At 49.2% G+C, this 230,686-nt stretch carries 194 protein-coding genes, 1 tRNA gene, 1 other RNA gene and 1 pseudogene (2 of these 197 only partly in view); 116 read left to right on the top strand and 81 right to left on the bottom strand.

Annotation, left to right across the window (positions count from 1 at the left end):
• Positions 1-194 carry the 5' end (the start) of a hypothetical protein gene (locus tag SPL68_RS01230; RefSeq protein WP_323813242.1) on the bottom strand. 208 nt of this gene lie to the left of the window's left edge, so 194 of the gene's 402 nt are visible here — the first part of the coding sequence; it begins with the start codon at positions 192-194; the stop codon falls past the left edge of the window.
• A gap of 44 nt (positions 195-238) precedes the next feature.
• Positions 239-1,084, bottom strand: a complete 846-nt coding sequence (locus tag SPL68_RS01225) for a 23S rRNA (adenine(2030)-N(6))-methyltransferase RlmJ (protein WP_323813241.1) — start codon at positions 1,082-1,084, stop codon at positions 239-241.
• A 159-nt stretch (positions 1,085-1,243) separates the two neighbouring features.
• Here SPL68_RS01225 and SPL68_RS01220 point away from each other — a divergent pair, with 159 nt between their 5' ends.
• Together SPL68_RS01220 and SPL68_RS01215 are read left to right on the top strand one after the other, a co-directional pair.
• Complete coding sequence (locus SPL68_RS01220; RefSeq protein WP_323813240.1) at positions 1,244-3,037, top strand: autotransporter assembly complex protein TamA; 1,794 nt, start codon at positions 1,244-1,246, stop codon at positions 3,035-3,037.
• Positions 3,038-3,088: 51 nt separating this feature from the next.
• A complete protein-coding gene (locus tag SPL68_RS01215; RefSeq protein WP_323813239.1) occupies positions 3,089-7,108 on the top strand; it encodes a translocation/assembly module TamB domain-containing protein in 4,020 nt (1,339 codons plus the stop codon).
• 271 nt (positions 7,109-7,379) lie between these two features.
• Here the strand turns inward: SPL68_RS01215 and SPL68_RS01210 are convergent, their stop codons facing one another.
• Entirely contained in the window at positions 7,380-8,306 is a 927-nt protein-coding gene (locus SPL68_RS01210; RefSeq protein ID WP_323813238.1) for a hypothetical protein, read from the bottom strand.
• Between the two features lie 397 nt (positions 8,307-8,703).
• Here SPL68_RS01210 and SPL68_RS01205 point away from each other — a divergent pair, with 397 nt between their 5' ends.
• From SPL68_RS01205 to SPL68_RS01155, 11 genes are all read left to right on the top strand, one after another.
• Positions 8,704-11,970, top strand: a complete 3,267-nt coding sequence (locus SPL68_RS01205; RefSeq protein ID WP_323813237.1) for a glycosyl hydrolase — start codon at positions 8,704-8,706, stop codon at positions 11,968-11,970.
• 353 nt (positions 11,971-12,323) lie between these two features.
• A complete protein-coding gene (locus SPL68_RS01200; RefSeq protein WP_323813236.1) occupies positions 12,324-15,281 on the top strand; it encodes a TonB-dependent receptor in 2,958 nt (985 codons plus the stop codon).
• A 217-nt stretch (positions 15,282-15,498) separates the two neighbouring features.
• Positions 15,499-16,221: a SapC family protein gene (locus SPL68_RS01195; RefSeq protein WP_323813235.1), complete on the top strand. Its 723-nt coding sequence runs from the start codon at positions 15,499-15,501 to the stop codon at positions 16,219-16,221.
• A gap of 68 nt (positions 16,222-16,289) precedes the next feature.
• A complete protein-coding gene (locus SPL68_RS01190; RefSeq protein ID WP_323813234.1) occupies positions 16,290-17,303 on the top strand; it encodes a cupin-like domain-containing protein in 1,014 nt (337 codons plus the stop codon).
• Positions 17,304-17,360: 57 nt separating this feature from the next.
• Complete coding sequence (locus SPL68_RS01185; protein WP_323813233.1) at positions 17,361-18,851, top strand: tryptophan halogenase family protein; 1,491 nt, start codon at positions 17,361-17,363, stop codon at positions 18,849-18,851.
• 450 nt (positions 18,852-19,301) lie between these two features.
• Positions 19,302-21,872, top strand: a complete 2,571-nt coding sequence (locus tag SPL68_RS01180) for a glycoside hydrolase family 3 protein (protein WP_323813232.1) — start codon at positions 19,302-19,304, stop codon at positions 21,870-21,872.
• Positions 21,873-22,040: 168 nt separating this feature from the next.
• Positions 22,041-24,239, top strand: coding sequence for a family 16 glycosylhydrolase (locus SPL68_RS01175; protein ID WP_323813231.1), 2,199 nt, complete (start codon positions 22,041-22,043; stop codon positions 24,237-24,239).
• A gap of 241 nt (positions 24,240-24,480) precedes the next feature.
• Positions 24,481-25,725 (top strand): SpoIIE family protein phosphatase, encoded by a 1,245-nt coding sequence (locus tag SPL68_RS01170; RefSeq protein ID WP_323813230.1) that lies wholly within the window; start codon positions 24,481-24,483, stop codon positions 25,723-25,725.
• On the top strand, positions 25,722-26,294 hold the full coding sequence (locus SPL68_RS01165; RefSeq protein ID WP_323813229.1) for a SiaB family protein kinase: 573 nt from the start codon (positions 25,722-25,724) through the stop codon (positions 26,292-26,294). Before SPL68_RS01170 ends, SPL68_RS01165 begins: the two co-directional genes overlap by 4 nt.
• A gap of 34 nt (positions 26,295-26,328) precedes the next feature.
• Complete coding sequence (locus SPL68_RS01160; RefSeq protein WP_323813228.1) at positions 26,329-26,718, top strand: DUF1987 domain-containing protein; 390 nt, start codon at positions 26,329-26,331, stop codon at positions 26,716-26,718.
• Between the two features lie 8 nt (positions 26,719-26,726).
• Positions 26,727-27,443 carry a GGDEF domain-containing protein gene (locus SPL68_RS01155; RefSeq protein ID WP_323813227.1) on the top strand — a complete coding sequence of 239 codons (717 nt, stop codon included), beginning with the start codon at positions 26,727-26,729 and terminating at the stop codon, positions 27,441-27,443.
• A 26-nt stretch (positions 27,444-27,469) separates the two neighbouring features.
• Here SPL68_RS01155 and SPL68_RS01150 read toward each other — a convergent pair whose 3' ends face one another.
• A complete protein-coding gene (locus tag SPL68_RS01150; protein ID WP_323813226.1) occupies positions 27,470-28,627 on the bottom strand; it encodes a helix-turn-helix domain-containing protein in 1,158 nt (385 codons plus the stop codon).
• Positions 28,628-28,791: 164 nt separating this feature from the next.
• Between SPL68_RS01150 and SPL68_RS01145 the strand changes: the two genes are divergently transcribed.
• The 3 genes from SPL68_RS01145 to SPL68_RS01135 all read left to right on the top strand — a co-directional run bounded on the left by SPL68_RS01145 (position 28,792) and on the right by SPL68_RS01135 (position 32,916).
• Positions 28,792-29,787, top strand: a complete 996-nt coding sequence (locus tag SPL68_RS01145; protein ID WP_323813225.1) for an alpha/beta hydrolase — start codon at positions 28,792-28,794, stop codon at positions 29,785-29,787.
• Positions 29,788-29,935: 148 nt separating this feature from the next.
• The gene (locus SPL68_RS01140) at positions 29,936-30,898 is read left to right on the top strand and encodes a DUF368 domain-containing protein (RefSeq protein WP_323813224.1); all 963 of its coding nucleotides are present in this window, start codon (positions 29,936-29,938) and stop codon (positions 30,896-30,898) included.
• A 53-nt stretch (positions 30,899-30,951) separates the two neighbouring features.
• Positions 30,952-32,916, top strand: a complete 1,965-nt coding sequence (locus SPL68_RS01135; protein ID WP_323813223.1) for a putative bifunctional diguanylate cyclase/phosphodiesterase — start codon at positions 30,952-30,954, stop codon at positions 32,914-32,916.
• 101 nt (positions 32,917-33,017) lie between these two features.
• On the opposite strand, the gene serA is transcribed toward SPL68_RS01135, so the two are convergent.
• Positions 33,018-34,247 carry a phosphoglycerate dehydrogenase gene (serA, locus tag SPL68_RS01130; RefSeq protein ID WP_323813222.1) on the bottom strand — a complete coding sequence of 410 codons (1,230 nt, stop codon included), beginning with the start codon at positions 34,245-34,247 and terminating at the stop codon, positions 33,018-33,020.
• Positions 34,248-34,508: 261 nt separating this feature from the next.
• Here serA and SPL68_RS01125 point away from each other — a divergent pair, with 261 nt between their 5' ends.
• The 4 genes from SPL68_RS01125 (at position 34,509) to SPL68_RS01110 (ending at position 37,852) form a co-directional block, all read left to right on the top strand.
• Complete coding sequence (locus tag SPL68_RS01125) at positions 34,509-34,976, top strand: MarR family winged helix-turn-helix transcriptional regulator (RefSeq protein ID WP_323813221.1); 468 nt, start codon at positions 34,509-34,511, stop codon at positions 34,974-34,976.
• Between the two features lies 1 nt (position 34,977).
• A complete protein-coding gene (locus SPL68_RS01120) occupies positions 34,978-35,778 on the top strand; it encodes a siderophore-interacting protein (protein ID WP_323813220.1) in 801 nt (266 codons plus the stop codon).
• 132 nt (positions 35,779-35,910) lie between these two features.
• Complete coding sequence (locus SPL68_RS01115) at positions 35,911-37,155, top strand: MFS transporter (RefSeq protein ID WP_323813219.1); 1,245 nt, start codon at positions 35,911-35,913, stop codon at positions 37,153-37,155.
• Positions 37,156-37,243: 88 nt separating this feature from the next.
• Entirely contained in the window at positions 37,244-37,852 is a 609-nt protein-coding gene (locus tag SPL68_RS01110; protein WP_323813218.1) for a DUF2780 domain-containing protein, read from the top strand.
• A 62-nt stretch (positions 37,853-37,914) separates the two neighbouring features.
• Here the strand turns inward: SPL68_RS01110 and tsaA are convergent, their stop codons facing one another.
• Complete coding sequence (gene tsaA / locus SPL68_RS01105; protein ID WP_416377403.1) at positions 37,915-38,685, bottom strand: tRNA (N6-threonylcarbamoyladenosine(37)-N6)-methyltransferase TrmO; 771 nt, start codon at positions 38,683-38,685, stop codon at positions 37,915-37,917.
• 256 nt (positions 38,686-38,941) lie between these two features.
• Between tsaA and SPL68_RS01100 the strand changes: the two genes are divergently transcribed.
• Positions 38,942-39,880 (top strand): choice-of-anchor A family protein, encoded by a 939-nt coding sequence (locus tag SPL68_RS01100; protein WP_323813217.1) that lies wholly within the window; start codon positions 38,942-38,944, stop codon positions 39,878-39,880.
• A gap of 86 nt (positions 39,881-39,966) precedes the next feature.
• On the opposite strand, the gene SPL68_RS01095 is transcribed toward SPL68_RS01100, so the two are convergent.
• Both SPL68_RS01095 and rpiA read right to left on the bottom strand, forming a co-directional pair.
• Complete coding sequence (locus tag SPL68_RS01095; protein WP_323813216.1) at positions 39,967-41,586, bottom strand: methyl-accepting chemotaxis protein; 1,620 nt, start codon at positions 41,584-41,586, stop codon at positions 39,967-39,969.
• Between the two features lie 95 nt (positions 41,587-41,681).
• Positions 41,682-42,356, bottom strand: coding sequence for a ribose-5-phosphate isomerase RpiA (rpiA, locus tag SPL68_RS01090; protein WP_323813215.1), 675 nt, complete (start codon positions 42,354-42,356; stop codon positions 41,682-41,684).
• A gap of 263 nt (positions 42,357-42,619) precedes the next feature.
• Here rpiA and ilvA point away from each other — a divergent pair, with 263 nt between their 5' ends.
• A complete protein-coding gene (ilvA, locus tag SPL68_RS01085; protein WP_323813214.1) occupies positions 42,620-44,134 on the top strand; it encodes a threonine ammonia-lyase, biosynthetic in 1,515 nt (504 codons plus the stop codon).
• Between the two features lie 241 nt (positions 44,135-44,375).
• The gene (locus SPL68_RS01080) at positions 44,376-46,973 is read left to right on the top strand and encodes a family 20 glycosylhydrolase (RefSeq protein ID WP_323813213.1); all 2,598 of its coding nucleotides are present in this window, start codon (positions 44,376-44,378) and stop codon (positions 46,971-46,973) included.
• 546 nt (positions 46,974-47,519) lie between these two features.
• Here the strand turns inward: SPL68_RS01080 and SPL68_RS01075 are convergent.
• From SPL68_RS01075 to SPL68_RS01060, 4 genes are all read right to left on the bottom strand, one after another.
• Positions 47,520-48,158 carry a 5-formyltetrahydrofolate cyclo-ligase gene (locus SPL68_RS01075; RefSeq protein ID WP_323813212.1) on the bottom strand — a complete coding sequence of 213 codons (639 nt, stop codon included), beginning with the start codon at positions 48,156-48,158 and terminating at the stop codon, positions 47,520-47,522.
• A 45-nt stretch (positions 48,159-48,203) separates the two neighbouring features.
• Positions 48,204-48,383: non-coding RNA, 6S RNA (gene ssrS, locus SPL68_RS01070), on the bottom strand.
• 127 nt (positions 48,384-48,510) lie between these two features.
• Positions 48,511-48,810, bottom strand: coding sequence for a cell division protein ZapA (locus tag SPL68_RS01065; protein ID WP_323813211.1), 300 nt, complete (start codon positions 48,808-48,810; stop codon positions 48,511-48,513).
• Positions 48,811-48,821: 11 nt separating this feature from the next.
• Positions 48,822-49,028, bottom strand: coding sequence for a TIGR02449 family protein (locus tag SPL68_RS01060; protein ID WP_323813210.1), 207 nt, complete (start codon positions 49,026-49,028; stop codon positions 48,822-48,824).
• Positions 49,029-49,258: 230 nt separating this feature from the next.
• Here SPL68_RS01060 and SPL68_RS01055 point away from each other — a divergent pair, with 230 nt between their 5' ends.
• From SPL68_RS01055 to SPL68_RS01025, 7 genes are all read left to right on the top strand, one after another.
• On the top strand, positions 49,259-49,870 hold the full coding sequence (locus SPL68_RS01055; protein WP_323813209.1) for a UPF0149 family protein: 612 nt from the start codon (positions 49,259-49,261) through the stop codon (positions 49,868-49,870).
• A gap of 35 nt (positions 49,871-49,905) precedes the next feature.
• Positions 49,906-51,219 (top strand): Xaa-Pro aminopeptidase, encoded by a 1,314-nt coding sequence (gene pepP / locus SPL68_RS01050; RefSeq protein WP_323813208.1) that lies wholly within the window; start codon positions 49,906-49,908, stop codon positions 51,217-51,219.
• A gap of 49 nt (positions 51,220-51,268) precedes the next feature.
• Positions 51,269-53,803 (top strand): 2-octaprenyl-6-methoxyphenyl hydroxylase, encoded by a 2,535-nt coding sequence (ubiH, locus tag SPL68_RS01045; protein WP_323813207.1) that lies wholly within the window; start codon positions 51,269-51,271, stop codon positions 53,801-53,803.
• Between the two features lie 92 nt (positions 53,804-53,895).
• Positions 53,896-54,270, top strand: a complete 375-nt coding sequence (locus tag SPL68_RS01040) for a hypothetical protein (protein WP_323813206.1) — start codon at positions 53,896-53,898, stop codon at positions 54,268-54,270.
• Between the two features lie 285 nt (positions 54,271-54,555).
• Complete coding sequence (locus SPL68_RS01035; protein WP_191968498.1) at positions 54,556-54,765, top strand: cold-shock protein; 210 nt, start codon at positions 54,556-54,558, stop codon at positions 54,763-54,765.
• Positions 54,766-54,921: 156 nt separating this feature from the next.
• On the top strand, positions 54,922-55,239 hold the full coding sequence (locus SPL68_RS01030) for a DUF3301 domain-containing protein (protein WP_323813205.1): 318 nt from the start codon (positions 54,922-54,924) through the stop codon (positions 55,237-55,239).
• Positions 55,240-55,260: 21 nt separating this feature from the next.
• Entirely contained in the window at positions 55,261-55,806 is a 546-nt protein-coding gene (locus tag SPL68_RS01025) for an NUDIX hydrolase (protein ID WP_323813204.1), read from the top strand.
• Between the two features lie 16 nt (positions 55,807-55,822).
• On the opposite strand, the gene SPL68_RS01020 is transcribed toward SPL68_RS01025, so the two are convergent.
• Positions 55,823-56,545, bottom strand: a complete 723-nt coding sequence (locus SPL68_RS01020; protein ID WP_323813203.1) for an acyltransferase — start codon at positions 56,543-56,545, stop codon at positions 55,823-55,825.
• A 107-nt stretch (positions 56,546-56,652) separates the two neighbouring features.
• On the opposite strand from SPL68_RS01020, the gene SPL68_RS01015 reads away from it, so the two are divergent.
• A complete protein-coding gene (locus SPL68_RS01015) occupies positions 56,653-57,261 on the top strand; it encodes a class I SAM-dependent methyltransferase (protein WP_323813202.1) in 609 nt (202 codons plus the stop codon).
• Positions 57,262-57,290: 29 nt separating this feature from the next.
• On the opposite strand, the gene SPL68_RS01010 is transcribed toward SPL68_RS01015, so the two are convergent.
• Positions 57,291-58,109 carry a MipA/OmpV family protein gene (locus tag SPL68_RS01010; RefSeq protein ID WP_323814295.1) on the bottom strand — a complete coding sequence of 273 codons (819 nt, stop codon included), beginning with the start codon at positions 58,107-58,109 and terminating at the stop codon, positions 57,291-57,293.
• A 114-nt stretch (positions 58,110-58,223) separates the two neighbouring features.
• On the opposite strand from SPL68_RS01010, the gene dbpA reads away from it, so the two are divergent.
• A complete protein-coding gene (gene dbpA, locus SPL68_RS01005) occupies positions 58,224-59,603 on the top strand; it encodes an ATP-dependent RNA helicase DbpA (RefSeq protein ID WP_323814294.1) in 1,380 nt (459 codons plus the stop codon).
• 91 nt (positions 59,604-59,694) lie between these two features.
• On the opposite strand, the gene hslO is transcribed toward dbpA, so the two are convergent.
• Genes hslO through yrfG form a run of 3 tightly spaced genes read right to left on the bottom strand, consistent with a single transcriptional unit; the run spans position 59,695 to position 61,709 of the window.
• Positions 59,695-60,600 (bottom strand): Hsp33 family molecular chaperone HslO, encoded by a 906-nt coding sequence (gene hslO, locus SPL68_RS01000; RefSeq protein WP_323813201.1) that lies wholly within the window; start codon positions 60,598-60,600, stop codon positions 59,695-59,697.
• 24 nt (positions 60,601-60,624) lie between these two features.
• On the bottom strand, positions 60,625-61,050 hold the full coding sequence (locus SPL68_RS00995) for an RNA-binding S4 domain-containing protein (protein ID WP_323813200.1): 426 nt from the start codon (positions 61,048-61,050) through the stop codon (positions 60,625-60,627).
• Positions 61,047-61,709 (bottom strand): GMP/IMP nucleotidase, encoded by a 663-nt coding sequence (gene yrfG, locus SPL68_RS00990; protein ID WP_323813199.1) that lies wholly within the window; start codon positions 61,707-61,709, stop codon positions 61,047-61,049. Before yrfG ends, SPL68_RS00995 begins: the two co-directional genes overlap by 4 nt.
• 44 nt (positions 61,710-61,753) lie before the next feature.
• Between yrfG and nudE the strand changes: the two genes are divergently transcribed.
• From nudE to SPL68_RS00975, 3 genes are all read left to right on the top strand, one after another.
• Positions 61,754-62,332 (top strand): ADP compounds hydrolase NudE, encoded by a 579-nt coding sequence (nudE, locus tag SPL68_RS00985; protein ID WP_323813198.1) that lies wholly within the window; start codon positions 61,754-61,756, stop codon positions 62,330-62,332.
• A gap of 40 nt (positions 62,333-62,372) precedes the next feature.
• Positions 62,373-63,245 carry a 3'(2'),5'-bisphosphate nucleotidase CysQ gene (cysQ, locus tag SPL68_RS00980; protein ID WP_323813197.1) on the top strand — a complete coding sequence of 291 codons (873 nt, stop codon included), beginning with the start codon at positions 62,373-62,375 and terminating at the stop codon, positions 63,243-63,245.
• Positions 63,246-63,443: 198 nt separating this feature from the next.
• The gene (locus SPL68_RS00975; RefSeq protein ID WP_323813196.1) at positions 63,444-63,659 is read left to right on the top strand and encodes a hypothetical protein; all 216 of its coding nucleotides are present in this window, start codon (positions 63,444-63,446) and stop codon (positions 63,657-63,659) included.
• Positions 63,660-63,694: 35 nt separating this feature from the next.
• Here the strand turns inward: SPL68_RS00975 and SPL68_RS00970 are convergent, their stop codons facing one another.
• Complete coding sequence (locus SPL68_RS00970; RefSeq protein ID WP_323813195.1) at positions 63,695-65,749, bottom strand: bifunctional diguanylate cyclase/phosphodiesterase; 2,055 nt, start codon at positions 65,747-65,749, stop codon at positions 63,695-63,697.
• Between the two features lie 305 nt (positions 65,750-66,054).
• Here SPL68_RS00970 and modA point away from each other — a divergent pair, with 305 nt between their 5' ends.
• Genes modA through SPL68_RS00955 form a run of 3 tightly spaced genes read left to right on the top strand, consistent with a single transcriptional unit; the run spans position 66,055 to position 68,149 of the window.
• Positions 66,055-66,774 carry a molybdate ABC transporter substrate-binding protein gene (gene modA / locus SPL68_RS00965; protein WP_323813194.1) on the top strand — a complete coding sequence of 240 codons (720 nt, stop codon included), beginning with the start codon at positions 66,055-66,057 and terminating at the stop codon, positions 66,772-66,774.
• Between the two features lie 36 nt (positions 66,775-66,810).
• Positions 66,811-67,509 carry a molybdate ABC transporter permease subunit gene (gene modB, locus SPL68_RS00960; RefSeq protein WP_323813193.1) on the top strand — a complete coding sequence of 233 codons (699 nt, stop codon included), beginning with the start codon at positions 66,811-66,813 and terminating at the stop codon, positions 67,507-67,509.
• Positions 67,502-68,149 carry an ATP-binding cassette domain-containing protein gene (locus tag SPL68_RS00955; protein ID WP_323813192.1) on the top strand — a complete coding sequence of 216 codons (648 nt, stop codon included), beginning with the start codon at positions 67,502-67,504 and terminating at the stop codon, positions 68,147-68,149. The genes modB and SPL68_RS00955 overlap by 8 nt, the downstream gene beginning before the upstream one ends.
• 23 nt (positions 68,150-68,172) lie before the next feature.
• Here the strand turns inward: SPL68_RS00955 and SPL68_RS00950 are convergent, their stop codons facing one another.
• The 3 genes from SPL68_RS00950 to moaA all read right to left on the bottom strand — a co-directional run bounded on the left by SPL68_RS00950 (position 68,173) and on the right by moaA (position 70,216).
• Entirely contained in the window at positions 68,173-68,550 is a 378-nt protein-coding gene (locus SPL68_RS00950) for a winged helix-turn-helix domain-containing protein (protein WP_323813191.1), read from the bottom strand.
• Positions 68,547-69,068, bottom strand: a complete 522-nt coding sequence (moaB, locus tag SPL68_RS00945; RefSeq protein ID WP_323813190.1) for a molybdenum cofactor biosynthesis protein B — start codon at positions 69,066-69,068, stop codon at positions 68,547-68,549. Before moaB ends, SPL68_RS00950 begins: the two co-directional genes overlap by 4 nt.
• A gap of 155 nt (positions 69,069-69,223) precedes the next feature.
• Positions 69,224-70,216 (bottom strand): GTP 3',8-cyclase MoaA, encoded by a 993-nt coding sequence (moaA, locus tag SPL68_RS00940; protein WP_323813189.1) that lies wholly within the window; start codon positions 70,214-70,216, stop codon positions 69,224-69,226.
• A 649-nt stretch (positions 70,217-70,865) separates the two neighbouring features.
• On the opposite strand from moaA, the gene cobA reads away from it, so the two are divergent.
• The 3 genes from cobA to nirD all read left to right on the top strand — a co-directional run bounded on the left by cobA (position 70,866) and on the right by nirD (position 74,812).
• Positions 70,866-71,717 carry a uroporphyrinogen-III C-methyltransferase gene (gene cobA / locus SPL68_RS00935; RefSeq protein ID WP_416377412.1) on the top strand — a complete coding sequence of 284 codons (852 nt, stop codon included), beginning with the start codon at positions 70,866-70,868 and terminating at the stop codon, positions 71,715-71,717.
• Between the two features lie 79 nt (positions 71,718-71,796).
• On the top strand, positions 71,797-74,340 hold the full coding sequence (gene nirB, locus SPL68_RS00930) for a nitrite reductase large subunit NirB (protein WP_323813187.1): 2,544 nt from the start codon (positions 71,797-71,799) through the stop codon (positions 74,338-74,340).
• Positions 74,341-74,479: 139 nt separating this feature from the next.
• Positions 74,480-74,812: a nitrite reductase small subunit NirD gene (nirD, locus tag SPL68_RS00925; protein ID WP_323813186.1), complete on the top strand. Its 333-nt coding sequence runs from the start codon at positions 74,480-74,482 to the stop codon at positions 74,810-74,812.
• 131 nt (positions 74,813-74,943) lie between these two features.
• Here nirD and SPL68_RS00920 read toward each other — a convergent pair whose 3' ends face one another.
• Both SPL68_RS00920 and SPL68_RS00915 read right to left on the bottom strand, forming a co-directional pair.
• On the bottom strand, positions 74,944-76,086 hold the full coding sequence (locus tag SPL68_RS00920; RefSeq protein WP_323813185.1) for a sensor domain-containing diguanylate cyclase: 1,143 nt from the start codon (positions 76,084-76,086) through the stop codon (positions 74,944-74,946).
• Positions 76,079-76,522 (bottom strand): nucleoside deaminase, encoded by a 444-nt coding sequence (locus SPL68_RS00915; RefSeq protein WP_323813184.1) that lies wholly within the window; start codon positions 76,520-76,522, stop codon positions 76,079-76,081. Before SPL68_RS00915 ends, SPL68_RS00920 begins: the two co-directional genes overlap by 8 nt.
• 443 nt (positions 76,523-76,965) lie before the next feature.
• Between SPL68_RS00915 and SPL68_RS00910 the strand changes: the two genes are divergently transcribed.
• Positions 76,966-78,372, top strand: a complete 1,407-nt coding sequence (locus tag SPL68_RS00910) for a PAS domain-containing protein (RefSeq protein WP_323813183.1) — start codon at positions 76,966-76,968, stop codon at positions 78,370-78,372.
• Positions 78,373-78,468: 96 nt separating this feature from the next.
• The gene (locus SPL68_RS00905) at positions 78,469-79,596 is read left to right on the top strand and encodes a DNA alkylation repair protein (RefSeq protein ID WP_323813182.1); all 1,128 of its coding nucleotides are present in this window, start codon (positions 78,469-78,471) and stop codon (positions 79,594-79,596) included.
• 67 nt (positions 79,597-79,663) lie between these two features.
• Here SPL68_RS00905 and SPL68_RS00900 read toward each other — a convergent pair whose 3' ends face one another.
• The 4 genes from SPL68_RS00900 to argH all read right to left on the bottom strand — a co-directional run bounded on the left by SPL68_RS00900 (position 79,664) and on the right by argH (position 86,884).
• Entirely contained in the window at positions 79,664-80,071 is a 408-nt protein-coding gene (locus SPL68_RS00900; protein WP_323813181.1) for a hypothetical protein, read from the bottom strand.
• Positions 80,072-80,213: 142 nt separating this feature from the next.
• Positions 80,214-83,153: a class I adenylate cyclase gene (locus SPL68_RS00895; protein WP_323813180.1), complete on the bottom strand. Its 2,940-nt coding sequence runs from the start codon at positions 83,151-83,153 to the stop codon at positions 80,214-80,216.
• Positions 83,154-83,158: 5 nt separating this feature from the next.
• Positions 83,159-85,285 carry a PAS domain-containing hybrid sensor histidine kinase/response regulator gene (locus SPL68_RS00890; RefSeq protein WP_323813179.1) on the bottom strand — a complete coding sequence of 709 codons (2,127 nt, stop codon included), beginning with the start codon at positions 85,283-85,285 and terminating at the stop codon, positions 83,159-83,161.
• 201 nt (positions 85,286-85,486) lie between these two features.
• On the bottom strand, positions 85,487-86,884 hold the full coding sequence (gene argH / locus SPL68_RS00885; RefSeq protein ID WP_323813178.1) for an argininosuccinate lyase: 1,398 nt from the start codon (positions 86,882-86,884) through the stop codon (positions 85,487-85,489).
• A gap of 171 nt (positions 86,885-87,055) precedes the next feature.
• On the opposite strand from argH, the gene SPL68_RS00880 reads away from it, so the two are divergent.
• Complete coding sequence (locus SPL68_RS00880) at positions 87,056-88,171, top strand: sensor histidine kinase (protein WP_323813177.1); 1,116 nt, start codon at positions 87,056-87,058, stop codon at positions 88,169-88,171.
• A gap of 28 nt (positions 88,172-88,199) precedes the next feature.
• On the top strand, positions 88,200-88,940 hold the full coding sequence (locus SPL68_RS00875) for a LytR/AlgR family response regulator transcription factor (protein ID WP_323813176.1): 741 nt from the start codon (positions 88,200-88,202) through the stop codon (positions 88,938-88,940).
• 86 nt (positions 88,941-89,026) lie between these two features.
• On the opposite strand, the gene SPL68_RS00870 is transcribed toward SPL68_RS00875, so the two are convergent.
• A complete protein-coding gene (locus tag SPL68_RS00870; protein WP_323813175.1) occupies positions 89,027-90,685 on the bottom strand; it encodes a cellulase family glycosylhydrolase in 1,659 nt (552 codons plus the stop codon).
• A 396-nt stretch (positions 90,686-91,081) separates the two neighbouring features.
• Positions 91,082-91,957: a class I SAM-dependent methyltransferase gene (locus tag SPL68_RS00865; protein WP_323813174.1), complete on the bottom strand. Its 876-nt coding sequence runs from the start codon at positions 91,955-91,957 to the stop codon at positions 91,082-91,084.
• A 137-nt stretch (positions 91,958-92,094) separates the two neighbouring features.
• Between SPL68_RS00865 and dhiT the strand changes: the two genes are divergently transcribed.
• Positions 92,095-92,364 (top strand): type II toxin-antitoxin system toxin DhiT, encoded by a 270-nt coding sequence (gene dhiT / locus SPL68_RS00860; protein ID WP_323813173.1) that lies wholly within the window; start codon positions 92,095-92,097, stop codon positions 92,362-92,364.
• A gap of 8 nt (positions 92,365-92,372) precedes the next feature.
• Positions 92,373-92,615: a DUF2442 domain-containing protein gene (locus SPL68_RS00855; RefSeq protein ID WP_323813172.1), complete on the top strand. Its 243-nt coding sequence runs from the start codon at positions 92,373-92,375 to the stop codon at positions 92,613-92,615.
• A gap of 128 nt (positions 92,616-92,743) precedes the next feature.
• Here SPL68_RS00855 and SPL68_RS00850 read toward each other — a convergent pair whose 3' ends face one another.
• From SPL68_RS00850 to SPL68_RS00815, 8 genes are all read right to left on the bottom strand, one after another.
• On the bottom strand, positions 92,744-94,180 hold the full coding sequence (locus tag SPL68_RS00850; RefSeq protein ID WP_323813171.1) for a glycoside hydrolase family 30 protein: 1,437 nt from the start codon (positions 94,178-94,180) through the stop codon (positions 92,744-92,746).
• An 86-nt stretch (positions 94,181-94,266) separates the two neighbouring features.
• Entirely contained in the window at positions 94,267-96,924 is a 2,658-nt protein-coding gene (locus SPL68_RS00845) for a cellulase family glycosylhydrolase (RefSeq protein WP_323813170.1), read from the bottom strand.
• A gap of 352 nt (positions 96,925-97,276) precedes the next feature.
• The gene (gene glsA, locus SPL68_RS00840) at positions 97,277-98,302 is read right to left on the bottom strand and encodes a glutaminase A (RefSeq protein ID WP_323813169.1); all 1,026 of its coding nucleotides are present in this window, start codon (positions 98,300-98,302) and stop codon (positions 97,277-97,279) included.
• A 41-nt stretch (positions 98,303-98,343) separates the two neighbouring features.
• Complete coding sequence (locus tag SPL68_RS00835; protein ID WP_323813168.1) at positions 98,344-99,681, bottom strand: DcaP family trimeric outer membrane transporter; 1,338 nt, start codon at positions 99,679-99,681, stop codon at positions 98,344-98,346.
• Positions 99,682-99,874: 193 nt separating this feature from the next.
• Positions 99,875-100,141, bottom strand: coding sequence for an acyl carrier protein (locus SPL68_RS00830; protein ID WP_323813167.1), 267 nt, complete (start codon positions 100,139-100,141; stop codon positions 99,875-99,877).
• A 120-nt stretch (positions 100,142-100,261) separates the two neighbouring features.
• Positions 100,262-100,636, bottom strand: a complete 375-nt coding sequence (locus tag SPL68_RS00825; RefSeq protein WP_323813166.1) for a hypothetical protein — start codon at positions 100,634-100,636, stop codon at positions 100,262-100,264.
• 54 nt (positions 100,637-100,690) lie between these two features.
• Positions 100,691-101,518, bottom strand: a complete 828-nt coding sequence (locus SPL68_RS00820) for a hypothetical protein (protein ID WP_323813165.1) — start codon at positions 101,516-101,518, stop codon at positions 100,691-100,693.
• Positions 101,519-101,808: 290 nt separating this feature from the next.
• Entirely contained in the window at positions 101,809-102,846 is a 1,038-nt protein-coding gene (locus tag SPL68_RS00815) for a PDDEXK nuclease domain-containing protein (RefSeq protein WP_323813164.1), read from the bottom strand.
• Between the two features lie 496 nt (positions 102,847-103,342).
• Between SPL68_RS00815 and SPL68_RS00810 the strand changes: the two genes are divergently transcribed.
• From SPL68_RS00810 to SPL68_RS00800, 3 genes are all read left to right on the top strand, one after another.
• Positions 103,343-104,560 carry a helix-turn-helix domain-containing protein gene (locus SPL68_RS00810; RefSeq protein WP_323813163.1) on the top strand — a complete coding sequence of 406 codons (1,218 nt, stop codon included), beginning with the start codon at positions 103,343-103,345 and terminating at the stop codon, positions 104,558-104,560.
• Between the two features lie 31 nt (positions 104,561-104,591).
• Complete coding sequence (locus SPL68_RS00805; RefSeq protein WP_323813162.1) at positions 104,592-106,796, top strand: TonB-dependent receptor; 2,205 nt, start codon at positions 104,592-104,594, stop codon at positions 106,794-106,796.
• 154 nt (positions 106,797-106,950) lie between these two features.
• Positions 106,951-107,517, top strand: coding sequence for a DP-EP family protein (locus tag SPL68_RS00800; protein WP_323813161.1), 567 nt, complete (start codon positions 106,951-106,953; stop codon positions 107,515-107,517).
• Positions 107,518-107,552: 35 nt separating this feature from the next.
• Here SPL68_RS00800 and SPL68_RS00795 read toward each other — a convergent pair whose 3' ends face one another.
• Positions 107,553-110,222: a protein kinase domain-containing protein gene (locus SPL68_RS00795; protein ID WP_323813160.1), complete on the bottom strand. Its 2,670-nt coding sequence runs from the start codon at positions 110,220-110,222 to the stop codon at positions 107,553-107,555.
• A 7-nt stretch (positions 110,223-110,229) separates the two neighbouring features.
• Positions 110,230-111,204: an FHA domain-containing protein gene (locus SPL68_RS00790; RefSeq protein WP_323813159.1), complete on the bottom strand. Its 975-nt coding sequence runs from the start codon at positions 111,202-111,204 to the stop codon at positions 110,230-110,232.
• 205 nt (positions 111,205-111,409) lie between these two features.
• Between SPL68_RS00790 and SPL68_RS00785 the strand changes: the two genes are divergently transcribed.
• The 6 genes from SPL68_RS00785 to xerC all read left to right on the top strand — a co-directional run bounded on the left by SPL68_RS00785 (position 111,410) and on the right by xerC (position 116,870).
• Entirely contained in the window at positions 111,410-112,618 is a 1,209-nt protein-coding gene (locus tag SPL68_RS00785) for a sigma 54-interacting transcriptional regulator (protein ID WP_323813158.1), read from the top strand.
• 214 nt (positions 112,619-112,832) lie between these two features.
• The gene (lptM, locus tag SPL68_RS00780; protein ID WP_323813157.1) at positions 112,833-113,033 is read left to right on the top strand and encodes an LPS translocon maturation chaperone LptM; all 201 of its coding nucleotides are present in this window, start codon (positions 112,833-112,835) and stop codon (positions 113,031-113,033) included.
• Positions 113,034-113,081: 48 nt separating this feature from the next.
• Positions 113,082-114,329 carry a diaminopimelate decarboxylase gene (lysA, locus tag SPL68_RS00775; RefSeq protein WP_323813156.1) on the top strand — a complete coding sequence of 416 codons (1,248 nt, stop codon included), beginning with the start codon at positions 113,082-113,084 and terminating at the stop codon, positions 114,327-114,329.
• Positions 114,330-114,354: 25 nt separating this feature from the next.
• On the top strand, positions 114,355-115,185 hold the full coding sequence (gene dapF, locus SPL68_RS00770) for a diaminopimelate epimerase (protein WP_323813155.1): 831 nt from the start codon (positions 114,355-114,357) through the stop codon (positions 115,183-115,185).
• A 27-nt stretch (positions 115,186-115,212) separates the two neighbouring features.
• The gene (locus SPL68_RS00765) at positions 115,213-115,905 is read left to right on the top strand and encodes a DUF484 family protein (RefSeq protein ID WP_323813154.1); all 693 of its coding nucleotides are present in this window, start codon (positions 115,213-115,215) and stop codon (positions 115,903-115,905) included.
• A 23-nt stretch (positions 115,906-115,928) separates the two neighbouring features.
• A complete protein-coding gene (gene xerC / locus SPL68_RS00760) occupies positions 115,929-116,870 on the top strand; it encodes a tyrosine recombinase XerC (RefSeq protein WP_323813153.1) in 942 nt (313 codons plus the stop codon).
• A gap of 91 nt (positions 116,871-116,961) precedes the next feature.
• Here the strand turns inward: xerC and SPL68_RS00755 are convergent, their stop codons facing one another.
• The 3 genes from SPL68_RS00755 to SPL68_RS00745 form a co-directional block, all read right to left on the bottom strand.
• Entirely contained in the window at positions 116,962-117,498 is a 537-nt protein-coding gene (locus SPL68_RS00755) for a glycine zipper 2TM domain-containing protein (RefSeq protein WP_323813152.1), read from the bottom strand.
• Between the two features lie 136 nt (positions 117,499-117,634).
• The gene (locus SPL68_RS00750) at positions 117,635-118,288 is read right to left on the bottom strand and encodes a DsbA family oxidoreductase (protein ID WP_323813151.1); all 654 of its coding nucleotides are present in this window, start codon (positions 118,286-118,288) and stop codon (positions 117,635-117,637) included.
• Between the two features lie 32 nt (positions 118,289-118,320).
• Positions 118,321-119,175, bottom strand: a complete 855-nt coding sequence (locus SPL68_RS00745; RefSeq protein ID WP_323813150.1) for an SDR family oxidoreductase — start codon at positions 119,173-119,175, stop codon at positions 118,321-118,323.
• 104 nt (positions 119,176-119,279) lie between these two features.
• Between SPL68_RS00745 and SPL68_RS00740 the strand changes: the two genes are divergently transcribed.
• From SPL68_RS00740 to hldE, 10 genes are all read left to right on the top strand, one after another.
• The gene (locus tag SPL68_RS00740) at positions 119,280-119,714 is read left to right on the top strand and encodes a winged helix-turn-helix transcriptional regulator (RefSeq protein ID WP_323813149.1); all 435 of its coding nucleotides are present in this window, start codon (positions 119,280-119,282) and stop codon (positions 119,712-119,714) included.
• Positions 119,715-119,762: 48 nt separating this feature from the next.
• Positions 119,763-122,747, top strand: coding sequence for a bifunctional [glutamate--ammonia ligase]-adenylyl-L-tyrosine phosphorylase/[glutamate--ammonia-ligase] adenylyltransferase (gene glnE / locus SPL68_RS00735; protein WP_323813148.1), 2,985 nt, complete (start codon positions 119,763-119,765; stop codon positions 122,745-122,747).
• Between the two features lie 118 nt (positions 122,748-122,865).
• Positions 122,866-123,795, top strand: coding sequence for a branched-chain amino acid transaminase (locus tag SPL68_RS00730; RefSeq protein WP_323813147.1), 930 nt, complete (start codon positions 122,866-122,868; stop codon positions 123,793-123,795).
• A gap of 91 nt (positions 123,796-123,886) precedes the next feature.
• A complete protein-coding gene (gene waaF, locus SPL68_RS00725) occupies positions 123,887-124,996 on the top strand; it encodes a lipopolysaccharide heptosyltransferase II (protein WP_323813146.1) in 1,110 nt (369 codons plus the stop codon).
• Complete coding sequence (gene rfaP, locus SPL68_RS00720) at positions 124,996-125,823, top strand: lipopolysaccharide core heptose(I) kinase RfaP (protein ID WP_323813145.1); 828 nt, start codon at positions 124,996-124,998, stop codon at positions 125,821-125,823. Before waaF ends, rfaP begins: the two co-directional genes overlap by 1 nt.
• Before the next feature lie 4 nt (positions 125,824-125,827).
• Entirely contained in the window at positions 125,828-126,973 is a 1,146-nt protein-coding gene (locus SPL68_RS00715; RefSeq protein ID WP_323813144.1) for a glycosyltransferase family 4 protein, read from the top strand.
• A 14-nt stretch (positions 126,974-126,987) separates the two neighbouring features.
• Complete coding sequence (locus tag SPL68_RS00710) at positions 126,988-128,169, top strand: O-antigen ligase family protein (protein WP_323813143.1); 1,182 nt, start codon at positions 126,988-126,990, stop codon at positions 128,167-128,169.
• A complete protein-coding gene (locus tag SPL68_RS00705) occupies positions 128,166-129,290 on the top strand; it encodes a glycosyltransferase (RefSeq protein WP_323813142.1) in 1,125 nt (374 codons plus the stop codon). The genes SPL68_RS00710 and SPL68_RS00705 overlap by 4 nt, the downstream gene beginning before the upstream one ends.
• 95 nt (positions 129,291-129,385) lie before the next feature.
• On the top strand, positions 129,386-131,128 hold the full coding sequence (gene msbA / locus SPL68_RS00700; protein ID WP_323813141.1) for a lipid A export permease/ATP-binding protein MsbA: 1,743 nt from the start codon (positions 129,386-129,388) through the stop codon (positions 131,126-131,128).
• Between the two features lie 71 nt (positions 131,129-131,199).
• Entirely contained in the window at positions 131,200-132,624 is a 1,425-nt protein-coding gene (hldE, locus tag SPL68_RS00695; RefSeq protein ID WP_323813140.1) for a bifunctional D-glycero-beta-D-manno-heptose-7-phosphate kinase/D-glycero-beta-D-manno-heptose 1-phosphate adenylyltransferase HldE, read from the top strand.
• An 80-nt stretch (positions 132,625-132,704) separates the two neighbouring features.
• Here the strand turns inward: hldE and SPL68_RS00690 are convergent, their stop codons facing one another.
• From SPL68_RS00690 to SPL68_RS00665, 6 genes are all read right to left on the bottom strand, one after another.
• Positions 132,705-133,859 (bottom strand): iron-containing alcohol dehydrogenase, encoded by a 1,155-nt coding sequence (locus SPL68_RS00690; RefSeq protein ID WP_323813139.1) that lies wholly within the window; start codon positions 133,857-133,859, stop codon positions 132,705-132,707.
• Between the two features lie 30 nt (positions 133,860-133,889).
• Positions 133,890-134,222, bottom strand: coding sequence for a Rieske (2Fe-2S) protein (locus SPL68_RS00685; RefSeq protein ID WP_323813138.1), 333 nt, complete (start codon positions 134,220-134,222; stop codon positions 133,890-133,892).
• Positions 134,219-135,253: a S1C family serine protease gene (locus tag SPL68_RS00680; RefSeq protein ID WP_323813137.1), complete on the bottom strand. Its 1,035-nt coding sequence runs from the start codon at positions 135,251-135,253 to the stop codon at positions 134,219-134,221. Before SPL68_RS00680 ends, SPL68_RS00685 begins: the two co-directional genes overlap by 4 nt.
• 20 nt (positions 135,254-135,273) lie before the next feature.
• Entirely contained in the window at positions 135,274-136,149 is an 876-nt protein-coding gene (gene htpX, locus SPL68_RS00675) for a protease HtpX (protein ID WP_323813136.1), read from the bottom strand.
• Positions 136,150-136,526: 377 nt separating this feature from the next.
• Positions 136,527-137,315: a Crp/Fnr family transcriptional regulator gene (locus tag SPL68_RS00670; RefSeq protein WP_323813135.1), complete on the bottom strand. Its 789-nt coding sequence runs from the start codon at positions 137,313-137,315 to the stop codon at positions 136,527-136,529.
• A gap of 115 nt (positions 137,316-137,430) precedes the next feature.
• Positions 137,431-137,724: a TfoX/Sxy family protein gene (locus SPL68_RS00665; RefSeq protein ID WP_323813134.1), complete on the bottom strand. Its 294-nt coding sequence runs from the start codon at positions 137,722-137,724 to the stop codon at positions 137,431-137,433.
• Positions 137,725-137,940: 216 nt separating this feature from the next.
• On the opposite strand from SPL68_RS00665, the gene SPL68_RS00660 reads away from it, so the two are divergent.
• From SPL68_RS00660 to cysE, 4 genes are read left to right on the top strand one after another with little or no spacing between them, the layout of a single operon-like run.
• Complete coding sequence (locus SPL68_RS00660) at positions 137,941-138,627, top strand: M15 family metallopeptidase (protein ID WP_323813133.1); 687 nt, start codon at positions 137,941-137,943, stop codon at positions 138,625-138,627.
• A 13-nt stretch (positions 138,628-138,640) separates the two neighbouring features.
• On the top strand, positions 138,641-140,023 hold the full coding sequence (locus tag SPL68_RS00655; RefSeq protein ID WP_323813132.1) for an MFS transporter: 1,383 nt from the start codon (positions 138,641-138,643) through the stop codon (positions 140,021-140,023).
• A 2-nt stretch (positions 140,024-140,025) separates the two neighbouring features.
• Positions 140,026-140,730 (top strand): HAD family hydrolase, encoded by a 705-nt coding sequence (locus SPL68_RS00650; protein WP_323813131.1) that lies wholly within the window; start codon positions 140,026-140,028, stop codon positions 140,728-140,730.
• A gap of 60 nt (positions 140,731-140,790) precedes the next feature.
• Positions 140,791-141,594 (top strand): serine O-acetyltransferase, encoded by an 804-nt coding sequence (gene cysE, locus SPL68_RS00645; protein ID WP_416377402.1) that lies wholly within the window; start codon positions 140,791-140,793, stop codon positions 141,592-141,594.
• 17 nt (positions 141,595-141,611) lie between these two features.
• Here the strand turns inward: cysE and SPL68_RS00640 are convergent, their stop codons facing one another.
• A complete protein-coding gene (locus SPL68_RS00640; RefSeq protein WP_323813129.1) occupies positions 141,612-141,890 on the bottom strand; it encodes a hypothetical protein in 279 nt (92 codons plus the stop codon).
• Between the two features lie 268 nt (positions 141,891-142,158).
• Between SPL68_RS00640 and SPL68_RS00635 the strand changes: the two genes are divergently transcribed.
• The 4 genes from SPL68_RS00635 to SPL68_RS00620 all read left to right on the top strand — a co-directional run bounded on the left by SPL68_RS00635 (position 142,159) and on the right by SPL68_RS00620 (position 146,718).
• Positions 142,159-142,893 (top strand): hypothetical protein, encoded by a 735-nt coding sequence (locus SPL68_RS00635; protein WP_323813128.1) that lies wholly within the window; start codon positions 142,159-142,161, stop codon positions 142,891-142,893.
• Between the two features lie 156 nt (positions 142,894-143,049).
• On the top strand, positions 143,050-145,224 hold the full coding sequence (locus SPL68_RS00630; protein WP_323813127.1) for an AsmA family protein: 2,175 nt from the start codon (positions 143,050-143,052) through the stop codon (positions 145,222-145,224).
• A gap of 86 nt (positions 145,225-145,310) precedes the next feature.
• Positions 145,311-146,414 carry an A/G-specific adenine glycosylase gene (gene mutY, locus SPL68_RS00625; protein ID WP_323813126.1) on the top strand — a complete coding sequence of 368 codons (1,104 nt, stop codon included), beginning with the start codon at positions 145,311-145,313 and terminating at the stop codon, positions 146,412-146,414.
• 28 nt (positions 146,415-146,442) lie between these two features.
• Positions 146,443-146,718: an oxidative damage protection protein gene (locus SPL68_RS00620; protein WP_323813125.1), complete on the top strand. Its 276-nt coding sequence runs from the start codon at positions 146,443-146,445 to the stop codon at positions 146,716-146,718.
• A 134-nt stretch (positions 146,719-146,852) separates the two neighbouring features.
• Here SPL68_RS00620 and SPL68_RS00615 read toward each other — a convergent pair whose 3' ends face one another.
• The 6 genes from SPL68_RS00615 to SPL68_RS00590 all read right to left on the bottom strand — a co-directional run bounded on the left by SPL68_RS00615 (position 146,853) and on the right by SPL68_RS00590 (position 153,812).
• A complete protein-coding gene (locus SPL68_RS00615) occupies positions 146,853-148,238 on the bottom strand; it encodes an 8-oxoguanine deaminase (protein ID WP_323813124.1) in 1,386 nt (461 codons plus the stop codon).
• A gap of 33 nt (positions 148,239-148,271) precedes the next feature.
• Positions 148,272-148,985: a TetR/AcrR family transcriptional regulator gene (locus SPL68_RS00610; protein ID WP_323813123.1), complete on the bottom strand. Its 714-nt coding sequence runs from the start codon at positions 148,983-148,985 to the stop codon at positions 148,272-148,274.
• A 119-nt stretch (positions 148,986-149,104) separates the two neighbouring features.
• Positions 149,105-150,193, bottom strand: coding sequence for a BMP family ABC transporter substrate-binding protein (locus tag SPL68_RS00605; RefSeq protein ID WP_323813122.1), 1,089 nt, complete (start codon positions 150,191-150,193; stop codon positions 149,105-149,107).
• A 54-nt stretch (positions 150,194-150,247) separates the two neighbouring features.
• Positions 150,248-151,174 carry an ABC transporter permease gene (locus SPL68_RS00600; RefSeq protein WP_323813121.1) on the bottom strand — a complete coding sequence of 309 codons (927 nt, stop codon included), beginning with the start codon at positions 151,172-151,174 and terminating at the stop codon, positions 150,248-150,250.
• Between the two features lie 9 nt (positions 151,175-151,183).
• On the bottom strand, positions 151,184-152,269 hold the full coding sequence (locus tag SPL68_RS00595) for an ABC transporter permease (protein WP_323813120.1): 1,086 nt from the start codon (positions 152,267-152,269) through the stop codon (positions 151,184-151,186).
• The gene (locus SPL68_RS00590; protein WP_323813119.1) at positions 152,259-153,812 is read right to left on the bottom strand and encodes an ABC transporter ATP-binding protein; all 1,554 of its coding nucleotides are present in this window, start codon (positions 153,810-153,812) and stop codon (positions 152,259-152,261) included. Before SPL68_RS00590 ends, SPL68_RS00595 begins: the two co-directional genes overlap by 11 nt.
• A 155-nt stretch (positions 153,813-153,967) precedes the next feature.
• On the opposite strand from SPL68_RS00590, the gene xdhA reads away from it, so the two are divergent.
• The 10 genes from xdhA (at position 153,968) to SPL68_RS00540 (ending at position 164,060) form a co-directional block, all read left to right on the top strand.
• The gene (xdhA, locus tag SPL68_RS00585) at positions 153,968-155,566 is read left to right on the top strand and encodes a xanthine dehydrogenase small subunit (RefSeq protein WP_323813118.1); all 1,599 of its coding nucleotides are present in this window, start codon (positions 153,968-153,970) and stop codon (positions 155,564-155,566) included.
• On the top strand, positions 155,559-157,910 hold the full coding sequence (gene xdhB, locus SPL68_RS00580; RefSeq protein ID WP_323813117.1) for a xanthine dehydrogenase molybdopterin binding subunit: 2,352 nt from the start codon (positions 155,559-155,561) through the stop codon (positions 157,908-157,910). Before xdhA ends, xdhB begins: the two co-directional genes overlap by 8 nt.
• A gap of 2 nt (positions 157,911-157,912) precedes the next feature.
• Positions 157,913-158,782, top strand: coding sequence for a xanthine dehydrogenase accessory protein XdhC (gene xdhC / locus SPL68_RS00575; protein ID WP_323813116.1), 870 nt, complete (start codon positions 157,913-157,915; stop codon positions 158,780-158,782).
• A 23-nt stretch (positions 158,783-158,805) separates the two neighbouring features.
• A complete protein-coding gene (uraD, locus tag SPL68_RS00570) occupies positions 158,806-159,312 on the top strand; it encodes a 2-oxo-4-hydroxy-4-carboxy-5-ureidoimidazoline decarboxylase (protein WP_323813115.1) in 507 nt (168 codons plus the stop codon).
• A 7-nt stretch (positions 159,313-159,319) separates the two neighbouring features.
• Positions 159,320-159,658, top strand: a complete 339-nt coding sequence (uraH, locus tag SPL68_RS00565; RefSeq protein WP_323813114.1) for a hydroxyisourate hydrolase — start codon at positions 159,320-159,322, stop codon at positions 159,656-159,658.
• A gap of 72 nt (positions 159,659-159,730) precedes the next feature.
• Complete coding sequence (gene guaD / locus SPL68_RS00560; RefSeq protein ID WP_323813113.1) at positions 159,731-161,071, top strand: guanine deaminase; 1,341 nt, start codon at positions 159,731-159,733, stop codon at positions 161,069-161,071.
• Complete coding sequence (locus SPL68_RS00555; RefSeq protein WP_323813112.1) at positions 161,059-162,300, top strand: urate hydroxylase PuuD; 1,242 nt, start codon at positions 161,059-161,061, stop codon at positions 162,298-162,300. Before guaD ends, SPL68_RS00555 begins: the two co-directional genes overlap by 13 nt.
• A gap of 29 nt (positions 162,301-162,329) precedes the next feature.
• Entirely contained in the window at positions 162,330-162,632 is a 303-nt protein-coding gene (locus tag SPL68_RS00550) for a DUF1330 domain-containing protein (protein ID WP_323813111.1), read from the top strand.
• A gap of 26 nt (positions 162,633-162,658) precedes the next feature.
• Positions 162,659-163,588, top strand: a complete 930-nt coding sequence (locus tag SPL68_RS00545) for an alpha/beta hydrolase family protein (protein ID WP_323813110.1) — start codon at positions 162,659-162,661, stop codon at positions 163,586-163,588.
• Positions 163,589-163,709: 121 nt separating this feature from the next.
• On the top strand, positions 163,710-164,060 hold the full coding sequence (locus tag SPL68_RS00540) for a hypothetical protein (RefSeq protein ID WP_323813109.1): 351 nt from the start codon (positions 163,710-163,712) through the stop codon (positions 164,058-164,060).
• Between the two features lie 82 nt (positions 164,061-164,142).
• Here the strand turns inward: SPL68_RS00540 and SPL68_RS00535 are convergent, their stop codons facing one another.
• The gene (locus tag SPL68_RS00535; protein ID WP_323813108.1) at positions 164,143-165,342 is read right to left on the bottom strand and encodes a BamA/TamA family outer membrane protein; all 1,200 of its coding nucleotides are present in this window, start codon (positions 165,340-165,342) and stop codon (positions 164,143-164,145) included.
• 157 nt (positions 165,343-165,499) lie between these two features.
• On the opposite strand from SPL68_RS00535, the gene SPL68_RS00530 reads away from it, so the two are divergent.
• Positions 165,500-165,979: a GNAT family N-acetyltransferase gene (locus SPL68_RS00530; RefSeq protein WP_323813107.1), complete on the top strand. Its 480-nt coding sequence runs from the start codon at positions 165,500-165,502 to the stop codon at positions 165,977-165,979.
• Positions 165,980-165,991: 12 nt separating this feature from the next.
• Here the strand turns inward: SPL68_RS00530 and SPL68_RS00525 are convergent, their stop codons facing one another.
• Together SPL68_RS00525 and SPL68_RS00520 are read right to left on the bottom strand one after the other, a co-directional pair.
• Positions 165,992-169,138, bottom strand: coding sequence for a TonB-dependent receptor (locus tag SPL68_RS00525; RefSeq protein ID WP_323813106.1), 3,147 nt, complete (start codon positions 169,136-169,138; stop codon positions 165,992-165,994).
• A 43-nt stretch (positions 169,139-169,181) separates the two neighbouring features.
• Positions 169,182-170,024, bottom strand: coding sequence for a S1/P1 nuclease (locus SPL68_RS00520; protein ID WP_323813105.1), 843 nt, complete (start codon positions 170,022-170,024; stop codon positions 169,182-169,184).
• Between the two features lie 702 nt (positions 170,025-170,726).
• Here SPL68_RS00520 and SPL68_RS00515 point away from each other — a divergent pair.
• Together SPL68_RS00515 and SPL68_RS00510 are read left to right on the top strand one after the other, a co-directional pair.
• Positions 170,727-171,491: a PhnD/SsuA/transferrin family substrate-binding protein gene (locus SPL68_RS00515; RefSeq protein WP_323813104.1), complete on the top strand. Its 765-nt coding sequence runs from the start codon at positions 170,727-170,729 to the stop codon at positions 171,489-171,491.
• Positions 171,491-172,525: a hypothetical protein gene (locus SPL68_RS00510; protein WP_323813103.1), complete on the top strand. Its 1,035-nt coding sequence runs from the start codon at positions 171,491-171,493 to the stop codon at positions 172,523-172,525. The genes SPL68_RS00515 and SPL68_RS00510 overlap by 1 nt, the downstream gene beginning before the upstream one ends.
• A gap of 92 nt (positions 172,526-172,617) precedes the next feature.
• On the opposite strand, the gene SPL68_RS00505 is transcribed toward SPL68_RS00510, so the two are convergent.
• Together SPL68_RS00505 and puuE are read right to left on the bottom strand one after the other, a co-directional pair.
• Positions 172,618-173,481: a 5'-nucleotidase, lipoprotein e(P4) family gene (locus SPL68_RS00505; protein ID WP_323813102.1), complete on the bottom strand. Its 864-nt coding sequence runs from the start codon at positions 173,479-173,481 to the stop codon at positions 172,618-172,620.
• A gap of 85 nt (positions 173,482-173,566) precedes the next feature.
• On the bottom strand, positions 173,567-174,502 hold the full coding sequence (gene puuE, locus SPL68_RS00500; RefSeq protein ID WP_323813101.1) for an allantoinase PuuE: 936 nt from the start codon (positions 174,500-174,502) through the stop codon (positions 173,567-173,569).
• 364 nt (positions 174,503-174,866) lie between these two features.
• Here puuE and SPL68_RS00495 point away from each other — a divergent pair, with 364 nt between their 5' ends.
• From SPL68_RS00495 to SPL68_RS00450, 10 genes are all read left to right on the top strand, one after another.
• Positions 174,867-176,363 (top strand): adenosine deaminase family protein, encoded by a 1,497-nt coding sequence (locus SPL68_RS00495; protein WP_323813100.1) that lies wholly within the window; start codon positions 174,867-174,869, stop codon positions 176,361-176,363.
• Positions 176,364-176,649: 286 nt separating this feature from the next.
• Complete coding sequence (locus SPL68_RS00490) at positions 176,650-179,094, top strand: TonB-dependent siderophore receptor (protein ID WP_323813099.1); 2,445 nt, start codon at positions 176,650-176,652, stop codon at positions 179,092-179,094.
• A gap of 203 nt (positions 179,095-179,297) precedes the next feature.
• Complete coding sequence (locus SPL68_RS00485; RefSeq protein ID WP_416377410.1) at positions 179,298-180,362, top strand: purine nucleoside permease; 1,065 nt, start codon at positions 179,298-179,300, stop codon at positions 180,360-180,362.
• A 169-nt stretch (positions 180,363-180,531) separates the two neighbouring features.
• Positions 180,532-181,731 carry an amidase gene (locus SPL68_RS00480; RefSeq protein WP_323813097.1) on the top strand — a complete coding sequence of 400 codons (1,200 nt, stop codon included), beginning with the start codon at positions 180,532-180,534 and terminating at the stop codon, positions 181,729-181,731.
• A complete protein-coding gene (locus tag SPL68_RS00475) occupies positions 181,728-183,302 on the top strand; it encodes a gamma-glutamyltransferase family protein (RefSeq protein ID WP_323813096.1) in 1,575 nt (524 codons plus the stop codon). Before SPL68_RS00480 ends, SPL68_RS00475 begins: the two co-directional genes overlap by 4 nt.
• Entirely contained in the window at positions 183,299-184,120 is an 822-nt protein-coding gene (locus SPL68_RS00470) for a sulfite exporter TauE/SafE family protein (protein ID WP_323813095.1), read from the top strand. Before SPL68_RS00475 ends, SPL68_RS00470 begins: the two co-directional genes overlap by 4 nt.
• 61 nt (positions 184,121-184,181) lie before the next feature.
• Positions 184,182-185,429 (top strand): pyridoxal-phosphate-dependent aminotransferase family protein, encoded by a 1,248-nt coding sequence (locus SPL68_RS00465; protein WP_323813094.1) that lies wholly within the window; start codon positions 184,182-184,184, stop codon positions 185,427-185,429.
• Between the two features lie 61 nt (positions 185,430-185,490).
• Positions 185,491-186,558 (top strand): adenosine deaminase, encoded by a 1,068-nt coding sequence (locus tag SPL68_RS00460; RefSeq protein ID WP_323813093.1) that lies wholly within the window; start codon positions 185,491-185,493, stop codon positions 186,556-186,558.
• 178 nt (positions 186,559-186,736) lie between these two features.
• Positions 186,737-188,002 (top strand): allantoate amidohydrolase, encoded by a 1,266-nt coding sequence (locus SPL68_RS00455; protein ID WP_323813092.1) that lies wholly within the window; start codon positions 186,737-186,739, stop codon positions 188,000-188,002.
• A gap of 23 nt (positions 188,003-188,025) precedes the next feature.
• Positions 188,026-188,613, top strand: a complete 588-nt coding sequence (locus tag SPL68_RS00450) for a phosphoribosyltransferase (RefSeq protein ID WP_323813091.1) — start codon at positions 188,026-188,028, stop codon at positions 188,611-188,613.
• A gap of 8 nt (positions 188,614-188,621) precedes the next feature.
• Here SPL68_RS00450 and SPL68_RS00445 read toward each other — a convergent pair whose 3' ends face one another.
• The 6 genes from SPL68_RS00445 to add form a co-directional block, all read right to left on the bottom strand.
• The gene (locus SPL68_RS00445; RefSeq protein ID WP_323813090.1) at positions 188,622-189,569 is read right to left on the bottom strand and encodes a GGDEF domain-containing protein; all 948 of its coding nucleotides are present in this window, start codon (positions 189,567-189,569) and stop codon (positions 188,622-188,624) included.
• Between the two features lie 142 nt (positions 189,570-189,711).
• On the bottom strand, positions 189,712-190,788 hold the full coding sequence (locus tag SPL68_RS00440) for a nucleoside hydrolase (protein WP_323813089.1): 1,077 nt from the start codon (positions 190,786-190,788) through the stop codon (positions 189,712-189,714).
• Positions 190,789-190,853: 65 nt separating this feature from the next.
• Positions 190,854-191,897, bottom strand: a complete 1,044-nt coding sequence (locus SPL68_RS00435) for a purine nucleoside permease (protein WP_323813088.1) — start codon at positions 191,895-191,897, stop codon at positions 190,854-190,856.
• Between the two features lie 155 nt (positions 191,898-192,052).
• Complete coding sequence (locus SPL68_RS00430; RefSeq protein WP_323813087.1) at positions 192,053-193,066, bottom strand: hypothetical protein; 1,014 nt, start codon at positions 193,064-193,066, stop codon at positions 192,053-192,055.
• A 106-nt stretch (positions 193,067-193,172) separates the two neighbouring features.
• Positions 193,173-194,015 (bottom strand): 5'-methylthioadenosine/S-adenosylhomocysteine nucleosidase, encoded by an 843-nt coding sequence (gene mtnN / locus SPL68_RS00425; RefSeq protein ID WP_323813086.1) that lies wholly within the window; start codon positions 194,013-194,015, stop codon positions 193,173-193,175.
• Positions 194,016-194,055: 40 nt separating this feature from the next.
• Positions 194,056-195,069, bottom strand: coding sequence for an adenosine deaminase (gene add / locus SPL68_RS00420; protein WP_323813085.1), 1,014 nt, complete (start codon positions 195,067-195,069; stop codon positions 194,056-194,058).
• 460 nt (positions 195,070-195,529) lie between these two features.
• Here add and SPL68_RS00415 point away from each other — a divergent pair.
• Positions 195,530-195,605: transfer RNA gene (locus tag SPL68_RS00415), tRNA-Phe, on the top strand.
• 180 nt (positions 195,606-195,785) lie between these two features.
• Complete coding sequence (locus SPL68_RS00410) at positions 195,786-196,952, top strand: sterol desaturase family protein (protein ID WP_323813084.1); 1,167 nt, start codon at positions 195,786-195,788, stop codon at positions 196,950-196,952.
• Between the two features lie 16 nt (positions 196,953-196,968).
• On the opposite strand, the gene SPL68_RS00405 is transcribed toward SPL68_RS00410, so the two are convergent.
• On the bottom strand, positions 196,969-197,850 hold the full coding sequence (locus tag SPL68_RS00405) for a lysophospholipid acyltransferase family protein (protein ID WP_323813083.1): 882 nt from the start codon (positions 197,848-197,850) through the stop codon (positions 196,969-196,971).
• Between the two features lie 119 nt (positions 197,851-197,969).
• Positions 197,970-199,223 carry a sodium/glutamate symporter gene (gene gltS, locus SPL68_RS00400; RefSeq protein WP_323813082.1) on the bottom strand — a complete coding sequence of 418 codons (1,254 nt, stop codon included), beginning with the start codon at positions 199,221-199,223 and terminating at the stop codon, positions 197,970-197,972.
• Between the two features lie 183 nt (positions 199,224-199,406).
• On the opposite strand from gltS, the gene SPL68_RS00395 reads away from it, so the two are divergent.
• The gene (locus tag SPL68_RS00395; protein WP_323813081.1) at positions 199,407-199,898 is read left to right on the top strand and encodes a YehS family protein; all 492 of its coding nucleotides are present in this window, start codon (positions 199,407-199,409) and stop codon (positions 199,896-199,898) included.
• A 129-nt stretch (positions 199,899-200,027) separates the two neighbouring features.
• A complete protein-coding gene (locus tag SPL68_RS00390; RefSeq protein WP_323813080.1) occupies positions 200,028-200,444 on the top strand; it encodes a PilZ domain-containing protein in 417 nt (138 codons plus the stop codon).
• Positions 200,445-200,542: 98 nt separating this feature from the next.
• On the opposite strand, the gene SPL68_RS00385 is transcribed toward SPL68_RS00390, so the two are convergent.
• From SPL68_RS00385 to SPL68_RS00375, 3 genes are all read right to left on the bottom strand, one after another.
• Positions 200,543-202,111 (bottom strand): MFS transporter, encoded by a 1,569-nt coding sequence (locus tag SPL68_RS00385; RefSeq protein WP_323813079.1) that lies wholly within the window; start codon positions 202,109-202,111, stop codon positions 200,543-200,545.
• Between the two features lie 245 nt (positions 202,112-202,356).
• Positions 202,357-202,887, bottom strand: coding sequence for an inorganic diphosphatase (ppa, locus tag SPL68_RS00380; protein ID WP_323813078.1), 531 nt, complete (start codon positions 202,885-202,887; stop codon positions 202,357-202,359).
• 71 nt (positions 202,888-202,958) lie between these two features.
• The gene (locus SPL68_RS00375; protein WP_323813077.1) at positions 202,959-203,789 is read right to left on the bottom strand and encodes an FHA domain-containing protein; all 831 of its coding nucleotides are present in this window, start codon (positions 203,787-203,789) and stop codon (positions 202,959-202,961) included.
• Positions 203,790-203,924: 135 nt separating this feature from the next.
• On the opposite strand from SPL68_RS00375, the gene SPL68_RS00370 reads away from it, so the two are divergent.
• Both SPL68_RS00370 and SPL68_RS00365 read left to right on the top strand, forming a co-directional pair.
• Positions 203,925-204,257: an Rdx family protein gene (locus SPL68_RS00370; protein WP_323813076.1), complete on the top strand. Its 333-nt coding sequence runs from the start codon at positions 203,925-203,927 to the stop codon at positions 204,255-204,257.
• A gap of 157 nt (positions 204,258-204,414) precedes the next feature.
• On the top strand, positions 204,415-207,009 hold the full coding sequence (locus SPL68_RS00365) for an efflux RND transporter permease subunit (RefSeq protein ID WP_323813075.1): 2,595 nt from the start codon (positions 204,415-204,417) through the stop codon (positions 207,007-207,009).
• A gap of 113 nt (positions 207,010-207,122) precedes the next feature.
• Here the strand turns inward: SPL68_RS00365 and axe2C are convergent, their stop codons facing one another.
• The 6 genes from axe2C to SPL68_RS00335 form a co-directional block, all read right to left on the bottom strand.
• Positions 207,123-208,181: a bifunctional acetylxylan esterase/glucomannan deacetylase AxeC2 gene (axe2C, locus tag SPL68_RS00360; protein ID WP_323813074.1), complete on the bottom strand. Its 1,059-nt coding sequence runs from the start codon at positions 208,179-208,181 to the stop codon at positions 207,123-207,125.
• A gap of 12 nt (positions 208,182-208,193) precedes the next feature.
• On the bottom strand, positions 208,194-208,925 hold the full coding sequence (locus SPL68_RS00355) for a GDSL-type esterase/lipase family protein (protein WP_323813073.1): 732 nt from the start codon (positions 208,923-208,925) through the stop codon (positions 208,194-208,196).
• A gap of 178 nt (positions 208,926-209,103) precedes the next feature.
• Positions 209,104-210,153 (bottom strand): DNA polymerase III subunit delta, encoded by a 1,050-nt coding sequence (gene holA / locus SPL68_RS00350; RefSeq protein ID WP_323813072.1) that lies wholly within the window; start codon positions 210,151-210,153, stop codon positions 209,104-209,106.
• 1 nt (position 210,154) lies between these two features.
• The gene (locus SPL68_RS00345) at positions 210,155-210,733 is read right to left on the bottom strand and encodes an LPS-assembly lipoprotein LptE (RefSeq protein ID WP_323813071.1); all 579 of its coding nucleotides are present in this window, start codon (positions 210,731-210,733) and stop codon (positions 210,155-210,157) included.
• Positions 210,734-210,856: 123 nt separating this feature from the next.
• The gene (leuS, locus tag SPL68_RS00340; RefSeq protein ID WP_323813070.1) at positions 210,857-213,319 is read right to left on the bottom strand and encodes a leucine--tRNA ligase; all 2,463 of its coding nucleotides are present in this window, start codon (positions 213,317-213,319) and stop codon (positions 210,857-210,859) included.
• A gap of 161 nt (positions 213,320-213,480) precedes the next feature.
• On the bottom strand, positions 213,481-215,475 hold the full coding sequence (locus SPL68_RS00335; protein WP_323813069.1) for an alpha/beta hydrolase family protein: 1,995 nt from the start codon (positions 215,473-215,475) through the stop codon (positions 213,481-213,483).
• A 255-nt stretch (positions 215,476-215,730) separates the two neighbouring features.
• Here SPL68_RS00335 and SPL68_RS00330 point away from each other — a divergent pair, with 255 nt between their 5' ends.
• The 7 genes from SPL68_RS00330 to SPL68_RS00300 all read left to right on the top strand — a co-directional run bounded on the left by SPL68_RS00330 (position 215,731) and on the right by SPL68_RS00300 (position 221,846).
• On the top strand, positions 215,731-216,066 hold the full coding sequence (locus tag SPL68_RS00330; RefSeq protein WP_323813068.1) for a zinc ribbon-containing protein: 336 nt from the start codon (positions 215,731-215,733) through the stop codon (positions 216,064-216,066).
• Between the two features lie 96 nt (positions 216,067-216,162).
• The gene (locus SPL68_RS00325; protein ID WP_323813067.1) at positions 216,163-217,086 is read left to right on the top strand and encodes an alpha/beta hydrolase; all 924 of its coding nucleotides are present in this window, start codon (positions 216,163-216,165) and stop codon (positions 217,084-217,086) included.
• A gap of 143 nt (positions 217,087-217,229) precedes the next feature.
• Positions 217,230-217,547: a 50S ribosomal protein L21 gene (rplU, locus tag SPL68_RS00320; RefSeq protein WP_323813066.1), complete on the top strand. Its 318-nt coding sequence runs from the start codon at positions 217,230-217,232 to the stop codon at positions 217,545-217,547.
• A 16-nt stretch (positions 217,548-217,563) separates the two neighbouring features.
• On the top strand, positions 217,564-217,824 hold the full coding sequence (rpmA, locus tag SPL68_RS00315; RefSeq protein ID WP_323813065.1) for a 50S ribosomal protein L27: 261 nt from the start codon (positions 217,564-217,566) through the stop codon (positions 217,822-217,824).
• Positions 217,825-218,008: 184 nt separating this feature from the next.
• On the top strand, positions 218,009-219,208 hold the full coding sequence (gene cgtA / locus SPL68_RS00310) for an Obg family GTPase CgtA (RefSeq protein ID WP_323813064.1): 1,200 nt from the start codon (positions 218,009-218,011) through the stop codon (positions 219,206-219,208).
• Between the two features lie 123 nt (positions 219,209-219,331).
• Positions 219,332-220,456 carry a glutamate 5-kinase gene (gene proB, locus SPL68_RS00305; protein ID WP_323813063.1) on the top strand — a complete coding sequence of 375 codons (1,125 nt, stop codon included), beginning with the start codon at positions 219,332-219,334 and terminating at the stop codon, positions 220,454-220,456.
• Positions 220,457-220,556: 100 nt separating this feature from the next.
• Positions 220,557-221,846 carry a hypothetical protein gene (locus SPL68_RS00300; protein WP_323813062.1) on the top strand — a complete coding sequence of 430 codons (1,290 nt, stop codon included), beginning with the start codon at positions 220,557-220,559 and terminating at the stop codon, positions 221,844-221,846.
• Between the two features lie 73 nt (positions 221,847-221,919).
• On the opposite strand, the gene SPL68_RS00295 is transcribed toward SPL68_RS00300, so the two are convergent.
• The 4 genes and pseudogenes from SPL68_RS00295 to SPL68_RS00280 all read right to left on the bottom strand — a co-directional run bounded on the left by SPL68_RS00295 (position 221,920) and on the right by SPL68_RS00280 (position 225,733).
• The gene (locus tag SPL68_RS00295) at positions 221,920-222,522 is read right to left on the bottom strand and encodes a cohesin domain-containing protein (RefSeq protein ID WP_323813061.1); all 603 of its coding nucleotides are present in this window, start codon (positions 222,520-222,522) and stop codon (positions 221,920-221,922) included.
• A gap of 27 nt (positions 222,523-222,549) precedes the next feature.
• Positions 222,550-224,076 carry an ExeM/NucH family extracellular endonuclease gene (locus tag SPL68_RS00290; RefSeq protein WP_323814293.1) on the bottom strand — a complete coding sequence of 509 codons (1,527 nt, stop codon included), beginning with the start codon at positions 224,074-224,076 and terminating at the stop codon, positions 222,550-222,552.
• 668 nt (positions 224,077-224,744) lie between these two features.
• Positions 224,745-225,014, bottom strand: a pseudogene (locus SPL68_RS00285) (lamin tail domain-containing protein); the annotation flags it as partial.
• A gap of 230 nt (positions 225,015-225,244) precedes the next feature.
• Positions 225,245-225,733 carry a MarR family winged helix-turn-helix transcriptional regulator gene (locus SPL68_RS00280; RefSeq protein ID WP_323814292.1) on the bottom strand — a complete coding sequence of 163 codons (489 nt, stop codon included), beginning with the start codon at positions 225,731-225,733 and terminating at the stop codon, positions 225,245-225,247.
• Between the two features lie 335 nt (positions 225,734-226,068).
• On the opposite strand from SPL68_RS00280, the gene ectA reads away from it, so the two are divergent.
• The 6 genes from ectA to SPL68_RS00250 all read left to right on the top strand — a co-directional run.
• The gene (gene ectA, locus SPL68_RS00275; RefSeq protein ID WP_323813060.1) at positions 226,069-226,659 is read left to right on the top strand and encodes a diaminobutyrate acetyltransferase; all 591 of its coding nucleotides are present in this window, start codon (positions 226,069-226,071) and stop codon (positions 226,657-226,659) included.
• 158 nt (positions 226,660-226,817) lie between these two features.
• Entirely contained in the window at positions 226,818-228,092 is a 1,275-nt protein-coding gene (gene ectB / locus SPL68_RS00270; protein WP_323813059.1) for a diaminobutyrate--2-oxoglutarate transaminase, read from the top strand.
• A 68-nt stretch (positions 228,093-228,160) separates the two neighbouring features.
• Entirely contained in the window at positions 228,161-228,556 is a 396-nt protein-coding gene (locus SPL68_RS00265) for an ectoine synthase (protein ID WP_323813058.1), read from the top strand.
• Positions 228,553-229,500 (top strand): CDC27 family protein, encoded by a 948-nt coding sequence (locus tag SPL68_RS00260; protein WP_323813057.1) that lies wholly within the window; start codon positions 228,553-228,555, stop codon positions 229,498-229,500. The genes SPL68_RS00265 and SPL68_RS00260 overlap by 4 nt, the downstream gene beginning before the upstream one ends.
• Before the next feature lie 189 nt (positions 229,501-229,689).
• The gene (locus SPL68_RS00255) at positions 229,690-230,286 is read left to right on the top strand and encodes a GNAT family N-acetyltransferase (protein WP_323813056.1); all 597 of its coding nucleotides are present in this window, start codon (positions 229,690-229,692) and stop codon (positions 230,284-230,286) included.
• A 129-nt stretch (positions 230,287-230,415) separates the two neighbouring features.
• Positions 230,416-230,686, top strand: the 5' portion of a protein-coding gene (locus tag SPL68_RS00250) for a TonB-dependent receptor (protein ID WP_323813055.1). Its footprint extends 2,072 nt past the window's final position; the window shows 271 of its 2,343 coding nt (coding positions 1-271); it begins with the start codon at positions 230,416-230,418; the stop codon falls past the right edge of the window.

The raw sequence follows: 230,686 nt of genomic DNA, 5'->3' as shown, positions 1-230,686 counted from the left end.
CGGTTAAGTGCAATTGCAGTATCGAATAGGTTTTTGAAAATCATTACGATGATTAGCGTTGCAGGCACCGCGAAAATAAAACCGCGAAAATAATGCCGTAAGAAAAATAAGCCTGCGCCGGGGAATATCGTTGCCGATAAAATAGCAGCGCGCATGGCCGTGCTGAGCGGTTTATTCGAATTGGTTGTGTTCATCGCTTTTCGTCAACTAATTGAATTTTGGATTTTTAATTAAAACTTTATTTTTCAGCTACCAGTTGTTCCAGTCGATAAAACGCCTGCCCATCTTTGCCGAGTGTATCAACCAGCCAAGGCAATGCTTCTTCCATCGCACCCCAGAGAGTCCAGGGTGGATTGATCACAATCATTCCGCTTGAAGTCATGCCGTGTTCAAAACTGTCGGCGTGTAAACCAAACTCCATCAATTGAATATTTTTAATGCCGGATTTTTTTAACGCCAATTCCATTTCATCAATGCGCTGGCGCAACACAACTGGATACCAGATCGCGTAGGTGCCAGTGGCAAAGCGCTTGTGTGCCTGCACAATTTGTTTTACCAAATGCTGATAATCATTTTTTACTTCATAGGATGGATCAAGCAAAACCAATGCTCTGCGATCAGGCGGCGGCAGCAAAGCTTGCAAACCGGCAAAGCCATCTTCGTGTAATACCTTGACGCGTTTATCGCCGCGCATAGCATCGCGCACAAATTGAAAATCTGCCGGGTGTAATTCATGCAAATACAGGCGATCAATTGCACGCATTAAGGTTTGTGCGATAAGCGGCGAGCCAGGATAAAGTTGTAATTGCTCGCCATTGTTCACTGTGCGCACCAATTCGTTCAGTTTTGCAATTGCTGCAGGCTGCTGTTTGGTTTCCCATAGCAGGCCTATGCCGTTGTCAAATTCACGATTTTTTTGTGCCTGTGGGCCAGATAGTTTGTAAACACCAGCGCCTGCATGGGTATCAATAATGCGCAGCGGTTTATCTTTTTGAGTCATGTACTCCAGCATGTGAATTAATACGCTGTGCTTGAGTACATCGGCGAAATTACCGGCGTGAAAACCATGGCGATAGCTGAGCATAAAACAATTCCAACAGAGGGCTATTCAGGCTGCACGCTCTATGAGTATTCGCGCACAGTGCAAAGAGCTGAATTATAGCTATCCTAAGGAACAATTACCCCTACAAGATTGTCACTAAATTAGCCTTTTAGCCCTGGGGTTTAGCGGTTAAAGTAGCGCTTGACTCCACCCATTAAGAAGATTCCGGAATTGCTGACTTCTGTCTCCACCTTTGCGCGCGGATTCGCGCTTCTGCTTGCGCTGATAGCATTGCCCCTGCTGGCTGCCGAGCCTGAAATCGAGCTTGAGGGCGGTACAAAGAGCCTGCGCGAGAATATTCTTCAACATATGTCGATTGCCGATGAAAGTTGCAAAACGCCCATGTGGCGTTTGCATTCATTGCTCGCCGATGCCGAAAGTGAAATTCAAGCGGCCTCCCAAGCCCTGGGTTATTACGAGCTTGAATACGATGCGGAATTGCACAACGAAAAAGATTGCTGGGGGTTAAAGATCGCTCTTACTCCCGGTGACCCTGTGTTGGTGAAAGAAATTCGTATAGAAATTCATGGTGAGGGCAGGGAAGATAAAATTTTTAACGATATTTACGAGAAGCCCGGAATTAAAGTGGGTAATCGTTTAAATCATGGCCGTTATGAAACTTTGAAGGCCCGCTTTGGTACACGGGCATCTATGCATGGTTATTTTGATGCGGAATTTCAGCACTCACAAATTTCCATCGATACCAAAGAAAAAACTGCCATCATTGAATTAATTTACAACACCGGTGCGCGTTATCGCATTGGCGAAATTAGATTGCGTCACAACATTTTGCGCGATGATTTTTTGCGGCGCTATTTTAATATCAGGGAAGGCGACTATTACGATTCGGATGAGTTGCTGGAGTTGCGTAATATGTATAACGCCAGCAATTATTTTGCTATCGCAACTGTCGCGCCCGATATGCAGGCGCTGAATGATGAAAAGGCTCCTATCGATATACATTTAGAAGCGCGTAAGCGCCGTGAATACTCTGTGGGTCTTGGCGCTGCAACCGATACGGGGCCGCGTGTGACTTTGGGGTTTGATGATCGCTATGTGAATTCGCGCGGTCATTCTATAGCGGCGGATATTAATGCAGCCGAAAAGAAAACCTCAGCGCTGCTTGCCTACACTATTCCCATGCGCCGCCCCGCCTATGAATTTCTGCGAGTTTATACTGGATATGATCGGGAAATTACCGATTCCAAACGCAGTTATAAAGATACCTATGGTACTAGCTACACTCATTATCAAGACAACAAATGGCTGCAAACCTACGCGCTGGATTTTGAACAGGAAGATTCAACCATCGGCGCTAATCCTGAAACCAGAACTAATCTATTGGTTCCCTCGGTGGCTATTACGCGCACGAAAACTGATGGCGCACCCTATCCCTTATGGGGCTGGTCGGTGTTGGGTAAATTATCCGGTTCACCGGAAAGCTTGGGGTCTGATTTCAGTTTTGTGCAGCTTTATCTGCGCGCAAAATATGTAAAAGGCTTTTCTTTCGGGCGTATTTTATTGCGCACAGAATTGGGCTCGACTCAGGTGGATGATTTTAGTGAAGTGCCTGCATCGGTACGCTTTTATGCTGGTGGTGATGCGAGTGTGCGTGGTTACGACTATGAATCGCTCGGGCCAACAGAAGAAGTAATGCAGCCTGATGGCACCATGAAAGAGGTTGTAGTCGGCGGTAATAATTTATTGGTTAACAGCATCGAATACGATTATTTATTTAAAGATACCAAATGGGCCGCAGCTGTATTTTTTGATGCAGGTAATGCGGCAAATGATACCGAGATTGATGTAATGCGCGGTGCCGGTGTAGGTGCGCGCTGGATTTCTCCTATAGGCCCGATTCGTATGGACGTTGCCAAAGCGCTTGATGGCGATAAAGGTTGGCGTTTACATATCACCATGGGGCCAGATTTATAACCACATGGATATTGAATAGATTGGTTATTAAACGAATTGATAGTTGTATAAATGATTTTACGTAAACTTCGTAACATTTTTTTAAGCTTTCTCGCGGTTTTTCTGATCCTGCTCGCCAGCATTAGTGCGCTGGTTGAAACAGAAACCGGAAGCCGTTGGGTAATAAAGCGTCTTGCCAGCCTGGTCGATATTCGCGTGGGTAAAATTAATGGGGATTTACGCACTGGCCTGGATTTGGATTTTATTGATTACACTCTTGCTGACCAGCAATATCGCGCAGAACAGGTTTCATTTCGCTGGAAGCCTGCTGCTCTGCTTTACAGCACTTTATCGATTCAATCTTTACAAGCAAAAAAACTGTTTATACAGATTCCTGTTGCGGCAGAAGAAAAATCTGATCCGCAGCCCTTTAGCCAATGGCCGTCGCTAGCATTGCCGATACGGATTCAATTGGATCAGTTGCTTGTTACCAATATCGATTTCATTCAGGACGAAACCAAACTGCATTGGCAAAAATTAAGTGGTTCATTAAGTTTGGGCACCTTTAATTTGCGCTACAACAATCTTGCCCTGCTGCACGATGATTACGCCTTGTATTTAAGTGGCATTACCAGTTTGCGTTTTCCCTACGGTTCTAAAGCAGAGCTGCAATGGCAGTGGCAGCCGATGGTGGATGATGAGGATCCGGATGCGGCGCCTGCATTGGGTTATATGGGCGTGACTGAATTAAACGGCAATTTGCATGAAGTACAGTTGCATAATCAAATCAGTTTGCCGATGGTTCTGACTGCCGATGCCAAAGTGCAAGTGATTAATGAAAAGCAAGAGCTACAAATAACACCAGTAATGAGTTTGATGGCGGAGTGGCAACAACAAACTTTGCCCGCGCAATGGTGGATTCCCGAGCAGCCGCAACCTATTTTGAATGGAAAGTTAACTGCATCTGGCCATTGGCAACAATATTCAGCGCAGTTGGATGGCAATATACATTTGCCCGACGCCCCTGCGTTGGCGGTTACTGCCACTGTTGATGGCGGTGTAGAGCAAGTTCATATTAGCAATTTATTTATTCGTGAGCTGCATGAGGTTATTAGTGCGGACACGAGTGCATTGGTGAATGCGACTATTGATTCTGCTGCTGATTCAACTGCAACTAATTCATCTACAACTAATGTTGCCGCTGCCAGCGCAACAGCCACAAAAGCACCTTTGGGGCCGGGCGCCCAGGGTGAAAATGGTTTGCGTTTAACGGGTGATGTGCGCTGGTTGCCAACAGTTGAATGGCAAATTAATGCCGATGCAAAAAAATTAAATTTAGCCAGTTTGATAGAAAATTGGCCGAGCAATATTAATCTTGCATTTGACTCGCAAGGGACATTGCAGGATGGCGCTTTGCGTGCAGACGTTCAGAATTTAAATGCCTCAGGTGAATTGCGCGGCGTCAATTTACAGGCCAGTGGAAACGTTTTTCTGGAAAACAAAACGCTGCATAGCGATGCGCTTAATGTCATTGTCGGTGCTAACCGTGTGCAGGTAAATGGCTCAATTGGCGATACTTTTCATCTGGATTGGATGGTCAATGCACCCTTGTTGCAGCAGTTGGATGAACGTGTAAGCGGCAGTGTTTTTAGTCAAGGTGAATTGCGGGGTGATAAAAATAAGCCCCGCGTTCAAATGCAGGCAAATATGGAAAATGTTGCTTTTGGCAGCTTTGGCGTAGATCAGTTGGATTTATCGCTTGCGCCAAAATCAGTTGTTGAAGCTATGGCCGAGCAAACGGCGGAGAATAAAAACAAGCAAGCTGACAATAAAAAAACCAAATCAAAAAATCAGACTGCTGATAAAAAATCAGTTGATCCGCAAGCAACGGAGCAGAAAAAAACAGGTCAGCAAAAAACAGAACAGCAAGCAACAGAAGCTAATGCACTCAATAAGCTAGTTGCAGAGTTAAGCGATGAGGGCTATCTGCTAACGTTTAATGCAAAACAATTGCGCTTGGCGCAGAACCGTTTTTCAACCATCAACGTGGATGGCGCCGGCTCTATTAATAAACACGAATTTTCTGCGAGTGTAAAAAATCCTAGCTATGGTAATGCCGATCTCAAATTGGCAGGCGGTTATCGTGAAGGTGAATGGCTTGGAAAACTGACACAGTTTTCGGTCAAGGCAAAAAAAATTCCGCGTTGGTGGCTGACATCCAGTAAACCCATAAAAGTAAATGCCGATGCAGTGACGCTGGGTGCCCAGTGCTTTACTACGCGCACTAACCTGACGGGAATTGTGGAAGATGCAGATTTGTTGGCGCGTGAGCAGCTTATTGGTGAATGGAATCCCAATCAGTCACCGGTGAAAAGTCCCTACGGATGGCTGGATCAAAACCAGCAGTTGCCGTCATCCGGCGTAAAAAAATATTCGCTGCCGCAATTATGCCTCGATGGTGAATGGGTCAAAGAGTCTGGTGCGACCGCTAATGCAAAACTGGATTCAATTCCGCTGCGTCAGTTTTTATCCTTCTTTAAAGTAGAAGTTTTCTTTGCCGGTGTGATGGATGGCGCAGTGCATTATTCCAGTAAAGATTTTTCGCTCGCCACTACGCAACTTACCAGCAATATTTCTACACGCAATGCGGAGCTGCGCTACCAATATGCTGGTGGTACGACGGAAGTATACGCTTGGCGAAATTTTGGTGTGCGCGCCACTCTGGAAAAATCGATTTTTGATGCAGTAGCGACAATGGAGTGGGTAGGTTACGGCACTATCAATGCCAATGCGAATTTGGATTTGGTGCAGCAAAAAATTGTCGATGGAAAAGTACTGATGCAATTTGACAATCTTGCGCCGCTGGAAACTGTGTTGCCTTACGCCAATGATGTCAAAGGTGATTTTCGTGCGGATCTCACTGCGGGTGGCACTTTTGCAAAACCCTATGTGCTGGGCAATATCAGTTTGCATAATGGCACTGCCAATTTGCCGCGCTTGGGTTTGGACTTAACCAATATGGAATTGGATATTACCTCTACTCAAGCGGGTGATATTAATGTGATGAGTCGCTTGCAGTCGGGTGATGGAACTCTCTCATTAGTTGGCGACATTAATAAAATCGGTACACCGGATTGGTCGCTGCAAGGTTTTTTGAACGGCACTAATGTCAAAGTGGTATCGCTTCCGCAATTGAAAGCCACACTTAGTCCCGATATAAAAGTCACTGCCAATGCCAGCAATATGAATCTATCCGGTTCTGCAATTATTCCCTGGGCACGCGCGAATATAAAACGCTTGCCGGAATCGGCGACGCAGGTGTCGAGTGACGCGGTGATTATCAACGATCAAGGAATGAAAAAAGAAGAGTCGGTGGTGGACACTGCCATCAACTTGAAATTGTCACTGGGCAATGATGTGCAATTCAAAGGCTTTGGTTTGAACAGTAAATTGTCCGGTGAGTTGAATTTGCAGAAAGAACCGCAGCGACAATTTTTTACCAGTGGTTATGTCAGTGTGGTGGATGGTAGTTATAAAGCTTACGGTCAGTCACTCAAAATTGATCGCGGTCGTTTAGTGTTTCAGGGCTCCTATGAAAACCCGGGCTTGGATATTCGTGCGTCACGTATTATCAAAGCGGCGGATGATGCGGAAGTGGGCTTGGATATCACTGGAACACTGCAGCGCCCGGTTGCGCATGTCTACTCAGTGCCATCGGATTACTCTGAAAGCCAGGCAATGATGATGCTAATGACCGGCAAGCCAGCAGGTGAAATGAGTAAAGCGGATACATCGGTATTGTTAGGTGCTATGGGTGGGTTGGGCATGGATTCCGATGGCGGTTTTACCTCGGGTATTAGCCAGTTATTTCACTTGGATGAATTGGAAATCAATTCCGATGACGGTATCGAGCAGAGCCAATTGTGGATTGGTAAATATCTCACCCCGAAATTATTAGTGCGTTATGTGGTGGGGATTTTTGACCGCGCCTTTAGTGTGGGAATGGAATATCAACTCACTAAACATTTGCGTTTGGAGGCTGAATCCGGCGAAGCGCAAAGTGTAGATATTGTTTATAAAATTGAGCGCTAATTATTAATCGCTGCATTTAACGCGGTAACGCAATTCCTATCTTCTTGTATACCAGCACACAATTGCCTTGTGTGCTGCGTCTGTATTTTAAACATTGTCACTTAAGATAATTGTTTTCTCCCTGTCAGCACATAGACTCATTAAATATCGTTTAGCAATACTTGCTGTGGTGAAATCTATCCTCCCTAAGCTACTCGTCCGTAGCACTCCTTCTGCCCAATCTGAAAAGGTTGGGCAGCTTTTTATGTGCGTGTGTATTTTGATTATTCGCTTAGCGTGGAAAATCCAAACGCTTTTCGCATTGCCCTTGCTCGGGTAAGTAGGGCGATTTCAAACAAAATATTTTGCGTTGGTTGAGTTGCAGTAGCGCCAAATCTTTTGCGTGGTACTGCTTAAATAAACGATCAAATTCCCCGCTGCGCTGCAGTTTTTCCAATCCGGTTTTTATCCGTTCTGCTAATTCAGGAAATTGTTTGCTGATGTGCAAATAAATCGGGTAGTCGTAATAAATCAACATATGCGGTTCTACGACTAAAAAGGGAAACTCATTTTTTTGGTGGCGCCAGGTGTGCATGATTTCATCGGCGCCCAGCGGTAAACACTCATAACGTTTTGCTGCCAGCATATCGAACAGGGCTTCAAAGGTAGGAGCTTGTTTTGGTGTGATGCCGTTGTGTTTATAAATGTCGATATCGGCCCAGTTGAGCCCTTGTGCAATTTGTAACTGGTTGATCGATGTCAATTTTTCGGTATTGGGGAAATTGTCGGGATTAATCAGACACACGCGATACCCCAGCAGACCGCGCAGAATATCTACGGGAACTGTGATTACATCGGCACGTGCAATCACCGTCCCCGGTGACGCCCAGAGCAGGTTGAGAATTTTACCTTCGCTGATTAGCAATGCCTGACGTTTGGCGCTGGGTTCCTCGCTAAAGGGCACTATCTCGTAATCGCCAAAATCGGCGCGAGTAACTTCGAGGATGCGTTTAATCAAGGCAAATTTATAAGCGTGGCGTGCATCTTTTTGGCCGCGATCGTAATAGCGCACGGTCATGGGCGCTGAATTCGATTGTGTCAGTGCATCTGTGGTAGTTGTTTCGCTCTCTGCTTGTGCGTAGCTGCCGATAGTGACTGCTGCTATCAATATCAGATATCGCCACCGATCAATGACCTTGCTGTTATTTCTTTGGGGCATCTTTCCTTCCGCTTTGGTCGCCATTCGTCTTATTGGTTATTGTCGTTATTCGCGCCGAATAAATATGTGCGTGCTCCGGCAGTTTTAAGCCTAGCCCAAGATGAGCAATGGCGAAAACTTATGCGACAAATCTGCCTGCTTTTGTATTTCCCCTTTTATATGCAGCAAAGTGAGACACGCCCAGTTTGCATTTGCAGCCCAATATGGGACGACCTGTGCGGCGCGGAGGTAGAGGATGCAGGGGCTGGAGCACAATCTGGCCTCATTGGGGCTTTGATATCAATAGGGGCTTTAATAACAATAACAGTGAAGTTGACGCAGTACCCCAGAGGCTCAGTGCTCCCGGTTTGAAGTTGAATAAGTGTGAATAATTAATACCAACCATTGGGTCAATATTATGAATCGAATCAAACGAGCCTTGCTGGTGCTGGGCGCGCTGGGTTTTGCCCATGCGAGCCAAGCGGCCATCATTAATTACGGCGCAGGTAATATCAGCGATACCATCAACACCGCGGGCTGGAAATGCACCGTGGACTACGGCAACTGGATCCACAATGCGGGCGTGGTTAAACCCGGCGTGAGCAGTTGCAATCCGATTGGCGCGCCAACGCCCATCTACCCACAAGAAGTTTCCCCCGCGAGCACCAAACCGACCATGACTCACCGCTGGTGGGGTTCGATCCCGTTTATGGGGGAGATGAAGATCGGTGTGTCTACCGATGCGGGCTATATCACGCCTGACCCGATTACCGCGCGCATTACCGAGCGCGGTGTGCGGCTGTTGGGGATTCCGGGTGGATTGCGCACCGGCACTAACGACACTATTTATGCGATTCCCGATCCTTTCAGTGAAGTGTTTGATGGTATCGCCATTGGCAACTCGGCCTATTCCAACCTCGATGCCTTCCTCAAGGATTACAGTGACGGCTCGGTGACTGTACAGTGGAAAAGTGGTTCTACGGCAGTGATGGAAGCGACCTTTGTACAGGGTTCGCCCTATGTTTATTTCACCGCCTTGCAGGGAAATCTGGTGGTGCGCACCAAATCAGCTGACGGCGGCGAAAAAGGAATTTTCCACCAAAGTGGCAACAATCTGGGTGTGTGGACAGACGTGGCGGGCAATCGCAATGCGTTTTTGATTGTGGGTCACGATGCGACCACTTTCAGCGGCGTGAATAGCAACAGTATCGGCGTGAGCAATGCCAGCAAGCGCATGACCGTGGCTTGGTTGCCGCAGCTGACGGGCACGCCATCGGCGGCGATGATCTCTGCCTTTGCGCAATACGCGACCCAACGGGTGGACAAGGTCAACATCAACTACAGCGTTAATCGCGCCACCAACATGGTGACTGTGAGCCATCAATACCAATTTAATGGCGCCAACGTCACCACTATGGCGGGTTTGCTGCCTTTGCACTGGAAGAACTCATCCCAAGACGTGACCAGCTATAAGGTGCGCTCGGCGCGTGGGGTGACCAAGTTTGCGACTACCAGCAGCTTTAGTTACACCATTCCTTACGTGGGTGTGCTGCCTTATTTCCCGGAAAATATTGGCGATTACAACGTCACTCAACTGCGCGCGCTGGTGACGGAATTTATCAACCAGGGCAGTGCCAACTGGAACACCTTTACCGATACCTATTGGGCAGGCAAAAACTACGGCAAGGTTGCTGAACTTGCCGCTATCGCCCGCTCCGTAGGCATGACGGCTGAGGCGAATCAGCTGATTACTTGGTTGAAGGGCGAGTTGCAGGATTGGTTCCGCGCCAATACCACCGGTGCTTTGGATACCACCAAATATTTCGCTTACGACAACAACTGGAACACGCTGCTCGGGTTTGATGAATCCTTCGGCGCACAACAACAGTTGAACGACCACCACTTCCACTACGGTTACTTTGTGCGTGCAGCAGCGGAAATCTGCCGTGTGGATGTCAGCTGGTGTGGATCTTCCCAATACGGCCCGATGGTGGAGTTGCTGATCCGCGATTACGCCGCCGGTCGCGATGATTCCATGTTCCCTTACTTGCGCAACTTCGACCCTGCTTACGGTTTCTCCTGGGCATCAGGTCACGCCAACTTTGCGCTGGGCAATAACAACGAATCCACCTCCGAAGCGGCCAACGCCTACGGTGCTATCGTGCTCTACGGCATGATCACCGGCAACAATGCCTTGGTAGATCGCGGTATGTATCTGCATGCATCATCCACCGCGACCTACTGGGAATACTGGAACAATATCGACCGCTTTAAAGGCTTGGGTGGCGATTACGACAACTTCTCATCGACTTACACCAAGCCCACCACCTCGATTATCTGGGGCAACGGCCATGTGTTCTCGACTTGGTTCTCGGGCGCTTATGCACACATCCTCGGCATTCAAGGTCTGCCGCTTAGCCCGCTGGTGCTGCACATAGGTCAACATGCGGACTACCTCACCAACTATGTCAGTCTCGGTTTGAGCGAGTCATCCAACGGTAAACCTTCGGGCTTGCCTAATGATCAATGGCGCGATGTCTGGTGGAATATCTGGGCGATGACCAATGGCCAAGCGGCGCTGGACGATATGCTCGCCTATGGCTTGAACAACCTGACGCCAGAGCAGGGCGAAACCAAAGCCCATACCTATCAGTGGGTTTACACCATGAAGCAGTTGGGGCATTTGGCGACGGGTACTGGCGCGCTTACGGCTAACCATCCGGCGGCAGTGGCGTTTAATAAGAATGGCTCGCTGACTTATATCGCCTACAACTTTGGCTGCTCGGCGCTCAATGTGGCCTACTCGGACGGCACCAGTTTCTCGGTTCCCGCCAAAGGTTATGCCTTTAAGCGCACTGGTCAATCAGTGGTATCCAGCGGTGCAGGCTGTTCGGGCACCAGCAGTTCGGCGGTTAGCTCGTCATCCAGCAGTGTGGCTTCATCTACGCCGTCATCAGTAGCCAGCTCATCGGTTGCCAGCTCTACACCTGCGGCGCCTTACGGCTATACAGTGTTGAGCAGCACCAGCGTGCGTTTCCACGCCAACAACGCGGCTTGGGCGGATATTCACTACACCATCAATGGTGGCGCGCAACAAAATATCCGCATGACCAATGCGAGCAATAACAACACCTACACGCTGACCGGTATTCCGGCGGGTGCGACGGTGAACTACTTCTTCACTATCGCCCAAGGCGCTGGCGCAATCGACACTGCATGGGCGCAATTCACTTGCTGCTCTGGCGGATCGACTTCCAGCACACCAGCTACTAGCAGCTCGGTTGCCTCAAGCTCCGCACCGGCATTTACCCAGTTGGTACAAGCGGAAGCCTTTACTTCGATGAATGGCGTACAAACTGAAGCGACGACCGATACCGGCGGTGGCCAGAATGTGGCTTATATAGATGCGGGCGATTGGATGGCCTACGCCAACATCACCATTCCAACCACTGGCAGCTACAAGCTTGAGTATCGTGTGGCAAGCCCATCGGGATCGCTGCTGTCATCCGATCTAAATGGCGGTTCCATCGTCTTGGGTAATGTCACCATTCCAGCGACCGGTGGCTGGCAAAATTGGACGACGGTTAGCCAGACAGTGACCCTCAATGCAGGGACTTACAGCCTTGGAATCTTCGCCCAACAGGGCGGTTGGAATTTGAACTGGTTCCGTATTACCAAGCTGTAAGAGCTGCTGTAAATCACCGGCTTTAAACGCCAAAACCCTGACCGAAGAAGTTCGGTCAGGGTTTTTTTATGCGTCCCACTTTTTTCGTTGAGTAGAAAATTCCCACGCTTGGTAACGCTAAAAAATAGCTTAAGTTGTTGATAAATAAAGAAACGCTGTTTTCCCAGTTATGACTGCAAAAAGTGACATGGGTCAGGTTCAAGTGATTTTTAAGGTGGGACGACACTTGTGTGAACCAGTTGCAATTATGAACTTGCTAGAAAGCAGTCGCGATTCGGCAGGGGGGGATGAGAGAACCACCATCAAGATTCGGTCGACAATAACTTCATACCAATAATGAAATGGAGAACTCCATGAACAAGACACTAACACGATCAACTGGTTTTAAAAGCCAATCAACTGGTTTCAAAAGAAAGCTGCTCGCCACTGCAGTCGCCTCGGCGCTGGTCGGCATGACGGGTGTTGCAGTCGCGCAGGACGGCAACATCGAAGAAGTGGTCGTAACCGGTATTAAAGGCAGCTTGCAGCGCGCAATGGATACCAAGCGCGATGCAACCGGCGTAGTTGATGCCATTTCCGCCGAAGACATCGGCAAGTTCCCGGATACCAACCTCGCGGAATCCTTGCAGCGTATTACCGGTGTATCTATCGATCGCCAAAACAACGAAGGCAGCAAGATTACCGTGCGCGGCTTTGGCCCGGACTTCAACCTGATTACCCTCAATGGCCGCCAGATGCCTACTCTGGGCAAAAGCCGCAGTTTTGAATTTTCCGATCTGGCCGCTGAAAGTGTCAGCGGTGTAGATGTCTATAAAACCTTCAGTGCCACTCGTCCTAGCGGCGGTATTGGCGCTTTGGTGAATATTAAAACTGCGCGCCCGCTGGATAATCCCGGCCTCAAGGCGAGCCTCGGCGCCAAAGCGGTAATGGATACCACTAACGAAGTGGGTGATGACGTTACTCCCGAAGTCTCCGGTATTTTCAGCAACACCTTTGCCGATGACACCTTCGGGGTATCGATTTCCGGTTCTTATCAGGAGCGCGATAACCGCACTGTGAGCGCGAGTATCGACAACTGGCGCAACAATATCGATTTTGAAACTGCCGTAGCCAACGCCGGTGCGACAGTGGATGTGACCGATAACCGCACCGATCCAAACGGCAACACCTATTACCCACGCAACTTTGGTTACGGCATTGAAGACTGGCACCGCGAGCGCACCAATGGCCAGTTGGTATTGCAATACGCGCCAGTTGATACTTTGAAAGCAACTTTGGATTACACCTACGCGAAAGTGGATGTGACCGCCGTTAACACCGGCACCGGTATTTACTACAACGATTCCGGTAGTGATGCGCGCGAAGTGGTAATCGACGAAAACGGCACCATCACCAAGCTGACTGCAGCTGGCGATGACTTTGCGTCCAACACCCGCCTCAACACCAGCCAAACCGAGAGCAATTCGATTGGCTTCAATGTGGAATGGGAAGCAACTGATAACCTGAGCTTTATCTTCGACGCCCACAATTCCGAAAATGAAAATGGTGGTGTTGGTCGTGGCCAAAATGCGTTCTTTATCTTGGCTGCGCCGTTTATCGACAGAAAAACCTACGATGCAACCGCAGGGGCTGACATTCCTTATATGGAAGTTACCTTCAGACCGGGTACTGGCATTGTGGATGGCATGCCGACCGCAGCGTCTTACGACTCGCTGTTTGGCGAGGCAAACCTTGAGAACAATAAATCGGAAGTTACCCAATTCCAATTTGATGGCACCTTTGACACCAATGAGGATTCCGGTATTACCTCAATCAATTTTGGTGTGGGGCAATCCGAGATCGTCAACCACTGGCGTACCTTTAGTACCGGGCAGATCGCTGCGGGTTGGTACGGTGGCAATCAGGATCTGTACCCGGACGATATTTTTGAAGAGCACAAACTCAATGGCCTGACCCCATCCTTCTCGGGCGGCGGCTCCAACGTGCCTTTCTATCATTCCTGGGATTTTGAACGCGGCGTATCTATCGCTGAAGCCGAGTGGGCTAAAACCACTGGCAAACGCGTTAACTTCGGTGAAGGTGCCATGCAGCCGGACGTAAATGGTAATCCGGTTAGCGATCACAAAGTGACAGAAGAAACTACCAGTGCTTATTTCCAGATCAATAGTGCTGGTGATGTATACGATATGCCAATTAAAGCATCGGCTGGTATGCGTTATGAAAGCACGGACATTGAGGCCAACAGCTTCCAGCGCGATCCGGAAGAAATTGTGTGGATTAACCAAACTGAGTGGAGCCTCAATCTGGCAGACGAGAGTTCCTATACCTCAGTTGGCGGCGACTACAGTGTTTGGTTGCCGAGCATCGATGTTTCTCTGGATGTCACTGACAATATTGTTGGGCGCTTTAGTGCCAGCACCTCTATCACCCGTCCTTTCCTTGGCAGCATGATTGGTACTACCAGCGTGACCACGCGTCCAAAACCGGGTGAGCGTACCGGTACCGCGGGCAACCCCGATCTGCAACCCTTTATGGCCGATAACATCGACCTGTCAGCGGAATGGTATTACGACGAAGGCAGCTATGTGTCAGCTGGTTTCTTCTACAAGAACGTAGATGACTTTATCGTTGACGTTATTACCCCGCGTGAAGTGGGCAACCTGCGCGATCCATCGCAAGGGCCACGTGCAGATCTGGCGCGCCAACAATTGATCAGTGAAGGTATTACACCAACCGATGCCAATGTGGTTGAACGCATCAAAGCCAACGAAGGTTTGGCGGTGGATGAGCACATAGTGCAAAACAACAATGATCCATTGGCGCTGTTCAACATGACACAACCGGAGAACCAGGAGCAGGCTTCATTCCACGGTTGGGAATTGGCGGTGCAGCACATGTTTGGTGAATCGGGTTTTGGTATGCAGGCTAACGCCACCTTTGTATCAAGCGATATTGATGTTGATAACTCATCGACTGATTTCCAGTTTGCACTGCCCGGCTTGAGCGATTCTTACAACCTGGTTGGTTTCTATGATGCTAACGGTTTGCAAGCGCGTATCGCCTACAACTGGCGTGATACTTTCTTGAACGGTTTCGGTGAAGGCAACACGCCTTACTACACCGAAGAATACGGTCAGGTCGATATTATGGTGAGTTACGACTTGCCGTTTGCTGAAGGTATGACTGTGTTTGTGGAAGGTCTTAACGTAACTGACGAGTCACAACGTGTGTATGCGCGTTATGAAAACCAGCTTAAATCTGCTGCTCAATATGGTGCGCGTTATAACTTGGGTGTTCGCTACAACTTCTAAGAAAAACTAACTTGTTTGCTCTGGCGGCGTTAAATTTATTCTAAAAATGCTCATTTATTTCAATAAACTCCGCTTTTTCGAATAAATTTGCCTTGCCAGAGCTGCACCGTAAACGTTTTTTATTAGCTTTTAGTTTGATACAAGGAAAGGCCGCTGTTTAGGGCGGCCTTTTCTTTTTAAAAACAGTTTAATTTTTTGATTTATCCGGGAGTTGTGTGTGGCCAAGAACGAATTACTCAATAATGTCACCCATAAGGATTTAAAAATTATTCAAAATGCCGCGCCCTTGAGTGGCGAGGCAATTGGTTATGCGCCGATTATCCCGTGGGAATTTCGTCAGGTCGCAGCCTGCTTCCCGATTTTTTTTCGTCGCACTGCAAGTGGCAATCAATTTGAAGCGGTTGCGCTGTTTGGTTTTTCGCCCGCCGAAAATTTATTTGTCGGCGATCTCTGTCAGGAAGACATTTACACACCCTTGTCTGTAGCACGCATTCCGTTTGCGATTGGCTATACTCAAAACGCCGAGACCGGGCAGCGCGAACCGGTGATTCATGTTGATGTTGAACATCCGCGTGTGAGCCTTGCCAGCGGCAATCCGGTTTTTCTGGAACATGGCGGCAACTCGCCTTATCTGGAGCAAATCAATTCCATCCTTGCCGAATTGATTAATGGTGTTACTGTATGTAAACGCTTTACCGATATTTTGCAGGCGGAAGATTTACTGGAACCCTTCACCTTAAAAATTACGCTGGATAATAACCAGAAAATTGAAATGAACGGTTTTTACACTATCAATGAAAAAGTATTGCGCGATCTGAATGCAGAACAATTGTCGCGCCTGCACAAACAAAATTTTCTGGAACTGATTTACATCTCAATCGCGTCACTCGCCAATATCAAAAAACTAATCAATAAAAAGAATAAATTGCTCCTTAAATAAATTGCTACATAAATAAAACCCATCTCAACGGGTATTGATACAAGAAAGAAAAAGCTGGAGAGCAGAAGATGTTTGCAAATATGCAACCAATCCAAGTACTGGATGGAATTGAACCTGACGCAATTCCCTCAAGTGTGTTGGAATCCACCGTACCCTTGGTATTAAAAGGTCTGGTAAAAAACTGGCCTATAGTCAAGGCCGCCAATAATTCCGATGAAGACGCCTATCAATATCTCTGCCAATTTTATAATGGTGAACTGGTCAATACCGCCATTGGCGCGAGCGATAATCAAGGTGAAATTTTTTACAATCAGGATTTCACCGGATTTTCCCATGAGCGTATTCGCTCACCTTTAACCGGCGTGTATGAAAACATTAAAAAATTACACGCTGCCGGTTCCAAGCGCGCTTACTATGTAGATTCAATGCCGGTAGATGCCTGCGTGCCGGGCTTTCGCACAGAAAATGATTTAACCATCGGCTCATTTAAACCGCGCGTCAGTTTGTGGATGGGCAATAAAACTATAGTGTCGGCGCACCATGATGTGCCGGACAACATCGCCTGTGTAGTAATCGGCAAACGTCGCTTTGTGTTATTCCCTCCTAATCAGTTGGAAAATTTATATATCGGCCCGCTGGAATTTAATCCGGCCGGGCAAGCCATCAGCATGGTGGATATGCACAATCCCGATTTTGAAAAATTCCCGCGCTACCGCGAAGCACTGGCCAATGCACAAATTGCCGAACTGGAACAGGGCGATGCGATTTATATTCCTAGCATGTGGTGGCATCACGTTGAGGGTTTAATGCCGTTTAATCTGATGGTGAATTATTGGTGGGTTGGGTTTCCGTCTTATATAGGCTCTCCTTTAGATGCGTTTAATCATGCTTTTATGAATCTCCGTTCGCTGCCAGCGGATGAGCGCCAGCACTGGAAAAATTTATTCGACTATTACATTTTCAGCGATGACGATAATCGCTTTGATCATATTCCCGCAGAAAAACGCGGTATGCTCAGCAATATGGATGAAATGACCGCGCGCCGTTTACGCGCGCAGCTGTTGAATCGTCTGAACCGTTAATCACGGCTTTCAAAAAATGAAGAAAAAATAAAGATATAAACAATATAGATAGAAAAAATGAAAAAAAATAATCGAATTATTATTGTGGGGGGCGGTTCTGCTGGTTGGATGGCAGCGGCAGCCCTATCAAACGCTTTCGGCACCACCAAGCAGATTACCCTGATTGAATCCGATGCAATTGGCACTGTCGGTGTAGGCGAAGCAACCATTCCCGCGGTGAAATCCTTTAATAAATTATTGGGTATCGATGAAGCAGAGTTTTTAAAAACCACCCAAGGCACCTTCAAACTCGGCATTCAATTTGAAAACTGGGGCGCACAGGGCGATGTGTATATGCATCCCTTTGGTTTGGTGGGTAAAGATTCGTGGATGGCCAACTTTCAGCACTTTTGGCTGAAAGCCAGTCAGCTTGGAATCGCTAAAAGTTATTTTGATTATTCATTAAATATTCGCGCCGCGACCAACAATCAATTTTTGATCGACCCCAATTCCGGTGTGGACTATGCCTATCACTTTGATGCCGGACTCTACGCGCGCTTTTTGCGCAGCTACAGCGAAGCGCGCGGCGTACAGCGTATAGAAGGCATGATCGATAGCGTGCAAACACGCACTGAAGATGGTTATATCGAGTCGGTAACTTTGCAATCCGGCGAGTTAATTGCGGGGGATGTTTTTATCGATTGCTCCGGCTTTCGCGCACTGCTAATTGAACATACATTGCACACGGGTTTTGAAGATTGGTCGCACTGGTTGCCTTGCGACCGGGCGCTGGCTGTGCAAACTGAATCAGTTGGCGAACCGATTCCCTATACACGCTCAATTGCGCATCACTGCGGTTGGCAGTGGCGAATTCCGCTGCAGCACCGTGTAGGCAATGGTTTGGTTTATTGCAGCCGTTATATCAGTGACGATGATGCGAAAAAATTATTGTTAGAAAATGTGGAAGGCGAGCCACGCACCGAACCGCGTTTGATTAAATTCCGCACCGGGCGAGCCATTAAACAATGGAATAAAAACTGTATTGCGATTGGCCTTTCAAGCGGATTTTTGGAGCCGCTCGAATCCACCAGTTTGCATTTAATCCAGACGGGAATAATACGCCTGATCAAAATGTTTCCTAGCGACGCGATTAATCCTGCTGAAGTAGATGAATACAATCGCCAGTCGCGTTTTGAATATGAGCGCATCCGCGATTTTATTATTTTGCATTATCATGTTACCCAGCGTAACGACAGTGATTTCTGGAATTACTGCCGCACTATGTCGATCCCCGACACGCTCGCGCAAAAAATTTCCATCTATAAAAATACCACCTCGGTATTTAAAGAGCAGGACGAATTATTTCACGAAGGTTCCTGGCAGCAGGTGATGTTGGGGCAGGGCATAACGCCTTCTGCTTATCATCCGGTTGCCGATAAATTATCCGCTGACGAATTGCAGCGTTTACTCGCCAGTATCGAAAAAGAACACGACCAATATTTAGCGCGCTTCCCCAGCCACCAACAATTTATTGATCACTACTGCAAAGCAATGTCCCCTTCTCACTAACCCGATTTTTATCGGGTTCTATTTTTAGCGCAATCGATTAATTATTGCTCTGTCAGCTTGCTGGCAGAGTTCGTTCGCGCAAATTTTTGTTCGGCTCGGGTCATTTTGCGGATTTTGCTCGAACGTTTAGTCGCAGTTTCGCCCCAACACAAAGTGATTCGCCCCATGTTCCGCAGGTTTACAAAAGTGGGACGACGATTTTGCTGTGCTCAGCCAATATTCATTCACAAGTTTCGGCATGTGTCAGTGGTTGAACCATTCCGAAATTGTTGCTGAGGTGTTGTTCAGCAGATGAACCCTAGGGTGATGTCAGGTCTCCCCGGGGTGTTAGCAAGCATGAACGGGTAAATGCCAATCCAATCTCCTTGTTAACTCTCCTTGCTTTAGCCCCCGTGTTCTTCCTCTAGCTGGATACGGGGGCTTTTTTACAATTTTTTTGCGAGGTAATTTATGCCTAGTTTGTACAAATCGGGTGTGTTGGCCGCCTGCAGTCTTGCGGTGCTTGCTGCCCTGAGCGGATGCGATAACAAAAATGAAACTGCTTCTGTTAGTAACACGTCTGCGAACACTATCGAAACGCAAGCTGCCAATAACGCAAGCGAATCACTTTGGCCACGTGTGCAAAGTGCGATAAAAAAAGATCCGGCAATCGAAGCAAAAATTACTGAACTGCTCGGCAAGTTGACCACTGAACAAAAAGTGGGGCAACTCATTCAGCCCGAATTGCGCCATGTGACACCGACGGACATTACCGAATATTCAATCGGTTCGGTGTTAAACGGCGGCGGTTCTTTCCCCGGCGAAAATAAACACGCGAAAGTAGAAGATTGGATCGCTTTGGCCGATGCGTTTTATAACGCATCCATGAGTACCGAGAATGGTCGCGTACCAGTGCCGGTTATGTGGGGTACTGATGCGGTACACGGCCATAACAATATTATCGGCGCGACCCTCTTTCCTCATAACATTGGTTTGGGTGCTGCGCGCAACCCGGATCTGATTCGTCAAATTGGTGCGGCAACCGCAGCGGAAATTGCGGTGACCGGTATCGACTGGAGTTTTGCACCAACGCTTGCGGTGGTGCGCGATGACCGTTGGGGTCGCACTTACGAATCCTATTCTGAAGATCCTGCTGTAGTGAAATCTTACGGCGGCGCTATGGTTGAAGGTCTGCAAGGTATTGCTGGCAAAGATGCCTTCAGCGAGCAACATGTTATCGCCACTGCCAAACACTTTTTGGCTGACGGCGGTACTCAAGGTGGGCTTGATCGCGGCGATGCAAAAATCACTGAAGAAGAATTGGTGCGTATTCACAATGCGGGTTATGAAACTGCTCTGGCCGCTGGCGCACAAACGGTGATGGCGTCTTTCAGCAGCTGGAATGAAGTGAAAATGCACGGCAGTAAATATTTGCTGACCGATCAATTAAAAACCCAAATGGGATTTGATGGTTTGGTGGTAGGCGATTGGGCTGGCCATGCATTTGTACCTGGCTGTACGCCCGTGAGTTGTGCGCAATCCATCAATGCCGGGCTCGATATTTTTATGGCGCCGGATGCCAACTGGAAAGAGCTGTATCACAACACCCTTGCGCAAGTGAACAGCGGCGAAATTTCCATGACGCGTTTGGATGATGCAGTCGCGCGTATTCTACGCGTGAAATTGCGTGCCGGTTTATTTGAAAAGGGTGCGCCCTCGACGCGCGAACTCGCTGGTAAAAAAGATGTAATTGGTTCTTCTGAACATCGCGCTATAGCGCGGCAAGCGGTGCGTGAATCTATTGTGTTGTTAAAAAATAATTCACAAACTTTGCCGGTAAAAGCCAACAGCAAAATTCTGGTGGCGGGTGATGGCGCTGACAATATCGGCAAACAATCCGGTGGTTGGAGCATAACTTGGCAGGGCACTGGCAATGTAAATGCCGACTTCCCCGGTGGCACTTCTATCTATCAAGGTATTGCCGATGCTGTTAAAGCTGCTGGTGGTTCGGTTGAGTTAAATGTGGATGGAAATTATCAAACCAAACCCGATGTTGCCTTCGTTGCATTTGGTGAAGACCCTTACGCGGAAATGCAAGGTGATGTTGCCGCACTGATTTATAAAGATGAAAAAAATCTGGCGCTGCTAAAAAAATTAAAAGCCGATGGCATCAAGGTGGTTTCGTTATTTATTACCGGTCGTCCACTCTGGGCCAACAATTTTATCAATGCATCTGATGCCTTTGCGGTTATCTGGCTGCCCGGTTCTGAAGGTGCAGGTGTTGCCGATCTGGTGCTCACCAACGCCGATGGCTCGGTCAATTATGATGTAAAAGGCAAGCTGCCATTTTCATGGCCAGCATCGCCAACACAATCGCCTTTGAATCTGGGTGATGCTAACTACGCGCCGCAATTTGCTTACGATTTTGGTTTGACTTACAACGATAAAACCGAAACCGCTGTACTCGATGAAACTGCTGCGCAAACTGTTGCTGCCAATACTCCTGATATAGCGCCGATTTTTAATCAGCGTGTTATGAACCCTTGGGCTCTGGTATTGCTCGATAACCTCAACAACATGTTGCCGGTCACTACCAGTCGCGGTGAGTTGGGTGCGGTAGTTGTTTCATCTGAAGATAAGTCGGTTCAGGAAGACACGCGTCGTTTGAAGTTTGATGGTTCCGCAAAAGCCACAGTTACACTCGGCTCCACCACGCGCACTGACTTTACTCCCTATGCTGAAAGCAAAGGTGCATTGGTATTTGATGTAAAAGTGAATGCCAAACCCAGTGCAGAAGTAAATGTAGGAATGTATTGCGGCAGCGATTGCGGTGGCGATATTGCCATTACCGATCAACTCAACGCTGCAACTGTTGGTGAATGGACAAGCGTGAGTCTTGCGCTTGAATGCCTGGCGAAAAAGCGCGTGAAAATGGATATGGTTCTTGCGCCCTTTATGCTGAGTACCAGCGGCACTTTGGATGTTTCTGTTTACAACGTGCGCATCGAAAAAAATGCAACGGCTCCTGCCTGCGCTGAATAATGTTGTTCCCTCTGCCGGTGGAGTTTATTCCACCGGCTAATCATAAAAAATAATTACTACAGCTCTTTTTTACGTTTTCTTTTAGTAAATCGCGCTTCTTTTACATCCTTAGTCTTTGTTTTTCTCGCTCGTTTTTTCGGTTTTCACACAATAACAATAGAGGTCACTATGAAATACCAACAGCTAGGATTTACTCCTGTTTTATCAAAAATATGCGTAGCTTTAACCGTCGTCGGCTTGGCCGGTTGTGGTGGATCTGATGGCGGAGGCCAGAGTTCCAGCGCAGCAAGTTTGTCATCGTCGAGTGTTATTTCCTCATCTTCTGTTGCAGTATCTTCATCAGAAGCTAGTTCGGCTATTGCTGAATCTTCGTCATCAACAGAAACAAGTTCATCCTCTTCCTCTACACCCCAATGGGAATTGGTATGGAGCGACGAGTTTGATGGAACTGCAATCGATACCGATAAATGGAGTCACGAAAAAAATTGCTGGGGTGGCGGCAACAATGAACAACAGTGTTACACCGATCGCGCTGTCAACTCTTATGTTGGCGATGGTGTATTAACGATTGTTGCGCAGCGCGAAGATTTTACCGGTTCAGATAATGCTGAAGGTGAAGGCTCTGGCACTAAAACCTTGCCATACACTTCTGCGCGTTTACGCACTAAAAATATTGCCGAGTGGACTTTCGGTCGCTTTGAAATTCGCGCGAAATTACCGGCAGGACAAGGCACTTGGCCAGCGATCTGGATGCTGCCAACCGATTCACCTTACGGTGTTTGGGCGGCCAGTGGTGAGATCGATATTATGGAAGCGGTCAACTTAAAAGTCGTTACCGATGGCAGTGCACCTGAAGCGCGCGTGCACGGCACTTTGCATTATGGTCGCGTGTGGCCGGGCAATGTGAATGCAGGCGCAGCTTATACATTGCCCGACAATGCGAACCCTGCTGATGATTTCCACACCTACGCGGTTGAGTGGGAGGAAGGTGAAATTCGCTGGTATGTCGACGACGTTCACTTTGCCACTCAAACCCAAGCAGGTTGGTACGGCCAGTATCTGCAAGGTGATGAGTTAGTGAATGCACCAGAAGGTGCGCCTTTTGATCGCCATTCAAAATTTCATATGTTGTTGAATCTTGCCGTTGGCGGTAACTGGGCTGGCACTGTGAATAACACAGGCGTTGATGAAAGTGCATTCCCGCAAAAAATGGAAGTGGATTTTGTGCGCGTTTATCAATGCAGCGGTTCACCTGTCGATGGAAAAGGTTGCGCTACTTTTAATGAAGATCCTGAGCAAAATGTAGAGCAGGTTCCGGGGCATCGCCGCCCGGGTATTGGCAAAGTCAATTTTTCCGGCCCGCCATTATTGCTGATGTATGGCGATGAAGTTACCGAAGGTTTGTTCGTCAATTCATACAACCCTGACAAGTTTGTTACATTTTCAGAAGTAGCAGAAGAAGGTCGCGGAAATGTATTAAATATTGTTAAAACCGGTGCGAGCGGCAATGCCTATTTACAGGTTGATGGCGACCCAACTGACTTAACCGGTTGGTCGGGTGACAGCGAATTAATTTTCGATGTGAAAGTAAATAGCAAAGCTGACGGTGCAAAACTGTTGGTGAAAATTGATAGCGGTTGGCCGAATGTTAGCGATGTAGAAGTTGCTGTTGCCGAGCTTGGCGTGTGGGAAGAATTTCGCATTTCCCTCGCGGATCTTAAAGATAATGGCAACTCAATGAATGGTGGCAACGGGCGCGCGAATCTCGCGTCTATCACCAATACTTTTGTGGTTGATTCTACCGGCGCAATTGATGTTTCCTTCGACAATATTCGAATTGAAGGTGAGGCGAGTACAGGTGTTGATGTGTTTGCACCCCTGCCATCATATTCAGTATTCGATGATGTTATAGGTTCCGGTTTGGATATTCAGGTTTACACCCCGGCGAACGTCACCACATCAACCGTCGCAGAAGAAGGCCACGGCAATGTATTCAAGGTAGTTAAAACCGGCGGCGCAGGTAATGTGTCTTTTCACGTGATTGATGCACCCGTGAGTTTGAATCACTGGGTTGCTAGCGGTGAATTGAAATTTGATTTTAAAGTGAATAGCAAAGCTGCCGACTCAACATTATTAATAAAAATGGATACTGGTTGGCCACAACTCAGCGATGTCAATGTGCCGCTACCTGCCGATGGAACCTGGGGATCTTTCAGCATCAGCGTTGCCGATTTAATTGCGCGCCGCAATTCAATTGATCCTGCAGGCATAGTAAACATCAACTCAATTACCAATCTATTTGTGATAGAGCCATCCGGCGCTATGGATGTGGTGTTTGACAATGTGCGTTTGGTAGAAAAACCCTAAGCATCATCTGAATAAGCTAAATAAATCAGTTAGACCCTATAAGCCGGCATTTGCCGGCTTATTTTTTTCCGTGGTCTCAGTTATTTGCACTGGAAGTGCAAAGCGTTAATTGCGTCACAAAACCGTCATGGGACTGTAATGCCACTGGCATATGATTCCACCATCAAAACTTTTGGTTATTTATAGATGATCTTTAAATAACCGTAAGTGATTAATTTCGTTATAACTGACGGCTTTCGACATGCAAATGATGCAAATCCCCTCTGTGAGTTATCGTCCGGCTATGCAGCAGCCGCTGGCGCAGGATTTATGTGTAGAAGTGCCATCGGTCAGCGCTGAGGACAGCAATGAGCAGGTGTTTGATGTGTTTACCAAACATCGCGATTTGATGAGTTTGCCGGTGACGGAAGATGGCAAGCCGATTGGTTTGATCAGCCGCAGTATTTTTTTATCGCAGATGAGTAAACCCTTTCATCGCGAATTGTACGGCCGCAAAAGTTGTATCGCGTTTATGGATAAAGAACCGCTGGTGGTGGATGCGGGCATGGATATAGAGGCGCTCACGTTTAAGACCGTCGAGTACGGAGAGAAGGCGCTGGCCGATGGTTTTATTATCACTCGCGACGGGCGTTTTGCCGGCATAGGTCACGGTTTGCAATTGATGCGCGTAGTGGCCGATATGCAAGCGGCGCGCAATCGTCAGGTTACGCACAGTATTGAATATGCGAGCGTAATTCAGCGCTCCATGTTGCGCACCTCGCGCGAAACTTTGCAGGCCATTTTGCCGGATGCGGATTTGGTGTGGGAGCCGCGCGATATTGTCGGCGGCGATTTTTATCATTTTGCTGCGCAGCCCAATGGCTGGTTTGGCGCAGTTGCGGATTGCACCGGCCACGGTGTTCCCGGCGCGTTTATGACGCTCATCGCCAGCAGCAGTTTGGCGCAGGCCATCGATCAACTTGGCTCGCATAACCCATCGCAATTGCTTGGCAATGTGAATCGCAGTATCAAACAAATGCTTGGCCAGATTGATGGTGTTGATTCCACACCCGAATCAGACGATGGCATGGATGCGGCCTTTTTTTGGTACAACGCCGCTGAGCGCCAACTGCAATTTGCCGGTGCCAAATCGAGTTTATTTGTGTTGCATCCGGGCGCTGAAGGCGTGGAGATGATCGATGGCGACCGCAAGGGCGTCGGCTACGTCAACAGTCCTATGGATTTCACCTGGCTCAACCGCAGTGTGTCGCTGCACAACGGCAGTTTGGTGTTTGTCACTACTGACGGTTTGATCGATCAAATTGGTGGCCCTAAAGCTATCGCATTTGGTAAACGTCGCATTCGCGAGCTGTTGCTCGCCCATCGTCACAGTTCAACCAGTGATATTAATAAAGCCATGCTCGATGCCTTTGGTGAGTGGCAGGGGCAGCATCGTCGCCGCGACGATTTAACTTTTTTCTGTTTTCGTATTCAGGAAGCGCAATGAATAGTAACTCCCCGATAGTGAATGACCAGCTCGCGTTTTGTGAAATTGCCCGACAGCATCGGGTGATTTTTTATTACGTTGGGTATTTCTCGCAAAACATAGTAGCGGCTATGGCCGACGCGGTGAAATTGCAATTGGAAGTGAGCGGTGCCAATGGCCCGACTCGCCGCAAATTATTTTCGTCTTTTATCGAAATGGCACAAAACATTATTCACTACTCGGCCGATGCCTTAACGCCGGATGAGCAGATGAATAACGAAATGCGCCACGGTTCTGTGTGCATTAGCGAAAAGGATGGCCAATATATTTTGCTCTGCGCCAACCCTATAGATGCGCAAGTCGCAGATGATTTGCGCACGCGCCTGGATGCACTGCGCGGCATGACCATGGATGAAATTAAACGCGCTTATAAAGAATCGCTGCGCGGTGAAACTCACGAGGGTAGCAAAGGCGCTGGCCTGGGTTTTTTAACTATGGCGCGCGACGCCTGCGAGCCGCTGGAGTTTGAATTTTGGCCGATGGAGCAGCGCCCGCAAGCGGCGATGTTTTATTTGAAAGCGGCTATCTGAACTTTATTTGGTTAGACAAGAGTGAGAATTTCTAATGGACAATCTCTACATTGCTGCAACGCCCAGTTCACCCGAAGTTAATTTTGATTTTGCGCAGCATCGCTTAAGCATTCGCGGTGAATCCTACCCGGAAAATGCAGCGGCATTTTATGGGGATATTATTAAATCCCTGCATGAATATCTGGCGAGCTGCGCAGAAACGCTGATCACTGTTGATATCGCACTGGCCTATTTCAATAGCTCCAGCACCAAAATGTTGTTCAATATTTTTGAAGCGCTGAACGATGCACATCACGCGGGCAATCACATCGCCGTGAATTGGTATCACGATGAAGAGGACGATACGATTCTGGAGTTCGGTCAGGAGCTGAGCGACGATTTTCCCGATCTCACTTTTATTGATCACGCGGTGCAAGCCGCTTAAATTTTTCTATGTCCCAGTCAGATCCCGATCTTTTTGACCAGGAAAACCTCGCGCTCTTTGCTGCGCGTGAGGTGCATGACAATAACGCTGGCGATGCCGCGAGTTATCGCGCTGCACTGGGTGAATTGATTACTTGTTATGAGCGCTTGCTGCGCGAAACACGCCGTTTGATTCGGCGCAGCGACCGCGAAGAATTTGAAATGAATCAGCTTAATAGTCGGCTCAATGAGCTGGCCAGCGAACTGGAATATCGCGCAACGCACGACTCACTTACCAACACTCTCAATCGCGGTGCGGTGATCGCACGCGCTAACCGTATGCTGCGTGAAAATGGTTTGGCGTTGATCGTGTTGGATATAGATTTTTTCAAACAGGTCAACGACTGCTTTGGCCATTTGGTAGGCGATGCAGTGATCTGTGGTGTAGTAAAAGCCGTTGCCAAATGCGTGCCACAAACCGGTGTTATCGGCCGGGTCGGCGGTGAAGAATTCACCGTGTTGTTAAGTGATTGCGATGGAGATCGAGCATTCCAGCTCGCTCAGCAAATGCGCGCAACTATCGCCGATTGGAATTTTTCCTTGCCCGGTACGCACCCGATCACTGCCAGTTTCGGTGTGAGCTGGACGCCTGCCGGTGCCGATTTCAGCATCGCTTACGGCGCTGCCGACGAAGCGCTCTACAAAGCTAAACACTCCGGCCGTAACTGTGTTATGCGCGCGGATTAATGCTGATCATCCGCGCGTTTACATGATCAGCCGTTAGCCAGTTTGCCGCTGCACTGCTTGCGGTATTCCGTTGGCGACATGCCTACCAAACGATTAAAAAAGCGGTGAAATGCGGACTTGCTGTTAAAGCCTGCGTGTAGGAGTACATCCATCACTGTCATGTCGGCGTGTTGGCTGTCGCCGAGTAGACGTTTGGCTTCCTCGACGCGATAGCTGTTCATAAACTCGAAAAAGTTAGTGCCGTAGTGTTTGTTGATTACCGCCGAGACTTCTTTGACCGGCAAATTAATCCGTTTGGAAAATTCCTCGATATTGAGGTTTTGTTTCAAAAATAATTTTTGCTCTTCCATTCCCTGCTGCACTTGTTGGATGGCGGAGTCAGTTAGTTTTTCATCGACTTTATCGCGCGTGGTTTCCGGTTTGGTGGTCAGCAGTTTGTGGGTGTGCACCACGCTGTTGATAAACAGCGCATTGATCAAAATAAAAATAATGTAGTTTTCGGTGATGCCGAATAAATCAGATACTTTGGGTGCGGCAATCGCAACGGTATTGGCGATCACATGTACCAGAATTGAGAAACTCCAGGTAAACAAAAAGCCGAGGCTCAACATATTCAGCCAGGTAGGTTCAGTCGGCGAAAAGTTGGAATATTGATTGTGCAGGCTGATGCGATACAAACGCACGCGATTCACCGCAGCCAGTGCATAAAAGAAAGGCATGATTTTGATGAAATGCCAAACCCAATTGGCGATTTGCCGTTCGCTTTCAGTTTGCCCGAGGGTTTTAAAGCGCAAATCCGAACTGTCGATTTGAAAGGCCAGTAGCCAAATTACTGCTATTGCGATGGGTACAAGGTGAAGTAAATGCCGCCGCGCAAAACGGAAGGAATCTTCTGTGAGTGCAATAACGTAAAACAGTAGCATCGGCCCTTTGAGCAATTGGGTGATGACTAAAAAGTAGGGCAGGAAGGTTTCATCAAATAGCTCAACAGTTTTGACATCGTCATTCCACAGCACCATCACACAGGCGGAGCTGATGGCGATGGAGAGTAAAAACACGCTGAGCAAGCGGTTGGCGAGTTGATTCTTGACCGGCAGTATCGCCTGAAAAATAACTAACAGAATGCACTCTGCGACCGTCATAAACAGGATCACATCGTGAATATTAAAAATATGTTTTTGCATGTCGATCAAACCCTGGTTGTCGTTGTTATGTGTTTTTAGGTCTGGATTGATCTAATCAAGTTGATTAGTCTGTGGGTTGGGTCAGGATTATAGTGGATGCGTCTGCTGATGTTGCAAGCCTTCGGGCTTTTGCTGCGTATTTAATCGCGAGGATGATTTGTTGTATGCGCCCGGTCACACCCTTGGTTCAGTTCAATCATAGTCAGAGTGAGGCGCTGTTGCAGCAGATGCCGCCGATTCATTTTGATCTCGGGCAGGATTGCGCCTGGACCAGCTCGCCCGAAGTGCAAACCTATCTGGATTTTTACGGCATCAATTTCGCAAAAGAAATTCCCGACCTGATACATGGTTTTGGCGCTATGGATGCCTGTAGTTTTCGCATCGCCACTCAATACTGGTTGCCCTCCAATCCCAAGGGCACTTTGGTGGTCGTGCATGGCTACTACGACCACGTGGGGATTTTTAGCAATGCGATTGAATTTGGCTTGCAGCAGGGGCTGGCGGTGCTGGCGTTTGATATGCCCGGCCACGGTTTAAGCAGCGGCGAGCGAGTGGCGATAGATTCGTTTGATCAGTATGCCGATGTGCTTGATGCGGTGTTCAGCGCGGCTAAAAACCTTTTGCCTTCACCCTATTTCGCGCTGGGGCAGAGCACCGGCGGCGCGGTTCTGCTGAATTATCTTTGGCGTTATGAACGCGAGCGGGTATTGCCGCACTTTGAGCGCATCGCTCTGTGTGCCCCTTTAGTCTTGCCCAGAGCTTGGGCGCGCGGGCGGATTCTCTACGCGCTCGTACACAGGTTTATCAAACGCCTTGCACGCGGCTCCTCGCACAGCTCTCACGATCTCACTTTCACTCACTTTGTGGATGAGCAGGACTGCCTGCAATCGCGAACTTTATCTGTGCGCTGGGTTGGCGCCATGAAGGCTTGGGATGCGCAATTCCGCGAATTTCCGCCGCTGCATCACACGCTCTTGGTAGTGCAGGGCGATGAAGATATGACGGTGGATTGGCGCTACAACCTAAAGCAAATCCAGCGCGCGCTGCCCAACGCGCAGTTTGCACTTATCCCCGGCGCCGGCCATCAGTTAGTGAATGAAGTGGGTGTGCTGCGCGCGCAGGTGTTTAGCGCTATCGCCTATTACTTTGCTAACCCCTGATAGGTTTCTGCAGCTTATATATTTTACGAATGCTTGATGAGCTGCGCTTGTCCATGACTGCAAGCATCAGGCACACTCGCGCCAGTTCAATCACTTCCTGACCTTATCTCTATTTATATCTACGGCCTCTGTAGAAAAGGAGCTTGTTTTGCGCCCAACCAATCGCACCCTCAAAGATTATCTTTTTATCCTGCTTAAAGGCCTGTGTATGGGCGCGGCGGATGTCGTGCCCGGCGTCTCCGGTGGCACCATCGCATTTATTACCGGCATTTACGATGAATGGTTGGACTCGCTAAAACGCTGCACGCCTGCGGTGCTGGTGATGCTCAAGCGCGATGGCATTGCCAAAACCTGGCAGTACATCAACGGCAATTTTTTGTTGGCGGTGTTCGGCGGTATTTTGATCAGCCTGAAAACCTTTGCGGCGATTGTCTTGATTGCGATGGATAGCTTCCCGATTCTGGTCTGGGCGTTTTTCTCCGGCTTGGTCGCTGCATCTATCTATCACCTCGCACGCGAACAGCGCGGTTGGTGTCTGGTGGAGTTTGCCGGTCTGATTCTGGGCGCACTCTTTATTCTGGCGATCAGCTTTATGGCGCCCGCGCAATTGCCCGGCCACGGCTGGATTCTGTTCCTCGGCGGCTTTGTGGCGATTTGCGCGATGATCCTGCCCGGTATTTCCGGCAGCTTTATTCTGCTGTTAGTGGGCTTGTACCCAGTGTTTTTGCAGGCGATCCACAATTTTGAAATAGGCAAGCTGATCTGGTTTGGATTGGGTTGTATCAGCGGTTTGATTGTTTTCTCGCGCTTCCTGTCCTGGCTGCTCAAGTCTTATCACAACCAAACGCTGGCAGTTCTGATCGGCTTTTTGGTGGGTTCGCTCTACGTCACCTGGCCGTGGAAAAATGCCTTGCTTACTACTACTGATAGCCACGGCCGCACCGTGGTACTGCAACAGGAAAACCTGAGCCCGTTTAATTATCTGGCAGTGACTGGCAATGAGCCGACGCTCGGTTTGGCGATTCTCTGGGCACTGCTGGGTGTGGTGCTGGTGCTAGGCGTGGAGTTTGTCGCTATCTGGATCAAACGTCGTACCGCGACTGCACAATGAGTCTGCTGTCACTTGAGTAAATTGGATATGTACATTCTGTTGCGGAGACAAGTGTGTCGATAGTTATTCCTATCTCTGGTGCCATTATCGGCATATTGATCTCCGTATTTCTCTACCATGTGATCGTTTGTTTTACGCAGCGTGATTACAGCAAGCATCTGGTGTTATCGCTGATCAGCTTGCTTTATAGCGTGTTTGTTGGCTGTCGAATTTACGAGTTTCAGGCTGCGGATTTAGCCGTTTTTATCCCGGTATACAAACTGGGTGTGGCATCTGCGTTGATTGCGATCCTGCTTTTACTGTGGTTTGTTTTGCGGCGAGTCATGCACCCCTTGGGATGGTTCTTTTGGCTCCTGGCGTCGTTCCTGCTCGCCTTATTAGTGGCAAACACCTTGTTGCCCTATGGTTTGCAGTATCAATCGATTTCTGGATTCAAGTCTGTTCATTTTCCTTGGGGGGAAACACTGGTTGGTGTGGATGCCGAAGTTGGTGCCTGGATAGTGGTATGCGCGGTTTGGATTGCCTTGACGGTGGGTTGGGCGACTTTGCTGATGTGGATCGCCTGGTGGAAGACACGTTTTTGGCTGGATGCAATGGTGGCCGTGACACTGCTGATTTACTTCATCTTAAGTATGCAGGGAATGGCGGCGCGACTGGGGTTGATCGATGCTTTACCTCTGGGCGCTGTGGGTTTGCCCTTGGCGTTAAGTGCCATTAGCCTGCTCTACATTTATCAAAACCGCCGCGAACGCCTTGATTATGCGCAGCATCTGGAATGGTTAACCGCGCACGACGAGAAAACCGGCCTGCCCAACCGTTCCCATCTGCTGCGAAAATTGGCCGAGCTCCCACCCATGATGCTAGCGATGATCGGGTTGGATAACCTCGGGCGTATCAATGAAGCTTTTGGCCACGAACAGGGCGATCAAGTGATCAAATCCATCGGCCAGCGCTTGCTTGGTTTTTTGCAGTCCGATGAAATTGGCGTGCGCTTTGAAGGCGATCATTTTGTGTTTGTCACTACTCAACAGGAGCGGATGATGGCTTTGCATCGCCTGATTCAGGAGCCGGTAGATCTGGGGCAGGGCTTGGTAGTTGAGATAAGCGCCGGCATGGGTTATCTGCCGACAGCGCTGGTGCGGGTGCCAACAAAAGTGTTGCAGCAGGCGCAGTCGGCGCTGATTCAGGCCAAAAGCCGCGGGCGCGGGCAGGTTGTTCGGTTTGATGAAACTTTTATGGAGCAGGGGCGCCGCCGCCAATATCTGGTTGGGCGCATGAGTCAGGCGCTGGCGCAGGGCGAGTTCCAATTGGTGTACCAGCCGCGAGTAGCGCTGAATAGCCATCACATGGGTGATAGTTTTGAGGCGCTGATTCGTTGGAATGCGCCTGATGGCTTTGTGAGTCCGGGCGAGTTTATTCCCATGGCTGAAGAGTCGGGCTTTGTCAATCCACTCGGCGATTGGATTCTGCAGCAAGCGCTGCAACAGATTAAGACCTGGGTGGATGACGGCCTGCCATTGGGGCGGGTCGCGGTGAATATCTCCATGAACCAATTGGCGAGAGTCGATTTTGTCGATAGCGTGCTGGCGCAGTTGCAGGCAAGCGGGGTGAATCCGGCGCAGTTGGAGTTGGAGGTCACCGAAAGTGCGGCAATGGAAAATCTGGATTTTGTACTGGCCAGCTTGCAGCGGTTGGCGAGCGCGGGCATTACGCTGGCGATGGACGATTTCGGCACTGGTTATTCATCGCTCTCTTACCTGCAAAAACTGCCGTTCCATATCATTAAAATCGATATGAGTTTTGTGCGCCGCTTGGGTACACCAGAGGGCGATGAACTGGTACACGGCATGATGACCCTGATCCGCAACCTCAAGCGCGATATGGTGGCCGAAGGCATAGAAACCCTCGAACAACTGGAATGGCTGCGCGCCCAAGGCTGTACCGAAGGGCAAGGTTATTACCTGAGTAAACCGCTCAGCGTGGTCGATGCCACCGCTTGGCTGGCGAGCCACCGTTAATCTGATTCAGCGCAAATAAAAACGCCGCAGTCTTTTCAGATTGCGGCGTTTTTATTTACTGATGTCTGTTTGCGAGGATTAGAGCAAAACTCTGCAGCGACTTAGAACAGCACTCTGCAACGAATCGTCCCTTCAATCGCCTTCAATTGCTCCAGTGCGGCTTCATCGTAAGGCGAGTTGATATCCACTACTACATAGCCAACTTTGTCGTTGGTTTGCAGGTACTGGGAAGAAATATTGATTTGGTTGTCGGAGAAGATTTTGTTGATCTTCGACAGCACGCCCGGAACGTTGGCGTGTACGTGCAACAAGCGGTGTGCGTCCGGGTGACCAGGCAGCGCAACTTCCGGGAAGTTGACCGAGCTGGTGGTGGTGCCGTTGTCGGAGTACTTGGCCAGCTTTTCAGCAACTTCGACACCGATGTTTTCCTGCGCTTCCATAGTGGAACCGCCGATGTGCGGAGTCAGGATCACATTGTCCAAGCCGCGCAACGGGCTGATGAATTCATCGCCATTGGCTTTTGGCTCTTCCGGGAATACGTCGATAGCAGCGCCAGCGATATGGCCGGATTTAACCGCGTTAGCCAAGGCATCAATATCGACAACAGTTCCGCGCGAGGCGTTAATCAAAATGCCGCCTTGTTTCATCAGGCCGATTTCGCGCGCGCCAATCATCATTTGCGTCGATGCATTCTCTGGCACGTGCAGGCTGATAATGTCAGAGGTCGCCAGCAGTTCATCCAATTCGCGCACTTGTGAAGCGTTGCCCAGAGGCAGTTTGGTGACTACATCGTAGAAGCGCACTTTCATACCGAGCGATTCAGCCAATACGCTGGTTTGGCTACCGATAGAACCGTAGCCGATCAGGCCGAGGGTCTTGCCGCGAATTTCGTAAGAGCCAACGGCAGACTTATCCCAGCCGCCGCGATGGCACACAAAGTTTTTCTGAGGAATATTGCGCAGCAACAGAATCGCTTCGGCGATTACCAACTCGGCAACCGAGCGAGTGTTGGAGTAGGGCGCGTTAAATACCGCAACACCGTGTTCTTGTGCGGCTTTCAAATCCACTTGGTTGGTGCCGATGCAGAAGCAGCCAGCAGCGATCAACTTGGGCGCATTTTCAAATACGCGGCGGGTCAGTTGGGTGCGCGAACGCAGACCAACGAAGTGCGCATCCTGAATGCGTTCGATCAGCTCATCTTCACCCAGTGCGGTTTTCAGGTAATCGATGTTGGTATAGCCCTGCGCGTTCAGGGTATCTACCGCCGACTGGTGTACGCCTTCCAGCAACAGAAACTTGATCTTGCTTTTGTCTAACGAGGTCTTGCTCATGGGAACAACTCCTAAATTGTGAAATCGGTGCAGCGGCGTCTCCGGGAGCTGAGGCATCGAACGGGAGACGGGAAGAGGCCGGACTGAACACGGCTGGCTGAAAAAGGCGCGCATCATATCACAGGCGACTGCGGGAAAAGCAGTGGCAGATAAGGTGCTCTGGTACATAACAGTTGGTGGGCGTACTGAGGTATGGGGTTTTTGGTTGACACTATCAACTTATTTTTATATGGTTGACTATGTCAACTAATTGGAGGTGTTATGAGACCCAAATCCTCAGGCAATTCCCTCGGTGATGCTCTGCATCATCTGGTGCACAGCTACAAAAGCAGTTTGCGCGAGGCGATTCGCGCACAGGAAATCGCGCTGCCGATTACCCATATCCGTGTGCTTAAAGGCGTGTGCCGCAATCCCGAATGCACCGCGCAATCCATCGGCAACCGTATGCAGCGTGATAAGGCGCAAATCACCCGGGTGCTCAAAGAGTTATTGGATGAAGGGTTGATCATCAAAGTCGATAACCCTGCAGATCGCCGCAGCCAGTTGCTACGCCCGACGGACCAAGGTGAAGCGGTTATGGCGCAGCTTTCGGAATTGGAAAACCAAACCATCGCACGTATGACGCAACGCCTGACGGACGATGAAATCGCCAGCTTTATGCGCATCGCCAAGATGATGGCAGGAAACCTCAAAGGCGATGAATCCCTCGCGACCAGTGGAGATAACTGAAATGACATTTGATGCAAAACCCGAAATCAGACTCGAAGTGAAATCAGAAACGAGACGCCCCGCGCCGCGGGATTTGCAGGTCATCCGCTCAACCTATGTGACTCCACATATGCTGCGCATAACCCTGGGGGGCGATGAACTTGCAGGTTTTCCACCGGATCAGGAAAGCGCCTATATCAAACTGCTGTTTCCCCAGCAGGGCGAAGCCCGCCCGCTGATGCGCACCTACACGGTTCGCCATCAGCGCGCGACCGAAATCGATGTAGATTTTGTGATTCACGATATCGCCGGGCCTGCCTCCGGCTGGGCGCTCAACGCCAAGCCCGGCGATACCATTCTGGTGGGCGGCCCTGGCTCCAAAAAGCTGATCAATCTGGAAGCGGATGGGTTTGTGTTAGTCGGCGATATGACCGCGCTGCCGGCGATTAGCGTCAATCTGGCGCAGTTGCCTCCCGATGCGCGCGGCTTTGCGCTGCTGGAAGTGCACAGCGAGGCGGATATCCAGCCGCTGGAGCATCCTGAACAAGTACAGCTGCATTGGGTAATCAACCCGACGCCCGACCCAGAGGGTGCGACCCTGCACAATTATCTCGATAAGTTGTTATGGCCGGAGGGGCAAGTATCGGTTTGGGCGGCCTGTGAATTTGCGAGCATGCGCGTATTGCGCCAGTTTTTTCGCGAGCGGGATGTCGCCAAATCGCACTTGTATATTTCCAGCTACTGGAAAATCGGCAATAGCGAAGATCAGCACAAAGTCGCCAAACGCGATGATGCAGAGCAAGAAGGCATGCCCATCGGTTAAAACGTAAAGCATTGGGGCGGGCACACCAAGCCCGCTTATAGTTATTTACAACATTACTCAGCAACAAAGGGCCTCTATAATGGCCGCTCGGATTGTCTGCTGTAGAAAATCCCCTTCCTGAGGTTTTAGGATTTGTCATCGTCAGTACCCCCTTCGTTATCATCCAGCTCTTCCCCTGAACTCACCCGCGAAAAACCCTCCACTACTTTCTATATCGCGCTCCTCGCCATGGGCTTGGGCAGTTTTGCGATAGGTGTGGGCGAATTTATCTCTATGGGCTTACTGCCCGAAATTTCCTCTTCCCTTGCGATTAGCATCCCCCAGGCCGGGCACTCGATCAGTGCCTACGCCTTGGGGGTGGTGTTAGGCGCCCCGCTATTGGCGATTTTGAGCACCGGCCGGTCGCGCACGCGCATGTTGGTGTTTCTGATGGGGTTGTACGCCATCGCCAATATTGCCAGCGCTTTGGCACCAAATTATGAGTTGATGCTGGTATTGCGCCTGCTCAGCGGCTTTCCGCACGGCACCTTCTTTGGTATCGCCTCGCTCGTGGCGGCCTCGCTCGCACCAGCACATATGCGCACCCGCGCGGTGGCCTATGTAATGCTGGGGCTTTCAATTGCGACACTCGCCGGTGTCCCCATCGCCACCGCGCTTGGGCAATGGCTCGGCTGGCGCTCGGCGTTTGTGCTGGTGGGAGTGATCGCATTGGCATCGGCGATTTGCATCGTCAAATTCGTGCCCTATGAACCGGCGCAGGAAGGTGGCCGTGTGTCCCATGAGTTGTCGATGTTTGGCAATCGTCAGGTGTGGATCACTTTGGGAATTGGTGCGATTGGTTTCGGCGGCCTGTTTTCCATCTTCTCCTACGTCAAACCGACGCTGATGAGCCTTGCCGGACTCACCGAAATGGGCGTGCCTTTTGTGTTGGCACTGTTCGGCGCGGGCATGGTGGTGGGTAATATTTTCGGCTCACGCATGGCCGACCGCGACCTGCTCGGCACCATCAAGCGCTGCCTGATCTGGTCGATGATCGCCTGCGCCTTCTTCGCCTTGGTCGCGCCAGTACTCTGGCTCGCCTGTATCGCCGTATTCTGCGTGGGCACTGTGGTTGTCATCGGCCCAGCGGTGCAAATTCGCCTGATGGACGTTGCTGGTAAGGCACAAACTATGGCGGCGGCGATGAACCATTCAGCGTTTAACTTTGCCAATGCCGCGGGTGCGTTTTTGGGTGGCTTGGCGATTGATGCCGGCTTGGGTTATGCCTCCACCGGCTGGGTGGGAGTGATCTTATCTGCTGCTGGATTGGGCATGTTTTACTGGATGGTGATTGATGCCAAGCGCGCAGTGCAGCAAGCGAAAGTCGCTCAGGATTAATAACTAAAATTTCGATTTCGGGTGGCGATGGCTTAGTTAAGCGACTATGCTGCACGCGTTATTTCACACGTAAAAGGATCCATCTTGTATGAAAAAGTTACTCTCAATCGCTTTGGTTGGTTTTATCAGTACACAAGCGCATGCGCAAATGAGCCTTGGGGACACCCTGAAAGCACAGGCTAAAGCGACAGCAAGCGCGCAGGCGGAGTCTGTGAAAACAGCGGCTACCTCTGCTGCGACCACCGCTGCCACTACCACCGCTACAGCAGCGGGCGATACTGCCGCAACCGCTATGGCGCTGGTGCCTATGCTGACTGAAGGGCTGGGTGTGACTGAAACTCAAGCGACTGGCGGAATGGGTTCGCTTCTGCAAGCCGCGCAGGGTTTGATGAGCGGTGGCGATTACAGCTCCCTGCTCAGTGCTATCCCTAATGCCGATGCACTGCTCGCCGCCGCACCTGCGGTTAAATCAGCCAAGAAGAATGATTTGTTGGGTAGCGCTCTGGGTGCGGCAGCTAACTACAGCGCCAGTACCAAAGCGGCATCGCAGCTGGTATCGCAATTCTCATCGCTGGGCTTGAGTCCGGACATGATTTCGCAATTCACCAACATCGCTGTTGGCTATCTGCAAAACGGCACCATGCCAGAGACTGCAGACCTGCTGAACACTGCTTTGATGAGCGTACTGCCGCAGTAAGGCGGATGCGCAAGAAAAACCCCGCGTGGCGAGAGCTGCGCGGGGTTTTTTACTGTTTGGATTTACTCTGCGCTGTGCAGAATGGCGCAGAGGCAAATCCGGTGCGATTGGCCATCGCTGAGGTAGCGCCACTGCACATCCAGATCCAATAACTTCATGCCATAAATCCGCTCAGGGTCGGGTTGCTGATACTGCGGGCGCGGGTCTTGTTGCAGGATTTGGGTGATAAGTCCGGCCAAATCAGTGCCGGTGCGGGTTTGGTAATCGGCGCACTGTGCTAGCAGATCGGCGGGAATATCCACAGCGATCAGTTCCGGTGGCGCGGCGGCGAAGCTGTTTTGGGCGTCTGGCACTGCATCTACATAGGGCACATAGGGTTTGATATCCAGCACCGGCGTGCCTTCCAGCAAATCCACTCCGCTAATCTGTACCAGCAATTTTCCCTCGTACTCGATCACACCTTCAAAACGCACCACCGACAGCCCAATCGGCGCCGGTCGGGTAGGCGAGCGGGTGGCAAATACGCCAAGGCTTTTATTGCCGCCCAAACGCGGCGGTTTGACTTTGGGTTTCCACTCCTCGCGCTTGTTTGCATGCCTGTTCATATGGAATACAAACTGCACCCACAGGTGAGTGCAACCCTCCAGTCCATCAAAGGCGCTTTTGTCGTCATAAGGCGGGAGCAGTTCTATCTCGGCGCGCGCCAGCGGTGCCAAACCGGGTTGGCGTGGAATACCGAATTTCTCCTTAAAACAGGAGTGAACAATGCCAATGGCGGGAAAGCTGAATTCCATAGTGATCGCTGCGTAGAGGTGATGCGCAAGGCTAGGCAAAAGTATCGCGTGGCTCAACCGTTTTTTGGCTGGGGATTGTTAATTGCGGTGACAGATACGAATTGCTTATTTTTATTGATTGGCGGGTGTCCTGCGCTGTCATTTAATAAGTGTCGGCGAAATTGACACTTTAGTGTGATGAGTTTGGCAAAAACTGGCGCCTATCATTGATGCGCAACGAAATTTTAAAATAGGCACGGTCTGTGCTGAGTAGCGCTTATTAAAAGAATACAACACTACTAGCATGGACTCTGTTATGAACTTTTATTCCAAACTACTCGGTATTGCGAGCCTGACCTCGCTACCGATGTTGGCCGCCGCCGGCCCTTTAAGCGATTACAACCTGATTTTGTTTGGCGATTTGCATACCACCAGTAATGTGAAGGTTTACGGCCAAGCCGTTATCGGTGGCGACCTGAATTCCAGTGGTGAATTTGGCTCGCACCTCACTGATTCCGCTTTCAACGCCACCAATAACGTTGAAGTGATAGGCAATGTGCAATCGCCTAATTTGACTATCCAAAACGGTTATTTGGGTTATGGCGGCACCAAATCGATTACTAATCTGAACTGCAACGAGTCAGGTTTAGCGCAGAATTCCTGTGTGCGTAAATTGGATGATGTTACTGCTGTCGCCGATAAACTGGATGGCTTTTACAGTGACCTGAGCGATGAATCAGATTTTTATCGCGGTTTCGGCATCACTGGCGATGTAACTGGTACTAGCCTGAGTTACAGCGGTCTGGCGACCAGCTTGGTGGTATTCAATATTGCTGGCGCAGACCTGTTTGCCAACAACGCCAACTGGCAGCTGGATTTTGGCAATGCCGCCAATGTGGTGATTAACGTTTCTGGTACAGATTTGAGCAACCCGGGTTCAGTCAACCTGAGCGGTAGCGGTTTTGGCAACTACAACAACATTCTGTGGAACTTCTACGATGCTACCAGCTTGAATCTGGGCAACGGCTGGCGCGGCAATGTGTTGGCGGTCGATGCGGATGTCAGCATCATGAACGATATCGATGGTTCACTGGCGGCCAAGTCCTACACCGGTTCTGGTCAAATCCATAACTTTTACTGGGATTACACCCCGCCCGAAACCCAACAGTTTCCCGTGCCAGAGCCATCAATTCTGATGTTGCTGATGGCGGGTTTAGGAATGCTGAGTTTGGGACGCCTACGCCGCCGTGACTAATGGTGAGTAGTTCTCAAGGATGAATAAAAAACCGGGATTGCCCGGTTTTTTTATGTCTACGGTTTGCGTAACACCCAGGTGGTAAACTAAATCGCAAAGTGCGCGATCTGGTTTTCCAAGCCCTTGGCGGTGCTGTCCAGTTGGCGCGCAATCTGCGCCGACTGTTGTGCATCGCGGTTGAGATCGCTGATCAGGTTGGCCACTTTCACCACGTTTTTGTTGATCTCCTCCGCCGCGTAACTCTGCTCTTCGGCGGCAGTGGCGATCTGCATATTCATGCCCAAAATCGACGAGATGGATTGGGTAATTTGGTTGATCGATTGCCCCGCTTGGCCTGCCATCTCCAGAGTAACATCGGTTTTTTCCTGGCTGGTTTTCATTGCCTGCATCGCCTTGGCGGCGCCCAGTTGTACCGCTTCAATGATCTGCTGGATTTCGGCGGTGGAGTCTTGGGTGCGTTTGGCGAGTGAGCGAACTTCATCGGCGACCACCGCAAAACCGCGCCCCTGTTCACCGGCGCGCGCAGCTTCAATGGCGGCGTTGAGCGCCAGCAGATTGGTCTGTTCGGCCACGTTTTTGATCACATCGAGCACGCTGCCAATACGGTTGGTATCCTGCTCCAGCTTGTCCATCGCAGTACCTACGTGATCCACCTCTTTACTTAATAAGTTGATCGCATTCAGGGTGTTATCCATCACTTTCAAACCGCTGCGGGCGCTGTCGTCTGCGGATTGCGCTGCTTCAGCGGCGCCGCTGGCGTTAGTTGCCACTTCCTGTACGGTATTGCTCATTTCAGTGATGGCGGCAGATACCTGATCGGTCGCGTGGTGGGTTTCATCGGCATAACCCGCGAGCGACGAGGAGCTTTTGGTGATGGAATTGGAGGCTTGGGTCAGGGTGTTCATGGATTGCTGCACGGCAGTAATCACCTCGGCCACGCTTTGCTGCACCTTATCGATATTTGCGCTTAAACGCCCTAGCTCACCCGAGCCGCTAAAACGCAGCGGCTGGCGGAAATTGCCGTCGGCCAGCTGACCCAAGTGGTCATTGATCAGCGCCAGCGGCTGCAACAGACTCTTGCGCAGAATCATCAGCACCAAAAACACCACCGCAATCGCGCCCAATACAATCAAACTGTTCGCCCAAAAGGAAACTCGCTGGCTGCGCTCTAAATTGTGTTCGGTGGTTTGCGCGACCTGAGCGCTGATCAGCTCCGCGGATTCCTGCAGTAGGGTAGTTGGTTCGCGATCGATACCAGCGACGGCCGCGTCGCCCGCAGCGGCATCAAATCCCGCTGCTTTAAAAGCTTCCAATCCGGTTTGATAGCGACCGAATGCCTGTTGATGCGCGCGCAAAAAGGCTTCAACTTTGAGATGGCTATCGCCGCTTAAGTGCGAATCCAGCTCAGCCCCTTCGCGCTGGATGGCATTGTGCATCTCCTCAAACTGGTTCCAGTATTGCGCCAGTTTTTGTGGATCTTTACCCCGCAGCAGCACGTTTTTCCACTCCTGCACCTGCACTTTGAATTTGAAGTTCATGGCGTTGATGCTGCGCTCCTGTGCAACTGAGCCGGCGATTAGCTGGTTGTAATCGCCAATCGCTTGGTTGAGCAGGGAAATGGCAATGCCGCTAATGATGATAAACAGCAATACACCGGCACTGACAGCAACGATCAGACGGCTTTGAATACTCGATAGGGAAAACATAAATGCCTCGGGGGTGCTCGAAAGGTCAGTTGACCCTTCGAGTATAGGAAAGAACAGGCGACAAGCAGGGAGGTGTGTATATTTTTTACACAGGTTTAGCGAGAAAAGATGGTTTTAACGCCTTCACTGGTGCCAAGCAATAAAACATCTGCGCCTTTGGCGGCGAACAGGCCGTTGGTGACCACGCCGGTAATTTGGTTGATGGCCGTTTCCAAACCGACTGGGTCGACAATTTGCAGATTGTGGACATCGAGAATCACATTGCCGTTATCCGTCACTACACCTTCGCGATACACAGGTGCGCCGCCCAGTTTCACCAGCTCGCGTGCAACATAAGAACGCGCCATAGGGATAACTTCTACCGGTAGCGGAAACTTGCCCAGCACATCGACCCATTTGCTGCCATCGGCGATGCACACAAATTCTTTGGAAACTGCGCGCACAATCTTCTCGCGCGTTAAGGCCGCGCCGCCGCCTTTGATCAAATGCAGGTAAGCGTTGCTTTCGTCGGCACCATCAACATAAACCACCAGCTCGCTCACTGAATTGCAGTCGAGCACGTCGATGCCGAGTTTTTTCAAGCGCTCGGCCGAGGCGTCGGAACTGGCTACAGCACCGGCAAAGCGATCGCTGATTTCGCCCAGATAATCGATAAAAAAGTTAGCAGTCGAACCTGTGCCCACGCCGATAATTGAATCGCTGAACAGTTTAGGTTTGATGTATTCAATCGCTGCGCGCGCAACGGCTTGTTTGAGTTGATCTTGGGTCATGGTGATCTCGATTTTGCTATTGTGAGTTCGCCATCAGTACGGGTTTGGTGATCGAGACGCGCCGTAAACCCATCCATGGGGGCTTGTCTTCGACGTCCCTGTCTCAGACAGTCTCGATCACCAAACCCGCACCGATGGCTACGAGTGAAATTCGTGGGTGATTGCCGAAAAACTTGCCACATTATACGGATATTCGCCGTGCCAGCGGCGGCTAAATTGTTTACACTGCGGCGACTTTTTCTTTCTATTAAGCAAGACTTCTCATGCCTGAAACCTACATAAAACGTATCCTCAACGCCCGTATCTACGATCTGGCGATAGAAACTCCGCTCGATTACGCCCGTTTGCTATCGACTCGCACCGGCAACAAAGTACTGCTCAAACGCGAAGATTTGCAGCCGGTGTTTTCGTTCAAATTGCGCGGCGCTTACAACAAGCTGCAAATGCTCTCTGAAGATGAGCGCGCGCGCGGTGTGATTGCGGCCTCGGCTGGTAACCATGCACAGGGCTTGGCGCTGGGTGCGCAACATATGGGAGTTAAGGCGACTATTGTGATGCCGCGCACCACACCGGCGATTAAAGTCGATGCGGTTAAAGCGCGCGGTGCCAAAGTGGTATTGCATGGCGACAGCTACGACGAAGCTTCTGCCCACGCTAAAAAACTGGTGGAAGAAAAGGGGCTGACCTACGTTCATCCGTTTGACGACCCGGATGTCATTGCTGGCCAAGGTACAGTGGCGATGGAAATTCTGCGCCAGTATCCCGGTCATATCGATGCCATTTTTGTTCCCGTTGGCGGCGGCGGATTGGCGGCGGGTATCGCGGCTTATGTGAAATACTTGCGTCCCAACACCAAAATTATCGCGGTAGAAGCGGAAGAGTCGGCCTGTTTAAAAGCGGCGATAGAAAAGAAAAAGCGCGTGGTACTGCCACAAGTAGGCATCTTTGCCGACGGTATCGCTGTGGCGCAAATCGGTGAGGAAACTTTCCGTGTGCTGCGCAAAACCGTCGATGAATGCATCACCGTAAGCAACGATGAAATTTGCGCAGGCATCAAAGATATTTTTGAAGACACTCGCTCCATCGCCGAGCCGGCGGGCGGCACCAGCGTCGCAGGTTTGAAAAAGTATGTGGCAGAAAAAGGCATCACCGGTCAGACGCTGGTAGCCATCGACAGTGGCGCCAATACCAATTTTGACCGCCTGCGCTACATCAGCGAGCGCACTGAAATTGGTGAGCAGCGCGAAGCGATTTTGGCAGTGACCATCCCTGAGCGTCGCGGTGCTTATAAAGAATTCTGTAAGGCGCTGGGCAAGCGCAATATCACCGAATTTAACTATCGCTATGCTGACGAAAACGATGCACGTATTTTTGTGGGCGTGCAGGTCGCGGCTGGTGGTACTGACCGCGCGGATTTGGTTGCTGAGTTGCGCGCGCAGGGTTACGACTTAGTAGATATGACTGAAAACGAGCTGGCGAAATTGCATATCCGTCACTTGGTTGGTGGCCATGCTCCGCAGATCACCGATGAAGTTCTCTATCGCTTTGAGTTCCCCGAGCGCCCGGGCGCGCTTATGACCTTCCTCACCAAAGTGGCCGGTCGCTGGAATATTTCGCTGTTCCACTATCGCAACCACGGCTCAGCGGCTGCCCGCGTATTGGTAGGGCTACAAGTGCCGAAGAAGGATTACACCGAGCTGAAAGCGTTTTTGAACGAGCTGAATTATCCCTATTGGGATGAAACCAAAAATGAAGCCTACAAGTTCTTTTTGGGTTAAACCTAAAGTGATGTGTTATCGACAAAGGGCGCTTCGGCGCCCTTTGTCGTTTTATCGTCCAGACTTTTAGATGTGAGCAGCTATCCTTAGTTGATTTGGTGAAGGGTTAATTTATGTTCAGACGCTGGCGAAACCGGATTTTTGGTGTAATCTGGACAACGTTGTCAGTATAAAATTGCGCCATCGCGCGTGCGTATTTACCAATATACGAATTCATTACATAAAAAGGCTGGAGCATCCGATGAAATCTGCAGGTCGTCCTCTATTTGCGCGTTTGGGCGCGTTGACACTGGCGCTGGGGCTTGCCCAGAGCGCTTTCGCCGCCAATCTCAGTCAGCAACAACTCAGCGAGTTTGCGGAAAATGCCCAGTTGCGTTTTGGGGTGATCAGTAACCTTGGCGACAAACCAAAAGCCCATGTGATTTTGAATAACGAGTCAGATGCCGCTTTGCCTGCGGGCGCGGGTGATTGGAAAATCTACTTCCATTCGGTGCGCAAGTTGGATTCGACTCAAGTTGAAGGTTTGAGCCTGCGCCATGTGCAGGGCGATTTGCATGAACTGTCGCCCACTGCGAGCTTCAAAGGTTTGGCCAAGGGTGCGAGTGTGCAAGTGCCTTACACCGCCAGCGCGAGCATGGTGAGTTTTACCGATTTTATGCCGCGCGCGTTTATCACCCAGCAGGGTTTAACGGCGGAGGTGTTTGCCAATACCGACACCGAAAACATCAAGGATTTTGTCGAGTCGTTTACCAAGCCTGAGCAATTGCAGCGTTTTGCGGATGATCGCTACCCAATCGCCACAGCGACATCGCGCTATCAGGATAACCTCGCGGTCAATAAGGCTGCGGCCAAGCTGGATACCGCTCCCCAAATTATCCCCACCCCCGCTGAAGTGAAATATCGCAAAGGCACCGCTACCATCGATAACAGCTGGAAAATCAGTTACTCCGGTCGTCTGACGGGCGAGGCGAAATATCTGGCCGGGCAATTAAAAGCGGCGGGTATCGAGCTGGAAAGCAAATCGTCGCTTCCCGATGCAACTGGTGGAGTGGTGGTTTCGTCGGCCAAAACCATTGAGTTGAAGGTAGATCCTGCTATCGGTGAAGCTGAGAGCTACAGCCTGAATATCGCCGCTGACAATATCACCATCGTCGGTAGCGATAACGCCGGTGCGTTTTACGGTATCCAAAGTGTGTTGAGCCTGTTGCCCGCGCAGGTTGCTGCCAGCCACAGCGTGCCGCAGTTGAGTGCGAAAGATGCACCGCGCTACCGCTGGCGCGGCATGATGTACGACATGGGGCGCAACTTCCACGGTAAGGATGTGACTCTGCGTTTGATCGAGCAGATGGCGCGCTACAAGCTCAACAAGTTGCATTTGCATTTGACTGAGGACGAAGGCTGGCGTTTGCAAATCCCCGGTTTGCCGGAGCTGACCGAGGTGGGCGCGCAGCGCTGTTTTGATCTGAGCGAAACCAGCTGTCTGCTCACACAATTGGGTACAGGCCCGCACAAATCCGGTTCTGGTAATGGTTTTTACACAACCGATGATTTTATCGAGATTGTGAAGTTTGCAACCGCGCGCCATATCCAGGTTATTCCTGAAATCGATATGCCCGGTCATGCGCGTGCAGCGGTGAAGTCGATGGAAGCGCGCTACAAAAAACTGCTGAAAGCGGGCAAAAAAGCCGAAGCTGAACAGTATTTGTTGTCCGATCCGCAAGACAAATCCCAGTACCTCACCGTACAAAACTACACCGATAACTCGATCAACGTTTGCTTGCCATCCACCTATGCGTTTGTCGATAAAGTGGTGTACGAGCTGCAACAAATGTATCGCAAAGCGGGTACCAAGCTCGTCACTTTCCATATGGGCGGCGATGAAACCGGCGCCGGTTCATGGACTGCATCACCCGCGTGCAATGCACTTTTCGCCAAAGGTGAAATGGGCGTTGCCGGGCCGGGCGACCTTAAACCTTATTTTGTGAGTAAGGTTGCGGCGATCACCGCTATGCGTGGCTTGGACTTGGCGGGCTGGGAAGATGGCTTGATGTACGACGCCACCAACACCTTCAACCGCAGCCAATTCGCCAACAAACACGTATTGGCAAATGCGTGGGATAACATCTGGGAGTGGGGCGTTGCTGACCGCGCTTATCGTTTGGCGAACGCGGGTTATGAGCCAATCATTTCGGCGGCGACGCACTTGTACTTCGACCATCCCCATGAAACCAACCCGGAAGAGCGTGGTTACTACTGGGCAGCGCGTTATACCGATATCGGCAAGGTGTTTGGTTTTATGCCGGATAATCTCTACGCCAACGCCGATAAAACTCGCAATGGCACCCCAATTGATGACTTGGAAGCGCTCGTCGGCCGCGCTATGCCAAAGCTGGAAAAACCGGAAAATCTGCGCGGTATACAGGGGCAAGTCTGGAGTGAAACTATTCGCACTGCGGCACAGTTGGAGCAGATGATTTATCCACGTTTAGTTCCCTTGGCTGAGCGTGCATGGCACAAGGCTGCATGGGAAGGCGACAGACCCGATGCTGCTGCGCGCGCAGCTGACTGGGCCACATTTGCGGTGCAGCTGACCAATAAAGAGTTGCCAAAACTAGCGGCTTTAGGGGGCGATTTCTACCTGCCGCCACCGGGTGCAGTGATCGAAAAGGGCGAGCTGTTGGCCAATACCTCATTGCCAGGTCTGGCAATTGAAATCAGCTTGAATCAGGGTGAAACTTGGGTTGCCTATACAGGTGCTGTTCCGGTGAAAGCTGGCTCAGTAATGTTGCGCAGCCGTTTAGGTGATGCAACCAGCCGTGTAGTGACTGCTGCGCCTTAAGCGCATTCTTTCAAATACGACCAGCGCAAGGATGCGCTTTGTCTCTTTTCTGTTAGTGCTTTCGTTGTCATTCCTGATTTTTGCAGTACTTCTTCTGTCGCCTCCTTCAGTGTGTTTCTTCTGTATTTGGCTTGCTTGTGTCAGGCTTTCTCTGTGATTGGCTAAAAATCTACTAATAAAAAGCATTATTTTTATAATTTTGTGCGTTATTTTGCGATTTTGGTCTTGGCACATGTTTCATTCTGCTAAAAGCTTGCCTATTATTTGTTCACACCTCCGGCATGGTGCCGCGGTGTTGGCAATGAGGGAGTATGTTTCAGTTTAAAAAATAATAGTGTGCAAGGTTACCGTCATGAAATTTGATGTCGTCTCCGTCGTAATTTTTTTGTTTTGCCTTGGAGTATGTGTAACCCTGTTGGATGTCGGCGCGTTAGTGTCTTATGCAGAGGCTGCTGTCGAAACGCCCTCTGAGAAGTAACAGGTAAGTAAACGGAATTTTTGATAATAGCTCCCGCCCCGGCGGGAGTTATTATTTGTGGGCTGTGCTTATTTCTGCGTCAGAATAATTTCGCGTTCAGTGGCGACGGCAAATAACGGAATGTCCCAGTTATCAGTCGCGAGCGATTCAACCTGCTGGCAGCTATGAGCCAGTCCAATCAGATAGGGCTTGTTGCCCTGCTTCTTTTGCTTGAAGGCGAAGGTGGTATCGTAAAAACCACCGCCCATGCCCAAGCGCGCACCTGTGCGATCAAATCCAACCAGTGGCATTAACGCCACATCGAGCAAGGTTGCAGGCAATTTATGTTGCTGGCGGAAATCCGGTTCGGGAATGCCGTAACGATTCTTGGTCAGCAGTGCGTCGGGCGTGTATTCCACAAACCACATGGCTTTGTTGTTGCCGGGGCGCAGTACGGGCAAATAGCAGTGCTTTTCCATTTTCCACAGTTGCTGCGCAATCGGTGCGGGATCTATTTCGCCATCATTAGCAATATAAAGTGCCACATAGCGCGCGCGCATAAATTGTGGCAATTGCATCAATTGGCGCAGTAGGTGCGTAGATGCTTGAGCTTGTTGCGTGGGATTCAGCGCACGGCGGCGTGCACGCAATTCGCAGCGCAACAGATTTTTGGTCTGTGAGGAATCGGTAATAGTTTGCTGGGATGGGGAATCAGGCGTGTCGGTCATAAACTAACAAAACAGCCTTGCGATAAGCGATTCAGAAGTGAGTTAAGAGACCCCGAAATGCCGCGTACCAAGCTGGCCTTGAACCCAAAGGTTCAAGGTGGCGATACCTGTGGCTTTTTAGGCTTTCCGTCAGGCGGACATGCACACCAAGCTCAAACGAGATACTGCCGGGCTAACATTTATCGGCTCAAGGACATTGTTGGATTGCAAACATTCCAGGGCGTGGCGCCAGTATAACCCAAGGTTGGTGGCCTTCCGCAAATGAAATTATGCTTGGCTTATCGAAGTGTTTAGGAATTAATCGTCTTAAACGGGGCTGGTAAAACAGTGTGTTTTACACTTCTGGTTGCGATTAATCCAGATTGGCTAAACCGCGTTCCAGTTTTTCATTTAAACGCAATAAATCACTGCGGTTGGCTGGGTTATCGCCGCTGTCACCTGAAGTTCTTGCCTGCAATAATTCATGGCTCAGATTAAGCGCCGCCATCACTGCGATGCGCTCCAGTCCGATTACCGCGCCTGTGCCGCGAATGGCTTTCATACGCTCATCCAGCAATTGCGCTGATTCCACCAGTGCCTGACGCTCTTCGCGCGGGCAGGCAACTTGGTACTCTTTATCGAGGATTTTTACAAATACGGTTTCGTTGCTCATCGGTGCCTCGATTACTCAGCGTCCAGATTACGTAAATGGGTGATCATGGCTTCTACGCGGCTGCGCGCCAATTCGTTCTTCTCGACCAAACGTACTCGCTCGCGCTGCCATTCGCTTTCGCGGGCTTTAAGCTCGTTGTTTTCTTGTTGCAGGCGATTGCACAACAAGATCAGCTTATCCAGTTTGGTTTCGATGGCGAGTAACAGATCGTCAGACATGATAATAAATAACCAATAAATAGCGCGGGTCGCCCACTATATTGCGCGCTTGGCGGGGGGTCAATCGCATAGCTCAAGTTAATGTGAATTCGAGAAGTTACGCCTTATTAAATGATAAACAAACAGGTTTTACTTGAGCCGCATCAACCTTATAAAAGGCTATATAAAAGATAGAAGAGTCGCCAAGGTCAATCGTGATAGCATTCGCCCACTGCGATTGAGAGGCTTTTATGACTGATACCAATTCCCCCGAGCAACTGCTCACTCCCCTGAATTTTGATGATCTCGCCAACCTGCTGGCGCCCTTGGGCACTTTAAATAGCCCGTCAGAATTGCACGGCCTGTTGTGCGGAAAATTGGCTGGCGGCGCTAGCTTGAGTGAAATTAATTGGTTGTTGGAAGCGGTGGAGTTTCTCGATTTTATCGCCGCGCCCGATGAGCAAGTGCGCGTTGCGCTGAGCCGTTTGTATCACACCACCTGCGATCAATTGCGCGGCCAATTCGATTTGAAGTTAATGCTGCCGGATGACGACAATTTGCTGAATGAACGTGTGCGTGCACTGAGCGAATGGTGTCACGGTTTCCTCACTGGTTTTGGTAGTGTTGATCATCAAGGCAAGCGTGTTATCACCGAAGAGTTTGAAGAGATGCTGGAAGACATCGCCAACATCGTCCAAATTCAAGCGGATGAAGAAGATGAGCCGAGCGCTGAAGCAGATTATATGGAAGTGACGGAATATGTGCGCATGGTAGTCAACTCGCTTTACCTTGAGTTTGCAGCTGACGCAGATGAGCGCATCAATCCTGCCAGCATGGCGCCTGCGTCCAATCAATTACACTAATCGACTAGATCATAAAAAGGGTTGCGCGTGTTGTTATGAGAATTTCCAGAACCGAATTTGCCCGCCGTCGTAAACAATTAATGGCGCAGATGGAGCCAAACTCCATTGCGATAGTGCCTGCTGCTCCCGAGCGCCCGCGCAGCCGCGATACCGAATATCACTATCGTCAGGACAGCGATTTTTTATACCTCTCCGGTTTTGAAGAGCCGCAAGCGGTGCTGGTGTTAATTCCCGGCCGCGATCACGGTGAATACGTTTTGTTTGTGCGCGAACGCAATCGCGAGCGGGAAATTTGGGATGGCTATCGCGCAGGACCTGAAGGTGCGTGCAGCGAATTTGATGCGGACGATGCATTTCCTATCGATGATATCGACGAAATTTTGCCGGGTCTGCTCGAAGGCCGTCAGCGCGTTTATTACTCAATGGGTAAAGACAGCGAATTCGATAAACACGTAATGGATTGGGTCAACACTATTCGTGCAAAAGTTCGCTCGGGCGCAACACCGCCGGGTGAATTTTTGGATTTGAGTCATTTTTTAAATGATATGCGCCTATTCAAAAGTGCGGCCGAATTGCGCGTGATGAAAGAAGCGGGTGAAATTTCGGCACGCGCCCATGTGCGTGCAATGAAAGCGAGTAAACCTGGCGTGATGGAGTATCAACTCGAAGCTGAAATCATGCACGAGTTTCAAATGAGCGGAGCGCGTTTTCCGGCCTACAACTCCATCGTCGGCGGAGGAAAAAATGGCTGCATCCTGCATTACATTGAAAATTCTGCGCCGCTCAAAAATGGCGATCTGGTATTGATCGACGCCGGTTGTGAATTGGATTATTACGCTGCCGATATCACCCGCACTTTCCCTGTGAATGGAAAATTCTCGCCCGAACAAAAAGTGCTTTACGACATTTGTTTGCAAGCGCAGCTCGAAGCTATCGCCGAATGTAAACCGGGCAAACACTGGAATGACCCACACGAAGCGACTGTGCGTGTTATCACCGAAGGTTTAGTGAAAATCGGTTTGCTTGAAGGCGATGTAAAAGAATTAATCGCAAACGAGGCTTATAAAGAATTTTATATGCATCGCGCTGGCCATTGGCTGGGGATGGATGTACACGATGTCGGCGATTACAAAGTCGGCGGCGAGTGGCGCGTGCTGGAGCCGGGCATGGTAATGACGGTTGAGCCGGGCATTTATGTTGCGCCCGACAATGAACGCGTTGCGAAAAAATGGCGCGGCATCGGCATTCGCATTGAAGACGATGTAGTAATCACCAAAGACGGCAATGAAATTCTTACCAAAGACGTTCCCAAAACCGTCGCTGAAATTGAAGCCTTGATGGCGCAATAAAAATATTGCCCCGAAGTCGATTTGGGGGCATTTAACTCAGGTCAAGTTGATGACCCAATTACTCGAATTTGATGTTGCCATTATCGGCGGCGGCATGGTGGGCACAAGTCTCGCCAGTTTGCTTGCCGCCAGTCAGCCGCAATTGCGTATTGCGCTAATCGAAGCTCAGCCGTTTGCACAATCGGATGAACTCCATTTTCAATCCAGCTTTGATGCGCGTTCAACCGCACTTTCTTTCGGTACTGCGGCAATTTTGCGTGAGTTGGGTTTGTGGAATATTTTGCAGCAACACATCACCCCGATTGCACAGGTACATGTTTCAGATCGAGGACATTTTTTAGGTGGGGTGATTGATGCCGCTGCTAATAATCTCGATGCAGTTGGTTATGTCATTGAAAACGCATGGTTGGGCAAGGTGTTGCTTGGCCATGTGCAAGCGCAAGCCAATATCCAGTGTTTTTCTCCGGCAAAAGTCACCGGATTAACGCCGCAGCTTGATGGCGCTTTGCTCAGTATTACGACTGACGCACAAACCTTTGCAATTAAAACCGCGCTTGCTGTTGTTGCTGATGGCGGTGAATCCGCGGTGCGCCGCCAATTGGGTATTGGTACTCAAGTGCGCGAATACGGGCAAACGGCGATCATCACCAATGTGGAATTTTCCGAGCCACATAAAGGCGTTGCGTTTGAACGATTTACTGACCAAGGGCCAATCGCTCTTTTACCTTTGGGTGAATCAGTTAATGCGCAGCAATCAGCACTGGTGTGGACACTGCCTACGGCTGATGCAGAGGCAATTCAATCCTGTAGTGACGCAGAATTTCTGGCGCATTTACAGGAGCGTTTTGGTTATCGTGTAGGGAAGTTTACGCGCGTTGCCAAGCGCTATTCTTATCCTTTGCAATTGGTGTTAGCACAAGAGCAAATTCGCTCGCATGTAGTGTTGCTCGGCAATGCCGCGCATTTTTTACATCCTGTCGCAGGGCAGGGCTTTAATTTGGCATTGCGCGATTGTGCGTGTCTGGTTGAAACCTTGCGCGAAGGTATTGCAGAGAAAAAATCACTTGGCGATTTAACGCTGTTGCAGCGTTATATCGACAGGCAATTTCTGGATCAACAACTCACCATCGAATTCAGCGATAAGTTGGTACGTTTATTTTCCAACGATCAATTGCCGCTGATCGCCATGCGTCATCTCGGTTTGCTCAGTATTGAATCCATCCCGCTGATTAAAAAACAATTGATCGCGCAAACCATGGGAACGGCGGGGCGCCAATTTCAATGGCTGTTAAATGCGGTTGATGGGCCTGAGTCTGCGGATGAAAAAGTTGCAGTGGAATCGTCAGCCGGATTTGATCAATCGCAATCTGATCTGCACGATTACGATCTGGTAATTGTCGGTGCCGGTTTAGTCGGTGCATCTCTTGCCTGTGCCATCGCACAAACAGAATCTGCGCAGAATTTACGTATCGCGGTGATTGAAGCCAGCAGTGAGTTACCGCATTTTAGTGGCGATAATTTTGACCCGCGTGTTGTTGCGCTCACACATAAATCGCAACAATTGCTGGCGGATATTGGCTGCTGGGATGGCATTGTCGCCGAGCGCGTTTGCGCCTATCGCGAAATGAAAGTATGGGACGGCGAAGGCACGGCGGCGATTGAATTTGATTGCGCAGAAGTGCAGCAAAAACATCTCGGGCATATTGTTGAAAACTCGGTGATCGTGAATCAACTGCGCGCGCGTATGGCGCAGCACAAGAATATTGTTTTGATTCAACCTGCGGCAGTTGTGCAGGTGATTCCGGCGCAACCGGAATTCCCGCAAGTGCGTGTGCAGTTATCCAATGGCAATGAAATTACCACAGCACTGTTGATTGCCGCTGATGGTGCGCAATCCAAAGTGCGTGAGCTGGGTAACTTTGCTACGCGCGAATGGGATTACGGTCAGCAGGCGATTATTACCACTGTGCGCACTGAGCATCCGCATGAATTTACCGCCTGGCAGCGATTCATGCACACCGGCCCTCTGGCGTTTTTGCCTTTGCAAAATGAAGGCGATGCGCATCAATGTTCGATTGTCTGGTCGGCCGATGATGCGCTCGCGCAAGAGTTGATGAGCTTGAACGATGCTGATTTCTGCATGCGCCTGACCGATGCATTTGAAGCGCGCTTGGGCAAGGTCATCGCTTGTGATAAACGCTACTCCATTCCCCTGCGCCAGCGTCATGCTACTTCTTATATCCAGCCGGGAATTGCCTTAGTGGGCGATGCCGCACATAACATTCATCCACTTGCGGGGCAGGGCGTGAATTTAGGTCTGCTGGATGTGATCGCGCTCGCGCAGGAAATCGAACGCGCACTGGAGCGTGGAATCCCTCTTGCCGACTATTCCATTTTGCGTCGCTACCAACGTCAACGATTAGCGGGGAACTTGGGGATGATGTCGGCAATGGAAGGTTTCAAGCGTTTATTTGGCAATCGCACACTCGCTGCCAACTGGCTGCGCAACACCGGTATGCGTCAGCTAAATTCAGTCGCAGCGATCAAAAAAATTATTATCAACACCGCCTTGGGGGTTTCTTGAAATACAAGGTGGTTTTATTTGAGTGCAGTTCTGCAGTTCTGCAGTTCTGCAGTTGTATGGTGTAGAAAAGTAACATTTTTGAAGAAGCTTTTATGTCGAAACTGATGATTGTTGCAAACGTATTAAATGTGCTGCTGTTAATTATTTTAATTGCAGCTGTTGGTGGATTTATTTCATTTCTAAATGCTTACGGCTTTTTTTTAGCAGCGGTCACCGCGGTAATTGCCTATGGTGTCTTTAAGCAACAGCGCTGGGGATACTTTGCTGCAGCGGCTTGGGCGCTTGCGTGTTATCAATTGGCAAAACAAGGTTATGAATTTCAAAGCATTAAACGTCATGTGATGATGATTGGCTTTGCATTAATTCCCGTTGCACTGTTTTTGCACGAAACTCTGGGCAGAGCGACTGCAAAAGCTGCACAAAATAATGGCAAAGAAAAATCCGACAGCCCAAAAATGCCCGATTAATTGTGTGCCTCATACACAGCATTACAAAAAGTGTCGATATTCTCTAAATTCGCCGATAACTGCTTGACTCGATCTGGTCGAGTGTTTTAATTTTGAACCGCTACAGATTGAGATCCGCCCCAAGACTAGACTTTTGTAAGACAACCGATTGCTTGCTCAAGACACTTGGACGTACCCGACCTGAGCAATAGCTTTATTACAAGCTATTTCACTCTGGCTTTTAGTAAAGTCGGTTTTTTTGTTCGGTCAGCTACGCTGACGTTTTAAATGCAAGATGAGGAAGCTATGTCAGATCTAGTCTCTGGTGTTGTTAAATGGTTCAACGATGACAAGGGTTATGGTTTTATTGAGCGTGAAGGCGGTGCAGATGTATTCGTTCACTTCCGCGCAATCAACGGCACTGGCCGTAAAACCTTGAAAGAAGGTCAAAAAGTGACTTTCGAAGTAACCCAAGGTCAAAAGGGTCCACAAGCAGAAAACGTAACTCCACTCTAATTTGAGTGAGCTACAAAAGGGTGATTGAGTGATCAATCACCCTTTGCTGTTTTAGGGCTGGTGATATTTGCTATGTCGCCAGCCGCCTCTCTTACACCCTATTCACCCTAATCGCTGGTGAATAGCTCCTGTCGTTTTTCTTATCGGCCTCCCTCCATGTTTGATTTGCAATCTGTCCTTTGGCTCACAGTGATTGTGCTTGCCATTTATTACTGGCGCGGCGCGCTTCTGGTAAAAGATCGCGCCTATCTCGCGGCACAAAAACGCTGCGAGGAAATGCAGGTGCAGTTGTTGGATGAAACTGTCTACTTGCGTCGCCTGTGGTTCAAGCGTAACGAGCAAGGTAAGTTATCGCTGTGGCGGGCATTTTATTTCGAATTTACTGTATCTGGCTCCGACCGCTATTTTGGTCGTGTAATTATGCTCGGCTCGCGCATTACCCAGGTTGAGCTTGATCCACATCGTGTGCATTAACATTCATTGGAGTTGTATTAAATGAGTGAAAAAGTTGGCGGCTGGAAAACAAAAACATCCACAGTGGTTTATGACAATCCCTGGATTAATATCACGCACAATGAAGTGATCACTCCAAAAGGTACCGATGGAATTTATGGGGTGGTGCATTTTAAAAATACAGCCATAGGTGTTGTGCCTATTGATGATGAAGGCAACACCTGGCTGGTAAAACAAAGTCGCTATGCGCTGAATCAATACACATGGGAGATTCCTGAAGGCGGCTGCCCGCAAGGTGAATTGCCGTTAAACGCTGCCAAGCGCGAGTTGGAAGAAGAGGTTGGCCTGTGTGCAAATGATTGGCAGCAATTAATGACTATGCATTTGTCCAATTCAGTGACTGACGAATTCTGTGTGGTTTTTGTCGCACGCAATTTGTATGCGGGAGAGCAGCAGCTTGAAGCGACTGAAGATATTGAAGTAAAAAACCTTCCGCTGGTTGATGCAATAGAAATGGTAAAACGCGGTGAAATCACCGATGGTATTTCAGTTGCAGCGCTGCTACGAATTGCTCTCGATCTTAAATAATTATTGAGCTATGCGTTTAATCATCAATGTTAGGTTTGATTAGTGAGCGCAACCAATTTAACCAGCCATTATTCCCCAGCATAAATTTATCCAGCTGATCCTGATTATAAAAATAATGTTCAGGATCGCTGAATAACAATTCCCGTTTTAACATTCTTCGATTTGGATTGATTGTTTTAATTACTCTTGCCGGATTGCCCGCCGCAACAGAATTTGCAGGAATACTTTTGGTGATGATTGAGCCTGCGCCAATCACTGAATTATCACCAATAGTCACACCTTTGTTGACGATTACCCGTTCGCCCAGCCATACATTATTCTCAATCGTTACCGGTTTGGTGCAGCGAAACGGGCGGATGCGATTATAAATTCCATGCCAGTCGCTATCGCTAATGATGACATTGGCAGCGAGCATACAGTTGTCGCCAATGCGAATGGATTTTGCGGATGAGATACGCACGCCTGGTGAAATCAAACAATAATCACCAATAATAATTTCCGCATCGGCTTGTTTGCTTGGCCAGCTTGTAAGGCGCACACAGTTATCGCTTGCGCAAATAATTTGCGCATATTTTCCCATATGAATATTGCGGCCAAAAATAACCAAGCTGCGTGGATGAGCGATTTCAGGAATGCTGCCAAGGCTGTCAAATTGCGGTGCGATAAAACGTTTTACATACCATTGGTTGATGGCCTTGCAGATGCGTTTAATCAAATAGGGTGTATTGCTTCGGCGCATAGGTTTTTTGAAGTGAAATAGGGTGATTTAATTTTGAATAAGATAACCGTGCAAATTGGTTGATCTTGTCTGTTAGAATAATTGCATGATTATGAGCGAGAGAAACGATGCTGCCAATTGATATAAATTCAGTAAAAGGTTTTTTGGATCCACAAGAGGGGGCTGCACTTTACGAGTATGCATTGAGCGTTGCATCCCTTGGCCCCTGTTTGGAAATTGGCAGTTACTGTGGGAAATCCACTGTCTATCTCGGTAGCGCTTGTAAAAAAACAAACAATGTTTTGTTTGCTGTTGATCATCACCGCGGATCAGAAGAGCATCAGTTGGGTGAGGAATATCATGATCCGGAACTCTACGATAATCACTTCGGGAAAATGGATAGCTTTCGCGAGTTTCGTCACACCTTGTTACGTGCAAACTTGGAGGATTGTGTGGTGCCAGTAGTGGCGCCATCAACACTGGCTGCACGCCATTGGACAACACCTTTATCAATGGTTTTTATTGATGGCGGGCACAGCATGGAAGCAGCATTAAATGATTATCGCTGTTGGGCATCGCATGTTGTACGCGGCGGCTGGCTCGCAATTCACGATGTGTTCCCCAACCCTGCGGATGGCGGTCGCCCGCCATTTGAAATTTGGCAGTTAGCGCAGCAATCCGGTTTGTTTGAAGCGCTGCCGTTAATTAAAACATTGGGATTGTTACGCCGTGTATAAAAAAGCGTCGTTTATAAAAGCTGGAATTTTTATTTAATCACCCAAATAAAAGCAAATCCACCTCGGTAAACGTGATCAGTTTTTACTAGTGAGCTGTTGCTGAAATTAGTGTTGACAATATTGTCGTAGCGAATAAATAGCGCCAGTCGCGTGTTAATACCGTTGTAATTAAATTGGCGATTAAATGCGATGTTGTTGTGCCAGCCGCTGTAACCGCCATCTGCATCAAAATAGCTGCGAGTTTCGGTTGCGTATTCTGGTTTTACTTCGTAGTAGTAATCATGATAGCTGTCGCTTGCGAATGAAACGCCGGCGCGATAGCTAAAACGCCACTGGCTGAATGCGTGTTGAAATACTAATTGCGGTTGAAAGACTGAGCCAATATAGCCGGATTCATCTGCGCCTATCGCAAAAACTGCTCGCCAGGGAACTTGTACGTACCATCCTTCTCTGAGGTTGGCGCCAGTTAAATTGATATTAAATGATGGCCCTAATTCCAAGGTAGAGCCCAGCTCCGGCATACCTTCGCGCAATGTATTTTTATCGGCATCGGGAGTAATTGCTGCTGCTGCGCTAAAAGTAAATTCGTATTGATCGGTGCGTAAAAAATTGCCGCGAATACCTTCCCGATCCGAGCGAATAATTTTTCCACGATAGACAACATAGGGGATAGGGCTAATAAAATTGCGATATTCATCGGAGCCGCGATAATCCGGGCCTGACACAGCACCGACTCCGACACCAATTTCCCATTTTTTTTCAGTTTCATCTTGCGCAGCAGCGTTATTAAAAACGCCTGCAAGTAAAAATGGGACGGCAATGGCTTTCCATAAACGATGTAATTGCATATTCAATGATCTAATCCGGAAATCTGTTAGTGCCGATTGGCGGGCGACTTGCACGAATTTTACTGGTATTCTGCCGCCATTATCTACGCAATTATTGACTCTTCAGAGACTCCCGTGACTACCACTGCATTTTCTTCACTGCCACTGAGCGCAGACATGCTCGCTAATCTTGAATCCCTTGGTTATAGCGAGATGACCCAAATTCAAGCGCAAAGTTTACCGCTGGTATTGCAAGGGCAAGATATTATCGCCCAGGCAAAAACCGGTAGCGGAAAAACGGCTGCTTTTAGTATTCCAGTATTGGAAAAATTAAATGTGCGATTTTTTGGGGTGCAGGCATTAGTGCTATGCCCAACACGCGAATTAGCGGATCAGGTCGCCAAAGAAATTCGTCGCCTTGCACGCTTAACACACAACGTAAAAGTGTTGACGCTATGCGGTGGTGTTTCGATTGGTCCGCAAATAGGTTCGCTTGAGCGAGGCGCGCACATTATTGTTGGCACACCTGGTCGTATTGTTGATCACATCGCGAAAGGAACATTAAAACTCGATAGCATCAATCAGCTGGTGTTAGATGAAGCGGATCGTATGTTGGAAATGGGTTTTGCGGATGATTTGGAAACTATTTTAGCCGCCTGTAATGCCGAGCGTCAGACGCTATTATTTTCAGCGACCTACCCGGATGATATTAAAAAAATCAGCGCCCGCTATCAGCGCGATCCGCAGATGGTGAAAGTGGAAGCTATTCATACTGAAACAAATATCGAGCAGCATTTTTTTGAGCTGCAAACGACTGATGAATCCTATCCCGCAGTTCTCACTTTGCTCGCGCATTATCGCCCGGTAAGTTCCATCGCATTTTGTAATACCAAGGTTGCTTGTGATGAATTATTGGATTACTTGCGCGATCAAGGTGTAAGTGCATTGGCGTTACACGGTGATCTTGAACAAAAAGAGCGCGATCAGGTCTTGGTGCGCTTTGCCAATAAAAGTTGTTCGGTATTGATCGCAACTGATGTTGCTGCACGCGGTATTGATATCAAAGGTTTGGATGCCGTTATCAACGTGGATTTGGCGCGCGATAGTGAAGTGCATGTGCATCGCATTGGGCGCACCGGCCGTGCGGGCGAATCGGGTTTGGCGTTGAGTCTGGTTGTACAAAAAGAAGTGCACAAAATTAATCGCCTTGAAGATTACATGAAACAGTCGATTACCTTAGAGGCTCTCCCCAGTCTAAGCTCCCAGCTGTTGCCTGAGCCTGCAATGGTGACCTTGAATATTGATGGCGGTAAGAAAGACAAGCTGCGCCCCGGTGATATTATCGGCGCCTTAACTAAGGATGCCGGTCTGCCATTTGAAAAAATTGGCAAAATCGATATGTTTGATTACACCGCCTATGTTGCGGTTGATCAGAGTATTGCGCGTGCCGCGTTAAAACAGTTATCCGATGGAAAGTTGAAAGGCAGAAAATTTCGCGCACGCAAGCTTAAATAAAATATTTAAATAAATATCCTGAAAATAAAAAACGCACTCTCATTGCGAGAGTGCGTTTTTTATTTTGCGGCCTACTTTAGGTTTGGATCGATCAGTGCAATATATCGCCACCTAACAACTGGCGTACTTCCTCGGCGGCAAAATGATAATGCTGGTTGCAGAATTGGCAGTCGATATCGATGCTGCCTTTTTCCAACAGCAATTCCTCCACTTCTTCTTTGCCAATAGAGAGCAGTGCATTTGCGCTACGCTCGCGCGAACAGCTACAGGCAAAGCGTAAGTTTTTAGGCTCAAACAGGCGCAATGGATGCTCGTTGAATAAACGGAACAATACAGTTTGATGATCCAGTTCTAGCAGCTCTTCGGTTTTAACTGTGCTTGCCAGAGCATTAATCGTTTCCCATTTGTCGCGATTATCTTCGCTATTGGTGATTAATTGTTGTGGTAGCGCTTGAATCAAAAAGCCAGTGACAGTGTCATTACTGGCGGCGAACCACAGCCGGGTTGGCAGTTGCTCTGACTGCTGGAAGTAGTGTTCAAGGCAGCCTGCAAGGTTATCTGCATCCATAGGTACTATGCCTTGGTGGCGCTCAATTTTTCCGCTGAAATTTTCGCTGCGTTGTGGCTCTATGGTGATCACCAGTACGCTGTTGCCGAGCAGCTGTTGCAAGTTGCCATGATCGGCAAGTTCATCGCTAAGCGCTATGTCGGCATTGGTGCGCACTATGCCGCGCAAGTCGTTGTGATGATTGCATTCAGCCATAATTGTGCTGAGCGGGCCGTCACCGCGCGCTTGCAAAATAATTTTCCCATCAAACTTTAATGTGCTGGATAACAAACCCACGGCGGCAAGAAATTCACCGAGTAAGCGACGAATAGCGGGCGCGTGTGAGTTGTGGCTTAGCACTTCACGATAGCTATCGCCCAGCGTGATAATTTCGCCGCGAATATCGCAGTCATCAAATAAAAAACGGTGCAGTAAATCGTTGCTTGGCATTGCTTAATCTCTTAACAAAAAATTCTAGTTTTCGTCGCCCAATAAATTAATTCGCTGAAAGCGATGTATGTGGCGGCGATCTTTTTTACTGGGGCGCTGATGGCTGATGATGTAGCTACCAAGGCCAGCTTTGCGTTCAGCGGCGCGTTTTTCGCGTTCGGTTATGCTCTCTTCGGTTTCTTCATATAAGAGTGCTGCCTCTGGTGCGCCGCGGCGTTGATCGGATAGCGCTTTTACAACAATCACTCTCTCATCCAAATCCTTGCGTATGGTCAACACCAAGCCAACAGTCACTTCTTTGCTGGGTTTGATGCGCTGGCCATCGCAATGAATTTTTCCGCCATCGATAGCTTCTTTGCAGAGGCTGCGGGTTTTGAAAAAACGTGCGGCCCAGAGCCACTTGTCGATGCGGATTTTTTCGTCTTCCTGTTCGTGTTTTGCTTTACTCATGAATGAATTGCCGATGGCATTATCTCGTCAAAATGGTGAATCGCTGGATATTGCTCCATGCGACGTTCAGTTTTACTGTCAGGTTGATGAATACCCAGCAGATGTTTGATGCCAAATGCTTTAGCTGAATCCAGCACGCGCACTGTGTCGTCGATAAACAGGGTGCGCTCAGGATCAAACTGCTCACGCGCTTGCAATTCTTGCCAAAATTTTTGCGATTCTTTTGGCTCTTTAAATTCGTGCGATGAAATAATCACATCCAGCCATTGATCGATTTTGGTCACTTGCATTTTAAGCGATAAGCCGTGTGGATGTGCGTTGGTCACTAGCAGGATTTTTTTACCGCGTGCGCGCAGCTGCTGCAAAAATTCGCCGACGTGAGGGCGAATCTGGATTTTGTGTTTGATTTCTTCTTTCAGTGCAGTGATATCGACATTTAGCGCAGTTGACCAAAACTCTAGGCAATACCAATTGAGCGTTCCTTCGTGCTGGCGAATGTCCCCGGCTAATTTTTGTTGCGCGCTGGTGAGATCAACATTATGAATTTGTGCATAGCGGCGGGGCAGGTGATCCAGCCAAAAAAAGTTATCGAAATGCAGATCGAGCAAGGTACCATCCATATCCAGCATGACGGTATCTATTAAGTCCCAATTGATCATAAAATTGTCTCTACCACTTTTTACACATTCTATTGATGCTACCTATGCCGACCAAACCCAGCATTTTGAAACGATCCACAGTGGCGCGCAGCCGTCTGTTTCGCGCCGATGAAATCCACCTTCGATTTAGTAACGGTGAAGAGCGCACCTATGAAAAACTCTGCTCGGGTGGGCCGGGGGCGGTGCTTATTGTACCCCTGCTCGACGAAAATACGGTGCTTTTGGTGCGTGAATATGCGGTCGGATTGGAGGATTACCACCTCGCGCTGCCGAAAGGGGCGATTGATCAGGGGGAAAACCTGCTGGATGCCGCTAACCGTGAGCTGAAAGAAGAGGTGGGCTATGGCGCACGCAAGCTGCAATTTCTCAAGCGCATCAACCTATCGCCCGCCTATATGGAGCACGGCATCAATATCGTGTTGGCGTGGGATCTGTACCCCGAGCGTTTGGAGGGGGATGAGCCTGAGCCCATCGAAGTGGTGCCATATCCTTTGTCGGATTTGATGAATCTGGTCGTGCGCGCCGATGTGTGCGAAGGGCGTAGTATCGCCGCCCTATTTATGGCACGTGAATGGCTGGCGGGGAACTATCCTGTTACTGAGCCAACAGTGGATTTGCCCTGACTTTTAATGGGCAATAGAGAGACAACAGGAGAGGCAGCAGATGAACAATAACCATCCCGTCACAACAGACATGATCGACCAACTGGTCGATCTTAGTCGTCGCGCGGGCGCAGCAATTATGGCGATTTACAATAATCGCGAGAGTTACAACATCGAGCATAAAACTGACGAGTCGCCCTTGACTGCGGCGGATTTGGCGGCGCATCAGCTAATCAGTGCCGAACTGCCCAAGTTGCTGCCGGTGCCGATTATTTCGGAAGAGGGGGAGTTGCCCGAATTTGTGGATCGCCAACACTGGGATACTTACTGGCTGGTCGATCCGCTTGATGGCACCAAAGAGTTTATCGCCGGTAATGGCCAGTTCACGGTCAATATCGCCCTGATTCAAGCAAATCGCACCCGTTTGGGAGTAGTACATGTGCCGGTTACGGATGTGACTTATCTGGGCGTGTTGGATGCGCGCGACCCCGGCAGCCTTGGGGCATTCAAATATATCCAGGGCAAAAATCGTGAACCGATTGCGGTGCGGTCACTGCCGGAGCGCTTTTCTGAAGCCAGGGCCTTTACCGTATTGCTCAGTCACAGGCATGGTACTCAGGAAACTATGGATTTGATGACTGCCATCACCCGCCGTTGGCCGGGCGAAATAGAAACGACCAATGCTGGCAGCTCGCTGAAATTTTGTGTGATCGCAGAGGGGCGCGCCGATTTCTATCCTCGGTTGGCGCCGACATCGGAATGGGATACCGCAGCCGCACAGGCGGTATTGGAGGCTGCGGGTGGGCGTGTTGTGCGCGCAACGCCTGATTTGCCTGCACTGGTGTATAACTTGGGAGATGATCTGCTCAATCCGCATTTTTATGCGCTGGGCGATAAACACTTCGATTGGGAAGGACTTTTGTCGGGAGAATAGGTTTTATCGGGGAAAAGTTTTGCCAGCTAATGTTTGCTTTATAACCGAATCTCTGGTGTTCCGAGAATAAAATATTCTAAGTTCAAGGTGGTTAATTGTTATGTCTTTGGTCTAGTCTTCACTAGGCAGGAGCTAAAAGCGAAACAGAATTAATGTCACATACTTACGATGCATATTTTGTTCTTAGGGAGTTTTACAATGAGAAGAGAAAGCAAAAACTTAAAAGCGGATTTCAACACCAAGCACTCTGATTTGATGCGTGACAAACTGATGCGCGAAATATCAGATTACGAACGCAATCTTTCCGAATTGAAATTGAATGGCAATCAAGTCAATTTCAATATGATTCAAACCTACAAAGACCTGATAGCTGCGCGTCAGGCAATGTTAAAACGATTGCCTGTGCACTATTAAACTGTATTTAAAACAATACTGTGTCTGATGCTGCGTTATGCGCTGCCGCAATTTTTAGTGCGCGGCGCAATACTGAAACGCGGGTCAAATGCCTGTTGGATTTGCCGCGCTGCAACTGACAGGTAATTGTTATTAATCACAGATGCCGTGCCACGCGGCTTTTCTTTCGCGTCCTTCACATCTCTCGCAAATTCTTTCTCATCATTTGCTGCGGCATTTATTTTTCTTGCCGATGCGTTTGATGCAGCATGTATTTCCCGCATGGCCACACGCGATGTTTTTTGCTTTAGCCATTCATTGGCTTCTGTAAATGGCATGGGTCGGTGAATAAAATATCCCTGCACCTGATCGCAGCCCAATTCACGCAAGCTGCCAATCTGTTCAAATTCTTCCGCACCTTCGGCAACTACCGCCAAGCCTAATGCGTGGGCGATGGAAACTATGCCTTTGGTGATATCCCAATCTACTTTGTTGTTTGGTAAATCAGCGACAAAAGAGCGGTCAATTTTAATCATGTCCAGCGGCAGGCGTTTGATATAAGTCAGCGATGCATAACCTGTCCCAAAATCATCTACCGCCATGCGTGCACCCAAATCGCGGCAGCGCAGCATGATACGTTTGGCGCGCTCCAAATCTTCCAGCATTGCAGTTTCGGTAATTTCAATTATCAGAGCTTCGCCAAAACCTGGTTGCTGCTCACAGAGATTTTGCAGCTCCAATAAAAAGGAAGGATGCAAAAAGTGGCGCGGAGAAATATTGATATGAATATCGGGCGTGAGCGAATTTTTATTCCACAGCAGCATCTGACGCGCCGCTTCACGCAACACCCAATTGCCCAAACGAAACTCTAAATCGCCGCGCGCCGTTTCAAATGCTTGAATAATTGGCCCTGCGCTGATGACCTCGCCATCGGGTTTGCACCAGCGTAACAGTGCTTCAAAACCGACGACAGATAAATCCTGCAATTGGCAAATAGGTTGATACCAGAGTTGCAGTTCATTGCGCTCCAGTGCTCCCTCTACATCCACAATCGAGATTTGAGAGTCCTGCGCGACTTCCGCTTTGCGCGAGGCGCGCTGAATACGATCGCCGCCCTGAGTTTTTGCAATGTACATGGCGGCATCGGCTTTGCGCAGCAAATTGATTTCATCTGCGCCGTCTTGTGGGGCAAGCACTACACCTATGCTGCCGCTCAAACGCCCGCGTTTACGGCCTTGACCATAGGGAATACGCAGCGCCTGCAAAAAACGTTTGGCGAGAATATCAATATGGGATTCATCGCACTCGGCAACAATTAAAAATTCATCGCCGCCCAAACGCCCAACCTGATCGCCTTTGCGCACTACATCCGCTAAACGCTGGGCGACATCGCGTAAAAGTATGTCGCCGGTTTCATGCCCCCAATGATCGTTGGCGGATTTAAGCCCATCTACGTCGATAAAAAATAAGGCAAAGCTGCGATTGTAGCGTTTGAGCTTTTCCAGGCTGTTATCAACGCAATCCAAAATGCCGCGGCGATTAAGCAGCTTGGTTAAAGGATCAATAGTTGCGAGTGAGCGCAGCTGGCTTTCCAGCTGTTCGCGATGACAGGCCACGGCAATCTGGCTGGCAATGCGCTCTGCCAGTGTGAGCAATTGCGGCGATACATTGGCGACCGAGCCAGTGTGCGAAAACCAGGAGGAAGCGAGCACACCCAATACTTTGTCGGACGAGATAAGCGGAATCACCAGATTGGATTGCAAGCCCGCATCGACCAATTGCCCCATTGCATCGGGCGCACCTGGATAATTGCGCGTAAAAATACTGGTTTTGCTGGTTAGCACACGCCCGGAGGTGCCGGTCTTGGATGAAAAGCGAAAGCCCTTGAACGCATTGAGCAAATGCTGCTGCTCACCTTCGAACAATTTATATTCAAAGGTTTGGGTTTCTTCATCTAGCAAAATTAAAGCAGTGCCATCGGCGCCCAACAGGGTGCGCACCGCGGCGGCGGCTTTTTTAAAAAAAATCTGAAAATCCGGTTCGAGCGTTAACGCATCCATGGCAGCCAGCAGTGAGGGCACTGCTGTATCTAAGAGCAACGAACTTTTCATGGAAACTCGCTCACAACAGCTGCAATAAAGCCTCTAAAAAGGCAGGTTTTTATAATTAGCAATTAGCTTGCCAGAGAACTTCAACAGCGGCAGTAAGGCTAGATAAGGGTTGTCCGGACTATTTCTGTGCAAATAGAGGTCTGAATTGGTGCGCTGGGTTTTATGCATGCCCCAACTTGGGTTGTCTTGACAGAAATCTCATTGTATCCAAGTATATATAACGACGATTTAATGCCGATATGAATGAGGATTATGTGGTGATTAAAAACAAGAATTGTTGGTGCCTGTTCTTGATGTGGATATGGATGAGCGCGTCTCTTGTTGCGCAGGCAAAGGATGTACGTATTTCCGCAGCGGCCAGTTTGACCGATGTGATAACTGAGCTGAGTCAGCGTTATGAACAGACGCATCCTGATATCAATATCAAAACTTCTTACGCAGGTTCATCCACGCTGGCCAAACAAATTGAGCATGGTGCAGTTGCCGATATTTTTATCTCGGCAGACAAGGGCTGGGCGGATTACCTGGATGAGCGACAATTGCTGGACTCAGCATCGCGCAAAAATTTGTTGCTTAATGAATTGGTTTTGATTGCGCCAATGAATCGCAAGCTGTCGATTCGGTTGGAAAAAGAGTTTGATTTTATCGGGGCATTCGATGGCAAATTGTGCACTGGCGACCCAGCCCATGTACCCGTAGGAAAATATGCGCAACAGGCGCTGACGTTTTATGGCTGGTGGTCGGCAATTCAACCGCGTTTGGTTGGCGCTGAAGATGTGCGCACCGCCTTGGCATTTGTCGAACGCGGTGAATGTGATCTGGGGATTGTCTACCAAACCGATTTATTGTTGAGCAAAAAAGTGCAGCTAGTTGCCAGCTTTCCCGCGGAAACACATTTGCCAATTGTGTATCCCGGTGCGCTGACAAAAGATGCAGCGCCAGAAGCGCAAGCCTTTTGGCAGTTTTTGCAATCGCCTGCTGCTACGGATGTGTTTATCCGCTACGGTTTTGCAGTGAACGAGTGAGTTTTATGTTGCGATTTTTTATGTTGTTAAGTTTTTATGTTGTTAAGTGAAGCCGAATGGGATGTGCTTTTGTTATCCGCACAAGTGGGGCTGTGCGCAACTTTATTATGCGCTTTGCCGGGCATTTTTTTTGGCTGGTTGCTTGCGCGTAAAGAATTTTTTTTCAAACCTGCATTGGAAGCAGTCTTGTATATGCCAATGGTGCTGCCACCCACAGTTCCGGGATACATATTGTTGGTTGTATTCGGCGCTCAAGGTGCGGCAGGGCAATGGCTAAAAAATAATTTTGGAATTGAGCTGGCATTTAATTGGAAGGGCGCGGTACTTGCCTCGGCGATGATTGCATTTCCATTGATGGTGCAGGCTGCAAAATTATCGGTACAGATGATTGATCGCCGCTTGGAATTGGCAGCGAGCACGCTCGGCGCAAGCCCATTAAAAGTCTGGTGTACTGTAACCTTGCCCTTGATGCTGCCGGGTATTTTAATTGGCTCCATTATGGTATTTAGTCGCTCGCTCGGTGAGTTTGGTGCGACTATTACGTTTGTCGGCAATATCGCCGGTGAGACGCGCACATTGCCGCTGGCGATCTATTCTGCAACACATCAAGTTGATGGCGATGCAATGGCGCTTCGCTTGATTGCAATTTGTCTCGCGCTCGCATTTTTTTCGCTGCTATTAAGTAATCTATTAACTCGCCGCGCCGAGCGTTGGTTGGGAGTGCGTCGTGCTTGAGTTGAATCTGGCGTTTCGGCGCGATGATTTCTATTTGCAAATTCAGCAGAATTTTTCTGCACCTATTAGTGGTGTGCTGGGTGCTTCTGGCAGTGGCAAAAGTACGCTGCTAGCGCTAATCGCTGGATTATTAAAACCCCAGCATGGCCGCATAATTCTCAATGGCAAAACACTTTGTGACACCAGTGCGCGCACATGGGTGCCTGCGCATCAGCGCCATATAGGTTTGGTGTTTCAGGATGGCCAACTGCTGCCGCATTTATCGGTGCGCAATAATCTGGTTTACGGCTTTAATAATATCGCGCCTGCGCAACGTCGCTTTACTGTTGACGCAATTGTTGAACTATTAGAGATAGGCTCGCTGTTAGAGCGCAAGCCTGCGCAATTATCCGGCGGCGAAAAGCAGCGTGTCGCCTTGGGGCGTGCCGTTTTGTATTCACCGGAATTATTGTTGTTGGATGAGCCTTTGTCGGCCTTGGATGAAAGATTAAAGCAGCAAATCTTGCCGTTTTTTTTGCGCATTTACGACGAGTGCAAAATTCCTATGCTTTATGTCACTCATGCGCTAAGCGAAGTCGAATTTTTAGATGCGCCCTGTTTTGTTATGCAGAGTGGAAAATTATCCGAACGCACAGTTTAATTTGCCGATGGCAGCGGCTTTTTTCATAGCGGATTTTTTCGTAATAGTGGCGCAAAGTTTGGAAAGTGTTTTTCGTTAAGTGCGCGCAACTCCTGCTGTAATTGCTGATAGCGCTCCAGTACATCCATCCCCAATGCAGTTAATTGCGTTCCGCCACCATGATTGCCGCCCGTTGCGGTTTCCACCAAAGGTTGCTGGAAGCAGCGGTTCATGGCATCGACCAATAACCATGCGCGCCTGTAGCTCATGCCCAGATGTTTTCCCGCTGCCGAAATAGAGCCTGTAGTTTGTATCGCCACTAATAGCTCTGCTTTGCCGGGGCCAAAGGCAATTTCATCGTCCAGCATTAGGCGCGCTTGTGTTTTCAGGCGTGCTCCTGAATTTTTTTTGCTTTCGCTCATGCCGGAGTTTTGCTTTTGAGTTGCCCGACAAAATTGCAGGGGCGATGACGACTATCCAATTGTTCTTTGATAATTTTTTCCCACGCAGTAGTGCAGGCGCCGGTTGAACCGGGCAGGCAAAAAATCAGTGTGCGATTGGAAAAACCCGCGGTCGCACGCGATTGAATCGTGGAAGTGCCTATCTCATCAAAGGACACTTGGCGAAATAGTTCACCAAAACCAACAACGGTTTTATCAAAAAGGGGCGTTACTGCTTCCACGGTGGAATCGCGCCCCGCAAAACCAGTGCCGCCGGTAATCAAAACCACTTGTGCAAGCGGATCAATAATCCAGTTGGAAAGCACTGCGCGGATTTGATAAATATCATCGACCACTAAATTGCGGTCATGTAACTGATGACCGGCGGCGATTAATAAATCTTCCAGACGCTGGCCGGAGGTGTCGGTTTCGCGCGTGCGGGTATCAGATACAGTTAGTACACAAATGTGCAGTGGTTGAAATTCTTTTTGGGCTGACATAATCCCCTCTCGGTCTCCCCTTTTGCAAAGGGGAGAAGCTATTCTAAAAAGCCGTTCGCGAGTTAAAACGAAGGCACATTTTTCAAGTATTAATCTATCGTTGTTTGGGAGTTACTCCTCCCCTTTGAAAAAGGGGAGGTCGGGAGGGGGTTGCATTACCCTCCCGTCATATTCATAAAGCGTAGGATTTGCGGTTCGTCCGCCAAATCAAAGGTGTGTTTTTCCGGTTTGTGCTGCATGGCATTGATAATGCGCGTGCGCAAATCTGTGTGCAGATTTGTGCTTGTGCGCAACGTCTCGCGCAAATCCACGCTGTTTTCTTGCCCTAAGCACAACAACAATCGGCCGGTGGCAGTCACTCGCACGCGGTTGCAGCTGCTGCAAAAATTATTGGAATGGGGTGAGATAAATCCTATGCGCGAGTTGTAACCGCTTGCTTGCCAGTAACGCGCCGGGCCGGCGTCATCCTGTTTGGAAAAGACCGGCTGTAGCTCGCAATGTTGTGCGATGCTCGCGCGCAGTTCTTCACTGCTGACAAACTCTGCCGCGCGGCCGTGTTCATTGATACGGCCGAGCGGCATCTCTTCAATAAAGCTGATATCCAGCCCTTCATCCAGCGCAAATTGCACCAGCGCGGGCACTTCATCTGTGTTGTAGTGTTTGAGTGCAACACAATTGAGTTTGATGCGTTTAAAGCCAGCGGCCTGAGCGGCTTTGATCCCGGCCAATACTTGGTTGATATCACCAAAGCGGGTGAGTTGGCGAAAACGTTCGGGATTAAGGCTATCGAGGCTGATATTGATGCGCTCAACGCCTGCATCTTTTATTGCCTGTGCATAGCGCGGCAGATGAGTGCCGTTGGTGGTGAGGCAGAGTTCTTTTAAGTCGGGCAACTGCCCCAGTCGTTCCAGCAAATCAATAATGCCGCCTCTGATCAGCGGCTCGCCGCCGGTAATGCGCAGTTTGGTCACGCCCAGCCCGACAAAGGTTTCGCCCAGTGTTGCCAATTCTTCAATGCTCAATACCTCGGCGCGAGGTAGAAAGGTCATGTCTTCGGCCATGCAGTAAACGCAGCGCAGGTCGCACCGGTCAGTGACTGACAGGCGGACGTAGTTGATGGTGCGGCCAAAGTTATCGATCAGTTGCATGGGGGCGAATCTATTACCTATATAAAGAGCGTCTGGTTGCTAACAAATAGTCTAGGCGACCTCTGTGGCTTGAGCGCACTCTACCTTTGGTGTGTTGATCGCTCAAGGCGTTTTCTGTTCCTTGGGCGAGTCATCTTGTCTGCTTGCTCGTATTGCAAGTGTCTCGCCAGATCGAATAGAACGGATGAAAAGATGCTGTTCCAAAATGGTGATTTAGTAGAGTTTATACCCGTAAGTGAGTTGTCTGGAGATAATTTTCAGAGGTTGGCGGATTCTGGCCCTATACTGTTTGCCTTAAAAATCACCAAAAAACAGTGTTTTGTTTTTATTTGGTGCGCAGTGCACCATCTATTTGTTTCTAATTGGTGCGTTTTTGCAAAATAGAAAAAATCGAATTTGTTTTTGTTTGGTGCGTACTTGCACCAATAAAAATCACAAGTTGATTTTTATATGATCTCCCGCATCTTGCCGTTCTCCTGTTTTGTGATTTTTGAATTTGTGTAAGCTATTGAAAATAATCAATAAATAGTTATTTCAAAGCATTTTTTACGTTCTGGCATTGGCTTTGCAAAACCTCCTGTGTAACCAAAACGCAGGTGTTGCCATGAACAGTTTCCTTAAAGCCAGTGTAGAAGTTCTTCCATCCGCGATGCTAAAAGCACGTGCGGGTGGCGATGGACAAGCTAAAAAAAGTGATGACTACAGCAAGCGAAATCGTGCTGGAAAAGTCTGGCTGGTAGGTGCAGGCCCGGGCGATGCCGAGCTGCTTACGCTTAAGGCGCTGCGTGCAATTAATGCTGCGGATGTGATTTTTTATGATTATTTGGTGAGCGAAGAAATTCGTTCACTCTTCCCTAAAAATATTCCCGCTTTTTATGTCGGCAAAGCCAAAAACCAACACAGCATTGCGCAGGAAGATCTGAACCAATTATTGGTGAAGCAAGCGCAGTTGGGTTTGGATGTGTGCCGAATTAAAGGCGGCGACCCATTTGTATTTGGTCGCGGTGGTGAAGAACTGTTGGAACTGCGCTCTGCTGGTATTGAGGCCGATGTAATTCCCGGCATTACCTCTGCTTCCGGTTGCAGCACCTATGCAGACATTCCACTCACTCATCGCGGTTTATCTCAAGGCTGTACTTTTGTCACTGGCCATGCCGAAAAAAGTTTGGATGTGAATTGGGATGCGCTTGCGCAACTAAAACATACCTTGGTGTTTTACATGGGCCTGACTCGCGCCGATGAAATCTCTGCAAAATTATTGGCCGGTGGTTTGGCTGCGGATACGCCGGTTGCGATTATCGAAAACGGTTGCCGTAAAGATCAACGCAACATTATTTCTTCTTTAAGTGAATTCCCTGCGGATGTGATCCGCGAGCAAGTGCAATCGCCAGCGCTGATTATCGTAGGCGAGGTGGTGCGCATGCGCGAGAAATTACAAGCCTGTGTAGAAGCCAATGCAGAGCAGGCTTATACCGCTGAAGCGCAATACCTGTTGGCTTGATGTGTTGCTTGGCGAATAACTTTCTGAATTAAAGAACCCTAATTAGTTAATACAAAAATTTCACGACCGTGAGGCAGATATGAAGAAGCGCATTGTAGTAGTCGGAAACGGCATGGTAGGGCACAAATTTATCGACAACATGGTAAATCACGCTGATGCCGATCAGTATCAGGTGATTACCTTCTCGGAAGAGCCGCGTCTTGCGTATGATCGCGTGCAGCTCTCTAAATATTTTTCCGGCTCAACTGCCGAAGATCTGATGCTCACCAGCGAAGATTATTACAACGAGAAAAAAGTCGAATTTATTTTAAAAGATAAAGTGGTCGATCTGGATTTTGACAACAAAGAAGTGATCACTGCTTCCGGCCGTCGCGAAGCTTACGACAAATTAATTCTCGCTACAGGTTCATTCCCGTTTGTTCCGCCAATCCCCGGCAACAATGGTGAACACTGTTTGGTGTATCGCACCATTGAAGATTTGGAAGCAATTACTGCCTCGGCACAGCAAAGTAAAATTGGTGTGGTAGTGGGCGGTGGTCTGCTTGGTTTGGAGGCTGCGGCTGCATTAAAGGCCGCTGGTTTGGAAACTCATGTAGTGGAATTTGCTCCGCGTTTGATGGCGGTACAACTCGACGAAGGTGGCGGTAAATTGCTGCGCCGCAAAATTGAAGATATAGGTGTGAAAGTTCACACACAAAAAGCGACCAATGAAATTGTTGCTGGTACTGACTCGCGCTATCGCATGAATTTTGCCGATGGCAGTCATTTGGAAACCGATATGATTTTGTTCTCGGCCGGTATTCGTCCGCAGGATGAACTCGCGCGTAAATGCGGAATTGGTTTGGGTGAGCGCGGCGGTATTGTGGTCGACAACAATTGCCAAACTACTATCGAAAATGTTTATGCCATTGGTGAGTGTGCACTGTGGAATAACCGCATTTACGGTTTGGTTGCACCCGGCTACCAAATGGCAAAAGTGGCTGTGTCCCATATCACCGGCGGCAGCGATCAATTTATGGGTGCCGATATGAGCACCAAGTTGAAATTGCTCGGTGTTGATGTGGCATCCATCGGCGATGCACACGGCACTACTCCCGGCTCACTGAGCTACACCTACAGCAACGATGTAGATGAAGTTTACAAACGCATGATTGTGTCGGCCGACAATAAAAAATTGTTGGGCGCAGTGTTGGTGGGCGACGTAGAAGCCTACGGCACATTGCAACAAATGTGTGTGAATGGAATGGATTTGCCGGAAGATCCTAATTGCTTGATTCTGCCAAACGTTGAAGGCGGTGGCGGTATGGCAATCGGTGTAGATGCATTGCCGGAAGCAGCGATGATCTGTTCCTGTTTTGATGTAAGCAAAGGTGCAATTTGCTGCGCAGTAGACGGCGGCGCACGCACTATGGGCGATATCAAATCCATCACTAAAGCATCAACTGGTTGTGGCGGTTGTTCAGCGTTGACCAAACAAGTAATGGATTCTGCGCTGGTAAAACTCGGCGTAGAAGTAAGTAATCATATCTGTGAGCACTTCCCGCATTCGCGTCAGGAATTGGCTGACATAGTGCGCATCAAACAAATTAAATCCTTTGATGATTTGTTGGATCAACACGGCCACGGTTTGGGTTGCGATATTTGTAAGCCTGCGGTGGGTTCTATTCTCGCTGGTTTCTGGAACGAATATGTGTTGGACAAAAAACACATCGGCCTGCAAGACACCAACGATATTTTCTTGGGCAACATGCAAAAAGATGGCACCTACTCAATCGTGCCGCGCGTTGCCGGTGGTGAAATCACTCCCGATAAATTAATTGCCCTCGGTCAAGTTGCGAAAGAGTACAAGCTCTACACCAAAATTACCGGCGGCCAACGTATCGACTTGTTTGGTGCGCAATTGCATCAGTTGCCAACCATCTGGAAAAAATTAGTTGACGCTGGTTTTGAAACTGGTCACGCCTACGGTAAGTCTTTGCGTACGGTGAAATCCTGTGTGGGTTCAACCTGGTGTCGTTACGGTGTGTTGGATTCTGTGGGCATGGCAATCACGCTGGAGAATCGCTACAAAGGTGTGCGTTCACCGCACAAAATTAAATTTGGTGTGTCGGGTTGTACGCGCGAATGTGCTGAAGCGCAATCAAAAGATTTTGGTGTGATCGCCACTGAAACCGGTTGGAGTTTGTATGTGTGTGGTAACGGCGGTATGCGCCCGCGTCACGCTGATTTATTTGCAACCAGTTTGGATGATGCAACCCTGATTAAATATATCGACCGCGTAATGATGTTCTACATCCGCACCGGTGACCGTCTGCAACGTACGTCTGTGTGGATGGAGAATATGGAAGGCGGTTTGGATTATCTCAAGAAAGTGGTGATCGACGATAAGTTGGGCTTGTGTGCTGAGTTGGAAGAGCAAATGGCTTACAACATCAGTCAGTACCAATGTGAATGGAAAACCACGGTTGAGAATGAAGAGCTGCAAAAACGATTCAAACACTTCATTAATACCGATGCGACTGACAGCAATCTCGCTTACGTGGTAGAGCGCGAACAAATTCGCCCGGCTACTGCACTAGAGCGTAGTAACGAGAACATCCAGTTTGTTGAGTTGGTGGATTAATCCCTCCCGGCCTCCTTTTTCCAAAGGGAGGAGTTGGTTCCCCCTTTGAAAAAGGGGGGTAGGGGGATTAAATCTTTTCTGGTTCCCCTTTTCAAAGGGTGAGAAAAATTCAAATACAAAATTTTTAGCGAGAAAAATCATGAGCGATAAAATCTGGATTAGCGTGTGTGAAATTGAGGATTTGCTACCCGACACTGGCGTCTGTGCGCTGGTAAATAATCAGCAGGTGGCGATCTTCCGTTCGCGCCGTTTGAATGAAGTGTTTGCAATATCGAATTTTGATCCGATTGGTGAAGCCAATGTATTGTCGCGCGGCATTATTGGTTCGATTGGCGATGAGGTGGTGGTTGCTTCACCGCTGTATAAAGAGCATTACAACCTGCGTACTGGTGAATGTTTGGAAAAACCGGAATACAAAGTGAATGTGTTTCCTGTGCGGGTAGATGATGGTTTAGTGCAAGTGCAGGCGTAATCGTTTTTTGTTGTGTGTTCACTCCCTTCTTCTTCGGCTTGCTTCATGAGTCGGTTTAATGGGCAACCTTTGGGTTGCCCTTTTTTATAGCTGCTCTTTTTATATGGCAGTTATATTTCTAGCGATCTTTTTTATCGTGCAACGGCAAATGTATGTTTGTGTTCATACATTCGTTGATCTGCGATTTTAGTGAGTTCTAATAAGTCGCTACCGTCATGCGGATAAAAAGCAGTGCCAATGCTGCAGCCGATGTGAATCGGAATGCCTTCAATTAAAAAGGGTTCATCCAATATTTGCTGGATTTTTTCGCTGACGATATTGGCCTGATGAAAGTCATCGATCTGATGCAGCAGTATTACGAATTCATCGCCGCCGATGCGCGCGACCGTATCCGAGGTGCGCACTGCGCCTAGCAGCCGTTTGGCGACCTGTTTTAATAATTCATCGCCCAGTGCGTGGCCGTATTGGTCATTGACGGGTTTGAATTTATTGAGGTCGAGCAACATCACCGCGAGCACGCGCTCGTGACGTTTGCAGTAGCTTAGCGCTTGCTTGAGTTGCTCGGCAAAGAGGGCGCGGTTGGGTAGCCCGGTCAGTGCGTCGTGCTGCGCCATAATGCGGTGGCGTTCTTCGCTCTCGCGCAGAGCTTCCAATGCGCGTTTGCGTTCAATGGCAATTTCAGCGAGGTAGGCCGACTCTTCAATCAGGCGGATGTCTTCAGCAGTGGGCTCGGCAATTTGCGCCTGGTAAATCGCAAAGGTGCCCAAGACTTCGCCGCGCCGGTTGATAATCGGCTCGGACCAGCAGGAGGCCAGCCCTGCTTTAGCGGCTAGATCGCGCACGCTAGCCCAAGCCGGGTCGTTTTGGATATCGCTGGTGATCACTCGCTGGCCGTTAGCTATAGCCGTTCCGCAGGAGCCAAGTGGTTTGGCGATGGGCAATCCTTCAACTGCTTGATTGTAAAACTCGGGCAGGTTGGGTGCAGCAGCGACTTTCAGGGTATTGGTTGTGCTATCAACTAATAAAATGCTGCAGGTCATCTCGGGCTTGAGGTGTTCCACACCGACGATGATGCCGAGCAGTATGTCTTCCAAGGCATCATCTGCCACTATTTGTGCCAGCACATTGTTGTGGCCGCGCTGCCACACATCGGCACTGCGCATTAAGCGCACCATGTTGCGTAGTTTCAGATTGACCCGGTTGATATGTACTGCGGCGGCGATCACAACCGCTACGCCAAATAAAGCCGCAAGCGCAATATAAATACTATTCACCTATATCCTCGTTCCACAGCTCGGGTTGCTGTGCGATAAAATCCTGCATCATTTGTAAACATTGGGCATTGTCGTGTAAATCCAGTTCCACTCCGTGGCTGCGCAAATAATCTTCTGGCCCCTGAAAAGTGCGATTTTCGCCAATCACCACTTTCTTTATGCCGTATAACAGCACAGTGCCGCTGCACATATCGCAAGGGGAAAGGGTCGAATAAAGGGTGGCGCGGCGATAATCCCGCGCGCTCAGGCGCCCGGCATTTTCCAGACAATCCATCTCGGCATGGAGCACGCAGCTGCCTTTTTGTACGCGCTGGTTATGCCCGCGTCCGACGATTTTGCCATCGATCACCAGTACTGAACCTATAGGAATACCGCCTTCTGCAAGGCCTTTGCGGGCTTCATCGATGGCGGCCTGCATAAAAGGATCTGTCGTCATCTAACGCGCTCCTTGGTCGTAAAACGGCGGATGCCACAATTAATCGGGTTGATCTAATGCTGCTGGCTGTGTTGTTTTAAGTGACGGTTGCAGAGGCGGGATTAGTTTATACCTGCTCACAGCTGTCTCAGTGTAGACAGTGATTCCCCTCATGGCAGCTGGCGCACAAATTTTTACGAAAATTAATCCAGAACCCGTTTTGCGGAACGATATTGCAAATAACTGCAAATACGATGCCGCTCTTTGAGTGTGGCGATAGGCGGCAAGAAAGCGATAAAGCTTCTATTCTTAGAGCGGCGTTATTTTCTTAACACTGCGCTATTGTTTTAACGTGACGCTATTGTGGCGCGGGCGCATCTTGTAGAATTCGTCCCTCGCTGTGGAATTTGCCCCCTCGGAACATATATCCCGGACTTTTTGGTTCAGGCAAAGGAGTGGAGGTTATGATTTTCCCTTCCTGTTTACGCATCCTCATCAGTAATGAGATTTACCCTATGAAAAAAGCCTTGGTTTTCATCGCACTTGCCTGTCTGAGTACAAGTGCTTTTGCCGATATGCTCGATGTGTTTCGCGAGGCAGACGGTAGTACCAAGTGGCAGTACGTCGCCAATACCAGTGCCGGTATTTTGATCATTTCGCTCGGGATTGCGCTTATCTTCCTTATTCGTGCGCATTTGCGCGCCATGCGCTCCAATCGTGCCCTAACCGATATCAAGGCAACTTTGGAGGATCGGGTAGCTGCGCGCACGGCGGAATTACAGGAGCGCGAGGCCTACATTGGCAGTATTGTTAACTCCATGCCGGTGATGTTGATTGGTTTAAACAAGCAATTGCAGGTCACCCAATGGAACAAAAAAGCTGAAGAGATCACCGGGCGCCCATTTAACGATGTGGTCGGGCAAAATCTGTGGAGTGCCTATGCCGCTATCACCCTCACAGAGGAACAAGTAAATTCGGTTCTGACCTCCGGTGAAACGCTGAATCTTAAACACGCCCAGCGCGGCCAATACAGTTTTGACATCACTCTCTACCCGCTCGTTAATCACGTTGATACCGGCATAGTGATTTTGATTTCCGATGTCACCAAGCAAGTCAATGCGGAAAATAAAGTTGCCGAGCGCGATAAAGTATCGGCGATGGGTGAGCTTGCATCGGCGATGGCATTTGATATCAGCATGCCAATGAAAGCGATTTTGTCGCGTGTGACGCGTGCGCGCGCCGAGATTGAAGCAGCTGACTTGGGTGAAGTAAAAGACTTTTTATTGCAGGAGGTTGAAACTGTGCGGCTGAGTGCGCATCAGGCAACAGCAATTGCACAAAACCTGTTAGATCTTGCAGGCAGTCATCGCGACAGCAAACAAGTGGTCGATATTGCGCCCATCATGGAACGCAGCATCGCTCTGGCGACGGAATTGTTTACCGATGCTGATAGTCTCGCGTTTAAGCACATTAATATTCGTCGCAATTTCGCTGAATCCCTGCCGCAAATTCCTTGTTACCCCGCAGAGTTGGAACAAGTTTTTGTGCGTTTGATGCGTAACTCCTTTTATGCGCTCAATGCAAAAACTTGGGATGACAGCAATAAGCCTTGGATCAATATTGAAATTGGTGAGTTCTACGATTCGCTCTGGATTAAGATCGAACACAATGGCAAATGTTTAACTGCAAATGAGCAGCTGGATATCTTCCAGCCATTTTTTGCATTGACCAATCGCGATTCAACTTGTCCGGTAGAACAGCGTTTGTCCTACTCCTATTTTATTATTACCGAGCACCACAGGGGGCAAATGGCGGTGACCTCCGATGAACAAAACGGAACCTGTTTTAATATTCAATTGGCATTGAGTTGATTTATTTTTGGCTTCACAAAAAGCTGCTGTCAGTAACTGACAGCAGCTTTTTTTATGATCGCAGTTTTTATTTTTCGCCTCTTTGCAGGAGTTTTTATGGGTGATGTCGAAACGAGTGGGCTGATGAAAGATGGCTTGGGTAAGCCTGCGATCAAGCGCATTGCTTCCAGTGTGGCATTGGTTGTGCCCGGATTTAATGCCAAAGCCTTTCAAAAAGATGCGGAGATCGGTCTTGATGGGCTTGAATTAAAAGCACGCGTCCATCACCTGATTGCAGTATTGCATCGTCACTATAATTTGCCGTTTAAAAAACTCAGCAAACATTTACAGGAACTTCCATCGGTATGGGATAAGGGTAGTGTTACTGATAACAAAGCAGGTTTTGCTGCTTGGCCGTTAATTGATTACATTGCGGTTCACGGGTTACAGCATCCCAAAGAAGCATTAAAAACTCTGGAAAAGTTAACGCCATTATTTACGGCCGAATTTGCAATACGCCCGTTTATTCAAGAGCACACAAATATTACCTACGCAAAATTATTGGAATGGTGCGAGCATCCATCCGAGCATGTGCGCCGTTTGGCATCGGAGGGTTCGCGCCCGCGCTTACCCTGGGGTATGCGTTTGCCGCAATTTATTCGCGACCCTGATCCGCTATTAGCAATTTTGGAAAAGCTAAAAGCTGACGAAAGTCTTTATGTGCGTCGCTCGGTTGCGAACAATCTTAATGACATCAGTAAAGATAATCCTGAGTGGGTGATTAGCCTGTGCCAGCGTTGGCTGGCTGATGGGAACGAACATACTGACTGGATAGTTAAGCACGCACTGCGCTCGCTGATTAAAGCGGGAGATGCTCGCGTATTTCCGCTGTTGGGATATACAGAAAAACCCAAAGTTAGCCTGAGTGAAATTGTGTTAACTAATAACCGGATTAATCAAGGCGAAGCGATTGGGTTTTCTTGTTCAATTAGTGGAGGCAAAAAAGCGCAAACCTTGGTGATTGATTACGTAATCTATTTTATGAAAGCCAATGGAGATTTAGCGCGGAAGGTTTTTAAACTGAAAAATATTGAAATGGCTACAAACGAAATTTTTCAGATTAATAAATTGCATTCATTCAAACCGATTACGACCCGTAGGTATTACGCCGGTATGCATCGGGTTGCAATTCAAGTAAATGGTATTGAAATGAAAATCGCTGACTTTCATTTGGATATTGATTGAACTATTAGAGTGACTTGCGAGGTGAAAAACCCTGACAGGGCAATCTGTCAGGATTTTTTAAGGCGAATTATTGTACGCGGCGCCAGTGTTCCTCGATCAGCGTTCCATCTTCCATGCCCTTATGAATCCACAGGTCTTTTTTGATCACGCCATTAAAGTGATAGGTTTTTCCCATTAGTCGTGCTTCTGAAGTGACATCCACAGTTTCTTTGTAGTCCTCACCTTTAAATGTATAAGTCCCTGAAGCGGCAACAATAAACTTTCCGGTGTTATCCCAGGTGATAAAGGTGAAATGTTGCTCCGACAGGATTTTGCGGGACAGGGTAGTTTTGTCTTTTATCTCCCCAACAACCTCACCTTGCTCATTTTTGTAAATGGCGTATTCCAGCTCCCAAGTGCCGACCAGTGATTCAGCTTGCACCCAGTGACTTATGCTTAGGGTTGTTAAAGCAACTAATAGTAGAATTTTTTTCATGATTTATCTCAATATTTATCTTGGTTAATATGATTTTGTATTTTTTTAGATTTTTTTTGAGAGTGCTCATGGCTAAAAATAGTGGTGTTGGGATTATGCATGACTTGTGCATGTGCTGCTTGAGACTAAACAAAAATTAATATTAAAGTGAACTTAGCGCGATATTGAGTTTGTTTTCCAGCTCGGACTTTAGCTGTAAATAATGCCCCAACTGTATACCGGTTTGTTGTGCGAGACTTTCGTGGCAGAGCGATAAGTCGAGGTCGGTTATGTAGCAAGGGTAGCGCTCGCCGTGCCTACGTCTGCGAATAATATAGTTAGCAACGGCTTTAAATAGCTCATCGCCATAGGCAAGTGCGGAAAATTCCTGCTCATTACAAAAAATAGTAAAACGTAATTCTTGATCGATATCCAATTCGGCAATAGCTTTGATGTTGATAAAGTGCAGCTGGCTTAAATCATTTTGCAATTGGCGGCGTTCTGCCAGCCCTTGCTGTTGTTTGATGTTGCCTAGCAATTCATAGATATAAATGTCTTTGGTGTCAGTGCTGGAGTGATGACTGTCCAGCGACTGCCGCCGCAAGGCCGCGTTAATAAAAGTGATTAGTGGGCGCAGTAGTGTCTGCTGATCGTGATATTCAGTTGTGGTTGAGAAGACTGAGCCTTTTTCATCGACAATGGTGATCTTTGCTTGAGTGTTTTCATGCTGATAAAACACATAGATTCCAGACTGTTTAATTTTTTCGCACATAATGCGCAAGGGTTTGTCGCGCAGGCCATAGCGATCAATCACTATTGGGCTGAACTCAAGCTGGGCCTGTGAAAGTTTTTCCAGTAATTGTTCATAGCTTTTAAAACGATGAATTTGCAATTGCTGATGTACAAATTGCAGTAGTAAATATTCATCGCCCATTTCTAACAGGTAGCGGCTGGTTCGTGGATGCGAGCCGGAGTAATAGCAGCTAATCAAATCACGCCATAACTCAGTCAGTCGCTGCGCAATATTGCTGCCTTGGTTGCTGCTAAAACAGCGCACACTTAACTCGGGTAATGAAAAATGCTTTCCGGGGGGAAATAACCGGAAGTAGTGTTGCAGACAATTTACCAGAGCATCATTTTCGTAATGGCGACAAATTAACTCGCCCCAGGAATTGATTTGAATTACATCAGCATTAATCATCAGGTTTTCACGCAGGCCGCTGTAGCCAAATGCATCGCGCTGATTGCTTAGCATTTGCATGCCTTTTTTATGCAAGTCAGGCTGAGGCTCAACCCCGGTGTTGGCGATGATTAGTAATTTTTCGATACTGGCAGGGCGAGTAAATTGTTGGTGTTCAACCGTTAATGGAATCGGCAGCCAGTGTTGTAAGGCGTGAATCAGTTGTTGCCTTTGGGTGTGGTTGAGCGAAAAGGCGGCGCCGATAATATCGACTTTAGTATGCCTTGCCAGTACTTCATTCGCGTGGCACCAGAGCAATAATTCCACCAGACTGCGTGAGCGTTTAATCGGCTCCACATTGATATTGCGCAGAGTTAAATCCTGCTGGCTGCCACGCATTACTTGCCAACTCTCACCATTGTCATCGTGGTGGCGAATAAAACACAGATTGTCTTCACTTAAATCGCGCGAGATACCGGGGTTTATCCATTCAATTTTTCCCGCTTTGCGTTCAAAGGCTGCATGCAATTTGCGGCCGAGAACCATTAATTCATCACTGCGAATAGCAATCTCATTTTGGTGATGATTATTCAGTTCGCTTAACAGTCGGTAACTTTGGTTAAGTTCGTTGACGAGTAGTGCACGCTCGCTAATGACGTGTGGTGCTTTCCAGTAAGCGCGGTTGTCGAGCATGTGTAATTGATGTGCTGACCAATTCCAACTTTTGACCAAGCTTTCAAGCAGTTGTCGCTGCCAGGATTTATTGGTGCGGCTGATGCGTGACAAAGGCCGGTTCACTTTAAAATAAAAGCAGCGGCGAACTAAATCCAAGCGCTGTAGTTGATTGTGTTGTTGCAAATACTGCTCAATGCACCGGTAAACCATGACATAGGGATCAAGTGCATCTGCATCTGGCTCCTGCGCATAAATAGCGCGCTTTAGGCTAAGTGCAAGTGGCTCGCCTTCGTTCGCCTTGGTGGCTTCTGTTGCGGTTGTTCCTGTTTCAGTTATTTCTGTTTTGGTTGCTCTTATCTCGGGGGCTTGGCCAGATTGTTCATAGCTGGCATAAAATTCCAGCAGTAAAAGTTTGAGTGCTGATTTATAAGGCGATTCAATGGCTTTGTAGAGTTGCCAAATACCTGCGCCGATAAATTCATTGGTAGGGATATATGGCAAGCCGCCAAAGTCGATTACATCTGTGTGGCGAATAAATCGCTTCTGCAAAAGTTTTTCGCGATAGCTGCTGTAGTTGGCTTCTTGCGATGCAGGAATAAACCACCAGAGTGGAACTTTTCCGGCGAGCCACAATGCAGTGCGATAAAACTCATCCAGCAATAAAAAATGTTGCGCCGAACCGCTTGCCTCGCTATTGAGCGATTGGCTCGTTTGTGCCGAAAACTCATCGCTACGCATTAAAAAGAAATGCACTTCCAAATGAATATGCTGTGCTGCCCATTGGCTAATTAGTTTGCACTTGCGTTCCAGTTCTGCAAATTCTGTTTGATTTTCATCGAGGCTGTGGCATACCCACACATCCAGATCGCTGCTGTCATTTTGGGCAATGGTGCCAACGCTGCCCATAATAAATAACGCATCTATGTGAAATATTTTTTCACTGAGATCGCGTTGATGTTGAAAGCTGCGCGCCAGTATTTTAGCGGTGCGCAAAACCTCGGCATCAGGCGTGTACTGATAAATACCGGCAGGTGTGCGATGCGATACATAGCCCGGCAGCATGGAGTGGTTTACATGAAACAGCAGCGGTAATAACTGAAAAAATTGTTGCTGGCGTTCGGGTAATGCATCGAGCGTGCGTTGATAGCGCACCTGATTCAACGTGAGAAATCGTTGCTTGAGCTGATTGAGTTGTTTGCGATCAACACCCTCATCGATATCGTGTATGTCTATTGGGCGTGAATACATGGAGTTTAGTGTTGAGAGTTTCCGAGAGTAATTTTTTTCTTACGCAGAATATCGGCGAGCGTATTGTAGAGCAATTCAGGGTTGACGGGTTTGGATAAATAACCGTTCATGCCTGCTGCCAAGCAGCGCTCGCGGTCACCACGCATGGCCTGCGCGGTAACGGCAATAATAGGAATACTGTGTTGTTGTTTGTTGATGCGCAATTTGCCCGCGCGAATTCGCTGTGTTGCTTCTATACCGTCCATCTCCGGCATTTCCAAATCCATCAAAATTACATCAAACGGTTCGCTGGTATTTTCCAATAGTGTTAATGCTTCTATGCCATTGGCGGCGATGGCCGAGATAATTTTTTTGCGTTTGAGAATGCCGCGAATCACTTGTTGGTTCACGATGTTGTCTTCGGCAATCAAGATGCGCGCATTCTCAAGCAGCTCTTCAATATCACCGGGAGCTGTTGTTTCCGGGCTGATGTCTTGCAGTATTTGTTCTCGGCCAATAGTTTGGCTGATGGCATCAAACAGGCGCGATTCACTTACTGGTTTGCTTAAAAATTCATCGACCAAAATCGCGTTGGGGTCGGCGCTGGAAATTTCATCGCGGTGATAGGCAGAAATTAAAAAAATGCGTGGTTTGTGTTTCAGACTGAGATCGGATTTGATCATGTTGGTGAGTTGCAATCCAGTCATGCCGGTCATACGGTAATCGAGCAAAATGAAGTGATAGGGTTTACCCAGATTATCCGCTTGGCGAATGCGTTCAAGGGCGATCAGCGGATTGTCGGTTTCATCGGCTTGCAAATGAATACTGCGCGCTGTGCTCGCGATAATGGTGCGCGCAATGGTGTTGCTATCCACAATTAACACGCGAATATTGTTTAAATCGCGTGGATGGCTCACCAGTGTTTTTTCACCTAAATGACTGTGTTCAAATGCCGCGCTAAAGATCACTTTGCAGCCTTGGTTTAGTTGCGATTCAATCGCAAATTCGCCCTGCATTAAATGCACAAGATGGCTGCAAATACCGAGGCCATAGGTAGTGTGTTCATGGCTCTGCGTCGATTTGTTAAACACCAGTTGTTCTTTTATATGCGCGAGTTTTTCATCGGTCATGCCCAAGCCATTATCTTCAATGGTAAATTCCAGTACCACCTGTTTTGCGGTTTGACTTTTGCGTGTGACTTTCACCAATACTTGATCGGTATCGGAATATTGAAATGCGTTGTTAATTAAGTGACCGATAATTTGGCTCAAACGCGAAGCGTCGCCGCGCAAAAAACGCGGCACATCGGATTTGATGTCGTACACAATATTGACGGTGCGATGCAGCGCGCTAATTTCAAACAGACGCGATATTTTTTCAAACAGCTGATCCAGATCAAAATGCGCGTGTTCAAGAATGACGCGGTCGGATTCGATTTTAGAAAAGTCGAGTAGTTGATTAATAATCTGCAAGAGTGAATCTGCGGCTGAATTGATGCTGGAGAGATAACTCTTCTGTTGCTCATCAAGCTTGGTGTCATGCAGTAAATAACCTATGCCGATAATCGCATTCATCGGCGTGCGAATTTCATGGCTGATGCGTGCGAGGAATTCACTTTTGGTTTTGCTGGCGAGATCGGCCTGCGCTTTGGCGCTGAGCAGCTCCTCATGCGAGGTCATAAAATCGGAAATATTGGTGTTGACGCAAACACAGCGAGTGGCGCGCCCCTGTGCATCTGGCTCAAAAAATTTGGCTTTGGAGTGAACCCAAATACTATCGCCATTGCGGTGCAGCATTCGGTATTGAAGTTGTAGCGATTCGCAGCAGTTTTCAAGTGCAGATTGGAACTCCGCGAGCATCGCATCCACATCGTCGGGATGGACAAAATAATCGCGCAGGGTATCCAGATTGCCGGGCAGGTCTTCGTAGTCGTAACCGAGCATGCGCAGATAGCTGCGGCTGAAATAAATCTTGTTGGTCTGCAGATGCCAATCCCATGTGCCATCGCTGCTGGCTTCCATCGCATAGCGGTGGCGCATGTCCCGGTCATTCAAACGCGCGAGCTCATCCTCCAGCTGCCGGATTCTGGCTGCCAGTGCCTCTTCAGTTGCGCCTGTTTCGGTAGCGCCTGAATGGAGAGATTTATCGCCCATAGCCTGCGTGTCCCTTTTATCCGTCTTGGTTGGGTTGGATAAAGTTGGGTTGGATAAAAAACATACTGCCGGACTTAAAGCCTAGTCCACTTTGGTGCAAATACCAGTAGTGAACAGAATTAAATGTTGGATTTGACGACAAACAAAAACGCCGCCGATGGATACCAAGGGCGGCGTTTTTGTGCGTGCAGAAAAGATCGATTAACGGCTGGCGATGCTCGCCTTGGCGCGCTCAACTGCGGCTTTCACCTGTACAGGCGCGGTGCCGCCGATATGGTTGCGCGCCGCCACTGAACCTTCCAGCGTCAGTACTTCAAATACGTTGGCTTCGATCACGGTGGAGAACTGCTGCAGTTCTTCCAGCGTCATCTCCGACAGATCTTTGTTGGTCTCTACGCCGTAGGCCACTGACTTACCCACGATTTCATGTGCATCGCGGAATGGAACGCCTTTGCGCACCAGATAATCCGCCAAGTCAGTTGCGGTAGAGAAACCGCGCTTGGCCGCTTCGTAAAGCTCCGCTTTGCGCGGTTGAATCGCCGGTACCATATCCGCAAACGCACGCAGACAATCTTTTACTGTATCGATGGCATCAAATACCGGCTCTTTGTCTTCCTGATTGTCTTTGTTGTAAGCCAGTGGCTGGGATTTCATCAGCGTCAGCAGGGCAATCAAATGACCGTTCACACGACCGGTTTTACCGCGCACCAGTTCGGGCACGTCGGGGTTTTTCTTCTGCGGCATGATCGATGAGCCGGTACAGAAGCGGTCGGGCAGGTCGATGAACTTGAACTGCGATGAAGTCCAAAGCACCAGCTCTTCGCTCATGCGCGACATGTGCGTGAGCAGGATACTGGCGAAGGCGCAGAATTCGATGGCGAAGTCGCGGTCGCTTACGGAATCGAGCGAGTTCTCGGTCGGCGCTTCAAAGCCGAGCAGTTGTGCGGTGTAGGCGCGGTCGATTGGGTAGGTCGTACCAGCCAAAGCGGCGGCGCCCAATGGCAAATAGTTCATGCGCTTGCGGCAGTCCAGCAAACGGCTGTAATCGCGCTGCAGCATTTCAAACCAGGCCAGAATGTGATGACCAAAGGTCACTGGTTGGGCGGTCTGCAAATGGGTAAAGCCGGGCATGATGGTATCGGTATTGGCTTCGGCCAATTGCAGCATGCCTTGTTGCAGACGAGTCAGCTCTTTGGCGATAGCATCGATTTCGTCGCGCATATACAAGCGAATATCGGTCGCCACCTGATCGTTACGCGAGCGGCCGGTATGCAGTTTTTTACCGGTGATGCCAATGCGCTGGGTCAGCAGCGCTTCGATGTTCATGTGCACATCTTCAAGGCTAACCGACCAGGTAAATTTACCGGCCACGATTTCGGCGCGTATCTCTTCCAGACCAGTAATAATTTGGTCGCGCTCGGCTTCGGTCAATACGCCAACTTTCGCCAGCATAGTGGCATGGGCGATGGAGCCATTAATGTCGTGATGGTAGAGGCGGTAATCAAAACCGATAGAGGCGGTAAAACGCTCGACGAAGGCATCGGTGGCTTCACTGAAGCGGCCGCCCCAGGGTTTGATTGGCTGATCGTTTTGGCTCATGAGCATGTGTCCACAATCTTGAAAGAATGAAGGAGGCGACGGGCGCGTTTAGGCTAAGATTCACCTTGGCAGCCATAGTGGCGCCTGATGACGCTAATTCGCGAGTGCCGGGGCCGCGCATTATAGCTCAATGCCTGTTTAAAAGACCTACTAACGGATGCCGCTCTTGTCATGACTGCACCAGAGACAGAAACCACCAACAAGCTAATGCCGCCACGCTCGCCGCAGGCGGAGCCAGTTGCGCCTTTTTTACCGGATTTGTGCAGCAGCCAATCGGTCTTTCTTCTGGTGTTGGTGGCGGAATTGTTGGCGCTGTTGCTGACGATTGCGGCCTCATCTGGCCTGCAACATTTCAGCTGGGACAAGCTGGCGATGATCTCAGTGCAGGTGCAGTGGATCGTCGTCTTCAGCGCTATCGCCCTATGTCGCCTGCGTTTTTGGCTGGGGCGACAGGAGCATGCGCGCGCTGGCGCAGTCGCTTACGCGCTGGTGTTGGGCATCGCTTTGGTGTTGTGCCTTGCGGGGCAGGTGGTTATTTATGGCACCAGCGATTTGGCCTTTCAGGATGAACATCCCTTCGCGTTGGATGGCTGGTTACTGCTGAACAATATGGTTATCGCCGCGATTCTATCGGGCATTTTGCTGCGCTATTTGTATCTGCAACAGCAGTTGCGCAACCAGCAGCAGGCGGAGATGCAGGCGCGGATTCAAGCGCTGCAATCGCGCATTCGCCCGCACTTTTTATTTAATAGCATGAATTCCATCGCGAGCCTTATCGCCACTGAGCCGGATACCGCCGAGCGGGTGATTGAGGATTTATCGGAGTTGTTCCGCGCCAGTCTCGCCGAGCCGACTTTGATTCCGCTGGAACGTGAGCTGGCGCTGTGTAAACACTATCTGGATATAGAACAGTTGCGATTAGGGCGTCGTTTGCAGGTGGATTGGCAGATCAACAGCGGCAATCCGCAGGTGAAAATCCCCAGTTTGATGTTGCAGCCACTGGTGGAAAACGCGATTTTCCACGGCATAGAACCGCTGCCCAAGGGCGGCAAAATTACCATTCGTGTGTCCCAGAATGATAAGCAGCTGGGCATAGTGATCAGCAATCCTTACCTGTTGGTGAAGCGCAAATCGCCCGCCGATGATCACGGGCAGCGCCACAATCGCATGGCGCTGGATAACATTCGCCGCCGTCTGACTGCACACTTTGGCACTGCCGCGCGCCTGTCCAGCAGTGCGGAAAATGGCATATATACCACTTACATTTTTTGCCCTTTAACCCTGTAATCGCCCAGCATAAGAAGAGAGCACCAGCATGGACATTTTGATCGTTGATGACGAACCCCTCGCACGGCAGCGATTGGTGCGCATGGTGGAAAAAATCGACGGTTTTCGCGTGATCGCCGAGGCCGACAACGCCGAAGACGCATTGGTGTCCATCACCCAAAACGACCCGGATATAGTGCTGCTGGATATTCGTATGCCCGGCCGCGATGGCTTGAGTCTCGCGCAGGATATTGCTGAACTGGAAGATGCGCCGGCGGTAATTTTCTGCACCGCGTTTGATCAATACGCACTGGATGCGTTTGGCACTAATGCCGTGGGTTATCTGCTCAAACCGGTGAAGGCCGAGCAGTTGTTACAGGTGTTGGATAAGGCGAGCAAACTCAACAAAATCCAGCGCGTGGCCGCGCAAAAAACTACCGTGCCCAAAGCCGAAAACCAGCGCACCCATATCGCCGCCAAAACCCGGCGCGGTGTGGAATTAATTGCGCTTGATGATGTTCGCTACTTCCTCGCTGATCAAAAATACGTCACCGTTTTCCATCGCACTGGTGAACATTTATTGGATGAAACCCTGAAAGAATTGGAAGAAGAATTCGGCGCGCGTTTTGTGCGCGTGCATCGCAATTCGCTGGTGGCGGTTAAGCATATTGAAGCGCTGGAGAGAAATGCGCAGGGACAGTATCAACTTCGCTTGGCCGATATAGAGTTGCGCCCGACCATCAGTCGCCGCCACGTGGGCGATGTGAAAGAGCTGCTTAAAATGTTGTGATATTCCTGCATCGTCGATCGAAGAAAGCCGCCGCTTTTAGAGATAAAAGCGGCGGCTTTTTTATGCACGATGGATTTACATCATCGTCAGTTACAAGTCACTGTTGGCGTTTCTACGCTGCCGCCATTGGTGTTGCCCTGAATGCCAAATTCCACGGTTTGCCCCGCGCTTATGTTGTTGTTCCAGCCTGCACCGGTTGCGCTGTAGGGATTGCTGCCGCTCAAGGTTGCATTCCATGAGCTGGTAATGCGGTTGCTGCCGGAATAACGCCAATTTGCTGTCCAGCCTGATTTGGTACTGGTTCCGGTGTTGGTGATGCGAATCGCGCCGGTAAAGCCTGATCCCCAGGAATTACTTATCACATAGCTACAACTCAAGCCGCCACTCGCAGTGCTGGAGGCGACTGAACTTGCAGGCGAGGACACAACACTTGAAGCAACCGAGCTGCTTGAGCGGGAGCTTGATGCCACGCTCATGTTGGATGCCGCGCTGCTCGCGTCACCCTCAATCCCCCAAGGGGCAGGCAATGACGCGCAGCTGGTGCGACCCACGCAGCTTTGCGCGTTCTCCCAACCCCAGCCGCTGTCGCTGGTGACGCAGATCGGGTAGCGGTTGCCGTACCAGTTACAGCTGCTGCCTGAACTGGGTGAAGAGGAGCTGCTTGATACTTGGCTCGATGCGACACTCGATGAACTGAGCGCGGATGAGCTAGACGTCGATGAAGCAACAGAAGAACTGTTGGATGAGCTTTGGTTGCCGCCAAAATGCGTTGCTAGTTTGGATGTTGCCTTGATCCCGTTAGTGCTGTTGATCAAGTAATTGCCCCAAGTACTGAGCGATGCCGCGTTCCAGTTGTTGACTATATCGAGCGAGGTGCAGCAGCTGCCATTGCCCGACCAGCTCCAGCCGAGATAGCCGATGCCCATATCCTGCGCGTACTGCAAAATCGCCTCTTCGGCCACATTGCTACCGCCGTGATCAGCGCCAAACTCACCCACTACAATCGGCAATCCTTTATTTTGGAAGCTGCTCAGGTAGCTCTGCACAATGCTCGCATTGCCGTAAACCTCGTACATATGCACGGAAAATACGGTGTTTTTGAGGCTATCGGCCGCAAAAATGCTGGTAGCGTTATCGCGCATGGCATTTTTCCAATCTTGCCCCCAATTGGCTGCATCCACCATTAATTGATGAGTCAAACCACCGCTGCGCAGGGCTTTAATGGCGGTGATTGTGTCGCTGGTGTAAGTGGACGCCGAGGTGCTATTGCCGAAGGGTTCATTGGCGATATTCACGATCACATAATCTTCCTGCCCGGTGATGGCGGCTTTGATATCGCTGCTCAGCCAATATTCGGTCGCCTTACTGATATGCGTCGCGGCGGCGCTTTCGCCGTAACCGGTAGAGTCGTGTACTTCGAGCACACACACCAGCTTGTTGGCCTTACATTGGTTGATCACGTTGGTGACATCGGCGCCGTTATTGCGCGTCCACTGGGTGCCATTGCTCAACACAACACGTACCGAGTTGGCGCCGGTCGCGGCTATATCCTGCATGGATTGATTCAGGCGGCTGGTGTACCAACTGTGGGCATGATTGACCCCGCGAAATACAAAGTTATTGCCATTGGGGTCGAGGATCTGGGTGCCACTGACCGACCAACCGGCAAATGCCGGCGCCATCATGGCCGAGGTTGCCAGTGCCAGAGCGGTTTTTGACACTAGTGATTTGGTTAGCTGTTTCATAGTGGTTTTCCTTGGGCAGCATGAGGCCCTTGCAGGCAAAAGTGCTGCAATTAAAGGGTTATTGTTGGAGGTTTGGCGACTGCATGTCTGCCGGGTGATTACTCGCTCGCGACGCTCTGCTGATGTTTATGTGGCTGTCTGGAGATCAGCGCTAATCGTTATTATCAGATGTGAGCCTGGAGATTTGTAATCGGTTACATGGTAAGACTGAAATCGCTGCAATAACAAGACAACTGGCGCCTGCGATAGTGTGCCAGTGCTCAAAACGGGAAATTAAAAGCCGAAACCGAAAGGTGAACTTTGAAATTTGAAACCGGAAGTGCTGGGGACTTGAGAGCGCAGCTTGGCTGGCGTTCCAGCCAAGCTGCGAAGGGTGAATCACGATCTTGTGAGTGATTACTTAGGCTTTCTAAACACCAGTGTCACGCGGTTGGATTCGCCGATTTTGCTGTTTACGGCTTTTTGCGCATCGGTGCCACTCAGGCTTGGTGGCAAGCGCCAAACGTTATCGCCCGCTTGCGGATCATCTTTGGGGTTTTTGTTGATATCGCTTTCGCCCACAAACTCAAATCCGGCGTCGGTCATAAAGCTGATGATCGCCGAGCGTTTCAAATAACCGCGGCTGCCGTCCGCCCAGGCATCGGGTTTGTCTTCGGCCATTGCATGCTGAACTATGCCGACAATACCGCCCGGTTTTAATACGCGATGGGTTTCGGCCAGCGCTTGTTTCAGGTAGCCGCCTTCGGCATCAAAACGCTTGAGATTGTGCAGGGCGCGGATAAATAACACTGCATCGACTTCTTCGGTCAAATTCTCAGGCAGGGTGCCAAAGGTGTAAGCCTCAATTTCGGTGCCATCTTCAGCGCCCCAGTTTTTGGCATCTTTTGGCCATTGTGCAGTCCAGGCTTTGCGCTCGGCTAAAAATTTCGGGTCTGCACCCCAAGCGCCAAACTTTGGCCACATATCAAAGTTGTAGTCCACGCCAATCACACGGCCGCCATCACCGATATAGGGAAGCAGGATTTTGGAGTACCAGCCTTCACCTGGCAGCGCTTCAATGATCGTATCGCCCGGTTTAATGCCGAAGAATGAAAGCGTTTCCACCGGATGGCGCGCCAGATAACGCGCTTGATGTTCCGCCGGCAGCGCTTGGGTAACAGCAGCCAGCTTTTCTTTATCGGCTTTGGGCAGGCTATCGGTAGCGATAATAGTGTCTGCAGTGGTGCAGCCATGTAACAGCACGGCCGCCGCCAAGAGGGCGATTTTTTTCATCTCAGAATTCCTTTGTTATAAGTGGATAAAACCCTGCGAAGTGTGCCAGCCAATAGTGTTCGCTAACAGCGCATGGGGATTATTTTTTGTTAAGGGCGGCTATAATCAGTGCCTCACGCACTCAAGGAAGAAACTCTATGCCTACGATTTCCATGTTTTATGGCTTAATCATCCGTATGTATTATTTTGATAATCAGCAACATGATATGCCGCATATCCATGTTGAATATCAGGATCACAGGGCGGTAATTGCTATACCTTCGGGAAAAGTGATCGCAGGAAATCTGCCCAATAACAAAGCTAAATTAGTCACTGCTTGGATTGAGATTCACAAAGATGAACTCATGGCTGATTGGGCATTGGCGTTAAATGGCGAACCCGTATTTAAAATTGATCCCTTGCGCTAGGTAATCAAATGAACCCTTTTGTAAAAAGTGTAGAGCCTTTGGATAACTACAAACTCAAGCTGCTGTTTACCAATGGGGATTTAAAAATTTTTGATGTGGCTCCTTATCTGGAAAAAGGTGTCTTTCGCGAATTAAAAGACAGCAGCTACTTCAAACAAGTAAAAGTAGTTTCAGGTGCGATTGAGTGGCCACACGAGCAAGACTTCAGTAACGACACCCTGTTTTTATTGGGCATTAGCCAAGAGCATTAAATCCTTTCCTTTAATAAAAAACCTTCAATAAAAACGCCAATAAAAAACCCGCCGAAGCGGGTTTTTGTTTTTAGTAATGACCGAATAGCATTCCTGATTTTTTCAAACAAGGGTGATCGATAGACGTATCAGTACACCAATGTCTGCATCGCGTGAGCAGGAATACTCACGCGGGTCTCTTTATCGCCGATGTATAAGCGGTAGTCAACTGCGCTGTCGCCGCTGTTCATGACGACGGTGATGAGACTGTTGTCGGCGTTTAACCATGAGGTGGTTTGCAACACACTGCGGCTGGGTACGGCGCTGACGCGTTTGGCATCCGGGCGGATAAATTTGGAGAAGTGACCTATGTAGTAGTAGGTCGGGGTGTAGATCAACTCGCCATTGTTTTCGTGGATTGGTGCAAAGCAGAAATTGCCTACGTGGTTGGGGCCGCCTTTGTTGTCGAGCAGAATGTTCCAGTCAGTCCAGGCCACTGCGCCTGAATTGAAATCGTTAATGATCGAGTCGCCGTAGCGCTCGGCGTTTGGCCAGTAGTGGAAACGCGCAGCATCAAATTTTTCTACGGTAGCTTCAGTCACCAGTAAATTCAGGTTTGGGTAGGCGTTGTGAACTTCGGCTACGTTGCCGTACATCGGCTTGCCGCCCGCCCAGGTTTCGTACCAGTGGAAGCCCACGCCCCATACATATTTTGCCGCTTCCGGGTCGGCCATGATGGTGTTGACGCGATGAGTGATCAGATCGCGGTTGTGATCCCAGACAATAATTTTTTTATCGCCCAAGCCTTCTTGTTGCATTACCGGGCCGAGATGATTTTTGAGGAAATCGCGCTCTTCATCGGCGGTGTAAATCATCGATTCCCAGGTCTGTTTGGCCATAGGTTCGTTTTGAATAGTGATCCCCCAAATCGGGATGCCTTCTTTTTCGTAAGCCTTGATGAACTTGGTGTAGTACAGCGCCCAAGCGTGGTTGTATTCGGGCAGTAATTTTCCGCCTTGCAACATGTTGTTGGTGTCTTTCATAAACGCTGGCGCGCTCCAGGGGCTGGCGTAGGTAGTGATTTTTCCGCCCGCTGCTTTGATCACTTGTTTGATCAAAGGGATGCGATATTTTTGATCGTGTTTGATGTTGAAGGTTTTTAATTCTTTATCGCCTTCGTCGATGTAAGTGTGACTGCCGCTGGCAAAGTCGGAGCTGTGAATAGTGGTGCGCAACAGGCTGTAGCCGATGCCATCTTTTTTATCGTAATAGGCCTTAATAAATTCTTTTTGTTTTTTGCTGCTGAGCTTGGCGTAGGTCTCAGCGCTCGCATCGGTCACTGCACCGCCAAATCCCAAAAAGGTTTGATAGGTATTGTTTGGGTTAACGTAAATCGCAACGTCCGTCTCCGGATTTTGCTGTGCCGCTTTAAAACTGAGTTTTTCACCGAGGCTCAGTTTTTGATTGGTGTCTTTTGCGGTGGTGTAAACACTCAGGGTTTTGTTGCTGCTGTCCGCGGCATAGGCTCCCAATGCGGGACTCGCCAAGGCGAGGGCGATGACCAATTTTTTAACGTGTTTATTCATAGTGAGTTCTCTAGTTTGGATGAGCGATCAGGTAAATCGATACCGCACCGGGCGTGTTGCCCGGTGCAGTTTTTTAGCTTGTGCGGTTACAGCTTTTTCACTTCAAACCAGTTGAAATTCCACTCTTTGCCAATTGAGCGGAAGCGCAGCGTGTGGTTGCCTTCGGTCAATGCAAAACTGGCGCTGGTTTTGGTGATGTAGGTTTGCCAGCCACCGGTGGCGTCCAGAGTTTGGGTGTCGACCACCAGGTCATCTATCAGCACTTCAAAACCGCTGCTGCCGGTTTGACTGGCGAGGCGATAATCGATGCTGTAGTCGCCTGCGGTTTCGACCTTGATTTTGAACTCGACAAAATCGCCCGCTTCAAAGTGGCCGACATTCAAACCGCCGCCGCTATCGCCGCTGTTTTCAGTCTGCACGCCGCTCATGGCAGTGAACTTTTCCGCTTCGATTTTGGCGGGCACAGGCACATACAGCAGGGGAGTGTTGGCCTGCTCGCTGGTGTAGCCTTCGGCGATGCTGTTTTTGGCGGCAACCGAGTAGTAGTAGGTTTCCTCTTCGCTTAAACCGGAATCGGTGAAGGTGAGTACCGTCAAGTCCTCTGCGATGAGTTCACCTTTGTTACCGGCGAGATTGGAACGGTAGACGTTGTAGGTGATGCCTTCGCCCGCTACCGCAGCCCAGGTCAATGCAGCACTGTTGCCGGTTTGGGTCAGTACCAGATTGGTCGGGCGCTCGGGATAGTCGAATACATCGTTGCGCTCATCCGTCACCAGCCACTTGGCCAAGCCAGCATTTACGTCATAGCCCACTTCGCCATAGCTGCTGAACAGGGCTTCGATGTCTTCGATCGGCGCGCTGGCAAAGTCCACCTTACCGGCGTTATCCACTACATCTTTACCGGCCACAGGCATGTCTTCGATCAGGTAGATCTCCGCCCAAGTATTTACGCTGCCATTGCCTTTAAACACACCACTGAAGCTGTAGGTCTGGCCGCCGGTGAGGGTAACTTGCTGGTAGAGCGCGCCGTTGATTTCACCTTCTACGCCAGTTGGACGGGTGATGTGCAGTATTGCGCCCTCGCTACCTGTAGGCGCTTTAGCTGCATCGGTACTGTTGTAGTTGAAATCGAGCGCGCCGCTGATGGTCAGCTCCGACCAGCCGCCACTTGCGCCAAAGTTGCCGTTGGTCAGCAGTTCTGCATCGGTAGCGGTGTTTTTCAGGCTGATGCTATCGAAGGTGACATCCGGATTAGCGCCGCCGTTGGCACCGGTTTTGATCACCAGATAGTAGGTTTTATCGCCCGTACCACCGGCAGTGATGGTGCCGGCTTTCTTCGCGCAGGCGTCGGCAAAGCTGGAGTCCCAGTTGTTGCAATCCCAGGTACTGGCTTTGGTGATCAGGCCGACACCCGTGTCCAGACTGGTATTGATCTCGTTAGTCACCATGCCCCAAGTGCCTTGCCCTTGGCCGCCCGCAACTGTCACCAGCTTGTATGCCCAACTGGTCGATGCCCAACCGTAGGAGGCGAAAATATCGTAGGTCGCCCCGCCGATTTTGCCGCCCAAGTCGTTTTCACCTGCGCCCGCACCCTGCCAAGGCTGGAATTCACCCATCAACATGGGAGTGGCCAGTTCAGTCAGGCGGGTATTCCAATCGCATACCCCAGCGGTGCCGGTTTGGCCGCACTTGAGCCAGTCGCGGTGAATGTCGTAGTGGCTGTCGTTAGGTCTATCGCCAAACAGGCCGGGGTAGGGGTGGAGTTCAAAGGCGACGTTGGTCATGCCCTGTTCGGCCGGGTCGCCATAGGCATCAATACTGCCGTAGTGGCTGGGCAGCATGATGATGTGTTTGTCGTCGATGGTGCGAATCGTCTCGTAGAGTTCGGTCACGCGCTCGGCCATGTCTTCCGCGGTTGAACCCCAAGGTTCATTGAGCGGGTCGTAAGCGGCAACGGCGGGTTCATCTTTATATTTGGTGGCGATCTGTTCCCACAGCCATTTGGTGCGATCTTGGTACTCAGTGTTAGTCCAGTACTGATTCTGGCCAGAGCAGCCGGTGTGATCATTAGGCGTTTGGCCGCCGAGCGCGCCGTGCAAATCGAGGATCACATAAATGTCGCGTTTTTTGGCTTCAGCGATAGCCCAATCCAAGTAGTGCCAAGCATCTTCGCGCAGGGTGCGCGGGTTCTTTTCGTCTTCGATCACGCTCCACAAAATCGGCAGGCGGATCACGTTAAAGCCGAATTCCTGTAACTGATCAAAGTCGCGCTCGGTGATCCAGTTGTCGCGGAAGAGTTTGATCAAGCGCTCTTTTTCATCGTAGCCGAAGCGTTCGGTGAGTTTGGCTTCGAGCGTGCACTGGTCGTGTACGCCATTGCCGCCTTGGCCCATCATCCAGAATTCCTGCACCAGCCAGTTGCCGAGGTTGGTACCTTTGAGGCAAACCTGATTACCGCTGGCTTTGACCCATTTGCTGCCGTCGGTTTTAAGCATGGTCAGACCTTCGCCATCCGACTCTGCGCAGGCTGCAACAGGTGCAGCCGATGAAGACGATGACGAGGTGACCGATGACGAGCTGGGCGAACTATCAGATGCGCGCACGCCGTGTTCGCCTTTGCCACCACCGCAGGCGACCAGGCCAATAATGCAGGCGCTAAGCAGGCTGAGCGCAAGTGGATTGCGTTTGCTGTAGTGCTGGTTGTGGAGCTGGTTGTGTTGCTGTTTGTCGTTATTTGAATACATAGCGGGTTCTCTTTTTATTGTGATGACTTTTATTTTGATGATGCAAAACCGAGGAATCCGGCGGCCGACAGCCGATTACATCCAAGGTTGGGGCAATCCTGCCCCAAGCGATCACGTCATGCGCCCGACTAAACTTACTCGAACCGCATCACTTGCGTTCGAGTGAAACTGGAACATGGGAATGGCAGGGAAAAGCGTTCGGATAAATTACCCGAACGCCAATTGGCGCGGCTTTCAAGGTGATTTGGTGCTTATAGGGGGAGAGCTGGAATAGGGTTTGAAGTAGAGCTGGAGTTGGATTAGAGCGGAGCGGAGATGGCCTGATGCTGTGCTGCATCAGGCCAGAGTGCAGTTATTTGGCAGGAACGTCGTAAGGGTTGCCGCCTAAAGCGTTAGAGATGTACTCGATTGCCTTTTGCGCGCGCACGCTATTACCGGCTGCATCCAGCGGCGGCGAGATAACGGCAATGCCAAACTTGCCGGGCGAGACCGCGATAATGCCGCCGCCCACGCCGCTCTTGGCGGGCAAGCCGGTTCTGTACAGCCATTTGCCCGAGTCGTCGTAGAGGCCAGCGGTAGACATAATCGCCAGAATCTCCGGCACGTTATCGCCCTTGATCACTTGCTTGCCGGTGAGTGGATTTTTGCCGCGGTTGGCGAGGGTGGCAGCCATAGTGGCAAGGTCTTTTGCGTTCACGCCGACCGAACACTGTTTGGTGTAGATGTCAGTTGCTTGCAAAAAGTCGCCTTTGATATGGCCATAGGCCGACATCAGCGATGCAATTGCTTGATTGCGCTGGTTGGTCGCCGCTTCGGATTTGTAGATGTCATCCAACACACTGAGTTTGCGCCCGGCAAACTCGTCGTAGGTGCCGATAATCTTGCCCCAGATTTGTTTATAGCTGTTGCCCTTGACCATGCTGGTGGCGGTGATGGCGCCGGCATTCACCAGCGGGTTCATCTCGGCACCTTTGTATTGCTCAATCGCGACTATGGAGTTGAACACCTGCCCGGTCGCATCCACGCCCATATTGCTGTAAATCGCATCTGGGCTGGCTTCTTCCATCACCAGCGCCATAGTGAATACTTTGGAGATGGACTGGATGGAGACTTCGGATTTGATATCGCCCGTGGTGTAAATCTGGCCATCGGCAGTGACCACCGCAATGCCATAAATGTTGGGATCTACCTTGGCGAGCGCGGGTATGTAGTCGGCATTGGCACCCTCCTGCAAACCTTTGTACTTGGCGTAGGCTTCACTCATCGCCTTTTCGATATTGGCTTTGCTGAGCTCAACTGCCGCTGCGCCCAATGACATAAAACCCAATACACAGGCGATGCCTAGCTGCAGGGCGGATTTTTTTAGCGTGGGTAACATGCTTATCTCCTTATGGATGCGTTCAGGCATCCGCAAATGAATTAAAAGTCCAAACTGGAAAAACTGTATTTCATCGAAAATTGCAGGCGGTTGTCGTCACCGGTATCGCCGTCGTTATCGGTGCGCTGCCCCCAAAGATATTCAACGCCCATCATGATGGGGGTGGATGGCGTATAGAGCAGGTTGATCGAGGCGTACTCACCTTTGTGGAAGGCATCGCCCGCTTGGTAGCGCTCGTTATCCACCTCGGTATAGCTGTAGCCAAAGGCGGTACTCCATTGGGCATTCCAATTGAGGTCGTAATAGGCAACCACGCCGGTTAGCGGCACTGCGCCCATTGGCTCATTGGAAATGCGCTCGGTGCCCATATCCATGCCGCCGTCGTTCATATAAGTGGCAATACCCTCGCCGTACACCACGCCCAAGCGCAATGTGTCATCGCCAAAGTAGATATTAGAAGTCAGGTCGAGACCCCAACCGGTTTCGCTGCCTTCAGGTTTGTTGTCAGCAGTGTTCAGGTTTTCATAATCGAGCTGACGCAAAATCCCGGCGAGTTGGATATGCCCCCAATCCTCGTTAAAACGCACTTGGCTGGTAATGTCGGGGAAGGTTTCATTGCCCTGAATGCCCGAGCCGGAATAGGGGCCGCTGGTATCCACATCGACACCGGGGTTTTCAATCGCCACGGCAAAAGTGAACGGGCCTTTAACTGGCGTCCAGCGGATTTGCGGGTTGCGCAAAAACACCATGCCCGACGGCCCCCAGTAATCGATCACGTTGGGGAATAAATCCACATCCATAAACAGCGAGTTAGTCTGCCCTGCGAGCCACGCGCCCCACTCACCGTAAGCGTGGCGCAAGCGAATGGTGGTTTGGCCTTCATCCGAACCTACGCCGAACATATCGAACTCAAATTTGGTGACCAGTGTTTCGCTGCCGAGCGGTAACTTGTAGTTCACACCTAAGCGGCTTTGGCGCGCACTCAAAATCGCTTGGCCATCGCTGCCAAATTGGCCTTCAGTGGTAGGGATGCGCGAAGGGCGCAGAGTGGAGTCCCATGCGGGGTTAACGCGGTTAAAGTCCTGCACGTAATCGACCATGCCAAAGCCGTAAACTTCCAGATTGGGCTCTGAAGTTTTCTCTTCAGTAATCACCACCAGCGCTTCAGTCGTGGCTTGCGGTGCGTTGGCTTGTTCACGCGCCGCATTTTTTTCGATCTGATTAATCTTGGCTTCCAGCTGGCGAATCGCATTCTGCGCATTAGCCAATTCTTTGCGCAGCTGTTCGATCTCAGCATCGCTCGCCGCCATCAAGGGCGCACTGGCGGTTGCCAAAATCCCCAGCATGGCACAGTAAAGCAGTGTGTGTTGTATCTTCATCAAAGCGCTCCTTGTACAAATAGAAAGTACATCGAATAAATAAACTGACGCGTATAACGATAGATACAAAAAAGCACCGCTGCCAGAAATCGATTTTCTATGATGAATTTTGCGACAAGATAAAACCGAGGCGTATAAAAACAAAAAACCGATACATTGGTGTATCGGCTTCAGTCGTAAAACAAAAAAACGCCTAACTCATTCCTAAGTCTTTAACAAACTCCGCATCGCGAGTTATCCACTCTGGCTTCATTTCAAACTGCGTTACCAAAAATGTTTTCACTCTTTCAAAAACCATCTTTTCTGACGGTGCCTTAAAACCTTGTTTCATTAATAGCTTGTTGTGAATGTAAGCGGAAAATTGCCCGACGGTCACAATGTTAGCTGCATCAGAATCTGGAATATCTATTTCAAACTCTTTCTCTGCCCAAAGTATGGTTTCTACTGCATCGAGTCCCATGAATCATTCCTGATGATGTTTGCGTAGCCTGTATGGAGGTTAGTGGAGTACAGGATTGCATAAAAACTCCCACATTTCGTTAGGTTTCATGCTGGCTACTTACTAATGCAAGATAAATTTTTATAACTGCCAGACTATTTCGTTACGCAACTTCTCAACAATCTTAACTTGCGGGCCTGCTACTGCTGCGTAAACGAAGGTTTTATCGCCTACCAACACGCATTTAATTGCAGCGCGATTATTGCTGTAGTTGCCGTATATATAGTTACCGTTTTTTACCACTTGATTGAAGCCCAGCGACTCAAGGATCGCTACGCCTTTTTCTGCACATTTTTCAGCAGATATATTCAATGATTTATGGCCAGACCAAATCTGGGGGGTATATTCCTTTTGGATGGTGGTAACTTCCATTGCTTTTTCGGGTTGTGTTTCTTTGGCAGCATTAGATGAGCATCCGCCAAGTAAAACTAAAAAAATGATTGCAAAAAATTTCATACTTTAATTCCTTGTTTTATTAAAACTGTTCAATGTAGTTACCATCTCTCCGGGCTAGAAGGGTATGTCATCATCAAAAGAGCCTTTTTTTATATTTGTGGGTTCTGTTGCGGCTTTAGTTTGCCTTACAATCAAATTTTGTTTGTTTTGTTGCATCCACTGGATTCCAGAATTAGTGACCAAATAAACTTTATATTCTTCATTGTTATAGCTGTGATCGATAAGAAGCTTTTGAGTTAAAAGTCCACGTTCTACTAGGCCGGTTACACCTAAAGCTAATGCGATTTCAGTAAACTCCATTTCTTTAAGATTTTGTTCAAGTCTCCAGTGAGGTATTCCACCGTCAGTTGTTGGCCAAAAAGTAAAAGCAGACGATAGAATTGCTACTTCATAATCTTCTAGATCAGATTTGATATTGCTGCCAGAGTTGAGGACTTTGATTGAATTCATGCGGCGCGAAGTGGAGAGTTCGTTTTTAATCCACTTAACGATGTTGTTCTCAAGTTCTTCATACCCACTCCTCGAATCTGTTCTATAAAATATGATGGGGCGATGTTGTATGTCGAATGGTAGTTTTTCTCTTTTGGATTTATCGCAAAGAATTACAGTTGGTCGATCAAGCGCTAAAGCATAACCTAATTCTAACCAGACATTAGGATTGTCTTCGCTTACCTCAGCTATACAAATTGAAGCTGATTCGATTGCGGTCTCGATTTTTTCCACCACTGGGCTTAGGCCAAGAATCTCATCAGCTCTTTGTGGTTCTACTTCGGCTTTAATTAGAGCTGGTTTAATGGTTTCCGAATATCTTCGATCATATTTTCCACCGTCAAATGATTGTATAACGAAGCATGTAGGCTTTATTTTTTCTTGATCAGACATTTATTTCTCTTTTTTCAAATCATTAAAAATCTAAATTTTTAGAAAATCAGATGAGTATCTATTTTTACGAATACGGCTGAAAATAAATGGAGAATTGGGGCGGGGGAGGTTGTGCTTGATATCCATAATTCCATAGCAGCCGAGTCGTGTATCCAATTTCCGTAACACCAATCCATTGGGCTGTAACTGCTGTGGTCATTCCTGTGACGCTAAACCACAAAGGTTATGTGGTTTAGCGTGCCGATCATATTACAGTTTATTTCAAGGGGAAATAGATGCCAGTGAGGGGATCATAAATCCTTCGCAAGCTCCGCTTCAATCTCTTCAATACTGGGTAGGCTGGATTTCAAATTTTCTGGCAGGGCTTGGGTTAGCTGGTAAGCGGAAATCACTATGGGTTTATTAATGTCGCAGAGCGCATATTCAGCGACAAGTTTATCTTTTTGTTTGCAGAGTAATAGCCCGATGCTGGGATTATAGCGCTCGGTTTTTAACTGTTTATCGATAGCGGTTAAATAAAAATTAAGTTTTCCGGTGTGCTCAGGCGCGAAGTCGCCGGATTTTAATTCGATGACAACATAGCTGCGCAGTTTGAGATGATAAAAGAGTAAATCGAGATAAAAATCTTTGCTGCCAACCGTTAATGGGACTTGCTTGCCGACGTAGGCAAACCCGGCACCTAGCTCCAGTAAGAATTGAGTGATGTGTTGCGTTAATGCCTGCTCCAGCTCGCGCTCGCTATAGTCCTGGGTGAGGGTTAAAAAATCGAACACGTAGGGATCTTTAAGGGTTTGTAAGGCTAAGTCAGATTGCAGTGGTGGCAGTGTTTGCTCGAAGTTGGTGATGGCTTTGGCATCGCGCTGATATAGGCCGCTTTCTATCTGGTGTATCAGTACATTGCGACTCCAGCCGTGTTTGAGGGTGTTTTGTGCGTAAAAGAGTGCTTCGGCGTGGTTTCGGCACTTTTGCATGATGGCAATATTATGCCCCCATGGGATTTGCGGTAATTGCGAAACAGCTTGTTTCGCAATTGATGTATCAGACCAAAAACGCACCCAGCGCCTTATTAATTCTAAATTGCGCTTTGAAAATCCTTGAATGTCAGGAAACTCTCCCGTTAAGTCTTGGCTGAGCTGATTGAGGAAACCATCGCCCCATTGTGCGCTTTTTTGTTTCTCGATGATCTCGCCGCCCAGCTGCCAATAAAACTCTAATAATGAAGTATTTACGCTGATGGCGGCTTTGAGTTGGGTTTGTAGAAAGGATTGTTTGATCCCTTTGAGCCAATCTTTGTATTCAGAATTGGTTTTGATGATGCTGTTTGCCACGGCTTTTGCTCCTGTCCTTGTTGGCGTTATTCCTTGTTCTCATTAAATGAGATGAGGCCGGATACTACCGGTTTTGCGCTCTGCCGCCTACAAACAAAAAAGCCGATGCATTGCTGCATCGGCAAAGGGTTCCTCAGACACTAACGTTGCTAGAGGAAGCTATGGGACTTGGGCGCAGCTTTCATCTCCTTGTAGGCTTCGGCGGGTATGGTTGCTGCTAGGCTAAGGGAGGGGCGGACACTTGTCGTTCGAGAGCAAAATTTGCCTGTTAAAAAATCACAGGCGAACGGGTTCGACTATTGGAAAAACGCTCGTACGCCCGAGTAGTAGCCCTCGTACGCGGTTTTTTGTGGCTCGATGGCGTCATCTTCGATAGTATCCGGCTGCTAGCGACTACCAACAATGGCCGCCAATTAAGAGCGGTATAACAACAAAAACGATAAGCCCATCGGCAAAAGTGCTTATACAAAGCATGGGCGTAGGAGAGAGAACCAAGATGCAATTCAACCAGGTCGTATTTAATTTTCACGATGTCATCCTGTTGATGACGGCAATGCTCTGCTGTTTTTTCGCTTTGCTGCTCATAGTCACTAATCCGCCCAACAACACCAGCAATTACTTTCTCGCTGCGTTTCTGATTGCCCATGCATTGATTCCTTTGCACGAACTTATTCTCTGGGGCGCTGAGTTTAAACTTCAGGTGCGCACACATTGGCCGCAGGTCTATTTTATTGGTGCCTCTGCTTATTATCTGGATGCAGTGCTGCTCTACTTTTATGTGAAGTCGCTGGTGTTCCGCGATTTTCATCTGCGCCCACGCGATTATCTGCACCTGATACCGCTGGGATTATTTGCACTGTTTATGATTCTGGCGTTTTATCGCTATCCGGCTGAAGTGCGTTTGGATTGGATCAATACTGAAGCGTTTGTGTACAGCGGCGGTTACATTACCGCTGAATTCTTATGCAAAACCCTGCGTGTGATTTACTGCGCAGCGGCATTTATGCTGATTTTTAAATACAAAGACATTCTCAAAACCACTCACTCCAATATTGAGAAGGTGGATATTCTCTGGCTCAAGATTTTGGTGGTGGGCTTTATGGTCATCACTCTGATGCACGAGCTACTGGCCAGCGCCAAAGTTATTGGCTACCTCACCGGGTTTGATTTTCAGCACCCCAACCCGCAGGGCAACCCGATTGAATATATTGGCCTGAGCGGCAACTACGCGCTCTTCTTTTTGGTGACGATGCTGGTATTTACCAGCATGCGCTACTTCAGCAATTTTGAAGCGGTGAAACAAAAAGATGGCAAGGAAGGAAAAGACGCGCCTAAAAAATCGACGCAGGAAAAACTGCTCAACCCCGAATACGCCGCCAAGATCGACGGCATCATGCGCAGCCAAAAAACCTATCTTAATCCTGATCTGACGCTCGATATGCTCGCTGACACGCTCGGCACGCCCGCCAAAGATTTATCGATGATTATCAACCGTCACTTCAATTTGAATTTCTACGAATTTGTGAATGGCTATCGTATTGAGGAAGCGCAAAAGCGTTTGCTCGATCCAGCCAACAAAAGCAAAACCATTACCGATATTTATCTGGAAGTCGGCTTTAACAGTAAATCCGTCTTCAATACTTTTTTCAAAAAGTTGGTAGGGAAAACACCATCCGAATATCGTCAGCAGCCAAAGGATGAGGCAGCAAATTAAATTTTTCCACTACAACAAAAGAGTAATGCTCATGATCAATCGCCACACTTTGTCCCGAACGCATCGCCTTAAACCGCTGGCGCTGGCCTGCGCTGTTTTGCCTCTGCTTGGTGCTCCTATGTTGGTACAAGCTGCGCCTGCTGTTGAAGAGGTGACAGTTACCGCCGCCAAGCGTGAACAAAATCTGCAAGATTTCACCGGCGCCATCAGCGTGCTCACTGATTTTTCCAGCATCAATAATATTGGCGATATAGCCGCGCAGGTGCCCGGCTTTTCGATTGTGGATGCCGGTCCGCGCAACCCAACAGGATTAATTATTCGCGGCCTGCGCACTGATTCAGTGGGTGATAATGATTTGGGCGGGGATGGCTCAACGGTGGCGAGTTATGTCGATAACATTCCGCTGCAAGGTTACTTTGTACCGCCTTCATTCAATCTGAAAGATTTGCAGCAAGTCGAAGTGGTTCGTGGCCCGCAGGGCACTCTTTACGGCAATGCATCCAACGGCGGTTTGATCCGCTACGTGACCGCCAAACCGGATTTGGAAAAACAGTCAGTGCGTGTGAGCGGCAAACTGTCGCAAACCGATCACAGCGATGATCTCAATTACGATACCGATTTAGTCGTGAACACGCCGTTGATCGACAACACTCTCGGTTTGCGTTTTTTATTGGGCAAAACCGACAACGCCGGTTTTATCGATAACCCCTATTTAATTTCCGGTGCGCAAGACGACATCAATGATGACGAAACCAAACAGGCGCGCATTAGTTTGCTTTGGCAAGCGAGCGATAATTTCTCGCTCAATACCATGTACGACTATCAAAAAGTGAACGTAGGCGACCGTCAGGCAGCCAACGAAAGTTTTACTGGAGATGAATACACAGCATCAAGTCGCATCCTGCAACCTATGCAAGGCGAATTGCAGCTGGCGAGTATCGATGCCGAATATGAAATGGGTTGGGCAACACTGACCGCGAGCTTGAACCACTACGATTATCAATACGGTGATCGCAGGGATCAAACGGATTATTTTATTTTTCTCGACAACTATTACGGAGCCTATTACACCCTCTATGAGGATATGTACGGTGTAGTTGCGGCAAATGTCGATGTCGTAAAAGACAGCGCCGAACTGCGTTTGGCTTCGGCAGATGATCAGCGCCTGCGTTGGTTGGTCGGTGGATTTTATAGTCGCGACGATATGGGTCTCATTTACAAAGAAACCGTTCCCGGCTTTGGTGCATTTATCGGCGAAGATCGCCCCGGCGACATCGACTATGACGCGACACAAGATGAAACTCTTAATGAAATTTCTACCTACGCTGAACTGATTTATGACCTCACCGAAAACTGGGAGGCGAGCATAGGTGCGCGCTATTTCCGCTACGAGGATAAATTGGAAACTTGCTCTGCTCTTTACCCTTATGAACGTGGTTGTGAAAATGGCGATGATGACACTAATGACACGCTCGGAAAATTCAGCACCACCTATCGTTTCAGCAACGATCACAAAGCCTATTTTATTGTAGGTGAAGGTTATCGCCGTGGCGGTGCAAATATCACTGAATCTGCCGTTGCGTCTGAGCACTTTTATGCGCCGGATCGCAGCACTAACTATGAGCTGGGTTTTAATTCCTATTGGCTGAATCAGCGCCTGCAATTGAATGTCGCGCTGTTCACTATCGATTGGGAAAATATTCAGTTTAGTACTACCAGTGAGGATGGTCGCGGTATCAAAGGCAACGCTGGTGATGCGCAATCACAAGGTATTGAATTGGATGCAACAGCAAAATTAAGCGATGCGTTTACTCTGCGCCTTGGTTATTCCGATATAGATGCTGAGCTGACGGAGTCGGTTGAAGAACTTGGTGTTTACGATGGCGACCGTTTGCCGGGTTCACCGAGCACGCAGTGGAGTTTGTCGCTGGATTTCAATCAGGAATTCAACGGCGCTGTGTGGGATGCCAGCATTGGTTTTAATCGTATCGGCGATGTCACCACCGCATTAAATGAAGACTTCTACGAATATCGTGTGCTCGATGCCTACACCACCGCCAATGCGCGCGCGGGTGTAACACTGGGTAATTGGCGTGTTGGTGCGTTTGTGAATAATATCGAAAACACGCGCGGCATTACCGGTGCGCGCACCGATCTGTACTACGGCGATCAAGGCAAGTTTGATTACATCACCCGCCCGCGCACCATAGGTATGTCAGTCGTTTATCAATATTAATTGCCAATGATTCGGTATTTTTAAGCTAGGCTTGTTTGGCAATGTTTTTTAGTCGCGCTCAAGGATGCGCGCGGCACACCATCAAAAGGCCGTTATTTTTGATGTGTTGACCACCTAGGGAACTCACACATGCAATTAACAGGAAATATTTACGATGGCAGATTCAAAGAAAAAATCAGTAAAAAAAGTAGAAGGTAAAAAAGCGCCTGCAAAAAAAGGTAAGAAAAAACTGGGGAGCGATTGCAGCTTTGAAATTGATGTTCCTAGAGGTGGGCAGGTTATTCAGTTCTTCAATCTGACTCCTGCGCTACCAACAGCGACCAGCCCCGGTGATTGGATTTTTTCAACTCCGGGTAGTGCTGTTGATATTTCTACTTTAACTGTTGGTTTTGAATTAAATCCATCTGCATTGGAGCGTCAGTTCGAGCGAGCTATTTTAGTTGTGAGCATACAGCAAAATCCAGCTACTGGTGGTACTTGGCGTTTTGCTTTAGGTGGTGTTGCAACCGATCACGGTGATGAAAACCCATACAATGATATCGCTGTGGAGGTTATCGATAATGGCTTTACCTTATTGGTTTATGTCCAGGCGCTGGAAAACAATGAGGAAAATGCACCATTTGGATTTGTAGCTTCGTACACAGATTCTAAAACCGGTGTTGTCTCAATATATGAGTCAGGCGATCCAATTATTATTGTTGATCGTCCGCCAAAGCCTTAAGGATAACTGCCAGCAATGTAATGACGCAGCTTTTTTTATCTGGCTGCAAGACATTGCTGGCTATCTTTTCTTAGCAGGGTTTTAAAATCTTTATGGCTACAAAGTGACGTGAACCATTCCAAGTCATACCATATCGGGTGCAAGCCATTTTTAATCGCATTCCGCGCATTCGCAATGGCAGAGTTATTTTCGCCCGCCAAGGCATAAACAAGGGATGCAGTATATTGGGTCTCCACGCTTTCTGCGTTGGTTTGCAACAGCTTTTGAATGGTGGTAGCAGCCTCTACAAAACTGCCCAGTTGAGCATAAGCTTGAGCCGTCACTAGCAGCGATTCCCGATCTGTTTTGTCCTCCACCATTAGCAGTAATTTCTGATAGCTCTTATTGGCTGACTCTAGCCCTGCCAAACGTTCCGCATCAGCCAGATTAAGTAGGATCGATGGGTTTTCAGGTGCGAGCAGGTAGGCTTTTTCAAATAGCAGAAAAGCGCTTTCATGTTCTTTTTCTAATAAATAAGCTAATCCCAGATTGCTCATTATGGATATGTCTTCGTTTTTATTAAGGATTTCCCCAAAGGCTGCAATGGCTTCTTTGGTCTGTCCGTTGCTCAGTGCAATAATGCCTTTTAGTTTCAATGCCTTGTAATTTTCAGGGGAGAAAATCAATATTTTTTCCAAGTGGGTGTTAGCTTCCGGATAATCGCCTTTGTAAAAATAAGCGAGCGCCAAAGCATAATTGTTGCTGAGGGTTTCGCGCAGTTGTTGCGCTCTTTGCAAAATATCTATCGCCTGCTGGTACTCTCCACTCAGTATTAATGTTTGTGCCTGCAGCTCGTTGAGGTGAGCATTGCCCAAGCCTATTGACTTCAGCTGCGCAACCACTTTCCTCGTTTGGTCAAAATCTCTTTTGGCTAAATAAATTGCATGGAGATTTAATAGATGTGAGATGCGCTGACTTTGATTGTCGAGAATAAAAGCAACACGTTGGTCTAAAAGTTTGGTGTCGCCGGTTTTGTAATACAGATCCAGCAGTATTTCGGTGAAAATGGTTTGTATATTCAAGGATGCTTTTGAGGATTGGCTTAGCGCTCCCAGAGTGGAAAGCATTGCCTCATTTGCCCCATTCTTCAAGTAATCGCTATAAATAGCTATGGCAGTATCATATTCATACGTAGGTATCGTCTGCTCTTGTACGTTCAGTTTATTGCCGTACAGCTTTTCAAAACTTGAGTGTATAAGCTCAGCAATAGCGGCCAAGTCGGTAGTGAGTAACTCGGTTGTGGCTTTTTGTGAGGTAATTATTTTTGCTGATGCAGAGGTGTCGCTCCTTACCAAGCGGGATATCATTGCCGTGCAGGTGGTTTGTTTGCACTCTATATCGGTGGTAAGGAGCTCATCTGCCGCAGTTGCTTCAAAAATAGTGGTCGGTTTGTTGTCGCCAAGCTCGAGCATTTCACTGCGTGAAATTAAGTAATACCCATTGGATTGGGCTATAGCTTGTTGCTCGGCCTCGTAGATGGCATTTTTAATTAACTCTTGTTGTGGTGCTTGCATTCCGTTTGCGGTTAGTGTTGGTGGAATGACTGCGACATACTTTGGCGGTTTAGGCTGTAATTGCCACACCACAACTCCCGCAATAATCAAAAAGCTGATTGCCGCAGAACCAGCGGCGATTTTATTCGCGGTGATATAACTTTTAAGTTTTTGCCATGCAGATACTTTGGGTGTGGTCGGCATTGCAACAAAGCGAGTATCGAAGGTTGGGTGATCTTGCGTGCGTGAAGCTTTAGTGTTTGTGGATGGCAAAGGCGCGACTAATGCTTGAGTGTCATCGCCCGGCGCATTTTCTTGCCAGCTCAAGGCTTTTAATTTTTCAAACTGCGCTGCTATCCAGTGCGTATTGTCCGGGCGCTTATCGGGATCTTTAGACAAAAGCTGGCCGAGCAGGTCAATAAATTCAACGGGTAAATCCGGATTGAATTTTTGCGGCGCAGTAGGCGGGTGCGAAATAATCCGCTGCATGGTCTGCAGTTTGTTGCTGGTATCGCCAAACGGATGCGCACCACACAGCAATTGATACGCGAGAATCCCCAGTGAAAATAAATCACTTTTAAAGGTGATGGTTTCACCCATCGCCTGCTCGGGCGACATGGAGCAATAACTGCCTGCAACGTGATCCGTCAGCGTGCCTTTAAAGTCTTGCGATTTGGCGATGCCCAAGTCGGTAATTTTGGCTTGGCCGCGTTGGTTGATCAGAATGTTTTCGGTTTTTAAATCGCGGTGGACGATGCCGGCATCGTGTGCAACCGCCAGCCCTTCAGTAATTTGCACAAGCCACTGCAACCGTTGGGCGATGGAGACAATATGCTCGCGCAGATAGGCTTGCAGGTTTTGTCCATCGACCAATTCCATCACCAGCGCGAGCTGATCAGTGGTGTCGATAAAATCGTAAATCTGCACAATGTTCGGGTGATTTAATTTGGCGAGCAGCAAGGCTTCGCGTTTAAATCGCTCGACGTAGTGATCTTCAAATAATTCGGTGCGCAGGCATTTAATCGCCACTTCACGTTCAAGCTTTGTGTCGCGCGCGCGATACACCAAGCCCATGCCGCCGCGCCCAATACACTGACGCAGCTCGTAGTGGCCGATGCGCAATGGCTCAGTTGTGCTTGTGTTGGAGTTGGATGGCGGAGTGGAATTATTCATTCAGCGATTAGCAGCTCATACAGGGCGAGGCGAGGGTGAGCGTTTCGCCTTTGTAGATTTTAAATTTCTCGCAGCCAAAACGAATTTTTCCGCCGCGCCTTTCCAGCAGGCATTGTTGCCCTTGGGTGTCGGGCAGGCTGTCGGCCAATTGTTTGCGCGCGCGGAAAATCTGGATATTCATGTGAGTGCCATCAACACCCAATTCTGCCGCGAGTTGATCGGCGTACACCCAGCCCTGGCTTTTGCTATCCAATCCGCGTTCGGCATCTTCGGCGCGGTGGCGAGCGAGTTGCAGTAACAAATAATGGTGCGTGCGTATCGCCAAATCCAACCTTTGCTGGTTATGTAATTCGAGTTGGGTGGTTTCTTCATCCAAGCTCATCGTAAAAATAAATTCGTAATCATTAATGTGGCGCGAGGATTTTACTTCGGTCGGGCCGTAAATTTGCGCGCGCACAAATTGCCAATGGGTGTTGCCGAATTGCACCAGGTCGCCATCGTTTAATTCTGGCGCGTCAATTTCATTGTGTTGATGCAAGGGCTCCTGATACCACTGCTGGCTCGGCTCGTCGAAAAACAATGCCAGTTCCGGCTGTTCGGCATCGGGTAGCAGGTGGTAGCGCGAGAGATAAATTGGCTCGGTGATGCTCAGGTCTTGCTCCAACGGCCAGAGCATATCTACAGGGGGCGCGAGGTTGATAACGGTAAAGCCGGGGTCAGTCAGCTCGGCAAAATGGATTTCATCGCCAAGGTAGAGATCGCGGCTATCGCCCTGACCGAGGCTAACGCCATTAACCCAGGTGCCATTTAACCCAAGATTTTTGATGCGCCAGTGACTGTGATTCCATTCAATCGCCGCGTGTAATTTGGATACGTAGGGTTTATCGATGTGGGTGTTCACAGCGGGCGCAAGCCTGCCGAAGGTGTGATGGGGCGCGAGAGGAAAGAAGCTCCCGGCAGCGACATCCAGCAAATAAGCCATAAGTTTTCCGCGTAAAAATGCTTTTTTAGTAATCAGCCATTAAGGAGCAGCTTGCCGATTCTTCACTCCTTTATATGAATGCTGGCTGCGCGCCTTATGTGAGCTGTAATCCCCTGTAATGGGCAATCGCTTGTAAGGGCTATAGATTGCCACAAGATGCCACGATTTTCCCACTTATGTCTGCACGAATTACGAGACTGTCGCCATGATCGCCCTGTTTCAAGCTGCATTGAAAAACAAGCCGCTCACCCGTGCTATCCATAAGTTTAACCAGTCCACCACTGCCAAGTGGGTGCCGGTCAATAAAAGCTTTGTCACCCTGTGCAAGATTATTCTGACCTCGGCGGTAGGGCGTTTGGGGTTGACCCATGCTGCCATCACTCTGCGCTGCGTGACCCATCAAGGGCATCGCCACTTATTGTTGGTGAATGATGAGCGGGATTTACAACTGGCTGCGGTTGGGCGCGTTGAGGAATTTTTTATCTCCACTCAAGAAGTAGCTGAATCACCCTTTGAGCATTTTGTTGCCGCGCAGGCGTTTAGCTTGTCGCTTAATTTCAAGCAGCCGCAAGGGCAGCCACAGCGTTTGGGTTATTTGGTGGCGCAAGTCGGGCCAGATGCAAGCTTGTCGCAGGCGCAGCTCAATAAGGAATTGACGCTGGTGGCCGATGAAATTATTCGCACCATTGGCCGCTACCAAACACGCTATCGCGCTATTCATATTTACGGTGACCAGAGTTATTGGGTCGGCAATAGCAAAGCATTGCGCCAGCTGGATCAACGGATTGATCTTTTGGCCAAAGGGAGCAAGCCGGTATTGATTCGCGCCGACAAAGGCTGCGGCAAAGTGATTGCCGCGCGCAGCCTGCACTGTTTGTCGCGCACCGATACTGCTCCTTTTATCGAATCTGATTGCCGTGAGTGGGAGGCGGATTCGGCCGTGAGTATTTTGCAATCGCTGCACACTTTTGCGCGCGGCGGCAGTTTGTTTATCCGCAACATAGATGCACTTAGCGATACCGATTTTAAGGCGCTGCGCAGCTTTTGGTTGAAGGTGAGTAAGCTCTCGTTCGATGGCGTTGAGAGTTTACGTCTGATTATGAGTTTGAGCAGTGAGAATGCGCCCTTGGGCGGTGCTCAAAGCCAATGGCTGGCGCAACATACACAAGAGTTGCGTCTGCCAAGCTTGGCTGAGCGGCGCGATGATGTGCGAGACTTGGCGCAGTTTTATATTCGCGAACTGGCCTTGGGGGCGGAGCTGGATTTAACTGAAGAGGCGTGGCAGCTGCTGGAAACTGCAGAATCTCTGGCTGATGTTGAGCAGTTAAAAGCGGTTATTCAAAAGCTATCCCTGCTTGCCGATGGTGTTCTGGTATCGGCAGATGAGTTGCGGCAAGCGCTGGGGCTGGGCTGAGGCTCGGCCTTTTTGGCATATCGCTCAACGAAGAGCGATGGCCGTCCTTCCGGTATTTTTCGTTCCATATTCCTAGTGTTTTACTTCCTGTTCCTCGCTTAATCGCCCCAAATGGATGGCGCCCGTTTTGTTGTGAGCCTGCAAGTGCAGGGTTATACTGCCCCGTCTTTTATCCCGGCTCCGCTTTATAGCGGGGCGCAATCGGACTCTGGTTATGAAAACTACCGCTGTATTCCTCTTGCTTGGCTTGAGTTTTGGCCTCGGTGCTTGCGGCCAAAAAGGCCCGCTGTATTTGCCCCAGCCTGCCAAGCCGCAACCGGAAGTATCTGCTCCGAAAGCTGTGCCTGAAGCTGCCGCGCCATCATCTGCCGCAGCGACTCAAGCGCAAACCAGTTCGGCCGCAGCGCCGGATTAATACCTAAACACTATCTGCCCCAGACCGCTTTTTTGATCGAGATTTCATATGCAGCATTTCACTGAACGCAATGGCGAACTCCACGTTGAAGATACTCCGCTCGCCGCCGTTGCCGAACGCTTTGGTACGCCCTGTTACGTTTACAGCCGCGCGGCTTTTACCCAGCAGTATTTGTCATACGCGCAGGCCTTGGGCTCGCACCCCGGCATGATTTGTTATGCGATCAAAGCGAATTCCAATTTGGCGATTTTAAATATGCTCGCCAAACTCGGCGCCGGTTTCGATATCGTCTCTGGTGGCGAATTGGAGCGTGTTCTGCTCGCTGGCGGTCAGCCATCGCGCATCGTATTTTCCGGCGTGGGTAAAACCGCAGAGGAAATGGCGCGCGCGTTAGATGTTGGTATTTTCTGCTTTAACGTTGAGTCGGAAGCTGAGTTGGAATTGCTTGCCGAAGTGGCCGCACAAAAAGGCAAAGTCGCTCATGTCTCGCTACGTGTGAATCCTGATGTGGATGCAAACACGCATCCTTATATTTCTACCGGATTAAAAGAAAACAAATTCGGTATCGCCATTGAGCGCGCACCAGCGGTGTACGCGCGCGCGGCGCAATTGCCAAGTTTGGCGATCAAAGGTCTGGACTGCCATATCGGTTCACAGCTCACTCAGCTCACCCCATTTTTGGATGCGCTCGACCGCTTGTTGATTCTGGTCGATGAGTTGGCGAGCAAAGGCATCACCATTTCCCACTTGGATTTGGGTGGCGGTTTGGGCGTGACCTATCGCGATGAAACTCCTCCGCCAGTGGCAGATTACATGGCCGCAATCAAAACCAAATTGGGCGATCGCAAATTAGCGCTGATGTTTGAGCCGGGTCGTTCTATCTCTGCCAACTCGGGCGTGCTGCTCACCAAAGTGATGTTCCTCAAGCCTACCGAGCACAAAAACTTTGCGGTGATCGATGCGGCCATGAATGACAATATCCGCCCAAGTTTGTATCAAGCTTGGCAAGACATTCGTCCGGTAAAACCGCACGCCGGCGACGTGAAAAAATGGGATCTGGTTGGTCCAATCTGTGAGACCGGCGATTTCCTCGGTAAAGATCGCGACTTGGCCATTGAGCCGGGTGATTTACTGGCGGTAATGTCCGCTGGCGCCTATGGTTTTAGCATGAGCTCCAACTACAACACGCGCGGCCGTGCGGCTGAAGTGATTGTCGATGGCGATCAAATGCACTTGGCGCGCGCGCGCGAAACCTTTGAAGATATGATTCGCGGCGAAATGCTGTTACCGGAATAACTGGCCGGATTAAGTGGAAGATAAAATGCGTTTACGTTTTAGCAAAATGCATGGTTTGGGTAACGATTTCGTCGTAATCGACGGCGTTAGCCAAAGCGTGCGTTTAACACCGGAAAAAATTCGCTATATCGCCGACCGCAATTTTGGTGTGGGTTGCGATCAAATCCTATTGGTGGAAACTCCCGCAGCGCCGGACGTGGATTTTCGCTATCGCATTTTTAACTGCGACGGCAGCGAAGTAGAAAACTGCGGCAATGGCGCGCGCTGTTTTGCAGTATTTGTGCGCGAGCGCAAACTCACAGGCAAAAGCATTATTCGTGTTGAAACTGCGGGCGGTTTAATTGAATTGCGTGTGCAAAAAGATGAGCAGGTGAGCGTCGATATGGGCGCGCCACGTTTGCAACCGGCGCAAGTTCCTTTTGTTGCCGATGCGCAAGCAGTGATTTATCCATTTGAAGTCGCTGGCAAAACCTACGACATTTCCGCTGTGTCTATGGGCAATCCTCACGGTGTATTGGTGGTGGATGATGTAAGCACTGCGCCCGTTGCCGAGCTTGGCCCGCTGATTGAAAGCCATGCGCGTTTTCCTGCGCGCGTGAATGCCGGATTTATGCAAATCCTGTCGCGCAATGAAATTAATTTGCGTGTGTACGAGCGTGGAGTAGGCGAAACTCTCGCCTGCGGAACCGGTGCTTGCGGTGCTGTTGTTGCCGGGCGCTTGCGCGGTTTGCTCGATGATAAAGTCAAAGTAAATCTGCCCGGTGGCAGTTTGCAGATTGAATGGCCGGGCGAAGGCCAGCCGGTGATTATGACCGGGCCTGCGGTTACGGTTTTCCACGGACAAATAAAAATTTAATAAATAGACGCTATTAAAGTAGGAACTATGAACGAAAAAATCCCAACGCTCGCTGATCCACTGGAACCGGAACAAATCGAAGCTTATTTGCGCGAGCACCCGGATTTTTTCGAGCAACATCACGACCTACTTGCAGAAATCAGTCTGCCGCATGAATCCGGTACTGCCGTGTCACTGGTTGAGCGGCAGGTGGCGATTCTGCGTGAACGCAATATCGATATGCGCCATCGCCTGAGCAAACTGCTCGACAACGCGCGCGACAACGACAAGTTGTTTGATAAAAGTAAACGCTTGGTGCTGAGCTTGTTGGAAGGTCAGGACATGGGCGATATTATCGATGCGCTTCACTACAGCTTCGATAAAGATTTTAATATTCATTTCACCAGTGTGATTCTGTTTGGCAACAGCGACAAAATCCCCAGTAGTCAGGCGCGCGTGGTAAGCATCAGTGAAGCGCGTGAAAACCTTGGGCCTTTATTGAAAAACAGTCGCGCTGTCTGCGGTACTCTGGGTGCAAAAGAAATGGAATTTATTTTTGGCGAACACGCCAGCGAAATAGGTTCTATTGCTACAGTTCCGCTGATTCACGGCAGCGCGTTTGGTCTGCTTAGTATCGGTAACCGCGACCCACAATACTATCGCTCTAGTATGGGCACCTTGTTTTTGAGTTATATTGCCGAAGTGCTCAATCGTTTATTGCCAAAATATTTGCCTCGCTAACTCCTTTTGCCCAACGGAGATGTATGACTGACCTTTCTCCACCGGCTACATCCTTGCCTTTTAGTGAACAGCTTGCTGCGTTTTATACCTATATGCGCAGCGAGCGGCAGCTTTCACTTCACACCCAAACCAACTACGCGCGCGATCTGGAAAAATTCCAGCTATTTTGCGAATCAAAATCGATTCGTGAATTGCATCTGCTTGGCGTTAATCATGTGCGCATGGCCGTGACGCAATTGCATCGTGAGGGTTTGGGCGGGAAAAGTTTGCAGCGCTGGCTGTCATCGCTGCGCAGTTTTTTCCAGTTTTGTATCAAACGCGGCTGGCTTAAAAACAATCTTGCCGATGGCATAGCTGCGCCCAAGTCGCCCAAGGTTTTACCCAAAACGCTGGATGCCGATCAGGCGGCGCAGTTTGTTCAAGTCGAAGGTGATGACTTTATCAACAAGCGCGACCGCGCTTTGCTCGAATTAATTTATTCATCAGGTTTGCGCTTGGCGGAAACGGCGAGTTTGAATTTGGTCGATATTGATTGGCATGACGGTATGTTAACCGTCACCGGCAAGGGCAATAAAACCCGCACCTTGCCGATTGGTTCGCACGCGTTAACTGCGCTGCGCGAATGGCTGGAAGCGCGCAAACTCTATACGCAACCCGATGAGCCAGCGTTATTTACCACCCAGCGTGGCAAGCGCATTAGTCATCGCGCAGTGCAAATGCGTATGCAACAACTCAGTGCGCAGCAGGGCATGGACAATCCGGTGCATCCGCATATGCTGCGCCATTCGTTTGCCAGTCATATGCTCGAATCCAGCGGCGATTTGCGTTTGGTGCAAGAGCTGCTCGGCCATGCCAATATTTCGACCACGCAAATTTATACCCACTTGGATTTTCAACATCTGGCCAAGGTTTACGATAAGGCGCATCCGCGCGCGAGTAGAAAATCTGATGTAGATAATGAGTAAACCTGGTTATTAAAAATAAAACTCCGCGCAAACAAAAAGCCCGTCGATTTTTCAATCGACGGGCTTTTTCAATATGGATTAACGAAAAAAATTATTCCGCGTTTTGTGCCAATTGTAACTGACCGTTTTCCACTGGAATTTTATTGCCGGGATCGTAATCCAGTTTGATGCTGGATTCTTTTCCATCCAACAAATAAACCACTTTATAGCCGGTGATGTCTTCGCGGGTTTCGTAGGTGGTTTTGCAGCGCTGTTCAACAGTCGTGTAGGTATCATTTTTTTGCATGTTACCTTGTACTTTATCGCCTGCATAACCACCGGCAACTGCGCCTGCAACTGTGGCAACTTTTTTACCATTGCCGCCACCAACTTGATGACCTAGCGCGCCGCCTACCACTGCACCAATTACTTTCCCTGCGATGCGGTTTTCATCCTGAACCGGTTTTTGACGCACTACCGTTTCATCGCGACATTCTTCGTGCGGAATTTTGGTTTCTTTGACGATAGGCGTGCTGCTGATCACTTCAGCGTAATCGGCGGCAGTCAGCATTTGATAACTGCCAATAGCGCCGCCTGCAGTTGCGATACCCACACCCAAGACAGTACCAATCATCATCGATTTGTTCATTTTTTCTCTCCTACAGCCTGTGCTGTTTGTTTACATGACTCCATGTAAACAAGAGTTGGATGAACAAAAACTTAATGCTTTTTTATGTGTGTGAAGTTGGGATTCAGTCTGCGCAGAAAATGTGACCTGGTTGGGTTTATGAAGAATTTTTTTGTTGTTGGGCGATATCGCGCAATGCCTGCACATAAGCATCGGGCGTTTGTGCGCCCTGTAATAAGTGTTGGCGATTTAATACCAGGCTGGGGACGGCGCTGATTCCTGCGTTAGCCCAAGCCTGTTGTGTCCCACGTACATCGCGCACAAATTCATCACTAGCAAGGATCTCGGCTGCTCTGTTTTTATCCAATCCGCTCGCAGCCACAATATCCAACAGCACTTCAATTTGGCTGATATCGCGCCCTTCACCTTGATAAGCCTGCATAAGTGCGCGTTTTAACTCCAATTGCTTTTCTGCGGAATATTCTTGCTCGGCCCAATACAACAGGCGATGACAATTAAAACTGTTCCATAAGAATTCGCGCTCGGCAAAAGTGAAATTTAATTCGCGTCCGCGTGCGGCAATAGTTTCGTGAACGCTGCGGATTTGTGCATCGCCCATGCCGTATTTTTGTTGCAAATAATCGTGCAGTTTTACGCCGCTTGCGGGGAGTTGCGGATTTAATTCAAAGGGTTGGCAGTGAATTTCCAGTGGGATTTCATCGCCTAGCTGTTTAATTGCTGCACCCAATGCGGCCAGCCCCAGTGCGCACCAGGGGCAGTTGATATCGGAAATAAAATCGATGCGCAGCATGGGGAATCCTCTTTTGTTTCGGCAAAGTAGTGTTATGCGCTTAATGCAGCTTTGATTGAATCGGCCAGTGGTGTTGTAGGGCGACCAATTAATTGGCTGAGTTGATGCGAGTCATCAAACAGTGCGCCCTGCGCCGCTTCGGCATCTGATGCGGCTAGCAAATCAGCAATGGGTTCAGGTAGTCCGGCACCTTCCAAAACAGCTTTGTATTCTGCTTCGGGCAGGTTGTTGTAGGGAATATTTTTTCCGGTCTGCTGCGATAGTTCAGCGGCAAACTCTGCCAGTGTATAAGCAGTATCGCCAGCCAGTTCATAAATTTTTCCAGCGTGATTATCGCCCAGTAACACCGCGACTGCTGCAGCTGCATAATCGCTGCGCGCTGCTGATGCAATCTGACCTTCGCCTGCGCTGCCCAGAAACACGTTGAATTGCAGTGCTGCGGGAATACTTGCAGTGTAGTTTTCGCTGTACCAGCCGTTGCGCAGGAATACAAACGGAATGCCAGACGCTTTGATCTCTTGCTCGGTTTCTTTGTGTTCAAATGCCAAGCCCATAATGGATTTTTCAGCGTTGAGGATGCTGGTGTAAGCCAAGAGTTTTACACCGGCTTTTTTCGCTGCGTTGATGACATTGCGGTGTTGGGGGATGCGCTGGCCTATTTCACTGCTGCTGATCAGCAATAATTTTTCCACACCCGCCAATGCAGATTCGAGACTGGTGGGCTGAGTGTAATCTGCTTGGCGAACCTGAATCCCTCGTGCGCTCAGTGCTTCCGCTTTGGCTGGGCTGCGCACCAGTGCGACTATTTTGTTGGCAGGGATTTTTTGCAGTAGTTGGTCGATAACTAAAAGGCCAAGTTGGCCGGTAGCGCCGGTAATAGCAATCATGATGAACCTCATAAAAGTAGATGTTGAAGACTTGCCTGTGCCCCAGGTTGAGAGCAGAATAGCAATCAAGCTAACTTTTAGTAAGTACGCACAAAAAGGTAAGTATGAAAAAATCTGAATTGATGGTGGATTCACCTGCGGCCAGTTACAACTCAATCAGTGAGGCGCTGGAGGCGGGCGATGTGTTTGCCGATAAGTGCCCCTCGCGTCTGATCCTCAATCACATCACCAGCCGCTGGGGAGTATTGGTGCTGGTTGCGCTCTTATCCGGCACCCATCGTTTTAGCGAGTTGCGCCGCAAGATCACCGGCGTGAGCGAGCGGATGCTGGCGCAGACGCTGCAAGTGCTGGAGGCGGATGGATTTGTCGATCGCCGCTCCCTGCCGGTGGTGCCGCCCCATGTGGAATACAAGCTTACGCCGGTGGGTATCGAGGTGGCTGAGCAGGTGCGCAATCTGGTGGATTGGATTGAGCAGAATCTGGGGCGGATTAATTTGCCGCAGGCTGAAACCTCAGAGGCCAATGGCACCCATGCTTAATCCGCTGCTAGTATTCCTCTCAAACACCGTCCATCACGAGTTATTGTTATGCTGAATTTCAACGGCGTTCCCGCCGAGTTGCAGCCCGCCGCCCAGCGTTATTGGGAGCAATTTGAAACCGCCATCCAGAATCAAAATCTGACCCATCCGCGCGATCTTTTACCCGCAACTATCAGTGCAGATGAATTTTCTGGGCAGCTAACCCGCGCGTTAGTGGCGAGTGAATTTATCGCCAAAACCTCAGCGCAAAAGCCCGCATTTTTGTTGGATTTGATTGCCTCGGGCGCATTGTTTCGCGCACAGACGGATGAGGATTTGGCCGTTTTTGCTAATCTGGTCAATGCCGGACTTAATGATGCTGATGTGGATGCGCGCCTGCGCCGCGAGCGCAATAAGGCGATGATTCGCATCATTTGGCGCGACTTGAATCGCGTAGCGACAATGAGCGAGGTGACGGCGGAGCTGTCGCGCTTTGCGGATAAATCCATCCAGCTGGCGGCGGAATACCACTATCGCGCGCTGGAAAAGCTCTATGGCACGCCAATCGGGCGCGACTCCGGCAAAACCCAGCCGTTTATGGTGTTGGGCATGGGGAAATTGGGCGCGGGGGAGCTGAATATCTCCTCTGATATCGACCTGATTTTTACTTTCCCTGAAGGTGGCGAAACCAATCACACCTCGCGCGCAGTGAGCAATCAGGAGTTTTTCGTCAAACTCGGCCAGCGACTGATTAAAAGCCTCGATGCGATTACGGTCGATGGCTTTGTGTTTCGCACGGATATGCGCCTGCGCCCGCACGGAGAAAGCGGCGCGCTGGCAATGAGTTTTGCGGGGTTGGAGGATTATTACCAGACCCAAGGGCGCGAGTGGGAACGCTACGCCATGATCAAAGCGCGCACCGTGGCTATGGCGGGCGGTGAGGAGCAAAAAGCCGCGCGCAAGTATCTGCGCGAGATGCTGCAGCCCTTTACCTATCGCCAATATATCGATTTCAGCGCCATTGAATCCCTGCGTGAAATGAAGGGGTTAATCGCGCGCCAAGTGCAGCGCAAAGGTATGAACTTGGATGTAAAGCTGGGCGAGGGCGGCATCCGCGAAGTGGAGTTTGTGGTGCAGGTATTCCAGCTGATCCGCGGCGGGCGCGATGTGAATCTGCGCAAGCGTAAAGTGCCGGTATTGCTGCCGATTCTGGAGCAGGAGAATTACCTGCCGCCGGGCACGGGCGCGGCGCTCTTGGAAGCCTATATTTTCCTGCGCAATACCGAGCACGCGATTCAGGGTTATCAGGATAAACAGACCCAAGCCTTGCCGGTTGATCCGCTTGGTCAGCAGCGCTTGGCATGGGCGATGGGCTTTGATAGTTGGGATAGTTTTTTTGCGGTGCTGAGTGACTATCGCAAACGCGTGAATGCCGAGTTCAAAGCGGTAATCGCCGCGCCTGATGAAGAGGAATCTATCGACCAGAAATCCCTGAACTTCTGCTTGAGTTTATGGGAGGGTAGTTTGCAAGGTGATGATGCGGTGCAGGTGCTGGAGGCGCGCGATGTAGATTCGGCGCCGGCGCTAGTAAAAAATCTGGCTGACTTGCGCGCGAGCCGCGCAATCCTGTCGATGCAAGCCAGCGGTCGCACCCGTTTGGATGCCTTTGTGCCGCGCTTGCTGCATATGCTATTTCAGGAGGCGGGTGCAGGTAAGTTACCGCTAACTATCGCGGAAACCTTTGCCCGAATTGCGCCTTTCATTGAGGCGGTAGCACGCCGCACCGCTTATTTAGTGCTCTTGGTGGAAAACCCCACAGCGATTCATCAGTTGATCCGCCTCTGCGCGGCTAGCCCGTTTATCGCCGATCAAATTACGCAATATCCCGCCTTGCTTGATGAATTGTTGACCCCTGAGAGCCTTTATACCCCACCGGATAAATCCCGCTTGCGCGATGAATTGCGCCGCGATGTGCTGCGCCTGACCTGGGATGACCTCGAAGGGCATATGGAAGCGCTGCGCTATTTCCGTCTTGCGCATGGTTTGCGCGTGGCGGCGAGTGAAGTGACTGGTGCGCTACCGCTGATGAAGGTGAGCGACTACCTGACTTACATCGCCGAAGTGGTGCTGGAGCATGTGTTGCAGCTGAGCTGGGAGCACTTGGTCGAGCGCCACGGTCGCCCGCGCCGCGCCGATGGCTCGGTCGATTTGACGCCGGATTTTGTGATCGTCGGCTATGGCAAGCTTGGCGGTATTGAGTTGGGGCATGGCTCGGATTTGGACTTGGTGTTTATCCACAATACCGATGCCAATCTCAGCACCGATGGCGAGCGCGCGATCGACAATATCACCTTCTACACCCGCCTCGGGCAGCGCATCATTCATGTGCTCAATACCTATACGCCCTCGGGCAAGTTGTATGAAGTGGATATGCGCTTGCGTCCCTCTGGTAATTCGGGGTTACTGGTGTCATCGCTCACCGCATTTGAAAAGTATCAGGCCAATGAAGCCTGGACTTGGGAGCATCAAGCGCTGGTGCGCGCACGGGTAGTGGCGGGCGATGAGCAGCTGGGTGAACAGTTTGAACAGGTGCGTCAGCGCATCTTGATGCGCGAGCGAGATTTGGATCAGCTGCGGGTGGATGTGGGCGACATGCGTCGCAAGATGCGCGAGCAGTTAGGAAGCGAATCAAAATCCAAACCAAACCATCTAAACAGCCCGAAAACACCGGCGTTATTTAATTTGAAACAGGATGCCGGTGGTATCGTGGATATTGAATTTATGGTTCAATACGCGGCCTTGGCTTGGGCCTGTAAAGCGCCCGGGATCATCCGGTACACGGACAACATTCGCATACTCGGATCACTGGAAGAGGCAGGCTTACTCGATGCCGACTCCGTGGCCCACCTGATCGCGGCTTACAAAGCATATCGATCCACCGGGCACCGCCTCGCGCTACAGCGTCAGGAGGCGGTACTGGAAGGCGACAATCATTTCCTGAGCGAACGCCAGCAAGTCACAGCACTGTGGCACAGGTTAATCGATCAGCAGTAATTGTCGCCCTGAATACTGAGTGCAACGCAGCTGCGGCTGCGTCCCTGATTCCTCGAATACACAGAACGTTTTCGAACAAACAGAACTTTTCGAACACACAGAATTTTTTGGAGCTGCTATGTCTTTTGCCGATCGCGACGGCGTTATTTGGCTTGATGGTGAACTTATCCCATGGCGCGATGCCAAGGTTCACGTTTTAACTCACACACTGCATTACGGAATGGGCGTTTTTGAAGGCGTCCGCGCTTATAAAAGCGACTCACTGGGTACCAGTATTTTCCGTCTGCAAGAACACACTGATCGTCTGTTCCGCTCTGCGCACATCATGCGCATGAAAATGCCTTACACCAAAGATGTAGTAAACGAAGCGCACAAAATGGTCGTGCGTGAAAACGGTTTGGCAGAAGCCTACCTGCGCCCAATGGCGTTTTACGGCTCTGAAGGTATGGGTTTGCGCGCTGACAATCTGAAAGTCCATGTGATGGTTGCTGCATGGCACTGGCCGTCCTACATGTCGCCGGAAGCACGCGACTTGGGTATCCGCATTCGCACCTCCAGCTACACTCGCCATCACGTAAATATTTCTATGTGTAAAGCGAAGGCAAACGGTCACTACATCAACTCACTGCTGGCGCTGCAAGAAGCGCTGGACAGCGGTTGTGAAGAAGCCTTATTGCTGGATAACGAAGGCTATGTAGCAGAAGGCAGCGGCGAGAACTTCTTCCTGGTGCGCGATGGCATCATCTACACACCAGAGCTGACTTCTTGCTTGGACGGTATCACCCGCAACACCATTTTCCATTTGGCGGCTGACTGCGGTTACACCATCAAAGAAAAGCGTATTACGCGCGATGAAGTTTACGTTGCCGACGAAGCTTTCTTCACCGGTACTGCGGCAGAAGTATTGCCGATTCGCGAGTTGGATGGCCGTCAAATCGGCGAAGGCCGTCGCGGCCCGATTACCACTCGCTTGCAAGAGTTGTATTTCAAATCTGTGCGCGGCGAATTGCCCGAGCACACCAACTGGTTGGCGCCGGTTGCAAAATAATCGCCACAATAACGGAGCCGAATGGCTCCGTTATTGTTTTGGTGCTGCATTTTTATGTGTTTGATCTGTGATAAAGACTGGGCTGTCATCTATGCGTGAGATGGATTTTCCTGCCGAGCTGAAAAAAATCCAAAAAATTCTGGTTGTCGGCCCTGCGTGGATCGGCGACATGATGATGGCGCAAACCTTGTTTAAATTGCTCAAGCTGCGCAATCCGCAAGTGCAAATCGATGTACTCGCTTCAGGCTGGACGCGCCAACTTATCGCCTGTATGCCCGAAGTTAATCAAGTGATTGATATGCCGCTCGGCCACGGAAAGTTTGGCTTTGGTGAGCGTCGTCGGCTGGGGCAGAGTTTGGCAGATAAGGGCTATCAACAGGCCATTGCGTTGCCCAATTCCTTGAAGTCTGCATTTATTCCATTCTTTGCAAAAATCCCCCTGCGTACCGGTTGGCGCGGTGAATGGCGCTATGGTCTGCTAAATGATGTGCGAGTATTGGATAAAAAACGCTATCCACTCATGGTGCAACGCTACGCCGCATTGGCGCTACCGAAAGACGCTGCGCCGCTGCAGGAATTTCCCTTTCCTGAGCTGCAAATTAATGAAGCACATCGACCACAATTATTAACAAAATTCGCATTGCAGCTGGATCGCCCGCTGCTAATACTCTGCCCGGGTGCTGAATACGGCCCAGCCAAACGCTGGCCGGAACATTATTTTGCGGAAATCGCCGATAAAAAAATTCGCGCCGGTTGGCAGGTGTGGTTAATGGGCTCGGCAAAGGATCATCCTGTTGCCGAATCGATCTGCACGTTGTTACTCGATGCCGAGCGCTCGCATTGTTACAACCTTGCCGGTGGCACCAGTTTGGGTGAGGCGATTGAATTAATGGCCTGCGCCGATTTAGTGTTGAGTAACGATTCTGGCTTGATGCATATCGCCGCCGCTCTGCAAAAACCCTTGGCGGTTATTTTTGGTTCAACCTCGCCTGAGCACACGCCGCCTTTGGGACAGCAGGTGAGTATCATCAGCAACAAAATTGAGTGCTCTCCCTGTTTTGAGCGCGAGTGTCCGAAGGTGCATCACAAATGTTTGCGCGAGTTGATGCCGCAGCAGGTGATGCTGGCGCTGGATGAATTGATGGCGCAATCGGGTGTAATAAATGTGGTGAATATTCACCCTGAAGGGCAAGTAAGCTGATGTCGAATACGTCAGGGCAGATATTGGTTTTGCGCGATGAATTGCGGGCTGCTTGGAATGGGCAGGATGTGTTTCAGCTGGTGCAAAATTTATCGGGTGCAGTCGCACGTGAAGTTCCCGGGCGCCAGACACTGCGTTTTGAGCTCAATGGCCAAGCCTATTATCGCAAGCTGCATACGGGTGTTGGTTGGGGAGAGATAGTTAAAAATCTCGTGCGCGGCCGCTTACCCGTGATTGGCGCGCGCAACGAATGGCAAGCATTAAATTGTTTGCAAGCTGCTGGCGTGCCCAGTTTGACTCCCGTTGCCTATGGTGAGATGGGAATTAATCCGGCGCGTCGTTTGTCTTTTATAGTGACTAAAGAACTCGCAGGCGTTGTTCAGTTGGATGATTTTTTACGTGCGCATCCTAAATTGGATGTTGTTCGTAAACGCCGGTTGATTGATGCAGTGGCAAAAATAGCGCGAGGGATTCATCAGCAAGGACTCAATCATCGCGATTTGTATCTGTGCCATTTTATGTTGGATGTCTCGGCTTTTAATAATGAACAAACAGGTTCATCGTTGTATTTGGTGGATTTACATCGTGCGCAATTGCGAAACAAAGTGCCGTTTCGCTGGGTGGTAAAGGATTTAGCGAGCATTTATTTTTCGGCGATGGATTTGGGCGTTACTCAAAAAGACATTTGCCGTTTTTTGCGGATTTATTTTGCGCAACCGCTCAAGCAAGTACTGCTTGAGCAGCGAACATTATTGCAGGCGATAGTAAAGCGGGCAGAGCAGTTGTATCAGCGCGAGCAGCGTTTGATCGCGCGGGGAGAGTGCTGAGCCAATGAAACTGGCGATTACTCTGTTCCATTATTTCCCCTACGGTGGTTTGGAGCGCGATATGCTCGCGGTAGTGCGCGCATGTCAGCAGCGTGGGCATGAAGTTACCATCTACACTCGTGAATGGCAGGGCGATATACCGGCAGATTTAGCGGTAGTTTTACTTCCCACCAGTGGCATTTCTAATCATCAACGCGCCAAAATATTTGCGGCGCGCTGCGCGCAAGCGATTCCCGTCGATAGCGATGTGATTATCGGGTTTAACAAAATGCCCGGCCTTGATGTCTACTTTGCGGCAGATACTTGTTTCGCGCAAAAAGTCTATGAAGAACGCAACTGGTTTTATCGCTGGAGTAGTCGTAGTCGTGCTTTTTTGACGATGGAGCGCGCGGTGTTTGATGCATCCGGTAACACAGAAATCTTACTGATATCGCCTGCACAAAAGCTGGCGTTCCAACACTATTACCAGACTCCGGATTCACGTTTGCATCTGCTACCGCCGGGCGTTAAACGCGATAGAGTTATGCCGCCCGATTATGACCATCAGCGCCAACAAGTGCGAATGAGCATGGGCGTGAGCGATGATCATTACGTGATGTTAATGATCGGCTCGGATTTTAAACGCAAAGGCTTGGCGCGCAGTCTGCGCGCCTTGGCAAGTTTGCCTCTAGAGTTAAAAGCTCGCTGCCAGTTGTGGGTTGCCGGGCAAGATGATGCTGCGCCCTATCTGCGTTTGGCGCAGCAATTGGGGGTTGCCGAACACTTGGTGATCTTGGGCGCACGCGATGATATTCCCTCTTTGTTGTGGAGTGCGGATGTACTCTTGCACCCCGCTCACAGTGAAGCTGCCGGTGCCGTATTGTTGGAAGCGATGGTAGCCGGATTACCGGTAATCGCCAGCGATGTCTGCGGTTATGCTCACTACATCAATACTTGGCAGATGGGCAAAGTGCTATCAAGCGACGACATAGATACGCAGTTGGCAGCAGCGATTATCGATATTGCCGCGCAAGACTCTGATGAGTGGCGCGCGCATGCGCACAAATTTATCGAGCAGGCTGATACTTTTGATATGCATGAAAAGATAGTGGCCATTATTGAAGCTATGGGCACTAAGTCATTAGGAAAATCCAATCATTCGGATTTATAGAGATAGATACAGTTATGCAATTAGGTTTTTTAGCAAAAGATCGGCGTGAAGCGTTTTGTCTGAAATGGATTGGTCTTGGAGTTTATCTATTTATTTTGTCGTTTTTCTTTGCGTCAGGCCCAGCGCTTATCCGTAATCTTTTCTATCTCTTTGTGCTCTTGCCTGTAGTTGCAGTTATCCCTTGGCGGACTTGGCGGCTTGAAGAGTATGGCGGGTATTTCACCTTGTCGGCGCTGGTTTTTGCCGCTTATTCTGTATTGGCCTCTTTGTGGGGTAATGCAGAAAATTTTGGTTTCTTTTTCAAACAGTGGGTGTTTCTGGCGATTTGGCTGTGCGGTGTTGCATGGTTGATGTATCACAAGCCTATCAATATCCAGCGACTGTATATGTTGATCATTACAGTAGCTATGGTCGGCGCATTGGTTACAGTGTTGTATTTTTATGTCTATAGCAATAACACCTTAGGAACCCGCTTGTTGGGCTTGGGCATGATTGAAAACTCAACCGTTGTTGCGCAAATTTATGGCGTGGCTGGCCTCTTGGCGTATATCAAATCCTTGCAGGCAAAAAAGCTGACAATTTCTTTGGGTTTTCTAGTGGCAAGTCTTATTTGTTGTCTGCCTATATTATTTTCACAGACCCGTGGCGCAGCTTTGGCGTTAATCGTTAGTGTTTGTCTCTCATTGTGGTTGTTGAAACCCCGGTTACTTATTTGGGGGATGCAATTAATGCTTGCTGCAATTGGCGTCGCCGCGCTGTTTTGGGCGTTGGATTTTGTTGCCGTATTGGAGCAACGTGGCATTTCATTTTCAATGCGTGATGTAATCTGGCGCGATGTGCTACAGCGTGGGCTTGAGCATCCCTTGTTTGGGATTGGTTATGAACAAAACTCTCGCATAACATTGACCAATGGCGATATTTATCATCATGCACACAATTCCTGGGTTGATATTTTTTACTATTGCGGTCTTGTTGGTCTATTACTTGCGGTATGGCATGGATTGTTGATGGTGCGCAGTTTTGTGCGCGATGAAAACATTATGCCGCTCTACATTTGGTGGATATTTGGATGTCTATGCTTGATGACTAATGGCTCCAGTTTGCTTACCCGCCCAGATGACCAATGGTTTATGTATTGGGTGCCAGCAGGATTATTAGCCGGGCTTGTGATGCGTCATCGGCGGGGCCTTTCTTGAAAAAAATATTGATCGTACAAACCCGGCATATAGAAAGTATTTCTTATCTTACTGCCGAACTGGTCAATGCGTTTCCATCTGAGGAGTATCAGGTTGCCTTGGCGTATTTGGAAGCAGGGGAGCCTAATGCTACTGATAAACTGGCGCACGAGTGTTACTTTTTTGGCTTGGATAAAACCGACTATAAGGGGCTGCGGCTAAAAGCGATCAGAAAGCTACGGCCTTTTTTTGAGCAGCATCAATTTGATGTGGTGATTGCCAATATGTACAAGCCAGTGCATTTGTTGATGCAGCTGGGCCGTTCTATCTCCGCCCCGTTTTGCATCGGCATTATTCACGCGTTTGGTGAGTTTGATCGCCCTATGCGCCGCTGGGGGATGCGCTTGATGTTGGATTCGCGCTGGACGATGGTTGGTGTATCGGATGCGGTGCGCTCCTACCTTATTAGTGCACGATGCGGCCTTCATGAACACAACACTTATGCCATCAATAATGCGCTTGATGTAAATGCCGCTGTTGCGGCAGCAATGACAAAATCGGAGGCGAGAGCACTACTGAATCTTCCAGTAGATGGGCTGATTTTTGGCACTATAGGTCGATGTGTAAAGGGCAAGCGGCATCTGGAATTGATTCAGGCGTTCGAACATTTCGCGGCCCAAAAAGAGAATGTCTTTTTGGCGATTATTGGTGATGGTGAGTTATACCCTCAATTAAAAAGTTATGTAAATCAGCACAATCTCGAAGACAAAGTTCGATTAGTTGGTTATATCGATCAAGCCGCTCGCGTAGTTCGCGCCTTGGATGTATTTATGTTTCCCTCTGAGTCTGAAGGTTTTGGGCTCGCATTGTTAGAGGCAATGGCAGCGAGTGTGCCTGCTATTGTTCATAATGTTGAGCCGCTTAGAGGCATTGTTGCTGGTTGCGGTGATGCGATTGATTGTGCCGATATAAATGTAATCAGTAATGCAATGGGGGCTCACTATGCTCTTACATCTGAGGCCCGTGGTGAAAAAGGCTCTGCTCATTTTCAACGGGTATTAACTAATTACGATATTAAACAATATCGGGAAGCTTATCGCGATTTGGTTGAGCAATTAATCGGTGCTGGTACTTGGAGCTAAGTCTGTTATAACCTCAGACTAATTTTTTAGGGTAAATAAAAAGGCAGGATATGCAGGAGATAAAAACAAATAGCAAACCGCAAGAGATCTCGGCTATGGTCATCTATAGTCGTCTGCTGCGCTATCTGAAACCCTATGTGTTTTGGTTTGCGATAAGTGTGTTGGGTTACATCTTCTATGCTATTGCAAACGTTGCCTATTCCCATGTTATGGAGCAGTTGGTAAAGGCAATTGAATCCAACGATCCTGCGGCTCGTTGGTTGGTGCCGCTGCAAATTGTGGGCGCTACTTTGCTGCGTGGATTGGGCATCTTTATTGGCGGTTATTACATGGCCAAGGTGGCGTTTAACGTCGTCAATGATTTGCGCGTGCAGGTGTTTAACCACATGACGCGTTTACCGGTCAGCACCTTTGATGAAAGCCCCAGCGGACATTTAATTTCATTAATCACCTACAACATCAACGGTGTCACTGTAGCGGCCACCGACGCACTTAAAAAAGGTATTCGCGAAGGTGCGACAGCTATAGGTTTATTGATTTGGTTGTTTTATTTGGATTGGAAACTTACGTTGTTATTTTTATCGGTTGCGCCACTGATAGGAATCATAGTGACCAAAGTGGCTCGTCGCCTGCGCCGCCTCAGCAGCAAAGTGCAAGATTCTGTAGGTGATATCACGCAGGTTTCCAGCGAGATGATCAATGGCTACCAAGTAATGCGCACTTTCGGTGGCGAAGCTTATGAGCAGGATCGCTTCGCACAGGCGAGTAAAAAGAACTACAACCAAAATATGAAAATTATTGTGACTAGCACAGCTAACGCGCCGGTCATGCATTTATTGATTGCGGTATCTATGAGTTTGCTGATCTATGCAGCATTAAGTTTTATGCAAATGGATAGCACTGCTGCCTTTATTGGCTATATCACTGCGGTTGGCTTGATCGTCAATCCAATTCGACAATTGGGTGATGTTGCGCCCATGATTTTGAAAGGTGTTGCTGCCGCTGACAGTATCTTTCGTTTGCTAGACAAACCCTCTGAAACAGATACGGGCACCTATGAAGTTGAAAAGATCAAAGGTGATGTTGAATTCAAACAGCTGAGCTTCACGTATCCACGTCAGGATAAACCCGCGTTGCGTAATATCAATCTGAGGGTTCGTTCAGGTGAGGTTGTGGCACTTGTAGGAAAATCCGGTAGTGGTAAATCCACCTTAGTGAATATGCTCACGCGTTTTTACGATGCTGATCAAGGCGACATTTTGATTGATGGTATTTCCATCTGCGATTATCGCCTGCAAAATCTGCGCAGCCATATGGCGCTGGTAAATCAGCAAGTCACACTGTTTAACGATACGGTTGCCGGCAACATTGCCTACGGTAGTTTGCAGGCGCGTGACATGGACAGCATCCGTCGTGTGACTGATGCCGCTTATGCGACAGATTTTATCGAGCAGTTGCCTGAAGGGTTTAACACCATGATTGGTGAATCTGGCGCACGATTGTCCGGTGGGCAGCGCCAACGTTTGGCAATCGCTCGAGCTCTGTTAAAAGATGCGCCAATTTTAATCCTTGATGAAGCGACATCGGCGCTTGATAACGAATCAGAACATTTTATTCAGGCCGCATTGGATATAGTGATGGATGGTCGCACTACGTTTGTGATCGCCCATCGCTTGTCTACAATTGAAAAGGCTGACCGGATTATTGTGATGGATCATGGTGAGATAGTTGAGCAGGGAACTCACTCGCAGCTACTAGAGCAAAAAGGTCATTATGCACGGCTTCATGCCAAGCAATTTAATGACGATGAGCCATTGTCTGAGCAAGTGGATGTTTAACAAGTAAAAATTGGCAGTAATTGATTTTTTGGACATGCGGTCTTAATGGATTACTTCTATCGGAGTTATGTATGCATCTGACAATGCCTTATTTTGAGCGTGCCCACATTTTAGTTGTGGGAGATTTGATGTTGGATCGCTATTGGCATGGAGCCAGTTCGCGAATTTCACCTGAAGCACCTGTGCCTGTTGTTAATGTCGCGCAAACTGAAGATCGCCCCGGCGGCGCTGGTAACGTAGCCTTGAATATGGCGGCGCTAGGCTGCCGCGTGTCATTGGTATCTATTGTTGGCGATGATGAAGCTGGCCAGATCCTGTACGAGCGCCTGCGTGTCGCCAAGGTTCATACCAATCTACAAATATCCAGCACCAAACCAACCATTACTAAATTGCGTGTAGTGAGCCGTAATCAGCAGTTGCTGCGCATGGATTTTGAAGAAAAGTTCGATGAAAGTGACAGCTCTGAGTTCCCCAGTAAAGTACAAAGTTTGATTGGCCGGACGCATGCTCTGGTGTTGTCTGATTATGCCAAAGGTAGTTTGCCCGATTGCCAGACGTTGATTCGTATCGCGCGCGAAGCCGGGGTTCCAGTGTTGGTGGACCCTAAAGGCAAAGACTTTACCCGCTATCGCGGCGCAACCATTCTGACGCCTAATTTTCACGAGTTTGAAGCTGTTGTTGGTAAATGCACCAGCGAGCAAGACTTGGTGGATAAAGGCGAGGCGTTGATGGATGAGCTGGATCTTCAGGCGTTACTCATTACTCGTGGTGAGCAGGGTATGACACTATTGCGCCACCATCAGCCGGAATTGCATTTGCCTGCGCGCGCGCGCGAAGTGTTTGATGTCACTGGCGCGGGTGACACGGTTATCGCTACTTTAGCTGCGGCATTATCTGCAGGGCAAACCCTACCTGAGGCTACGGCTATGGCCAATTTGGCGGCGGGTATTGTGGTCGGCAAAATGGGTACTGCGACTGTGAGTACTCCGGAGCTGCGCCGTGCGGTAATTGCTGAGCAGGGGGCGGAACGCGGTGTTGTGACTGAAGATCAGCTGTTGATGGCATTGGATGATGCCCGCGCCAGTGGTGAAAAAATTGTATTTACTAATGGTTGTTTCGACATTATTCACGCCGGCCATGTGGGCTATCTTGAAGAGGCGCGTAAGCAGGGTGATCGATTGGTGCTGGCGGTAAATTCCGATGACTCTATTCGCCGCCTGAAAGGCTCCGGTCGTCCGATTAACCCGTTGGATCGCCGTATGGCTGTGCTCGCTGGATTGGAATCAGTCGATTGGGTGGTGCCTTTTGAAGAAGATACCCCTGAACGTTTGTTGCGCCGTATCAAGCCTGATGTATTAGTCAAAGGGGGTGACTACAGCGAGGATCAGGTAGTCGGCAATCAAATCGTCAAAGCCTATAACGGCTCGGTGAAGGTGTTGAGTTTTTTCGATAACTGCTCAACTACTTCGATAGTGAATAAAATACTGCGTCAGTAAGTTCTATCGTTTATACACAAAGCCCCGCAGCTTAAAACGAGCTGCGGGGCTTTTTTTTGCGAAGAATTTATTGATTCAGCTTAAGCAGCCAGCTCCAGAATTTCGCGCGATGCCTCTGGCGTAATTGCGCCGTGTTCACCCAAGGCCAGCAGGTCGTGCTTGACTAGCATATCCACCAGTTTGGGGATGATGTCGCGGCCAAGGCCATAGCTGCTCAAGGTAGTTGGGGTGCCCATAGATTCAAAGAAATCTTTGGTCGCTGCGATGGCGGCATCGATCAGTGCATCTTCATCAGAGTGATTTAAATTCCATACGCGGCGGCCATATTGCAGCAATTTGGCGCGTTTTTTCTCGCGCTGATGTTGCATCACCGCCGGCAATACAATCGCCAGCGTCTGGGCATGATCTAGCCCGTGCATGGCGGTGAGCTCATGGCCGATCATGTGGGTTGCCCAGTCTTGGGGGACGCCTACGCCAATCAAGCCGTTCAACGCCATGGTTGCAGCCCACATCACATTGGCGCGTACTGAGTAATTAGTTGGCTCTTTGAGCGAGCGGGGCCCCTCTTCGATCAGAGTCATCAACAGACCTTCGGCGAAGCGATCTTGCACCTTGGCTTCTACCGGATAAGTCAGATATTGCTCCATGATGTGCACAAACGCATCCACAGCGCCATTGGCCATTTGGCGCGGAGGCAGACTGTAAGTGGTCGTCGGGTCAAGTATTGCAAACTGCGGATAGACCAGAGGGCTACCGAAGGCGAGCTTTTCCTGGGTCGCGGCTTTGGTAATCACCGAGTTGCCGTTGCTCTCAGTGCCAGTGGCAGGCAGAGTCAGCACGCAGCCGATTGGTAAGGCAGAATGAAAAGGCTGATGTTTGGCCAAGATATCCCAAGGATCGCCCTCAAAGTTCACCGCAGCGGCGATCAATTTGGTGCCGTCGATAACGCTGCCGCCGCCGACGGGCAATAGAAAATCGATCTTTTCTTTTTTAACCAACTCTACCGCTTGCATCAGGGTTTCATAGTGCGGGTTAGGCTCAATACCGCTGAATTCAAACCAGGTTTTGCCCTCTAGTGCTTTGACTACCTGATCGTAAACACCGTTCTTTTTGATGGAGCCTCCGCCGTAGGTCAGCAAAATGCGAGCATTGGCGGGAACAAGGTTGGCAATTTCTTTGATCTGGCCTTCGCCAAATACAATTTTAGTCGGATTGGAAAATATGAAGTTCTGCATGAGGTTTCTCCGTGGGGCTAGCGGCTGCGGTTATGCGCGGGGGATCAAAACGTCTCCTGCGTCCAGGGTGTAAGTGACGGGAATAAGCGCGCGCCCACTACAGGGGCCGGTAACGCATTTTCCCGTTTTGATAACAAAGAGCGCGCCGTGGTTGGCGCATTGAATCATGCTACCGCTGCTGTCGAGGAACTGGTCTGCAACCCATTCCAGCGGAATGCCCAGATGCGGGCAGCGGTTTTGGTAAAGATAGAGTTTGCCTTGCTGCTTGATCGCAAATAGCTTGCGTTCACCCAGTACAAAACCTTTGCTCTCACCTTCGACGATCTCATCCAGTGAGCAGAGTCGGAGCTGGGGTTCAGTCATTGCTTGGGCGCAGCCAGCCGCAAAGCGCGGGTGAGCAGCTTGCCATTGCGTGCGACGCTAACCTTGACCTTGTCACCCGGCTTGTAGTGCTCAAGCGCGCTCAGCAGTTGATCATCGTTAGCGACGGGATAATCTTCAATGGCGACTATCACATCGCCCAGCGTAATTTGACCCCAGCTGTTGCGTTTGGCACCCTCCAGACCGGCTTCGGCTGCAGGGGAGTTCGGCTCAACTCGCAAAATCGCCACGCCTTCAATGCCGCTTTGTTGCGCCCAATGATCGGGTGAAACTGCAATGCCCAGTACCGGACGCACCAAACGGCCATGTTGTATAAGTTCGGGGACGACCTCTTTCACGGTATTGACCGGAATCGCAAAGCCAATGCCTGCGCTGGCGCCGCTGGGGCTGTAAATCATGGTGTTGACGCCGATCAACTTGCCCTCGGAATTGAGTAGTGGGCCGCCTGAGTTGCCGGGGTTGATGGCTGCATCTGTCTGGATCACATTGGTAATTTTGCGTTGATTCGGGGAGATTATTTCGCGCCCTAATGCGCTAACTACGCCAGTGGTCAAAGTGGCGTCCAACCCAAAGGGATTGCCAATCGCCAATACTTTGCGGCCGACACGCAAGTCGCTGGAATCGCCCAGCGGCAACGCGTGCAACTTGGCTTTGCCATCGATTTTGAGCACAGCAAGGTCGCGCTCTGGCGCCAACCCCACTACTTCTGCCGGCCAGTTGGACTGATCTTGCATGGTGATGGTGATCTGCCGCGCCCCTTCGACTACATGGTAGTTGGTGACAATATAACCCTTGTCGTTCCAGACGAAACCGGTGCCCGAACCACGCGGCACAGTCACCAGATCGAAAGAGTAGGGATCGCGCGCGAGTTGCTGATTAGTAACAAACACTACACTCGGGCGCGCAGCGTCAAAGACTTCAACACTGTTGCGTTCATCATCAGTCGAAAATGCCTGCACTGCCGTGCCTAACAGGCTTGTGCAAGTCACCAGTAACCAGGTCAACCAACGCATTATTGCCACTCCGTTGTTAATTACGCGTTGTCACGCAGAGCTTGAATACGAGCTTCCAGAGGTGGGTGGCTGGCGAAGAGATTGCGCACGCCGCCGCTGATACCGAAGGCGCGCATGCTGCTTGGCAGCGGGCTTTCAACGCCTGCATTGGATTCAGCTTGCAAGCGTTGCAGTGCGCGAATCATGGCGCCGCGATCAGCCAAAGTCGCGCCAGCATGGTCGGCGCGGTATTCGCGGTAGCGTGAGAATGCGGCGACGATCATTGATGCGAGGAAGCCCAATACCAGTTCAGCAACTATGGTGGCTATCATAAAACCAAAGCCGCGACCGTCTTCATTCTTCAGTAATACACGATCAACAAAGTCGCCGATGATACGAGCAAAGAACATCACAAAAGTGTTTACCACGCCCTGAATCAGGCTGAGGGTGATCATATCGCCATTGGCGACGTGGCCGATTTCGTGCGCAAGCACGGCTTTCACTTCATCGCGCTCAAAACGTTGCAGCAAGCCGAGACTCACGGCGACCAGCGCATCGTTGCGGTTCCAGCCGGTCGCAAACGCGTTGGATTCCTGTGCAGGGAAAACGCCGATTTCGGGCGTTTTAATACCGGCTTTTTGGGAGAGTTCGGTGACGGTGTCTACCAGCCATTGTTCATCGGCGTTGCGCGGTTGTTCGATCAGTTGCACGCCCATGCTGCGTTTGGCCATCCACTTAGACATAAAAAGCGAAATAAATGAGCCGACAAAACCGAACACGGCACAAAACACCAGCATGCTTGATAAATCCAGCCCGCCTGCAGTGCGATAGTTACCTACCCCAAGCAAGCTCAACACTATGCCCGCCACAACCATGACAGCGATGTTGGTTAATAAAAACAAGCCAATGCGTAACACGATAGTCTCTCCCGGTAATTGATTATTCGTTGCCTGAACGCAACGTCACGCGAGTATATGTGTACAACGCAAAAGAATTTCAATCGCGAATAGGTTAAGAAAGGAAAAAGTGTAAAAAATCCGTAACGGAAAATAAGAGGCGGGAAGAAAAATGGCCGCCACAGGGGCGGCCCAAGCAACCGTGTTAGCCGAGAGACTTTCGGAGAGGAAAGACCCTAGGGGTGAGCAGATACAGTAACCGACTTGCAGGGCGACTATTGAATCCACTCGACTGCTGTACGGGAGATGATGTGCAGCAGTGAGTTAACAATAATCGTTCTCATTATCCTGGTCAAGCTTTTTTGAGAAATATTCTTATTTAAGTTGGGCGGATGCTACTAAGCGCCTTTTAATTGCAGTAATTGACCATTCAATTGATTGATTTTGGCTGCCATTTCTTCAATCAACCCCAAACAGATTTGCGGTTGGTATTCAATCAAGGTGATGAACTCTTCTTTGCGTACCGCCAAAACGGTGCAATCGCTACTGGCGACGACCGACGCCATGCGCGGTTGGCGGGTGAAAACCGCCAAGGCGCCGAAAATCTCATTGGGATTGATCTCGCCGACTTTTACGCCATCGCAGACTGCATCGGCTGTGCCTTCCAGTAATGTGTAAACGCGATCTGCAAGGTCGCCTTGGTTGATGATGGTTTCGCCTGCACGAAAGTGCAGAAAACCCGCTGAAGGTTGAAATTCGGTGCGCAATTCCTGTGTTAATGCCTGCTCGTAAAAGCTGATGTTGCATAAAAGTAAGTACGCCCAATTGCGCTGGGATTTAAGGTCGCTATTCGCTTGCTCGACCAGTGCATCGCGCTCATAGGCTTGAAGTTTGACCGGGCTGCTGCAACTGAATTGCCCTTGGGGTAGGTTGAGGCTGCGCGGTAAGCCGAGTAAATCGCCCTCTTCAAAGCGCATCACTAATTTGTTGTGAAGATAGTAATCAACCTGTCCATCAAGGATTAGCAGGGTGCGGGTGGGTGGGATATCGGCAAAAATATCGTCGCTGGCGGCAATGGTAAAGGAATCATCAGCGGGTGCGGTTTGGGCGCATAAAAGATCGGTTAGGCCGCGCATCTTGGCGGCCAGCTCAGACATTAACTCGGACTGCTTGGTAGGAAGATGCATATACCCCTCGGTTACAAAAAAGCGCTAGTAAGGCGCTTTTAGTGTAGCCTGTGTCGGGGAAAAAATTGCGCTTAAAACCTCAGTCTGTTAACCGAATCTGATTTTGATCAAGTCGTCAGGCAGTGGCTTTGGAGAAATTATCTACTCCGGGCGATTCGGCTTCGCTGACAAGTTGGGCTTTTAGGTCGGGGGGGATATCGTTCCAGTGCACATCCATGAGTGCACCTTGAAGGGCGTAAAGCATGACCTTGGAGACGTTGATGTCGCGCGCACGAATGCGGCGATAGGCTTCAACAGCGCCGGTGCGCTTAAGATCAGCGAGGGTATTGATCCCTACTGCGCGCAAGATATTTACTGATGCCATTCCAAGGTTCTTTAATTGCAATAACTCACTATGACTAACGGTCATTGTATGCAATCTCCATTTATTATTTTTTATCAGGTGTTGTGTTTGAAAATTTCCGTTTATAGCGCCGCCTTATCTTACATGCTTGCAAGTCTTGTGCAATTGTTTTCTCTTGCCTCTAGTGCAAATCGTGATAAGTCATTGTGAAAATGCAACGCAATGGTGCAGTAAGTGTGCGCGGATTTTAATCTCCAAATATAAGACTGCTGGGAATACATCATGAGTGATTGGACGCAACAATTGCTATTAGGCTTGGATGAGCGCGAATTGGTGGAATCGCCGCTTTTGTCATGCCGTGTGCACCGACAAGTGCTCGATCCGTTACATCTGTTAGCGCAGCGCGCCGCCAGCGCCGGATTTATCTTGAAGGTGGCCAGTAGTTATCGCGGCTTTGAACGACAATTAATGATCTGGAATAACAAGGCGCGCGGTTTGCGTCCGGTGTTAAATGACGCGGGTGTGCCGATTGATATTCACGTGCTATCTGCGCGCGAAAAAGTTTTTGCGATTTTGCGTTGGTCGGCGCTGCCGGGAGCATCGCGCCATCACTGGGGGACGGATATTGATGTCTATGGTGCAGTGCAACTTGATCCGTCTTATCAATTGCAATTAACGGTTGAAGAGACGCAAGGCGATGGCCCCTTCGCAGAGTTCCATCGCTGGCTGAGTAATGAGTTGAGTTTTGGCGATAGCGATTTTATCCGCCCTTATGCGCAGGATACTGGTGGCGTTGCGCCTGAGCCCTGGCATTTAAGCTATGCGCCTTTAGCGACGATTTTTGCGCGTCAGTTTTCGGTGGAGCTACTGCGCGAGCAGTTGGAGCAAACCGATTTGGAATTGAAAGAGACTGTGCTTGCACATCTGGATGAGATCTACGCGCGGTTTATTTTTGTGTCTAATCAATAATAAGGAATAACTTTTGACTCGCTCTGACCTGACTCCACCTGCATCCAAAAAAGCGATTCGCGCCTGGATGTTATTTGACTGGGCGGCACAGCCTTTTTTTACGGTTGTGATCACCTTTATTTTCGGCCCTTATTTTGTATCACGCCTGGCTGCTGATCCGGTGATCGGGCAGGCGGCTTGGGGTTATACCGTGACTATCGCCGGTGTTGCGATTGCGCTACTGGCTCCGGTGTTGGGTGCGATTGCAGATGCAACCGGTAGGTGCAAACGTTGGATCGCGTTTTTTGCGCTGCTAAAAATTATCGCGCTCAGTTTGCTGTGGTTTGCCGAACCCGGCTCGGTATTATGGCTGCCTCTGCTCTGCATAATTGTGGCGATGGTGGCCGCAGAATTTTCGATTGTATTTAACGATTCGATGATGCCGCGTTTGATTGCCCCTCAGGATATTGGCCGCGTCTCCAACACTGCTTGGGGGTTGGGTTATCTGGGCGGCTTGGTGGTGTTGTTCAGTGTATTGCTGTTTCTTGCCGGTAATCCGGCGACGGGGAAAACCCTGCTCGGCATTGCACCTTTATTTGGATTGGATGCCGCGCAGGGTGAAGATGCGCGCATCACTGGCCCCTACGCCGCACTCTGGTATTTTATTTTTATCCTGCCCATGTTTTTGTTGACGCCCGACAGCAAAACCGGAATGCCATTGAAGGTTGCCATAGCGGCGAGCATGGGCGAATTAAAAAATACGCTGCAGGAATTGAAGCGACGCGCTGGCCTGTTGCGATTTTTAATTGCGCGCATGATTTATCAAGATGGCGTTAATGGCCTTCTCGCGTTGGGCGGCACCTTTGCCGCGGGCATGTTTGGTTGGCAGACCATTGAGATGGGTATCTACGGAATTTTATTGTTGGTAGTTGCGATTGGCGGTTGTGTGTATGCCGGGCGATTGGATGCGCGCATGGGCTCGAAGAAGGTTATTGTGCTGAGTTTGATCTGCCTGATTATCGCCACTCTCGGCATTATTTCGACCGGCCCGGGTTATTCACTGTTTGGGTTGATTCAATTTTCCGGCGCCGATACGGGCGGTTTATTTGCGACACCCGCCGAAAAAGCTTACATCCTGTTCGGTTTATTAATTGGTGTCGCCTTTGGCCCGGTACAGGCATCCTCGCGTTCATTTATGGCGCGCAGTGTGAGTGTCGATGAGGCGGGGCGTTATTTTGGAATTTATGCACTCGCTGGCCGCGCAACCGCATTTTTAGCGCCTATGGCAGTGGCGAGCCTTACGCTTTATGCCGACTCTGCACGTATCGGCATGGCGGCGTTGATTGTATTTTTAGTAGTGGGTTTGGCGCTGTTATTTAAAGTGCCTTATCCCGCGTCCTTAAGTGAAAAGAGGTAAGTATGTTAGTGATTTTCGATTGCGATGGTGTGTTGGTTGACAGTGAAATTATTTCCGCGCGGGTATCGAGCGACTGTTTGAAAGAGATTGGGGTCGAGCTGAGTGCGGAAACTATTTTGGAAACCTATCGCGGAAAATCCGTGGCCGATTGTATCCGTATGATCACTGAAGAGCTGTCGCAACTGGATGATTGGAAATCGCTGACTGATGCAGAAAAAACCGAGCGTGGAACCCAGTTCTGGCGTCATGTGCAATTGCAGACATTGGTGGTATGCGAGCAGGAATTAGAGCCGGTTGCAGGAGTGATGGCGGTGCTGGATGCCTTGAAAGAAAAGCAAATTCCCTTTTGTGTCGCCTCCAACGGCAAGCATGAAAAAATGCGTATGACTTTAGCCAAAACCGGCATCATGCCCTACGTGCAAGGCCGTGTTTTCAGCTTTGAAGATGTGACGCGCGGCAAGCCTGCTCCGGATTTATTTTTGCACGCTGCAAAAACCTTAAATGTTGAGCCGACGCAAGCGATTGTGGTTGAGGATTCGCTCACCGGAATTCAAGCCGCCGTTGCCGCAGGCATGCGCCCCTTGGGTTACTGCCCGCCCAACGCCGACGGCAGCGACAACTGCCTGTTGGCCGAGATGCGCACGCTGGGCGCTGAAGTATTTTTCTCGATGGATGAGTTAATGCCGCTGATTGAAAAGGCGTGTTGATTGAAAAGGCGCTTTGATTGAAAAGATGCGTTGATAGAATCGATTTGGATTGGAATGAGTATGCAAACACCCGCACATAATTTTGCGCACCTTGATGTGTGGCAAGAAATTCGCGCCGAGGCGCAGCAAGCGAGCGCCGATGAGCCGGTGCTCGCCAGTTTTTATCACGCCAGTATTTTGAATCACGCCTCTTTTGCAGCGGCGATCAGTTTTCATTTGGCTAATGAGCTCGATAGTCAAGCGCTGCCGGCAATGATGTTGCGCGAGGTGTTTAGTGAGGCGATGCAGGCTGATCCGCAGATTGAGCTGGCGATGCGCGCCGATATTCGTGCGCACCGCGAGCGCGATCCCGCCTGCAATAAATTCTGTATGCCGTTTTTATTTTTTAAGGGCTATCACGCGCTGCAATCCTGGCGCATTGCGCACTGGCTGTGGTCGCAGGGGCGCAACGCGCTGGCGCTCTATTTTCAGAATCAAATATCGCAAGCCTTTGATGTAGATATTCACCCAGGTGCGCGTATTGGCAGCGGCATTATGATCGACCACGCCACTGGTGTTGTGATCGGTGAAACCACGGTGATAGAAGATGATGTCTCTATGTTGCACAGCGTCACCTTGGGTGGCAGTGGCTGCATGAAGACTGACCGCCATCCGAAAATTCGGCGCGGTGTATTAATTGGTGTAGGGGCAAAAATTCTCGGCAATATCGAGATAGGAGAGGGCGCAAAAATCGGCGCGGGCAGTGTGGTGTTGGATGCAGTTGCACCGCACACAACAGTCGCCGGCGTGCCAGCCAAACCGATTGGTCGCCCCAAAGGTGAATCGCCCGCGCTGGATATGGATCATCACCTCAGCGACGATTGATCCTGCTTGATGCGGTGTCAGGCGCTGCGCTGATCCGTCATCGATTGGGTGCTGCTGGTTTCATCATCGCATCCATCAAGCAGCCACTTCAGTACTGACTCGCGGCTTTTGAGCATGGATTGATAGTGCTCAATCAGCATCTCATTCGGGCGCGGGTGCGCCTGCATAGCCGCGATGCGGTCCGTTAGAAACGTAATGTCCTGCTCAACCTTGATACGCGCGTTGCTTTGTGCGCTCAGGGCACCATTCTCTACTAATCGGGCTTCGTGCGATTTTTTCTGCATAAAGGGCAACATAGATTGCTACTCCTTTCTATAGGGATCGATTGCTATACGCGTTATTGATGTACAGATTATTGGTATAGGTCTTGAGTATGGGTGCCATCAGCGTGAATCGCCAGCGCGGTGTAATACTGTTTGGTTACATTCTCCGCATTGTTTATTGCCCTTATTCTCCTTCCCGCTGCAATCTGTTCCTGCCATCAAAAGGGTGTGATTGGTTTGGCCGGTATTTGGCGCGAGGAATGCTATGCTTCAAACATGTATTTCTGCAGGTTTTTAAACTATGAGTGTTCCCGAGTTCGACATTATCTTCCGCGGCGACATCGTCTTTGGTCATCAATTGGCCGATGTAAAAGCCCGCTTGCAGCAGTTGTTTAAAGCAGATGCCGCCAAAATCGATGCGTTATTCACCGGGCGTCCGGTGCCACTCAAACGCAAGCTGGATGAAGCAACTGCCCATAAATACCGCGATGCCCTGCTCAAAGCGGGCGCGATGGTGGAAGTCTGTTCCAGTGCTGCCAGCCCCGCGAATGTGGCGCCGCGCCCAACACCTGTACCGCGTCGTGCGGCGGAAGTCTGGACACTAGCGCCCTTGGGTGCCGATCTGTTGCTTGCCAAAGAGCGGCCTGCCGTTGCCGCGCCAGTACAGGTAGATATCTCCAATCTGAGCTTGCGCCCGGCCGAGGGGAATCTGGTTGATGCCGCTGAAGTGCTTGAGGATATGATCGCACCCGTAGTTGCGCCGGATTTGGGCTTGGCTGCCGTCGGTGCCGATCTGATCAGTGCCGATGAAAAATGGGAGTTGCCGCTGGTTGAAATTGAACTGGAAGACTGGGGTATCGCAGAGGCAGGCAGTGATTTGCTCGCCGAGGATGAGCGCCCGATTGTGCTCCCCGCCATTGTCGATGTGGCCGATTATGGTCTTGCGCCAGCGGGCAGCGACCTTGGCCAATTAAAACCGGAAGTTAAACCAGTGGTGCCGGATATCAGCAAATTGCACCTGACGGATGCGCAATAATTCATTGAAAATTCGCAGTGCATTCTCATCTCTTCCCCCGCATGGCTGAACAAAATCGTCCATGCGGGGGTCAATAAACTTATCGACAATTATTTTGTTGATTCATCTTGTTAATTCTTGCCTTCAAGTTAATTAGATAATTTATAAGGAGATCCTATGAAATTATTAGGAAAAAGCCTTATCGCATTGATCGGGTTGTTGCTCATTCTTGTACTTGCGTTGGTGTTTTTGGTGGATGCCAACAGCTTCAAGCCGCGTATTGAATCACTTGCCAAAGATCAGGGCATCGCCCTGCAAATTAATGGTGATTTAGGTTGGAAGTTTTGGCCGAGTGTGGGGGTGGCAGTAAACGATGTGCGCGTCGCCGCGTTGGAAACCCCCGATCAATCTATTGCTGAATTAAAACAGGCCAGTCTACTACTCGCATTGATGCCGTTATTTTCCGGCGAGTTTCAGGTGGATCATGTATTGGTCGATGGCGCTGCGATTTCGTTGAAAGTTGATGCAAGCGGTAAAGGTAATTGGGAGGCGCTGAGTCAATCCAAAACGGATGCGCAATCTGCACCTTCTGCTGCATCAGATTCGACAGCAAGCGAGCTGAAGCTGGACATTGAAAAAATCAGTTTGAGCAACTCGCAAATTCAATATGAGGATGAGCAAAACGGTCAGCGAATATCGCTGCGTGATATTAATCTCACCATGACCGATGCTAATACTCGCGCTGAACCCTTCCCATTTGATGCTTCTTTTGTGATAGCGCTTGAACAAGCGGCTGCGGATAAACTGGAATTGCAAGCATCCATCAAAAATACGCTCAGCATTGATAATGCGATGGGCAATATAAAATTAGATGACGGCCAATTGCAGCTGGAGTTGAGCGGCGATAACAAAGCAACAATTGCGCTTGACTACTCACTGATCCTGACTGATCTACAAAACAATCTCGCCTATGAAGGCACATTAAAATTAGCTGAAACCAATGCACGTAAATTGCTAAGCGCGCTGGGCACCGAATTGGAAACTGCAAATAACAATGCACTGAGTAAACTTGCATTTTCAGCTGCGGTTGCAGGCACCAGCAACAATGTTGCGCTCGATAATTTGCAATTAACTCTGGATGACACGCAATTTTCCGGCAGTGCAGCTGTGACCGATTTTTCCACCTCTGCGCTTAAATTGGTGTTAGAGGGTAATGAACTAAATGCAGATGACTATTTGCCGCCTCCAGCAGAAACACCTCAGCAGGTTTCTGCAACTGCTGCACCAGCAGAGGATGTGGAGCTGCCGCTGGAAATGTTGCGCGGTTTAAATGTGAACGCCAAGCTGGCGTTAAAGAAACTGATTTTTAATCAGATGTTATTGGAAAATGTTGCGTTAAATCTGACTGCGAAAAATGGCATTATCGAACCAAATATCAAAGCAAATGCCTATGCCGGTGCGATTACCGCAAAAGGGAAAATGGATGCGCGTGGCAAACAGGCGCAGGTGCAGTTTGATGCAGACGTAAAAGGTTTGGAATTGGCACCTTTGTTAAAAGATATGGAGATGGATTCCAAATTCGGTTTGCAAGGCGCGATTCAGTCGCACGCACAAGGTACTACGCAAGGTAAATCCGTCAACCAATTAATAAAGGCGCTGAATAGCACCGCAACTTTTTCGGGTGCTCAGGTGCGAGTATCTCCAATCAATTTGGAACAACAGTTTTGCAAACTAGTGAACATGGTTACGCAGACTCAAGATCCAACAAAAGTTTGGGAAGAATATACCGAGCTAAGTGAGTTGTCGGGCAACATTAATCTACGCAATGAAGTGGTTACCATCGAAGCCTTTAATGCTGGTGTAGAAAAATTGCAGTTAGGTTCCAGCGGGAAAATTAATCTCGCAACTGATAGCTACGATATTTTATTACCCTTCAAGTTAATAAAAGACAGTGCCGATACTGTCACTTCCGAACAGGTTGCAGTGAGCACCAGTGCAAACGGTTGTAGCATTGGCAACACCTATTGGTTGGAGCGCGGTTTGGAATTGCTGCGCTGTAAAGGTTCTTTTGCGGAAATTAATCCGTTGAGTGATTGCCGTCCCGATAAAGCATTATTAACCGAGCTGACCAAAGATTACGCTGTGTACAAGCTCAAAGAAAAACATGGTGCAAAATACGAGGAGAAAAAAGCCGAGCTGGAAGAAAAAGTCGAAAAGGAAAAAACCAAACTCTTCGATAAGTTACAGCAGAGTTTAAATAAACGTCTTGGCACTTCCGCTTCCAGCAGTGCTGCAGCCGAAGCCGCTTCTGAATCTGTTCCCGAAGCCGCTTCCGAGACCACTGCGGAATAAGGGCCGAATAAGCGTGAATTCTCTCGGCCAGTTGTGTGCTGGCCTGTTAGAATTCGCGCCCATTCCTCATCATTCCCTGATTTTTTATGGCATCCACTTTTTCTGCGTCCATTTTGAAATGGTTTGATAAGCACGGGCGTAAACATCTGCCTTGGCAGCAAGACATCAGCGCCTATCGCGTGTGGTTGTCAGAAATCATGTTGCAGCAAACCCAGGTCACTACCGTCATTCCCTATTTTGAACGCTTTATTGCACGCTTCCCCAATGTGGAGTCGCTCGCGGCTGCACCTATCGATGAAGTCCTGCATTTGTGGACCGGTTTGGGTTACTACGCGCGTGCACGCAATTTGCACAAGTGCGCGCAGGTGGTGGTGAATCAATACGGCGGTGAGTTTCCAGCGACTGTCGATGCTTTGGCCGATTTGCCTGGCATAGGCCGTTCAACCGCAGGCGCGATTGTGAGCATCGCCTTTCAAAAGCGCGCAGCGATTCTGGATGGCAACGTCAAACGTGTGCTTGCGCGCTATCACGCAGTGGATGGCTGGCCGGGGCAGTTGGATGTAGCCAATCAGTTGTGGGAGATCGCCGAAAATTACACGCCCAAAATCCGCGCTAATCATTACACCCAGGCGATGATGGATATGGGCGCGACCTTGTGTACGCGCAGCAAACCCAAGTGCGAGCTGTGCCCGATCAATATGGGCTGCGTTGCTTTCGGGCAGGGTAATCCGGCGAGTTATCCGGGTAAAAAACCGAAAAAAACCTTGCCGGAAAAATCGGTGCAATTGCTCATGTTGCGCAATCCTGCAGGCGATTTATTGCTGCAACAGCGCCCGGCGCAAGGTATTTGGGGCGGGCTCTGGAGCTTTCCCGAATTGGCGAGTGAAATGGATGCGCAGGAATATGCCGAAGATCATTATGGTGAGGTGATCGCGCAGGAACAGTGGGATACTTATCGTCATACGTTCAGCCATTACCATTTGGATATCACGCCAGTGTTAATCCAATTGGCCAAAACACCGCAAACTATCGGTGAAGCCGCCACACACTGGTACAATCCCCATCAGCCCGATGCTCTGGGGTTGGCTGCACCAGTAAAAAAACTGCTGGAAAAATTGGCGCAGCTAGACCCGCGCGCAGCAACTGCAAAAATGAAAACGCGCAAGAACGCATCTGTTAAATCCAAGTGAAACACCTTTAAAGAAAAGAGAGATACCTATGGCCCGCATGGTTTTTTGCCGCAAATACCAACAAGAACTGGAAGGCTTGGATATGCCACCCTACCCAGGCGCCAAAGGCTTGGATTTATTTAATAATATTTCCAAAAAAGCTTGGCAAGAATGGATGGCACACCAGACGTTGCTGATCAATGAAAAACGTTTAAACGTAATGGAAATGGGCACCAAAGTATATTTAACTGAACAGATGGAAAAGTTTCTGTCCGGTGAAAAAGTCGATGAAGCCGAAGGCTATGTTCCGCCAGAGCAGAAATAATAGCGATTCAATTGAGGGCTTTATGTAAAAGGCTTTTTGAATTGGCTTAGTAAAAGATAAGGTTGTAGAAAAAATAAAAAGCCCGCTCATAGCAATATGAGCGGGCTTTTTGCTAACTAAAGTAGCAGGCGAGTTTAATGCGCAACCATCTCGCGTAAACGTTTTGCGGCGATGCCGTGGCGCGACATAATTTCGTTAATGTCCACATCGACCAATTCGCCATTTTTGACTTTCCAGTCACCGCCGACCATGACGTAATCCGCTTGGTGGGCGCCGCATAAAATGAGTGCCGCGAGTGGGTCGCCGTGGCCGGAGAAGCGGGCTTGGTTTAAATTAAATAAGGCGAGGTCGGCCTGTTTGCCGACGGCGAGTTCGCCGAGTTCGGGGCGATGTAATAATTTTGCGCTGCCACTAGTCGCCAATTGCAGTGCATCGATATGAGTGAAGTTTGCGGAGCCGTAGCGCAATTTTTGCAGCAGCATGGCTTGGCGCACTTCCTGAATCATATTGGAGCCGTCGTTGGAGGCGGAGCCGTCTACGCCTAAACCGACACGCGCGCCGGCGCTGCGTAAATCTCGCGTGCGACACATGCCTGAAGCGAGCAGCATATTCGATGTAGGGCAGTGGCAGACACCGACACAGGCATGGCCCAAGCGTGCGACTTCTTCATCGTTAAAGTGAATGCCATGCGCGAGCCAGACGCGATCATTTAACCAACCTACATCTTCCAAATAATCTACCGGGCGCATACCAAATTGTTGCAGGCAGAAATTGTTTTCATCTTCTGTCTCACCCAAATGCGTATGCAGTGACACATTTTTTTCTTGCGCGAGCTGTGCAGTTGCGCGCATTAAGTCGGGCGTGACCGAAAAAGGTGAGCAGGGCGCGAGCGCAATTTGGCAAAAGGAATTTTCGCTGGTGTCGTGATACTGATTAATCAAACGCTCACTTTCGCTGAGAATTTTTTCATCGCTTTCTACCACTGTATCGGGCGGCAGGCCGCCTTTGGATTGGCCGAGGCTCATGGAGCCGCGCGTTAAAGTAACGCGATTACCAATCGTTTTTGCGGCAGCAACCTGCGCATCAATCGCGTGCGGCATGATGCTGCTGAAAACGTAGTGGTGATCGGCAGCTGTTGTACAGCCGGATAACAATAATTCGCTCAGTGCCAATTGTGTTGATGCAAAAATCGCATCGTCATTTAGATTCGCCCACACAGGGTAGAGCGCTTGCAACCAAGGGAATAATTCCTTGTTGAGTGCACCCGGTAATGCGCGTGTGAGCGTTTGATAAAAGTGATGATGGCAGTTGATCAAGCCCGGCAGGATTACATGGTTGGATGCATCAAAACTGAAATCATAAACACTGTCGGGCGATTGCCCTGCAGCGACCAGTTCGATAATGGTGTTGCCTTGAATCACTATGCCGTTGCTGGCGTCCTGCGTGTTGCCTGTCCAACAGGCGAGTGGGTTTTTAATCCAGACACTGGTGCCTGTTGTGCTGCTAGAAAAACTGGTCATGCTGACAAATCACTGTTTTAAAGATGGGAAAAATTAGTTGATGGTTTCCAGTTCTGGTTCTGCTTGAACGGGCGCTGTTAATCCGCAGCCTTTTAAAATCATCTGGCTTAAGAAATCAGAGATTTCTTTGATCATGTCCGCTTCGTATTCGGCGCGGTTCATTACCGTCAGAATTTTTACATCGAAGTCGGCGTAGTGTTGGGTGGATGACCAGATCAAAAAAATCAAATGCATAGGATCGACTTTATCCATGCGCCCCTGCTCAATCCACTGTTCAATAATTTGCGCGATGCCGCGCACAAACTGGCGCATCTCGGTGCGGATATAGCCTTTTAAATGCGGCGCGCCCTGAATCATTTCCATTGCATACAATTTGGATGCGCGTGGATGGGTGTAAGACAGTTCTACTTTTTTGCGGATAAAACGGTCGAGCACTTCAGCCGGATCATCATCCACAGTAATTTCACCGAGTACGTCGTTCCATAAATTAATAATGTTATCGAGCACCGTTACATACAAATTATCTTTGCTTTTAAAGTAGTAATGCACATTGGCTTTGGGGATGCCTGCGCGGTCGGCGATATTTTGAATGCTCGCACCGCGAAAACCGTTTTGTACAAATTCTTCTTCCGCCGCATTGATAATGTTCGTCAGATTGCGATCGCGAATTTTCCCGGGTTTATATTTTCCGGTGGGCGTTTCGGTTGGATTAAAGTCGGCCGTTGCTTCCGCTTTTTTCGTCACCATAGTCTTGCTGCCTTATTCTTGCTATTACCGTTAATGGACACTGTTGTATTTACGAGATTTTGTATCGCGGCATCACTGCGGTTACTGTTAGCAGTGATGCCGCATTTCGGTAGATAAAATTATTTTGGAATTTTTCCGTCGATACCTTTTACATACCAGTTTTGTTGATGCAATTCTTCATCGCTCAGGGTTTTACCTTCGGCGACTTTTAACTCACCTGCCTGATCGTAAATCGGACCTTGGTAAACTGCGCGAGTGCCGGCGATGATTTCTGCTTTATAGGCATCTACTTTTGCAACAATTTCTTTCGGTACGACTGGATTGATTGGCGAAAGTTGTACTGCACCTTCTTTCAAACCGTCCCAAATTTTTTCCGATTTCCAACTGCCATCCATCACCGCTTTGATCTTCGCGCTGTAGATGCTCTCCCAGTGTTGGGTCGATGAAGTCAAATGGGTTTTAGGGCCGTAGGCGCTCATGTCCGAGTTAAAACCAACGGAGTATATGCCCTTGGCTTCTGCTGCTTGAATCACTGCGGCTGAGTCGGTGTGCATGGTGAGTACATCGGCACCTTGAAGTACCAAACTGTCTGCCGCTTCACGTTCTTTTGCTGGGTCGTGCCAGGTGTTTACCCAAACCACTTTCATTTTTACATCGGGGTTAACCGCTTGCGCGCCGAGCATAAAGGAATTGATGCCGCGAATCACTTCTGGAATCGGAAAGGCGCCGACATAACCGATAACCCCTTTTTTAGTCATGGCACCAGCAACCATTCCGGCGAGGAAGCGGCCTTCGTAATCGCGCGCTTCATAAGCGCCGACGTTTGCGGCAGTTTTGTAGCCGGTGGCGTGTTCAAATTTTACTTTGGGAAACATTTTCGCCACTTTGATGGTGGGGTTCATGTAACCAAATGAGGTGGTGAAAATCAGATCGTATCCGCGTGATGCCATATTGCGAATCACGCGCTCGGCGTCCGCACCTTCAGCAACACTTTCTACAAATGTGGTTTCGATTTTATCGCCAAATTCTTTCTGCACAATTTTGCGCGCTTCATCGTGTTGGTAAGTCCAACCGGCATCGCCAATCGGGCTTACATACACAAAGCCAACTTTTAATGGATCAGCAAAAACACTGGCACTCATGCTCAAGAGTGATGCGGCGGTAACACCAATTAAACTGCTAACTATTTTACGGATGGGCGAAGCCATAACTTTTCCTCTGGTAGTGTTTAATTTTTTAACGTGCAAATCGATGACAATTATTTATTTGGGCGGATGATAGGGCTGCCCGAGTGAGCGCGGTGCAAACAAGCCCTGATTTTGCTGGCGATACATCATCATCACCAACACGATAATCGTGACCAAGTAAGGCAACATGGCGAGCAGGTTGGGCGATATTTCGTAACCATAACCCTGCAGCAGCAAATGCAAAATACTGGCGAAACCAAACAGCCATGCGCCGAGCAGAATGCGTTCGGTGCGCCAGCTGGCGAATACCACCAGCGCCAGTGCAATCCAACCGCGCCCAGCGGCGATACCTTCCGCCCACATGGGCGTATAAGCGAGCGACAAATAGGCGCCCGCCAAACCGGCCATAGCGCCGCCGAACATGACTGCGCAGTAGCGTACCAGCAATACTTTGTAGCCTAGCGCATGGGCGACATCGGGGTTTTCGCCCACGGCGCGAATAATTAATCCCAAGCGGGTATAGCGCATCACCACAAATACGGCGACGAATAAAACCAGCGAGAGATAGACCAGCGCATCCTGTGCAAACAGGGCTTTGCCGATCAGTGGAATATCGCTCAGTAGCGGAATGGCGACGGGTGCAAAACCGGTGACGGTTTGGCCGACGTAAGCCGCGCCGAGAAAGGCGCTCAAGCCGGTGCCGAAAATCGTGAGTGCAAGGCCAGTGGCGACCTGATTGGAGATAAGTGTCAGCGCGATAAAGGCAAACACCAGCGATACCGCGACGCCAGCCGCAACCGCTGCAAGCACACCAAGGCCAAGGCTGCCACCGGCATAGGCGGCAATAAATCCGCAGGCGGCGCCGACCAGAATCATGCCTTCCTGGCCGAGATTTAACACGCCGGAGCGCTCCGACATCATCGCGCCCAGCGCCACTAACAACAGCGGCGTACCGGTGCGCACCATGGCGAAGAGAATGTTTTCTATCAAACTAATGTCCATAACACATGCCTAATTTGCGCTGTCGAGAGCGGCAGTTTTGGTGGGCGAATTGGGTACCAAGCGGTAACTGATCAGCAGATCGCAGGCGAGCAGATAAAACAGCAGCATGCCTTGGAATAATCCGGTAATTGACTTGGGCAGATTTTGATCCAGTTGCGCCATCTCGCCGCCGAGGTAAGTAAGTCCTAACAAGCAGCTGGCGAGCAGGATTCCAAACGGATGCATACGCCCCATAAACACCACGATAATCGCGGCATAGCCATAACCGAGCGAGAGCGTAGGAATCAGCTGGCCGACCGGGCCGTTGGTTTCGGAAATCGCTGCCACACCGGCCATTGCGCCACTAAAACATAGCAATAACCAGATCAGTTGTTTTCCGTTGAATCCGGCAAAACGCGCGGCCTTGTGGTTCTCGCCCATCACCCGCAGTTGGAAGCCGAGCAGTGTGCGGCTGAGCACTACCCAAATCACCACCAGCATAAACAGGGCGATAAACAGCGCGATGGTGACGCGATAATCTTCAAACAGCACTGGCAGCATGGTCTGGCTGGCAAACAATGCGGACTCGGGGAAGTTGAGGCCGTCTGGATCTTTCAGCGGCCCGTGTACCGCCCACAGCAGCAGGTTCACGGCAATGTAATTGAGCATGATGGTGGTGAGGATTTCGTTGGCGTTAAAGCGTGTCAGCAGCAGCGCCGCGATTGCCGCCCAGGCCATACCCGCCAAGGCGCCGCTGAGGATGATGGCAGGCAGAACCCAAAAGCCTTCGCTGTCGGCCAATTGCAAACTCACTGCACCGCCGATCAAGGCGCCAAACACAAACTGACCTTCCGCACCAATGTTCCAGATTTTGGCTTTGAAGCAGAGCGTCAAACCAATCGCGCAGAGCAGCAGTGGTGTGACTTTGACTGCCAGTTCCGAGAGACCGTACAAATCGCTAATCGGCGCGATAAAGAAGGTGTAGAGGCTGGCTAACGGTGGTTTTCCCAGCAGTGCAAACAGCAGCGCGCCCGATACCACCGTCAGCACGAGTGCGAGCAATGGCGACAAATAGACCATCAATTTTGAATCTTGCAGACGTTTCTCAATGCGCATGAGTCACCTCCGCACGAGTGGTGATATCGGCGCCGAATTCGCCGGTCATCCACTGGCCGAGCTGGCCGAGCGGGACTTCTGACTTGGGCGCCAAAGGTGACAAACGCCCGCCGCACAGAGCACCGAGGCGATCCGCCAATAAATAGAGTTCATCCAAATCTTCGCTGATCACCAAAATGGCTGCGCCTTGGTCGCGCAATTTGATCAGCTCCTGATGGATCAGGTTAGCGGCGCCAACATCCACACCCCATGTCGGGTGGAAGCACACCAGCACTTTAGGGCTTTGCATAATTTCGCGGCCGATAATGAATTTTTGCAGGTTGCCGCCCGAGAGACTTTTAGCGCTCGCTGCCGCACCTGTCGCTTTGACTTTAAAGCGTTCGATGATGTCGGCGGCACGCGCGCGAATCATTGGCCAATCGAGCCAGCCGCCTTTGCCAGTCTGGTTGATGTAGCTGGTGAGCAGATTGTTTTCGGTCAGGCTCATATTGCCCAGTGCGCCGCGCCCGATACGATCGGCGGGAACCACCGCCATGCCCAGATTGCGGCGCTGCTGCACGCCACTTTTGCCGATATCGCGCCCATCCAGAATCAGATTGCCGTTGTCGCTGGCCAGTTCGCCGTTGATCAAATCCACCAGCTCATCCTGCCCGTTACCAGCGACACCGGCGAGGCCGAGGATTTCACCGGCATGGAGTTGCAGGTTGATGTCTTGCAGGTGAATCGCAAAGGCATCATGAGGTTTTACTTCGATCTGCTGGAGCGCCAAACGGCACTCGCCCGCAGTACCAGCGGGCATGGAATCTTGCAGGGTTAAATCATCGCCCAGCATCAGCCGCGCCATTTGCGCTGGCGTGGTTTCGCTGGGAATACAGGTGCCGGTCACTTTGCCGCCACGCAGAATGGTGGCCTTGTCGCAGAGTGCATTCACTTCGTGCAATTTGTGCGAGATAAACAAAATGCTGCACCCTTTGCGCGCAAGCTTTTTGAGCACGTCGATAAGCTGCGTCACCTCGGGTGGTGTGAGCACCGCCGTGGGTTCATCGAGGATCAGTAATTGGATGTCTTGCAGCAGACAGCGAATAATTTCTACGCGCTGTTGCTCGCCAACCGAGAGACTGTGAACCAAGCGGTCGGGGTTGATGGCGAGGCCGTATTCATCGCCCACGGCGATAATGCGCTCGCGCAATTTATCGAGCGTGCCGTATTCCGCTGGCGTTAAATAGAGCGCGATATTTTCGGTAACAGTCAGGGTTTCAAACAGTGAGAAGTGTTGAAACACCATGCCCATGCCCAGTTGGCGCGCGTGCGCCGGGCCGCTGATGCTGATCTCCCGTTCATTCCACTGCATTTGCCCCGAGTCGGGCTTTACTACACCGTAGATCATTTTCATCAAGGTGCTTTTACCTGCGCCATTTTCACCCAGCAGTGCGTGTATCTCGCCCGCTCTTACCTGCAAGCTGACCGCATCATTCGCAATGCAGCCGGGGTAAGCCTTGGTTAAGGAGAGTAGTTCAAGGCGCATCGCCTTTTTTTCTGACATCTGTTTATAAACCTGACTAACTGGACAAAAAGATATTCAAGCCAGAGCAATTTGTGTGCCAGCGACCCGATAAACCCTGCTTTTGCAAAAAGCCGATAAAAAATTGTCTGCTTGGCCAGACTTTTGCTTTGTAGGTATTAACGTAGGAGTTAGCAATGCCTGAACAAGGGCGAAATGAACCAGATTGGCAGATATCGGCTATTACCAACTGCTATAAACAAGTAATGGCGATAAATCGATCTGCAGGAGGAAAATCAGTGCAGTTTGTGGTGAACAATAAACAGGTTGAGGTGGATGATGCCGCAGCGGATATGACGCTGCTGCAGTACCTCCGCAGCCAACAACATTTAGTCGGCACCAAAGAGGGTTGTGCCTCGGGTGACTGCGGCGCCTGTACGGTCATGGTGGCGCGTAATGACGAGGGGCACAGCGCGGCTTATATCGCAGTAAATGCCTGCATCTGCCCGCTCGGCAGCCTGCATGGCTGCAGTGTTTTCACGGTGGATGGGCTAGCGGCAGAGGGGGCAGATTTGCATCCGGTACAGGCGGCGATGGTTGAATGCCACGGCTCCCAATGTGGTTTTTGTACCCCCGGTTTTGTGATGTCGCTGACGGCCTTGCATGCCACATCGGGTGACGAGCTGGCCGGTGCAGATTCCGCCATTCAACGCGCCGCTGTACTCGATGCTATTTCGGGAAATTTATGCCGTTGCACCGGTTATCGCCCGATTGTGGAGGCGGGAATTGCAGCTCTTAAAAAACCTAACCAAGTGGCCAGTTTTGTGCAAGAGTGGGACCCGGATGCACCTTTAGCGAGCACAGATGACGAGTCTAGCGAGGCTTCGTGCAAAATCCTGTCTGCTGGCGAAAGTCGTTTTTGGCAGCCTAAAACCGAATCTGAACTGCAAGCGCTATTTGCCACGAATCCTCAAGCGCGTTTAGTGGCAGGTGGAACCGATTTGATACTGGAAGTCACCCAGCTCTATAAATCCCTGCCGCAGCTAATAGATCTGAGCCGTATCGCCAGCCTCAATCAAATCGAAATTAGTGACGATGTGGTAGTGATTGGCGCTGCCGCAACCTATCGCCAAATTGAGCAAACACTTAAATCGCTTTCACCTGAGTTTATCGCGCTGCTCGGTCGCTTGGGCTCACGCCAGATTCGCAACCGCGGCACGCTCGGCGGCAATATCGCCAACGCTTCGCCTATCGCTGATTCACCACCTTATTTATTGGTGTTGGATGCTGAGTTGGAAATTGTGAATAGCAGTGGTGCAACTCGTATTGAGGCGCTCGCGAATTTTTATCACGACTACAAAAAAACCACGCTGGCGCAGGGCGAATATATCGCGCGCATTCGCATCGCCCGTGCAAATCTGAATAAACCGCTGAAATTATTCAAAGTCAGCAAACGCTATGAAGATGATATCTCCGCAGTAATGGGCGCGTTCTGTTGGAGTGACGACGGATTCAAAATCGCTTTCGGCGGTATGGCGGGTATTCCCAAACGTGCGACGGCGACTGAACAGTTTTTATCGGCGCAGTCATGGTGTGATTCAGGTGTGGTCGATGAAGCCCTGCTTGAACAAGCCTGCGATTTATTGCGCAGTGAATTTGCACCTATGACCGATGTGCGCGCGAGTGCAGCCTACCGCATGGCGATGGCCTGCAATCTGCTCAAAAAAGCCTGTTATGAATTTGCCGCCGAAGCCTCCGGCACTGTGATTGAAGAGAGGTTGTTTGATCATGCGTAGAGTCGTTGTTAATGCCGAATTATCACCCGCTATAAAAAATGATATTGGCAATGGTGGCGTTGGTCATTCCATCGCCCATGAATCCGCACACAAACATGTGCGCGGCGCTGCGGAATATGTCGATGATTTACCACTGTTGCCCGGCACTTTATTTGTCGCTACTGGCCAGTCCACCAAACCTCATGCGCGTATTATTGCGATTGATTTATCGGCGGTAAAAGCTGCGCCCGGTGTAGTCGATGTGATTGTGCAAGACGATATTCCCGGCAAGGTAGATGTCGCACCGGTTTATGCAGGCGATCCGTTGCTCGCGGGCGACATTGTTGAATTTATCGGCCAACCAATTTTTGCCGTGGCCGCGACCAGTTTTGCCGCCGCCCAGCGCGCCGCGCTCTTGGCAAAAATTACTTATGAAGATTTGCCTGCGCAATTAACGGTAGAGGATTCTCTCGCTGCGCAAAGTTTTGTGCTGCCGCAACATCAGTTATTGCAAGGCGACCCGGATGCAAATATCGAATCGGCACCACATCAATTAACTGGTGAAATTTATGTGCGCGGGCAGGAACATTTTTATCTTGAAGGCCAAATAAGTGAAGCGCGCTTGACTGAAGACGGCGGCATTCACGTGATTAGTTCATCGCAGCATCCCACTGAAATTCAAAAATTAGTTGCTGAAGCGTTAGCGATTCCGTTTCACAAAGTGGTTGCGGAAGTGCGCCGTATGGGCGGCGGTTTTGGTGGTAAAGAAAGTCAGGCGGCGCCACTTGCCTGTATGGCGGCGCTCTTTGCAAAACGCAATCGCGTTCCGGTGCGCTATCGTATGCCGCGCCGCGATGACATGATTCAAACCGGTAAACGTCACGATTTTTTAAATCGCTGGCGTGTAGGTTTTGATAACGACGGCAAACTGCTCGGCGTTGATATGTTGCTCGCGGGCAAATGTGGATTCTCGCCGGATCTATCCGAAGGTATTGTCGACCGCGCTATGTTCCATGCTGACAATGCCTACTTTTTAAATAATGCGCGCATTCTCGGTTTGCGCTGCAAAACCCACACGGTTTCTAACACTGCATTTCGCGGCTTCGGTGGCCCCAAAGGCATGATGGCGATTGAAACTCTGATGGAAGATATAGCGCGCAAATTGGGTAAAGATCCGCTCGACGTGCGCAAAATAAATTTATATCAACCCGGTGCCGATGAAACACCCTACGGTCAAAAAATCGAACAGCACATGTTGCCGGCTATAATTGAACGCCTGGAAAAAAGTTCTGATTACCGCGCGCGCCGTGCAGCTATTACTGAATTTAATAAAACCCATCGCCAACTGAAAAAAGGCTTGGCGCTCACGCCGGTAAAATTTGGTATTTCCTTTACCGCCAAACATCTCAACCAAGCGGGTGCACTGTTAAATATTTACACCGATGGCAGCATGTTAATCAGTCACGGTGGAACTGAAATGGGGCAGGGGCTTTACACCAAAATCCAGCAAATTGTTGCCAGTGCTTTTGGAGTAAATGTTGCGCGAGTAATGGTGACATCCACCCGCACCGATAAAGTCCCTAACACTTCGCCTACTGCGGCTTCATCCGGTACTGACTTAAATGGTATGGCTGCGAAAGATGCCTGCGATCGCATCAAAGCCGATTTAATTGCCTTTGCTTGTGAGCATTTCAATCTCACGGCTAAACAAATTCAGTTTGGAAATGATCTGGTTGTATTGGGCGATCAGCAATTGGATTTCCCTGCGTTTATCAAGCTCGCCTATTTAAATCGTGTTGCGCTTTCTGCAACGGGTCACTATCGCACGCCAAAAATTCACTACAACCGCGAAACTGCCAAAGGTCAGCCCTTTTTATATTTCGCCAATGGTGCATCGGTGAGTGAAGTGACTATCGATTGTTTAACCGGTGAATACAAAGTGGATCGCATTGATGTGCTGCACGATGTGGGCAAGTCATTAAATCCGGCAATTGATATTGGCCAAATTGAAGGTGGATTTATTCAAGGTATGGGCTGGCTTACCACTGAAGAATTATTGTGGGATGACAAAGGCCGCATTATTTCCAACAGCCCGGCCAATTACAAAATTCCCACGGCATTTGATGTGCCGGAACAATTTAATGTGGAATTGTTCGACGAGCCCAATTTGGAAAACACCATTCACTTATCCAAAGCCGTGGGTGAGCCGCCGTTGATGTTGGCGATTTCCGTATGGGCTGCATTGCGTGATGCCTGCAGCAGCATTGCAAATTATCAATTTAGTCCACGTTTGGATACGCCTGCAACACCCGAGCGAGTTTTCTGGGCGTTACAAGAATGCGCTGCTTTTAATAAGGAGCAATAGTCATGGCATTACTCAGCTGGTCAAATGCAATTCAACACTGCCAACAAGCAGGTGGCGCTTATGTGATCGCAACAGTGATCAACACGCAAGGGTCAACACCGCGCGACGGAGGCAGCAAAATGGTGATCACTGCCGATACCACTTACGACACCATCGGCGGTGGCCAGCTGGAATTTTTATTAGTGCAGCAGGCGCGTGAGTTGATTGCGCAAAACAAAACCTGTCAGTTGCTAAAAGCGATTCCACTTGCCGCAGAAGCTGCGCAGTGTTGCGGCGGCAATGTCACTGTGATGTTGGAATCTTTTGCATCTTGCCAATGGCAGATTGCACTCTTCGGTGCGGGGCATGTGTGTCAGTCGCTGGTGGCGATTCTTGCGGGCTTACCATGCCAGGTGCGGGTTATCGATAATCGCCCGGAATTAATGACGCAACCGTTGCCTGCTAATTGCAACTACGAATTCCATGCGGATCCGGTACAGGCAATTGCACAATTGCCAGAGCAATGTTGGTCGGTGATTTTTACACACGACCACGCGTTGGATTTTTCTTTGTGCAGTGAATTCTTACGCAGCGGGCCAGAAAAAAACTGGGGCTACTTGGGGTTGATTGGCTCGCAAACCAAAGCGCTGCGCTTTCGCAAGCGTTTAAGCGATGCCGGTTTTAGCAGTATGGCGATCGACAATATGTACAGCCCGATTGGTTTGCCGGAAGTAAAAGGCAAGTTGCCAATGGAAGTTGCTGTTTCCATTGCCGCGCAATTGCAAAGTCTCTATTACCAAAATACACCAGACAACCGCGCGCAATCCAGTTCATGGCGTGAAATTAAAACCTTACTGCAAACTAAACAAGCAACTCACATTTTGTGTGAATAAATTAATTGATAGGTTGCCTGCCAATGCAATTAGAAGAATTTAATTTTTTACCAGCGGTAGATGCAGTGAGTGCACTTTACGGCTGCTGTCACTGTCAGACCTGGGCAGAAGCTGTGAGTGCTTTGCGGCCATTTGCAAGTATTGAAGAGTTGCAGAAATATGCGCAGCAAGTGTGGGGTAGGGCAAATGAAGCCGAAATTTTGGAAGCATTTTCTGGCCACGCACGCATCGGCGATATTGAATTGTTGCGCTCGCGCTACGCCGGTCGCGCAACGCAAGAGCAGGGGCAGGTATTGCAGGCGAGCGAAACGGTGATTCAGGAACTGTACCAACTGAATAAAACCTATGAAGAAAAAAACGGCTTTATTTTTATCGTCTGCGCCAGTGGCAAGTCAGCAGAAGAAATGCTGGCTTTGCTGAAAGGCAGAATTGAAAACGCGCGTGGAATTGAATTGAGCAATGGTGCTCGCGAGCAGGGCAAGATCACCCAATTGCGTCTTGCCAAACTGATCGATAATGAAAAAGAGTAAAACGGTTATGAGTAAAGCAGCAATCACTACCCATATTCTCAACCTTGAAACTGGTAAGCCGGCTGCACATGTGCGCGTGAGTTTACATAAATCCAGCGGCGGCTTTGCCATCGCCAGTGGTGTTACCGATGACGATGGCCGCATCATGAATTGGGATGAAAGCTTTGAACTGCAAGACGATATTTATCACTTGAAGTTTGCGGTAGGTGATTGGTACGCGCAGCAGGGGCGCAGCAGCTTTTATCCTGAAGTGAAAATCAGTTTTCAGGCAGATAAAACCCAAACTCATTATCACATTCCGCTCTTGCTTAACGCTTATGGTTATTCAACTTACCGAGGTAGTTGATTCGGTTTAAGTAAGATTTGATTTTCAAGGTTTTAAAAAAATTATTTCGTTATTGTGTCGTTAAGGCTGTTTATGAGTGCTTCTGATGTTCGCGCATTTCGCGCCAAGGTTTTACATTTTACGGGGATGCCAGATCCGTCAACCGGCGCCGGTATTGAGTATTTTGAAGATGGTGTGCTACTGGTCGAAAACGGCCGCGTAAAAGCCTTGGGTGATGCACAGCTTATGGCACAACAGGGTGTTGACCTGAGTGAGTGTGAACACTTTCCCGATCACTTATTAATGCCCGGTTTTATTGATAGCCATATTCACTATCCGCAAACCAGCGTAATCGCCTCCTACGGTGAGCAACTATTGGATTGGTTAAACAACTACACCTTTCCCACCGAGCTGCAATTTTCCGATCCGGAATTTGCAGCCGTCGCCGCCGATGCTTTTTTAAAATTCCTGCTGCAAAACGGCACTACTACGGCAATGGTGTACACCACTGTTTTTGCGCAATCCACTCAGGCATTTTTTGAGACTGCCGCAAAAATGAACCTGCGTATGATCGCCGGTAAGGTGATGATGGATCGCCATGCACCGCCGGGATTGCTTGATACACCCGCAAGCAGCGATAGCGATTGCCGAAAATTAATTGAGCAGTGGCATAAGCAACAGCGTTTGAGTTATGCACTGACTCCGCGTTTTGCACCGACCAGTACACCGGAACAATTGGCAGTGACTGGGCAAATATATCGCGATTATCCCGATCTCTATTTGCAAACCCATCTCTCGGAAAATCATCAGGAAATAGAGTGGATTAAATCGCTCTATCCCACCGCGGTCGATTATTTGGATGTTTACGATCACTACGGTTTGCTCGGCTCGCGCAGTGTATTTGGTCACGGCATTCATTTGAGTGAACGTGAGGTTGAACGTTTGGCGCAAACGCAATCGGGCATTGCATTTTGTCCGACATCGAATTTGTTTTTAGGTAGTGGTTTGCTGGATATGGCACGCTTGGAGGGTGCGGGAGTTCCAGTTAGTTTGGCAACTGATGTAGGCGGTGGTACCAGCTTTTCACAACTGCGCACACTGGCTGAAGCTTATAAAGTGTTGCAGCTGCAAGGGCAAAATCTGCATTCACTAAAAGGGTTTTATATGGCGACATTGGGTAATGCACGTGCTCTGCAATTGGATAATTGCATTGGCAATTTTGAGCGGGGGAAAGAAGCGGATTTTATTCTTATCAATTTAGGTGCAACACCATTGCAAGCCATGCGGCAGCAACACACGAAAACGCTATCGGAAAAATTATTTGCGTTAATGACATTGGGCGACGAGCACAATATCGCGCGTACTTACATTATGGGTAAGCTCGCGTTTGAACGTAAAGAAGCTGCGCAAGGAGTACTGCAATGGACGGTTTGATTTTAGAGTGGTTCAATCTTGCGTTTCGTTTTTTTCATGTGGTCGCTGCTATCGCCTGGATTGGAGCATCCTTTTATTTTATTTGGCTGGATTTAAGTTTACGTGAGCCACCAAAATGGAAAGCGGAGCAGGGTGTAAAAGGTGATTTGTGGGCGATTCATGGCGGCGGTATTTATGAAGTCGCTAAATACAGTTTGCGCCCGCAGGTGATGCCGCAAAAATTGCACTGGTTTAAATGGGAGGCTTACAGCACCTGGCTCAGTGGAACCGGCTTATTAATTTTAATGTACTACCTGCAAGCGCAAACCTATCTTGTTGGGTACAACACGTTAATTCAATCGCCGGGTTTGGCTGTAGTTGCGAGCATCAGTTTTTTACTCGGCGCACAACTGATTTATGAGTTGCTGTTGCGTACGCCTTTGGTTAAAAACGGTTTGGCGTTTGCGTTTGTATTGCTCTTGTTAATTGGTTCAGCGAGTTACCTTGCGCATTGTTTGTTTTCACCGCGCGCAGCCTATTTGCATATAGGTGCAATGATCGCAACCTGGATGGCAGGTAATGTGTTCTGGGGGATTATGCCCGCACAGCGTAAATTTATCGCGGCTGTTACTAACAATGAAACGCCGGATACTTGTGCAATGGCGTTCGCTAAATTGCGTTCAACTCACAACAACTATTTAACGCTGCCGGTTGTGTTTTGCATGCTCAGCAATCACTACCCATTTATTTATGGTCACGAGTATGCGTGGTTGGCATTGGTGGCGATTGGTTTGTCGCTGGCATGGGCGCGTCACTTTTTTAACCTGAAACATTTGGGTGTTGTTAAACCTTATATTTTGGTTACCAGTTTGATCGCGCTCATTTTTATCGGTTGGATGATGTCGCTCGCCAGTAATGCAAAAGTGAGCAGCACAAAAACTGCAGCAATTGAAAATACATCTGCACAAGTGGCTGTGAATGCAGATGCTGGTGCAATAACGGTAAGCGAGCAAGAAAAAATTACCCATTTGGTACAAGTACACTGCACTAATTGCCATTCAGCTGCGCCGACTCAGCCGGGTTTCACTGCGCCACCTGCCGGGCTTTTATTAAACTCTGCGGATCAACTTGCAGCGCAAAAAGTCAGAGCCTTACCCGCTTTGTCATCTGGTTATATGCCGCTCGGTAATTTTCATCAGATGACAGATGTTGAGCGTAAAGCGCTTGTCGACTGGTTAAGTGCGCAATAGCAGTAGCAATAGCAAGAGGAACGCAAATAATGACTGCTTATGTGATTGTCGATATAGAAGTTCATAACCCAGAGAAATACAAAGAATATCTCGCACTGATTACACCAACCGTTTTTGCAAACGGTGGGCGCTATTTGGTGCGCGGTGCTAACTCGCAGGTGATTAGTGGCGATTGGCAGCCCAAGCGTTTGGTGGTGATGGAATTCCCTGATTTGGCCACCGCCAATCACTGGGCTACTTGCGCTGAATACGCGCCGATTCACGCACTGCGCAACGCCAATGCCAGCGCGAATATGATTATTGTGGAAGGCAGTGTGGATTTTGTAGGTTAATTTTCTCTGTAAATCATGAGGTGATAATGAAACTTGCGCGTGTGATAAGTCGTCTGCTGGTATGTTGTTTTGCGTTATTCGCAGTGATTGGCTGTACTGCCAGTAAAGATAAATCGGTAACCGCATCTACCTATAGCGAGCAATCGCTAATGATCGATAACGGCGAATACAAAATTCCCGGAATTTTAGTGCTGCCTAAAAATACCGAACACAAAAAACTTCCCGTGATGTTGATGCTGCACGGTACTGCCTCGCAAAAAAATGAAGTCGGTGGTTTGTATCAACGCTTGGCTGTTTATCTTGCAGACAGAGGCATTGCCAGCTTACGAATTGATTTCGCAGGAACGGGTGACAGCCCAGTTGATTATCGTCAGTACAGTCTGACCAGCGCCACACGCGATGTAACCACTGCGTTGGATTATCTTGCCGCGAAACCAGAGTTGGACATCAACCGTATGGGTTTGGTGGGCTTTAGTCAGGGCGGTTTGATTGCACAATTGGTCGCCGCACAGGATTCACGTATTCAAACGCTGGTTGCCTGGTCTAGTGCTGTGACTACAGGTCAGGACGCTGGTGCGTTCAATCCCTTTTTTCAACAATATTACGGAGAGGCAAAAGCAAATGGTTTTGCGGTGGTGAAGTTTCCTTGGCGAGCCGAGCCATTAAATTTTGGTTTGCAGTGGTTTGATGAAATCAAAGTGAATAATAGCTTGCAACTAATAAAAAACTACCAAGGTAAATTACTTGCGGTCGCGGGCAATGCCGATGCTGTAGTGCCCTATGCGTCATCAATCAAACTGGTCGATGCGGTGAGTTCAACCGATGCTGAACTTGTAATCGTCAAAGGCGCAGATCATTTATTTAATGTATTAGGCCAAAATGGTTTGGCAGAAGATCAGTCAGTCGCAGAAGAAATGTTGACGTTAACAACAGAATGGGTTGAGCGAAATTTATAGCCAGTCAGTCTGCTGTTGGCGGGTATTGTGAAAACTTGCTCCAGCTTGGATATTTGATGTAGGCTGCGCCGGCCGGATTTTCCCGGCGCTATCTATGAACACCTACTAAGAAGGAACTAACATGAGCAATGATGTTTACTCTGCCCCCAGCGCAAATTTAACTACCGAAACTTCCTCAACTAAAGCATCCTCTCTATTAAAGATAAGCTGTATTGTGTTGGCAATGTTGTTAATGCTTTGCGGTGGATTTCAACAGTTTGTAGCTTCAGGTGGTCGATTTCCAGAAGCAATTGGTGGCGCAATGGGTGGCATTATCTGGCCGCTATTGGTAGTCGCTTTATTTCAGATCGGAAAAGGTTTTAGAAATCAAAAGTCACGATACAAAATTTTTATGTGGACTGGCTTTGTTTTATTGCTGATTCTTATTCTTGGCGCAGTCGGGACATTTTTATCACTTGTGCTGGCTAAATAAATTCTCTTGCTGATATATCTTTGCAACCGTAAAGCTGCCGAAAATATCAGGCAGCTTTACTTAGTTTACTTACTTTTATATCTCACCAAGTCGATCCCGCCTGAATGTAAAAGGCATTTTCATCTTCACCGCGTGCCACATCCAACCCCATGCTTAAACCATAGCGGCGCGCAATCAAATAACGAAAGCCAACGCCGAAGTTATTGATATTCTCTGCATCACTTAAATCACCAAAGCTGTTTGCTGCTCGGCCAACGCCGGTAAAGGCGAGGTATTTCCAGCGCATGGTATGTTTGTAACTGAGCTGGGTTTCAATTACCGCGACATCATAACCTGAGTAGCGAGTTCTGGAGATGCCGCGCAAATTAATCGCGGGAGGAATATAGGCGGGAAGGTTTTGAGTGTCGCCACCAACTGCATCATATTGCACACGCAAATCAAAATAAAACTGCTCTGACAGTTTCCAATAATTAAGTGCGGTCAAACGATAGGATTGGTAATCGATGTCACTGCCAATAGCATCGGAAAACCAGAGATATTCTGCGCGATAGTTATAACCTGTCTCCGGATTCATTGGATTGTTGCGCGAATCGAATTCAGCCACGAGACCCGCACCGGATGTAGTTATGTTGCGGTTGAGATTTTCATTTAAATATTCTGCTATCGCAGCCTGATTTTCATTGAGTCCGTCGGTTGAAAATTCTTTGGATAATTCCACTTCAGTGTTGCGATAAAGTTGCCGTCCGCCAACAAACCAATGGCTGTTGGGTATTTTGAATTTTATTTCTTGCAGAACTCCCGGCCCCTCGACATGCAGCTGTATGGGTTTGGGTAAATCAATTCCGCCAAGTGTATAAAAATCGAGGTTGGCAGAAGGGTAACCAATGAAGCCTTTATAGCGGATGGTGTCATGGCGCCAGAAGCCTATGTGCCCACCACCTGCGAACCAGGTGCCGTTATCCGTTCCGCCTGCGCCCAGAATAGAAATATTTTCCGGGACCATTCCACCGTGAGTCACGCGTTGCTTTTTTTGTTCATCCGTTTCATGAAAAAAAACCGCGCCCGCGCCCGCGCCATAACCAACTGCAGGTTCGGTAATAATGGTAGGTACTAATAAGAATCCTGCGGGGATGGTGGAGAGGTATTTGCTCATATCGAGCATGCCATCTTCGGGATCGATCATATACTCTTCAAAGAATGAAGCTTGCGCACTCGCCACGGGTAAACACAAAAGTGTGAGCAGTCGAATGCGTGCAGTTATAACCTGATAAGGTGACCCCATAAAACCCTCCTTTGAAACTGAAAAATATGGAATATCCTGTTAGTGAATGATGGCTGTAAGCGCCAGCCAGTGAGATAGTTGGAATATCCCAGAATAACGTCAATGCTTTACAGTAAAGTGCATTTTGACGAAATTAGCGAGTGAATAACCAAAATTTATGAAGATACGTACAGCATCTCTATCCGAGCTATTGATTTTGCATAATCAAATAGACGAACTATCCCCAATTGCTAATAGCGATTATTTTGCCGAACGCATTGGCGATAAAATTTACCTGGCGCTTGTGGCGGAAATCGAGGGCGTATTAGTCGGCTACAAATTGGGATATTGGCTCACTGAAAGTATCTTTTATAGCTGGTTAGGTGGAGTGCATCCTACACATCGAAAAAAAGGAATTGCAAAACAGCTTTTACTTGAGCAAGAGCGGCAGGTCTTTGAGGCAGGCGGAACAGAGGTTCGTGTAAAAAGCATGAATCAATTTAGATCGATGCTGTTGCTATTAATTGCGCAAGAATATGAAATTACCGGAACGGAAATGATGCAAGGGCAGGATATTAAAATTTTATTCTCTAAACACTTTAATAAAAAAGAGCGGGCGAACCCGCTCATAAGGGAGAGCACTCATGAAATTACATAAGTGGGTTGGGAATTAAAAACTATAACGAACGCCCAGCTTCAAGCGCCACACCGAAGACTCTGGAACGTATTCGGTCCAGTTAGCGGTGTTGGAGCCGTTGTAGCGCACATCGTATTGATATTGTTTGGTGGTGCTATTTACGTCGTAGTCCCATAGCGTTTGTTGCGCGAATTCCATACGGCGTACCTTGCCTTGGCTGCTATCCAACAGATTCAGGAAATTGTCGATAGTGAAATAAATTGTGCCTGTGTGACCATCAGCAAAGCCGGGAATATCCTGCTGCACGCTTAAATCCAGATCGTTAATCCAGGGTTGGTTTCTTGAGTACTTAGGTGCATAGCCGCCCGCATAACCTTCCAAACCAGCGCCTTTGATAACTTCCAACATGGCTGCGTATTTTTCTTCCGGGGTGGTTGCACCTGGCCAATCACTACCAGCCCAGTCGATGTTAGGATCGTTCGGGCCAGTTGGGATGTAAGGCAGGTAAACGTCGCTGTTTTGGAAATCGCGTTGATCACCAAAGTCGTTGTCGTTATAGGCATCCAGTGTGTAGCTAAGAGGACGACCGGAGCGACGCTCAAATGAAAGATTGATGCGCGTTTCATTGTCGCCAAACCAATTGGCTTTGTAGCCCAGGTTAAATATGAAACGGTGCTCTGTTTCGTAGTAGGCATTGCCCACCAGCTCTTCGTTGCGGTTGATCATCACGTTGTATTGATAGTTGGATGATGCAGTGGAGTTGGTGCCCGGGTTTGCTTCAGTAATATCCTGATGGGTGTAAGCCGTGAAGATATTGAAGCCGTTGTCCCACTCTTTTTTCAGATTGGTAGTCCAAATAATACTGCGGCCATCTTCTTTGGCATTGGTGAGCATCAAATCGTAGTTGCTAGCCCGACTGCCGGTGTAAATACTTTCATAAATAATGCGCCCGCCATCGGCTGTGCGGTCAGCTTCAACGCGTGACGTATCCACCCAGAAGGATGAGTTTTCTTTATCGCCGTAGTTAACTTCGGCACTCCACAAATACCCTGAACCAAGGAAGGGGATTGTTAATTCCTGATCCCAACCCAGTTGGTAACGCCATTCAGATTCCAATTCGTAATTCGGGTCTACATAGTTAGTGCTGCCGGTGCCAGCAACCAGCGATGCTTCAACCGAATCTGGAATTGCATTGAAGTCAACGTTCGCTGGGATGTTCATCGCAGCAGTGGTTGCACTGCTCGGCGCTGCCACATAGGTAATGCCGTCGTTAGTAAATGAGTTGGCCAGCCACACGTTTGGTTTGCCGCCGCTGAAACGGCCAACACCACCGCGCAGTGTTGCGCTATCTGTTACATCCCAAGAGAAATTAAAGCGCGGCAGAATAATATCCAGACCATCCAGATTTTCGGTATTGCTGTATCCATAGGTATTAACAAAGTTCGCATTTTCTTTAGGTACATCGTCAGAGGCGATTTGCTCGTAGCGCAAGCCAAAGGTCAGCAATAGCGACGAGGTTGCCGCCCAGCTGTCTTCAATATAGAGCGCGTGAGTGAGGCGCTCAGCGCTATAGGCCAAATCTTCTGCGTTGTTGGTGTAGGCATTGCGATACGCAAAATACGAAGGCTTTTTATTTTCAAAATCATCGAGGCTGTTAAATTCCCAAACGCCGTCGGTGTATTGTCCGAACAGGTTGTAATAGGTCACGCTTTGCCCTTGATAACCAAAGCGCATTTCGTGATCGCCTAACAGATAAGTGCCATCAAAATGAAATTGCCAGGTTTCGGTATCTGCACTGTTAGAGTGACGCGAGCGATCGGTACCGAAAATAATTTCATTGCTGCCGATATTCACAGTCACTTCACCCATGCCCGATTTGGTGAGTGAGTCGATGTTTACATCTTTATAGGACAGTCCGAATTCGGTACTAAATGAATCGCTCCAATCGGAGAATATGTGTGAGGAGAAGGTATCCGATTCGGTTTTGATAGTGAAAGCATTGGAATCCATACGCAACTGATAAGCTTGATCAGAGCTATTGCGATCCACTTCGTTAACTTGTTTTTGGTAGGTGAAATCCGCGCGGTGGTTATCGTTCAGGTTGACATCGAATTTCACCAGCGTTTTTTCATCCGACTCACCGGCACCACCTGCGACTGTATCGGTCAGGCCATAGGTATCACCGAGAATTTGCAAGAAACGGTTGTAATCATCGGTAGTGATGTTGCTGGTGTTGCCACCCGAGCCATTCATGCCATACAACGCAGACATGTCCTGCTTGAAGGATTCGTGGGAAATAAAATAGAAGGCTTTGTCTTCGACTATCGCACCGCCAAGGGTAAAACCCATAGTGGACTCTTCGCCCAAGTCCAAATCGCCGCTTTCCGGATCACCGGTTAAGCTGTCGGGACTGTTTTCGTAAAAAATCGAACCGTGCAAATCATTGGTACCGGACTTGGTAACTACATTGATCAAGCCGCCAGAGAAACCACCGACTTTTGCGGTGAAGGGCGATGAATCAACACTGATTTGGCTGATCGCATCCAGTGACACTGGTGGGCGAGAAGAAGGGTAGCCGCTGAAGTTAAGACCAAAGTCATCGTTCTGGCCGATACCATCAACGGTGATGTTGTTATAGCGCGGGTTACTACCGGCAATACTCATCTGACCCGATTCATCTACAACAACCAGCGGGTTGTTGCGCGCAATATCTTTAATGTCGCGGTTAAACGCGGGGGTGTTTTTAATATCCTCTTCACTAAAGACCGAGCTTGCGCCCTTGGTGCTTGAGGCAACGCGCGTACCTACAACCACAATTTCTTCCAGCTCGCTTGGATCTATATCTTGCAGGGTTTGATTGAGGCGCAACACCTTGCCCAACTGCAAGTAGAGATCGCGCATTTCCGCATCGCGATAAACATCTGAGTCAATGGTGATTTTGTAAGGGCCGCCAATACGCAGACCTTTTAATGAGTAGCTACCAGCGCTGTTGGTTTTTACTTCGCTGACAGTACCTGAAGGTTCATGCAGTACAACGATACGAGTATCAGCAGCGGGTGAGCCATCGGGCGCGGTGATTTTCCCCAGAATTGCAGAGCTGGTGTCCTGTGCTTGTGCATAACCGGAAATACCAGCGGCGATTGCCAGGCACAAAGCGCGCTTACGTAAATGTGTTTTCATAACGTGAGTCCCCAAGTGAAGGTAATGAGTGGTGGGTAGGTTTCTATTTGTTCGGTGCAGGTATTAATGCGCTAACACCTGGTTTGGCGCGTCGGTCGTAAATACTGTTGAGCAGGCCGGCAAGACGAATGCCTGCCAGCTGCAAACGCTGTTGCGCAATGGGTAGGTTTTGGTAGATGTAGGCATAACCCAATTGGGTATCGGTGGAGCGGTAAATTTCGTCACTTAGTTTCATCGACTCGCGCAGCCAATCCGCAGGTGCACTCGCTAAAATGGTTTTGATTTGCTGTTTATCCTGCGTATTAATAAAGGATGCGAACTCGGTGAAACTCAAATTTTGTGATTCCAAAAGTTCTGTGTCCCAGAGCGAGTGAAGATTGGTCGGCTTACCAAAAAATGTGAGTGCAATGTTATTGCCGCCGCGATCTTCTGCATGACCTGCATGCATGGGTTGATGAATATCACCAACCAGATGGACAAGAAAACGTAAATAGAACTGACGCTCCTCCAGCGTAGTTTGTTTATCTTTCAGTTTTGCAACGCAATGCAAAATACCACCGAAAATATCGTTAACTTCTTCGATGCTTTTCGGGTGGTGATAGTGCTGGGCATTAAATTCTTCAGGCTTGGCCACATTAATGTAGTGCCAGCGGCTGGATTCGTTTTGCCAAAATGGTTCAGGTGCCGAGCGCATTTCATCTGCCCAAGTGCTGACCTCGGCTAATAAGTCACCACCCAATAAAGGTTGAATTGCCTTTTGAGTCGTTTTGGTGAGATGGTCATTGGCGATTTGGCCAACAATACGATGACCATTTTGTCCCCACGCCAAGGCTTGTTCACAACTGGCGATTAACAACAGGCCGCCGATGATCCGGGTGATCTTCATAAAAAAACTCCACACGACAAACAAAAAAATGAAAGTAAAACCAGAGCATTGATCAGCCAGATCAACATGCAATGAGCCTATGTTCGTGTGTGGGTGGAAGATCAGAAAGCACTTGTTGCAATTCAGAATTACTGATGAATAGTTCTGAAAAAACAGGGCGTTAGCGCGAACAAGTAAATTTATTTAAGGCAATAAATCTATTTTATAAGCTGCTTTGATGGTGAGCCTTGAGTGGTAATAAGGTGCGTGAATGAAATATTGGTGGTGAAAATTGCGTCGATTTGGTGCGGAAACCGACTAATAGGCAAGGTTTAAAAATGTTTCTTTTTTGATCGATTGTGGCTGGCGGGAGTTAACGCTGAAAAAATTGATCGGTTAATCAAAAAATAGAGACCTTTTTCACTTTTTATCGATTGCCGTAAGCAAAACCGAAATAATTCATCGTTATTATAACTCTCGCAAGCACGAGGGTATGAAACTTGCAAAGTTGACCAAGTGTTTAACAAAAGTCCAATCTGCATAGGGTGAGTGCATAGATTTACTGTTCGGGATCACAGTCAGTATTTTAATTTAGTCATTCACATTGCTATGAATAATCTAGAAAAAATTCTACCGGCGGCCTCTCCGTTCGCGCTATTTTTTAGCGCGCTTTTGGCTATGTGGTTTGCCGGAAAATACAGTCAAAGCAATGAGCCCATTCAATTGCCTTCTCTCATTGAAGATAGTTATACCTGTATTGCCGGAAAGAATTTATCCAGTCCAAAGTTAACGGTTTACATGAATGCGCGCAGTGTCGCCCAGAGTTTAGCCGAGCTACTGTGTGGCGATTCCGTCGTGCAGCGACAATATCATCAGGTGCAAATTTATTGGGGTGGTGGCGATGTTTCAGACATCACTTTCATCGGTAAAGGCATAGGTGATTTGGTTAATACCAAAGACAATATTGTGCAGGCTTTTGATGCAGAAAATACGCATGGTTATAAACGGTTGGCCAGCTATGGACAGTATCAAGCTTATTTTATCGGACGCGATGAAAAGCCTGAATTATCGCGCGAATATTTACTCGGTCAACGCATAGGTTTATTGGATTATCCTTCCAGCCGTTCCGGTCATATTATTCCAATGCATTTGTTTCGCGAGCTAGGTCTGCGCGAGGATCAAATCAATATTGTGTATAGCAATAGTCACGCGGGATTGCGCGAGCTATTAGCGAATAATCAAGTCGATATTATTGCCAGCTATTGGTCTGAAGAAGACAGTGAGCGCTTCTCGGAAAACTACATTCAAGCCATTGGTGAAAACGATGTGCGTGGCAGTAGTTGGTATTTAAAAATGAATGGGCGTAATACTGACTTGTATTGTGCTTTGCAGGGCGCGTTGGGTTCTTTGGCGCAGCAACAGCAGTCGACTTATTTTGGCGAATTAAGTTTTGTTGAGGGATGCGCTCAACAAATAGTGAGGCGCTAATGCAAAGTTTAACTATTAATCATCTGGCGATAAAAATTCCATCGGTATTTTGGGGTGGGATTGTTGTGAATCTTAAAAAAATAAACCGCCTACATATAGGTTGTTTTTTGCTTTGCTACTGCGCATTGCAATTGGCTTTTTCTTTCGGGCAGGCATTGCAGCAAGAATTTACTGTCGAGCGCAATCTATTGGCGGTGGAAAATCGTATTTCGTTAGATCTGCCGCGTCTTTCTCTGCCAAACCCTGCCTTGAATATGGCGGGAAATCCTGCACAGGTAAGTGATTATCTGGATCGATTAAACCGTGTGCTGTCCAAACAGAATAATCCTGTGCGCGTTATTCGGTTGCAGGATTTCAATGTGCAGGATTTGGCGGCAAGTGAACAGCTTGACGCAAATGGGCAATCCCACGCGCACCTTCAAATAGTTCGCGATCTTTATCTCCCAGCGCAGACTATTCATTTAATTATGGGAGTTTGCCAACCTCCGTTGTGGAAAGGGTTATCACTTTATCCTTTGCTGACTGCAGGGCTATTGATGATATTTTTTGCCCCTTTCCTGCAACTAAAAACAGCCGAAGAAAAACGTGATGACGCAGAGGCCAAAACGCCTGAGCTGGTTATCGATTTGGAAAACAAATGCCTGCGCTATGGTGCAGAAAATGAATTCGTTTTTCTTGCGAATAAACCCCTATGTTTTTATGCAGCATTACTGACCTATTGTCAGCAGCATCCCGGTGCAAAATTATGTCAGCATTCATCCTTGCCCGATGAATTGCTGGCGTTAGCGAACCAATATTTTTTGCGTTTGATCGCGCTGGGTCACACTATTCGCAAACGTCCTGATTTTGATATGAATCTGGAAAAAATGCTCAGTGAAATTCGCGCTGCTTTGGATGAATTGTTAATCCAGCACCCGGAAAGTAAAGCCTTGTTTTACCCGCCCAAGGCATTGGGTGAGGGTTCGCGCTCGAAGCTGCATAACTTTGCGCTATTGGGTATTAGGAATGCGCATTGGTCAATTAAGGGAAAATAAAAAACAGAGCGGGATTTACTATGAATCGACTGGTCAATGGCAGAGCCTTAGCTCTGCTATTTTTTTAAATATTTACTGTTTTTTTATCTCTACTACTTGATGGTATTCATCTGCTCAAGCTTGTGCTTTGTTATTACTGGTGCAGGCATTGAGTAATCATAGTTGTACATTGCTGCTTCCCAAGAGCCGTAAACTGGATTGGGAATTAAAAACCACTTGCTTCCCCAGTTGGCGCTGTGTTTTTTGGCCAATTCAAAACGCTGGGCTGTGTCGACTTTAACACCGCTAACAAAATCGCCAAAATCATCACCTACCAACGCAATAACTCTGAAGTTTTTGCTGACATAACTGCGGCGTGCAGTTTTATCGGAACTCCAGCCGTTTTCATTTTTGGTCAGCACTGTGTCTATATCCTCGCGCAAGGGCAATTTTTTGCGGCGTAGATTTTCGCGCGTAAATTCTTCCTGACTGGCATCGCGATTGGTCACATAAAAAATAGTGATGCCTTTTTGCTGCGCTAATGCAAGAAATGCTGCTGCGCCGGGAATAGGTTCTGCCTGTGCTAATTTAGTCCATTCATGCCAGTTGCCTTTTTCTTCAAAAACTTGATTGTCTTTCAACAGCTGTGCTTGAAAAGGTATGTTGTCCAGAACTGTTTCATCAATATCCAAAATAACTGCCGGTGGCAAATGCTGATAATTTGATGTCTGCTCGGTAGCTGCGGTCCAGTTCTTATCTGCCAGCGCTTGGTCGAGTGTGCTGCTAGCTTGCGCATAGGTGCTGCTGGCGGCAGCGTAATATTCAGCAGAAGTTTGCATCCACAAAATTGCATTTAAGTGTTCGTAACTTTGTGTGGTATTTGCGCTGTTTGGTGTAGTCGTGCTGCAGGCGCCAAGGCTACAAATAGCAGTAAAAAGTGCGCTTGCGCGCAGCGAGTAAAAAGGTTTGCGGAGCATCGAAGTTCCTTGTTATTAAGTAATGGTGGTTAGTAATAGTAATTTGTTTTTTTAATGTCAGGTTTAAATTGAAAAAAGTTAGGGTTTAAGTTGGATAGTGATGTTCATGCCAGTGGCGCGCAATGGCATCGCGGCGGCAGACCCATACATCGTTATGCTGCAAAATATAGCGAATAAATTTTTCCAGCGATTGAATGCGTCCGGGTTTACCGATGATGCGACAGTGCAAGCCAATGTTTAACATTTTCGGCGCAAACTCACCTTCGGCGTAGAGTGCATCAAAACTGTCTTTGAGATAGGTAAAAAACTGGTCGCCACAATTAAATCCTTGCGGTGCAGCAAAGCGCATATCGTTACTGTCGAGCGTGTAGGGAATAATCAGATGAGGTTTATTGTTGGTTAGTTCGGGATATTCGTGCGTCCAATAGGGAAGGTCATCGGCGTAGGAATCCGAGTCATATAAAAATCCACCTTGTTCGAGTACAAGCTCGCGCGTGTTGGGGCTGTCGCGTCCGGTGTACCAACCCAGTGGACGCGAGCCGGTTACGCGCGTGTGAATTTCTATCGCTGTTTTAATCTGTTCGCGTTCAATTTCTTTCGGCATAAATTGATGGTCGATCCAGCGATAGCCGTGGCTGGCAATTTCCCAATCGGATTTCAACATGGCTTCAACGGCATCCGGGTTGCGCTCCAGCGCCATTGCCACACCATAAATCGTCACCGGCAGTTGATATTTATTAAACAAGCGATGCAATCGCCAGAAGCCAGCGCGGCTGCCGTATTCATAAAGCGATTCCATACTCATATGACGTGCTTCAAATGCGCGCGCGCCAATAATTTCGGATAAAAATGTTTCCGATGCGGCATCGCCATGCAATACACAATTTTCTGCACCCTCTTCGTAATTAATCACAAATTGCACCGCGATGCGCGCGCCGCCCGGCCAATTTGCGTGGGGCGGATTGGCACCGTAGCCGAGTAGATCGCGGGGGTATTTTGCAGCTGTAGTTTTATCGCTCATGCTGAATTCGCTCGTTCAAAAAATAAATCAATTACTGCCAGTGTTAGGTGTAAAAAGTTGACCGTTTTTGGTCAAGTTTTTTGTGCACATTGGTTTTAAGAGTCACGCTTGTTATTTGCGCCCATCAATATCTGTGCCATCGTTCAGGCTTATATATTTCCAGAGTTTTTACTCCAAAGCCGCAATATTACTGGGCAAAAAACATTTGCTTGCACCAGATTAAAACAAAACTCGTCCAATTGGACAGGATATTGGTTGCCTAAATTCACTGCTGGCGCGAAACATCACCTCTGGTATCAGTATTGCATCTGCCCCCCTGAATTATTTCCTCGCTATTCCTCTTTCCTTTCCAGAGATTGTATTTATGTCTTTTTCTGTTTTGCATTCATTTGTATCTGCCGGGCGCAGTGCAGCGCTTGCTGCTTGTGTTTCGCTGGCGACCTTGGGCGCTTCTTTGAGCATAGGTGTCTTTTTTAGTCAGGGTGCGCAGGCCACAACGTCCAACGACTGGTTTGAGCAATTTAAAAAAACCGCCAGCGATAAAGAGCTGTACACCTTTTTATATGCGATGCCCAAGGGCGGTGATTTACACAACCATATCAGCGGATCGGTTATGTCAGGCTGGTGGTATGAGTTGGCGTTGGCACAGAAAGAATATGGTTACGAGTTCTATACCAAGGTGCGCATCAATAATTGCCGCGACTTTGGTAACAATGAATTTGCGCGCCGCCCTTATTTAATGCTGTTCAACAATTTGATGGCATCGACTTACGACAAATTACCTGAATGTGAAAAGGGCGAATACAAACGCCTTGAAGATCTGACCGAAAAAGAAAAAGCCGGTTGGGTGCAGAGTTTTATGCTCAACCATCAACACGAAGGGCGCGATGAGTTTTTTCAAACTCACTGGCAGCGCCTGGATCAATTGCTCTATAGCCCTTATTTAATCGCTGAAATTCTGTATAAAAATATGGAAGCCTTTGGCGCAGAGGGAATGATTTATCTGGAGACCATGTTGGAAGCGGGTGGTTATTTCAAGCCGGATGGCACGCCCATCAGTGAAGATGATGCAGTTGCTATTTTTCGTAAACGTTTAGCACAAGCAGATGCAAAAAAAACCGGCGTGACTGTGCGCTTTCAGGATTCCATTTTGCGTTTTGTGCCCAATGCTGAAGACCAGTTGCGCGCGTCTTACGACATAGTGTCGCGCCATCGCGATTTGTACGTAGCGGTGAATATGGTGGGGCGTGAAGATAACGACAAGGGTTATCCGTTGCGCTTTACCAAAACCCTGCGCGAGCTGCGCCACAAATACAACAATGTGCGCCTGTCGGTTCACGCGGGTGAAGTGGACGAACCCAACTCTCATATTCGCGATACCTTAATGCTGGGTGCAGATCGTATCGGACACGGCGTCAATTTAATTAGCGACCCGGATTTGCTGCGCGAAATGCGCCACGGCCCCTATCTGGTTGAAATCAATTTGATCTCCAATTTGTTGCTCGAATACGTGAGCGACTATTCGCAGCATCCCTTTCCTGAATATTTACGTTTAGCTATTCCTGTTGCGCTTTCTACCGATGATCGTGGCATGTGGGATTCCAATTTGACCGATGAATTTTTTGTGGCGGTGAAAGAATTTAATTTGTCCTGGGATGAATTGCTGCTGCTCAGTCGCAACTCTCTGCAATACAGTTTTGTGGAAGACGATATCAAGGCGCAGTTATTAAAAACCTACGACTCGCGCATCCAAAACTTCCAAAAATCTTTTGCCAATAGCGGTATGGCCAGCTTGAAAAATACCAAGCCGGTTTCCTACGGCTTTATCTGCAATCGCTACAAGTTGTGTGAATTTAATTAATGGTTCCGGGGTGCAACATCTTGGTTCAAATGCGTGTGCATGGCGCATTATTTTGCATCAAAAACAGTGCGCCCCAAGCGACTCTCAAACCTGTTTTTAGTTCTATGTTTTTTAATTTTTAATCGATTGAATTGTATTTTTGTTTGTTTAAATAATTGAAAAATAAGGAAATTAATGTGCATCACTTAAAAAAGTAACCAACCGGACAGGAAATGGCACAGGGCTTGCAAAATCCCGCTCAGCTGTCCTGATACACATTATTAGACACCATTGGAGTGCACTAGCTATGACCGTACACAACCGTTTTACCCGCAATAAACTCGCATTGTTAATCAGCATGGGCTGTGTGGTTGCATCGACCTCAGCATGGTCAGCAGAAGAAGCCGCTGCGGCTGCTGCGCCTGTTGCTGCAGCTGGTGCTGTAGAAGAAACTCTGGTGGTTGGTGACACCATGGGGTTGATGACCAAACAAGGTAAATCTGCGTTTGGTTTTAACAAACCAATTGAAGAAACACCGCGCAGTTTGAGTAGCGTAAGTGCCGACATGATGGAGGCATACAACATCAGCGATATCGATGACTTGGTATTGGTATCGCCGGGTGCATTTACCCAATCTTTCTTTGGTGTTGCCGGCTCACTTGATGTGCGCGGTACGCCGGGTGAAGTTTATTTCCGCGGTATGCGCCGCGTGAACAACCCGGGTAACTACCCAACACCGATTGGTGCATCTGATCGCGTTGATATCGTGCGCGGCCCTGCATCGCCGATTTTCGGTCCATCAAAAATTGGTGGTTACTTAAACTTCGAGCCCAAGTCTGCACGCGTTGAATCCGGCCAATATTTGGATAAACCAGAAGGTCAATTTTCGGTAACACGCGGTAGCTGGGATAAAAATATCGTCACCGCTGAAGTAGGCGGCCCAGGTTCTGTAGGCGATAAAGATTTTGGTTACTACATTTATGCTGAAACTGAAAACTCAGGCAGCTATTACGAAAACTCCGCAACTGACCAGAACGTATTGCAAGCGGCATTTAACGTTGAGCTTTCTCCCTCTACTCGTATCGAATTCGGCGGTATGTACCATGAATACGATGGTAACCAAATCGCTGGTTGGAACCGTGTAACACAAGATTTGATCGACCACGGCACCTACATCACCGGTACTGCACAATCTGTTGATACCAACGGCGATGGTTTTAACTCGCCCGCTGAATTTGAAGCTTGGGCTGGCTATCAGGGCAACAATTTCTTTGTTCCTGGTTCTGCAGCTGAAGATGACGATATGAACCCGGCTTGGGCGTTAGAAAATGTTGGTACTGCAAAATTGAAGGGTAGCCAAACGATGGTTGCGCCGGATGATAAGTTGCAAACCACCGTTGGCACTTTCTATTTCGACACTATTCATGAGGCGTCTGATACTTTCACTGTCACCAACAAATTCTTCTACGAAGAGTTGGAAAATATCAACGAAAACGCTTACGGCTTCTCGCAATTTGTTGATAGCTATGTAGTAGAAGATCAAGTTGTTTTTGCTTTCGATACCCAGCATGCAAGTTGGTTGGAAGCGAGCTATCAAGTGTCGCCAAGTATTCGCTACACCAGCTTTAAACAAGGTGATGACTTTGATTACGAATATTTTGATCGCCGCGATTTGACTGGCCCATCAACAGCATTGGATCGCAAACTCTTGGCCACTCGTACCGATTCAGATTATTCAAACTACTTGGTAGGTGAATATACCGATTATGGTTTTGCAGTCTTGGCTGACTACACATTGTTTGAAAATTTGGGCTTGCTGTTGGGTGCTCGCTACGATGTGATCGATATGGAATCGAGCTCTATCGCAGAAAAAACCCGTGTAGATGATGTTGATTTCACCGCGAAAGATACCGACGAAGGTGGTTCATGGACTGCGAGTTTGTCCTATAAGTTGCCGGGCGGATTTATTCCTTATGTTACCGCATCAACCCAATCGACCATCATCATGGGGCAGGGGTCTGAAATTGCACCTGGTTTGATTGAGAATCCAGAAAATGGAAAGAAAGAAGGTAATGCAATTGCCGACTCCGAGCTGAAAGAGGTAGGTGTAAAAGGCAACTTCTTTGATGACCGCTTGTTCTTCTCTACGGCGTTCTTTGAACAAACCCGTACTAACTACAGTGCGCAGGATCAGGTGAGTAACAGCACCACTGAAAGTAAGGGTTATGAAGTGGAAGCGCGTTTGCTGATCACTGAAGATTTTACTATCACTACAGCATTGACCCATTTGGAAATTACCAACTTGACCGCGCTGGATGGCGGCTCGCAATTTGGTTTCCTCGGCGCAGGTGACTTGACTGGTGTGTCTGATCCATCGCTTTACTACGGTTATGTGATGAAAGGTCTAACACTGGTTAACAATGAAGAGGATGCAACCAAGTCAGGTATTCCAGAAAATATGGTGAGTATTACCGGTGCCTATAACTTTGGCGATGGCTACAGTATTACTGCTAGTGCGGTACATGCAGACTCAACTTACTCTGGTTTCTCCAAAGCAATTAAATTGCCGTCTTACACTTTGTTTAACGCGGGCATCTCTTACAGCACCGATACTTGGGGAATCAGCTTCCAAGGTAAGAATCTGACTAACGAGCGCTACTTCCGTGCAAACTTCCCGGATTTGTTTGGTAGTGCGATTGTGTTGCCAGAATTGCCACGCAGCTTCGTAGGTAAGTTCACCTTTAAGTTCTAAGTTGTTGATCTTGCGCAGGCTATTACACCGCGTGTGATAGTCTGCCTTTTTTAAAATATAACGTTTGAATAAATAGCTTCGATAAAGAGTTTGAATATAAAGTTTGAATGCAAAATTTGAACGAAAACTCAGAGGATTTTTTTGTGAGAAATACAAAACCCGGTATCAAATCTGTTGCACTCTTATCGCTTTTATCCGCAGCCATGTTAACCGCGTGTAACAAGCCAGCAACTGAAACTGCGCCACCAAAAGTGGAGACCAGTGTGCAAGCGCCTGCACCGATCAAAGTAAAATTTGTCGTCGTTACCATGTTTGAAATTGGTGAAGACTCGGGCGATAAGGCCGGTGAATTCCAGTTGTGGAAAGAGCGCCAAAAACTGGATACCAAATTTGAATTTCCGAATTCCTTTCACGATATTTATATGAATATGGAAACCGGTGTTATGGGCATTGTGACCGGTATCGGCACTGCGCATTCAACGGCGGCGACTATGGCGCTGGGCATGGACCCACGTTTTGACTTTACCGATGCCTATTGGTTGGTTGCGGGCATTGCCGGTATCGACCCGGAAGATGCTTCAATCGGTTCTGCTGCATGGGCGGAGTATTTAGTTGATGGCGACCTCGCTCACGAAATTGATGCCCGTGAAATTCCGGCCGATTGGGAAACTGGTTATTTCGCGCGTTACACATCCAAACCTTACGATCCGAAAAAACCGGAACCAACGGGTGAAATGCTGCGCGTTAATCCTGATTTGACCGAGTGGGCATTTCAGTTGACTAAAGATATTGAATTGCCGGATATCGAAAGCCTTGAAGAAACGCGCAAACTTTATGTTGATCACCCCAATGCGCAGCGCAAACCTTTTGTATTAAAAGGCGATCAACTCGCGGCCATGACTTTCTGGCACGGCGCGATCATGAATGAATGGGCGAACAAGTGGACCGATTACTGGACTGAAGGCAAGGGTGAGTTTGTGACTTCGGCGATGGAAGACACAGGCACTTATTTGTCGCTGAGTTATTTGCACAATATCGGCAAGGTCGATAAAAACCGCGTGATGGTATTGCGCACTGGCAGTAACTACACCATGCCACCACCGGGTGTGACTGCTGCAGAAAATTTGCTTGCTGAAAATGAAGGCTATGCTGGATTGGATGCGTCGCTCGAATCGGCTTACATTGTAGGTACGGCGGTGATGGATAAAATCCTCGGCAACTGGGATGTTTACCAAGATAAGATTCCGACTCCGGCGGATTTGAAATAGTTTTTTATTGGGTTATTGGACAATCCCGGAGGGCTTGCGGTGTTCTCTCTGAGACCGTCTGAGGCATGGATGCCGAAGATGAGCCTACATGGATGTATTCACGGCGTGTCTCAGAGGGAATGCCGTAAGCCCTAACTCATCCGGTAAGTTACCCTCAAAGGCGTTAAACATGTCGCTCGATCAACGCGTTTTTGCATGGCGCGGTTCTTATTCCAATCCCCGCGCAGGTTCTGGCAGCCTTGCTGGTCTGCGGCTGGGCGTTAAAGATTTATTTCATATCGCTGGCTTACCTACGGCAGCAGGAAATCCCGACTGGCTGGCCAGTCATCCCATTCCTGAACACACCTCACCGGTAGTGACGCAATTGCTCGATGCCGGTGCCGAGCTGGTCGGCAAAACCCAAACCGACGAACTCGCTTATAGCCTTAATGGCTTGAATATTCACTATGGCGCACCGCTGAATCCTGTTGCGCCAGATCGTCTACCGGGCGGTTCTTCAAGTGGTTCGGCAGTAGCGGTAGCTGCGGGCGATATCGATATTGGCCTCGGTACTGATACCGGCGGTTCGATTCGTGTTCCCGCCAGCTACAACGGCCTGTTTGGCATTCGCACTACGCACGGGTTGATCAGCAGTGAGCATATGGTGCCGCTCGCGCCGCTGTTCGATACCGTCGGCTGGTTTGCGCGCGATGCTCGCACCTTGGCGCGCGTAGGTGAAGTGCTGCTGCCGGATCATCTCCCGCGGCAGTTTCCCAATAAGCCTGAACATGCTTCGCTGCGTATCGCCCTGTTATTGCCCTCGCAAAATGGCGCGCTCTGGACGCCCGCGCATCAGGATTGGCTAAATCAGCAAGCCCTGCTCACCGGTGTTAAGCCTATCTTACTCAACAGCGACTGGCTCAATCGCGCCAGCCAGTGTTTCCGTACCTTGCAGGCACGTGCGATCTGGCAGACCCACGGCGACTGGATCACCAACCAAAAGCCAACTTTCGCACCCGATATTCACGCCCGCTTCCAGTGGTGTGCGACTTTGACGGATGCCGATCAACAAGCGGCTGAAGCCGAGCGTGCGCTGCTGCAAGCGGAGATCGACAGCTGGTTTGACGATGTCGATTTAATCCTCCTGCCCACTACGCCGGGCGCTGCACCTCTGCTCGGCGCTGAACCTGAGTGGATGGATAACTACCGCAGCCAATTGATGGGCTTAACTGCGCCTGCGGGTCTGGCCGGTTTGCCTCAGGTTCATCTCCCTGTATTGAATGATCAGGGCGCGCCCTGTGGCGTTTCGCTGCTGGGGAAACGCGATATGGATAAAGCCTTGCTGCAATTGGCAATCGAACTTTGCGGTGATGATGGAGAAGCACAATGAGCCAAGTCGCCTTTAGTGCGCCCCACGCGCAGGCCGCTGAGATCGGCTTGAAAATATTGCGTGAAGGCGGCAGTGCGGTGGATGCGATGATCGCTGCCGCTGCTGCCATCACTGTGCTCTACCCGCATATGAATAGCTTGGCGGGCGATGGCTTTTGGTTGATCCACAAACCCGGCGCCGAGCCGATTGCGATTGATGCCTGCGGCTGTGCGGCACAAATGGCGAGCATCGATTGGTACAAAAGCAAAGGCTTTGAGCAGATTCCCAGCCGCGGCGCGCTCGCCACCGTCAACATGGGCGGCACTATTGCAGGCTGGCAAACCGCGCGCATTATCACCTCCAGCAAAGCGCCTTTGAGTCATTTGCTCGCGCCTGCGATTGCCTTGGCGCGTGACGGTATTCGCGTCACCCACAGCCTCGCTGCGGCCAGCCGTAAGCTTGCGGCTGAGCAGCCGGTTGATTCTGAATTCCAGCGCGTATTTATGCCCAATGGTCGCCCGTTAGAAGAGGGCGAAATCCTTACCAATCGCGATCTGGCCAATACGCTCACCATGCTGGTGGCGCAGGGCTTGGACTCTGCCTATCACGGCGAGCTGGCGCAGCATATCGCGCGCGAACTGGAGCAGCTGGGCAGCCCGCTGCGCATGGCGGATTTACAGAATTATCGCGCGGCAGTGCTCAAGCCGCTGTCGGTATCGACTCGCTTTGGCCGCTGTTACAACCTGCCTGCACCTACGCAGGGTGTGGCATCGCTACTGATTCTGGCGATCTATGACCGTTTGTATCAACACGAGTGGACTGAAACCGAGCGCGTGCATGGTTTGATCGAGGCAACCAAGCTGGCGTTTATGGTGCGCGACCGCGAAGTGACCGACCCGCGCCGCCTGAGTCCGCGCTGGGCGAGTCTGCTGGCGGATGAGCATATCGACCAATTAGCTGCGCGTGTTACCGAAACTGCGCTGCCCTGGCCGCAAGTCGCCGAACCGGGCGATACCGTGTGGATGGGCTGCGTGGATGGCCAAGGCACTATGGTCAGTTTTATCCAAAGTATTTACTGGGAATTTGGCTCGGGTGTGGTTGTGCCCGGCACTGGGCTGGTATGGAACAACCGCGGCGTGGGTTTTAGTCTCGACAAGCAACATCGCAACGCCCTGACTCCGGGCTACAAACCTTTTCATACCCTCAACCCGGCGCTGGCCGTGCTGCACGATGGCCGCCGTATCAGCTATGGCACAATGGGCGGCGAAGGCCAGCCGCAGACCCAGGCTGCGCTTTTTAGTCGCTATATGTACGACGGTCTGCCGCTGGATGAAGCTATCAGCCGCGGGCGCTGGCTACTCGGTCGCACCTGGGGCGATAGCAATCACGATTTAAAAATGGAGCAGGATTTGTTCGATCAATTGGGTACCCAGTTACAAGCGCGCAAGCACACTATCAAGGTGGTAGCGCCACACAGTGAAATCATGGGGCACGCAGGTGCAGTGGTCAGTGATGGCGATCATGTTATTGCCGCGAGCGATCCGCGCAGCGACGGCGCTGGTTTGGTTGCTAGCCTGGAGCGCAAGTTATGAGTGAGTTTATGAGCCAATGGCTGCCAACCATTCTGGCGATGCTCGCCACCGGCGCGGCGGCGGGAATCCTTGCGGGATTGCTCGGCGTGGGCGGCGGAATCGTAATCGTGCCGGTGTTGTTTTTTGTGCTGCAAAGCATGGGCATTGGCGCTGCCACCGCGATGTTGGTGGCGACCGCGACGTCCTTGTTGGTGATTGTGCCGACCAGTATTTCCTCGCTGCGCGCACATCACAAACGCGGCAATGTGGATTGGGATCTGCTCAAACGTTGGGCGCCGTTTATGGTGGTTGGCGTATTGCTCGGCAGCGCTTTTGCACTTCACGCCAAAGGTGAAGTGACCAGCGCCGTGTTCGGTGTGGTCGCACTTCTGGTCGCAGCGAATATGCTGTTTCGCGCCAAGTCGCCACCCATCGCCGAACAATTGCCCGGCAAAGTGGGGCAGGGTGTTATGGCCTCAACTGTCGGTTTTTTCTCGGTGATGATGGGCGTAGGCGGCGGCACTATCGGCGTGCCCTTACTCAATGCCTGCAATTATCCGCCCCATCGCGCAGTGGGCACGGCTTCCTGTTTTGGGTTGCTCATCTCGATTCCCGGTGCCATCACCATGTTGCTGGCCAAAACCCCGGCCGATGCGCCCGAAGGCATGATCGGCATGGTCAATCTGCCCGGCTTTTTATTGATCGTCCCGCTCACTGTCGCGCTCGCACCTGTGGGTGCATGGATCGGCTCGAAATTGGAACCGATTATGTTGAAGCGCGTGTTTGCCGTTTTCCTCTGTATCAGCGGCGGTCGTATGTTGATGCAGGTAATCGGCTAGCGATGGCCGTTGTGTAAAACCTTTTTCGTTCTGTGCATTGGTGTTTTTTCGGAGTCTTGTAATGTCTGATTTGTATCGCGTTGATCCTTCCCTGTTGCGCCCTTTTTCACCGCCGCCGCGTTTGCTCATGGGGCCGGGGCCAATCACTGTTGATCCGCGTGTATTGCGTGCAATGTCCGCGCAGTTGATCGGCCAGTACGATCCGGCGATGACTCAATGTATGAACGAAACAATGGCGCTCTATCGCGGCGTATTTAAAACCCGCAACCAGTGGACGATGCTGATCGACGGCACCTCGCGCGCTGGTATCGAAGCGGTTTTGATTTCGCTGTTGGAGCCGGGCGATAAAGTATTGGTGCCAGTGTTTGGCCGCTTTGGTCACTTGCTGTGTGAAATCGCCGAGCGCTGCGGCGCTGAAGTTCATCAAATTCACAAAGAATGGGGCGAGGTATTTACGCCCGATGAAATCGAAGACGCGATTAAAAAAGTCCAACCAAAAATGCTGGCGATAGTGCAGGGCGATACCTCTACCACCATGCTGCAACCGCTCGAAAACCTCGGCGAAATTTGCGCACGTCACGATGTGTTGTTTTATTCCGATGCCACCGCCTCAATCGCTGGCAATCCGTTCAATACCGATGAATGGCAGTTGGATGCAGTCTCCGTCGGCCTGCAAAAATGTTTGGGTGGGCCATCGGGCAGCGCGCCAATTACGCTGAGCGAAAAAGCCGTAAAAGCGATTCGCAAACGCCGCCATATCGAAGCGGGTATTCGCACCGAGAATCACGTCGCCGGTAGCGGCCGTCGTATCGCCTCCAATTATTTTGATCTGGGTATGATCATGGATTACTGGGGTGAAGAGCGCCTTAATCACCACACCGAAGCCACCACCATGCTCTACGGCGCACGCGAATGTGCTCGCTTGCTGTTGGAAGAGGGGATGGATAACGCCATCGCTCGCCATCAATTACATGGCACTGCAATGGCGCAGGGCTTGGCGGCGATGAATTTAAAATTGTTCGGCGATCAAGCACACAAGATGACTAACGTCGTCGGCGTTTATATTCCCGAAGGTGTTGCCGGCGAAGCGGTACGCAGCAGTATGCTCAATGATTTTGGAATCGAAATCGGCACCTCTTTTGGCCCGTTACACGGCAAAATCTGGCGCATCGGCACTATGGGTTACAACGCGCGTAAAGACGCCGTGTTGCAAACGCTCAGTGCGCTGGAATCGGTTCTGGCCAGTGTTGGGCATAAACAAACGGCCAATGCCGGTGTGGATACCGCATTGAGCATCTATTCTAAATAAGATGCTAGCGCAATCTGCACTGATTCATCGTATAAGCGAATTTAAGAAAAGGGGAACAGCAATGATTCCATCGGTAATCGCAGCGGATTTTTCCGGCGTACCTAATTTAACTGAACTGGCCTCGCGTGAATTTTTAGCAGGCTTGCCCAAAGCCGAATTACATATGCATCTCGACGGCGCACTCTCGCCCGCGATGATGTTTGCACTCGGCCAACGCAATCAAGTCAACTTGCCGTATAACAGCGTTGAAGAAATCGAAGCCGCTTATCAATTTACCAATCTACAAAGCTTTTTGGATTTGTTGTACCAAGGTGCATCGGTACTCAAAGACGAACAAGATTTTTACGACCTCACACGCGATTATTTTTTAAAGTGCAAAGAAGACAATGTGCGGCACACCGAATTGTCATTTGATCCACAAAGCCATACCGAGCGCGGGATTCCATTCGACACCGTGATCAGCGGCATTTTGCGCGCTATGGCCGATGCAAAAAAAGAATGGGGCATCAGCTCCAAACTGGTCATGGATTTTTTGCGTCACTTAAGCGCTGATAGCGCCATGAAAACGCTGGAAGAATCTCTGCCTTGGAAAGACAGCATTATCGCCGTAGGTTTGGACAGCTCCGAAGTCGGTCATCCACCCAGCAAATTCACCGAAGTATTTAAACGCGCCCGCGCCGAAGGCTATCGCATAGTCGCCCACGCCGGAGAAGAAGGCCCGCCGAGTTATATTTGGGAAGCAATTGAATTGCTCAAAGTTGAACGCATCGACCACGGCGTGCGCTCCGATGAAGACCCAAAACTGATGGAGTTCCTGCGCGAAAAACAAATCCCGCTCACCGTCTGCCCGCTTTCCAATGTGCGCTTGTGTGTGTTTGACAAGATGCAGGATCACAATTTATTTACGCTGATGGACGCCGGTTTGCGCGTGATGATTAACTCCGATGATCCAACTTATTTCGGCGGTTATCTCAATGACAACTACTTCGCGCTCGCCGATGCATTTCCGCTCACGCGCGAACAGGCTTTGTTGCTGGCACACAACAGTTTCACCTCCAGCTTTATCAGCGACGGTGAAAAGCAAGGTTTTATTAAAGAGCTCATCAGCTACGCCAAAAACTTTCATTAATCCGTCTATCAATACTTCGTTAAAAACTGAAATGTTCGATATGAAGTGAAGGTGCTGTAAATAATTCAGAGACCGATTGCAGCATGGATGCTGCAATCGAGCCCCCAGGGATGGGTTTACGGCGAGTCTCGGAATTGTTTTCAGCACCGAAACGCCACTTACTCTAGCGGAAATTATCTTGAACGAAACTATCTTGAATGAAACCGTCTTGAACGAAACCAGCTTCAACGCGCTCGCGAAAACCGTTATGAACTGGTGCGATCAACTCGCCGCTATCAGCTCGAATCCAGAAAACATCAGCCGTTTTTATTTAACGCCAGAGCACAAACGCTGCAATGAACAAGTGGCGCTTTGGATGCAAGACGCAGGCATGGACACATGGGTTGATGCCGCGGGCAATTTATGTGGCCGCTATGAAGCAGAAAATCCCTGCGCAAAAACATTACTGCTTGCCTCGCACCTCGACACCATACCCAACGCTGGCGCCTTCGACGGAATCCTCGGCGTATTAGTCGCCATCGCCGCCGTAAAAATTCTTAACGACAACAACACACGCTTACCCTTTGCAATTGATGTCATCGGCTTTGGCGATGAAGAAGGCACACGTTTCGGCAGCACATTATTAGGCAGCCGCGCCGTCGCCGGAACCTGGAATCCCGATTGGTGGAAATTACAGGATCGTGCAGGCATCAGTTTGCAACAAGCCTTTATCGATTTTGATTTGCAGCCCGAAAAAATACACGAAGCAGCGCGAAAAGCAGATGACATTCTCGCCTACCTCGAAGTGCATATTGAGCAAGGCCCAGTACTGGAAGATGAAAATCTCGCACTGGGAATCGTAACCTCCATCGCTGGCGCGCGCCGCTTTAGCATCGACATTACCGGCTACGCTGGCCACGCAGGAACAGTGCCAATGGCAATGCGCAAAGATGCGCTAGTCGCCGCCGCATTAGGCATTGTACAAATCGAAACTATCGCCAAAGAATTTAATGTTGTCGCAACCGTCGGAAAAATTTTCTGCGGCCCGGGTGCAGTGAATGTCATTCCCGGCAACGCCAGTTTTACGCTGGATATTCGTTCGGGCGACGATCAACTGCGCGATCAAGCATTTGCAAAAATTCAACACGAACTGGATATGATTTGCGAAAGCAGAAAACTCAGCGCCAATTGGCAAGAAATTCACAATGCGCCTGCGGTGCTTTGTGCTGACTGGATTCAGGATATGCAAGCCAGCGTGCTCTGCGATATGAATCTTTCACCTTATAAATTAATGAGTGGCGCCGGTCACGATGCAATGGCACTGGCCGATATCTGCGACGTTGCAATGTATTTTGTGCGCTGCAAAGGCGGTGTAAGTCATCACCCCGATGAATCAGTGACTGAGGCCGATGTTGCACTCGCGATTGAGTCACTCAGCCGCACACTGGAAAAATGGGCACAATAAAATTTTAATTTTGAGGGTTTATCATGGATAAGCTGTACATCACCGCCAACGAATTATTATTGGACTCTTTTAAATTGGCCGAACAAATTTTTCAGCGCGGATATCGCCCGCATTTTATTGTCGGCGTTTGGCGCGGCGGTTCGCCCGTGGGAATCGCAGTGCAAGAATATTTGGAATATGTAGGGGTGGCGACCGACCACATCGCTATCCGTACCTCGTCTTATTACGGTATTGATAAACAGAGCAAAGATATTCGTGTACACGGCCTGGATTACATCGTAAAAAATGTCGATGCCGATCAGGAGTTATTAATTGTTGATGACGTGTTCGACTCTGGTCGTTCAATTAAAGCGGTAATCGATGAGATCAGACGCAAGTCGCGCCGCAATGCGCCCAACTCCATCAAAGTTGCTACGCCTTGGTATAAACCTTCGCGCAACCAAACCGATATCAAACCTGATTTTTATGTGCATGCTACCGACCGTTGGTTGGTATTTCCGCATGAACTTTGTGGCTTAACCCCGCAAGAAATTTTGCAGGGCAAGGGCAGTGAAATTGCCGATACCATTGCGCGTGTCACTGGTACCGGACAATTTAATGAAGAAAAGTAATTGTGTTGTTAACACTCCGCGATATTACATTCCGAGACTATACAATCGCGGCCTTTTTGTTTCGCTAAATACAAACGGCGATCAACCTTGTTGATGAAATCTAACTGTTGATCATTAGGCGTAGGCACAATAGTGCCCACGCCAAGGCTGATGCTCAGGTGCGGGCCGATGCTGGATTTAGCGTGGTGGATTTGCAGTTTCGCAATCGCTTCACGGCAGTGCTCGGCAACTACCGCCACGGCTTCTGCGCTAGTCTCCGGCAATACCAATACAAATTCCTCACCGCCAAAGCGCGCCACAAAATCCCGCGCGCGCAAGGCGCATTCATTCAGCGCCTTACTCACTGCTTTCAAACAATCATCGCCCTGCAAGTGACCGTAGTGATCGTTGTACTGTTTGAAATAATCGATGTCCACCATGATTAACGACAGCGGCTGACCGGTGCGTTTGGCATTGCGCCATTCAATTTCCATCGACAAATCAAACTTGCGGCGATTCGCCAAACCGGTGAGGCCATCTTTGAATGACAACTGCTCCAATTCTTTTTGCAGCTCTACCAATTTCTGTTCGGTTTGCTTGCGCTCGGTAATGTCGAACATAAACCCGATTAATGAATCCACTTCGCCATCGGGTTTGCGCACCACATGCACCACATCGCGAATCCATACAAAGCGGCCATCTTTGGTGAGCGCGCGATAGTCCGCCTCGTGGTCAACGCCCGCTTGGGATTGGCTCACACAAAAATTCACTACGCGGTCGCGATCCTCTTCGTGCATACGCGCCGCCCAATCTTGCACACCGACCCAGCTGCTTGGCTCCCAGCCGAGCAATTCTTCAATCTGTGGACCAATGTAGGCAAAGGTCAGGGTGCTCCAATCAATTTTCCACGGAATAGCTTTGGTGGATTCCAACAAGGTTTTGTAAACACTGGGATCATCTTCCAGTCGGGTGCTCATTGTCTGGCTCCAGAGGCGGTTTTTACGTTGAATGATACGCCATGAGGAGCGCTCCGGCTAATAAATAATCCGTCTATAAACCACACCAGAGGCATGCAGCTGTGACCTCTGGTTTGTGACAGTTTTATGTAAGCAGGTGCTGTTATTGATTAAGTGTTTCGCGGAAGGTGTTAAAGATTTTTTCCGGTTCGGTTGCGCGACAAACGGTAATGGCAGGATAGGATTTATCCTTAACCAAAGTGCCGGCGGTTTTTGCATCCAGATGCATACGCTCTTGGCCATCCCAGATTTTATCCGGCATATTTTTATCAGTGGTTTGCAGCCAAGGGCTGGAAGTCGTTTGATAAAGTGCGCGCAATTGTTGTTTATCCCCATGGCAGAGGGTTTTGTCCATCGCAATAATGACTGACAGAGTGTCCCAAAAATAATATTCGTTGCTGGCGATAAACCAATCATTTTTATCCAATACCGCATCCCAAAATTTTGCCGATGGTGTACTGGCAGTTTGTTTAAATTCTGCAGCTATTTTCGACGTGACGCGCACGGAATTAGTCGCATCTAACCCAACCAAAACAATTGGCAGTTTTGCGGCGAGCACCATGTCGGCAGCAACAGGGTCAACAAAAAAATTCCACTCTGCAGTGGTGTTAGGGTGGCCTTTGGTAAACAGCGGAACAATAATGTTACCCGGTGCATCGACAGTGCCGCCCATAATCACCAGCTGTTCAATTTTGCTTTTATCTCGTGGATATTTTTCTAACCATTGTGCGATGTTAGTTAGTGGGCCGGTGGCAATAAGCGTGACTTTTTCTTTCGATTTGCTAATCGCTTCATGAATGACTTCTGCTGCGTGTTTTTCGCTAACCGGGCGGTCGCTTGCGGGAATAGCAACGCCTGAAAGAGTGTCTGAATCCTTGCGCCATGCATCGGGGAAAACAAAATAGCCATCGAGTGGATAGTCATCCCCACAGGCAACCGGAATCGCTTTTTGGGTTTTGCCGGATAAATCGATCAACGCATTGGTATTGGTTAAGCCTGGCTTGCAGTGGGATTCACCGCTGGCCGCGACTGTGACAGCAATTACATCAGCCTTGGGGTGATGCAATAAATACAAGAGCGCGGCCCAGTCATCGATGGCCATATCGTTGTCAAAAATAATCGGTTTGGATTGTGCGAGTGAACTGATAAAAATTAGAGCAGCCAGAAAATATTTTTTCATTTTGCTTATCACCATAAAAATTAACCTCGCCGCTGATCAATTATCAGCGGCGAGGCGCCAAGGATTTATTTCGCTGAAGGAATAGTGTTTTGGTAGGTCTTCCAATCTTTTAATAGTGTTTGCACTACCTGATTACCTAAACCAAAAGCGGCTTCAATTGCTGGCAGGCCGTTGTCTGGGTAGGGGGCAGTTGTGCTCCAAGCAGCGGTTTTACCCGGTGGAGGAAAACTATAATTGCTGACGGTGCGCAGCACTAATACACGATTGGTATCAACCAGTTTGGCTTTTTCCAATCGATGCAATGCGGTCAGGCTGCCGTTGTCTTCCATATTGGTGGTCATAAAGTTGCTAGTTTTTCCTGCATGCAAATGCATCCAGTCATTCGCCCAGTTATTTAATAATTCGCCGTGCCAGTATGTGCTTGAACCAAGTGTATCGCCAATGGTGACAAACGGTGCGCGTTGCGCTTGTTCAAAACCAGTGTATTGCGCGCGGAAACTTTTCATCGCCGGAGAATCAGCAAGCGGAAAATCTTTGGTGAGCTGATAGGCCCAATCAACCAGTGTTGGATTTAAATCGTAAACGATAGTGTCTACTGTCCAACCGGTAGATTCCTGATTGGGTTCTTTGGCGCCGAGCGGAATTAATCCGTATTTCCAATCTTTGGGAATTTCGCGGCCATCAATTTCATACAGCAAATCGCCATCGACAACATGCTTTGCCCACACACCTGAACCGAGCGATACATCGAGTGGATCGCCACCGCCGATACCGGCAATTACCCAATAAGCTTTGGATAAATCAAAACGCGGGTCAGTGCCCAGCGCCATAATCGATGAGGTTGCGTTAGTAACTCCGCCGCCGGTGCAGATTGCGAGCACGCCTGCATCATTCATGTGCAAGTCATAGGCGCCGAGAGGAAAAGAAAATTTCTTGTCGAGTTTTAAACGTTCAATCCAAAGTTGATATTCACCAGCTTCATCACCTGTGACTTCACCTTTTTCAAACATGCTGACAACAACGACTTTAACGGGAATCGCAGCGCTGGCGCTGAGTGCAAGCATCAAACTGGCTAACACCAGCGCGGCACTGCCGATCAAATTCAACATACATAACCTCAATTTATTGCATTCAAATAAACAATTTCAGTAACTCTTGTCAGTGTGAATCTATCTTTCGGTGTACTGACAAAAGTGCTCGCGTTAATTCATGCAAAAAATTGACCATTGGGTCAGATAAATAAGCAAAGTTATGTATGGGCGAATTATTTGTATCCGCCCTGTAAATAGCGATGAAATGCGAGGTTGACCCAAATCGCTTCGGGGTTAACAGTCCAAGTGGAATTCATCGCCTGTATCGCTTTGACCAGTGCTGGTGCTTGCGCGGGTAGTGCAAGTAAATAGGCAGTTTCATTGCCATTGCTTACCGCGATTTGGGTGGCGCTGGCAAAGCCATCCGCGGAGGTTTTACTGCGATAAAAGGGTTGCCACCAGGAACCAAGAATTAATCCGGTCTGGTTTTCACTATCTTTTTTGGCGTAGCGATTAATCGCTGCGACGAATTTTTCCTTATCATTGATGCTAGGAAATTCAAAGTGCAAATCGTATTCGCTCGCTTCTACCAAGCGGCGATTATTGCCCAAATCGATTAATGACTGGCTGAGTGTGCCCCAGTCATCTCTATATAAAAATGCGGATGTTTTGCGCGAAAAGCCAACGCGCGCTTGCAATCCTTCGCTCGCCAAAAGTGCGAGCAGTTGCTGCGCGTGATCAATGTTGCTGTGGCCATAAACAATATGGCGATCAGCTGCAAATAATGGCCAAGGAGATGTAACCAAATTGTAGCCAGTGGCTATGCCTTTGCCGATTAGCTGGCGCAACTCCAGCGCAAATGCAGAAGGCGCAACGGCGGCAGTAGTTTTCCATTCAGATTCAATGCGCTGATAAAGTGAGGGTTCATTGAGCTGGCCAATGTAGGCTGGATCTGGCTGGTTGTAGTGTGCAACAAAATTCTTTAGTGCTGTTGGGTCGGTAAGTGGCGCGCCCAAAAGCGTCAAGGTAGCAGCTGCCTGTAATTCCGGGAGTGATAATTTTTCTTCATCGGCAAGGGTGCTGAGCGCGAGTGCTTTTTTGCGGCTAAAGGTGGTGGCTAATTCGCTGTAGCCCAATTGTCTAACTGCATCCTGATAATTACCTGCATGGCTATACATTGAAGCCGTTGCGGCCATTGTCAGTACAGAGGAGTAAAACAGTTTTTTAAAATTGCACGAATTTGGCATTGTCAGTTCCGAAAATTGAAGTAAAAAAAGCCCGCAAAAGCGGGCAAACACTACTACGGAGGAGAACTACAAGAACAACTACAAGGACAACACTTACAAAAAATCACTACAAAAATTTAACCAAGTGCAATGAGAACTTCGCCGCTTCACGCGCAGCTATGGGGCCAAGACGCAGATAATCATCATTAGGCGCTTCCTGAGCTACGTTGCTACCAGCACGCACAATCAAATAGGGAACGCCGAGAGCTTCACACACATGACCAAGTGGAGCTGACTCCATTTCCATGATGTCGGTTTTGAATTTATTGCGCAGAGAATCTATGCGCGCTTGGGTAACACCAAATAAATCTGAAGATGACACTACACCGTAACGCACTGAATTTTTGTAAGTGCTGCCGTTTGCAGTAATTGTCTGTGGCTCGTAAGAGTCCATTGCCTGTTTTGCGAGCGCCAAGAGTGAAGCTGTGGGTTTAAATTCATTCTCTACTTCTTTGCCATTGTCAGGGCTATTCATTGGGCGATAGACTATATCGTTTTTGGTCAAGCTGCCGTAATCATGCTCATAGGTATGGGTTGCAACAATCACATCACCGGTGCGCAACTGCTGGTTAATACGAGCACCTGTGCCGGTCATCAACACCAGTCGCGGTTTAAATTCATTAATAAATAATGTGGTGGTCATGCCAGTAAAAGTTTTGCCAATTCCAGTAATTGCAACAACAACCGGTTTGCCGTGCAACTTGCCTTGCCAATAAGGGATACCCCAGAGGGATTTTTTCTCGGGTTGCTCTAATGCATCAGTGAGTACAGGAATTTCTTGTGGTACAGCACCAAGAATAACGATGGTGTCATTCGCTTCATAATATAGAGGTTTATCAGCAGCCTGACTTTGGCTGGATAGGCTCAGCAATAATGCAAAGCCGCTAAAAATTTTGGTTAAAAGCTGCATAACTTACTCTTAAGTTCAGGAAACAATTTCCCAATAGAATTTATTGAATTGATTCGTTTTGTACATAGCTGCTCAATTTTGATAAATAAGCTGCTTTTTCGCTGTCCGGTAGCCATGCAACACGAAATGCATTGCCTACCAGTGTGGCTATTTCTTCGCTGCTAAAATTTCCTTCACGTTGCAACTCAACTAAATTTTCATTCAGATAAGCACGGAAATATGCTGGGTCGTCAGAGTTAATAGTGGCTAGCATGCCTTTATCGAGCATGGTGCGGATTTCATTTGATGTCAGCGATTGCACCACAAAGCGATTGGAAACCGGGCACACAGTTAACCCTAATCCTTTTGCTTTAATCGCTTCGCAAAGCTCATCGCTTTCAAGTGAATTAACGCCGTGATCAATGCGATCAACCACAATTTCATCCAGACATTGGCCGATATGAATCAGGGTGTTCTGCTGATTGACATCACAATGCATGGTGAGTTTTAAACCCATCTCGCGCGCTTTTTTAAAAACCGCAGAAAACTTAACCGGCGGGTTATTTTTTTCATCGGAATCCAAACCGACGCCTATCAACCAATCTTTGTAGGGCTCGGCCATTACCAAATGTTCCATCGCCGATTCAGCGCTCATATCGCGCAGAAAACACATAATTAATTGGCTCTTGATTCCAAGCTTTGCTTCTGCATCAATCTGTGCGGCGCGAATACCGCGAATCACGACTCCAAAATCAACACCGCGACTGGTGTGTGCTTGCGGGTCAAAAAATAATTCCGCGTAAATCGTATTTTGGCTGTACGCCTTGGCTAAATAATTCCAGGTGAGCTGATAAAAATCGGCTTCATCGCGTAGGACTTTCATCGCGCCGTAGTAAATGGTTAAAAACGATGGCAGATCATAAAAATCATAAGCGGCAATTAATTCCTCTGGAGTCTCATAACCCAGCTCAATATTGTTTTTACGCGCAAGCGCAAAACTCAATTCGGGTTCAAGCGTGCCTTCAAGGTGTACGTGTAATTCCGCTTTAGGCATGTTTTCAATAAAAGATTGCATTTGCCTCTCCAGAAAAATGGATAACCAAATTTTAGTTATTTTTCTTACAGCAAGTTCTGTTCCTAAAATGAAAAGAGTGGAAATTAACTGACCAAAAGGACAAGAAATTAAAATCCTGACCAATTAAGGGCCTGCGTACGCACCAAATTGTTTCGCAGTGCTTGTGTGGTGCGCGAAGAGCGGTCGTTTTGGAGTGGTATGTTGGCGAGCCGGCTAGATGCCTTTTGCGCATATAAATAGCGGAAGCGTTCGGAGTCTGGGGTAATAGTTGGGGGTTGGCTTTGTCGCGAATGGTTGCAGTTTAGTGTCGGCAAGATATCGGCTTCATGCCTCTGGTCACAAATTAGCCATTGATAAAAAAGGACTTTTTTTTCATTCCGGTATTGACTCAATAAGGCCAAGCGGGTTTAATGTGCGCCTCTTGCAGCACGGCATAAAACGCTAGCGACAAGCAGGACACGCCCAGATAGCTCAGTCGGTAGAGCAGTGGATTGAAAATCCTCGTGTCCCTGGTTCGATTCCGGGTCTGGGCACCATATACAAAAACCCGAAGTTCGCAAGAACTTCGGGTTTTTTATTGCCTCGAATAAATGGAGCTGCTTTTAGGAGCTATTTACTTAACCTGGGGCTGTTTAAATCACCTAAAAGGTTGTTTGCTGCTTGGGGTGGTCGGGCGATGAATAAAAAATAACAAACATACTGTAAGGAAAAGCACTATGGATGAGCAATATCAATATAAGCAGCGTCAAGTAGAAAAGGACGTTTCGCAGGAGTTTCGTTTTGGAGAGGGACGGATTAGCGCGTTTATTTCCTTGGTGTTGGGCGCCTTAAGTCTGTTGGCGGTGTTCGCCTATCTCTACCCTTCTTATCTCACTACCACTGAATTGCGCCGTGTGTATGATGCTGAGCAATTGCAATTGCTGCTCAAGTACGCCATGTATTTCTCCTTGGGGTTTGGTGTGTTGGCGCTGCTGTTGAATCGCGCGCGTTACAAAATTCCTGCACTGCTCGGGATTGGCTTTACCTTGGTGGGTTTTGCTTTGGGCGGGTATCAGATTCCGGTTGGGGAGGTAGAAGCGCGTGAATTATCTCTGGGAGTGGATTGGCTAATACTCGCATTTTTGGCTTCTGTATTTGTGTTTATGGCATTGGAAAAATTAATTCCTATGCATAAAGACCAACTAATTATGCGCCCCGAGTGGGGTGTGGATTTATTTTATTTTTGCTTTAATCATTTGGCGATTTCTGCCATTTTGATTTTTGCCAACTATCATGCCAGTCACTTTAATTGGGCGCTAAGCGCTGACGTGCAGGCTGCAGTGCAGTCTTTGCCGATTGTGGTGCAGGTGGGCTTGATTATTATCTGCGCCGATTTTGTACTTTATTGGGAGCATCGCGCTTTTCATGAGGTACATAGCCTCTGGCCAATTCACGCGGTGCATCACTCTATTGAGAATTTGGATTGGCTGGCTGGATCGCGCGGGCATTTTATTCAGGTGTTTTCCGAGCGCGCTACGGTCATGATTCCGTTGTATTTGCTCGGTGCTGATGAGCAGGCGTTAAATATTTATGTGGCCTTTGCGGCGCTTCAGGCGATTTTGATTCACTGTAATGTGTCAATTCCCTTTGGTCCGCTGAAATATATTTTTGTTACACCACAGTTTCATCATTGGCATCACAGTTCAGAAAAACCAGCGATTGATACCAATTATTCGGCACACACCATTTTGTTTGATAAGTTGTTTGGTACCTATCATTTTCCCAAAGAGCATTGGCCTGCCGATTACGGTACTACCCTGCGGTTGCCACGCAGTGTGTTGGGGCAGTTGCTGTATCCGTTCACTGCTAATTACAAGCGCTGGAAGAAAAAGCGCGATTCGTGAATATCTGGATGGGATGCTATTTATCGTAAGAAACCCATTGTTCCGGCGGTAGTTGGCGAAAGCGTTTGTATTCCCACTGATACTGGCTTGGTGCTTTGCGCACAATGTTTTCCAAATCAGCATTCATTGCCGCCGCTGAAATTTCCAGCTGTTCATTGAAAATATCCGGGTTGGCGTCGGCAACATATAAGTGAAACCCTTTTTCCGCTCTCAGTGCGTAGCAGTAGCACACCTCGCATTCCGTTCGTTTGATTAGGTTGTGGATCAGGCTCATGGTCCATGCAGGTTTATTAAAGAAGGGGGAAATTATTCGCCCGGTATTTCGATCCGGCACCTGATCTGGAAGTATGCAGATCGCTTGTTTATTGCGTAAGGCTTGCAGCAATTTTTTGATTCCATGCGGATTACTGGGGGCCATCTGCATATTTTTTTCTTGCCTTGCTTGTAGAATCAAATTATCTATTTTCGCGTATTTAGATGTTTGATATAGGGCGGTTAGTGGAAGTTTTTGCGCCAGATATGCAGCTGCCACCTCCCAATTTCCTAGATGCAGGGTGATAACAATCAGGCCGCGATTTTTTTGGAGTTTTTCTGTCAAAAGATTTTCATTGGATTCACCCGTAATTTGTGAATTGAGCCAATTCCAATCAGATTGCCAAATTTTACTTGCCTCCATAAACGCTTTTGCTGTCTCGCACAGGCTTTGTTTGGCGAGTGTGCGTTGCTCTGCTGGATTCAAATCGGGAAAGCATATTTTCAGATTAGTCAGTGTGGTTTTTTTTGCGCGGCTACTTATTAGCCAATTGCAATGACCTAAAAATGTTCCCAGATTTCGGAGTAATCCAAACGGGAGTAATTTCATTGCTTTCATTGTTAAAAACGCTAACCAACTTTTCATAGCACTCAACTTTTACCTCTGACTCGGCTTTCACCTAAACCGAAATACTGAGTCGAGTATCTCTTATCTTTGAGCAATCTGGCCATATGATTTGAGGTTTAATTTTTTTGGGTTGGTTATTAGTGTCCCCAGCCTTGAATTATTCCTAAAAAAAACTTGATGGTGACTGCGTTTAATAGGTCGATGAAAAAAGCACCTACGAGCGGCACCACTAAAAATGCTTTTAGCGATGGCCCGTAGCGCAGGGTAATCGCATCCATATTGGCGATAGCAACCGGTGTTGCGCCCAGCCCTAAGCCGGCAAAACCGGAGGAGATGACTACTGCATCGTAATCGCGCCCCATAATTCTGAACACCACAAAGACGGCGAACAGCGTCATTACCAGCGTCTGGATTAGCAGGGCGACGGTGACGGGGGCGATGGAGTGAGCGAGGGCGCTGAACTCCATGCTCATCAAGCTGATACTGAGAAAAATGTTCAAGGCCACTTCGCCAAATTTGGAGACGGTGACCGGGTGCAACGATACCTTGAGGGCATCAGCGGCATTGGTGAGCAAGATGCCAACGAGCATGGCAGTGAGGAATCCGGGCAGCAGGAAGCCTTTGGTCGATAAGTATTGATTCACGCTGTGGCCAATTTGAACGCAGAGCGCGAGTACCAACAATACCCCAAGAATAGTGCGCAGCTGCCCCGCACTAGATTGCGGTTTGGCGGCTTGGGCTGCTTGGTTGGCTGTTTGGTCTGGTGCTTGCTGGGCGGATGTAGGTTGGGTGTTTGTTGGAGGAGTGGTGAAGGGCGTTTGTATTTGGTAGCGATTCATCAACCACTTGGCAATCGGGCCGCCGACTATACCGCCGGCAACCAAGCCGAAGGTGGCAAAGGCAATGCCCAGCTCGCGCGCTGATTTCAATCCTGCTGCTTCGGCTTCTGCGCCCCAGGCGATGGCTGTGCCGTGGCCGCCGGCGAAGGAAATGCTCCCGGCAATCAGACCATAAGCGGGGTGATGACCAAAGGCTGTCGCTATGGCGATGCCTATCACATCCTGTAAGACCAGAAAGGCAAAAGCGACCGCGACTAGCAGTGCCAGCGCTTTTCCGCCGCGCATTAATACATTGAATTTTGCAGCCAGCCCGATGGTGCTGAAAAAAACCAGCAGCAGAATGTCGCGTACCTGCATATCAAAACTGAGTTTGATGTCGGTGAGTTGGTAGGTGATTGCGGTCATGATGCTAAACAAAACGCCGCCGGTAACTGCCGGAGGGATATTGTTATCGCCCAGCAGTGTAATTTTTTCATTGAGATACATGCCGGCGTAAAGCACCAGAATACTGATGGTCAGCGTTTCCACCGGAGTGATATTAATCAGGGTCATAGGGGCAAGCATCTCCATATAGTGGATTGAGGAATATCCATCGCGCTGGTGCATGATTTAACGGCGGTATCTGAATACTAGCCCAACTATTTCAGATCGCCTAAACGGGGCGGGAATGTTAATCTGGCGGCTGTTTTTCAGCGCTTAATGCTCCTGCTTCACTCGTCTACTCAGGTTTTGCTCATGACTAATAACGATGTTCTGCGTCGCCTCCGTTTTATTTTTGATTTCAGTGATTCGCAAATGATGGCCTTGTTTGCGTCGGGCGGATTCAATGCGTCGCGCGAGCAGGTTAGCGATTGGATGAAGAATGAAGAAAACCCGGATTTTAAAGTGCTGCACGATGTACAGCTGGCGATTTTCTTGAATGGTCTGATCAACAAAAAAAGAGGTCAGCGCGAAGGTGCACAGCCGGAGCCAGAAAAAAAACTCAACAACAATATTATTCTGCGTAAATTAAAAATCGCGCTGGAATTTAAAGACGACGACATTCTGGAAATGATGACTCTGGCCGGTTTTCCCTTGGGCAAACACGAGCTGAGCGCTTTTTTCCGCAAGCCGGGGCACAACAATTATCGCGAGTGCCAATCGCAGGTGTTGCGCAACTTCCTGAAAGGGCTGCAAATTAAATTGCGCGGCACTGGCGCTGATACTGCCGAACCTGCAGCGCAATAATCTGCCATCTCAATTGCGGTATCGATCTAAACCAAACCCGTTTTCATAACAAATGCTTCCGTTCGCAGCAGGTATGCTGGATTACACTCAGGTGAGTGATATTCATGCTGCGGCCGGGAGTTTTTGTTTATGCGTACCTATATCCGCCATCCCACCTCTATTCCTATTCATGTTTGCGCCGGTGGCGATAAAGAGTCGCGCGTACGTGTGCGCAACCTGAGTGCGGGCGGCTTGTGTTTTATCACCGATAAACCGGTAAAAGTCGGCACAATGGTCGAGTTTGATATTCCTGTGACAAGCCCTGATTACCACGGCCGCGGTGTTATTGTGTGGCGCCGTGAGCAATCGCCCCAATCCTATGAAGTGGGTGTGCGCTTTACCAGCGACGATGAGTTTTTTCGCACGCGCATGGTGGAGCAGGTATGCCAGATTGAGGATTATCGCCAGCGCTTGGCGTTAAAAGGGCGGCAGTTGACGAGCGAAGAGGCGGCGCTGGAATGGATTGAACGCTACTCCGCCAATTTTGATAGCGCTGCACAACATTAAAGCTTTGCTGTACACATAAAAAATCTCGCGCATCGGTTGATGGCGAGATTTTTTATTGCCCGCTTTTCAGCGGGTGTGATTGGTTAAAACGAGTGAAATTACTGCGGATTTTGTAAGCGGCGGTTAATCAGGTCGCTTTCAATACCTTTCATGGTTTTATCGTCTAGCGGATACCAGAGAGTGAAGATGGTGCCGAGGATGCCAATCACTACCGGAATGCCGGTCATCAGCATCACCATACCGGGAACCGATGCAGTAATGGTGCTTTCAACGCTTGCGTCATAACCATAAAGTGCCAGCACGATCAGCACCATAGCGCCCGCAAAACCGTGGCCGGTTTTGTTGATGAAGGTTCCCGCAGAGTAAATCAATCCGGTTGCGCGGCGGTTATTTTTCCACTCGGAGTAATCAACCGTATCGCCCAACATACTGAAGAACAGCACTGGCATCATGCCCGCAAAAAATTCACCGATGGTGGCTAATACCAACATCGCAGTGACATTCTCGGATGGAACGAAATAGATCGCGCCGTTAAAGATGGAGCCGAGCACAAAAGAGGTGATCATCAGCGTGCGTTTGTTGAATTTATTGGATAACCAGCCGGTAGCAACTGCTGCAGCCAAGGACGCCAGTAACGTGATCAGGAAGTAAACGCTGATCAGATCCGGACGCTCCAGATAATACTTGAAGTAATAACTGGCGGCGCTTGGGCGAACCACGGTGAACAGGCCAAACATAATGCCTACACCGAGCAAAATCAGCCAAGGCTTATTGGTGAGCAGGTCAGCCAAATCTTTTTGTGTTGGCGTGAGGGATTCGGTCGGACGAGAAATAATTTTCTTGCGCAAATGAATGGTGTAAGCAAAAGAGGCGAGCATTAAACCAAGTGCGATGTATTTGTAGGTTGCAGGCCAGTCTTGCATTGCCAAGCTGATGATAAACAAACTGATACCAAAAACCGGAATCAGAATCACGGGCAAATTCGAAAAGAGATCTTTCATCTCCTCGCCAAACGTACCGTGATTCTGCACGGGCGGTTTGATGCGTTCAGTGGTGGATTTATAAGTAATCAGCAAGAACACAATCAGCAGCACTGCAAAAATCAGCATGGTGCGTTGATAGCCAACGGCTTCATCGCCCTTACCTAAAATGCTCACCAATTCGGGCAGGCTGGTCATTACCAGCAGGCCGCCTGTGAAGGCGCCGATAAAACGGAAGCTCGATAAGCTCGCGCGCTCTTTTACGCTGTCGGTCATTACGCCCATCAGTGCGCCGTAGGGTACGTTGTTGGCGGTGTAGGCGAGCGTTAAGCACAAATAAATCACGAAGGCGTAGATAAGTTTGCCGGTGTAGCTAAAGTCTGGTGTAGTAAAAATCAGCGCAAGAAAGAGGGCGAGGAAAGGCGTTGACCAGAGAATCCAGGGGCGGAATTTGCCGTTTCTGGTATTAGTGCGGTCGGCGATGGAGCCCATCATGATGTCGCTAATGCCGTCGGATAAGCGCACGATCAGAATCAAAATAGTCGCGTGAGCTGCGGCTATGCCAAAGGTATCTGTGTAAAAAACGGGGATGAAAAATCCGCTGCGCCAAACAAAGTTGGCAGCGGCATCGCCCATGGAATAGCCGATTTTCTCTCGCAGTGAGAGCTTATGAGTGGATTGCTGCATGGTCTCAAAACCTCGTGATTGTTGTTCTGCTCAGAATGATTTTTATCGATTGTAGTTGTTGTGTAGTTATCGTGTAGCTATCGCCTCGTATTCGAAGCTTACTGGTTTTTATTCTGATGCTCTTCCCTGCATGACATCGCTGTCATTTCTGGTTTTTTTAACTGCGCTTGGAACAGAGGCCACCCGGGGTGGCCTCTGTGATCGCTCTCACTTGATCGAGCGTTGTACTGCTTTTTATATCGGTATTACTTGCCAGCTTTGTAAGTTTCAGCGGCTTTTTGGATTTCTGCGCGCGCTTCTTCCAAGTCGCCCCAGCCAGCTACTTTAACCCACTTACCTTTTTCCAGATCTTTGTAGTGCTCAAAGAAGTGTTCGATTTGCTTGAGGGTGATCGCAGGCAAGTCTTGCAGGCTTTTTACTTCGCTGTAAATGGTGGTCAGTTTGTCGTGCGGAACCGCAACGATTTTCGCATCTTCACCGGCTTCGTCGGTCATCTTCAATACGCCCAGTGGACGGCAGCGAATTACTGAGCCTGCTTGTACTGGTTGTGGGAATACCACCAGAACGTCGGCTGCATCGCCATCACCGCACAGGGTTTGCGGGATATAACCGTAGTTGCATGGGTAGTACATGGCAGTGCTTACCAAGCGGTCAACAAACAGTGAGTTACTGTCTTTGTCGATCTCGTACTTGATGCCAGAGTTCATTGGGATTTCGATAACTACGTTAAAGTCATCGGGCAGGCTTTTGCCCGCTGGGACAAGTTCAAAACTCATGATGTGTTCCTGAAGTTTATGATTAAAAAACTAGATGTGGTCGTGTTCTTCGAGCTGATAGGGCGCGGATTCTACCACAACAAGATCGCCACTATGGCAATGGCGGCGAGCACGGCGGCAACCAGCGCAAGCCAGACGGTGCGGCGGTTGGCTTGCAGCTTGGGCTCGATGCGATTGCCGGGGGAGGTGGGGCGGGTCTTCCAGCGTTTGGGTTCACTGCTGGGCAGTTTGCGTTCAACCGGTTTGCTCAGCTCATCGATAGGCTTGCGGATGCGGATTTTGCTGTCTTCCAAATCCGGCGCCACTATGCGGAAGGTGTAAACGTCCAGACGCAAGCGGTCGCCATTATTGGCGGTGGCGTTATCGATGCGCAGCTCATTGAGAAAAGTGCCGTTGGCGGAGCCTAAATCCTTAATGCGTAGATGATTGCCTTCGATGCAGATCTCGGTATGGCGGCGCGATAAATGAGTGCCGGGGATGACGATATCGCACTGGTTGCCGCGTCCAATCACCGTGCTGTGGTCGGGTGACAGGATAAAATGCTTGCCCGCAAGCCAGCTGCCATCGGAGACGAGACGCCAGGGCGGGGTATAGGTTTCTTTGGATTTATCGGGCAGGCTGCGTGGGTCGAGGACGATAATTTCAGCGGTACCGATTTTGATAATATCGCCGGGCAGGATTTCTTTGTGGGTGATGCGTTGGCCGTTGATAAAGCAGCCGCTACGGCTGTTGTTATCTTTGAGGAAGTATTTGGTGTTTTCCTGAATCACCTTGGCGTGTGCCGGGTCGATTCCTTCTTCATTAATTACTAGATGGTTGTCTGCTGCGCTGCCAATCGAGAACAGTTTTTCAACGACCCATAACGGGGGGCGTCGATTGTCCTTAAAATGAAGTTTGAGCATGGCAGATTCCGTTTTGGCGTCTAAATCATCTTTAATTCACTATCTACCCTGATTTTGCCGAGCATGGCGCGAATCCTGTGTTGTGCATGACCTTATTCCCGAATTCTATTAACTCATGCTCTAAAGGGCAATCTTATGACTGATATTCCTGAAAACTCCACTCCACCTGTAACGCCAGTAGCTAAAAATAAAGTGACCATCCACTACTGCAATATGTGCCGCTGGATGCTTCGCTCCGCGTGGCTCGCACAGGAGCTATTGAGCACTTTTGATGGCGAGTTGGATGAGGTGGCGTTGCACCCGGGCACTGGCGGTGTATTTCACGTGTGGCTCAATGATCAATTAGTGTGGGACCGCGTTGCCGATGGCGGCTTCCCCGAAGCCAAGGAACTAAAGCAGCGGGTGCGCGATCTACTCTGCCCGGAGCGTTCACTTGGCCACAGTGATGGCCATAAGCGCGCCGACTGACTTTTGTAACTAATCGCCCGAGCCATTTTGAGTTGATGGCCTTTTTACTGTTTTACCGGTGGGTGGCTGGCATAATGGCGCCACCCTTCTGGAGGATTCACGTCTGACCCGCCGCTGGTGGTGTCGCTCAGGGATATTTCACCCATTGGATTTTTTCATGCAGACATTTTCACGTTTTTGTTCGTCGTTTACCCGCTTTTATCGCGCGCTGGTTATTGACCGCCCCTATCATGTTTTGACCGCATTGGTGCTCGTCACTCTTATCGCTGCGGCGGGCATGCCCAATTTCAAATTGGATGCCTCGGCCGACTCGCTCACGCTGGAGCACGATACCTCCATCGATTATCTGCGCGAGATTTCCAAGCGCTACCAAAGCGGCGATTTTCTGGTGCTCACCTACACGCCCAAAGCCGATATTTTTTCCGATGAATCGATCAATACGCTGAAAGAATTGCGCGATGAACTCGCCAGTGTTGATGGTGTTGCCAGCGTCTATTCCATGATCGATGTGCCGCTGCTTTACAGCCCCATGCGAACGCTCGCCGAACAAAAAGAGTCCACGCGCACATTGCTGACGCCGGGCGTGGATCGCGCCATGGTTAAGCAAGAGTTTTTAACCAGCCCGATTTATCGCGATATGTTGTTGAGCCCCGATGGCACTACCTCGGCGATTTTGCTCAATTTAAAAGTGAACGATAAATACATCCAAATGGCACGCCATCGCGATGCACTGCGTTTGAAACGCGACAAAGAAGGTTTGAGTGTTGAAGAAACCAAAGAGCTGGAGCAGGTATCGGCTGACTTTTTGGCATATCGCACCAAAACTGCTGCGCAGGATGCCGCGCGTGTAGAAATCGTGCGCAATATAGTTGCGAAGTATCAGGATCGCGCGCAGATTTTCCTCGGCGGCGTCAGCATGATCACCACCGATATGATCGCCTATATCAAAAGTGATCTGGTGGTATTTGGCGGCGCGCTGCTCGCATTTATGGTGTTTATGCTGGCGTTTTTATTTCGCCAGTGGCGTTTTGTGGTGTTGCCGCTGTCGGCTTGTTTGATGTCGGTAATCTGGATGCTGGGTTGGCTGAGTTGGATTGATTGGCGGCTCACGGTCATTTCATCCAACTTCGTTGCGCTGCTGTTAATTATGGTGTTTGCGTTCACCATTTATGTGGTGGTGCGCTATCGCGAAATTCACGCGCTCAATCCTGAATGGTCGCAGGCGGATTTGGTGGTGCAAACCGTGCGCGATATGGCGATTCCCTGTTTGTATTCCGCGCTCACTACCATTGTTGCGTTTATGTCATTGGTGATGAGCGGCATTCGCCCGGTAATTGATTTCGGTTGGATGATGACGATCGGTTTAACCGTTGGTTTTGTGCTGGTGTTTGTGCTCTTGCCTGCAGGCTTGATGGTTTTGTCGAAAGGTGAACCTAAAGATCGCGGCGATAATTCCGCTGCGCTCACCATGCAGTTTTCGCGCTTGGCTGAATTTCACGGTGCAAAAATTCTGCTGCTCGCAGTGGTGGTTGGTTGCGTCAGTCTGTGGGGTATTAGCAAACTCGAAGTAGAAAATCGCTTTGTCGATTATTTTAAAAGCGATAGCGAAATCCATCAGGGTTTAAGTGTGATTGATCGCCAACTCGGTGGCACAGTAACACTCGATATTATTCTTGATGCCGATAAATCCAGCATCGAAGTGGTTGCCTCAGATGAAGAGGATCCTTTTGCGGAAGATGCGCCCGCAGAAGAAGATCCCTTTGCCGAAGATGCAGACCCATTTGCTGAAGACGTTGCGGAGGAAGATCCCTTCGCAACTGATGGCGATGCTTTTGCTGATGAAGCTTCATCCACCAAAGCTGAACCAAGTTATTGGTTTAGCGTAGCTGGCCTGGATCAAATCAAACAGCTGCATATGTATCTGGAGTCGCTGCCGGAAGTGGGCAAGGTACAATCGCTCGCAACGGTTTATCAACTGGCGCACGACATCAACAACGGCAAGTTAAATGACTTTGAATTGAATGTGTTGCGCAACATGCTCTCGGATGACATCAAAGGCTTTTTGATCGAGCCTTATTTAGCTGACGATGTGCAACAGACGCGCATCACTATGCGCATTATTGAAACAACGCCTAATCTCAAGCGCGCTGAGTTGGTAGAACGAATTCGTCATTTCGCCACTACCGATGCCGGCTTTAAACCTGAGCAAGTAAATTTCACCGGCATGCTGGTGCTCTACAACAACATGCTGCAAAGTTTATTTACCTCGCAAATTGCCACCATCGGCGTGGTATTTGTCTCCATCATGTTGATGATTATTGTGTTGTTCCGCTCCTTTAAAATCGCAACCATTGCCATATTGCCAAACATATTGGCTGCGGCGACTGTATTGGGTGCGATGGGCTTGGCGGGTATTCCGCTCGATATGATGACCACGACGATTGCGGCAATTGTGGTGGGCGTGGGTGTGGATCAGGCGATCCAATATTTCTATCGCTTCCGTATTGAGTTCGCGCTTGATCAAAATTATGTAGAGGCAATGCATCGTTCACACGCATCGATTGGCCGGGCTATGTATTACACCTCGGTCACGATTATTGTGGGCTTCTCGATTCTGATGCTCTCGCAATTTATTCCGTCGATTTATTTTGGCGTACTGACTGCGTTTGCGATGTTTATGGCGATTGCAGGTTCATTAACACTGTTGCCAAAGTTAATTTTGTTGATGAAACCTTTTGGTCCAGGAAAATAAACTGAGGTAAAAAACTAATTTAGTAAAAACAAAAAGGGGCGCGAAATTTCGCGCCCCTTTTTTATTGTCGTAATTGTTGTAGTGATTGTTGCAGTTAGCTATTGGATTAACATTTACCAGTGCATCAGCGCTTTTAGTTGCGGCGTTAAATCTTCTGCCATAGCTGCATGCTGTGCTTTGGTTGGATGTGCATCCTGCTCATCGCCGGGGTAATGCGGTGACGTCACTTGATGCACTCTGCTGTTGTTTACGCGCGAAATAGTTTCGCGCAGGTATTCAATCAGCGCGGCTTTTTTATCGCCATTTAAAATTGCACCTTCGGTTAACGCAATTTGTGTATTGGGATAATCGTGCAGCAATTGATTCACCAAAGTGACGTAGGTACTGATGTAATCTTCGCGCTCGGGAATGCCCTGGCTAAAATCGTTGGTACCTATGGCACTGACGACTAAATCGGGTTGATAGCCTTGTTTATCCCAATTAACCGGTGCAGCTTGATCGGGAATAGTGAGCGGATAAAAATCCGGCAAATTTAATTCATCCGTTTTGCCATTCCAGCTGCGCACCAAACCCCTGCCGCCGTAACATACCAGCTGCACCTGCGCATTGAGTGCGGCCGCAGTGAGCATGCCGTAGGATTCTTGTGCGTTCGACCAGCTGGGGTTGGATTTTTCACCGGGTACGCGGTCAATCATTTCGGCGCAGGTTACCGAATCGCCGAGAAATAAAATTTTGCGCGCAGGCAAGGGCGATGGTGCAAGCACTTGGCCTTTATCCAACGTAAAACTGTTGAGCGTTGAAATGGCTTGCCAGGTTTCAGTGCGATTGGTAATGCGCACTTTATGTTTGCCAGGCTTTGCAAAGCGAAACAACTCGTAACTGGTTGGTGTCTGCGCAAGTTGAATGCGTGTGGGCGCAGCATCATCCACAATCACATCAACCCAGCCATTACCGGAATTGCTGTGTGCAGTCATACTCAGCTGCGCGCCTTCAACATTCAAAAACACACTCACACCGGGATAGGCAAAACGCAATCCGCCATTATCCAATGGTTGTGCGCGCCCCATCAGACTGATGCGAGCATCGCTGGCCTTGATTGTCTCGGCATTAAGGTTGGTGTTCATTAAAAGTGTGGCCGCCAAAACAGAAAGTGAAACAACGTGTTTAATCATTGCTGCACCTGCTTATTTCAAAAGTTGTTGGATGTCGGGGAGCATGGCATCTGCCCAAACTTGATAGCCTTTCGCTGTCGGGTGCAGGAAGTCAGCCATTATTTCAGGCGAAATGTTGCCATTTTTTTCCAGCAACAGCGGGCCGTAATCTTTGAAAAAGACGGTCGATTTGTTGTCCAGTTTGGCGATGATTTTGTTGAGCTGTTTGATGGTTGCACGCTTGGGTGATTTGCCATCCTGATCCGCAGGGAAAACAGCGTTCAGTAGAATTTTGCTGTTCGGCCACGCGAGCTGTAACTGTTGCACAACGCGCGTGACGCCGCTTGCCGCTTGCTCTGCTGATTCTTGCAGTCCGCCGATATTATTGGTGCCAATTAAGAGCACAATCAGTTTTGGTTGCAGCTTGCCGATAGCGCCGTGTTGCAAACGCCACAGGACATTGCCGGTATGATCGCCGCCGATGCCGAAGTTGGCAGCATTGAGCGGTTTAAAATTCTGCTCCCAAATTTTCCAGTCCCAGCCTGCGGTAATAGAATCGCCCACGAACAGCACATCGACTTGATCGTACTGCGCTGCTAACACATCTTCTGCGTGCATCTTGTCCCAAGTGGCGACCGACATCCAATCGTAATCGATGGCGCGTTTAACCGGGATTGTGCCTGAGTCTTGTGCGTAGCTGCTGTGGCTGAGCGCAGCCAGTGCGATGGCGCAGCAGTTCAGGGTGAGTTTTTTGAATGACAACATAGGGTTCTCCTGCTTCTTTTTACTGATTAGTAGTGAGCGTATTTTTTGTGAAGTCAAACTACAAAGAGTGTGAAATTAAATTACAAACGGTGCGAAATTAAATTGCACTTGTAGGTAAAACTTCGACAAAACAGTATTGCAGGCTGTGTGTTTTTGAGTGCACCTGAAGTGCTTATTATTAAGTTTTCAAGCTTAGTCGCTCGTTGTGCAGATTCAAACTTTGCACACCGGCGATATTTAAAATTAAATCGAGCAGTTCATCCCAAGGCTCTGCATTGCGCATTCCTTTTACTGCTTTATCGATACCATTGGCTTTGCGCAGTAGTTGTTGTAATTGTGCTGGTTTTAAGCGGCGCAGTGCGGCTTGCATCAGCGGTTGGCGCTTATCCCATACCCCCGCTTGTTTGGCTGCCCATTCAAAATGTTTGCCCTGCGCAACCGCTTGTGAGATTTGCACTAGCGCGCGAATTTCACGCGTGACCGCCCAGAGAATATTGATCGGCTCTGTGCCTTCGGTTTTTAAACCCTGCAGGGTGCGCACTGCAGCGCGCGCATCGCCGTGCAGCGCTTTATCGGTAAGGCCAAATACATCGTAGCGCGCGCTGTCGGCAACAACCGACGCCATCAACTCGTAGCTGATGCGATTATCGGTAGTGAGCAGTTTTAATTTTTCGATTTCCTGCGCAGCAGCGAGCAAGTTACCTTCAATGCGCGAGGCGAGTAAATCTATAGCATCGCTATCGGCTTGCAGGCCGGATTGTTGTAAGCGCACGCCAATCCAGCGCGGTAACTGTGCAGGGGTAATGGGCCAGACTTGAATGTGTTGTCCGGCATCTTCAATAGCTTTAAACCATTTGCTTTTTTGCGTGGCGCCGTCGAGTTTTTCGGTGACGATGAGCAACAAATTATCGGGCGCGGGTGATTGTGCGTACTCTTGTAATGCTTTACCGCCTTTATCGCCCGGTTTGCCCGAGGGCATACGCACTTCGATGATTTTTTTTTCGGCAAACAATGACAGGCTGTTAGCGGAGGCGAGCAGTTGCCCCCAGTCGAAACTGGTATCTATATGGTAAAGCTCGCGTTCACCAAAACCATTTTTACGCGCGGCGGCGCGAATTTGGTCGCTGCACTCTTGAACCAGCAGTGGCTCATCGCCCGACACCAAATAAATCGGCGCCAGCTGTTTGCCGAGCGCAGCACCTAATTGTTCGGGTCGCAGCTTGGGCATTTTATTGTGCAGCGGCTTCTGTGGCTGGAGGTTGTTTTGTTGTTGTAGCAGGCTTTTGAGGTGTGACAGGAGCCTGGGTTTTTGCGCTGATAGTTTTCACGCGGCGCAGAATGCTGTGTGCCAATTCGCGGCGCATTTCAATCATGGTCAACTCTTCTTCCTGCTCGGCGCTGTTAGCATTGTTGACGTTGTAATTGTAGGTGCGCGAGGTGCGCGCCATAGTATCTTTGGGGGTGAGTGTGCCATCAGTGTTACTGATGCTGTATTGCGCCGTCATGGTCATCTCATAAGCGCTGGTGAGGGCATCGCTACCTACACCCGCAGTGCGGCGATCTAATTTTTCCACACCGATATTAAGTGTCAGTGTTGCACCTGTCGCTGCTTTGACTTCATTGATTTTGTAGCTGTGCAGCGATTCACGCAGACTGTTTACCAGTGGGCTGTGATTATCTTTGGCGATAATCACCAAATTCATCGGCGCGGTCATCGCCAGCTTGTCATCGCCACTGGCTGAGCCGCGTAAATGCCATCCGCAAGCAGAGAGGGTGAGGACTAATAAGCTGGCGATAATTTTTTTCATAAGGCTCTCGAATTTTTAATCCCTCCCTGCCTCCCTTTTTCAAAGGGAGGAGTTCTGAGTTCCCCCATTGAAAAAGGGGGCTAGGGGGATTGTTTTGATTTCCCTTAGCTAACGGGATTGAAATTAATTAGCAACAATGTTGACCAGCTTGTTGGGCACCACAATCACTTTGCGCACAGTTACACCTTCCAGGAATTTCTGGACGTTTTCCTGTGCCAAAGCGAGTGCTTCAAGCTGCTCTTTAGGTGCATCAACTGCTGCATCCAGTTTGCCGCGCAATTTACCGTTCACTTGTACAACTACTTCGATGGTAGAGCGAGTCAATGCGCTTTCATCGAGTTTCGGCCAGCTTTCGTTGAGCGGAATGCTCTTGTGGCCCAGCGCTTGCCAGAGTGAGTGGCTGATGTGCGGCACGATTGGCGCGAGCAACAAAATCGCTGCTTCCAAAGCTTCGCGTTCAACGGCTAATCCCAATGGATTGGCGCGGTCGGCGAGTTTGCTCACTTCGTTGAGCAATTCCATTGTGGCCGCAATCGCGGTGTTGAAAGTCTGGCGACGACCGTAGTCATCGCTGACTTTCTGGATGGTCTCGTGAGTTTTGCGACGCAAATCTTTTTGCGCTTGCGGCAGAGCGTCCACATCAAGCTTGCCCGGTGTGCCGGCGTTGATATGGCCTTCAACGGCTTTCCACAAACGACGCAAGAAGCGGTTAGCGCCTTCAACGCCTGAATCGCTCCACTCCATGCTCTGCTCTGGTGGCGCGGCAAACATGGAGAAGAGGCGTACGGTGTCGGCGCCGTATTGGTTGATCAGTTCTTCCGGGTCAACGGTGTTGCCCTTGGATTTACTCATCTTGGTGCCGTCTTTCAACACCATGCCTTGGCAGAGCAAACGCTCGAAGGGCTCATCGCAGCTCACCAAGCCTTCATCGCGCATCAGCTTGTGGAAGAAGCGTGAGTAGAGCAGGTGAAGGATGGCGTGTTCGATACCGCCTACATACTGGTCTACCGGCAGCCAGTAATCGGCGGCGGCTTTGTCGAGCATGCCGCCTTCAAAGTTCGGGCAGGTGTAGCGCGCGTAGTACCAGCTGGATTCCATAAAGGTATCGAAGGTATCGGTTTCGCGCTCAACGGCTTGGCCATCAAGAGTGTCTTTTTTCCATTCCAAATCTGCTTTGATCGGTGAGTGGACGCCGTTCATCACCACATCTTCCGGCAACAGCACGGGGAGCTTGTGTGCAGGAACCGGAATCTCACCGCCGTCGGGCAGGTTGAACATAGGGATAGGTGCACCCCAGTAACGCTGGCGGGATACACCCCAGTCGCGCAGGCGATAGTTGGTTTTCACTTGACCTTTATTGGCCATCTCCAGAGTGCTGGCGATAGCGTCGAAGGCGGCGTTGAAGTCCAAGCCATCGTATTCGCCGGAATTCACCAGCACGCCCTTTTCGGTAAAGGCGGCTTTGGTTAGGTCGATCGCCTCTCCGTTTTGGGGTGCGATCACTTGTGAAATAGGCAGATTGTATTTCAGGGCGAATTCGTAATCGCGCTGGTCGTGGGCTGGTACAGCCATTACCGCGCCTGAGCCGTAGTCCATCAATACATAGTTGGCGATCCACACGGATACCGGTTCGCCTGTAATCGGGTGCAGGGCTTTGATGCCCGTGTCGATACCGCGTTTTTCCATGGTCGCCATATCGGCTTCAGCAACGGATTGCACTTTGCATTCAGCGATAAATTGCGCGAGCGCTGGATTAGTTTCAGCGAGCAGTTTGGAAATGGGATGCTCGGCGGCGAGGCTCACATAGGTCACGCCCATGATGGTATCGGGGCGGGTGGTGTAGATATCGAAACCGGTGAATTCGCCAACTGGAGACGCCAAATCAAAGTGCATTTCCAAGCCGCGACTCTTGCCGATCCAGTTGCGCTGCATGGTTTTTACTTGCTCAGGCCAGTTGGGCAGCTTGTCCAAGTCATCAAGCAGCTCTTCGGCGTAGGCGGTGATTTTGATAAACCACTGCGGAATCTCTTTGCGCTCAACCAATGCACCTGAACGCCAGCCACGACCATCGATTACTTGCTCGTTCGCTAATACTGTGTGATCTACCGGATCCCAGTTCACGGTCGCCATGCGTTTGTAGACCAGACCTTTTTCATAGAGACGGGTAAAGAACCACTGTTCCCATTTGTAGTATTCGGGCTTGCAGGTGGTCAGCTCGCGCGACCAGTCAAAGCCAAAGCCGAGTTGTTTCAGCTGGCCGCGCATATGGTCGGTGTTGGAGTAAGTCCAGGCTGCGGGTGCGGTTTGGCGTTGCAGTGCAGCGTTTTCAGCGGGCAGGCCGAAGGCGTCCCAACCCATTGGATGCAATACATTTTTACCCTGCATCCGCTGGTAGCGTGCGATCACATCGGTAATGGTGTAGTTGCGTACATGCCCCATGTGTAGCTTGCCGCTCGGGTAGGGGAACATCGCCAGACAGTAGAATTTTTCTTTGCTGGTATCTTCAACCACTTTGAAGCTTTGGTGTTCTTCCCAGTACTGCTGGGCTTGGGCTTCGACTTCGGCGGGAGTGTATTGTTCTTGCATGGAGGTGTACGGCCTATTACTGAATAGTGAATATGTGAGAAAGGCGGTGATTATAGAGGGATGGCGCTGAAAAGGGGTAGCAATCAGGTAAAACGCGGCTATCTCAACTAAGTGTGCGCAACTGCCTGTGCCGATAGCAACACAGGCGGCGGCCTTTACGCTTACTGTAGATGTTTTGCGAGGAAGGACTCTATGTGCTGATAAATGGCTCGTTTGTCTTTGTCCAGAAAAAAGGGGTTGTGGTAGGCATCTTTGATCGATAGCCATTCAACTTCCTTTTTGGCAGAGCGAAGTGCTTTGACCATGCGCTCCGATTGCTTAAACGGAACTATCCCATCTTTAGTGCTCGCAATAATCAAAACGGGGGCGTTAAATTTGTTTGCATGCAGTAGAGGGGAGTTGGCATCCATCATCTCTTTGTCTATTTTGGGGTCGCCCATTTGGTCACTTAGTCGTTTGATCACTTTAGGGAAGGGTTTAAGCCTTTTGGACGTAAATGCGTGTTGATCGCGCAGATGAGTAACCCCGTTGATGCTTATGGCGCAGCGATAACGATCACCATTCCTCACTAGCCCCATAAGTGCAGCATAGCCACCATAGGAACCGCCAACCAAACAGACGTGACTTTCCAAGGCGTAGCCCTTACTAATCAGGTGTGTCGCAGCATCTTCCAAATCATCTTGCATAAGTCCGCCCCACTGCTTGTAGCCAGCAGTTTCAAACGACAGTCCATACCCTGTTGAACCGCGAAAATTAGGTTGCGCCACTATGTAGCCTCGCGTTGCGATAAAGGTTGCCCATTCATCGTAATAGGCGAAGTCGCGTGCTTGCGGGCCGCCATGTGGCATGATGACAAGCGGGTATTTTTGTCCTTCTTTATAGTTGGGTGGAAAAAGCAGATACATGCGTATATCTGTGTTGTCCCGTGTTTTGTATTTGGTGATGACAGGAATGGGGAGTTTTTCCTGTTCTAATGCTGGGTATTTATGACCGTAAAACCCCAAATTATTTGTGCGGCTGTCATAAGCAAAAAAAGTCCCTGGTAGATTCATGCCTTCCGCTACTCCAAAGAGGCGCCGCTCCTCATGGTCACGCGAGATAAAATCAAATTGATAGTTGCCTAGCTGCTGGCGTACTTGCTGATATTTCTTTTGTAGTGCTGGATCAATGTAGTGATTCACAAGCACATCTTCTTCGATGCGATAACCGACCACCTGATCAGTTTGGGGCGCGAATAACAGGTCGGCTATATCCCGATCTGGGCGCGCGGCAAATATTCTGGTGCGTTTGGTACCGTGTTCGCGTTCCATTATCGCGTAGTAACCGGTTTTGGGATTTCGTTTGCGATAGAGCAGGTTGCCTTCATTTGATAGGCCAGCCAGTGCCCAAGGCTCAATTTCTTGTTCATTCTCGGCATCAAACTCGATACGCTCAAATGGCTCCCAAGTGTTATCACTCTTGAGTCGAAGCAGCAAAATAGTGTGACTGGAAGCGACGAAATCTGCGCGGTAAAGCGGCTTTCCATTTGGGTCGCAAATGAAAAAATACGTGTTGGGTCCGCCGGTTATTAGCCGCTTGGCTGTACCGTCGTAAACATTGATTTTAAAAAGGACTATTCTGTCCTCATCGTAGCCATTGATTAAAATGTGCTGAGGATCGTTCGGCAAAGTGTGTTTGATGTAGGAATGATCCAGATACAGATTGAAGAAATCGCGCTCTTCTTCCTTGAGCAGTACGAGATTATTACCCTTGGTGTCTACTGATACGTAACGGCTGAAATGTGCGTATTCTTTAATATCAAATTTATCTTTTTCACGTTTTTGTGCGCGTTTAATGTGGCTAACGACGAGCGGCGCCCACATTCTCACTAACAGCCGTTCATTGTTTGCCCATTCCAATTGATATGGGCGATTGTAGTTTCCTCCTACAGTACCTGTCTGTTTGGGCTCGCCGCTGGATATGTCGTAGATGTACACAATGGAAGTTCGATCCTTCTTGCGTATTTCTGCCATATGGCGACCATCAGGTGAAAGTTTGATGTCTACAAGGCTGGGCTCAGCAATAAAGTCATCAATAGTCAGTGTTTCAGCTTGCGCAGGTGATGTCAGTGCGAGAAGCGATAAAAATATAATGGTGGCTCTGAACAAAGTGGTCATGAGGCGAGAAATCCCTGGATGTCATTATTATTTGTATGATGTTTTCTTTGCGATCAGTAATGAGTGTTTACTTCCGCGCCATTAGTGTGAGGTAGCAGAAATGTTTTTCCAAGTGTTGGCATATTGGTTGTGGTATTCAGGCTATGCTTAAAATGTAAACAGTGCCGATGAGCATGTGCGTGCCACGCATGTTTTATCTCTCGGCTCGCTCGGTAAATGCGTTTAATGATCTGGATCTCTTTGAGGGCTGCGATTATGAAACCTGCTAATAACCCCTATCACACACCGGCTTCTCGAACCGATCTGTCTGCAGGTGTGGGGGCGGAAAGTACTCTGGGTGCAATCAAACACGAAGTAGATGATCTCGTCCGGCTGGAACTGACCGCCGAGCAAATGCTGGGCGAGGAAGTTGATCTCGCCAAAGCCTATATCAGCGAAGACACTCACGGCCTCTGGCAGGATATGAAGCTGGGTTTGACCGAGCTGGAGCTGATCACCGGTGATTGGCTGTTGCGCGCTGCTGATCCCACTCGTGTGGATTGGCACGAGCACCACTGGTGGGGTGATGAGGAGTCTCAGCTGCGACATTGATTGCGCATCGCCCTATCTGTCCGCCAGTTTGCTAAGCTCTCGCTCGTTTAACCTTCTGTTAGTAGATAAAGAGTATAAGAACGAGCGAGAGAGCCTATGCCTTTTATATCGCGTCCCTTCCTGATCGCGTTTACCCTGTTATTGTCCTGCCTACCTGTAATTGGAGTTGCTAATCCCGTGCGTGATTTACCTGTCGGCCCAATGTATCTCTGGGCTGAAAAGCCTTTGGTTAGTCCTGATCGCGAGCATGTAAAAGACCAGCGTGTCTATGCGGTCGATAATCCCTCTATGACGCCCTACTGGCCGGAGGCTGATAAAGCCAATGGCGCTGCCGTGGTGGTTTTTCCCGGCGGTGGCTATGTGCGCTTGGCGATCAACCACGAGGGGCATGACATCGCCAAATGGTTTGCGGCGCGCGGTGTAGCGGCATTTGTGGTCAAGTATCGGATGCAGGAATACGGCTTTCCTGCTCCTTTATTGGATGGTTTGCGCGCGGTGCGTCTGGTGCGCCAAAACGCGGACAGTTGGGGAATTAATCCCGCCAAAGTGGGGGTGATTGGCTTTTCTGCAGGCGGACATCTCGCTGCTAGCGTTACTACCCGCTCTGATTTTAAGCTTGATGGTGATGATGCATTTGCGGCGATCAACGCTCGCCCGGATTTCGCCATTCTCGGTTATCCGGTGATCACACTGGAAGGCGCAGATGCTCACGCCGGTTCGCGCAAAGCACTGCTGGGCGACAATCCCGACCCCAAGCTGGTGCATGAAAACTCACTGCAATATCAGGTCACCGATAAAATCCCGCCGGTATTTATGCTGCACGGTGTGGGCGATCAAGCAGTTCCCGTCGGCAATAGCCTCGCGTTTTTTACCGAAGTGCAAAAGTACAACAAACAGTCCGAACTACATGTCTATCAAACCGGAATTCACGGGGTGGGGATGATCCAAGGGCAGGGCAGTGTGTCGGAATGGCCGCTGGCTTTGGAGGCGTGGCTGAAGGGCTTGCAGATCATAAAATAAACAGATTTTGGCTTGCAGATAAGTGTGCCATTGGCATACAATCGCCGCCCCTGTAAATACAGGTATGCGACGCTAGTCCCAAACGCCATAGGGCATGTCGCCCGGCTACTTCGTGTCGTCCAAGTGTGTCTTTGGAGCAAACAATGAGCGCATACGCAATTTTTGAAAGCGGTGGTAAACAGCATCGCGTAGTTGTGGGTGAAACCCTCAAACTCGAAAAAATCGATTTCGCCACCGGTGGCGTTGTTCAGTTCGACAAAGTTTACCTGGTTGCCAACGGTGCAGACGTCAAGATCGGCGCTCCTGTTGTAGATGGCGCTACCGTAACTGCAGAAGTAGTTGCTCACGGCCGTGCGGACAAAGTGAAAATCATCAAGTTCCGTCGTCGTAAGCATCACTTGAAGCGTCAAGGTCATCGTCAGTGGTTCACTGAAGTGAAAATCACTGCAATCAACGGTTAATTGAGGAGGCTAGAAAATGGCTCACAAGAAAGGGGTAGGTAGTTCCCGTAACGGTCGCGATTCAGAAGCGAAACGCCTTGGTGTTAAAGCTTACGGCGGTGAATTGATTTCAGGCGGCAGCATTATTGTTCGTCAACGTGGCACCAAGTTCCACGCTGGTCCGAACGTAGGTCTGGGTAAAGACCACACTCTGTTCGCGAAAGTGGACGGTACTGTTAAGTTCGAAATCAAAGGCGCTTTTGGCCGTCAATACGTAAGCATCATTCCTGCTGCTTAATATTGCGCTAAAACCTAGCCAAGCTTGCTGCTTGCAGTGGGCAAATTGAAGAACAATAAAAAAGCCCTGCCGTTAACGTCAGGGCTTTTTTATGTTCAGGATGAACGGTATGCCGCGGGTGCATGGATGCACAGGAGCGGCGATATTTAAATTAATTTTCTGTTTTTTTCCTCTGGAGTGTGTTGTGAAATTTGTTGATGAAGCCCCCATACATGTTGAAGCCGGTAACGGTGGCAACGGATTCATGAGCTTCCGGAGGGAAAAGTTTATTTCCAAAGGTGGCCCGGACGGCGGTGATGGCGGTGATGGGGGCAGCGTTTATCTGGTTGCTGATGAAAACCTCAATACCCTGATCGATTACCGTTTCGTGCCTAAATATCGCGCCGAAAATGGCGAGAAGGGCGGTAGTAAAGATTGTACCGGCGCCAAAGGTGCCGATTTGTTTTTGCCTGTGCCAGTAGGTACCACCGTAATCGATACCGATACCGAAGAAGTGTTTGGCGATTTGACGGAACACGGCCAAAAATTAAAAGTCGCACAAGGCGGCTTCCACGGTTTGGGCAATACCCGTTTTAAAACCAGTACCAACCGCACGCCGCGCAAAACCTCTCCGGGGACTGCGGGTGAAATGCGCAATCTGAAACTTGAGCTTAAAGTCTTGGCGGATGTAGGTATGCTTGGTTTGCCCAATGCGGGTAAATCCAGTTTTATTCGCGCGGTGAGTTCAGCCAAGCCCAAGGTGGCAGATTATCCGTTTACTACGCTCGTACCAAATCTTGGTGTGGTAAAAGTACAGCAGCATCGCAGTTTTGTGATCGCGGATATCCCCGGGATTATTGAGGGAGCTGCGGAAGGTGCGGGCCTTGGGGTGCGTTTCCTCAAGCATTTAACTCGCTGTCGTGTATTGATGCACATGGTTGATATGGCGCCGGTAGATGAATCCAATCCCGCTGACAATGTGCGCGTTATCGCGAGTGAATTGGAAAAATTTAGCCCAACACTCGCCAAGCGTGACCGCTGGTTGCTGCTCAATAAAATCGATTTGCTGCCGCCCGACGAAGTTGAAGCTCGCTGTCAGGCGATTGTTGATGAATTGGGTTGGACAGGTCCGGTATTCCGTATTTCCGCTTTAAATCGCGATGGCACCATGCCATTGGCAGGTAAGGCGATGGATTTGCTGGAAGAAATTTGGGAAGAAGAAAAATCCAATCCCGAAGCGCGCGAGCGCGAATTGGAACTGCAAAATCAAATGGCGCAAGAAGCGCGTGAGCGCATTGAAGAATTGCGTCAGGCACAGCGCGAAGCGCGTCGTGCACAGGGTGATGACGACGATGACTTCAATGAGGATGATTACGACGTTGAAGTGATTTACGTTAATCACTAAGTTGATTAGCAAAAATAAAAAATAGTGTAACCTCACGCCCGGGCATAGCGCCGGGCGTGTTGCATTAAGCGCTGGATGTTTTGTACATAAAATTAACAAATTCTTTTGAAGTGTATTTTGCGCATGAGTAAAAGAGAGATCATCCCCCAAGCCAAGCGCTGGGTAGTAAAAATTGGCAGCGCACTTTTGACCAACGATGGCAAAGGTTTGGATGCAGAAGCAATCGCCGGCTGGGTAAAACAAATGGCCGAGCTGCGTTTGCGTGGCATCGAATTGGTATTGGTGTCATCTGGTGCGGTTGCCGCCGGTATGCGCCGTTTGGGGTGGGCTGCGCGCCCGACCGAAATTCATCAGCTGCAAGCCGCCGCTGCCGTTGGTCAAATGAGTTTGATTCAAAATTATGAAGTGGAATTTCAGCGCTACGGATTGCTCACTGCGCAAGTGCTGCTTGATCACGATGATCTTTCGTCACGCCAGCGCTATTTAAATGCGCGCTCTACTTTGAAAACCTTGATTGGTTTTAACGTGATTCCTGTCATTAACGAAAACGATACGGTAACAACCGAAGAAATTCGTTTTGGTGACAACGACACACTCGGCGCATTGGTTGCCAATTTAATTGAAGCGGACTTGCTGGTAATTCTTACCGATCAAAAAGGCATGTACGACAGCGATCCACGCAGCAATCCCGATGCGCAATTGCTCAGTGAAATTGCTGCAGGCGACACTCGTCTGGAGCAAATGGCGGGTGGCACCGGCGGTGCTTTGGGGCGCGGAGGCATGATCACCAAAGTGCGTGCTGCACGTGTCGCTGCGCGCTCCGGCGCGGATACGGTTATTGTCGGTGGCCGTATTGAAAATGCATTGCTGCGAATTGCGGCAGGCGAAAACCTCGGCACTTTTTTGTGGGCGGAGCAACAACCTCAAGCGGCGCGCAAGCGTTGGATTTCTGGTCAATTGCAAACGCGCGGCACCATCGTATTGGATGACGGCGCTGCGCGTGTAGTGCGCGAGCAGGGCAAAAGTATTTTGCCGGTCGGCGTAAAAGCAGTGCGCGGCGATTTCACGCGCGGCGATATGGTGATCTGTGAAGATTTAACCGGCAAAGAAATCGCGCGCGGATTAATTAATTATCACGCCGATGAGGCGCGCAAAATTATCGGCAAACCCAGCAGCCAAATCGCCGACATTTTGGGTTATCGCGACGACAATGAATTAATTCATCGCGATAATTTAGTGTTGAGTTAAGAGCTTAATGTTGGATTAGGTTTAACTGAGTTGCCGCCAGCAATGCCAATTGACTGGCGGTTTGTTTTTTTAGTATTGGCTGAATTTAAGGAGAATATCTATGAACAAGGTGTTTGTTTTACTTGTTGTATTCGCAATCGGTTGCCTTTGTGGTTACTACTTCCCATTTGTTAATCAAAATTCCTCTGCAGTCCAATCATCGGTCGATGTCTCTGGTGATGTTTTCGACGATGCTCCGGCGATACCTGCGAAAAAAGAATCTCCTGTCTTGGCAGTATCTGCTGCAAATTCACTGGATGAGATTGTGAAACAGTTGGATTCGAAAACACCAAAAACGCAATTTGAAGGTTATCGCGCATTTCAAAAATTAGATCAGCTTTCAGTTGACGAGGTTGAACGGTTATTGCTCTCTCTGGGTGACAGTCAGCCTTTGCTAAAGGGGCAAGTAGCTTGGTTTTTGAGTGGTAAATTTCCAGAGCGGGCGATTTCGTTAATGAATTCGTCAATGAGCGATAATCAAATGCCGTTGGCGCAAACATTATTTTCAAATCTGGTTTTGAATCAGCCTGAGCAAATGTTTGATTGGCTGCAAAATAATGAAAATGATTTTGTGATGTTATTTCCTCGTGCGGAGCAGCAGCGTGATCAGAGAATGTATCTATTTCAGGCGTTGGCTGTTTATCCAGATTGGAAGTGGGCCGCTTATGAAGCTGGTGTTGAGTTATTTAAAAAGAGTGATGGCTCGCAGAGTAATTGGGAGACCAGAATGCTGGCCGTTACAGTAGCTAAGTCCAACCCGCGTGAAGCCTTTGACTATGCGTTGGCACAGCATAAGGGGGAAGTGGATGCTGGCTTGTTAAATGGCGCGTTAACTGAGTATGCACAAACGAATCCGTTAGAGACAAAAACCTTAATCGTCGAGAATCAAAAATATGTTGAAGGCTTTACGGTTGATGTTGTGATGGATCAGTTAATCGCGCGCGGTAACTATAGCGAGGTGTTGGGATTAGCTCGATCTTTAAATAATAAAAAGTTAACAGAGTCTGCAATTACCAGTGCAGCAAGCAAATTGTATCCTCACGGAAATGATAAGGTGCTTGAGCTATTGTCGAGCGTTTCCGATGCAGATCTGAAAGTTTCTGCAGTAGGGGCTGTTGTATCCACAATGTCCGCCAGTGGACTCCCTATTGAGAAAAAGCTGGAAATAATGGATTCAGGGTTACAAAATGTTTCAATTGAAAAGAAAGTGGGTACCTATGCATGGGTATTGAAAAGCGAATATAAAAATGACACTTCGGCATTAAAAAATCATATAGATAAGTTGAAGTACAACGATAAAGCTTTTGGGCTAAAGCTTGAGACTGTTATTGAATACATGAATGATATCTAATCGTTGTTTCGCGCCAATAAAAAGCCCGATCATTAAATATTGATCGGGCTTTTTATTGGGCGCTTGTTAGTGATTACTTTGATGATTTAAACATACTGGTGCGCAAAGCAGCGATGGCGAGTAGGCCTGCAAGCAACAATAAAAAACTTGAAGGTTCGGGAACGGAAACGCTAGTGATGTTTACTTGAGTGTTATTAATTTGATCAGCCACCAGTTCATTACCGTTGGCATCGCCAAAGATATTGGCGGTCAGTGAAAATTCACCGCTGCCGATGGCGAGGGTGTTGAGCAAGATGCTGAATAGAGTGAATTCACTTGCCTGCAGTGATTCCAGTGTAAATACATCATCAAATGATAATTCAAACAGGTTTAACCAGCCGCTACCGTTGTTGCTGTCTTGCAGACTGCCAAAGCCAAGTAAATCCAATTGATTGCCTTGCACTGAATCGCCCCAAGTGATGTTGCTGATGCTGAACTGGCTTGCATCGTAATTAAAATTTACATCATAAGTGCTTAGTGCTGTGGTGCCGTCCAAGCCGCTGATGCGCACTTGGATTTCAACATTGTCGCCGAGGTTGATGTTGGAATTGTCGGCAATTAAATCAATGCTGATTGCATTGGCGTTGAGTGATGCTGCAAAGCAGAGCATTGAAAATACGCGTAACAGGGTTTTCATTTTTATCTCCTTAATATGAGTTTGTGATTAATTGGTGGCGCAGCCGGGGCGAGTGCATTGCAGTGTGAGTGCGCGAGCATCAAGTGCATTGATTGCGCCATCGCCATTCACATCGCGTTGATCGAATGCAGTTGGGATGCTGCCGCGCGCATTGGTCACGATCAGTACATCGTTTTTATCCACGTCGCCGTCGCCATCCAAATCAATTACTAATTTTAGTGATACCAAAAGCGGATCGTGATCCGATGAGCGGTAAGCATCGGGCGCGTAAAAATTATTAATTTGCGCAGGTGATTTGAATTCAGTGTTGTAGTCGAGGCTGATAGGTTCGTCGGCGTTGATGTGCCAATCAGATGCAAACAACACTTGCGGTGTGAGTGAGCTGCTCGCGAGGCCGTGATCCAAATAACCGGCTTGACCATCAAACACATAAGAATAAGCATCGCTGCCGCTAAATAAATTAATCAAGTCGGTGTAGCCGGCGTTGAGAATTTGCGAAATGGGATTTTCTTTCGCATAGGCATTCAAATCGCCGATGATCAAATAATCGGAATCATTCACGCCGGTTGGATGAGTGCTTAGCCAGTTCACCAGTGCAGTAGCTGCTTGAGTGCGGGTGATATTGCAATTGCCTTGGCCGTCACCTATATCCATATCGCCCAAGTCATTGCAATCCGAACCTTTGGATTTGAAATGGTTGACCACAGCGGTGGCGATAGCGCGATTGCTATTCACGCGAAAACTTTGCGCCAGTGCGGGGCGGTTTTTGGTATCGATAAATTGCGCATCAACACTCGAATCCAAAATTGCTGTTTGGCCAATGGCAGTGGCTTTATCGCTGCGATAAATAAAGCCAACGGCAATTTCATCGGTGCCGATTTTATTGATGCCGGGGTTGATATGTTTCCACGCATTGGTGTTGGTTGCGCTATTTAATGCAGCGGCAAGTTCGGCGATAGCGCTGGTGTTGCTGTAGCCATCGTTTTCAATTTCAATCAGGCCAATTACATCGGCATTCAAGCCAACTAATGCGCTGACAATTTTCGCTTTTTGGCGGGCAAACTCGGCAGTGTTATTTGCTCCGCGTGATGTTGGAAAACCGCCGCCAGTGCCGTTACCGTTGAAGAAGTTCAACACGTTGAAGCTGGCGATTTTTAAATTTGCCGCTGAATCAGCATTAGGTGCTAACGGGCGTGGATTGCTGTTAATAAATTCCGGTGCAACGGTTGGTAGAATGCGATAGATACCAAAATCATAGGTAATTACACCGCGTAAATTCGCAACGGTATCGCCGCTGCGCAGTGTATTTTCCGCAGACAATTCCGGCGCAGGGAAAATAACCGGATCAGGATTTTGCACATTGCTCGCATCATCCAGCATCAATTTATTTAAATTGTTTTGCGCTTGTAGTGCGTTTGCTGCAGCGCCCGGCTCAACCACATTGGTGGGTTGTTGCAAGCGGCCATTGGCGAGCAGTACCTGCCCGTAGCGACCGAGTTGATAGGTTTCGTTGACGGTAAGTGTTTGTGCAATCGCCACCGACATGCCTTCAATCGCTTCAAATACATCCAGCGATGTAACCGGCAGTGAAAGCTTGCGGGTGTTGGCAGGGTTTGATTACTGGCGCACAGAGTTACTGTGGGTGTGGTGATCTGGGTTAAGCCGTAGGTTTCGGATACGGTTCCGCTTACACGCACGCGGTCGCCGATATTAACGGCGCTGGTGCTCGCGATATAAATACCTTCAGATGTTTGCGAATTTGAATCAGCCTGCGCATCTTCTTCCTGCACAAAAAATCCGCCCAGTTCATTCGCGTTTTGGAAATCGGCAACCACAATCGCCTCTATGCTCACTGTATTGCCAAGCATTGGGCTGTTGGCGTCCGAGCCTTGAATGCTGCTGATCAGTGTGGCGCTATCGCCGCAACTGCCATTGTTTCCACCATTATTGTTGCCGCCGCCGTTATTTCCACCACCGTTGCTGCTGCCTTGGTAGGTGCCCAAATGGTCAAAGGTATTGGTTGCATAGCCTTCCCACTCAGTGCTTGGGTCAAACGCATCATTTGGGTTGGTGTCGCCAGCGGTCACTGAAGTTTTGCGACGAAGGGTATTGTCGGCGGTGCTGATAAGGCCGGTGCCCCACTCAGTGCCCGGATTGAATCCAATCTGACCAATAGTATCGATCACATTGCTGCCATTTTTCAGTACGACTGCATCATTACCGTTGTACCAGCCGGCGCTATTGGTTTGGTTGGCGACGGCGAGGATGCTGGCGTCGGCGCTGCCGTGTGCCAACACAAACACGCCCTGCGCGGGAATGCTGCCGCTGAGGTTGATCACTAATGAGGTTGTGGTGTTGCCATTGGAATACATCTCAACTTTATAGCCACTTAAATCAACGGCGCTATCGCCACTGTTATAGATTTCCAGTGCTTTGTTATTGCTGCTGCCTTCGATGTATTCCGAAAAATACACATTGGCACTGGCGGACATTGCGCACAGGCTGGCAACGAGAAAGGCGAGAGGGTGGGTGCGCAGTGATCTTATAAAACGTGGCGATCTTTTAAAGCGTAGCGATCTTGCAAACGGCAACTTCATAGCAGGCTCCTTTATTGGTCTGGTTCCGAACGGTGAATGTGTTATTCGGAGCGCAGCTTAGGGAGCCTTTATTACGGCGCTATGGCGGTAAAACGAAGCTTTGATGATGTTTTGATGACTGGGGTTTAGTCCTTTTCAATCGGGCGATCGAGCGAGCCTAAATCCAGATAGGGCGACGCATCCAAGTCTTCTGCATCCATCATCTCCGCCACCCGTTGCAGTGAAGCGATGATCATGTGCTGCTCCCAGCTTTGCAGCTGCTCGAACTTGCGTACAAAGCTGTCTTGCAGAGCGGCGGGGGCTTTGCCGAGTAGTGTGTGACCGTGCTCGGTCAGGCGCGGGTGGATTTTGCGCTTGTCAGTCTGGGAGCGGATGCGCTCGATCAGCTGGCGATCCTCAAGTCTGTCCAAAATACTGGTCACTGTGGCCTGGCTCAGGCTCATGGCATCGGAGAGCTGGCTGGCACTGGCATCGCCTTTGTCGCGGATGAGTTGCAACAGGCGCAGCTGCGGGCCGGTAACGCTGGCGGTTTTTACTAATTGCTTTGAACGCAAATCAATTGCGCGAATCACGCGGCGCAGGGCGGTGAGGACTTGGTCGATATGGCTGCTCATGGATCTCCGATTGCAGTGTTGGGTTGGAATGGCGGGTTTAGGTTTGAGCCAGATAAATCGCGGAATGCGGGAGGCATTGGGCGTCAGCATGCCCGTTGCGGCGGGTATTGTCACATATCCTTCACTGGATTGGAGCTGGACAGGTAAAAAAATACTTTGTATACTAAGTAAATAATTTCGATTCGCGGTAATAATTTGCTCAATTTATCAGTGATTTCGCAGATTTATACGGGTTTTTAGTTATTGCCATAGTTAAATATGCATTTAATTGATTAGTGTTGTAATGAGTTTGTAATCATTGAATGCCGTCACCAAAGACGCACTATGGAGGTTTAATGAATACCGGAAGTGATTATATTAAGGACGAGTTGGAACTGCGCCATGCGCGCGCAACCGATGGTTTCCAGCTCAATCAGCTGGTTGCCGCCAGCCCTCCTCTCGATACCAATTCCGTCTACTGCAACCTGCTCCAATGCCAACACTTTGCCGACACCTCGGTCGCGGCGGTGCTCAACGGCGAGTTGGTGGGTTTTATCTCGGGCTATACGCTCCCTAATGACCCTGAAACCCTGTTTATCTGGCAGGTGGTTGTCAGCCAAAAATTCCGTGGTCAGGGCTTGGCCAAGCGCATGTTGAATTGGTTGGTGGCGCAGCCATCTACCGAAGGCGTTTATCATCTGATTACTAGTATTACTCCTGATAATCAGGCGTCCTGGTCGTTATTTGAAGGGCTTGCGCGCACTTGGCAGGCGCAAGTTAGCAAAGATATGTTGTTTGAGCGCGAGCGGCATTTTGCCAATCAGCACGATGATGAATATCTGCTGCGTGTTTCGCCTTTGCCCAATCGTCCGCAGCAATCGCTCGCATCTTATTCCGATTTGCGCAGCAGCTTGCGCTTACCACCCGGCAGACGCTGGCTGGATTAATTCAACCCTTTTGCTTTTCCTATCGAGCAGGTTTCGGCCTGTTCGCAGGTTGGTTTTAATCTAAAAAAAGTTTTCACTTTAAAAATTTCACTTAAAAAAGTGTTAACCAAAAAAATGATTTTTTTATTTAACTTTTCAGTTAACAGAGGAGCTGAACTATGAAAGTGTTCGAACAGATGGAGTCTGCTGTTAGATCCTATTCGCGTAGTTTTCCTGTGGTATTTGGCCGCGCGCGTGGCAGTTACCTGTACGACCAGCAGGGTAATGCCTATCTGGATTTTTTGGCAGGTGCCGGCTCACTCAACTACGGCCACAATAATCCGCTGCTGAAAAAAGCCTTGCTCGATTACATCGAAGCCGATGGTGTCGCCCACGGTTTGGATATGCACACCAGCGCGAAAGAACATTTCTTGGAAACCCTGCGCGATGTGATTTTGCAGCCGCGCGAACTGGATTATCGCGTGCAATTTACTGGCCCGACTGGTGCCAATGCCGTTGAAGCGGCAATGAAAATTGCGCGCAAAGTGAAAAACCGCGAAAAAATTATCGCCTTCACCAACGGCTTTCACGGTGTGACACTCGGCGCCGTCGCAGCGACCGGTAATGAACATCATCGCAATGGTGCTGGTTTGTCACTCGGCAATGTTGAGCGTATGCCTTTCTGCGGCTACCACGGGCGCGATGCAGATACGTTGAAAATGATGGATAAGTTGCTGAGCGATCCTTCAAGTGGTGTCGATTTGCCTGCAGCTGTGATTGTTGAAGTGGTGCAGGGCGAGGGTGGTTTGAATGTGGCGGGCGATAGCTGGCTGCAAGGTCTGCAAAAATTGTGTCGCAAACACGACATGTTGTTGATCGTGGATGACATTCAAGCCGGTTGTGGTCGCGCAGGCAGCTTCTTCAGTTTTGAATCCAGCGGCATCAAGCCAGACATAGTGACGCTGTCAAAATCCCTCAGCGGTTTTGGTTTGCCTTTCTCAATCGTATTGCTTAACCCTGGCCTGGATGTGTGGAAACCGGGTGAGCACAACGGTACTTTTCGCGGCAACAACCATGCGTTTGTCACCGCCACTGCTGCATTAAAAACCTACTGGAGCGATGATCGTTTTCAGCGCGATATTAAACACAAATCAGAGATTATTACGCGCAGTTTGCAGTCGATTTTGGATGCCAATAAACCGCTCGCGCGCATGCTTAAAGGGCGCGGTTTCATGCAGGGCATCGAGTGTGCAACGGGTGAAATTGCCGATGCGATTTCGCAGCACGCATTTGAGCGCGGAATGATCATCGAAACTGCGGGTAATAAGGGGCAGGTAGTGAAATGTTTTTGCCCGCTCACCATTAGCGAAGAAGACCTGCTGAAAGGTTTGAATATTCTGGGACGCAGTTTTGCTGCCGCATTGCAGGAATATCCTTCGCTTAAAACGGCGTAAATCTATTCAGATAATTCTGAATTGTGCGCCCATGAAGTTGTAAAAAAATACGCAAGTAAGAGGTAATTATGATTATTCGACGTTTAGCAGATGCGCCCCTGCAAGGGCGCAACGTAAGTGCTCCCGGTTGGGAGAGTAATCGCATGTTATTGAAAAGTGATAACACCGGTTTTTCATTTCACATCACACGTATTGTGAAAGATGCTGAATTGCACATGCATTATCAAAACCATATCGAAGCGGTTTACTGCATTGCTGGTCACGGTGAAATTACCGATATTGCCGCCGGTGAAACCCATGAAATCAAACCGGGTACGCTCTATGTATTGGATCAACACGACAAGCACATCCTGCGCGCATTTGAGCAGCTGGAATTGGCCTGTGTGTTTAATCCACCGCTAAATGGCAAAGAAGTGCATAACGCGGATGGGGCCTATGAATTGGAAGCGGAAGAGTTGGCATGAGACAAGAATCCGCCTTTAAAAAGGCGTTTATCTTATTGCTGATTGTGTTGTTTCCGCTGTTCATTTCTGCGGCTATTCAAGCGCAAGAGATTGAACAAGACACTGCTGCGCAAAAGGCGCAGCAGCAAGTCGAGCGGCAAGTTGAGCAACTACAGGCACCGCTCTACAGCGCCTTCACCGAGCGTTATATTCTGGACGAATTAAAATCCCTGCGTACCGATATGGCCGCGCAGCGTGTGGAGTTTGTGCAGCAGATTACCGATCGCCAAATCGAAGCGGTTGATCGCAGCGTAAGTTACGCCACTAGCACCGTCTCCAATTTTTTCTACATCATCGCCGCAGTGAGTTCGGTGTTGGTGATTGTGGGCTGGACATCCATCCGCGAAATGAAAGAAAAAATGGGCAGCATGGCCGATAAAGAGCTGCGCAAATTGATCGATGCCTACGAAGGGCGGCTGCGCGAAATTGAATTGCAACTGCGCGAAAAATCGACCTATATCGATGAAAACCGCGAGGCAATTGAACGCACCAAAGAAATTCACGCGCTCTGGTTGCGCGCAGGGCAGGAACATAGTCCGGCCAATAAAATTTTGATTTACGATCAGATTCTCGCGATTAATCCGCGCGACTGTGAAGCTATCACCTACAAAGCGGATGCAGCTCTGGAAAACAACGAGCCGCAATGGGCAATCAATTTGTGTCAGCGCGCCCTGCAACTCGATCCGGCCAATGCTCACGCGTTTTATCAACTTGCCTGCGCGCACACGGCACTGGGGCATTTTGATGATGCAATTCAGTTCCTCACCCAAGCCTTGGTGAGAGGCGATGCCCGCTTGGACGACTTCGCCAAAGACCCTGCCTTACAACCGCTGCACCATCTGCCCGCCTTCGCGCGTCTGCTGGACGAAAAAGCCGCGCAAAAACTTAATCCGGCTGCTGCCTAGCGGCAGACCGGAAAACTCGAAGTCAGCGCGTTCAGGCATATAGCAATCCAATCTATTAGAAGTGTAAAGACGGGGAACCTGAGCGGATAAGCGCGGGTCGGAGTCATCCCACACCTTTTAAAATGACTGATAACTATGTGATCTGAACGTCTGCTGCAGTGTAGACAAAGACGCTGTATGGAGGTTTTTATGAACGCCAGAAACGATCTTTTGCTCGATGAGATTGAACTTCGCCACCCCCTCGCCAAAGACGGCGACGCCCTGAATTCTCTGCTCGCCACCACGCCAGTGCTAGATGGTAACTCCGTGCAATGCACGCTCCTGCAATGCAGCCACTTTGCGCAGACCTCGGTCGCCGCATTTTTGCACGGGCGTTTGGTCGGTTTTGTCTCTGCTTATTATCCGCCCAGCGAACCGCACACCCTGTTTGTATGGCAAGTGGTGGTTGCGCAGGAGTTGCGCGATCTGGGGTTGGGCAAAAAGATGCTGCACTGGTTGATCGATCAACCCGCGTGCGAGCAGGCTATCAACCTAGTGACCGCGATTGGAATTAAAAACAGCATCTCCTGGTCAATGTTCGACAGCTTTGCGCGCGATATAGGTGCACTGCCGATCAAATCCTTCGTCACCTCAATCAAGCCATCGATAGAAATTCAGCAGAATGAATACCTGCTGCGTATCTCTCCACTTCCCAACCGCAAGACGCAGCGAGCCGAAATGGACCCGCTACGCGATTTAAAATCTACCGGTTCCCACATCTCCGCCATGCGCCGCTGGTTGGATTAGCGCTAGCAGCTGCTGTTGATTTGGCAAACTAATCGGCTTGCCTGCGACAATTTGTCACTGTGCGTGTCGCGCCTAAACACTTAATGTGCGCCTCTAATAATTATCAATTTAAAAAATTAGGGGCAATCGGTGAGAGTTCGTACATTGGCCGTGGTTATTGCGTTGGCAAACCTGGCATCTGGCGCTTGGGCACATGAGGAGGTGCTGAAAAAGCGCGTTAAAAAGAATCAGGATCTAGAAGAAGTAAAAGTTTGGGGCGAGGCGCGCGACAGTGCGGCCTCTGGCTATACCAACCCCACCAGTGTGCTGACGCAGGAAGACATGGTCAGCATCAACGCCACCACCACCGAAGATCTGGTCAAATACGAACCCAGTATTGTGATCCGCAAACGCTACATTG

The organism is Cellvibrio chitinivorans, assembly GCF_035117775.1.
GTDB lineage: Bacteria > Pseudomonadota > Gammaproteobacteria > Pseudomonadales > Cellvibrionaceae > Cellvibrio > Cellvibrio chitinivorans.
This window is presented reverse-complemented; position numbering and strand designations above follow the sequence as displayed.

Excerpts from the sequence above, each read along its gene's own strand:
- modB (WP_323813193.1), top strand. The coding sequence starts at position 66,811 with ATGTTGTTAAGTGAAGCCGAATGGGATGTGCTTTTGTTATCCGCACAA.
- SPL68_RS01210 (WP_323813238.1), bottom strand. The coding sequence starts at position 8,306 with ATGCCCCAAAGAAATAACAGCAAGGTCATTGATCGGTGGCGATATCTG.
- SPL68_RS00605 (WP_323813122.1), bottom strand. The coding sequence starts at position 150,193 with ATGGCTTCGCCCATCCGTAAAATAGTTAGCAGTTTAATTGGTGTTACC.
- cysE (WP_416377402.1), top strand. The coding sequence starts at position 140,791 with ATGCAAACACCCGCACATAATTTTGCGCACCTTGATGTGTGGCAAGAA.
- hldE (WP_323813140.1), top strand. The coding sequence starts at position 131,200 with ATGCATCTGACAATGCCTTATTTTGAGCGTGCCCACATTTTAGTTGTG.
- holA (WP_323813072.1), bottom strand. The coding sequence starts at position 210,153 with ATGCCCAAGCTGCGACCCGAACAATTAGGTGCTGCGCTCGGCAAACAG.
- hslO (WP_323813201.1), bottom strand. The coding sequence starts at position 60,600 with ATGCCAAGCAACGATTTACTGCACCGTTTTTTATTTGATGACTGCGAT.
- SPL68_RS00255 (WP_323813056.1), top strand. The coding sequence starts at position 229,690 with ATGAACGCCAGAAACGATCTTTTGCTCGATGAGATTGAACTTCGCCAC.
- SPL68_RS00510 (WP_323813103.1), top strand. The coding sequence starts at position 171,491 with ATGCAAAGTTTAACTATTAATCATCTGGCGATAAAAATTCCATCGGTA.
- SPL68_RS00555 (WP_323813112.1), top strand. The coding sequence starts at position 161,059 with ATGGACGGTTTGATTTTAGAGTGGTTCAATCTTGCGTTTCGTTTTTTT.
- SPL68_RS00280 (WP_323814292.1), bottom strand. The coding sequence starts at position 225,733 with ATGAGCAGCCATATCGACCAAGTCCTCACCGCCCTGCGCCGCGTGATT.
- SPL68_RS00390 (WP_323813080.1), top strand. The coding sequence starts at position 200,028 with ATGCGTACCTATATCCGCCATCCCACCTCTATTCCTATTCATGTTTGC.
- cobA (WP_416377412.1), top strand. The coding sequence starts at position 70,866 with ATGCTAAAAGCACGTGCGGGTGGCGATGGACAAGCTAAAAAAAGTGAT.
- glnE (WP_323813148.1), top strand. The coding sequence starts at position 119,763 with ATGCTGAATTTCAACGGCGTTCCCGCCGAGTTGCAGCCCGCCGCCCAG.
- SPL68_RS00480 (WP_323813097.1), top strand. The coding sequence starts at position 180,532 with ATGTCGCTCGATCAACGCGTTTTTGCATGGCGCGGTTCTTATTCCAAT.
- SPL68_RS00825 (WP_323813166.1), bottom strand. The coding sequence starts at position 100,636 with ATGAAATTTTTTGCAATCATTTTTTTAGTTTTACTTGGCGGATGCTCA.
- SPL68_RS01165 (WP_323813229.1), top strand. The coding sequence starts at position 25,722 with ATGAATAGTAACTCCCCGATAGTGAATGACCAGCTCGCGTTTTGTGAA.
- msbA (WP_323813141.1), top strand. The coding sequence starts at position 129,386 with ATGGTCATCTATAGTCGTCTGCTGCGCTATCTGAAACCCTATGTGTTT.
- SPL68_RS00880 (WP_323813177.1), top strand. The coding sequence starts at position 87,056 with ATGACTGCACCAGAGACAGAAACCACCAACAAGCTAATGCCGCCACGC.
- SPL68_RS00545 (WP_323813110.1), top strand. The coding sequence starts at position 162,659 with ATGAAACTTGCGCGTGTGATAAGTCGTCTGCTGGTATGTTGTTTTGCG.
- moaB (WP_323813190.1), bottom strand. The coding sequence starts at position 69,068 with ATGTCAGCCCAAAAAGAATTTCAACCACTGCACATTTGTGTACTAACT.
- SPL68_RS00465 (WP_323813094.1), top strand. The coding sequence starts at position 184,182 with ATGTCTGATTTGTATCGCGTTGATCCTTCCCTGTTGCGCCCTTTTTCA.
- SPL68_RS00870 (WP_323813175.1), bottom strand. The coding sequence starts at position 90,685 with ATGAAACAGCTAACCAAATCACTAGTGTCAAAAACCGCTCTGGCACTG.
- SPL68_RS00895 (WP_323813180.1), bottom strand. The coding sequence starts at position 83,153 with ATGTATTCACGCCCAATAGACATACACGATATCGATGAGGGTGTTGAT.
- nirB (WP_323813187.1), top strand. The coding sequence starts at position 71,797 with ATGAAGAAGCGCATTGTAGTAGTCGGAAACGGCATGGTAGGGCACAAA.
- add (WP_323813085.1), bottom strand. The coding sequence starts at position 195,069 with ATGCAATCTTTTATTGAAAACATGCCTAAAGCGGAATTACACGTACAC.
- SPL68_RS00915 (WP_323813184.1), bottom strand. The coding sequence starts at position 76,522 with ATGACGACAGATCCTTTTATGCAGGCCGCCATCGATGAAGCCCGCAAA.
- waaF (WP_323813146.1), top strand. The coding sequence starts at position 123,887 with ATGCGTGAGATGGATTTTCCTGCCGAGCTGAAAAAAATCCAAAAAATT.
- SPL68_RS00800 (WP_323813161.1), top strand. The coding sequence starts at position 106,951 with ATGGCAGATTCAAAGAAAAAATCAGTAAAAAAAGTAGAAGGTAAAAAA.
- SPL68_RS00810 (WP_323813163.1), top strand. The coding sequence starts at position 103,343 with ATGCAATTCAACCAGGTCGTATTTAATTTTCACGATGTCATCCTGTTG.
- moaA (WP_323813189.1), bottom strand. The coding sequence starts at position 70,216 with ATGCAACTGATCGATAACTTTGGCCGCACCATCAACTACGTCCGCCTG.
- puuE (WP_323813101.1), bottom strand. The coding sequence starts at position 174,502 with ATGAGCGATAAAACTACAGCTGCAAAATACCCCCGCGATCTACTCGGC.
- SPL68_RS00970 (WP_323813195.1), bottom strand. The coding sequence starts at position 65,749 with ATGAAAAGTTCGTTGCTCTTAGATACAGCAGTGCCCTCACTGCTGGCT.
- SPL68_RS01010 (WP_323814295.1), bottom strand. The coding sequence starts at position 58,109 with ATGCAATTACATCGTTTATGGAAAGCCATTGCCGTCCCATTTTTACTT.
- SPL68_RS00445 (WP_323813090.1), bottom strand. The coding sequence starts at position 189,569 with ATGAGCACCCGACTGGAAGATGATCCCAGTGTTTACAAAACCTTGTTG.
- mtnN (WP_323813086.1), bottom strand. The coding sequence starts at position 194,015 with ATGCAGCTTTTAACCAAAATTTTTAGCGGCTTTGCATTATTGCTGAGC.
- SPL68_RS00460 (WP_323813093.1), top strand. The coding sequence starts at position 185,491 with ATGATTCCATCGGTAATCGCAGCGGATTTTTCCGGCGTACCTAATTTA.
- SPL68_RS00355 (WP_323813073.1), bottom strand. The coding sequence starts at position 208,925 with ATGTTGTCATTCAAAAAACTCACCCTGAACTGCTGCGCCATCGCACTG.
- SPL68_RS00475 (WP_323813096.1), top strand. The coding sequence starts at position 181,728 with ATGAGCCAAGTCGCCTTTAGTGCGCCCCACGCGCAGGCCGCTGAGATC.
- SPL68_RS00660 (WP_323813133.1), top strand. The coding sequence starts at position 137,941 with ATGAGTGATTGGACGCAACAATTGCTATTAGGCTTGGATGAGCGCGAA.
- SPL68_RS00670 (WP_323813135.1), bottom strand. The coding sequence starts at position 137,315 with ATGCATCTTCCTACCAAGCAGTCCGAGTTAATGTCTGAGCTGGCCGCC.
- SPL68_RS00530 (WP_323813107.1), top strand. The coding sequence starts at position 165,500 with ATGAAGATACGTACAGCATCTCTATCCGAGCTATTGATTTTGCATAAT.
- SPL68_RS00610 (WP_323813123.1), bottom strand. The coding sequence starts at position 148,985 with ATGGTGACGAAAAAAGCGGAAGCAACGGCCGACTTTAATCCAACCGAA.
- SPL68_RS00385 (WP_323813079.1), bottom strand. The coding sequence starts at position 202,111 with ATGCAGCAATCCACTCATAAGCTCTCACTGCGAGAGAAAATCGGCTAT.
- SPL68_RS00595 (WP_323813120.1), bottom strand. The coding sequence starts at position 152,269 with ATGCGCATTGAGAAACGTCTGCAAGATTCAAAATTGATGGTCTATTTG.
- rpiA (WP_323813215.1), bottom strand. The coding sequence starts at position 42,356 with ATGACCCAAGATCAACTCAAACAAGCCGTTGCGCGCGCAGCGATTGAA.
- SPL68_RS00450 (WP_323813091.1), top strand. The coding sequence starts at position 188,026 with ATGGATAAGCTGTACATCACCGCCAACGAATTATTATTGGACTCTTTT.
- xdhB (WP_323813117.1), top strand. The coding sequence starts at position 155,559 with ATGCGTAGAGTCGTTGTTAATGCCGAATTATCACCCGCTATAAAAAAT.
- SPL68_RS01035 (WP_191968498.1), top strand. The coding sequence starts at position 54,556 with ATGTCAGATCTAGTCTCTGGTGTTGTTAAATGGTTCAACGATGACAAG.
- SPL68_RS00375 (WP_323813077.1), bottom strand. The coding sequence starts at position 203,789 with ATGCTCAAACTTCATTTTAAGGACAATCGACGCCCCCCGTTATGGGTC.
- SPL68_RS01100 (WP_323813217.1), top strand. The coding sequence starts at position 38,942 with ATGAACTTTTATTCCAAACTACTCGGTATTGCGAGCCTGACCTCGCTA.
- nirD (WP_323813186.1), top strand. The coding sequence starts at position 74,480 with ATGAGCGATAAAATCTGGATTAGCGTGTGTGAAATTGAGGATTTGCTA.
- SPL68_RS01170 (WP_323813230.1), top strand. The coding sequence starts at position 24,481 with ATGCAAATGATGCAAATCCCCTCTGTGAGTTATCGTCCGGCTATGCAG.
- SPL68_RS01160 (WP_323813228.1), top strand. The coding sequence starts at position 26,329 with ATGGACAATCTCTACATTGCTGCAACGCCCAGTTCACCCGAAGTTAAT.
- uraD (WP_323813115.1), top strand. The coding sequence starts at position 158,806 with ATGCAATTAGAAGAATTTAATTTTTTACCAGCGGTAGATGCAGTGAGT.
- SPL68_RS01075 (WP_323813212.1), bottom strand. The coding sequence starts at position 48,158 with ATGACCGACACGCCTGATTCCCCATCCCAGCAAACTATTACCGATTCC.
- SPL68_RS00710 (WP_323813143.1), top strand. The coding sequence starts at position 126,988 with ATGCAATTAGGTTTTTTAGCAAAAGATCGGCGTGAAGCGTTTTGTCTG.
- SPL68_RS00300 (WP_323813062.1), top strand. The coding sequence starts at position 220,557 with ATGAACAAGGTGTTTGTTTTACTTGTTGTATTCGCAATCGGTTGCCTT.
- SPL68_RS00325 (WP_323813067.1), top strand. The coding sequence starts at position 216,163 with ATGCCTTTTATATCGCGTCCCTTCCTGATCGCGTTTACCCTGTTATTG.
- argH (WP_323813178.1), bottom strand. The coding sequence starts at position 86,884 with ATGAGCCAAAACGATCAGCCAATCAAACCCTGGGGCGGCCGCTTCAGT.
- SPL68_RS00525 (WP_323813106.1), bottom strand. The coding sequence starts at position 169,138 with ATGAAAACACATTTACGTAAGCGCGCTTTGTGCCTGGCAATCGCCGCT.
- SPL68_RS01155 (WP_323813227.1), top strand. The coding sequence starts at position 26,727 with ATGTCCCAGTCAGATCCCGATCTTTTTGACCAGGAAAACCTCGCGCTC.
- SPL68_RS01180 (WP_323813232.1), top strand. The coding sequence starts at position 19,302 with ATGCCTAGTTTGTACAAATCGGGTGTGTTGGCCGCCTGCAGTCTTGCG.
- SPL68_RS00890 (WP_323813179.1), bottom strand. The coding sequence starts at position 85,285 with ATGGGCGATAAATCTCTCCATTCAGGCGCTACCGAAACAGGCGCAACT.
- SPL68_RS00550 (WP_323813111.1), top strand. The coding sequence starts at position 162,330 with ATGACTGCTTATGTGATTGTCGATATAGAAGTTCATAACCCAGAGAAA.
- SPL68_RS01065 (WP_323813211.1), bottom strand. The coding sequence starts at position 48,810 with ATGAGCAACGAAACCGTATTTGTAAAAATCCTCGATAAAGAGTACCAA.
- SPL68_RS00910 (WP_323813183.1), top strand. The coding sequence starts at position 76,966 with ATGATTTTCCCTTCCTGTTTACGCATCCTCATCAGTAATGAGATTTAC.
- proB (WP_323813063.1), top strand. The coding sequence starts at position 219,332 with ATGAGTAAAAGAGAGATCATCCCCCAAGCCAAGCGCTGGGTAGTAAAA.
- SPL68_RS01025 (WP_323813204.1), top strand. The coding sequence starts at position 55,261 with ATGAGTGAAAAAGTTGGCGGCTGGAAAACAAAAACATCCACAGTGGTT.
- SPL68_RS01215 (WP_323813239.1), top strand. The coding sequence starts at position 3,089 with ATGATTTTACGTAAACTTCGTAACATTTTTTTAAGCTTTCTCGCGGTT.
- ectB (WP_323813059.1), top strand. The coding sequence starts at position 226,818 with ATGAAAGTGTTCGAACAGATGGAGTCTGCTGTTAGATCCTATTCGCGT.
- SPL68_RS00260 (WP_323813057.1), top strand. The coding sequence starts at position 228,553 with ATGAGACAAGAATCCGCCTTTAAAAAGGCGTTTATCTTATTGCTGATT.
- SPL68_RS00680 (WP_323813137.1), bottom strand. The coding sequence starts at position 135,253 with ATGCGTTGGTTGACCTGGTTACTGGTGACTTGCACAAGCCTGTTAGGC.
- SPL68_RS00750 (WP_323813151.1), bottom strand. The coding sequence starts at position 118,288 with ATGCTGCGCATCGATTTTATTTCCGATATCAACTGCCCCTGGTGCGCA.
- SPL68_RS00410 (WP_323813084.1), top strand. The coding sequence starts at position 195,786 with ATGGATGAGCAATATCAATATAAGCAGCGTCAAGTAGAAAAGGACGTT.
- SPL68_RS00950 (WP_323813191.1), bottom strand. The coding sequence starts at position 68,550 with ATGAGCGAAAGCAAAAAAAATTCAGGAGCACGCCTGAAAACACAAGCG.
- SPL68_RS01095 (WP_323813216.1), bottom strand. The coding sequence starts at position 41,586 with ATGTTTTCCCTATCGAGTATTCAAAGCCGTCTGATCGTTGCTGTCAGT.
- SPL68_RS00535 (WP_323813108.1), bottom strand. The coding sequence starts at position 165,342 with ATGGGGTCACCTTATCAGGTTATAACTGCACGCATTCGACTGCTCACA.
- SPL68_RS00730 (WP_323813147.1), top strand. The coding sequence starts at position 122,866 with ATGTCTTTTGCCGATCGCGACGGCGTTATTTGGCTTGATGGTGAACTT.
- SPL68_RS00835 (WP_323813168.1), bottom strand. The coding sequence starts at position 99,681 with ATGAAGATACAACACACACTGCTTTACTGTGCCATGCTGGGGATTTTG.
- SPL68_RS01040 (WP_323813206.1), top strand. The coding sequence starts at position 53,896 with ATGTCGAAACTGATGATTGTTGCAAACGTATTAAATGTGCTGCTGTTA.
- SPL68_RS00615 (WP_323813124.1), bottom strand. The coding sequence starts at position 148,238 with ATGACCAGTTTTTCTAGCAGCACAACAGGCACCAGTGTCTGGATTAAA.
- SPL68_RS01225 (WP_323813241.1), bottom strand. The coding sequence starts at position 1,084 with ATGCTCAGCTATCGCCATGGTTTTCACGCCGGTAATTTCGCCGATGTA.
- SPL68_RS00650 (WP_323813131.1), top strand. The coding sequence starts at position 140,026 with ATGTTAGTGATTTTCGATTGCGATGGTGTGTTGGTTGACAGTGAAATT.
- SPL68_RS00995 (WP_323813200.1), bottom strand. The coding sequence starts at position 61,050 with ATGAGTAAAGCAAAACACGAACAGGAAGACGAAAAAATCCGCATCGAC.
- axe2C (WP_323813074.1), bottom strand. The coding sequence starts at position 208,181 with ATGATTAAACACGTTGTTTCACTTTCTGTTTTGGCGGCCACACTTTTA.
- rfaP (WP_323813145.1), top strand. The coding sequence starts at position 124,996 with ATGTCGAATACGTCAGGGCAGATATTGGTTTTGCGCGATGAATTGCGG.
- SPL68_RS01185 (WP_323813233.1), top strand. The coding sequence starts at position 17,361 with ATGAAAAAAAATAATCGAATTATTATTGTGGGGGGCGGTTCTGCTGGT.
- SPL68_RS00830 (WP_323813167.1), bottom strand. The coding sequence starts at position 100,141 with ATGGGACTCGATGCAGTAGAAACCATACTTTGGGCAGAGAAAGAGTTT.
- SPL68_RS01200 (WP_323813236.1), top strand. The coding sequence starts at position 12,324 with ATGAACAAGACACTAACACGATCAACTGGTTTTAAAAGCCAATCAACT.
- SPL68_RS00905 (WP_323813182.1), top strand. The coding sequence starts at position 78,469 with ATGGGTGATGTCGAAACGAGTGGGCTGATGAAAGATGGCTTGGGTAAG.
- SPL68_RS00600 (WP_323813121.1), bottom strand. The coding sequence starts at position 151,174 with ATGGACATTAGTTTGATAGAAAACATTCTCTTCGCCATGGTGCGCACC.
- ppa (WP_323813078.1), bottom strand. The coding sequence starts at position 202,887 with ATGAGTTTTGAACTTGTCCCAGCGGGCAAAAGCCTGCCCGATGACTTT.
- SPL68_RS00590 (WP_323813119.1), bottom strand. The coding sequence starts at position 153,812 with ATGTCAGAAAAAAAGGCGATGCGCCTTGAACTACTCTCCTTAACCAAG.
- rpmA (WP_323813065.1), top strand. The coding sequence starts at position 217,564 with ATGGCTCACAAGAAAGGGGTAGGTAGTTCCCGTAACGGTCGCGATTCA.
- SPL68_RS00900 (WP_323813181.1), bottom strand. The coding sequence starts at position 80,071 with ATGAAAAAAATTCTACTATTAGTTGCTTTAACAACCCTAAGCATAAGT.
- SPL68_RS01055 (WP_323813209.1), top strand. The coding sequence starts at position 49,259 with ATGACTGATACCAATTCCCCCGAGCAACTGCTCACTCCCCTGAATTTT.
- ectA (WP_323813060.1), top strand. The coding sequence starts at position 226,069 with ATGAATACCGGAAGTGATTATATTAAGGACGAGTTGGAACTGCGCCAT.
- mutY (WP_323813126.1), top strand. The coding sequence starts at position 145,311 with ATGGCATCCACTTTTTCTGCGTCCATTTTGAAATGGTTTGATAAGCAC.
- ilvA (WP_323813214.1), top strand. The coding sequence starts at position 42,620 with ATGCCTGAAACCTACATAAAACGTATCCTCAACGCCCGTATCTACGAT.
- SPL68_RS01125 (WP_323813221.1), top strand. The coding sequence starts at position 34,509 with ATGAGACCCAAATCCTCAGGCAATTCCCTCGGTGATGCTCTGCATCAT.
- SPL68_RS01060 (WP_323813210.1), bottom strand. The coding sequence starts at position 49,028 with ATGTCTGACGATCTGTTACTCGCCATCGAAACCAAACTGGATAAGCTG.
- SPL68_RS00265 (WP_323813058.1), top strand. The coding sequence starts at position 228,161 with ATGATTATTCGACGTTTAGCAGATGCGCCCCTGCAAGGGCGCAACGTA.
- SPL68_RS00865 (WP_323813174.1), bottom strand. The coding sequence starts at position 91,957 with ATGAAAAAAATCGCCCTCTTGGCGGCGGCCGTGCTGTTACATGGCTGC.
- xdhC (WP_323813116.1), top strand. The coding sequence starts at position 157,913 with ATGGCATTACTCAGCTGGTCAAATGCAATTCAACACTGCCAACAAGCA.
- SPL68_RS00485 (WP_416377410.1), top strand. The coding sequence starts at position 179,298 with ATGTTAACCGCGTGTAACAAGCCAGCAACTGAAACTGCGCCACCAAAA.
- SPL68_RS01020 (WP_323813203.1), bottom strand. The coding sequence starts at position 56,545 with ATGCGCCGAAGCAATACACCCTATTTGATTAAACGCATCTGCAAGGCC.
- SPL68_RS00635 (WP_323813128.1), top strand. The coding sequence starts at position 142,159 with ATGAGTGTTCCCGAGTTCGACATTATCTTCCGCGGCGACATCGTCTTT.
- SPL68_RS00975 (WP_323813196.1), top strand. The coding sequence starts at position 63,444 with ATGAGAAGAGAAAGCAAAAACTTAAAAGCGGATTTCAACACCAAGCAC.
- SPL68_RS01015 (WP_323813202.1), top strand. The coding sequence starts at position 56,653 with ATGCTGCCAATTGATATAAATTCAGTAAAAGGTTTTTTGGATCCACAA.
- rplU (WP_323813066.1), top strand. The coding sequence starts at position 217,230 with ATGAGCGCATACGCAATTTTTGAAAGCGGTGGTAAACAGCATCGCGTA.
- SPL68_RS00795 (WP_323813160.1), bottom strand. The coding sequence starts at position 110,222 with ATGAATAATTCCACTCCGCCATCCAACTCCAACACAAGCACAACTGAG.
- SPL68_RS01120 (WP_323813220.1), top strand. The coding sequence starts at position 34,978 with ATGACATTTGATGCAAAACCCGAAATCAGACTCGAAGTGAAATCAGAA.
- SPL68_RS00490 (WP_323813099.1), top strand. The coding sequence starts at position 176,650 with ATGACCGTACACAACCGTTTTACCCGCAATAAACTCGCATTGTTAATC.
- dapF (WP_323813155.1), top strand. The coding sequence starts at position 114,355 with ATGCGTTTACGTTTTAGCAAAATGCATGGTTTGGGTAACGATTTCGTC.
- SPL68_RS01030 (WP_323813205.1), top strand. The coding sequence starts at position 54,922 with ATGTTTGATTTGCAATCTGTCCTTTGGCTCACAGTGATTGTGCTTGCC.
- SPL68_RS00850 (WP_323813171.1), bottom strand. The coding sequence starts at position 94,180 with ATGAATAAACACGTTAAAAAATTGGTCATCGCCCTCGCCTTGGCGAGT.
- xerC (WP_323813153.1), top strand. The coding sequence starts at position 115,929 with ATGACTGACCTTTCTCCACCGGCTACATCCTTGCCTTTTAGTGAACAG.
- SPL68_RS00505 (WP_323813102.1), bottom strand. The coding sequence starts at position 173,481 with ATGCTCCGCAAACCTTTTTACTCGCTGCGCGCAAGCGCACTTTTTACT.
- SPL68_RS00875 (WP_323813176.1), top strand. The coding sequence starts at position 88,200 with ATGGACATTTTGATCGTTGATGACGAACCCCTCGCACGGCAGCGATTG.
- uraH (WP_323813114.1), top strand. The coding sequence starts at position 159,320 with ATGAGTAAAGCAGCAATCACTACCCATATTCTCAACCTTGAAACTGGT.
- cysQ (WP_323813197.1), top strand. The coding sequence starts at position 62,373 with ATGAACAATAACCATCCCGTCACAACAGACATGATCGACCAACTGGTC.
- gltS (WP_323813082.1), bottom strand. The coding sequence starts at position 199,223 with ATGACCCTGATTAATATCACTCCGGTGGAAACGCTGACCATCAGTATT.
- SPL68_RS00640 (WP_323813129.1), bottom strand. The coding sequence starts at position 141,890 with ATGTTGCCCTTTATGCAGAAAAAATCGCACGAAGCCCGATTAGTAGAG.
- SPL68_RS00495 (WP_323813100.1), top strand. The coding sequence starts at position 174,867 with ATGTCTTTTTCTGTTTTGCATTCATTTGTATCTGCCGGGCGCAGTGCA.
- pepP (WP_323813208.1), top strand. The coding sequence starts at position 49,906 with ATGAGAATTTCCAGAACCGAATTTGCCCGCCGTCGTAAACAATTAATG.
- SPL68_RS00365 (WP_323813075.1), top strand. The coding sequence starts at position 204,415 with ATGCAGACATTTTCACGTTTTTGTTCGTCGTTTACCCGCTTTTATCGC.
- SPL68_RS00755 (WP_323813152.1), bottom strand. The coding sequence starts at position 117,498 with ATGAACAAATCGATGATGATTGGTACTGTCTTGGGTGTGGGTATCGCA.
- SPL68_RS01110 (WP_323813218.1), top strand. The coding sequence starts at position 37,244 with ATGAAAAAGTTACTCTCAATCGCTTTGGTTGGTTTTATCAGTACACAA.
- SPL68_RS00295 (WP_323813061.1), bottom strand. The coding sequence starts at position 222,522 with ATGAAAACCCTGTTACGCGTATTTTCAATGCTCTGCTTTGCAGCATCA.
- SPL68_RS01150 (WP_323813226.1), bottom strand. The coding sequence starts at position 28,627 with ATGCAAAAACATATTTTTAATATTCACGATGTGATCCTGTTTATGACG.
- SPL68_RS00430 (WP_323813087.1), bottom strand. The coding sequence starts at position 193,066 with ATGCCAAATTCGTGCAATTTTAAAAAACTGTTTTACTCCTCTGTACTG.
- SPL68_RS00855 (WP_323813172.1), top strand. The coding sequence starts at position 92,373 with ATGAACCCTTTTGTAAAAAGTGTAGAGCCTTTGGATAACTACAAACTC.
- xdhA (WP_323813118.1), top strand. The coding sequence starts at position 153,968 with ATGCCTGAACAAGGGCGAAATGAACCAGATTGGCAGATATCGGCTATT.
- SPL68_RS01190 (WP_323813234.1), top strand. The coding sequence starts at position 16,290 with ATGTTTGCAAATATGCAACCAATCCAAGTACTGGATGGAATTGAACCT.
- SPL68_RS00820 (WP_323813165.1), bottom strand. The coding sequence starts at position 101,518 with ATGTCTGATCAAGAAAAAATAAAGCCTACATGCTTCGTTATACAATCA.
- SPL68_RS00685 (WP_323813138.1), bottom strand. The coding sequence starts at position 134,222 with ATGACTGAACCCCAGCTCCGACTCTGCTCACTGGATGAGATCGTCGAA.
- lptM (WP_323813157.1), top strand. The coding sequence starts at position 112,833 with ATGAAAACTACCGCTGTATTCCTCTTGCTTGGCTTGAGTTTTGGCCTC.
- glsA (WP_323813169.1), bottom strand. The coding sequence starts at position 98,302 with ATGTTACCCACGCTAAAAAAATCCGCCCTGCAGCTAGGCATCGCCTGT.
- SPL68_RS00335 (WP_323813069.1), bottom strand. The coding sequence starts at position 215,475 with ATGACCACTTTGTTCAGAGCCACCATTATATTTTTATCGCTTCTCGCA.
- SPL68_RS00330 (WP_323813068.1), top strand. The coding sequence starts at position 215,731 with ATGAAACCTGCTAATAACCCCTATCACACACCGGCTTCTCGAACCGAT.
- SPL68_RS00745 (WP_323813150.1), bottom strand. The coding sequence starts at position 119,175 with ATGATTGCTATTACCGGCGCTACCGGCCAACTTGGCCTTTTAGTTATC.
- SPL68_RS00470 (WP_323813095.1), top strand. The coding sequence starts at position 183,299 with ATGAGTGAGTTTATGAGCCAATGGCTGCCAACCATTCTGGCGATGCTC.
- ubiH (WP_323813207.1), top strand. The coding sequence starts at position 51,269 with ATGACCCAATTACTCGAATTTGATGTTGCCATTATCGGCGGCGGCATG.
- serA (WP_323813222.1), bottom strand. The coding sequence starts at position 34,247 with ATGAGCAAGACCTCGTTAGACAAAAGCAAGATCAAGTTTCTGTTGCTG.
- SPL68_RS00715 (WP_323813144.1), top strand. The coding sequence starts at position 125,828 with ATGAAACTGGCGATTACTCTGTTCCATTATTTCCCCTACGGTGGTTTG.
- SPL68_RS00740 (WP_323813149.1), top strand. The coding sequence starts at position 119,280 with ATGAAAAAATCTGAATTGATGGTGGATTCACCTGCGGCCAGTTACAAC.
- yrfG (WP_323813199.1), bottom strand. The coding sequence starts at position 61,709 with ATGATCAATTGGGACTTAATAGATACCGTCATGCTGGATATGGATGGT.
- SPL68_RS01145 (WP_323813225.1), top strand. The coding sequence starts at position 28,792 with ATGCGCCCGGTCACACCCTTGGTTCAGTTCAATCATAGTCAGAGTGAG.
- SPL68_RS01175 (WP_323813231.1), top strand. The coding sequence starts at position 22,041 with ATGAAATACCAACAGCTAGGATTTACTCCTGTTTTATCAAAAATATGC.
- SPL68_RS00395 (WP_323813081.1), top strand. The coding sequence starts at position 199,407 with ATGACTAATAACGATGTTCTGCGTCGCCTCCGTTTTATTTTTGATTTC.
- SPL68_RS00370 (WP_323813076.1), top strand. The coding sequence starts at position 203,925 with ATGACTGATATTCCTGAAAACTCCACTCCACCTGTAACGCCAGTAGCT.
- lysA (WP_323813156.1), top strand. The coding sequence starts at position 113,082 with ATGCAGCATTTCACTGAACGCAATGGCGAACTCCACGTTGAAGATACT.
- SPL68_RS00435 (WP_323813088.1), bottom strand. The coding sequence starts at position 191,897 with ATGTTGAATTTGATCGGCAGTGCCGCGCTGGTGTTAGCCAGTTTGATG.
- SPL68_RS00845 (WP_323813170.1), bottom strand. The coding sequence starts at position 96,924 with ATGTATTCAAATAACGACAAACAGCAACACAACCAGCTCCACAACCAG.
- SPL68_RS00790 (WP_323813159.1), bottom strand. The coding sequence starts at position 111,204 with ATGGCTTATTTGCTGGATGTCGCTGCCGGGAGCTTCTTTCCTCTCGCG.
- SPL68_RS00405 (WP_323813083.1), bottom strand. The coding sequence starts at position 197,850 with ATGAAAAGTTGGTTAGCGTTTTTAACAATGAAAGCAATGAAATTACTC.
- SPL68_RS01080 (WP_323813213.1), top strand. The coding sequence starts at position 44,376 with ATGAAATCTGCAGGTCGTCCTCTATTTGCGCGTTTGGGCGCGTTGACA.
- SPL68_RS00765 (WP_323813154.1), top strand. The coding sequence starts at position 115,213 with ATGAACGAAAAAATCCCAACGCTCGCTGATCCACTGGAACCGGAACAA.
- SPL68_RS00520 (WP_323813105.1), bottom strand. The coding sequence starts at position 170,024 with ATGAAGATCACCCGGATCATCGGCGGCCTGTTGTTAATCGCCAGTTGT.
- SPL68_RS00805 (WP_323813162.1), top strand. The coding sequence starts at position 104,592 with ATGATCAATCGCCACACTTTGTCCCGAACGCATCGCCTTAAACCGCTG.
- SPL68_RS00440 (WP_323813089.1), bottom strand. The coding sequence starts at position 190,788 with ATGAAAAAATATTTTCTGGCTGCTCTAATTTTTATCAGTTCACTCGCA.
- SPL68_RS00345 (WP_323813071.1), bottom strand. The coding sequence starts at position 210,733 with ATGAAAAAAATTATCGCCAGCTTATTAGTCCTCACCCTCTCTGCTTGC.
- SPL68_RS00540 (WP_323813109.1), top strand. The coding sequence starts at position 163,710 with ATGAGCAATGATGTTTACTCTGCCCCCAGCGCAAATTTAACTACCGAA.
- leuS (WP_323813070.1), bottom strand. The coding sequence starts at position 213,319 with ATGCAAGAACAATACACTCCCGCCGAAGTCGAAGCCCAAGCCCAGCAG.
- nudE (WP_323813198.1), top strand. The coding sequence starts at position 61,754 with ATGCCGACCAAACCCAGCATTTTGAAACGATCCACAGTGGCGCGCAGC.
- SPL68_RS00785 (WP_323813158.1), top strand. The coding sequence starts at position 111,410 with ATGATCGCCCTGTTTCAAGCTGCATTGAAAAACAAGCCGCTCACCCGT.
- modA (WP_323813194.1), top strand. The coding sequence starts at position 66,055 with ATGAGCGCGTCTCTTGTTGCGCAGGCAAAGGATGTACGTATTTCCGCA.
- SPL68_RS00630 (WP_323813127.1), top strand. The coding sequence starts at position 143,050 with ATGAAATTATTAGGAAAAAGCCTTATCGCATTGATCGGGTTGTTGCTC.
- dhiT (WP_323813173.1), top strand. The coding sequence starts at position 92,095 with ATGCCTACGATTTCCATGTTTTATGGCTTAATCATCCGTATGTATTAT.
- SPL68_RS00690 (WP_323813139.1), bottom strand. The coding sequence starts at position 133,859 with ATGCAGAACTTCATATTTTCCAATCCGACTAAAATTGTATTTGGCGAA.
- SPL68_RS00620 (WP_323813125.1), top strand. The coding sequence starts at position 146,443 with ATGGCCCGCATGGTTTTTTGCCGCAAATACCAACAAGAACTGGAAGGC.
- guaD (WP_323813113.1), top strand. The coding sequence starts at position 159,731 with ATGAGTGCTTCTGATGTTCGCGCATTTCGCGCCAAGGTTTTACATTTT.
- SPL68_RS00665 (WP_323813134.1), bottom strand. The coding sequence starts at position 137,724 with ATGACCGTTAGTCATAGTGAGTTATTGCAATTAAAGAACCTTGGAATG.
- SPL68_RS01205 (WP_323813237.1), top strand. The coding sequence starts at position 8,704 with ATGAATCGAATCAAACGAGCCTTGCTGGTGCTGGGCGCGCTGGGTTTT.